The organism is Brumimicrobium salinarum, from assembly GCF_002844555.1.
In the GTDB taxonomy this organism is placed as follows: Bacteria; Bacteroidota; Bacteroidia; order Flavobacteriales_D; family Crocinitomicaceae; genus Brumimicrobium; species Brumimicrobium salinarum.
The window spans coordinates 230,687-461,372 of the sequence record NZ_PJNI01000001.1; the positions used below are offsets into that span (position 1 = coordinate 230,687).

The following is a 230,686-nucleotide window of genomic DNA, read 5'->3' on the forward strand; positions in this document are numbered from 1 at the left end:
AATTAAAGCAGTAGAAAATAACAATACCCAAATTGGATATTTAAATGCTAAAATCACTGCACTACGTGAACCTATATTAATTGGTGTTGTATGTGTTGTAATATTGATTCAGGTTGAGTTTCTGGGCGGCCAACTTGCAGGTATTATGATTAGTTTATTGTTTTTTTACCGTGCATTGTCTGGCCTAATGATTTTTCAAGGAAGCTATAACAACTATCTTTCTGTATCTGGTTCATTAGAAAATATTATTGATTTTGAAAATGAATTAAAAGTAAATAAAGAAAGCAATGGGAATAAAGATTTTAAACAATTTAAGGATAGCATTATCGTTAAAAATGTAGATTTTGGATACGATGAAACAGATGGTATACTCAAAAACTTAAACCTTGAGATTCCAAAAAATAAAACCATCGCTTTTGTAGGAGAAAGTGGAAGTGGGAAAACAACGTTGGTTAATTTAGTGGGCGGATTGTTGAAGCCAAAAAAAGGAGAAATTTATGTAGATGGTGTTTCTTTTGAAGAATTAGACTTGAATGCTTATCAATCTCGAATTGGATACATTACGCAAGAACCCGTAATCTTTAACGACAGCATTTTCAACAACGTAACACTTTGGGCAACACCAACCCCTGAGAATATAAAACGATATGAGGAAGCTCTACAACAAGCTTCATTGCATCAGTTTATAGCTACATTATCCAAAAAAGGTGAAACTATGTTGGGGAATAACGGGATTAACTTGAGTGGTGGACAAAAACAACGAATTTCCATTGCACGAGAACTGTATAAAAACATTGATATTCTTATATTAGATGAAGCGACATCAGCATTGGATTCTGAAACAGAAAAAGAGATTCAAACAAATATCGATAAAATTAAAGGAGATTATACGATTTTAATCATTGCACACCGACTTTCCACCATTAAAAATGCTGATAAAGTGTACATGATGGATAAAGGAGAAATTATTGATGAAGGATGTTTTAATGACTTATTTGAAAGCTCCAGTCACTTCAGGAAAATTGTAGAATTACAAGAATTGTAGTTGTACCTTAATAATAACTTAAATGCAAAACATTGCCGTAATTATACAAGCACGAACAGGGTCAAAGCGACTACCAAATAAAATGTTGAAGCCTTTTATCAATAATAAAAGCTTACTAGAGGTTATTTTGGGGCAATTTATTGACTTTAAATATAAAGTTATCCTTGCAACCTCTACTAAAAAACAAGACGATGCAATTGAAGAGATTGCAAAGAAGAAAAATATCACATTTTTTAGAGGAAGTGAAAACAATGTTTTGGGAAGGTTTATTGATGCTGCCGAGGAAAATAATATTGATATTATTGTAAGAGTCTGTGCCGATAATCCTTTTATATCCATAGATTATATATATGATTTAATAGCATCCTATAAAGCATCGCCTGCAGAATACATCAGCTTTCAAACTACAAATCAAACACCATCAATTAAAACGCATTATGGCTTTTTTGCGGAACTTGTTGAGCTAAAAGCACTGAAAAAAATAATCAAAAAGACAGACGATTCCTTCTATCAAGAACATGTTACAAATTATATTTATGAAAACGAAAATGAATTTGCCACACGCTTTTTAGCAATCCCTTTTAAAGAAAATCAAAAAATTAGATTGACAATTGATACTTTAGAAGACTTTAAGTTGTGTCAGAACATATATCTTGCAAATTATTCTAATAAAGAAGCTTTAATTCCTGAAAATTTAGTGGAGTTTTTGAGTAATGAAGAAGAATGTTTAACATTAATGCAACAACAAATAGATAAACAAAGAAAATGAATGATCATACCTACATTATTGGAGAAATAGGGCAAAACCATAACGGTTCTGTTGAAATAGCAAAACTGATAATTGATCTCATTTCTCGACCAATTCATGATGAAGTTTTTGGTGAAGTTTTGAAGGGAATGGATGCTGTAAAACTGACCAAAAGAGATTTAACGCAAGAGCTTTCTCAATCACAAATGGATAGACCGTATGATAATCCAAATTCATTTGGAAAAACTTATGGCGAGCATAGGGAATACTTAGAGTTAAGTGATGAAGAACACTTTGAAGTTTATAAATATGCGAAAGAAAAAGGCTTAGAATTTGTTGAAACTTTGTGTGCAACAGGTTGCTTATCTCTTCTTAAATTGTTTACGCCAGATAGGTTAAAGGTAGCTAGTAGGGATTTAACTAATTTACCCTTGTTGGCAGCATTGGCAGAAACAAAAATTCCTATAATCGTTTCAACGGGGATGGCTGGAAAAAAGGAGTTGGATGATGCAATTGAAACCATTACCAAATACCATAATGATTTATCTATTTTGCATTGCGTTTCACAATACCCCACACATCCAAAAAGTGTAAATCTCAGAACAATCAACTATTTAATTAAAAATTATAGTGATTATACTATTGGTTACTCGGATCATACCATCGGTATTTCTACGCCAGTTGCAGCTGTTGCAAGCGGTGCTAAAATAATTGAAAAGCACATTACAATTGACAGAAGAATGAAAGGGACGGACCAAGCAGGTTCCTTAGGCCCAGATGGTGTTCATCGTATGGTTCGAGATATTCGTATCTTAGATGAATCCCTTGGGGAAGAAAATATATTTATTGTTGAAGATACGACAGCAGCCAAAAATAAACTGGAACGATCGATTGCTTCTAAACGACTAATTAAGAAAGGCGAGGTTATACAAGAAAGTGACATCCATCTGTTATCTCCTGGTGACGGATTTAAATGGATAGATAAAAATCTTGTTGTAGGAAAAACAACATTAAGTGATATCCCTGCTAACGAAATTATTTATTCAAAACACATACTATGAGTACAAAATTAAAAACAATCGCTTCTGATAAAGAGCAAAACAACAGATCTGATTTGACTAATTTATTTTTAAATAATCCTATTTTTAAAGATGAAAAAATTGCAAATAGTGCTCTTTTTTTAAAAAGACAGGAACTATCAAAGATTTTATTCTTTAATGAAATCTATTCAAAATTAATACACACGCATGGAGTGATTATGGAACTTGGAGTTCGTTGGGGCCAAAATTTAATCACTTTAAATAATTTAAGAGGAATATACGAACCCTTTAATCACTCTCGAAAAATAATTGGATTCGATACTTTTGAAGGCTTCCCTTCTGTATCAGAGCAAGATGGCAAAGCAGACTATAATGTTGAAGGAGCTTTTAGCGTTTCTAAAAATTATGAAAGCTATCTAGAGAAACTCTTAAAATGTCATGAAAACGAATGTCCTTTGAGCCACATCAATAAAAACATTGTTATCAAAGGAGACGCAACTAAAACATTGAAAAAATATTTAGATGATCATAAAGAAACGATTATTGCATTTGTATATTTTGACTTTGATATATATCATCCTACTAAAGAGTGTTTAAAGTTAATTAAGCCCTATTTGACTAAAGGTTCTATTATAGGTTTTGACGAGCTATGTGATCCTGGTTTCCCGGGAGAAACAGAAGCTTTAAGAGAAGTTTTTGGCACTACTAATTTTCGTATAGAACGTAATCGTTTTTCAGGCATACAATCCTATTTAATCTTTGAATAATGCAAATAAAATTAGTACTCACGGACATTGATGGAGTTTGGACAGATGGAGGAATGTATTACGACCAAACAGGCAATGAATGGAAGAAGTTTAACACTTCTGATAGTGCTGGAATCTTATTCTGTAAGAAATTAGATATTCCTACAGGTATTATAACCGGAGAGGACACAGAAATTGTTAAAAGACGACACGAAAAATTGAAAATAGACTACCTTTTTCAAGGAGCGAATGACAAATTAAGCACAATAGTTCAACTGTGTAAGCAATTGGATATTTCTTTAAAGGATGTTGCATACATAGGGGATGATATTGGGGACATGGAACTTTTGAAACATGTTGGTTTTTCATGTGCTCCTGCTAATGCGCCTCAGTATGTAAAAGAGATAGTTGATCATGTTACGGTTTTAAAAGGCGGAGAAGGTGCATTCCGAGAATTTGTGGAATATATGGTAACTACAATCTTAAAAAAAGAAATTAAGTCTCTGATTTAATAAAACACACCACAAGCTATGACCAGAAAAGAAGTCGTTGACATCTTAAACCAATTTGAATCTGAACATCCCGTTGACGAATGGACTGTTAAAGGTATTCATGTGTGGCCGATGATTAAAATTGATTTGTTTTTTAGGTGGTTAAAAGTCACAGATGAGCGATATAAAAAATCATCAGAACTCTTTAAAGTTAAGAAAAACAACTTATTCAAAAAGTCTTATTTGACTGTAATATCAATGCTAAGGTTAAGTGTCTTACTAATTAAACCGACAAGAAAAGAAGAAAGCTTTTTCTTTTTAGATTCACGATCTTACAGATCAAAAATTGATAATAAACAAAGAAATAGGTTTTATCATTCATTAGTAGACTATATTAATCATTTAAAGCCTGCCTCAAAAATGATATATATAAGTGATGACTCCGAATACTCTATCTATCCATCAGATGAGTCAATTTACTTTAGTAGTAAGTATTTTCATGCTATTCGACTTTTGAGTTTGTTTAAAAAACCAAATAAAGTTAGTGAATCAAGCCATTTTGATTCTTTAATGAAAACCTTTGGTGAAGATGGCTACAAGATTGTTTCTAAACAACACTATAAAAATGAAATAGATAATTTATTCAATTCTATTTTGGAGCAAAAATATTTAATAAAAACAATCTTACGAAAGGAGAATGCAACGCTTACTTTTGAATTGTGTTTTTATTCACTTACACGTTATGCGGCCAACATAGCAGCAAGAGAACTAAACATAGAAACAATAGAAATACAACATGGTGGAATGGGTCCTGAACACATCGCCTACTCAGGTTGGAGTAAATTTCCTAAAGAAGGGTATGAATTAATGCCTAAGACGATATGGCTTTGGGATGATGCCAGTTACAACCTCATAAAAAAGTGGACGAACAAACAACATTATCATAGTTGTTTTTTAGGAGGAAACCCTTGGATTTCATTTTTATTGAACGACAGTCAAAACAAATATTCAAGCTTTCCAACTGATAAAAAAATCATTTTATACACGCTTCAAACACATGACATAGAACCATATTTGTTAGAAACGATTGCTAGTACTCCTGAAGAGTATCAATGGTGGATTAGGTTACATCCCGGTAAATTAGACGCACGAAATTCTATTTTAGCACAAATAGAAGAGCGAAACCTTTTAGACAAAGTAATAATTGACAAAGCCACTAATTTGCCTCTTCCAATTATATTATTGAATACTTCTGTGCATATTTCTGCCTTCTCGGGAAGCGTTATAGAGGCTGCTATGCTAGGGGTGTTTTCTATTTTAATTGATGAAATTGGTGTTTCTAATTATCAAAAACAAATTCAGGATGGGTTAGCTGTTGCGGAGTTAAGTAAAGATAAAGACAAGTTAATTGAAAAAATAAAATCTTATCCCACTGACTCGATATATGAAAATAATAATTCTCATGAGAACCAATATAATAATTATAAAAGCTTTATTGATAATCTATTAACTTCATAATAATAAACGTACAAATTTCAACAATGAAAATCCTCATCATCTCTTATTACGCTTTTCCTTTAAACGCAGTAGCCTCCTACCGCATCGAATCATTTTGTGAGGGATTTACCCAACAAGGAGCAGATGTGACGCTCTTGACTAGGCACTGGGGGGAATCGTTTAAGTCTTGGGAAGATATTTTATCGTCTAACGAAAAAGAACCAGAAATAAAACATGAAAAAGGCTATCGCCAAATTTTCTTGCCATATAAGGCTAAACCGAAAGACAGTAAGTTTCGTTTAATAAGTACTTTATCTACATTTAAAAACTATTTATTGGGTAATTTACAAACCGAAACAAATGCTTATGCTAATTTCAAAGCTTATGCTTTAGATCTTTTAAAGAAAGAAAGTGATTTTGATTTAGTATTGGTTTCATCACCACCAAACAACTTAATAAGATTAGCTTCATATTTATATAATAAGACAAATATACCTTATGTGTTAGACATTAGAGATTTTCTAAACGATAGATATTTGATGAAACAAAATAAAGAAGATTTTAAAAGTTATGTTTTAAACACATTCACTTTTTTACACGTTAAAAAATGGATGAAAAATGCGACACTTGTTACTACTGTTTCTCCCATCCTAGCAAATGTTTTTAGGAAAAAATATAATAAAAACACCATATTGGCACTTAATGGTTATGAGCAGAAGTATTTTCAAAATGAAAAGTTAGTGGTTTATAGAAACAAAACGTTTACGATACGTCATCTAGGTTCGGCTTATCAAGGTTTCGATTTCAAACCAATTATCTACGGAATTTCTAAGTTTATGTCTAAAAACCCCAACGTTAAAGTAAATATAGAACTTATTGGAATGCATAATTCACAAATTGAAGGTGAATTTTTAAAAGCTTTTAACTCACAAAACCTAAAGATTATAAAGAATAGGGTTTCCAAGAATGTCGTGATTGATAAAACCATAAATTCAGATGTGCTTTTGCTAGCTTGGAATCTTTATAAAGGTAATTACGGAACAAAATTGTTTGACTATCTAGCCTCTGGTTCTCATATTTTATTGTGTCCACCTGATAACAGTGTCGTTGAAGATTTAATCCGCAAGCATGAGAACGGATCGGTAGCCAATACTTCCGATGAAGTTTGTGCGGTTTTAGAAGAACAATATAAACTTTGGGAAGAAGGAAAAAATAAAACGAAAATCAATAATTATCCTCAGTTTGCACGTGAAAATATTGCAGTAGACTTGTATCAGGAGTTAAAACAGATTGTAGATGCAAATCAATAGAAAGATCAGTGTAATTATTCCTTGCTTTAATGGTAAGGACTTCATCAAAGATACGATCCATTCAGTTTTAAATCAAACTTATACAAACTTTGAAGTTATTGTTGTTAATGATGGTTCAACAGATAACTCAGTTGAAATAGTCCAAGCTTTTAATGAAGAAAGAATTAGTATAATTCATAAAGAAAACTCAGGGGTGTCAGATTCTAGAAATTTAGGATTTAAAAGAGCTAAAGGAGAGTTTGTAATTTTTTTAGATGCAGATGATTTACTTTCTGAAAACTTTTTTGAAGCAGCTTTGAAAACATTTAAAGAAGATACCTCAATTGATTTCCTTACTGTTGATATTTCGAACATAGATGAGAATAATAAACCTATAGCATCTGAATATAACTACAGAGGCACCTACAAAAATGTTCAAAATGAAGTTGTTTCATTTAAAATAAATGTAAGCACCTGTCCATCGGCATATATTTATCGAAAGGAACAATTACAAAAACATAAAATCTATTTTAACAAAACCCTTTCTAGTCCAGCTGACCGTTATTTTTTATTAGAAATCGGAGCATATTTAAAAGGAGGTTTTATTTCCGATGCACCTTTGAAATACAGGGTGCACCCCAACAGTATGTCGCATTTGAAGTCTAAAAAACTCGTTCTTGATCAAGAAATTTTTTTAAACCATACTTTACAGCAGAACATATTAAAAAGAAGTGAAGATGTTTCTATTTTCAAACGAAAGTTGTACTATCAACTATTTGTAGATTTTTTAAAGTTAAAACAGCCTTTAAAAGCATTTAAATATGGATATCATTACTTAACCACTTATATTAATTCAAATAATTAACTTGTATTCAAATGAATATTCTTATATACACAAATTTTAATGGTAGATCTATTTGTATAGAATCTACAGTGTTGTATTTTAAGAAAAATGAAAACATAAAATTATTAACAACTGTCGAACGAGGAGAAATTCACAACATATTAGAACAAAAAGAAGTTTCCTGTTATGCTGCTCCTAAAAGTTCACATTTTAAGCAAGTTATATTTCTCTATCGGTTTATAAAGAAACACAAGATTGATGTAGTTCACGCCCACCTCCAACTGCCAAGCTTTTATGCTTCTTTGTTGCATAAGTTTTACAGATTCAGACTGTTTACTGTTCGTCATAATAGTGATGTGATATATATAGATGGGAGTAAAAAGGAAATATATATTGAACGAATTATCAATAGACTAAGCCCTCAAATAATTGCTATATCTGATGTTGTAAAAGAACAACTTACTAAAAATGAGAAGGTTTTTGCAAAAAAATAAAGCGTATAAATAACGGTTATGATTTTAAACTCCTGAATGAACTTAGTGATAATGAACACCTATCTAAATTAAAAGTAAGGTATAAAAATCAGTTTATTGTGTTAATGCCTGGGCGGTTTATTGATGCAAAACGACATGAGCTCGCGATTGAATTAGTCAAGCAACTAAAAAATAAAATACCTCATCTTCATCTTATTTTTATTGGAAACGGCCTCAAAAAACAATCTATTACGAACTCGATTATTCAACACGGGCTAGACAAACACATAAGTATTTTAGATTACACCACATATATTTCAGATTTTTATAAAATATCCGATCTTGTTATTCAGATTTCAATTAGTGAAGCGAGTAACAATGTAATTAAAGAGGCTTTGTTTTACGACAAACCTGTTTTAGCTTGTAAAAAAGTAGGAGATTTTGAAGACTATTTACATGGAGAATTATTATTGGACAAACAGGATCCGCTTAAACAATTGGAAAAAAAGATAGTATCTTTGTCAAAGGATCAAAACTATTATAAGCTACAAGTAGCGCAATCGAAAACGAAAATGATTTCTCTATTTGATATGCAAAATGTGGGAAAAGCATACGATAAAATCCATCAAAAATTAAAATAAAATGGCATCAGAAAGACAAGCATTGGAAGTGAAAAGTCCTTGGTGGGGTGAACATGTGCATCGATACAATTACTCATTAAAGCATTTTATCAAAAAAACTGATCGTGTTTTAGATATTGCCTGTGGAACAGGTTTTGGGACGGATATAATTGCAAAGCACAGTGAAAATGATGTTATAGGCGGAGATATTTCTGATGAAGCCATTGAGTTTTGTAAAAACAGCCTTTCTCGGAAGAACTTATCTTTCCACCATATGGATGGTACTAAACTACCGTTTGAAGATGGACATTTTGATGCAATAACATCTTTTGAAACCATTGAGCACACCACTGAATTCCACAAAATGATTTCAGAATTTAAGAGAACTACAAAAAAAGAGGGTTTAATTATTTTATCCACCCCTAACTTTATTATCAATAGTCCTTCTGGTGTAGTAACCAATCCATTTCATACGCAAGAATGGAATTATGATGGATTCATGGAGTTGTTAAATAAACATTTCAACAAATATGAGTTGTTTGGCCAAAAATATAATCGCTATTCAAAGAAGAACGTGGCTTATCGTTTAGAAAATCTACTTTTACAAAGAGGAGTTCGAAAAATGCCTTTGAAATGGCAAAATAGCATTATGAAAATGGCAGGTCAAGAAAGTGTTTATCCTTTAGAAGATGATTTCGAAATGGTGAAGGATAAAAAAGAAATTTTGAAGTGTAAAACGTTTTATGTGGTGTGTTGGAATGAGTGATATTATATTTAACTATTTAGAATAGTTGTTTTTCATAAGTTATAAATTACAATTACTTTAAATTCTTGTTTTTTCTACTACGTTGATTTTGAAAAACACTAGTTTGTAGTGCTTCTATGCTCTTGCTTTTTCCTCACCTCTGTTTTCCCAGCCAATTTGTTGTAAAATGCTGTTTTCCTATTCGTTTTCTGTCAAAATTGACTTTTTAATTATCTTTGTAAAATGACCAAAATTCTTGTCATTCGGTTTAGTTCTATTGGAGATATTGTGCTCACAAGTCCAGTTATACGCTGTTTGAAAACACAAATACCAAATGTCGAAATACACGTCTTAACGAAAAAGCAATATGCAGAACTTTATGTGGCGAATCCGTATGTAGATTTTTTGCATGAGTGGGGTGAGGAAAATGACATTGTTTTATCTGATCTGAAAGCAGCTAATTTTTCTTATGTGATCGATTTACACAAGAATTTACGTACCGCTAAAATTAAAAGTAAACTGCGCAAAGAAAGTTTTGCTTTCCCAAAATTGAACATTCAAAAATGGTTGTATGTGAACTTTAAATGGAATAAAATGCCTGATGTTCATATTGTTGATCGCTATTTTGAAGCCGTAAAGCCTTTAGGTGTTAAAAACGATGGAAAAGGTATCGATTTTCGCATCAAAATTGATTTTATGTCTTTTGCGAAACGTTTTCCTGCGCAGGACCAATATATTGCTGTGGCGATTGGTGCTCAGTTTGCAACTAAAAAAATGCCGGTTGCAAAAATGGCTGAACTTTTACGTGACTTGCCGTTAAATATCGTTTTGGTGGGTGGTCCAAATGACCGTCAAGAAGGGGAGGAAATTCGCAAATTATTGCCAAATCAAAACATTAACAATACCTGCGGCGCACTTTCCATTCATGAATCAGCACAGGTCGTTAAAGATGCGCAGGTCTTGATTACCAACGACACCGGAATGATGCATATTGGAGCTGCTTTTGACACACCCATCGTGAGTATTTGGGGCAATACCGTTCCCGATTTTGGAATGTACCCTTATCGTCCGCAAGCGAAAGATTCTTTTTCGATTCATCAGGTGAAGAATTTGTCTTGTCGTCCTTGTTCAAAAATTGGCTTTGCAAAATGTCCAAAAAAACACTTTAAATGTATGGTTGATCAAGATATCGATGCCATTCGCAAGAAAATTAATCACTTTTTAGAAAAATAAATAATGTGAATTTGCGTATGCTTTCCTTTGCATTCTAAACGTGATATATCAAACAAATTGATTAAATTCGACATGAAAATAACCGTTATGAAAATTAGTTACTTTTTGATACTTTTTTTTGGGCTCGCCCTTAGTAGTTGCACCTCAAAATCAGCAGATGAACAAACCACAAAGCATGGATTCTTAGAAGCAAGTAAAGAAATTGCACAATCTTACAACACTTTTGATTTACGTCCATACGAGATTTCAGCAGCAATAAAATTGCCTACAGATAAATCAATTAGTGTTCTTCATGAATTAGACGCTTTTGATTGGGAAATTTTAAACGATGATCAACCCTTCCTAATTATTCAAGATTGGGGAGCAGAAGATGCAATTGGTCATCATTTAGAAAAAATAGAAAACGAAACTGCATCAATTGAAATACTTGAAAAGAATGAGCACCTTGTGCTATATAAAGCAGCTGAAGAAAACAGTGAACACATTTACCATGCTGCAGTTCAACACAAAATCGATGAAATTAATTTCTTGTTTTTATCCCCCAAAAACGGTTTAACTGAGGAGCAATTGATTTCTGTACTTGCTGCAATGAAAAGCGTAGAAGTTTATTCAAGATAGAGCTTGACTGTAGGAGCTAGAACATAGCAGGTAAGCAATGATTTACTTACTCTTTTTTGCGGTCTACTTCATTTTGTTTAAACGCGGATGGAATTAAATCTGGAACAATTTTAAGAATGAGTGGCAAAAGTATCATCCCGCCGGGTAACATAAAAATGGCTAAAGCTGGTAATGATTTTGCTAAATCTTTAAACTGTTCTTTGACTTTTTCTTTCTCTTCAGGGTTTAACTCATGATTAAAAGATTTATTAACTAAGGCTATCAGTTCTTTACTTTCTCTTAGTTCTTCAATAAATTTATCCTTGTTTCTACCAAGTACTTTAATCCACCTTTTTGAGAAATTTCCATACAGCTGCTCGTAAGAAGAACGCTCCTGCAAGAATAAAATTTGATGGTTGTTTTCCATCACAAAGCGCTCTATGAGGATGATGGATTTTTCCAATTGTTCACGCTCAATTTCTAGGTGTTCACAAAGCTTGTACAAGTAAATGATTTCTTCACTTATCGCAGATAAATCGGAGTGCACAGTTAAAATTGCCATGTCTAAGAGATAAAATTTATACAAATCATCATTTTGATCAGGCAATACGATATCTGTCAGGAAAAGCTCTTCGTTTTTGAGTTTTTGGCGAAATTCTTTTTTTGCGTCTTCCTCCATATTGGCGGTTGCCAAATAAACATTTAAGATTTGATCTTCCGCATCAGCAATTTTATGGTCAACCTGCGACATTACTCCAATCGTATTAAGCGCTCCCATCACAAAGGCATGATAACTGTCTTTGAGCTCCTTTTTATTGATCAAAAAAGAACGAAAGGCCAACACATCTAGGTAAACAAGGGAATTATTTAGGTAATTCACCCACAATTGATTTCCGAAATTTTTCTTTATATGAACCCGTTTGCGCAAAATGTTTTCAAGTTTTACCTCATCACTTTCTTTAAAAAACAACTTTAAAACATTCAAAGACATCCCATCTTTAAACTGTTCGTAAAAAGTGCGTAAAGTAGATACAAACTCTTCTTTATTTACAGTCTTTTTCTCGGATAAATAAACCAATAATAAACATTCAAAAAGCAGAAACATCGTCTTCTCATCTGTTGTCCATTTATCGTGGAGATTATCTTTGTAGAAGATAAATGAACTCGGAAAACCAAAAGAAATTCCAGCGTTAAAAAATGTATTGTGCAGAAAGTTTGCTTTGGAAATGGTCGCTGGTTGCGCCATCGCATTCAAATCGATAAGGCCTTCATCAATTAATGAGAAATACTTATCTATCCAATTTTTAGCTCCTGGTTGTATCATTTGAAGATCTTCTTATTGTAAATCATAAATATAAAGAAATCTAATTTAAACCGTATAATTAACTGTGTTCAGCTAATCGAAATGCGCTTAAATGTGGAGAATATGAGATTGTTTTTTAACCACACAGCGGACTGTAAATGAAAAAAATAAATACCTACCAGGCACTTTGCCCGTAGTTTAATACACTAAATTAAAAAGCACGCTCTTTTACTTAACAAGATCCTTCCTCTGAAAAATGAATAGATGAAGTTAATAATACGGGTTAAATAAGTGCTAATTATTTTTGTTGCGTTTATTTAATCTGAATTTTCGATTATTAACAAGGATAAAACGCAGGTTAATAAACAAAGAATTTGTTTTTGTAAAGGTCTCGGAAGGGGTAAGAAACATATATCCGGCACGCAGATGAAATCCAAATAATTTGTAGCCAATTACGGGTGAAAAACCAAATCTTTCTGTTTCGAAATTTGAACGCACCGCAAGGTCAACTCCATAGGTTAAATCAACTCGACTAGGTTTATGCCAATATCCTAAATTAAAACCCAGGGCATTATTGGGAATGTTATATTCTAATCCACCATGAACACCATGGGTTTTAGGTTTTTTAAATCTTATGTTTTTGAATTGTGCTTCCATTCCAATTTCTCCAACAGTAAAGCGTCCTTGTTGAATTCCAAAATAAGGTCCTAATTTCCTAACACTTGGCTGAATCAACGGTTTTTTATTTTGCGCAAAAAGAAGTGAGCAACAACTTAAAACAACGATAAAGAATACTGTTTTGACGAACTCAATACGCATTGGTATCTCTTTTTTGGAGAGAATCTAATTGACTTTTCATTTCTTTTATATCCTCCATTGAAATTCCTAAACTATCTGCCTGTTTTTTTAACTGGTTTAACTCTTGAAAGTTAAATTCTTCACCCTCCAAAACATGTTCATTAAAAGTATTTTTTAACCAGATAGAGCTTTCCTCAATTGCTGGAATTGTTGCAGCTGCTGTAACTTTTACAGGAGAATAAAACATAGATTCTTCTTTCACTTCATTTGGAATAAAACCACCGCGTTCGTCATAAGTTTCCAATAAAATAATGAGTATGGAAAGGGTATATAACATCTTAATAGCACCAAAGAAAAGACCTAAAATTTTATTTATTGGACTTAGATTAACCACTTTCAGCATCCTTTCTATCATTTTTCCAGCAAAAAACACCATTGCACCGACAGCAAGAAAAGTAACCGTAAAAGTAACTACAGGTAAATATTTTCCTTCAATATCGATGTTTTGAAGAATTAAATCGGAAGTCCAATCAGAAAAATGAATACCTGCATAAATACCAACTAAAAGCGCCAATAATGTAAAAACTTCAATAATCAATCCTTTCCTAAACCCAACCCACGCGGCATAAGCTAGCGGAATAATTATGATGATGTCTACGAAATTCATATTGTTCTTTTATTTGCGAAAACTACCCAGTTTTTAGTAGGTCAAATGATCTAAACCTTCTTAATCGATGTTCGTAAATACTTGTTGAATATCATCGTCATCCTCAATCTTATCCAAAAGTTTTTCAATTTCTTCTGATTGTTCATCATTTAATTGAATTGGTGCCGTAGGAAAACGTTTTAAACTCGATTTTTCGACTTTGATGTCGCGTTCTTCTAATGCAGTTTGAAGTGTTCCAAAACTTTTATAGTCACCATAAATCGTTATCCTTCCTGATTCATCTTGTTCTATTTCCTCTAATCCCGCATCAATTAATTCAAATTCCAATTCCTCAATATCAATACCCTCTGTTTCTTCGAGTTCAAAAACAGCTTTTCGGTTAAACATAAATTCTATTGAGCCATTGGGAACAACTTGTCCACCTGCTTTATTGAAATAAGCCTTAACGTTGGCAACGGTTCGAGTGGTATTGTCTGTTGCACATTCTACAAAAACCAAAACACCATGCGGAGCTTTCGCTTCATAATTAATCAGTTCGTAATTTTCTACATCCTTAGCCGAAGCGCGTTTAATGGCTTTTTCGATATTATCTTTCGGAACATTTTGGGCTTTAGCATTTTGAATTGCAGTTCTTAACGAAGCATTCATTGCTGGATCTTCACCACCTTCTTTGGCAGCCATTGTGATAACTTTCAGTAACTTAGGGAAAACTTTTGACATTTTATCCCATCTTTTCTCTTTGGAGGCTCTTCGTGCTTCAAACGCTCTTCCCATAACTTATTCATCTTTTGTTCAATTCAAATTTAATATTTTTTTGGCTTACCTATTTAAATCAGATGATTTAATTCAAAATTACGAGTAAAGTTACATCAAGCCAGTTCCAATTGATTCCCACAACATCAAAACAATGAAAAACGTAAACTCCTATCTCAATGTTTTCTAATACCGCTTGAATTTTATATATTTGTGTGAATTTAGAATTTGTTTATGCATCTATTCGAATCTATAAATAGTAAAAAGAAAGCCTTACTGAAGCGCAATCCAGAATGAACTTTCTTGTGATGCGTTTTCAATGCACCTCCCCACCAATTAATTTTAATTCAAAAAAAACACGACTTTATGCCGTTTTATACGAAATTGGGTAAAATTCCAAATAAAAGACATACCACCTTCAAAAAAGAAGAAGGCGGATATTATTACGAGCAGCTCTTTGGAACGGAAGGTTTCAGCGGAACTGCTTCTTTAATTTACCATGTTCACCGTCCTACAATGGTAAAAAAATTGGAGAAACGATTGATTTAACGCCAACAGCCGCTTTGGAGAAATCGGTTACCAGTCAAATGCTCAATGGATTCAAGGTAAAAACTGAAGGCGACTATTTAGACAGTCGAAAAATTGTAATGTTTAACAACGACTTAAACATTGCTTTATCGGCACCGCAAGATTCCATGAAAGATTATTTCTACAAGAATGCCGATTCAGATGAAATGATTTTTGTGCACGAAGGAACAGGAACGTTAAAAACCATGTTGGGAAATATTCCATTTGGTCCTGGCGATTATTTAATCGTGCCACGCGGAATTATTTACCAAATCCATTTCGATAGCAAAGACAATCGACTCTTTATTGTAGAATCATTTTCTCCAATATACACACCAAAACGCTACAGAAATGGCTTCGGACAATTGATGGAACATTCTCCATTTTGCGAACGTGATTTTAGAGCGCCAAGTGAATTAGAAACACACGACGAAAAAGGTGAATTTCTAATGAAAATCAAAAAGGAAAATACCTTACATCACATTACTTATGCATCACATCCTTTTGATGTTATTGGTTGGGACGGTTACAATTTCCCGTATGCTTTCAACATTAAAGATTTCGAACCGATTACAGGACGAGTACATTTACCACCGCCAATTCACCAAACTTTTGAGGCACATAATTTTGTAATTTGTTCTTTTGTGCCTAGATTATACGATTATCATCCTGAAGCTATTCCAGCGCCTTACAATCACAGTAATATCGACTCCGATGAGTTGCTTTACTACGTTGACGGTGATTTTATGTCGAGAAACCACGTTGAAAAAGGATTTATTTCTTTGCACCCGATGGGCATTCCACATGGACCACATCCTGGAGCAATGGAAAGAAGTATTGGTAAAAAAGAAACGGGAGAAACCGCTGTTATGGTGGATACATTTAAACCGCTAAAATTAACACAAGCAGCTTTGGATATTAACAATCCTGATTATGCTTACAGTTGGTTAGAAGATTAAGAAAGAATTAGTTAAATAGAGTAAATAAACAATCATAAAAATATTGCAATGGCAAAAAAAGTAAAAAATGTAGAGTACGGACTAGAGAAAATTTTTGACGGAGCACAAGATTTCCTTCCATTACTCGGTACGGATTATATTGAGTTTTATGTAGGAAATGCAAAACAAGCAGCGCATTTTTACAAAACTGCTTTTGGTTTTCAATCGTATGCTTATGCAGGATTAGAAACAGGTGTAAGAGACAGAGCTTCTTATGTGTTAAAGCAAGATAAAATTAGAATTGTACTTACAACGGCATTAAAAAGTGATCATCCAGTTGGAGAGCATGTAAAAAAACATGGTGACGGTGTGAAAATCGTTGCTTTATGGGTTGAAGATGCAAGAAAAGCGTACGAAGAAACAACAAAAAGAGGTGCGAAATCTTACATGGAACCAACGGTAGAAAAAGATGAGCATGGTGAAGTTGTTCGTGCAGGAATTTACACTTACGGAGAAACAGTTCACATGTTTGTTGAACGTAAAAACTACGACGGTACATTCTTACCAGGCTTCGTAAAATGGGAATCAGATTATAACCCAGAGCCTGTTGGATTTAAGTTTGTTGACCACATGGTTGGAAACGTAGGCTGGAATGAAATGAATACGTGGGTAAAATGGTACGAAGACGTAATGGGCTTTGTTAACTTTTTATCTTTTGATGACAAGCAAATTCACACTGAATACTCTGCCTTGATGTCGAAAGTAATGTCTAACGGAAACGGAAGAATTAAATTCCCAATTAACGAACCAGCGGAAGGAAATAAGAAATCTCAAATTGAGGAGTACTTAGATTTCTACGAAGGTCCAGGAGTTCAGCATATCGCTGTAGCAACGGATGATATTCTAAAAACGGTTTCAGATATGAGAAAACGAGGCGTAGAGTTTTTATCTGTTCCTCCACAGTCTTACTATGATTTAGTGCCGAATAGATTAAAGGAATTTGATCACGAATTAGAAGAAGACATCAAGAAACTTCAAGCATTAGGAATCATGATTGATGCCGATGAAGAAGGTTATTTATTGCAAATCTTTACGAAGCCAGTTGAAGATCGTCCAACATTGTTCTTTGAGGTAATTCAAAGAATGGGAGCGAAAGGATTTGGTGCGGGTAACTTTAAAGCACTTTTCGAATCTATTGAACGTGAACAAGAATTACGAGGAACTTTATAAACCCTCTACTTTTGAAATAACAAACACCTTCTTTCAAATATCGAGAGAAGGTGTTTTATTTTTTTATAACTTCGTATCAGTTTTAAAATTATCGATGGTAAATAATAACAAAGGTCATTTGCGTTCGTTTTATTTATCGATTGAAAGTTATTATTGCTTACGTTAAACGATTAAATTACATCTCAGAACATGAATTCATACGAAAATCTTCAAGCTATTGCAGATCGCGTAAATACTTTAAGTCAGCAACTCTCTTCAGAAAAATTGTCTCAAAAAGAATTAGAAGAGTTTAAAAGCCTCTCAAGAGATCTATACGAAAGAGCGCTTATTTTAGATTACAAAGCAAAAGAAGAACAGGTTTATGCCAATTCATCGTCTAAGCAAACTGAAGAAAAAGCAATAACAGATGCGCCAGAACCTACCGAAGAAATCATAAACGAGGTAGAAGAAACGGCTGCATCTCCTAAAAATGAAACAAAAGAAGAACAAGAGACTGCTTCGGCTGGAGAAATTCAATTTGATTTCTCAGGAGAATTTGACCAACAAAAAAGTGAAGAAGTTGTTGATCGGGAAACCACTAAAATAAGTGAAGCGGTAGCAACAGAGACAAAGGAAACCTCATCGGTTGAAACACCGACGAATACCGCACCAGAAACACCTCCAGCTAGAGCAGCTTCAAGCGGTGATGCCCAGTCTTTTTACGCTTATTTTTCTAAGGCATATCAACAAGCTGCTGGCGACCGATTAGGGACTTCAAAGTTGGATACACTTCAAAATGCAGTCGGATTAAACGATCGACTTCTTTTTATCGGAGAGCTATTTAATGGAAACACAGATCTTTACAATTCTATTTTATCAACCTTAGATGACCTAGAAAACAATGAAGCGGCATTGCGCACGTTAAGCGAAGTTGCTGCCAAAGAAAATTGGGACAAAGACAATAGTGCGGTAGATGAATTCGCACATTTGATAATTAGAAGATATGTCGAGTAAATCTATATTAGCTTTCTCATTACTGATCTCTTCTTTTCTTATTTACGGTCAAGAAGAAAAAGCAAGACGTATTACAGAAGTGCTTTGCAGCGATTCACTTTATGGAAGAGGATATGTAAAAAATGGTGTCAATAAAGCCGCTCATTTCCTCAAAGATGAATTTCAAAAAGCTGGGTTACAACCTTATTTTAAAAACAACTCCTATTTCCAAACTTTTTCAATGGATGTAAATACTTTTCCTGGTACTGTAAAAGTAAAAGTGGGGAAAGAAATGCTACAACCAGGAGTAGATTATTTAGTTGATGCTACTTCAGGAGCTTTTGAAGGCAAACTTGATTTAATAGCAATCGACACGAGCGTTCTCACTAAAAAATATCCTATTGATTCAATTATAGCGCAGGTAATCGATGGGGAAAAAAGTGGTTTTTTTATCGACATAACAGGCATGACACCAAAAGCCGCCTATAAAGCAGTTTATACCTTCAACACATTAGCCATAAATATAGGGCCTGTTGTTTATGCAACTGATCAAAAATTTACTTGGTCGGTAGGAAGAAAACAGTTAAAACACCCAATTTTACACATTAAATCAAGTAAAATTGATGAAAACGTCCAATTAGAAGTACAAATCGAGGCTGAATTTGTAAAAAATTTCGAGAGTAAAAATGTTGTAGGTTATCTTCCCGCTAAAAAAAGGTCAAACAAAGCAGAAACCATTGTTTTTACGGCACATTACGATCATTTAGGCGGAATGGGAACAGCACCAGAAACCTATTTTCCAGGCGCCAATGACAATGCTAGCGGAACAGCAATGTTAATTTCTATGGCCGATTATTTTATTGAAAACCCAAGTGAATACAATATTCTATTCATTGCTTTTGCTGGAGAAGAGGCTGGTTTAGTTGGTTCAAGGTATTTTGTAGAAAATACTCATCTCGACCTTTCAAAAATTAAATTTTTATTAAATCTTGATATCATGGGCAGTGGAGAAGATGGCATTACTGCTGTAAATGGACGGATTCATAAAAAAGCATTTAAGTTATTACAGAAAATCAATACGAAAAAACAATATTTGAGTCAGGTAAAACCGAGAGGTGAAACACAAAACAGTGATCATTATCACTTCCATATAGCAGATGTTCCTTCATTTTTCATTTATACCATGGGTCCCAATAAAAATTATCATGACGTTTACGATACCTACGAAGAACTTTCGTTTGATGCCTATGACAACATTGTAAAATTATTGGTTGAATTTATAGAGCGCATATAGTTAACCGATTTTGTTCTGTGCTTATCCGCCTATTTCGCCAAACCATGATAAATAAAAGTAGACAGCTTCATAAAACAAAAAACTTATTTTTCGTTCGTCAGTTGCCTGTCTCCCTATTCCACTGTCATCCTTTTAAAAATACAAAATAATCTCATGAATAATACGGGATAAGCAGTAGCGAATTGACTATATTTGTGAACCATGATAAAAGTGAGTGATATTAAAGCCCCGATAGCCGACGAACTGATTAAGTTTGAAGCGCATTTTAAGCAAACAATGCAATCAAAAGTTCCGTTGTTGGATAAAATCACCCATTATATTATTAAAAGAAAAGGAAAGCAAATGCGTCCGATGTTTGTTTTCCTTACTTCTAAAATGTTGGGAGAAGTAAACACAGATACTTATAATTCGGCATCTTTAATTGAACTTTTACATACAGCGACGTTGGTACACGACGATGTTGTAGATGATGCAAATGAGCGACGTGGTTTTTTCTCAATCAATGCCTTGTGGAAAAATAAAATTGCGGTATTAGTTGGAGATTTTCTTCTTTCAAAGGTCTTGCTAATGAGTATTGAACATAAAAAATACAGATCTTTAGAGATTGTAGCACGCGCCGTTCGAGAAATGAGTGAAGGAGAATTGCTTCAAATTGAAAAAGCACGAAAATTAGACATTGATGAGGAAACCTATTTTGAAGTAATTCGACAGAAAACAGCCTCTTTAATTGCTACTTGTTGTGAGGCAGGAGCAGTTTCGGTTGAAAGAGAAGATGAAGCAGACCGCATGCGGCAATTTGGAGAAAAAGTAGGATTAGCATTTCAAATTAAAGATGATATTTTTGATTTTGGAACGCCAGGAAAAATTGGGAAACCTACTGGTAACGATATTCGTGAACAAAAAATGACGCTTCCTTTAATTTACACCTTAAACACAGTCGATAATAAAACCCGAAAAGAACTCATCAATATTGTAAAAAGATATAATGAACGTCCAAAGAAGGTTCGTCGGGCAATACAGCTCGTTATAGAAAATGGAGGTATTGAATACGCTTATCAAAAAATGATTGCCTTAAAAAATGAGGCTTTAGCTTTATTAGAGCCCATTCCTGATTCACCAAGTAAGAACTCCCTTATAATGCTTGTTGAGTACACAACAAATAGAGAAAAGTAAAGGCTACAAAATTTTAATCTCTACCCTTCGGTTGGCTTGTTTTTCTGCATCTGTTTGTGCTGCTGGATAACGCATTTTTTCATTACCAAATCCAACCGTAGAAATACGTGATTTATCTATTCCGTTGGCGATTAAATAATCTTTTATGGTTTTAGCCCGCTTCCTCGATAGTTGTTTTGCTTTAAAAGTATTTTTTCCATCAAAATGAACATGACCTTGAATTTCAATTTTCACTGTTCTATTCATCACCATAAAGTCTTTTAATCGCTTTAGTTTAGGAAGCGCCTCCTCTAGGAGAGCATCTGATTGAGATTCAAAAACTAAGCCTTCAAGTTCAATCAATTGATTGTGCTCTAAGGCCTTTAGGTAAATAATCCGCTCATTAGTTTTGTTTTTTCTTGTATTAATAGAAACATCTTGAAAAAAATAACCTGTAGCATCGATGTTCAAGTTCATTTTTAGATTATCTGAGTAAGGAAAAACAATATCTGAAGCGTTATATAAAGCATTATGTGTTCTTGATTCTGAAATTAATATATTCGCTACAATTGGAAGCTTCGTATTGGCATCTCTAATCTTTATACTAAACGGTTTTTTACTTTTATCAGTTCTAAAATCAAACGTTTTTTGCATAGAAAGGAATTCATCGTTACTGATTTTTTCTTTAAAATCAGCTTGAACTTCAAATTCATTCTTTTTTGTTGAAGGTGTGTTCACGAAAATGATGATGGTTTGACCCTTGGCATAAAGTATTGAATCACTTACAAAACTACCGTGTGATTTCTTTAAATACTTATGAATTAAAAGCCCTGCATCTCCTTGATGAATAGCTGAACAATCTTGTCCTTTATCAAGCAAAAATACACCATACTCTATGGCAGCTTCTTTATTCTGTATCTGAAAAGAAAAAGTTCCTGACTGTTTTGATTCAAATCTAAACCAAAGGCTATTTAATTCACTAAATTCAAGCGCTTCACTGAACATTTGTAAATCATCAACCTGACCATTATTTACTGGGATTTTAGGTTTTAAAGGGCGATTTATTTCCATTTGAACAGCTCCAAAACAATCGCTGACATTAGTGCTAAATGTATCATTTTGTCCATATACAAGTATTGCACTTGAAATAAAAATCCAAAAAACAACATTTTTATAAATTCTAATCATTCTTAATTATTCTAATATCAACCCTTCTATTTGCCTGTTCTTGCCAATCAAATTTTGGTTCAGGATAAATCATGAACTCGTTTCCATATCCATTTGCACTCAATCTACTTCTTTCAATACCATTGTCAATCAAATACTTCATCACTGCCTTAGCACGAGACGATGACATTCTCTTTCCCGCAAAAGTCGACTCACCATATTCATGCACATGACCTCTTATTTCAATATGAATAGATGAATTTAATAAAAGAAAATCTTTTAATCGAGCTAATTTGTATTCAGCACCTTTTATAAACTCGCTGCTTCCAACTTCAAATTGTATTCCATCCAGCTCAATTCTTCTTCCTAATTCTGCGGGTTCTAACCATAAAGTTAATTCATGGTCTTTATCTTCTTCAAGAAAAAGATGTTTATCAATAAAAAAATACCCCTCAGCGTCAATGCTTAAACTTAAGCTTTCTCTATTTCGAATCGAAAAAATAAATTCCGAACCATTGTACAAACCATTAAGCTTTTTAGAATTCCTAACAATCATCTTGCCTTTTATTGGTAGTCCCGTACTTTTATCTCTTAAATGTACACGTAACGATGCATACTTTTTGTTTTTACGTACATCAATAGATTTTTTTAATTCAGCCACATTAACTGCTGAGAAATTAACTTCAAATTTGACATTTAAAAAAGCTTTGAATCGTATACTTTGGGAAGAATTAAACATTAAATAAATTTCTTGTCCTTCAGATAATCTTAAACCATACATAAACTGTTCGTTCGGAGCTTTATTCAAACCAAAAGTATCCGCTGTATTAACTTTCATAATCCGCTCTATGACGGCAGTTCCACGGTTTATATCATCACAAATGCTTGTATTTTTTATTTCATCATGTTTGTCAAAACCTTGTTCTTTTGAAAAAATTAAGATATCCATCATACTACTTTCTTCAGCTATACCGGAAAATAGAAACAAACCTTCATGTGGAGCAACAAACGAATACCAAAAAGTATTATTTAATTCTAATTCCGATAAACTGCTATACGCATTAAAATCAGTTTCAATCCCATACCGTCCAGTAAACTGAAGTTCGTAATCTCCAGGATGGCCAATAAAGCTATTTTCGTAACATTCTGCAAAGTTTCTAACATCCTTTCTATACTGACTATAAAGAAAAGACGGAGAAATAAGAATTAACAAAAGTAAACATCGCAACATCATTAATACCGAGGTTTTGAGCAACAGTGTGGCTAAAAATAACTAATATTGTTGACAAATGGAACATCAAGAAATAGATTCGTTATATACCGTACTTGGAAAAGAGAAAATTAAAAAGTTAGTAGACAGCTTTTATGGATTTGTTTATCAAGACCCTGAAATAGCACCACTTTTCAAAGGTGATATAGAGGTTATAAAAGAAAAACAATATTGTTTTCTTACGCAATTTTTTGGAGGACCCAGATTATATATTGAAAAATACGGAGCTCCAAGAATGAGAATGCGTCACCTCCCACACAAGATCGATCAAAAAGCCATGGAAGCTTGGCTTAATTGTATGCAAAAAGCGATAGGTACACTTAATCTTTCTAAGGAAGTATCAGAAAAGCTTTACAATAGTTTTCCAAAACTTGCGCAACACATGGTAAACCATTAAAATAGGTTTATAAAGACCATCGAATTCAGTGCTTACTATAAAGCAAGCATTTGGTTGGTATTTGTTAAAAATTAATAGCTAATTCTCCCTAAAAAAAGCACAAAATCCGTTATTCTATTTACTTTTGTATGCTTATTAATATTTCATTCATGAGCAACACAAAAATCAAAAGCGCAATCATTTCAGTTTTTAACAAAGAAGGTCTCGCACCCATAGTTAAAAAACTTGATAATCAAGGAGTAAAAATTTATAGTACAGGAGGAACAGAATCTTTTATAAAAGATTTGGGCATTTCTGTTGAACGGGTAGAAGATTTAACATCTTATCCTTCAATTTTAGGAGGTCGTGTTAAAACTTTACATCCGAAAGTTTTTGGTGGAATTTTAAATCGTTCGGAGAACACAGAAGACCAAAATCAACTCAAGAAATTTGAAATACCTTCTTTTGATTTGGTCATGGTAGATCTTTATCCATTTGAGGAAACAGTAGCAAATGGTGGTTCTCATGAAGAAATAATAGAAAAAATTGATATTGGCGGGATATCTCTTATTCGAGCGGCGGCAAAAAACTACAACGATGTTATGTTAATCTCATCGCGTGATCAATATGCTGACTTTCTTGAATTGCTAAATAATCAAGAGGGAACAACAAGCCTAGAACAAAGAAAACAATATGCAAAAGCAGCATTTAATGTGAGTTCACACTACGATACACACATTTTCAATTATTTCAATCAAGGAGAAACTCCAGTCTTTAAGCAAAGTATACCAACTGCTCAAGTTCTACGATACGGAGAAAATCCACACCAAGAAGGTGTTTTTTATGGAGATTTAGAAGGAATTTTTGACAAGTTACATGGAAAGGAATTGTCTTATAACAATTTACTTGACGTGGATGCCGCTGTTTGTTTGATGGAAGATTTTAAAAATGACGCGCCAACATTTGCTATTTTAAAACACAATAACGCCTGTGGATTAGCCACACGAGACACACTCCTTCAAGCATACAAAGATGCCTTGGCGGGTGATCCTGTATCAGCATTTGGTGGAATTTTAATTGCCAATAAAGAAATTGATGTTGATACCGCAGCGTTAATTAATGATCTGTTTTGTGAGGTCGTTATTGCACCTCAATTTGATGCAAAAGCACTTGAAATATTAAAATCGAAAAAGAATAGAATCATTCTTGTTCAAAAAGCCATTGAATTACCAAAGCAGCAATTTAGAACGATTTTGAATGGTGTATTGGCACAAGATCGTGACGCCATAACAGAAACTGTTGATGCTTTTGAAACAGTAACCCATCTAGCGCCAACAGCTGCTCAGAAAGAAGATTTAGTGTTTGCCAATAAATTGGTCAAACATACCAAATCAAACACAATTGTATTGGCAAAGAACGGACAGTTATTGGCGAGTGGAACAGGACAAACTTCGCGAGTAGATGCTTTAAACCAAGCAATTCACAAAGCAAAGTCATTTAATTTTGATTTGAAAGGTGCAGTAATGGCATCTGATGCGTTTTTCCCTTTCCCAGATTGCGTGGAAATTGCTAACAAAGAAGGTATTAACACGGTTGTTCAACCTGGAGGTTCAATAAAAGATAAACATTCTATTGAATATTGTGATGCGAATAAAATGGCAATGGTTTTTACAGGAAATAGACACTTTAAACATTAAAACTCAAAAAACAAAGCAGAGTATATAATTTTACTTATTTTTGGGTGAAATAAACGCTACACTCAGTAAACAGATTAAAATTACGCCGTAAACGATATGGGATTATTTAGTTTTTTAACACAAGATATTGCAATTGACTTAGGAACAGCCAACACACTGATTATCATGGATGATAAAGTTGTTGTAGATGAGCCTTCAATTGTAGCACGAGACATTCAAACAGGTAAAATTGTTGCGATTGGTAAAAAAGCACGTCAAATGCATGGAAAAACCCATAAGTTAATCGAAACTGTGCGTCCCTTGCAAGATGGAGTTATTGCAGATTTTCAATGTGCTGAACAAATGATTCGAGGAATGATCAAAATGATCAAAAGACGTAAGAGTTTGTTCAATTCTTCGCTTAGAATGGTGATTTGTATTCCTTCTGGTATAACTGAGGTGGAAAAAAGAGCTGTGCGAGATTCTGCAGAACACGCTGGCGCAAAAGAAGTTTATCTTATTCACGAGCCTATGGCAGCTGCAATCGGAATTGGTATTGATGTAGAGGAACCTATGGGGAATATGATTATCGATATCGGAGGAGGAACTTCAGAAATTGCTGTTATTGCCTTGGGAGGAATTGTAAGTGATAAATCAATTCGCGTTGCAGGAAATGACTTTACGAGTGATATTGAAGAATATATGCGCCGCCAACACAATATTTTAGTAGGTGAACGTACAGCGGAACAAATAAAAATAGAGGTTGGTTCGGCTTTACCTGAATTAGATAATCCACCTGAAGACTTTGCCGTACGTGGACGAGATTTAATGACAGGTATTCCTAAAGAAATAATTGTAAGTTATTCTGAAATTGCTCATGCGCTTGACAAATCAATTGCTAAAATTGAAGAAGCAATTTTAAGTGCTTTAGAAATGACACCACCAGAGCTTTCAGCGGATATTTACCGTACAGGTATTTACCTTGCAGGTGGAGGATCTATGTTAAGAGGTCTAGACAAAAGAATGTCTTTAAAAACAAAATTACCCGTTCATATTGCGGAAGATCCTTTAAGAGCAGTTGCTAGAGGAACAAGTATCGCATTGAAAAATATTAATCGTTTCCAGTTTTTAATCAGGGATTAAAAGTAAAGTGTATATATGCTAAAGTTCATAGCATTTTTTAGAAGATTCCAAGTTTTTCTGGTCTTCCTAATTTTACAAGTTGTTGCGTTGAGTTCATACTTTTCTGTGATGAGTTTTCCACGAACAAAGTTCTTTAATTCAGCAAATACCATTACAGGAACTTTGCTTTCATGGGAAAGAAATATTATTAAATATTTATATTTGGATGAAGCCAATCAAAAACTTCAAGCAGAAAATGTAGCTCTAGAAAAACGAATTCCAGACAATTTTATTTCTGTTGATCCGAAAACTTCAATTATTAATGACACCATTAACAAACTTGTTTTTGAACGAATTCCAGCCACGGTAGTTAATTCATCTCATACCCACGCAAATAATTACTTCACAATTAATGCTGGTACAGAAAAAGGAATAGAGAAAAAGATGGGGGTTGTTTCCTCAGACGGAGTAGTCGGAATTGTTTATGACGTTTCGAAACATTTTTCAATTGTAAAATCGATATTAACAAGTAATATTAATATCAGTGCGTATGTTAAGGGATCAAATGCACATGGCTTAATAAAATATGAAACTAAGGATCCTCGACGTGTAAAACTAACTGGAATTTCTAACGATATTATTATCAAAAAAGGCAGTAAAGTTTTAGCTCGTGGAAGTGGTGGATATTTTGCACAAGGAGAACCCATTGGAATAATTGAAAATATGCAACCCGTAGAAGGAAAACCAATGTGGGACCTTACTGTTCGTTTAAATCAAGATATGCGTCGTTTGCATTACGTATATATTATTAAAAACATTCACCAAGAAGAGCTTCAAACACTTGAGAAAAACATTCAAGAATTACAATGAATAATATACTAACACATATCATTCGCTTTATAATTTTTGTTTTAGCACAAGGACTTATATTTGGACAATTAGACTTTGGATATGGCATACATCCGATGATATATCCTTTGTTTATTATCATGCTTCCATTTGACACACGACCTGTTGTACTTATGGCTTTGGCGTTTTTAATCGGAATTGGCGTAGATTTCTTTATGAATACTTTTGGGCTTCATGCAAGCGCTGCGGTCTTAATAGCTTACATACGTCCGAGTATTTTTACAAGATTTGCACCTCGTGATGATTATGATTTACTAAAAGAACCAACAGCCAATGAATGGGGATATGCATGGTTTATTAAAGTTGCATTATCTTTATTTTTTATTCATCATTTATGGTTTTTCACACTTGAGTACTTCAAATGGACAGCATGGAAAGAAATTGCAATGAGTACCTTATTAAGTGTTGTTGTCTCAGTAATTATCAGTGTTCTTATTCAAATTTTATTCTTTAAAAGGTCTAAAAATATATGAATTTAGAAAGCAGAAAATTGGTCTTCATTTTTCTATTTTTACTAGTAGGAATTGTCTTTATTGGTCGACTTTTTTACATGCAAGTTATTGATGATAAATGGATAGAACGTGCTGGTGAAGTTGCGAAGCGTAAAATTATCATAAAACCACCACGGGGAATATTATACGACAGAAATAAGCAAAAAGTAGTTGCCAATAAAACCTACTACAACCTAATGTTTGTTGAAGATGATATAAAAGACTTTGATACAGTTGCGTTTTCAAAGTTAATTGGCATTTCCGTAGATTCCATAGAACAAAGATTTGCACAAATTAAAAAATCATTAGATCGCCGTACGCGAAGCAAAAAGACGGGGAATGACACAGTAGTAAATGATTATCGGACTTACCTACCCCATGCTTTTTTAAAAGAACTTTCTGCAAATGAGATGGCAGAGATTGCAACAGAACTTCCAGACTTTAAGGGGTTTTATGAACATGCAATTAGTATGCGAGACTATCCAAGTCCGCATGGTGCTAACATTTTCGGATACTTAAATGAAATTAATGCCACGGAGCTTAATGCCGATCGGAGATTTTATAATGTGGGAGATTTTATTGGTCGGACGGGACTTGAAAAGTATTATGAATTCTCCCTGAGAGGACAAAAAGGCGTAAAAGTGATTCTGTCCTCTGCTAGAGGAAAACGAGTCGATAATTTTGCAGATGGAAAATTAGACACAAATGCGCAGCAAGGACCACCTTTACATTTAGGTATCGATATCGATTTACAAGCCTATGGCGAGAAATTAATGGAAAACAAATTAGGCTCTGTTGTGGCAATAGAACCCTCTACTGGAGAAATATTAGCCATGGTAAGTGCACCTAGTTTTGATCCAAACATGATGGTGGGAACGCGAAACATCAGAAAGAATTACAGAAAACTTTACAACGATTCATTAAAGCCCTTTTATCCGCGTCCTTTAGCAGCAGAATACCCACCAGGATCTATTTTTAAAATAATTCAGGCGTTGGTTGGTCTCCAAGAAGAAGTCATTACCGAAAACACTGGATTTCCATGTACGCAGTCTTTAGTGGGGTGTCACAATCACCCTCCCGCAAGTAATGTAGCGAAATCTATTCAATATTCTTGTAATCCATATTATTACCATTTGGTTAAGCGAATTATTCAACAAGGAAAGGAAAAAAGTATTTTTAAAGATGCCGCAATCGGATTGTCTTTATGGGAAACGTACATGAAAAGTTTTGGTTTAGGCATCAAACCGGAAACAGATATTTTTGGATTGCGCAGTGGAGTTATTCCAAATGTGGAATTCTACAATCATTGGTACGGTGAATATCGCTGGGCTTTCTCTACTATTCGTTCAAATAGTATTGGTCAGGGTGAGGTAAAATTAACTCCTTTACAAATGGCGAATCTCGCAGCCATTATCGCAAATGATGGTTATTATTACGAACCTCACCTTGTTAAATCAATGGGTGATGATGGGCCTTTAGATAAATTTCTCGTTAAGAAAAAGTCTATGGTTGATCCACAACATTTTGCTGTGGTAAAGGAAGGAATGCGCGATGCTGTAAATGAACCTTATGGAACAGCAAGAAGAGCAAGAATTGATGATATTGTTGTTGCTGGAAAAACAGGAACAGCTCAAAATCCACACGGAGAAGATCATTCAGTATTCATGGCGTTTGCTCCGTTAGACAATCCCAAAATAGCTATCGCTGTCTTTGTTGAGAACGCAGGTTTCGGTGGTACTTGGGCTGCACCTATAGCAAGTTTAATGATGGAGAAATACCTTAAAGGCGAAATCACAAACACCTATAAGGAACAACGAATCCTCGACAAAAATTTTATTGCCAACGATGAATAGATATGCACATAAATCAGAAGGTTGGGATTGGTTTACCATTCTCATTGTTGCGGCGCTTTTATTCATGGGAATTGTTAATGTTTATTCAGCAGCTTTTAACCCGGAACGTCCTTTTATTTTTGATTTAAACACATTGTATGGAAAACAAATTATGTGGATTGGGATTGGACTCTTTTTAGGAATTGTTATTTCTTTGATTGATAGTGACTATATAAGAAAACTGACTCCTTTGGCCTTTCTCACGGTGTTAGTACTGCTCATTTTGGTCTTGTTCACAGAGCCCATTAATGGTGCAAGATCTTGGTTGGGTGTTGGTTCAATGGGTATTCAACCTTCTGAGTTTTCCAAGTTTACCACTTCTTTAATGTTGGCGTATGTCATTGCTCAAGGACGTGGGAAATTAATTTCACGAAAAACATTAATTGCTGCGCTGACGGTGGTTGTATTAACGATGCTTTTAATCCTTATTCAAAATGATACAGGTACCTTTCTAGTTTTCACGGCTTTCTTTTTTGTGATGTATAGAGAAGGAATTACTTTTGATCCAATTATTCTCTTTTTTCTCAATAATATTTTCGGGTTTCGATATAAAGAAACCTGGGTAGGGGTTCATTTTATCCCCATGATTTTTATGATTATATTCTTTAGTATCATAACACTTTATTTAACGGAGTCTGTTCACACCTATTCTTTCTTACCGGGTGTTGATGTAAAAGGATGGGTTTTATTAATTGTATCTCTCACGATGCTAGCGGTATTAGTGTTTTTTCTTGTCCATCAATTTGCCGCCCAAAGATCTAAAAAGAAAATAAAATCAATTCTAGTTATTTCTTACTTTATAGCTATAGGTTACGTTGGAGTGGTATCATACACCTATTTGAATGTGTTACAAGTTCATCAAAAGGATAGAATCGATTTATGGTTGGGCAAAATAGAAGACCAAGACGGAAAGGATTACAATAGAAATAGAGCCCTAGCGGCAGTAGGTTCTGGTGGTTTTTCTGGAGTTGGATACAAAGAAGCTATTTTATCGAGTCCACGAAGTGGTCATGTTCCAGAAAGCGAAACGGACTTTATCTTTTCTGTATATTCTGAAGAGTGGGGGTTCATTGGTTCGGCTACCCTTGTGGTTCTATTTACCTTATTGCTCATACGTATAATTGTTATTGCTGAACGACAGAAAAGTAGATTTGCGCGCATATATGCTAACTCCGTAGCCATGATTATATTCTATCATTTTGCCATAAACGTAGGTATGAATATTGGCATAATACCCGTTATTGGAATTCCATTACCATTTTTTAGTTACGGTGGCTCCTCAATGATGTCTTTTTTAATTATGATTTTTGTTTTGCTTAAATTAGACAGTCAAAGAAGGGAAGTATTAGCATGATGAAAGATAAGTTTAATTCAATTTCACCGTTTCAACAAGCCTTAGCATTATTTGCTATTGGTTTCGTTGCTTTTGTAACATTATCAATGCTTGTAAGCGTAGTTATAAGTACTTTTTATCCTCAAATACCAACAGATCAAATAGCATTACAGCGAGAAAATTATCCTATAGCCTATATGTTAATCCACTTTTTACCTTTCCAGGTAGGATTTTTACTGGTTCCTGGTTTGGTGTATATGCGTTGGTTCAAAACAAAAATAAATCCTACTTATGCGACAAGATTTCCTTTTGTAATTTGGTCTATTTTATTGTTTATTGTTGCTTTTATGTTGCTTCCTTTTTTAGCCGATTTGAATGCAGTGGTATTGAAATGGATTGGCATGTATACCGATTTAACGGCTCAAAAAAACATGGCTGACGAACAACTTAAAACATTAATTGGAACGCCTTTTTCAATCACATACTTTACTGCAATGCTTATAGTTGCGGTAATAACAGGAATAGCAGAAGAATTTGCTTTTAGGCGATTTTTATTTCATCATATGTATGCACATACAAAAAACTTGAAATTAAGCATACTATCCAGCGCATTCATATTTGCTTTGCTTCACTTTAATTATCTACAAATGCTCCCAATATTCACATTTGGAGTTGTTCTAGCATTGATCTACCATGTATCTGGCAGCATCATCCCAGGTATGTTATTACATGGATTAAATAATGGCTTAAACATACATTGGCTATCTACGGATTCAACACCAATATGGCTGAATTCTTCCTATATAGAAATAACAATCCCATCAGTATTGCTACTAATGGGATTAATAATTTATTATCTTAAAAAAATAAAACCTACTGCTCTCTAATATTGTACTCAGATTTATTTCCTTTTTCTTGTGCTGAATAAGCAATAGAGTTAAAGTTTAAATCTTGCAATATTTTCCTAGCTTGGAATAAAATACCCATAGGTACTTTTTCATCGGCTTTAAAACAGGTGATAATGTTTTCTCGTGGAGCTGTAACATCATCAGATTTATTTTCAAACTTTTCGACTTTCCATTTCTTGAGGTAATCAATACCATTAGGAGCGATAATTCCATCAAATTGAACAGCAATTCCTTTATCAAATTTGTTTTCATCTCCTTTTATTGGAGCTCCTAGATATATAAAGTCTACTTCTCCCCTTTGTTTAAAAGGAGTCAAGTCAGTTAAACCATTCCCTTTCGCTGATTTTATCTTTACCAATGGATCTTGTTCTTTGGTTGTTGTAGCAACCATGAAGAAGAATAAAAGCATAAAAACAATATCAGGCAGCGAGGATGTATTTATCCCCGGAGCTGGTTTTTCATCATTTTTTCTAAACTTTGACATAATTAACGTTTTGGTTCTACCTCAATTAACTTCAACGGAAATAAAACTTCTATAAGATCCATATACTCTCGATAAGTTCGAACCTTAGGAGTGTCTTCAGTTTTCTTCTGTTGATAAAAATTATTCATGGTAGTATAAGTGATACCAAAAATCTCTTTGGCTTCTTCATCCCTCAACTCAGTGACTGCTCGTTGGATTTCTGATTGAACTGCAACATAAGCAGAGTAATCAGTATCAAGGAAAGATTCAAGACGAATATGCGCTTCATACGCTATTTCAGGAATTTCATTTTTCCCACTGAACTTTTGATAAAGTTTCATTTTCTCTAGCTTTTCTTTCCATTTTCCGATTGCATCTTGAGATTGAGCAATTAACTTTTCTGTTCGTTCATCAGGATTATCACTTACATCAAGCTTTCTTACACGCTCTTCAAGTTCTTCAATATTCTTGTTATACAATTGAATACTACCGTAAGAGTAATAAGGATAATCGATATTTCTATCTGATTTTTTCCATCTGTTTACAGTATAGAAGTGCTTAATTCGTTTTTTCAACGATTCTATTTCATTCGGTGGAATGATCGAATCACGCGCTTGAATAACTTGTCTACTGTTAATCGCTATTTTGTAAATGTTCTTCTTTTGAACAGGAGGCTGAGGTTTATCAGTCTCCACCTTTTTTGGAATTGTACGCAAGTACGCCGTGTCTTTATCCATTGTTGTAGTAACAAGGAAAAAGATCAGCAGTAAGAAGGCGATATCCGCCATCGAACCTGCGTTTATTTCCGGTGATTCTCGCTTTGCCATTCCGTTTTAGTTCTTAAATAATTTAACAATGAAGCCCATGAAGATCGCCACTACAGAACATACAGCCAATCCAATTATCGCGGTATAGATACCAGCGTGTGTAAAATCGATTGCCGATTGACTTGCTGTAATGTCTCCAACAACATTTAAGCTTTCAAGGCTGTCTGTGGTTCCCATGGAATAAAGTATAAAGAACAATACTCCTGCGATGATTATCCCTAAGATCGATTTAATCGCTTGCAAAGGACGCATAATCAACAATACCACAAAGAAAATTAATATCAAAACGACAGTTATGGCAATAGCGTATAAACTAATGTTTATCACACCGTTGAACGCTAAACTATCCATAAATGCGAGTTTCTCAACATCTGCACTGTCAGCATTTACTCCTGAAGTCATCACAATAAAGCCAAATATCAATGCTGGTGCAGCAATAAGAATCTTTATAATTAGACCAAGAATATTTAAATTTTTCTCGTTATTCATATTTTATGAATTTTTTAAATGAAACAATACTCACTAACTACAAACTACTTTACAGGAGTTTTGTATTTAATTAGCATGTCAACCAATGAAATCGAAGCATTCTCCATTTCATTTACAATATTATCTACTTTAGAGATAATGTAATTGTAAAAAATCTGTAGAATAATTGCTGATATCAAACCAAATACGGTTGTTAAAAGTGCTACCTGAATACCACCTGCTACAGTAATAGGAGATACCTGACCATCCTCAACAATTTTAGTAAAGGCTTGAATCATCCCGATTACCGTACCCATAAATCCAAGCATTGGCGCTAGGGCAATAAATAATGAAATCCAAGAAATTCCTTTTTCTAAAAGACCCATTTGAACACCTCCGTAGGCAACTACTGTTTTCTCAACAGCTTCTACACCTTCGTCCATACGCGATAAACCTTGGTAAAAAATCGATGCAATTGGACCTCTTGTATTTCTACAAATTTCTTTTGCTCCTTCAACATCTCCTTTTGAAATCGCTTCTTCAACATCTTCTAAGAATTTCTTAGTATTGATAGAAGAAAGGTTCAAATAAACGATACGTTCAATACATAAAGCAATACCAATAATTAAAGCAATCAATACGATACCCATCCAAAATGGATCTCCTTCAATAAACTTTTTCTTAAGTGTAGAAACGAAACCAACTTCTTTCTCCACCTCTTCTTCCACTTCCTCAGCTTCAGGCTCAATGGTTGTTGAGGGTTCAACTTGGGACACTTTCTTGGAAGTGTCTTCCTCTACTACATTTTCTACTGCTTCTTGATCTGCATCAACTGGTTCTTGTTGATTTGCAAATGATACTGTGCTAAATCCGAATGTAAACATTCCGATAATTGCTAAAGAACTAACTATTTTTTTCATGTTCCAAAGATTAAAAATTAATCGCTTTTCTAAAATTATTACTTATCCTAATTAAATCAAAAATTAACAAGTTTAATGGCGGAGAGAGAGGGATTCGAACCCTCGATTCCGATGAAGGAATACTCGCTTTCCAGGCGAGCCAGTTCAGCCACTCCTGCACCTCTCCAAAATGTCAACTTGTGCCTTTTCGACGGGCTAAAGTACAAAAAAATATTTACTCTAAAAGGAATCTACGGGTCTTCTTTTAAAATCGGGCAAAATATTTGAATAACACGTTCTAAAAATAATTTAGAGTTACCGCGTAAACTTACAATATCGAATTTTACCGATACGCTATTTAATTGCGCATTGTCAAACAAATCAATAAAATAAATTTGTCGAATCAGTCTCAAAAATTAGATCGTGAAGAATTATATTTAGACCAATGATTTTACATTATCCTAAAATTCTCAAACGAAGTTCTTGTCAATTTGATAATAAGTCTGCAAACATATATAGTTTGACTTATACGTTTCATTTGTTCTTGGACAGTTATTTAATAATTGCGAACAGTATTTAAAGATCTCTAAAAAACAAAAAAGAGGAACCAAAGCTCCTCTTTTAATAATATGTTGACTTAAACTTAAGGTTGAATAAAAACTGTTGCTTCGTTTTCTGATTCTTCCTCAATTTTAATAATTCCTTCTCCATACATATCTCCTTTTTCAGCGATGATATCTAAAACTGCCACCCCTGCTTGTCCGAGTTGATACACTTCATTATAATTAAAAATAGCAACTCCAGAAGAGTTTGTTGTGGTTGTATCTCTTCTCTCAACAGGTTTTGGCTGTGGCAAAGTTGATGTCCCATAAAGAATAACTCGTGCATTAGGAACAATTACATTGGCTGTGTCACGAACAGTAACTTTTGCAATGGTATCACCTTTTTTTCGGCAAGAACCGAATGAAAAAGACAAAGCAAAAGCGATAAGCATAAATCCGGAGATGTAAATATATTTTTTCATAGTATTTAATTTCGTAAAGTTAAAAGTACTGTTTTTCTATTATTTATAACGGAGATTTCTAAAAAAGGTTGCTATTCTTCTAAATTAATTGTTTCCGTAGCTGTTAAGTGTGCTTTTGCACGAACAGTTATAGAGGTGTAATAATCAGCAGTATCTTTTGCGTATACAGTAAGGTAAGCAACTTTATCGTCCTTACCATCATATTGATCAAACAGGTCGTTGAGATTAAATTTGGCAACCCCAGAATCATCAGAACGCTTTTCATCAAAGTATTCAGGTGTATCTTTATCGATATCCCCTACAATTCTAACATTGATATTAGGTGTTAGGATATTATCACTCGAACGTACATAGATTTTTAAAATCGAATCATCGGTGTTTTTACACGAAGTCGAAATCATACTCATCACAACGAGTAACAATAGGAAAAGCGTATGTTTTTGTTTCATATTTTTGGATCTTCTAATCAAATTACTTGCGCAAAGTTACAGAATAATTATTATTCCGAAAAATAACTGCTAAATTTGTGCTCAAAATTGAGGGTGTGTATTCTGAAACACATTTATTTCTAGAATAATTTGATATGTCTGAGATCCAAAGTAAAATAGAACAACTGCTAAACGAAGTGCGCCAATCGGAACTTAAAACCGAAACGGAATTAGAAACGTACAGAATAAAATTTTTAGGTTCTAAAAACTGTTTAAAACCTTTATTTGCAGAATTAAAAACTGTTCCAAATGAACAAAAAAAGGCCGTTGGTTTACAAATCAATGAACTTAAAAATGAAGCTCAACGTATTTATGATAATTTTAAAGAAAAATTGTCAGGAGCTACTGATCAAAAAGAAGTAATTGATTATTCGCGACCAGGCGAACCAAATGAAATTGGAGCGAGACATCCTATAAATGTAATTAGAAATGAAATTATTTCCATCTTTGAGCGCATAGGATATGGCGTTTCTGAAGGTCCAGAAATTGAAGATGATTGGCATAACTTCTCGGCATTAAACTTTCCCGATGAACATCCTGCACGAGATATGCAAGACACATTCTTTGTTGAAAAAGGGGATGAAGAACTTGCACTAAGAACACATACTTCATCGGTTCAAGTACGTGTAATGGAAAATAGCAAGCCTCCTATTCGTACAATTTCTCCAGGACGCGTTTATCGAAATGAAGCTATTTCTGCACGTGCGCATTGTTTTTTCCATCAAGTAGAAGGATTATTTATAGATAAAGATGTTTCATTTGCAGATTTAAAGCAAACAATACTCTATTTTGCACAGGAAATGTTTGGTAAAAAAACCCAAATCCGATTGCGACCTTCCTATTTTCCTTTTACGGAACCAAGTGCAGAGGTAGATGTAAGCTGTACGATTTGTAAAGGAAAAGGATGTAATGTGTGTAAGTATACTGGTTGGTTGGAGATCCTAGGTTGTGGAATGGTAGATCCAAGTGTTTTAACATCAGCCAATATTGATCCGAAAGAATACAGCGGGTTTGCTTTCGGTATGGGGATAGAGCGTATTGCACAATTAAAATACCGCGTAAATGATTTGCGTTTATATTCTGAAAATGATATACGATTTTTAAAACAATTTAAATCAGCTTTTTAAATATGGGACTGTTTTCATTTAAAAAAAAATCAAATTCCAATCAGTTAAATTGGAAAAACATAGATTCAACTGAAGATTTAAAACAAGCCTTTGAAGCTTCAAAAGATCTTCCTGTAGTTTTCTTTAAACACTCTACACGTTGCAGCATCTCTTCAATGGCACTCAGTCGCTTTGAAAAAGATTGGAACTCAACAACACCATGTACATTATGTTTTATTGATTTAATCGCAAATCGACCTGTTTCTAATGCCTTAGCTGAACTAACAGGTGTTGAGCATCAATCACCACAAGTAATTGTAGTTAAAAACAAAGAAGTAATTCTCACGGATACCCACAACGGAATTTCTGCTTCAGCAATTCAAAACATACTTTAAAGCCATGAAAAAACTCGTTTTTATTTCAACACTCATTTTATCTTTAAGTTTATTTAATGCCTGTACAGGTGATGAAAAAGTAAAAGTAGGTAGTTTAACGCCTGCAAAATTTGAACTTCCTTTTAATAATGCAAGTGCTAAAAAAGGCGAAGTTATACGTGTAGAAGTAAGTGTTGCTGTTCCTGAAGAAGTCGATGAAATTCGAGTTTTTACTAAAGACACTACAATTTTTGAGGGTAATGCGACGAAAAAGAATTACGTGTTTGAGGTAAGTACCCGATCGTGGGATATTGGGACCAACCAATTAACTTTAGAAAGCAAAACAAAAGAAGGAAAGTCTCGCAGAGATAATAGAATTATTAAAATTTTTCCAGATTTTTCTCCAAAAGACTATACAGCAGAAGTTATTCAAGTCTTTCCACATGCTACCACTTCATACACACAAGGACTTGAGTTTGATGGGGGTCAATTGTATGAGGGAACTGGTGGAAAAGGTGCTACGGGAGTTAGTATGGTTGCAAAAGTAGATTTAGTTTCAGGAGCTATTAAAGAGAAAAAAGAACTCGACAAAAAATATTTCGGAGAAGGAATTACCATTATGGGGGATCGTTTATATCAGCTCACATGGCAAGAGCACACTTGTTTCGTATATGATAAAAACACCTTAGAAGAACTCGAAACATTTACTTACACAGGTGAAGGTTGGGGATTATGTAATGATGGAGAAAACTTAATTATGTCTGATGGTTCGGAACGTATTTACTTTAGAGACCCAAATACTTTCGGAATGAAAAAATCGATTGAAGTGTTTTCAAACAATGGGCCTGTTAAGGGGTTGAATGAATTAGAATACATCAACGGTAAAATATATGCTAATATTTATACACGCAACAAAATGGTTATCATAGATCCAGAAACAGGAGCGGTTACAGGAAACATTGATGCAAGCATTTTGGCCTTAGATTATCGAAAAACAGGAGAAGTCTTGAATGGAATTGCATATAAGGCGTCGACCAAACAATTGTTTGTAACGGGTAAAAACTGGCCCAATCTTTTAGAAATTGGTCTACGTTTAGACAATTAGCGAACGATTTAATTAACGACTTTTATTCCGAACATTTGAGATTTAGATACTAATCTCTTCAACCTTTGATTTATTAGAGGTGCTTTTTGGAACATCATTTTTGTATTTCGAAGCAATCTATTCTTATTTCCATCCCCATTAATGAAAGATAAAGTTTTGTTCTTTTTTAATACTTCAGATGCTGTGAAATCTTATAATTAAGACACTTCACAATGCTGCATCTGATTTTTTATTAAATTTGACCTCTATATTATTAATGCAGCACTGCGGAATTAAACTTAAAACGAATGAAAATTCTTGTTACAGGAGGAGCAGGTTTTATACCTAGTTGCCTTACAGATAAACTAATTGAAGATCCAAATTGTAGTGTTGTGGCTGTAGATAACTTCCTAACAGGAAAGCGTCAGAAAATCTCCAAAAGCGAATTTGATAACTTTTTATTTGTTGAGGCTGATTGTAATGATTACGATCAAATGAGTGCTCTTTTTAATGAACATAAATTCGATTATGTGTTTCATTATGCTGCTGTAGTAGGTGTAAAACGAACAACTGACAACCCGATTGCTGTATTAAATGATATCGAAGGTCTCAAGCATATTTTTAATTTGTCCACTGAACATAAAATTAAACGTTTATTTTTCTCATCCTCATCAGAAGTTTATGGTGAACCTGTGGAATTACCACAACATGAAAAAACCACACCATTGAATTCAAAACTTCCTTATGCCATTGTAAAAAATTTAGGAGAAGCGTTTTGCCGTTCATACCAACAAATGTATGGTTTAGATTATACTATTTTCAGGTTTTTTAATACTTACGGACCTAAGCAAAGTCCGGACTTTGTAATGAGTAAGTTTATCAAACAAGCATTAAAAAATGAAGACATTACCATTTATGGAAAAGGTGACCAAACACGCACATTTTGTTATGTAGATGACAATATAGAAGCCACAATGAAGGCGTTCAAAAATGAACTATTCGTTAATGACATTATTAACATCGGAAACGATAAAGAGACAACAATTCTGGAACTGGCGGAAGTAATTCAACGCCTCACAAAATCACAATCGAAAATTGTTTTCCTTCCACCGCTAAAAGAAGGAGATATGACAAGAAGGCAACCAAATGCAGCTAACATGAGGAAATTATTAGCACATGATTTCTGTCCTCTGGAGATAGGTGTTCGCAAAGTAATCGAATCAAAAATTTATCAGGAATTAAATCAAATTTAAGAACGATACTGTATCATGTTAGGTATGAAAATAAAAACACGCCTACAAACATTAAGTCTATAGAATTTGATTCTATACATAAAAATATTTTTCTCAATCGCTTGCTTTCTATTTACCTTTTTATTATCTTAATTTAGCAACCACCAAAAAATTGGAATAAATTTAACGATAATGAAGCAAATTACAACCGACATCCAGTCTCCTGCAGACTTTACAGAACGATTCATCAATCAAACCAATCATCCTGTGTTTCTTACAGGAAAAGCAGGAACAGGAAAAACGACGCTATTAAAAAAAATCATTGATTCAACACATAAAAACACCGTTGTCGTTGCTCCTACGGGAATTGCCGCATTAAATGCAGGCGGTGTTACCATACATTCCTTTTTTCAAATGCCATTTGCCGCATTTATACCAGAATTAGGTCAACCACCATTTGTAGGACAACGTACTCAATTCAATACCAAAACTACGCTTCAACAACATTTTAATATGAACAAGAAGAAGCGTTCTATTTTTTTAAAATTGGAACTGCTTATCATTGATGAAGTAAGTATGTTGCGCTCGGACCTACTAGACGCAATGGATTTTATGTTGCGTAAAATTAGAAGAAACGACACGCCTTATGGTGGTGTTCAAGTATTGTTTATTGGTGATTTAATGCAACTTCCCCCAATTGTAAAACGAGAAGAAAAGGCTGAACTTGATAAATATTATAAAGGAAGTTTCTTTTTTCATGCTAAGGTGATTCAAGAATATCCACCCCTCTACATCGAATTGGAAAAAATATACCGGCAAAATGATCCTGACTTTATTGAAGTATTGAATAACCTAAGAAACAATCACATTTCTCCTGAGAATGTTGAATTATTGAATCAATATGTAAAACCAAATTTTGACGCTACAGAACACGAGGGCTTCATTACATTAACAACCCATAACGCTAAAGCGGATGAAATAAACGATAAAGCACTTCGGGCATTACCCGGAAAAACAACCAAATATGATGCGGTGGTGACAAAAAAGTTTCCAGAATATATCTATCCCATACCTAAAACGATGGAACTTAAGGTAGGTGCGCAGGTAATGTTCATTAAAAACGATATGTCACATGAAAAGCGTTACTACAATGGTAAAATTGGCCGTGTTACGGCTTTATATCCTGATGAAATCAAAGTTTTATTTCCTGATGAAAACTTGACAATCTCTGTGGAACAATATGAGTGGGAAAATGTAAAGTTTTCATTAGACCCAAAATCAGGGGAAATTAAAGAAGAGGTTGTGGGAACATTTGTACATTTTCCATTAAAACTTGCTTGGGCAATTACAGTGCATAAAAGTCAAGGCTTAACGTTTGAGAAAGCCGTTTTAGATTTATCTAAAGTATTTGCTCCCGGTCAAGCGTATGTAGGACTATCTCGTTTAGTTTCGTTAAAAGGATTGGTATTGACAAGTCCAATTCAATTAAACGGTTTACGCAATGATCAACACGTAGTAAATTATGCAAAAAACAAAGCAGATCGTGACTTACTTTCTAGAAAACTAGAACTAGGAACGATTACCTATTTACAAAATAGACTTACCAAAACTTTTAATTGGGATGCAATGGTTAGTCGATGGTTATCGTTGGAAGCAGCACATAAAACAGCTGGTCCACGCAGTGAAATGGCAAAAAACAAAGTATGGTTTGAAGAGCAGATAAATGCCTTAATGGGCACACTAGAACCTTCAAAAAAGTTTAGATCACAATTAATTCGTATTTGTCAACCAGATAATTTAGACATAGATCTACTTTATGAACGTTATGAAGCTGCTTATAATTACTTCATTAAAATATTAGAACCCGTTTTTAGAAGCAACATTAAAAAGTTATTGTTGCTCGGTAAAAAATCTAACGTGAAACAGTATGTTGAAGATCTAGGTGAATTGGATGATTTACTTACCGAGACAATCCTGGAATTGAAGAAGTCCAGAAAATTGATTCAGAATCTTTATAACGGAAAAGAATTATCAAAGGAAAATGTTTGGGACGATCAAATTCGTAATTTTAAAATCGCTAAAGTTCAGGTTGTTAAAAATGAAATCATGCGGGAAAACCCTATGATTGGTGAATTACAAGATTTTGTTTCGGAAAAAACAGCAGCCAAAAAGAAAGAAAAAAGTAAAAAACCTAAAGTAAGCACTTTTGAAAAAACACTTGAACTTTTTGAAAAAGGAAACACTGTTCAAGAAATCGCTGATGCGCGTGTGCTCAAAGAAGAAACCATTTATAATCATTTAGGTCGATTAATAAAAGATGAAAAAATTGAATTAGACGAGGTTTTAGATCAAGAAAAAATCGCCATCCTAAAAGACAAACTTGGTGATGAAATCGAGGGTAGCTTAACCGAAGCAAAAGCTGCTGTTGGGAAAGCAATTACCTGGAATGAGTTAAAAGTATATCACAACAGTTTATTAAAGTAAAAGCATGTTTATGCTTTTACTTTATTTTACTGGGCTACTGTATTGCGTTTTTTAGAATTTCACTAAATCGATAAACGTCCTCATAAGAGTTATATAAAGGAACAGGTGCAATACGGATTACATTGGGTTCTCGCCAATCTGCTACAACTCCTTCTTTTGCCATTGCATCGAAAAGATCTTTTCCTTGTCCGTGGGCTAAAATACTTAATTGTGAACCTCTTTCTTTTGGGTTTTTCGGTGTGATGATTTCAAAGTCTGCATTTTCTGATGCTTTTGAAACTTCATTAATTACAAATTCCAAATAAGCCGTTATATCTTCACGTTTTTTACTGATGGCTGCCATTCCTACCTCATCAAAAATGTCTAAAGAAGCTTTGTGTGCTGCCATTCCTAAAACTGGTGCGTTACTCAATTGCCAAGACTCAGCACTTTGAATGGGTTGAAATTCTGGCTCCATTTTGAAACGTTTTTCTTTATTGTGTCCCCACCAACCTGCGAATCGTGGTAGATCATCATTGGTAACATGTTTTTCGTGAACAAATAATCCAGCAACTCCACCCGGACTAGAATTCATGTATTTGTAGGTACACCACGCCGCAAAATCTACATTCCAATCATGCAAAGAAAGCTCTACATTTCCGGCAGCATGTGCTAAATCAAAACCAACTTTTGCTCCTACCTTATGGCCTGCTTCTGTAATTGATTTCATATCGAGTAGCTGCCCAGTATAATAATTTAATCCACCAATCATTACCATTGCCAATTCATCGCCTAGTTCCTCAATTTTTGAAACAATGTCTTCGTTTCTCAACAAATGTTCTCCTTCTCTTGGAAAAACTTCAACTATTGCTTCATCGATGGAATATCCGTGGTGTTTTGCTTGTGATTGCAAAGCATATTGATCTGATGGAAAAGCTTTTCCTTCACATAAAATCTTGATGCGTTTTCCTTTAGGTCGATAAAATGAAACCATCAAAAGATGTAAATTCGTTGTTAATGAATGCGTAATCACAACTTCCTTATTGGTAGCGCCAACAATCTTAGCGGCTTTTTCTGTCAGCAATTCATGGTAAGAAAACCACGGATTTTTAGCGTCAAAATGTCCTTCTACTCCCCATTTTGCCCAATCATTTAATTCTTGCTGAATGTACTCTTGGGTTCTTTTAGGTTGTAACCCTAAAGAGTTTCCTGTAAAATACACCACAGGCTTTTCATGAAAATCTGGAATAAGAAATTCATCTCTCCACTTTCTTAACGGATCGAATTGGTCTTTTTCTTGTGCAAAAGCAAGTGTATTTTTATATTTTGACATTATTGGAATGTTTTAATTTATCAGGTTCCTAAAATAGAAAAATTATTAGTAGTGAAGAATAAAGCATTAAGGAAAACCTGGCTGAGATTATTTTTTATTCTATCACGTCATCAAATCGCTCACCGTGAAATCTATATCTATTACATCTAAAAAATGTTCGTTCTCTTTTGCTCCATAGTTGGTGATCAATGTGTTAAAGACAGTTTTATTTGTTTTTGTGCGTTCTATAAACTCTTGTTTTCTATTTCTTAGCTTTTTAGCATAATCTTTAGTTACTGTGAATTCACCGTTATAAAATTTACATTCACATAAATTGATGCATTCGTCTTTTCGATCAATTATCAAATCAATTTGGTAATTAGATTGCGAATTTTCATCTGCTTTATTATTAAAAGAATAATGCTCGGTATAAACACCAGAAATTCCCAATACATTTTTTATCTCTTTAATATGGCGTTGACACAAGTTTTCAAAAGCGTAGCCTGTCCATATCTTATATTGCTGAGATTGATGCAAAGTTGACCAAATTTCTTTTCCCTTTTTTTATTTTTAACGATGAATTTATGATAAAATACGGAGTACTCGTCTATCAATCGATATAGCGCACCTCTTTTGCTTCTGCCATAAGGCACAACCTCTTCCACAAAACCAGAAATCAATAAATCGTTCATCGCTCGGGTATAGGGACCGCCTTCTTTTACTTTTGATTTATTAATGATTTGTTTTCTTGTTAAACCACTTTGAGAGGTCGCCAATGCTGCTACTATAGCTTCATGATTATTCGCATTTTCAAACAGGGCTTTGTATAGATTGTCGTATTCATTTTTTAAAATTCCATTTTCATCAAAACATAGCCTTTCGATTATTTGTCTTACCGATTCTCCTTTTTTTATTTGGTCTAAATAATATGGAATTCCTCCCATAACCATATATATTTCAGTAATGGCTTGGTCTGTTAACTTGATTCCTTTATGCTTTAAAAAAGCTTTCGTTTCTTTTAAGGTAAATGGATTGAGTTGAAGAACTTGATCTAATCGATTGTGAAATCCACCTTTATCGTTAACTATTTTTTCTGCAATCCAAGAAGTGGCAGAGCCACAAACCACTAAAATAAAATGTTTTTCTTTGGATAAGTAGTCATTCCATAAATGGGCCAATAACTGCACAAATCCAGAACGTTTTGTTGCTATCCAAGGTAATTCGTCAATAAAAATCACCTGTTTTTTAGATTTAGAAAGTGCTTTTAGATAAATTTTCAATAATGAAAAAACCTCTTGCCAATTGTTGGGTGGAGTCACAATTGGTAGTTTTGAATATTCTGCTATTTTTTGCGTAAAATTATTTATTTGAGCTTGTGTGTCTGCATCTTGTATCCCTGTTATTCGTAAACATAAATGATTGCCATATACTTCGTCTATAAGATATGTTTTACCAACTCTTCGCCGACCAGTTACCGCTAAAAAAGTCGATTTATTCTTATTGATAAATCCATTCATTAGGTTTTCCTGTTCTTTTCTTCCTGTCATATATTTGTATTTACCAGCCATAAAGTAGAGTTAAATACGAATATACAAAAATATATTTATATTTATCTATTTCAAAACAGAGATAAATACAAGTATACAAATTCATAATAGTACTTATATATCACAAAATTAGAGATAAATACAAATATATAACTGTATTTATATAGAATATAGATAGAGTTAAATACAATTATAAAAGCTTATAACGTCTTAGCTATTTTTTGTTGCGTTTGAATAAAAACAGGGTAAAATATGAAGTGAGTTCTAACGTGTTTAATTGATTTATCATTCGAAGCGGTTTTTAAGCAATAGAGTATGGGACGTTTTTGAGTTAAACCTATAGTTAATTGGTAGTTATGGCATTCAATTTATTATGCTAATTTATAAAATTCCACTAAATTCGTGGTAGAACCAAAAAAACTAATTAGTGAGTAGAATTATTATTATTGTAGTAGTTGGGTTTTTATATTCATTTAAGTCTATCTTTTCGTTTGCTCAGGACTTCTCAAGCAGAGTTACTGTGGAAGCGGACTTTAGATTAGTTCCGGTATTGAGTTCTTTTTATGGTGAGGGCAATTTTTACAACATAAAATCTGAACAGAAAAATGGACTTATTCGAACTACTCAACGGCAAAATCATTTCAGAACGGCTTATAGCCTCAGAGCCTATATTAGTACGAAAAGCGGAAAGCATTTGTTTGGTGTCGGAGTAAGGTATTCACGCTCGACTAATAATAGAGGTCGAGTTTATCATCCAGACTCCTTGTTTTCTATGTTGATGACTGAAAACCTTGTAGCGGATTATATTGGAGGTAATTTCAGGATGTTATTTAATCCTTTAAAAAGCAATAAGCTTAGGTTTGGTTTTACCATTGGAAGTGGGATGTTATCTGGGAGAAATAAAACCATTTCTTTAGCCCATGAGTCGGAGGAAATTGATCCTAATGGGGTTTCAAAAACCCGTAAGTATTTATCTGAAGATGTTTCAGATTATAATCTAGGGTATCAAGTAAAACTTTACGATTTATATTTGAATGGTACTTTTCAATACCATTTAAAAATTGGAAAAAAAACAACCTTATTTACAGGAATTGAACTCCCGCTTTTGAGATTGTTTTTCTTTAACTCACAAACGAGATTAGGGTTGTCTTTAAATAATGAAAGTTTTTTTACCTCCTACGAATCTTATGTTCCTAGTATTGGAGATCAAGTATCAGCAAATAAAAATTTCGCTTTTTCGCTCAAGAAAACTAATTCACTTAGCTTAAATTTTGGAATATGTTATACCTTGAATTGAGAGTCAAACAACAAGTATGTTAAGTTACTACTAACTCTATTTATCAGCTGCATAATTTAAGTTCTCAGACCAACATTATTAAACACAAAATCTCAAGAATCTGCTAAGGAATCAGTACCTTTGCGATAAATCAAAATTGTTCAAAATGAAACGTTCAAATTCTGAGAAATTATATGAAAAAGCATTGGAATATTTCCCTGGTGGAGTGAATTCACCCGTACGTGCTTTTAAAGCGGTGGAGGGTGCTCCATTGTTTATTAAAAAAGGAAAAGGTCCTTATATTTGGGATGAAGATGAAAATCAATTCATCGACTTTTGCTGTAGTTTTGGCCCGCATATTTTAGGACATAACTACCCAGATGTTCACCAAAACATAGTAGATACTTTAGAAAACGGAACCAGCTTTGGTGCGCCTACGAAATTGGAAAGTGATTTGGCTGAGATCATCATTTCTCGAAATCCTTATGTTGATAAAATTCGTTTTGTTTCTTCTGGAACGGAAGCGGTAATGTCAGGAATACGCTTGGCAAGAGGTTATACCGGAAAAAACAAAATCATCAAGTTTGAAGGATGTTACCACGGTCACTTTGATTCTTTGCTTGTAAATGCAGGATCAGGATTAGCAACATTTGGCGAGAGTTCAAGTGCGGGTGTTCCACAAAAAGTAGTTGAAGACACCATTGTTATTCCTTTAAATGATGAGGAGGCATTAGAAGCTGCTTTTGAAAAACATGCAGATGATTTAGCATGTGTAATTATAGAGCCGATTCCAGCAAACAACGGACTTTTATTACAAGAAAAATCGTTCTTGCTAAAGCTTCGTGAAATGTGTACAGAACACGGTGTTTTATTGTTCTTTGATGAAGTAATTTCAGGATTCAGAGTTGCATTTTCAGGTGCTGCTGAATATTATGACATTGCTCCAGACATCGTTTCTTACGGAAAAATTATTGGTGGTGGATTGCCTGTAGGAGCTTACGGTGCGAAAAAACACATCATGCAAAGCGTTTCACCAGACGGACCAGTTTATCAGGCAGGAACTTTAAGTGGAAATCCAGTGGCTATGGCTGCAGGAATTGCGCAATTGACAGTTTGTAGTCAACCTGGTTTTTACGAAGACCAAGAAGCAAGAACAAAAACTTTTGTTGAATCTGTTAACGCACATGCCAAAGAAAAGGGATATGATTTCTCTTTGGTAACTGTTGGCTCAATCTTCTGGATGGCATTTTCTGACCAAACAACAATACGTAGCGCAGCACAGATTAATGCTGACATGACGCCATTTAAAAAATTACACAAAGCCTTATTGGAAAGAAGTGTATATGTTGGTCCAAGTGGTTACGAAGTAGGATTTGTTTCTCATGTTCACACAAAAGAAGTGCTTGAAAATGCTGCACAACAATTTAAAAATGCATTGGATGCTGTATTTTCTTGATGAATCAAGAAGATAGGGAGCGGATTTCCCTCGATAAATCGAGAAAAATAGTTTAAAGAGAGAGACTGTTTTCCCAATCTGATTAAAAGAGAAAGGTGATAATGAAATAAAATTTCATTATCACCTTTTTTTTCTCTATGATGACCGAGTGAAGAAGAGTTCCTGCACCCTCCACCTGCCGATTTATCGGCAACTCTCCCTAATTTGAAAGAACTTTCAAAAGTTCTTTCAAATTATCCACCCGTAAATCTGCCACTTTCAATTGTTCAGAAACCTCATGTGTTCCATCTGGAACTGCTACAACATTCATTTTTGCAGCTTTCCCTGCGATTACACCATTTAATGAATCTTCGATAACCAAACAGTTTTGGGGTTCACTTTTTAACAATTTTGCAGCTTCAATATATACTTCAGGATGAGGTTTTCCATAAGTACAATTTTGAGCAGAAAGTGTTACATCGAAATAATGAGCAATCCCAAGTTTTTCGAGACTGGTGTCAATTAAAATCTGAAAAGATGAACTTGCCAAGCCAATTTTCATTCCTTTAGATTTAAAAAATTCTAGAATTTCAACAACACCTTTCATTGGTTTTCCATTGGCTTTTATTCCATTGACCATCTCCAGCATGATTTCATCTACGACTTCTGCTTTCGTTTTGTTTTTCCACGGATATAAAGCATACCAATAATCAACCACTTCGTCTATTCTTAAACCAACAGTTTTTTCACCTCCAACAGCAATAAAGTCAATTCCAATGGTATCGAAAACTTTAATTTCAGCGGCTTTCCACATCGGTTCAGAATTGATTAAAACTCCGTCCATGTCAAAAATTATGGTATCAATTTCTTTAAGGTCAATCATTTTTTCTGCTTATAAAGATAATTGTGGCTAAAGATACTCGCTGCATTTTCATCTGTCAAATAAATAAATCTTTTATCGGCTGCAATTCCTTCTTTTTGTGTCCAAGAATCGTGTAGATACTCTTTTTTCTGAACCCATTTTTCATTCTCATATTTATACATATAAACCTTAGAATAGGTCAATAGATAAAGTTCATCTTGATTATAGAAAGTAGCGTCTGTAATGCTTTCCTCGCGCCAATTTGTAGCGGGTAGTTGTAAATCTGCTACAAGATTTGCTTGGTATTCCCCTGGAACTAATGGTAGAGAGTAAATCTTAGCAATTCCATCAAAAGGAACAGTTCTGTTTTTCGTAAAAATAAGTAATTCATTTTCACCTAAAACATTCTGCTTAACTACCATTGCTTCTGCATCGTAGTACAAATCAGACTGATAAGGAGGGAAGTGTCTTTGTTCAGGATAAGAGAATAAGATTTGTTCGGCCTTTACGGTATCTTCGGTTAAAACCTCATCCATTCTCAATTTATAAACACATAAATCTTTGCGTTTATTTTCATTATTACCTATGTCAGCGATGTATAAATATTTTTCATTATCGTAAGCTAGCGCTTCCCAATCTGTGTTTTTGGCATCAGCAATATAACAGGTGTGTTTAATTTGTGCCTTTTTATCAAAGACATAGATCATTGGTTCACCACCAGAGTCATTGATTGTTAAAAATAATTTTTTATGCTTAATTAATGCAGAACTTTCTTTTAAATCTGATGGAAGCGGGGTTATTTTATCTTGTGAAAAGCTATAAAATAGATTCAAGATAAAAAGAATGATAAAGCCAGTTTTAGACATACTCAAAATTAAAATAAAGATTTGTACAATGATAGTAAAAATTGGTAATTTGACTTGAGATTTACAAAACACGAATTTTATGAGTCATATCTAGACTGTATTTCGGCACGTTCAAATCATCGCACTGTATTTTAGAATGCGGGTTAATGATAGATCTTACAGCTAAAGTTTTAAACAAAAAAAGAGGATGAAAACCATTTCCATCCTCCTATAATATTTAAAAATATATTATGTGTTATCCACATTTACTGTGTCCACAGTTTGTGCATGTTAAACATCCTTCTTGAAACTGAACGCTTTTTTGATTACATTCTGGACATTCGTTGTTACTTTTTGTTCCATCGGGTACAAATTTCTTCACTACTCTTGTCACACCATTTTTCCATGTGTTTAGTGTATCATCACTTAAGTTTAATGAACCTACTAAATCAACCACATGAAGTAAAGGCATTCCATGACGAAGTACACCTGATATCATTTTAGCATAATTCCAATATTCTTTGTCAAACGAACGTGACAAACCTTCAACAGTAACGTTATATCCGCCTCTATCTTCATATTGGAAGTCATAACGACTGCTGTCATCACTTTTCACTTTTTTAATGAAACCTTTTTTTACATCATTTGGAATTCCATTGAATCCGTCTCTACGTCCTGTAAATATTTCATACGGACGCCCATCTAACATCCCGACAAATGCAATCCATTCTTCCAAGTTATTTTGGAATCGAACAACCTCTGCTTCTAGTTTTTCTGGACGCTCTGGAGCGTGGTGGTCATCAAAATTAATTGTTTTGTTATCGTCTTTTTCCTCTTTTTCTGAAGTTGAAACCAATACTCCCGAACGTGAACCATCACGATAAACAGTAACACCTTTACATCCTGACTCCCAAGCTGTTTGATAAACCTTACCAACCATTTCTTCTGTGATATCATTCGGTAAATTAACCGTCACTGAAATTGAATGGTCAATATGTTTCTGAACACGTCCTTGCATTTCCACTTTCTTTACCCAATCAACATCATTTGACGTTGCTTTATGATATGGAGATTTTGCAATAATGGACGCGATTTGGTCTTGATCCATTTTACGTACCTCTTCCAAATCATAACCTTTCGCAATAAGGTATGTTTCAAATTTGTGGTGGAAAACAGGGTATTCTTGCCAAGAGTCACCAACTTCATCTACGAAATCTACTCTTGCATCCGTATCATCTGGATTAATCTTTCTTCTTCTCATGTAAGAAACCATAAATGCAGGCTCAATTCCAGAAGTTGTTTGTGTTAAAATAGATACAGAACCTGTTGGTGCAATCGTTAACAAAGCAATATTTCTTCTTCCTTTTTCTACTAATCTTTCGTAAAGCGCAGGATTTTCCTCTTTAATACGCAACATGAAAGGATTATTCTCTTCACGTTTTGCGTCCCAAATTGGGAATGCACCTCTCTCTTCTGCCATAATACTAGAAGATAAGAAAGCGTTATGCTTTAATCTCATGTGTAATTTATCCGAGAAGTCGTTTGCTTCGTCAGTACCGTAACAAATCCCCATGGCAGCAAGCATGTCACCTTCTGCTGTAATTCCCAACCCGGTTCTTCTACCTTGTTGACATTTTTCACGGATTTGCATCCATAAATTCAACTCGGTATTTTTTACGTGATCAGATTCTGGATCATTTTTAATTTTATTGATGATTTTGTCTACTTTTTCAAGCTCTAGATCAATCAAATCATCCATTAAACGTTGCGCTAACACAACATGCTTATCAAACAATTCATAATCAAACGTAGCTTCATCTGTAAATGGATTATTTACGTATGAGTACAAGTTAATCGCTAATAAACGACATGAATCATTTGGACACAATGGAATTTCTCCACATGGATTTGTAGAAACTGTTTCAAATCCTAAATCAGCGTAACAATCAGGAATAGATTCTTTAATTAAAGTATCCCAAAATAAAACTCCTGGTTCAGCAGAAGCCCACGCATTGTGAACAACTTTACCCCAAATTTTCTTTGCATCTACTGTTTTAGTAAATGTGGGTTGCGCTGATTTCACAGGATAAGTCAATGTATAATCTCCTCCTGTTAATGCTGATTTCATAAAATCGTCAGAAATTTTTACAGAAACATTGGCACCTGTAACTTTTCCTGCTGTTGTTTTGGCATCAATAAATGCCTCTGAGTCTGGATGATCAATAGCAATTGATTCCATTAAAGCACCTCTTCGCCCACCTTGAGCAACTTCTCTCGTTGAGTTTGAAAAACGTTCCATAAAAGGAACAACTCCAGTGGCAGTTAAAGCGGAGTTCTGAACTGGAGATCCACTCGGACGAACAAAAGATAAATCAACCCCTACTCCAGCTCTTCTCTTCATCAACTGAACTAATTCTTGATCCAATTTCAAAATTCCACCATAAGAATCTTCATCACGATCATTCCCAATTACGAAGCAGTTTGAAATAGAAACATATTGAAAATCATTTCCAATGCCAGCCATTGGACTTCCTTGTGGAACAATGTATTTAAAATCTTTAATTACGTCATAAATTTCTTGTTCACTTACAGGGTTGGGATATTTGGCTTCAATTCTAGCAAACTCTCTCGCCAAACGATGATGCATTTCATCTGGTGTTTTTTCATAAAGGTTTCCCATGGCATCTTTCAGCGCATACTTTTTCATCCAAACTTCACCAGCTAAAGTGTCTCCTTTGAAATAATCTATTGCTGCTTTCAATACATCTTCCTGCGCGTATTTCTTTAATTTGTCCTGAGTTTTAAGTGCCAATCCTTCGCTCATATCACCATATATTTTTAAAGTTGTTAATATTCAATTTGTTGGTTAGATTCGAAATAAAATTTTAGTCTGAAAAATTTCGATGCTCAAATCTGGGATAAAATTAGGAACATTAATTGACAAAAAAGGTTCAAAAAAAAAATATCATTTTTACTTATTCACATTTACTAAAATTGGAAAATAAAGTTTGATTTTTATTTCAATTTGAAACCTCACATTTGCAAAGGAAATGAAAGATAAATCACCTTAATTTTATTTCTCTTTAAATGTTGAAAAGACATGAATAAAAATCTATCAACATAGGATGTTTATAATTAAGTAAAAACAATTGTGATTTGTATTGAAATAATGTGCATCTTAAAAGCCTTTTTATACGAAACACTTCTATAAACCAATAAAATCAATAGATAAGATTACATTTTTTGTCGTTAATCATAAATATAAATTTTATGCCTTAAGAGTCCTTGTTGGTAATAATTTGAAGAAAAATAGTATGTTTTTTTCTCTAAAACAACGCTTTATTTAGTGTAAATAAAACCACCAAAATTTATACTTTCTTGAAAGAATTATATCGTGAATGTACAATCAAATTCTTTTGGAGATTTACATCTAATTTGAACAATTCATAGTGTATCAATTTGAACATCAAAATCAACTCAAACAAAATAGATCTAAAGGCAAATTTGAGCGTTAAAATTACTGAGAATTGATTGGACAATTTTAAGAAATTGTATTTGCTAAATGCTAGCGTTTTAAAACCTGAATTGTATGTTCACCATTGGAAATATAATATACTCCTGTTGACAAGTTAGACATATTGATTAACCTCTTTTTTGATGGAGTCAAAGAAATCAATATGTCTTGGGTTATCTCAACTCCAATTGAATTAAAAACATGTATAGAATTCTCGTTATTTATACCTGATAAAGTAATTGTATGTTCAACAGGGTTAGGATAGGCAGTTAAAGCTAAGGTCTCATCATTCAATACCGAAACGATAGGGAAAAATGTCGTTGCACCATTAAAATCAGTTTGTTGAAGTTTGTAATATGAAACACCTGCAAGAGGTGAATAATCTGTCCAAGCATATTCATTGACGCTTGTGCTATTCCCTGCTCCGTCAATAGTTTGAACTTTCTCCCATTGTTTTCCATCTAAAGAACGTTGAAGGGTGAAAAAATCATTGTTTGTCTCCGTTGCCGTTTTCCATGAAAGCTCAACCTTACGTTCTTTTTTTACAGCATCAAAAGTGATAAGTTCAATTGGAAGTGGTTTTGAAGGTGCAACGTCGTCCAGACCTGGTCCTTCAACCCAAAATATAATTTCATTACATAATAGGCTTTCAAGGGTCGCATTCGGGTCTTCTAATGGTTTGCGATTAAAGGCAATACCCTTCCCAGAAAATCCTTGGTTTCTAACATTATCAATTAAGCCATGGTCTGTCATAACATTGTCACAGTATATTCTTAATCTTAAATTCCAAAAATTATATTCAAAATTTGAAGGTAACTCAACTCCATTTTCAAAAAACTCTATATCATAACTAAAATATAAACCATAAAATGTTGTAGTTCCTTCTTGTTGTTTATACAAGCTGTCAATTGTAACATCAATTATTACATCAATTTCTCTATCTTGATTTCCCCATGCAGGTCTTGTTGTTCCAGTATATTGAAAGTCAAATTGTGCAAAAACCCCTAAAGTCAACATGAAAGTAAATAATAAAGTGATAACTGTTTTAATCATTGTATAATCTTGTTTTTAAATCACTGCAAATATAACGAATCATATCTGTATGCGTGCATAACAAATGTTACATTGAATTAAAAAAAGTTATAATATTGTTAATGCCTATCCGATACTTTAACAGTAAAAATATCTAAGCCGTCAATCATGTCAATAAACGGTTAATTGACAAGGTCCTTCGTAAATTTCTATTTTCAACTGGATGGAAATAGAAATTCACCTCAGGATGACATTAGAATAGGGTCATCCTGATCATATTTGAAAATTAAGATTTTTAAATATGGAAGGATTTTGACGAGTTAAAGAGAGTACTTTTATTGTAGTTTATTAAACTACTGGTAAAGTTCCTGATAAGCATTTAATGTTAACACTGTACACTTTTCATTTCTAACTCATTAAATTAGCTCTTTCTCAATCACTTCTTTCAATGAGTTTTTTGGAAGTGCACCTGCTTGCATCATAGGTTGTTTATCTCCTGTTGGGATAAAAAGCATGCTCGGAATACTTCTGATTCCAAAAACAGCTGATAATTCTTGTTCTACTTCAGTGTCAATTTTGTAAATGTTCACTTTTCCAGCGTATTCCTCAGACAGCTCTTCTAAGATGGGAGCCACTGCTTTACAAGGTCCGCACCAATCAGCATAAAAGTCAATAATTGCTGGTTTATCACCTTTATATTTCCATTCTTTTGATGCGGTATAATCAAAAATATCTGCTTTAAATTGTTCTGCTGTTAAGTTTATTGTTGCCATATTATCTTTTCTTTTTTAAATGTATTGCAAAGATGAGGCTTTATCTCGAAGATATATGTAACAGTAGTAACTTAAAAACATGTTGGCCATATATTCCAACATATTGCTTTATGCTTCATAATTAGGTTAGTAACTCTACTCCTTTAAACTTATCTGCTACTTCGTCGAGCGTATCATATACTTCATTGATATCAAAAGTTGTTACTAATTTTGTTCGAAATGGCTTAAAGTGAGGAATTCCTTTAAAATAATTAGAATAGTGGCGTTTCATTTCAACAATGGCTAATTTTTCACCTTTCCATTTCACACTCATTTCTAAATGTCTTCTAGCAACTTCAATTCTTTGGTCTAAGGTAGGTTTTGGCAGGTGTTCTCCAGTTTGTTGATAATGCTTTATTTCATTAAAAATCCATGGATACCCGATCGAAGCACGACCAATCATTAATCCATCTACTCCATATTTTTCTTTATACAAGACCGCTTTTTCGGGTGTGTCAATATCACCGTTTCCAAAAACAGGAATATGCATTCTTGGATTGTTCTTTACCTCTGCAATTAATGACCAATCAGCTTCGCCTTTGTACATTTGTTTTCTTGTACGACCATGAATGGAAATCCCTTCAATGCCAACGTCCTGTAATCTTTCTGCAACTTCAACAATATATTTCGTGTTTTCATCCCAGCCTAACCGTGTTTTCACCGTTACGGGCAAAGAGGTGCTTTTTACAATTTCAGCAGTCATCTTTACCATTTTTGGAATATCTTGCAAGATTCCAGCTCCAGAACCTTTACATGCAACCTTTTTAACTGGACATCCATAATTAATATCAATTATATCTGGATTTGTTTGGGCTGTAATTTCGGTTGCCCGTTTCATACTTTCAATATCGTTTCCAAATATCTGTATACCTACAGGGCGTTCATATTCAAAAATATCGAGTTTTTCAACACTTTTCACAGCATCACGGATAAGACCTTCAGAGGAAATAAATTCTGTATACATCAAGTCTGCACCATTTTCCTTGCACAACGCTCTAAAAGGTGGATCACTAACATCCTCCATTGGTGCAAGTAATAAAGGAAAATCACCTAGTTCTATATCTCGAATCTTTGCCATTATTCTGCAAAATTACATCTAAGTTTAATAAACACAAAGGCATTCATTAATAAAGCCAACTTTATTCATTCTTTTTTATTTTTAATTAGTTGTAAACTTTGTTTATTTTTGAACCTTAACATGTATCTATGAAGATTTTTTTATTTGGGGTTTCATTGTGCTTACTTTGTTTTATTTCTTGCAAGAAAATTAATTCAATCAAGAAGTTAGAAGATGACATCGTTTTTAAGATGTTTAACCCATATTTATCTCTAACTCCTACTGATAGTGTTATCGAAATAACATCTTCAGATTGTTTTATTCCTTACCATAAAGATACATCAGCGCGCATTTTTCTGGATTTTGATCATGATGGAACAGACGATTATGAGATGATTTACTCAATACACTATGATTCAATTAGTGAGGATAGCTGCATGAATTATCATTCAAAAATAACTTTCAAAAGCGCGGTTTTTGGACACACTGTGTTCGTTACGGATAAGAACACAAATAAAGTGATGTTTTACGATGACAAACAACCCATTGTAAACACATCCGTAACATCTGCTAATCAAGCAATTATTTACGATAATTCACCAAACAATAGTTTTACAGATGCAGATAAAGAAAATAATATTATTGGCTTTCAACTTTTAAATGGAAAGGTTGGATGGTTAAAATTTTTCTTATTAAAAGATCAATTCCAATTAAAAATGATTGAATATGCCTATAACGACCAAGTTCAGCTTAAAATAAAAGCAGGTCAAAAAGAATAATTCCATTCCATTTATTAGCAAGCAATCTATAAAATAGAGACTTTATGTGCGGTATTACCGGAATAGTTAATCGAAGAGCCAACGTAAAAGCTGAAACATTAGAAAAGATGACACAATCGATAAGTCATCGGGGTTCTGATGCTAAAAGTTGTTTTCTAAATTCAACCAAAACATGTGGTTTAGGGCATCGTAGATTGAGTATTATCGATCTTTCAGATTCTGCCAATCAACCCATGCATTCAGATGATAGAAATTTTTCCATTGTATATAATGGCGAGCTATATAATTTTGATGAACTCAAAAAAGAATTAGTTAATCAAAACATAGAGTTCTCAACAGATTCAGACACAGAGGTTGTATTAAAATCTTTTATTCATTGGGGTCCAGCCTGTGTTGAACGTTTTAATGGAATGTTTGCTTTTGCCATTTGGAACGAAGCAAAGGAAGAACTTTATCTTTTTAGAGATCGATTAGGAATCAAACCTCTTTACTATGCATGGCATGCTGAAACTTTTTATTTTGCTTCAGAGTTAAAAGCAATTACACCATTTATTCGTAAGGACAAGTGGAACGAAAAAGCCATTCAACATTATTTTAGATTGGGTTATATTCCTGCTCCACTCACAATTTATCAAGATGTTAAAAAACTAGATGAAGGAAGTTATTTACACTTAGAAAAGGCCGACTTAACGATTCATAAATATTGGAGTATAGAAAGCAAAATAGAGAAAGAAGTTTTCAGTGACGAACATCAAGCTAAGAAAAAGCTACATGATTTACTAAAATCAAGTGTAGCCTACCAATTGAAAAGTGATGTTCCTTTTGGTGTATTTCTAAGTGGAGGAATAGACTCTTCTGTAATTGCTGCTGTTGCACAATCAATTGCCAAAAAACCCATCTCAACCTATTCTATTGGTTTTAAAGAAGCCACATTTGATGAAAGTAAATATGCAAAGCAGATTGCTGAAAAACTTGGCACCGATCATCATGAATTTATTGTCTCCCATCAAGAAGTACAACAATTAGTAGAAGAAATTCCTACTTGGTATGACGAGCCATTTGCGGATGCTTCTGCACTACCAACATTTTTGATTTCTAAAAAGGCCCGTCAAAAAGTAAAAATGGTACTCACGGGAGATGGTGGAGATGAACAATTTATGGGATACGGAATGTATACATGGGCTGATCGATTAACTACATTAAAAACTTTACGATGGCTTATTAAAAAAGTACTTTCAGTTTCTTCAAAAGAAAACCATAATCGCGCAAGTCAATATTTTAATTTTAAAGAAGACGAACATTTACCGTCTCACATATTTTCGGTCGATCAAGGTTTTTTTAATACACATCAATTGAAAAATAACTTTACTTTTTCGGATACATATTCACCATTGATATTAGAAAAAACTAAGCGTAGATTAAAAGTAAGCGAACAGCAATCTTTTCACGATTTAAAATACTATTTACCAGGAGATTTACTTACGAAGGTTGATCGTGCAAGTATGCAAAATCAGTTAGAAGCACGTGTTCCCTTATTAGACCATCGTTTAGTAGAATTTTCATTAAATTTAGATGAAAAGCTAAAGCGAAAAAATGGAGGTTCAAAGTATTTGTTGAAGGAAGTACTGTTTGAATACTTATCTCCTAAACTTTTTGATCGTCCAAAATGGGGATTTGGAATTCCCCTTAATTTATGGCTCAAACAAGAATTAAAGCCCTTGTTGGATAAATACGTTAATCGTGAATTGCTTAATGAAATCTCTTTTTATAATGTAACCGCAATTATGCAACTAAAAAGCGATTATTTGGATGGAAAAACCTATTTGTATAATCAATTATGGTTGATTATTGTTTTTAATATGTGGTATTGTGAAACAAGTCAAGCGGAAAAATTGACAGAATGAAACTCCAAGCTTCATTTAACTATTTAGTAATTGAGTAAAGCGTATCAATTCTTAACAACAATTCCTTACTTTCGTATTTTAAAACTAAGGTATTGTGAATAAAGATTTTCAAGAAGATAAAAAAACAACAAAAGGCATTGCTATTTTAGGATGCACGGGTTCAATTGGCATACAAGCACTAGAGGTTATTTCTAATTATCCTGATGTTTTTGATTTAGAGGTGATAACGGCCAATAACAATGCTGATTTGCTGATTCAACAAGCTATAAAGTACAAGCCTAACACAGTTGTTATTGTTAATGAAGATCATTATGAAAAAGTAAAAACAGCATTGTGGGAGCACGACATTCATGTTTACGCTGGAAAAGAATCTCTTTGTCAAGTTGTAGCATTTGAAGCCGTTGATACCGTACTTACTGCTTTAGTTGGCTATGCTGGACTTAAACCGACGATACATGCCATTCAAGCAAACAAAACACTTGCTTTAGCAAATAAAGAAACGCTTGTTGTTGCTGGTGAGTTAATTACTGAAATGGCACGTAAACATGGTGTAAATATATACCCTGTAGACTCGGAACATTCCGCAATTTTTCAATGTTTGGTAGGAGAGTTTCATAATAAAATAGAGAAAATATACCTCACTGCATCGGGCGGCCCTTTTAGAGGTTGGAGTACTGAACAACTCGAGAATGTAAAACCCGAACAAGCCTTAAAACATCCCAACTGGGAAATGGGAGCGAAAATTACCATTGATTCAGCTACCCTCATGAATAAAGGTTTAGAAGTTATCGAGGCAAAATGGCTTTTCGGACTTCATCCTGATCAAATTGACGTTATTGTGCACCCGCAATCGATTATTCATTCTATAATTCAATTTGAAGACGGCAGTATGAAGGCTCAAATGGGACTACCGGATATGAAGCTTCCAATTCAGTATGCATTAACATATCCCGAACGTTTGAAGACCAATTTTCCTCGATTTAATTTTTTAGACTATCCTCATTTAACTTTCGAACAGCCGGATAGCAGAACGTTTAAAAACCTAGCTTTAGCTTATAAGGCAATGGAATTAGGAGGAACTGCAGCATGCGCTTTAAACGCAGCCAATGAAATAACAGTACAAGCCTTTTTAGATAAAAAAATCTCCTTTTTATCTATTGCAGATATTAATGAAAAAACCATGAATGCAGTGGAAAACATACTTCATCCAAAATATGAGGATTATGTTGCTGTTGATCAAGAAGCACGAGATAAAGCTATTTCATTTTTGTAGTAGTTGTAAAAGACTATGTCCAAAATTTATAAACATTACCTTCCTTCAGGATTAATAGTAAAATCTTTATAAGAGATAAATTGCTTATCCTCTTATTTTCTCATGATAATATTCGATTATTGAAAAATTAATAGACCCTCCTGAGTTTCACTCAATCAAGATAATAGCTAATTAAGGAAGGGTATAAATAGTAAAAAATTATATAAAAAACAAAATCGCCGAGTTTGTGCGAAACTCGGCGATTTTCTGTAGTACTAAGTTAAACAAAGTAGTGCAGTGTTATACTATACAATTAATGCACTACAAAGTTAATACAGGAAAACAGATTATAAAAGGGGGATAACCCCTCAATCCATATTATTTAATGTTTAATTGCTTTAATTGTTCTTTCCTAAATATTTTTGCATCCGCTATAAATGTGCCAAAAGGCAACAATGAAGCTACGTAGGCCCAAAAATTCGTTGTGAAACTCCATTTCTTTTCTTGGTTTACGATAAAAACCATAATACAATATAAAATAAATAACACCCCATGTGCCATACCAACTATTTTATTAGGCGTTGGCATATCATACATGTATTTGAGCGGCATTGTTAACCCCAATGCGAGATAAGAAATACCTTCAACTAAAGCTAAAATCCTAAGAATACCTAAACTTGATTTAAAATTCATTTTTTTGTTGCAAGATACTTATTTTCCGTTGTTGGCTCAACATAAATGAAGAAAACAAGATCACTTTAAATAAAAATAAATTATTGATTTCCCATTTCGTCAATCAAACCCTTGTTTTCCAAAGCCCAAACAATTAATCTTTTTTTACTTGTGTCTATTTCTAGTTTCTTACAGATTCGTGAACGATAGTTTTCAACAGATTTTGCAGAAACAAAAAGTAATTCTGAGATTTCTTTAGAAGAGTACTTTTCGGCCACTAAGGTTAAAGTTTTCATTTCTGTTGCCGTAAGTTGTTTCAATTTTTCCGTTAATTCACTGTACTTTTTCAATTGCTGTTGTACTTTAGCTGATTTTCGCATCGATTTAGCAATGTAAGAATCGCCCATCTTTAAACTCTCAATACACTCAACTAATTCTTCGGATGTATTATCTTTTACAAGGTATGCATTTGCACCATTATCAAAAGCTTTTTTCAACATCTCACCATCATTGTACATGGTCAAAATAATAACCTGGCTATTTGTTTTTTCTTTGACTGTTTTACAGACTTCTAAACCATTTTTATTTGGCATATCTATATCTAGAAAAGCAAAGTCTGGTGGGTTTTCTAAGATTGCTTTTTCTGCATCTTCTCCATTGTCATATTCATAAATTTCGGCCTCTAAATATGCATTCTGAAGAAGCGACTTTAATCCACTTCTAAAAATTGGATGATCATCTGCAATTAATAATTTCATGCTTCTTTATTTTGAAATTTAATAACAATTTTAACTCCTTTACCTGGTTGGGATTGAATTGAAAAGCGTCCTCCTATTTTGTTGACCCTTTCTTTCATTGCTGAAATACCAAACCCTGACTTTGAAACGGCATCAAATCCTTTACCACTATCTCTATAAATATACGTATAATAAGATCCTTCTTTTGTAATTGTTATCCGCAATGATTTTGCTTCTGCATGTTTTAGGGTGTTATTAATACATTCCTGACTTATGCGGTATAATTGTTTTTGTATTTCTTCATTTAAATGATCAATATCGGCGGATAAATCGTGACTTGTAATTAGATTGGTATCTTTCTCCAAACGATCTAAAAGAGAAACCAAACTTCTATTCAACCCTATTTTTTCTAAAAAAAATGGGTGTAATCTGTGAGATAAGGTTCTTACTTGTTGAATAATTTGACCCAGGGATTCCTCCATATCATCAACATCGTCAAGCTTCCCTCTATTAAATAAATTAATTTTAGATTTTGCCACCGATAAAGATTGACCAATATCATCATGGAGGTCTTTCGATATTCTAGAACGTTCATCATCAATGTTCTTAATTAATTGATGACTAAAAACAATTTGCCGCTTTCTACGTATTTGCATATATCTAAAATAAATGAGTACTGCGGCAATCAGTAAAACAACAATTACAATGATGGTAATGATGGTAACGCGTGACTGATAAATGCGATTGTCTTTCTTTAATATTGCAATCCGCGTTCTTTCTTCATTTAATTCGGCTTCTCTTTTTTCTGTTTCATAAATTACTTGAAGCTCCGAAAACTGTTTTTGGTTTGTTAAGACCTCTAAACTGTCACGCAGATTAGCATAAGTCATGTAATTATCTAATCCTTTTTCATATTGACCGAGTTCTTTATAAATTTTAGATTTTATTTTATAGCCATTCAATACATCATCGATACTATTGTTCATTTTTGAATAAAACATTGATGAATCTACTGCCATTAACGCATCATCAAACTTCTTTTTGATTAAAAAAGATTTTGCTTTAATAAGAAATGTTTTGCTTATATCTTGTACTTGATTATATTTTTTGAATAACATATACGCTGAATCAGCATGCATAAATGCTAAGTTAGGATCATTTGATTTATAATAAGCTTCACTTAAATTAAGGTGCGTAACTCCTTTAGTGTATGGGAAACCAAGTTCATTGGCTCGCTTCATAGAGTTTTTAAAATAGGCTATTGATTCTTCAAGCATACCAAGGCTTTCATAAACCAAACCTAAATTATTTTGTAAATAAAAATTTAATCGTATGCTTCCAATTTTTTCTGATAGTTTTTTTGACTTCATGAAGTCATTAAGTGCTTGGTCATATTGCTTGTTTTTATACTTAATTAAACCAATATTACTGAGCAGCATGCCTTGTAAGAAGGTGTTGTCCGTTTCAACAGCGATATCATAGGCTTCAAGATAATATTTTAAAGCCTGATTAGGTTTATTGTCTAATTCAAAGCAAAGTGCAATACCATTTAAACTAATTGCAGCATTTTCATGATCTCCCCTTCGCTTAGACACATTTAAATATCTATGAAACGTTTCCTTTGCCTGCTTTGGGTTCAAATTAAAATTATAGAAATTTTTTCTTATTAAAGTTGAAATTATTAAGGTTGAATCATTGGCTTCTTTAGCATAAACAATAGTTGTGTCATAATATGAGAGTGCTCTTTTTTGATTTCCTGTGAAAAATTGATAATTACCGTATGCTTGATAAACCTTACCTATTTGCGTCAAATTATTACCAGAACGCGCAATATTCATTGCTGTAATCATGTAATCTTTTACAACATTAGAATCTGAATACGTACTATTTTGAATTTTACTTATTAATTGTTCAAATTCTGATTTTTCTTGTGCCCAAGAAATATAGCTTGAACTTAAAACGATTGTAAAGATTATTATTAGAACTTTCATTTTTTTCAAAATTACAACTAATTTTTCAATATATTTTTTCTAGTGGTCTAGGATGTCGAAATGATTTAACTGTTACGTTACTCCACATATAATTTAACACCATTTTTTGTTTGATAAAAGATAAAATTGTTATATTGTGGACTAACGAAATTATTAAATTATGGTTGAGTTAAGTAAAAACATTTTGACAAAAGTTAGTTTTGATCGTCAATTGTTTCAAAAAGAGCTTGAAAAATCTGTAAGATGGATAAATAAATCAGAGGATTTACAAGTGTTTAGAGAATGGTGTATGCTTGAGTTTGGTCATTTATACCCATCTGTATTAAAAAAAGTTTTTTACAAAAAATAAAAGAAAAGGAGCGTAAAGCTCCTTTTTTTAATTCTTATTCTTCTATTGCGCATTGTCCTCAATTAACAAGGTGTAAATAACATTAAATTGCACTTTTAATTTTTTGACTTAATAAAATCTATATTCCTTTTTAAGCCCGAAAATTTGGTGCGTTTCACAGCACTTTTCTTAAATACTTTTCTAAAAACCTCTTCAGTTAGCTCTTCCCAATCGGTTCGTTTCATATCAAGTAGATCATCATGTGGTTTTAACCTTGGTACGTTGTGAGCTTTGGAGAATCTATTCCATGGACATACATCCTGACATATATCACAACCAAACATCCAATTCTCCATTTTACCTTTAAATTGATTGGGAATTTCGTCCTTTAATTCTATGGTTAAATAAGAGATACACTTACTTCCATCAACTACATAAGGTGTTATTGCATCGGTAGGACAAGCATCGATACATTTTGTGCATGTACCACAATAATCTTTTATAGGTCCATCTGCATTTAAAGGTAAATCTAAAATTAACTCTGCAATAAAGAAAAACGACCCATTTTTTGGATGAATGAGGTTGGTATTTTTACCTACCCAACCTAATCCAGATTTTTTTGCCCAAGCCTTGTCCATGACTGGTGCTGAATCAGTAAAAACACGTCCGCCAACTTCACCAATTTCATCTTGAATTTCTTGAAAGAATGTTTTAAGTTTGTCCTTAATTATAAAATGGTAGTCTTCTCCATAAGCATACTTAGATATCTTGTAGGTCTCATCAGCACACTGCTGCTGATCAGGGTAGTAATTAAATAATAAAGAAACCACGGATTGTGCTCCAGGAACAAGTTTTCTTGGGTCCAAACGTTTATCAAAATGGTTTTCCATGTACGCCATTTTACCATTCTTATTATCTTTTAACCATTGCGCCAAGTGAGGCGCTTCCTCCTCTAAGAATTCAGCTTTAGATATACCGCAGTACATAAAACCTAAGTCTTTCGCTTTTTGTTTTATAAATCGGGTATTATTTTCTACGCTATGCTTCAAGTTTAAAACAATCCAGTTTGTGATGCCCCTGGTGATTTACCAAGATGTTCGTATGCCTTAGGGGTAACTTTTCTTCCACGTTGGGTTCTCAACAAAAAACCTTCTTGGATAAGAAATGGTTCATAAACCTCTTCAATTGTACCAGCATTTTCACCAACAGCAGTTGCTAGAGTAGTAATTCCAACAGGACCACCGTTAAATTTATCTATCAGTGCAGTAAGCAAACGATTATCCATTTCATCTAATCCATTCTGATCAACGTTTAATGCGGTTAATGCGATGTGCGTAATTTCTAAATTAATGGTTCCATTACCTTTAATTTGTGCAAAATCTCGTACTCTTCTTAAAAGTGCATTGGCAATACGTGGTGTTCCTCTACTTCTACTCGCAATTTCATAAGCGGCATCATGTTTTATCGGAATATTCAATAAATCAGCTGATCGATTCACGATTAAAGTGAGTGTCTTGGCATTATAGTATTGTAATCGTGCATTTATTCCAAAACGTGCTCGCAAAGGCGCAGTAAGCAGTCCTGAGCGCGTAGTTGCGCCAATAAGAGTAAAAGGATTTAATGCAATTTGAACAGTTCGCGCATTGGGACCAGAATCAATCATAATATCGATGACAAAATCTTCCATTGCAGAATATAGGTATTCTTCAATTACAGGAGATAAGCGGTGTATTTCATCGATAAATAAAACATCACCTTCTTCTAAATTGGTTAGTAATCCTGCTAAGTCACCAGGTTTATCCAAAACGGGGCCTGATGTGACTTTGAAACCAACCTCTAATTCATTGGCAATAATATTTGAAAGGGTTGTTTTACCCAAACCTGGAGGTCCATGTAATAAAACATGATCTAAAGGTTCATTTCTTTGTTTTGTTGCTTGTACAAAAATTTGAAGATTTTCAACAATCTTTTTCTGACCCGTAAAATCATCAAGAGACTTAGGTCTCAATACCTTATCGATCTCAGTATCTCCCTGTTGGTTTTCAGCTCTATAATCAAAATCTTCTTCTTCCACACACAAGTATTTATATTCCAAAGATAAGAAAAGCCCAGCACACTTAATGTACTGGGCTAAAATATTCCTATATGAATTTTTTAATGTTCTTCTTCACCCTCTTTTAATGGAACTGTTTGTGGGATGAAATCCTCTTCTGCTCCAGGTTTAGAGTAGTCATAAGGCCAACGATGTACAGTCGGCAACTCTCCAGGCCAGTTTCCATGTCCAGGAAGTGCAGTTGGTGTTGTCCACTCTAAGGTGTTTGATCTCCACGGATTTAAAGGCGCTTTTGGTCCTCTAAATATACTATAGAAGAAATTAAAGAAGAAGAAGACTTGTCCAAATGCACCAATGATTGCAAAGACAGTAATGATAATATTCAAATCTAAAATCATTTCGCCAGCAGTTGGGTTAAAGGTATCAAATATTGAGTTATCATAATATCTTCTTGGTGTTCCTCCAATTCCAACAAAGTGCATTGGTAGGAATACTCCATAACCACTAACTATTGTAGTCCAGAAGTGAGCATATCCCAGTCTTGAATTCATCATTCTTCCATACATTTTAGGGAACCAATGATATACACCAGCAAACATTCCAAATATAGCGGATAATCCCATTACAACGTGGAAGTGAGCTACTACGAAATATGTATCATGAACCTGAATATCAAGAGCAGAATCGGCTAAAATAATACCGGTTACACCTCCTGAAATAAAGGTTGAAACTAATCCAATAGCAAACAACATTGCAGGTGTAAACACGATTGATCCTCTCCATAAAGTTGTTAAGTAATTAAATACCTTAACAGCAGATGGTATTGCAATTAATAGAGTTGTAAAAACGAAAACACTTCCTAAGAATGGATCCATACCAGAAACAAACATGTGGTGTGCCCAAACAATAAAGGACAAGAAACCAATAGCTAATAAGGAACCAATCATTGCTCGGTAACCAAATATAGGTTTTCTAGAGTTTGTAGAAATAATTTCAGATGAAATTCCCAAGGCTGGTAAAAGGACAATATAAACTTCTGGGTGTCCTAGGAACCAGAATAAGTGTTGGTATAAAATTGGTGAACCACCAACGTTATCAAGCATTTCTCCACCTACAATAATATCACTTAAATAGAATGACGTCCCTAAAACGCGATCCATGAATAATAATAATGCGGCAGATAACAATACTGGGAAAGATAAAACACCTACAATAGCAGTTACCAAGAAAGCCCAAATTGTTAAAGGCATTCTAGTCATTTTCATTCCTTTGGTTCTAAGGTTAACAATCGTTGAAATGTAATTTAAGGAACCGATTAATGAAGATGCGATAAATATGGTAAGAGAAATTAACCATAGGGTCATTCCTAAACCTGATCCTGATACAGCCTGTGGAAGTGCTGATAAAGGAGGATAAACCGTCCAACCAGACATTGCTGGTCCAGACTCTACAAATAGAGACACCAACATAATAACTGAGGAGATATTAAATAACCAAGCTGACATCATATTGATGAAACCTGAGGCCATATCTCTCGCTCCTAACTGTAATGGAATAAGTACGTTGGAGAATGTACCACTTAAACCTCCTGTTAATACGAAAAACACCATTATAGTTCCGTGAATGGTAACTAGACCAAGATACATATCTTGATTAAGTATTCCGTCTGGTGCCCATCGATCTCCTAAAAACATGTTAAGGAAATCAGAGGATTCTCCTGGCCATGCCAATTGAATTCTAAAAAATACAGACAACATCATTCCAACTAATCCCATAAAAATAGCAGCAAGCAAGAATTGCTTACCTATCATTTTATGGTCATAGCTAAAGATATACTTTGATACAAAGCTCTCTTCGTGGTGATCGTGTTCGTGAATTGCTTCTTGAGCTGCAGCTGCCATGTGTTAAATATTTAATGTATTTATATTCTAATCTAATTATTAATTTTCTTCTACTCTACTTGCTATAGATTGGTAGTATTCGAGTAAATCCTCTTCATTACCTTTAATCCAAGGAGTTCCATCATAAGTAGATTTTGTTTTTTGCCAATCTAAATACTCTTCTGGTTCTAAAACTTTAATCGACATTTTCATTCTATAATGAGAACCTCCACAAATCTTGTTACATAATAAAGCATATTCAAATTCGGGATTATTCAACTTTCTTTTCATGTCATCTGTTGAATAAATAGGTTGAAACTTAAAGTAAGTTGTTAATCCAGGGACAGTGTTCATTTGTGCTCTAAAGTGTGGGAAAAAAGCACTATGTATAACATCTTTTGATCTGAAAGAGAAGTTATACTTTTGTCCTTTTAATAGAACAAGACTATCTTCAACAATAACATCATCATTTGCAAGCTCGTCAAGTGAATCTGCATAAGTTATAGACATTGCTTCAAGAAGACGTGACATTCTTTCTTTTCTACCTAACTCAGTTTCTAAGTCTTTCCTTTCCTTTGCTGATAAAATTACCGAACGGTCATTGAGTTTTTCCTCAATCATTTCAACACCACTTTGACCAGGTTCACCAACTTTCATTAAAGATAACGAACGTTCAATATTCTCTTTGGTCATAATTCCATAAGGATTTTCAGCGGTAGTTAATTTATAGTCAAATTTACCTAAATCATTATTCATACCAGAATATCTAGCAGTCCAAGCAAATTGGTATGCAAAGATTTCGATATCCTCGTATTCAGCACCTGCTTTTTCAGTTGCAGAATTCCAAGTTTGAAGTCCAAAAATAATGATTACTGAAAGTACAGCTGCTGGAATAACAGTCCAAACCATTTCTAGTTTGTTGTTGTGAGCGTAATAATATGCTTTGACGCCTGGTTTTCTAGAGTATTTCCAAGCAAACACAAACAATAATGTGTTGGTAAGAAAGAATACAGCAATAATAATCACCCAATTCAGGTTAAATAACCAATCAATTTCTTGACCATGAGCCGATGCTGCCGGACCTAAATCTACATATCCATACTTTAACATTAACCAGATAAAAGAAGCATACAATGCAACCATAAAAATAAGCATCATATTTGCATTGAACTTATTTTCATTCTCAGGAATTTCCTCTTCTTTTCTTTTGGTCGCTTTGGCCGTTAATTCACTTACACGCACAAGTTGCGCGATAGCAAGTACACCAAAAATAATTACCAATATAATAACTAACTTATTACCCATCTCTCTTAAATATTAACTAATTCTAACTTAAAAATTATATCTCGTGATGCAAAGATTCGTCCAAAAACGGATGATTCTTACTCACAAGAGGTGCTTTTGTTAATCTTACCAAGATTACTCTTGTAAACAAACCTAAGAACAATACAGCCATTCCTATTTCCATAAATCCGATACTAGCTGTTGGTCCCATTGAACCACCCATAACCATTATCCATACATCTAGCCAATGTCCTGCTAGGATTACAAGTCCAACAAAAACCAGTGTTCCCGCATGTCTTTTTGCATCTCTTGACATTAATATCAACATTGGAAATGCAAAGTTAATGATAAACATACCAAAGTACAGTAATTTATAGTGCTCAATTCTCATTAAGTAATAAGTTGTTTCTTCAGGAATGTTAGCATACCAAATCAACATATATTGTGAGAACCATAGGTATGCCCAAAGGAAAGATGTTGCAAAAACCCATTTTCCAATGTCATGAATATGACTTTCGTTTACTTTTGGTAGATACCCTAATTTTTTCAAATACAGTAAAAGAAGGATAATTACAACCATAGCGCTTGTCCAAGAACCTGCAAAAACATACCAACCAAATAAGGTAGAGAACCAATGAATATCAATAGACATTAACCAATCCCACGAACTTGTTGAGCTAAATACAGCAAAGAAAACTAAGAAAAGAGCTCCTCTTCTGTAGTTTTTAAAATGAATATCAACAGCGTTTGCAGGGTTGTTATCTTGTTCGATTGAACGTTTCATAAATCCTTTCCACATGAAATAGTAAATAGCCAAATAAGCAATGGTTCTTGCCCAAAAGAAAGGCTGATTCAGATAAGCTCCTTTTCCTGCGGATAATTCATCATAATGAGATCCCGTTTCAGTCATAACCTCAGGGTCCATCCACATATAGATGTGTGCACCGTTTGTAAAAGTAAGTGAAAGAAAAGTTATGATTAATAACCCCATACCTAAGGGTAAAAAACCAGTTACTGCCTCAATTACTCTTTTAATATATACATACCAACCTGCTTCTGTTGCATATTGAAGTGCCAAGAAAAACATTGCACTAATAGCAATAGAAAAGAAGAAAAAGCTATTTGACAATAGATTCCCCAGGAATTTTTGGCCTAAATGACCTCCATCAATGGCAGCTATAATTCCGATTCCTGTAAATACAACACCTACAATCATCAAGACCGTGGTCCATATTTTAGCTTTATTTGAAACTTGATAATCCATTTTATCTATTAATTTTCTAAGTTATAAATACTATTAATTTGCTTCTTCAACAGTTGATGAATCAGACACAACCTCTTCCTGAACAGATCCAGCACCGTAGTCATCTAATCTTAACTTATTGATGTGATGAACCACCGTCCAAATTTCTTTTTTATTCAATAATGGTGCATGTGCTCCCATCATTCCTTTACCATAGTATATTGAATAAAACACTTGGCCATCTGGTAAATTCTTCAAGTTTTTAAAATCTGGAACCCCTAAATAAGCGCCACTTTCAACCATAGGTCCTTTACCATCACCTTTTTCACCATGACAATGTGCACAATTGATATTGAAAAGCTCTTTTCCTTTTTTGAAAATATCCTTTTCATTGTCACTAGTTAATTCAATTGGATTTTTATCCTCAGCGGCAATAAAATAGTCACCACCCGCTTCTGTACTTAAGTTCCATCCATGTTTTTCTTGCAATCCATGTGTTACAGGTGCAAAACTATTGGCTTTTCTGTGATAAGGTAAATAAAGCGATAAATCTTCAACTTTACCATGATAAGGAATCGTATGAATTGGTGGATGTTTAGCTGATGCTGTCATCATAGCCTCCACATTAATTTCTTCCTTTACCCAACCATAATCTACATAAGTTTCTATAGCTGGTGAACGATACATATCAGGCATAAATTCTAGCCCTGGAGAATCTGAGTCAGATACACAGGAGAAGAGCGTAAATACCCCCAAGGTAAGTACAAATGTTCGTTTAGATATTGCTACTATGTTTTTCTTCATTGCAATATTATTTAATGTTTTTTTGATCTAATTCTACGATACCTGTTTCCATCAACATGTCTTCTAATTCTTTTTCGGTGAACTTAGCGTTATCATTTAAACGTAACTCCATCACGAAACGATCATCAGTTGTTCGCGGATCAGGATTTTCAGCAGGCATTCCTGGAATTGTTTTATTTGCTAAAAGATAAGTAATTGCCATTGCATGCGCCGCAAATAAGACAGTCAACTCAAATCCGATAGGGACAAATGCCAACATATTCTCTAAAAAAGAAAAGTTAGGTTTACCTCCAATATTCATTGGCCAATCAGTTACCATCATGTATCTCATTCCTATTAAAGCCAACGCTAACCCCGTTAGTCCATATATAAAAGACATGATTCCTAACCTTGTTTCTTTCAACCCAATAATTGGATCCAAGCCATGAATAGGAAATGGTGAAAATACGTCTGCTACTTTAACTCCTTTTGCAACTAACTTCTTTGCACCGTCTTTAAGTACATCATCGTCGTTATACATTGCATAAAAAACTACGTTTGATCCCATGATTTATTTATTATCGTTTTTTAATATCTCAACTGCTTCAAGTTTCCAAGCTACCAGTTTAGCTTTATTTCCAGCCGTACCGAGGTAGGCAGTCAAAACTGTTAATTCGGATTCGGTATCAATTCTTGCGATCTGTGCGAAAGTATAGATTCCGATTTCATTCATTTTAGACTCTACTACTGGCCCAAGACCTGCAAGTTCTTTTAAGTCGTCTTTCTGTTCTGGTGTTACCGCACCCAAACTAGCTACTAGGGCATTTAATTCCGTGTTTTCAGCCGAACCTGTTTTCTTCTCGATATCTTCTTTTGCAGGTGTTGCTGAAGATTTAGCTTTCATCTTAACATCAGCTAAATGCTGTTCCTCAACAGAAAACGCAGGTGTTTTAGCATCTCCATCTTTATAAGATTGTCCTGAAGATTTCAGAATAGTTTTTACCTCATTAAGCGCAAGAACAGGGAAATAACGCGTAAACAGTAAGAAGAACACAAAAAATAGTCCTATAGTACCTACAAAGATACCAATATCAATGTGTGTTGGATAGAACATACTCCATGAAGATGGTAAATAATCTCTGTGAAGCGTAGTTCCGATAATTACAAAACGCTCAAACCACATTCCTATATTAACTACAATCGCAATAATGAAGGTAAATGTTAAACTTGTTCGTAATTTTTTGAACCACATCAATTGAGGCGACACAACGTTACAAGTCATCATTGCCCAATAAGCCCACCAGTAAGGACCAGTTGCTCTATTGATAAAAGCATACGCTTCATACTCAACACCTGAGTACCAAGAAACAAACAGCTCTGTTAAATAGGCAACTCCTACTATAGAACCTGTAGCCATAATTACGATATTCATATATTCAATATGTTTTGTATGAATATATGCCTCTAAATTGTATGCCTTTCTCATTACAAGCATCAAAGTTTGAACCATTGCGAATCCAGAAAAAACAGCACCTGCAACGAAATATGGAGGGAAAATTGTAGTATGCCAACCTGGTATTACAGAAGTAGCGAAGTCAAAGGATACAATAGAGTGAACTGAGAATACAAGTGGAGTAGCTAAACCAGCCAATACAAGTGATACCATTTCAAAGCGAGACCATTGTTTTGCACGGCCTGACCATCCAAAAGATAACATTCCGTACATCTTTTTTGCTAATGGTTTTTTCGCTCTATCTCTAATGGTTGCAAAATCCGGAATTAATCCAATATACCAAAACACCAAAGATACTGATAGGTAAGTGGAAATTGCAAAAACGTCCCAAAGTAAAGGTGAGTTAAAGTTGGGCCATAAGGAACCAAATTGGTTGGGAAGTGGCATTACCCAGTAAGCAACCCATATACGTCCCATGTGAATTAATGGAAACATACCAGCCATAAATACGGCAAAAATGGTCATTGCCTCCGCAGAACGGTTAATTGCCATTCTCCATTTTTGACGGAAAAGTAAAAGTACAGCAGAAATAAGTGTTCCCGCGTGTCCGATACCTACCCACCATACGAAGTTGGTAATATCCCAAGCCCAGTTAATGGTTTTATTTAATCCCCATGTACCAATACCTGTACCAAGGAGATAAAGAATACATCCCACACCATAAACTCCAATAATAGCAGCGATGGCAAAAAGAATATACCACGTTTTTGGTGCTTTCCCCTCGATTGGTTTACAAACATCCTCAGTTACTTCATGAAAGGTTTTGTGACCTAAAACTAAGGGTTCTCTAATAGTTGCTTCCTTATGCATTACAATATATTTATTGTTTTAATACTTCTAATTCAATTAATGACTGTTCTCTGCTTCTTCTTTGTTGTGTTCAACTGTATGTTCCTTATCTAGTTGAATACTTGCTAAGAGATCATTTTCCTCATTACGTACTTTTACCTTGTACCACATGTTTGGCTTAACACCGATTTCTTCTAATGCTTGGTAAGAACGTTTGTGATCTGCTGATCTTCTTATTTTAGAATTTGGATCATTCCAATCTCCAACGATAATTGCATTTGATGGACAAGCATCACCACAAGCTGTAGTAACATCACCATCCTCTACTGGACGTTGGTCTTTTTTGGCTGTCAACTTACCTTCTTGAATTCGCTGAACACAGAAAGAACATTTTTCCATAACACCACGTGTTCTCACCGTTACATCTGGATTAAGTACCATACGTCCTAACTCGTCTTGCGCTGGGTTAACTTCACCAAACTTCTTATAAGATGGATAGTTGAACCAGTTGAAACGTCTTACTTTATATGGACAGTTGTTTGCACAGTAACGTGTTCCGATACAACGGTTATAAGCCATTTGGTTTAAACCTTCATTAGAATGAGTTGTTGCCGAAACAGGACAAACTGTTTCACACGGTGCATGATTACAATGGTGGCACATCATTGGTTGATGAATCACCTTTGGATTTTCAGCAGCAATTTCTAATTGCTTGTAACTAAAGTCATCTTTATCTTTTCTTTGACCAACAGTAGCCTCATCATCAGAAGCATAGTAACGATCAATACGCAACCAATGCATTTCACGTCCTCTTCTCACTTCATCCTTACCAACAACAGGAACGTTGTTTTCAGCCTGACAAGCGACTAAACATGAACCACAACCAATACAGGCATTAAGGTCAATTGTCATACCCCAACGATGTCCAACATTTTCTACTGGATGATCATCCCAAAGATTAAACTCTTCTAATGGAGCCTCGACATGGTGGCCATTTTTATCTATTTTTTGTAATGTCCAATCAGGATTATATGCATCTTTAGAATGATTTGCATAAGTATCCAAAGTAGTTTCTCTTACAATAGAGTTTCTTGCCATCACTGTTCTGTGAATCTGAGTGGTAGCAATTAAATAATTTGTGTTTTTATTTTCAATTGATCCTGGTGCGCTGTACTCCATAACACCATTAGCCGTTTGAATCATTCTGAAGGCATTCTTACCAATTGGTTTTGGGTTTCCGTTTTCATCGGTATGTAAACCACCGTACTCTTTGGTTTGGAAAGCTGCTTTACCAATATTTTCTCCACCTTCACCTCGACCATAACCTAAAGCGATTCCAACTGTTCCTGGAGCTTGTCCTGGTGATGGGAATACAGGTAATTCATAGGTAACTTCACCTACAGTGATTGAAGCAAGTGTACATCCGTGCTCTTGGTCAATATGCTCATTGTACCCCTGTTCTTCCATAACAGTAGGATTCATGGTAATATAGTTATCCCATGTAACTTTTGTAATTGGATCTGGAGTTTCTTGTAACCAAGGGTTAGCGGCTTGATCTCCTCTCCCTATTGCTGATTTTTGATATAAAACAACTTCTAAATCTCCACCTTTTGGTAATTGTTTTGAAATCTTACCAAAAGCACTGTCATCAAAATTTGGTTTAGATGGTGCAGGAGTAGATTTTGAATATACTGAATTATGGATTGTCGTATTCCAAAATTCATCAAAATTCGTTGCGCCTTCAAAAGATTTTCCTGACCAATTTTCTTTTATAAAGTTGAAGAATACGCGACTATCTTTTCCTTCTCGTTCAGCTTTTCCTGCCCATACCAAGAAAGATTCTTGCGCAGCAACAGTATCGTACAATGGACGAATCGTAGGTTGTGCTAGAGAAAATTCATTTGCTTTGGGGGAAAAATCATTCCATGCCTCTAAAGCGTGGTGGTCTGGAACAACATACTTACATTTTGCAGCAGTTTCGTCCATTACACTCGCCGTTGAGATAGTTAAAGCTGTATTCGAAAGTGCTTCAGCTAAAGCAACGCCGTTAGGTGCAGTATAAACAGGGTTAACACCATAAAAGATAACAGCATCAGGACCCTTTTTAGCAAGGACATCAGATACAAACTTCATCATTTTATCATCTTCTGAAGCAAACATCTGAACTGGATTGTTCACGTTGATCGTACTCGAATAAGCTCCAATTAAATGGTTTAACTTATTTACTAAAACCTGAACTCCCGTATTATTAGATCCAGAAACAACTAATCCGTTTCCTTTCTTTAAATCTTTTGCAATTTTGGTAATATTTTCACTTCCTATTCTCTCAGGAACAGAAGCTGATACACCGTTGGCACTTCCTCCTACTTCTTTAATCAATGCAGCTAGAATTCCTGCTTCCTCTGATGGTTTCATCATCAATCGAACATCAGCATTTGTACCAGTAATTGACATGTTTGCCTCTACTTGATAATGCTTGCTCATCCAATCTCCATCTGGATCTCTTCGCTGACTGTATTGACTAGCATACTGCGTTGACATCAACCAAGTACTTAGGAAGTCGGCACCAAAACTAACGATTGTTTTTGCTTTTGAGAAATCATAATCTGGTATCATTGATTTACCAAAAGATAATTCATTTGCTTTCCTTATTCCTGCATAAGAAACAGAGTCGTATTGTATATGTTCAAAAGATGCACCTGTATTAGAATTTGATTGAACTGACTCTTCAGTTTCTTCATTAATTCCTAATGCATTTTCAATATTATCAACAGTTGTACCTATAAAACCTTTATCTTTTCCACTATCAACATTTGATGGTGTGGTCGTTCTTCCAGTAATTGATTTTTCTAATTCCTGAACAGCTTTATAAGACGAAGGTGATGCTAAAGTGTTAGACACCAAAACAACCTTTCCTCCTTTTTGTTTTATTTTATTTAACTCAGCTTTAATCTCTGAATCCGCATCAGCAGTGGAAATTCCTTGTCCGTCTTTAAAAGCATATTGTAATCTTGCTTCATTATATAAAGAAAGAACAGAAGCAATAATTTGTGGCGTTACACTTCCATTAGTAAATCCAAAATCTTTATTTCCTTTAATATAAATTGGTCTTCCTTCTCTTGTTTTTACAAGAATGTTCGCGTAAGCGTTTCCATCGTAATAAGTTGATGCGTACCAAGTTGCAACACCAGGTGTTACATCAACTGGTTTGTTTACATAAGGAATAGCCTTCGTTACAGGAGCTTCACACGCTGCAATTGTAGCAGCAGCAACGCTAAATCCTAAGAATTTCAGAAAATCCCTTCTTGGTGTGGATGATTCACTTAGCTTGTCATCAGCTAAGAATTCATCAACACTTACTACATCTTGACCAAATTCATTATCTCTTTTCTCTAGAAACTCAGGAGTTTCATTCAATTCATCGAGACCTTTCCAATATTTTTTGCCCATTGCCCTATATTATTTAGCTATCAACTTTCAATTAAATTAGTAATGACACTTAGCACATTCCCATCCGCCAAGCTCATCTACGGTTACCTTACCATCTTCTAGATATTCTTCGTAAAGTGTTTCATCGTTTTCTAATAAACGTTTATGAATTTCATCATAATATCCGCCTTTCCCTTCAATAGGTCCAGAAGAAACTTCTTTTACACCATGACATTCAATACACCAACCCATTGTTAATGTAGCTTTAGTCAATTGTATGTTACCTTCAATTTTGTTTAATTCTTCTACAGGAACTACTCTCGGCAATTCTTTTTGCTTAGTCATATCCCCGTGACATTGTTTACAATCAATTCCACCAACCTCTACGTGTTGAGAGTGATTAAAGTAAACGTGATCTGGAAGTTGGTGTACTTTGTTCCAAACAATATTCTCTGTTTCTCCACTGTATTTACCACCACCTTCTGGAGAGAATCCAGCTGATTTATAAATCTTTTTAATTTTTTCAACTTGATCTCCTTCTCCTTGAATTTGTTTGTGACAGTTCATACAAACATTCGTTGTCGGAATACCAGCTGATTTAGACTTATTTGCTGAGTTGTGACAATACTTACAGTCAATACCGTTTATTCCAGCGTGCTTATCATGAGGAAATGCAATTGGCTGACTCGGTTGATAACCTGTTACAACACCCACCTGGTTCAACCCTACCAACAACCAAGTTACTCCTGCCATAACAACAACAAGACCAACCATACCGATGTACTTACGGTTTTTAAACATCCATGCTTTGGAGCCTACCTTTATCTCTTTACCTGCATCTTCATCTAATTCCTGTAATTGACGTTTTACGCCACCAACAGAAAATATAACAACTAAGAATACAGCTCCAAGAATATACCAAATCCATCCAAGATCATTTTCTTGCGTATTTGTAGATGCAACCATCTCACCGCCAGCAGCAGATTCACCACCGCCTGCACCTGGCAAAGGTTGCTCATCAACATAATTAAAAATAGCATCAATTTGTTCGTTTGACAAATCTGCAAAAGTGGTCATTGCTGAAGGCGCCCAATCAGCAACTTCTTTTGCATACGGATCTGTTGCAGCAGCAACTTGCCAATTTTTCACCCATTGATAAAGTGAACCTTCCATAGCTCCACCTTCTTCCCATTTTTGACGAACTTCAAATAGTTTAGGACCTGTCATATCCTTGTGCGGTGCGTGACAGGTAGCACATTTTGAATTAAATATTGACTCACCTTCTTGCGCATTCGATGCAAAAGCTGTCAACATAAACAACGTTACTAAAAACGTAAACAACCCCTTATTTCCCATGTTAAACATCTGATTATTAGATATTTTAATTTATAATTTCACAAATTTTTGTGTTAATTCGCAATACTTATCGTTAGCAAATTTAGTAGAATATCCATAGGCAATGACAGTTTCATGACAATAAAAGCTGTTTTGAAATTAATTTAGAACCATTCTAAATACTCAGTTTTTCAATAGCAGATATACTTTTGTTACGAACAAGACAAAAATAAAAGCATAGGAGATTCAGAATCAATTCAAAAAGAATGTTAAAAAATCATTTTTAAAAATAACATCTCTGATTAATCGAAATAATTTGATCAAAAAAATAAAATGTGAATATCTTTTTCTTGATTAATCAACTACTAAATGGCTTGTTTCAGATGAAAACAAAAATCTTATTAACAATAAAGGCTACTGGTCATTAATATCCCATTCCGCATAAGAGCCTTCAGTTTCATATAACTTTATGTTTGCAAGCTTTAATTCTGAAGGTAAAACCGACTGTAAAGTATTTTTAAAATGTAACAGTAGATTTTCACACGTTGGTTGAACGGGAAAATAATAGGTGCGTTGTTCGCCTTTAAGTACATTAATTTTATCGGAATCCTTTTGATTCAATACAAGTGCATGATCGTAAACATCAACAATATTTTCATTTACAATCTTTTTGAGGTCGGAGAAATCACAGACCATTCCATCTTTCGGTGAAGAGTCGTTCTTTTTTACAGCTCCAATAATGGTGACATACAATTTATAAGAATGTCCGTGAATATAACGACAGTTTCCGTCGTAATCATACAGAGCGTGAGCCATCTCAAAAGTAAATCTTTTTGTTACTCGGATTTTTTCTTCATTCATTTATAAATTTTTTAAAATTAAAAACCAATTGAACCTAGTTTCAAATGTGTAGATTTTAAAATGATATTATTTATAAAGCAGAGATAAAATCAAGATATATGACTAAAATCATTTAGTCTTTTAGAAAACATAATAATATCACTGTAATGAAAGAAAATGCTTGTCGAGAACTTTACTAGTAGTTAATAAACTACAATATAGAGTATTCTTTTCAACTGGTTGGAATGTGAGATTTGCGAAGGATCTTACCAGCTAACCGTTTATTCAAATGATTAACGTCTTAGATATATTTAATGGTAAAGTATCAGATAGGTATTTTAAAGAATAATGATTATTTTCTAAAAGTTGTTATATCGCACTATTAAAATTGACGTTTATCATTAACTTATCATTTTAAAATCTACACATTTGTAAAAAATAAAGCATTATGAAAAGAGCATTTTATTATACACTTCTATTTACTGGTCTTATAAGTTTCTTTACAAGTTATAGTTTTGGTCAATTTGAACTTACAGGCCAATATAAGGCAAGAGCTGAGTTTGCCAATGGTTACCAAAGACCTTTGATGAATAATCAGGATCCCGGTTTTTTTATTGCTCAAAGAGCTCGTTTGGGAGGAATCTACACACATGAACGTTTTCAATTTAATGTAACAGTTCAAGATGTAAGGACATGGGGGAATACTTCTCATTTAGCCATTGATGATAACGGACTTTTATCTGTCTATGAAGCTAATGTGTCCTTATTTTTAAATAAAAAATGGGCCATAAAAGTAGGTCGTCAACCAATTTCGTATGATAACCAACGTATTTTCGGAGGATTAGATTGGGCAATGCAAGGAAGGCGACACGACGCTGCACTTATTCAGTTTAGAGACAGCAGTTGGAGTTTAGATGTAGGAGCAGCCTATAATCAAGACCGCCCATCCAATCACCAGATTTTTTATACCGTAAATAATTATAAAACCTTCCAATATGTTTGGGCGAATAAGAAATGGACCAATTTTGAGGCAAGTCTGCTCGCATTAAACAACGGAATTGACCAGTTTTATACAGAAGATAGCATTCAAAAAAGTAGAACTAATTTTTCACAGACTATTGGAACCCAACTTAGTTATAAACGTTCTAAGTTTGACATCACCGCTTACGGTTATTATCAAATGGGATTTGCAGCAAACCATCAAACACTAAGTGCTTACAATGCAAGTCTTGCAGGAACGTATAAACCAAATAAAAAATGGAGATTCACACTTGGAGGAGAACTTCTTTCAGGAACATCACAAGAAGCTACTGTTAATGATAAAAACAGATCGTTCACACCACTATTTGGTACCAATCATGGATTTAATGGATTTATGGATTACTTCTATGTTGGGAACCATGGAAATAACGTAGGATTAATCGATGGTTATTTAAAAGCTAAATATACCAAAGGGAAATACACTTTTGCTTTAGCAAACCACTTATTCTTTACTGAATCTGATGTTAGAATACCAGGAATACCGCTAATGCCTGGTTTCGTAGCAATGGATCCTTTCTTAGGCTATGAAATTGATTTCACTTTTAAATATCAATTTGTGGATGAAGTAAGCATTCAAGCCGGATACTCTCATATGTTTGGAACATCAACTATGCGGGAAGTGAAAATGGTGGACGACGACGATACAAGTGGTTGGGCTTATGTAATGTTAACTGTGAAACCGTTCAAAAACTTTAAGCCTTTTGAAAAGAAATAGTATTTATTAAGATTACCTAGATCTAAATAAAGTTTCGGCCTTCTTCTAATTGTTTGAAGAAGGCTTTTTTGATCAAAAAATTGAACAGATTAAAATATAGAGATTTAAAATTTACAATTATAAATCCTCCCCCTGTATCTTCATCCAAAGGAGGAAGTGCCACGATCAACATTGTCCGTAACAATAAGACTTTTATATCAACCGATATAATCGTTTAAAAAAAAGCGACTTAAGATTAACTCCTCCCCGAGAGGGAATTAACCCGAATTATTCACCAATCTTAAAGTTTAAGAGTATTAACATCTGTAAGTCAGTATTTTAACTGTATTTCCTGTAAAATTTGAGAAACCCATTTTTGGGTATTTGTGTATTTGTAAGATTTTGATTTAATTTTGATCTATTCGTCGTTACAAGCCCCGCGAAATATACATATATTACTTTAGGTCTTGTGCCTAGAATAGATTTAAAATTAAATGCATGAATAATCCGGGTTAAGGAAAAGGGAAAATACAATTGAAGCAAAAATAAACTAGTTGTGTTTTATTCAATCAAACAAAGTGGTACCAGACATTAACTTATTAAAGTCAGGAATGCTTATTTCCTTTTTATTTAGTTCTAAATATCCTTCCTTTTCCATTTTTGCAAGCGTACGAATTGTTGTTTCTTGCGTTGTACCAGCTAAACTTGCTATTTCAGCTCTTGATAATTTTATATTGATTGTTTTTCCATCTTCTTTATAACCGTAGGTATTGACCAATAAAACAAGTGATTCTGCAATTCGTTCTTGAACAGATTTTTGAGATAATCCCAAAATACTTTCTTCTGCTGTTTTTAAATCGTCGCCTAATAAATTAATGATATTCTTTGAAAAATGTCGGTTTTTATCAACCATAGATAAAAATGTATTCTTAAGAATTAAGCATACATAGACATCTTCAATAGCAATAGCACTGGCTTGATAAGGTTCTTGATTTAAAAGAGAACGATAACCGATGATATCCCCTGGTTTAGAAAACCTTAAGATCTGTTCTTTACCGTCCTTACCCATCTTCGTTAGTTTTACTTTTCCTTTGTAAAGACAGTAAAGTCCAACAGTATATGCACCAGATTTAAACAAGTACTCACCTTTTTTAATTGTTAGGTGTTTTTTATCTTGACCTATTTCAGCCTTAACACCAGGAGAGAACGCACAAAAAAATCCTTCTTGTATTTCACAGTCTTGACAACTTGGAAACGATATATCTTTCATGACAGTCTCATTTTAAAACATTAACGAAATTAGCTAATTAAGACATAAACATCTTAAAATAAGATATGAGATAAATCAGTTTTTAAATAAGAAGGCCTTTACATCGGTATAATCAGCATAGATAGTCAGTGTAACACCTACTTTACTGAAACTGGGTTCTTATTATCATCAACAGCAACCATGGTAAATGAACCAAATACGGCTTGCTCCCTTTTGTGGGAATACATTTCTTCAACAAATATTTCAACACAAACCACTATACTCGTTCTTCCTACTTTTTCAATATTCGCAACGAGTTCAACCAAAGTACCGCTAGGTATGGGTTTCTTAAAATCTACACGATCAGAGCTAACCGTAACAACTTTTTGACGTGAAAATCGGGTTGCACAGATAAAGGCAACTTCATCCATCATTTGTAATGCGGTACCACCAAATAGAGTGTCATAATGATTAGTTGTATTTGGAAAAACTGCTTTAAAAATTCGTGTTTCAGCGTCTTTTTTACGTTGTTCAAGATTCATATTCATTGGTCATTATTTCTGAGGCGATCCTATTTTTACTTTCGAGATCTGCTTCTTGTTTTGAAGGATATTTTGCTGGAAAAATTTTAAAATATAAAAAACTCACTAAAGCTGCTCCAATATCGGCAATAGGAAATGACATCCAAATACCTGATAATCCAAAATATAAAGGCAATAATAAAACCAAGGGGATAAGAAAGATCCCTTGTTTGGTTAAAGCTAAAAACAAAGCAGCTCCAGCTTTTCCTATAGCTTGGAAGTAGGCACTTATAATTAAACTTACCGCCAATAATGGAGTGGCAAGAAAAACAGTTCGAATAACAGGCGAGGTTTCACGTATTAATTCTAAATCGTTGGTAAAAAGACGAGGTATTTCTGAAGACAAACTCATCAAAATGATAAAAATTAGAAGCGAAAATGCAGAAGCCCAACCAATTGATAATTTAATGATTTTTTCCACTCGTTCTTTTAATCGAGCACCAAAATTATATCCTACAATAGGAACAAAACCTTGGGTGATTCCTAAAACAGGGAAATTAGCAAACATCAAAATTCGGTTTACAATTCCATATACTGATAAACCCTGTTCACCCCCGTAATAAAACAAAGAATTGTTGAGCACGATAGCCAGAATACTAATAACTCCTTGTCTAGCTAAAGTAACCAAACCTAAAGCACTGATTTCTTTTATTAAGGGAAAAGAGGGAATACAATATTCTAATGATATTCTCAGCATTGATTTACCAAAAACAAAGTGAGATAATGTAAAAGCAGCACTCCCAATATAAGATAGCGTTGTTGCCCATGCCGCTCCTTCAATACCTAAATCGAGCAAAATAATAAATATAGGATCTAAAATTATATTTAAAATTGCGGGAATTATCATTGCAAACATTGCTACTCTCGGATACCCTTCAGCACGAATAACATTGTTACTCATCATTGACCAAGCGAGGAATGGCACGCCGATTAACAGAATGTTAAAATAAGCTATCGCAGGTCCTTCAACATCTCCCATCCCGCCAAAGACATGAATGATTTCATCAGTATATATCGCACCAAGAACGACAAATAAGAGTGCTAACGTAATGGTCATCATTACTTGATGTCCAAAAGTTTTAAAAGCTTTACTTTGATTTTTATTTCCTAATGCACGGGAAAGAACTGATGAACCTCCTACACCAATTGCCATTCCGATACTAGAGATAAGAAAAGTAATCGGTAAAACAACAGTAATGGCTCCAATTGCATCTGCACCAACAAAATTCCCTACATATATTGTATCAACGATGGCATAAATAGACATTGTTAATATACCCACAGATGCTGGAATGGCTTGTCCTGCCAATAACTTACCCAAAGGTGCTTTTCCAAACTTTTCTGTCGACTTCATATTTTACACTAACATTCACTAAAAAGAAATGTTGTGAAGATAGTTTTTTATTTTAAAAAGAAAACAGGAAAACAAAATCAAAGAATTGGTGTCAAAATGGTTTAGATAATTAACCGTTTTAAAAAACAAACAAGACTAAATATCCGAATCTTTCTTCTAACTATTAATTATCAGACTAGAAAACCTTTTACGTTGAAGATCTGCAGAAAATTTTGGATGTGATTGAAGCGCTTTTTTATAGGCTTGATGATGGGTAAAAAACTTTGTTAAAGTTTCGCTAACATTTGCTAAGTCATAGAATAAACATCCTTTACTAAAATCTTCCCAATATGCATATTGTTGGTGAATTAACATGGGGATCGAATAAGAAAAAGCCACGTTAATCGCCCCAGAAATCTGCCTGTTGAAATATTCATCTGCACTTGGTGTATGGGGATGAACTAACGGAAGTATTAAATCTGTATTTTGTAAGTAGGCATCAAAAAGCTCTTCCGAGATGAAGGAATCAAAGAGTTTTACTTGATCGAAAAGTTGATTTTCTTTTAACTTTTCAATAAAATCAACAACTTCAGTATTTTTAACATCGCTTTTACCTAAAAAAACAAAGGATATGTCCTTGTTAGCCTGCTTAGCGATATTAATGAATCCGTCAAGGTCTTTTCTTCGATTTTCTACCCCACCAATTATAGTTACACGCCACTTCCTTGTTTTTTCAATCCTTTCGTCAAAGTTTGGATAATCTAAAGGGTAAAAACTATTAATTGTTAAATGTTTTTGTTCTGGTATTTTGGCTAATAAAGTGTCATTTAGAACAAAGTAATTTTTTATTTTTAATGAGATAATTTTTTGGGTAAAACTATTCGGTATTTTCTTTATGGTATGTAAAATTCCATAAAACTTTATGGGTGAAAACAAACTAATCAACATAAGGTTTCTAATGTGTCCACCTTGTGCAGTATTACATATCACTTTACTGATGCCTTTTTGTTTGAGTTGTTTTTTCAAACGAACCATTGCATTAACATCAGCACGTGTTTTACCTGAAAGTTCAACTTTATAAAAACCATCGAACAATGATTTGAAGTAAGTATTTCGTAAATAAATTTCTTCATTTCCAAAAAAATAAACTTCACAACCTTGTTCCTTTAAGCCGAGTACCTGACTAAGAATGCACTCATCGTGACTTCCACCAATTTCAATTATGGCAATTCTTTGTTTTGACAATCAATGTGTTTTATAAAGTGATAAATCTGTAACGAAATTACGAAAATAAGTATAAATTGGGATTGTATACATCACCATAATTTTAAAATACTCATAAGGAACTTTAATAATTTAATCTGTTATACGTTTTTGGTTAGTTGATTTTTTAGAAATCATTTTTTGAATAAATAAATTACTTGGAATGGTGATTAAGCCGCCCTCTTTATTTTTTATGGTAACGAAGAAGATTCCTATATCGTTTATGGTACCTTTTACAGGATGATCTATATCGAATACTTCTATTTCATCTCCCATTTTTGCAGGATGATTGAAAAAAATAATTAACGTGGCCGTAATGTTTGAAATAATTGACCATTGAGCAAAAAACGCAATTCCAAGAACAGTAAGAATAGAAGTTATAAATAACATTAGCTCTGATTGTTCTACACCCCAAATTAAAAGGATTAATGTTAACGCTGTGGTGATTAAAATGAGATTAATGATTTTACCAACGATATTAACTCTTGATGCTGATTTTGAAAATTTTAAAGCTGCTTTTATGGTCGCTTTTTTTGTTAGATATTTTAAAACAAAGTGAATAACAAGAATAACTATTGTTTCGATAAGATGTAGATAATATTCTTCCATACGAACGTTTTTTAAATGTTACAACAAAAGTATAGTTCTTTGAAGGAAAAACAACTGTATTTAAAGCGTAAATAAAGCATAATTTCCATTGTGTTTATTTTCATGCTGTAGCAATACAAGTTTCGTATAGAGGGACGAGAATAATCTAAACAGTTCAAACCAGCCTAATATCTGAAATTATAACTTTCTTAACTGTGACAATTGCAACTTCAATAATAGCCTTATCTCCTTCATATAAAACGTATTAACTAATTGGTTTTAAACAAAAAAAGTTCTAACAAAAATGCTAGAACTTTTTTTACATTAATTATATGTACTACTACTATTATGAAACTAAAGCTTGTTATTTAAACTTCTCCAACCTCCACCATTATATACCTCAAACCCTGCGTTTTTAAGAATACTTTTCGCACTTCCGCTTCTGTTTCCTGAAGCGCAACAGGTTATGATAACTTGGTTTTTCTTTAAACCTTTTAATTTATTATTTAATGATTGCAACGGAATGTTTTTCGATCCTTTTATATGCCCACCTTTAAACTCTTGAGGTGTTCTTACATCAAGAATAAGAGCTCCATTTCTTTTCAATTCTGCGAAATCTATTTTTGGTCCGCCTCCAAATAATCTACTTAAAAACCCCATGCTTATGCGTTTTGCGCTACTTTATAATTTACTTCCATCCAGCCACCGCCGTTCTCACACTCAATTCCGTGAGATTTTAAAAATTGAACCGCTTGGCCACTTCTATTTCCTGAAGCACAGCAAAGAATAGGATTTTCCATTGCTTTAATCTCATCTATTCGGTTGGGAACTTCTTGCAATGGAATGTTTATACTCCCTGCAACATTTCCACCCATAAATTCCATTTCGGAACGTACGTCTATAATTACTCTATTATCGCTCATGTCTTTAATTTTAAGTTTCAATTCTGCAACAAAGTTAAGGACATGTAAAGGGTTTTACAGTTACTTTTGTAACATAACCCCAAGTGAATAGTGAGATAAACACATCATTAACAACCTCCTTTAAATAAAAACACCGCCTCATACTACTGTACAAGACGGTGATTCTGATTAAATTTAGTTTAATTTATAATATCAAAATTCAAATACTTTTCAAGTACTTTTGGTATTTCAATTCCTTCAGGAGTCTGATAATTTTCAAGCAATGCTGCTAAAACCCTTGGCAATGCCAGTGCACTTCCGTTTAATGTATGACACAATTGCGTTTTTTTGTTTTCATTCCTGAAGCGTAATTTCAAACGATTTGCTTGGAAAGTTTCAAACAACGAAACAGAACTTACTTCTAACCATTTTTCTTGTGCTGCTGAGAATACTTCAAAATCATACGTAATTGCAGAAGTAAACCCTAAATCTCCACCGCAAAGCCTTAAAATTCGGTAGTGTAAACCTAGTTTTTCAAGCAGCCCTTTTACGTGGTTTACCATTTCTTCAAGCGCTTTTTCAGAATGATCAGGGTGTTCAATACGTACCAATTCAACCTTATCAAATTGATGCAAACGGTTTAATCCACGCACATCACTTCCATAAGAACCCGCTTCTCTTCTAAAATTGGGCGTATACCCTGTCATTTTAATTGAAAAGTCTTCTTTTGGTAGAATGACATCACGGTAGATATTGGTTAGCGGAACTTCTGATGTAGGAATTAAAAATAGATTGTCCTTAGTTGCATGATACATTTGACCTTCTTTATCTGGTAATTGACCTGTTCCAATACCACTATCTTCATTCACCAATAATGGTGGAATATATTCAGTGTATCCAGCATTTTCAGACTCATCTAAGAAAAAGTTGATTAATGCACGTTGTAATTTTGCTCCTTTACCTTTATAAAAGGGAAAACCAGTTCCAGTTACCTTAACACCTAATTCAAAATCGATAATATCATACTTTTTGGCCAATTCCCAGTGTGGCAAAGGTGTACCGGTAAACTTAACTTTTTGTCCAACCTCTTCAACAGTTACATTATCATCTTCGGATTTACCAGCAGGTACAATATCTTTTGGAACATTAGGAACTTCATATAAGAGTTCTTGAATTTTATCCTCTAGTTGAGCAACCTCTTCTTTAAGTGTTTGTTCCTGTTTTTTTAATTGTGCAGTTTTTTCTTTAGCTGTGTTCGCCTCATCTTTTTTTCCTGCTCCCATTAGTTTTCCAATCTCTTTTGAGATTTTATTACTTTCGGATTGTACGGATTCCATTTCCGTTTTTTTTGCGCGCCATGATTCATCAAGCGCAGTAATTTCGTTCAACTGCGTGCTAAAATCAACGCCACGTTTTTTTAACCCTTCAATAAGGATTTCTTTTTCTGCTCTAATCCGTGTAATTTCCAACATAATGTATCAATTTAGAAAGCGCAAATTTAATAGTTATTGCGTGATTAAGGTAGGAGTGTTAAAGAATTCTTTTTTTAGAAGCGTTTTTTACTTCATCTGTTCGCTTCTTCTGATTAAGATTTTAGTAGGAAAATAAGAAACAATAAATCCTAAAACACATACAGAAAAGAAAATCATAAAAGCATCACTCCAGGTAGTTACCAATGGAAAGCTCTCGCTTGGTGCACTAGGCATAGAAATGATTCCTGTTAATATCTGAAAGAAAGCCACCGCATAACCAATCAATAAACCGAATATTACACCACGACCCACAATCATTAACCCTTCAAAAAAGAAGATATTAAAAATTGTTTTACGATTTGCTCCCATACTAAACAAAGTAGAAATATCGGCTTTTTTCTCTACAAACAACATCGCTATCGAAGCAATAAGATTAAACGAAGCAAGTATAAAAATGAAAACCAAAATAAAATATACGATTAAACGTTCGGACTGACTTGTTTTAAAAATTAACTCGTTTTTTTCGAAGCTTGTTTTCACAGTAAAATCTTCACCTACTAAAGATTGAATTTCTTTTTTTACATTGTTTAGTTGAGCTTTGGGATCCACTGCAATATAAAAAGCAGTTATATCATTACCATATTCTAAAAGCTCATTTGCTAGTTCGTAAGGAACTACAACTTTTTCAGCATTGACTTCACGGTTATAATTCATCCTTGCTGCAACTTCCACAATGCGCACATTTAATGGGTTTTTACCCGGTCGTAATTTTCCTTCACGTAGTGGTACATTGAAAGTTACTTTTTCGTGGACATTATTTGATAATGGAATATACCCACCAAGTTTATCTAATAAATATGCTCCAAAAATAGCTTTTGGTTGATCATCTTGATACAAAATAGCTTGTCCATCAACAAGATGGTCTTTCATTTTTGACATAGATAGAAAACAAGTATCGACCCCTGTCATTTGGGCGTGTACCCACTTATCTTCATGTTTGAGGATAATCACTTCTTCCAAAGCACGAGATGTATTTATTACGCCTTCAAGACGCTTAATTTGCTCGATATCAACAAATCCTTGATTAAATGTTTTTGCTTGAGCTGATCTTATACTTATGGAAGGATCAAAATCGCTATACAGTTTTACAACCATCTGCTCAATTCCATTAAATGCAGAAAGTAGAATAACTAAAGCAGCGGTAGAAATTGTAATTCCAACTACACTAATAATTGAAATTAGATTAATTACATTCCTAGATTTTTGTGCCTTGAAATATCTTTTTGCTATGAAATAAGCAATATTCATGGCTTACTTTTTTAATAGTTCATCAATTTTTTCGGCGTAATCCAAAGAATCATCAATGTGGAAATCTAAATCGGGAATGTGTCGCATATTTTTAAGTCTACGTCCAACGTCACCACGTATCTTTCCTTTATTGTAGCGAATATGTGTTAACACTTCTTCTTTTGGTGGTCCTGCAAAAATACTCAAGTAAACACGTGCAAGACTTAAATCTGGCGTTACTCTTACCACAGTTGCTGTAACCATTGCTCCCATGCAAAGCTCACGAGCATTTTTCTGAAATATTTTTGATATTTCTTCTTGAATAACTTTTTCTATCTTATTTTGTCTAATTGAACTCATAGTACAAAAGTAATGATATTTTGAATAGGGTTAACTGAAAAAGGTAGAAGTGATGATTTGAAATGCGGATATCTCCCAAGCTTGAAGAAAGTAATCAATAAGCATGTATAAAAGACATTTGTTGTGAATTAAAACTTGAAATAATCCTATATTTGCCGCTGATGAAACAATTAAAAACAATATTTAAAGCGACATTTATTTATAAAGCCAGAGCAATAGCAACGATTGTCTTTAATCTGCTATTCGTTGTTTTTAATTTATTATCACTCGTTTTATTTGTTCCTTTTCTTCAAGTAATATTTCCTTCCGAAAAGGTAAACATTGTCAAAAAACCTTCATTTGAATATGATGGAATTACCTCTGTAATTGACTTTAGTAAAGACTACTACAATTACTTTATGACTTCAATGGCACAGGAAGACCCCAAACATGCTTTGCTTTTTGTGTGTGTAACGGTTGTAATTGCGTTCTTTTTTAAAAGTCTTTTCCGTTATTTAGCAATTTACCATCAATCTCAGTTGAGAATGGCCGTGGTAAGAGACTACCGAGATCAATTGTTTAAAAAGTCAATGGGGTTGCCGATTTCTTTCTTCACTGAAGAAAAAAAGGGTGACTTGATGTCAAGAATGAACAACGATGTAAATGAAATAGAAACTGCTGTTATCGCTGTTTTAGAACTCGTTTTTCGAGATCCTTTGTCGGTGATAATAACCGTAAGCGTACTTATATACTGGAGTCCAGCGCTTACCTTATTTTCTTTTATCTTACTTCCGCTTTCTGCCTTAATTATTGCACAAATAGGTAAAAGTTTGAAAAGAACTGCAAGTAAAACCCAAAAACAAATGGGCGTTCTGTTTTCCTTTTTAGATGAATACTTAGGAGGAATAAGAATTGTTAAAGCCTTCAACGCCACTGAAGAATCTGTGCGTAAATTTGCATCAATCAACTTACATCATCAAAAACTCACCACAAGGGCATTTAGAAAAAGAGATATTTCTTCGCCCTTAAATGAATTTTTAGGCGCTGTAGTAATGATTGCTATTGTTTGGTTTGGCGGCTCAATGATTTTAGATGGCGCAGCTGCGGATGGATTTACGGGCAAAGAATTCATTGGGTTTATCATTGTATTTTCACAATTGCTTGTTCCTGTTCAAAACATTGCTAAAAACAGTGCGAACCTTAGTAAAGCAAAAGCAAGTCAAGAAAGAATCGAAGAAATACTAAGTACAAAAGAAAAAATAACGAATCCAAAAAATCCAGTCGCAATAAAACCACTCCAATCAGAAATTAAATTTAATAACGTTTCATTCGCTTATCAATCAGAGTCAGTGTTGAAACACCTTAATTTCGAAATTCCAAAAGGAAAAACTATTGCCTTAGTTGGTGAGTCTGGTAGTGGAAAATCAACGATAGCAGATTTACTACCTAGATTTTATGATGTAAATAATGGCTCAATTACCTATGACGGTGTAGATATAACTGGATTTGCACTTGAAGATTTACGAAGTCAGGTGGGAATTGTTAATCAAGAATCCATTTTATTTAACGATACCGTATTTAACAACATTGCATTTGGAATGAGTGATGTTTCTGAGGAAGAAGTAATTAGAGCTGCTAAAATAGCGAATGCTCATGACTTTATCATGTCGATGGATGAAGGGTATCAGACCAATATTGGTGAACGTGGAAATAAATTATCTGGGGGTCAGAAACAACGGGTGAGTATCGCGCGTGCAGTATTAAAGAACCCACCTATAATGATTTTAGATGAAGCAACCTCTGCTTTAGATACAGAAAGTGAAAAACTGGTTCAAGATGCTTTGGATAAGTTAATGAAAAACAGAACATCATTAGTGATTGCTCACCGCTTAAGCACAATTATGAATGCAGATACTATTCTTGTATTAAGTAAAGGAGAAATCATGGAGCGTGGAACTCATGATGAGCTTTTCGCAAAGAAAGGTTTGTATTATAAGTTAAGTACAATGCAAGGGTTGTAAATCAGCATGAGTTGTTTAAACCCTAATTAGTTTCAGTAAAAAAAGAAAAACACTACTAAATCAGAATATTCTGTTCAATAAGAAGTGTAAATTGATTTCTTTTATTGTAAATTTGATATAAAACTTATTATTATGGACGAATTCCCAATTTCCAATATTGTATTCATTGTCATAGCTATATTATTAGTCTATGGTATTTTCTTTTTAGTAAAACAACAAACCTCTGCTATAATCGAGCGATTTGGTAAATTCCAATCGGTGAGAAGTTCTGGATTACAATTAAAAATACCATTGGTAGATAAAGTTGCTGGACGAATAAATTTAAAAATTCAACAATTAGATGTAATTGTTGAAACAAAAACCAAAGATGATGTTTTTGTGCGTTTAAAAGTATCTGTTCAGTTTCAAGTGATGAAAGACAAAGTTTATGACGCTTTTTATAAACTTGAAAATCCACAATCGCAAATCACCTCTTATGTTTTTGATGTAGTGCGTGCGGAAGTTCCAAAAATGATTCTTGATAATGTGTTTGAGCGCAAAGATGACGTAGCAAACGCAGTTAAATCTGAACTAAATGATGCCATGCAAGATTATGGTTATGACATCATAAAAACCCTTGTAACAGATATTGATCCGGATGAACAAGTAAAGACTTCTATGAACCGTATTAACGCGTCAGAACGTGAAAAGGTAGCTGCAGAATTCGAAGCAGAGGCAGAACGAATTAAAATTGTGGCAAAAGCACGTGCAGAGGCAGAAAGCAAGCGTCTTCAAGGACAAGGTATTGCAGATCAAAGAAGAGAGATTGCACGTGGACTTGAGGAAAGTGTTGATGTGTTAAATAATGTTGGAATTAATTCCCAAGAAGCTTCAGCCTTAATTGTAGTAACACAACATTATGATACTTTACAATCGATTGGCGAAGAAACAAATACGAATCTTATTTTACTTCCAAACTCTCCACAAGCTGGAAGTGATATGCTCAACAATATGGTGGCGTCTTTTACAGCGTCGAATCAAATTGGTGAAGCCATGAAAAAGGCAGAGGCCGAAAAGAAAAATAAGAAAGAAGATAATTAAATATTGAAATTAATAAAGTGTACTCATAAAAGAGACCTTCTCATGCGAAGGTCTCTTTTGTCATTTTTACAGCTTTTTTTAAGTTTTTTATGGAATCCTTATTTGCTTTGCATCTCAAGAGTGAACCAAAACATAAAAACATGAAAAAAGCAATAAGTTTAATCGTAACACTAGTGTTTGTTCACTTCGGAATGACGCAAGGATCCTATGGTGATATCCAAGGTAGAATTTTTATAAATCCAGAGAGTGACAAACCCGCAATGTTTGCAAAAGTTTGGGTAGAAAGAGGCGCATCTAAATTTGGTGCTGACACAGATGAAACTGGACGTTTTAAAATCAATGCTGTTCCCACGGGAATGTATGTGCTCAATGTAAATTATTTAGGAGACACCATACAACACAAGGTTTATGCGAATGTACTAACAGATGGAATCGCGTTTTTAAAGCGAATAAATTTTAATGATCAAATCACTGAAACAGTTGAAGTAGACATCGTAGAATATATTGATCCTTTAATAAGCCATGATTTTGGTCAAAACCGTATCAATTCATTAGATATCATGAAAAGTCCTGCAAAAAATGAACTTAAATCATTAATTGCGAGTAGAAACTCAGATATCCAGGTGGCCCCAGATGGTCAAATGATGATTCGTGGCTCTCGAGGGAATGATTTAATTCATTATATCGATGGTGTAAAAACAGGAAAAGTGCAAGGAATTCCAAGTGCAGCTATTGGAGGCGTTACTGTTTACACAAGCGCTATACCTGCAAAATATGGTGACACTACAGGTGGTGTTATAATTATGGAAACAAAGAGTTATTATGATTTGTGGAGGGCTTGGAAAATTAGAAAAAGTAAAGAAGAGTTTTAAAAAAATTCAAATTTACAATATTAGACGTAGTTAAAAACTGCGTCTAATTGTGTTTTAGCGGAAAAAATTAAAGGTATAAAGTAATTTTAATTAATCATTTGTAGTACATTTAGAGAAATGGCGAAAATTTACAATTTGAATGAAAATAACCTTTAAAGGAGCTGCTAAGACGGTAACTGGAAGCAAACATATTGTACAACTTTGGGATAACCAAAGAATAATGCTTGATTGCGGTATGTATCAGGGAAGAGGGAAAGAAACTCACGCTCTTAATTCAGAAGCTATTATCGATCCTAATACAATCTCTGCAATTTTATTATCACATGCACACATCGACCACTCAGGTTTAATACCCAAATTCGTTAAAGATGGATTCGAGGGTCCGATATTTTGTACGGAGGCCACTTACGCACTTTGTCAAATAATGCTTAGAGATAGCGCATATATACAAGAAGCAGACGTAAAGTACTCCAATAAAAGAAACAAAAGAGGAGAAAAAGAGGCTTACCTGCCTTTGTATACCCATGATGATGCCATAAAAGCCCTAGAACAGTTTGTGATTGTTAAGGAAAATGAATGGACATCAATAATTGCAGGGATTAGAGCTAAGTTTATCCCAAATGGACATATTTTAGGCAGTGCCGCTATATATTTAGATATTGATGAAATAAGTGAAAAGCATACGCTTTTATATACAGGAGATATCGGTAGATACAATGCTACTTTAATGAAAGATCCTGAACGACCACCGCAAGCAGATTATATAATCTGTGAATCAACTTATGGAGATCGACTTCATGACCACACAATAGATGCTGAACAAGAGTTATTAAATACAGTTTTACACACATTAAAAGACAAAAAAGGAAAACTCATTATACCTGCATTTAGCTTAGGTCGGACGCAAGAGATTGTTTTTGCCTTAAATAAATTAGATGTTCATGGACTACTTCCAGACGTACGGATTTATGTAGATAGTCCATTAGCAATAGATGCGACAGATATTATGAGAAAATATTCAAACTTGTTAAGTCGAGAAGTTAAAAGATTTACCAAAGGTAGTAGAAATGACCCTTTTGGATTTAAAAAACTCTTTTACGTTAAAGAACAGAAATATTCTAAACGAATTAATGACATTAATGAACCATGCATAATTATTTCAGCTTCTGGAATGGCTGATGCTGGTAGGGTTAAACACCATATATTTCACGCTATTGAAAAAGCCAAAAACACCATTTTATTTGTTGGATATGCTGAACCTAATTCTTTGGCTGGAAGATTACAAAATAAAGATGAAAAGGTAACAATATATGGAGAAGAAAAGAATGTTAAGGCAGAAATAAGATATATTAAATCTTTAAGTGCTCATGCCGATTATAAAGAAATGATACGTTATTTATCGAGCAATAATTCAGGGGCAGTAAAACGAATTTTCTTGGTACATGGTGAAGATGAAGTAGCGCAAAATTTTCAACTTCATTTAACAGAAAATGGGTATCATAACGTAATTATTCCCGATAAAAATTGGACATTTACTACATGAAAATTAGAGTTCTATATACAATTTTACTTTGTAGTTTAATAATAGTTAGCTGCAAAAGCGATGTTCAAACAAATGTAAAACAAACGCCAATACCACCTCTTCAAAATCAACTCGTCAATTGGTCTGTAATGAACGATAAGGGATGGAACGACATGAGTTTTCCGATATGGTTTTCTAAATCATTAATCGATTCATTAGGTATTTCTCAAATAGAAATGAAACATATTTCTTTCAACTTTACAGATTCTCTAATGAGTTATACGGATACAGTTCCTCACACATCATTTCAATTTTCTTTTAAAAAAAATGGACAAATTAAAAAACTTGTAATCGCGGAAATGGTTGATGGAATTGAGATAGCAAATTATTTTTTCAGTTATAATAAGGACTTAGATTCCTTGGGTTATTCTGCTCCAGCAATTTCCAGTAATATTAAATACAGAAAAAAAGGTGTTGTTGCTTTATTGAGTACATTTCAAGAGTTAGAACAGTTTCAACGAAAAGTATTTTTAGAAAAAGATTCAAGCCATATTAGTTATATTGATAAAAATAGCAGTGATAATATTCACCATTATTACATAACTGATTCGGATTATTGGAATGTTTCTTTTATAGACAATACGTATGCTCCGGAAGGGAAAAATGTTTTTTACTTTGGAACACCCAAGAAATATACATCAGCATTTACATTGGAGAATCTTGTTGAGAAAACAACGCTTGAAAAACGCTCCTATTATTCAAATGATGTGCTTAAAAAGCAAATTTTTTATGCAGGTCAGTTTATGACGCAAAGGCATTTTCATTATGATACAATAGGGCAATGTGTTTCCTTTTATGATAGTTTAAAGACCAATACTAACGAATTTCTACATTTAGAAAAAGGTAAAATTAGTTACCACAACAACCTACCTAAATATGTGGCGTACTATAATGAAGAAGACACATTAAACACAACACCAATCAAGCAAATAGCGTTTAAGTATACTTATTGGTCCGATTAAATACGGTGAATAATTCCTTCTTCTTCTGGATGTTCTGTCTCTATAAACTCATTTAGTAAAACAGCAACTTCTTGTGCGGTTCTTAGTTCATTATTTTCTTTTAAATCAACAAAATTTTGACGTCCTGAAAAATGCTTTTCTTCACTAGAACGAATATTACTTTGCATTTTTGTATCAACCACTCCAGGAGAAACATTATACACTTTCGTGTTGTGGCCTAACTCTTTTATCTCAGCAGCTAAAGTTTTTGCAAAAAGATCTATCCCTGCTTTTGTAGCGCAATAAGCTCCCCATGAAGGAACAGGACGTTCGCCAGCTCCAGAACTAATATTTATAATCATGTCTACTTGCTCGAACCCAAAAGTTTGTAAAACATAGGTGGATAAAAACTGTGGTGCAACTAAATTAACCATTGCCATATCCGCATAATGCGTAAGCGTAAGTTGATGTGACCGCTTGATATCTCCAATGATTCCAGCGTTATTAATCAAACGTACGGGATAATCTTCTTTTTTTACATGTTGTAGCAATGCAAGATCATGCAATTGTTGCTTATCTGATAAATCACATGCAATATGTTTAAAATTTTCATGCGTAATGGTATTGTTTCTAGAAATACCTATCACCTGCTCTCCTTTGTTTAGATAAAACTTTGCTAATGCGTTACCTATTCCTGATGATGTACCTGTTATTATATAAATCATGATTCGTTTACGTCTATGAAACGCTGGACATGCTTGGCAGTACCAAAAACAACGAGTGTATCACGTGATTCGATAACTGTATCTCCTTTTGGAACTCCAATAACATGTTGTTCAACTTCATATTGACCTCTTTTCTTGATGTCATATTCGCGTCTCATGGTTACTAATGTCAATTGATATTTGTTTCTAAAATCGATATCTTGGATCGTTCGATTTAATGTACCTTTTGGGGGTTTAATTTCGGCTATTTCGTATTCCTCTGATAATTGAAGAAAAGATAATATAGAAGGATTCAATAACTTTTCTCGAATAACAAAAGCGACCTCATCCTCAGGAGTTAAAATTTCTTTTATTCCAATTTTTTCTAAAATCAAACGTTGATCCGCACCATTTGCTCTTGCAATAATTCTTTTCACACCAAGATCAATCAGATGAACAGCTGTTAGCACGGTTGCTTCAAAGTTTTCACCAATGGCAACAACAGCAGCATCCATTTCCTCTAAATTTTGTGAGGTGAGCACTTTAAAATCGGTACTATTTAAAGTAACAGCAAATGCAACGTCATCTTTAATGTTTTCAATTTTCTCTTCGTTATTATCAAAAGCAAAAACCTGCGCACCTTTTTCTGCTAAACGACGCGCAATGTTCGAACCATATTTTCCTACTCCTATTACGGCAAACTTATTAAATCCCATTTTTATTTAATTCATAATCAAGCCATTTATTTTGTTAATGCTTGCATTATATCTTGTTTTAAATCTTCAATATGTTCTACTCCAACACTTAATCGTATTAAAGAATCAGTTATTCCTGCTTTTTCTCTCTCTTCTTTTGGAAGTGCAGCATGTGTCATAGTTGCAGGATGGCAAACTAGTGACTCAACTCCTCCTAGCGACTCAGCTAAAGTAATGACTTTAAAGCTTTCCATTAATTTATGTGCAGCTTGAATCGAGTCTCCTTTTAAAGTAAATGAAAGCATTCCACCAAAACCCTTCATTTGTTTTTTTGCTATTGCATGATTTGGATGATCCTTAAAACCTGGCCAATGTACTTTTTCAATTTGTGGATGATTGCGCAAAAAATAGGCTAATTGCGCTCCGTTTTCACAATGTCTTTCCATACGTAAGTGCAAGGTTTTTAAGCCGCGTAACACCAAAAAAGAATCCATTGGACCTGCAATTGCACCTGTTGTGTTTTGAATATGATAAATTTCTTTGGCAACTTCCTCATTATTAGTCGCAAGAAAACCCATCACAACATCAGAGTGACCTCCTAAATATTTCGTAGCTGAATGCATCACTATATCTGCTCCTAAATCAATAGGTGTTTGCAAATAAGGTGTTGCAAAGGTATTATCGACAGCGAGCAATAAGTTGTTTTTTTGCGTAATTTTGCTAATAGCTGCAAGGTCAACAATATTCATCATCGGATTGGTTGGAGTTTCTACCCAGACAAGCTTTGTTTTCTTGTTAATGGTCTGCTCTAACACTTTGACGTCTTTCATTTTAATAAAATGAAACTTTATACCATATTTTGCAAAGATCGTCGTGAAAATTCGGTAAGAACCTCCGTAGAGATCATCAGTTGTTATCACCTCATCTCCTGGAGATAACAACTTAAGGACGGCATCAATTGCAGCCACTCCACTACCAAAACAAGCACCATATTTCGTGTTTTCAAGTGCTGCAATAGCATTTTCTAGCACATTTCTAGTTGGATTAGAACTACGTGCGTAAGCAAAACCCTTGTGCTCACCTACTTTTTCTTGAGCAAAAGTAGTTGTTTGATATATCGGTGTCATCACTGCTCCTGTTGTTGGATCTGGATTAACTCCTGCGTGAATTGCCTTGGTATCAAATTTATAACTTCTTTCTGCCATCGAAACTAAATCCCGTTTTAATTTAAACAAAGATATAAAAAATAGTACAGCTCTTAGTTTTTTTAATGAGGTTGATTACAATCTTAATTCAAGATAAACATTCCTATTCCAGGGCTTAATTATAAAGAATCTGAAAAAAAGTATAAGTCTATTGAAATCAGACACTCAAATGAAAATTTTAATTAATAACTCTCTAGCAAACACGCTTTTTACAAATTTTAATTCTATTTTTAAGAAATATGAAATGTTATAGATTAACTACAACATGAAAAAATCTATTGAATATACTGATTTTCAAGATAAAGCGAAATTTAAATTTGTTTTTAGAATTACATTAACCTTTACAGTTTTTTCTATTTTACTAACCATTGCATCTTATTTGAATGGTGATGTCTTCTCATATTTTTATGGCATGACCTTTCTATTGATGCTGATAGGAGTAATTACATTGCAAGTTTTCAAAGTATATAAAACAGTTGCTACCCTACTTTTTTCCTTTACTAGTTTGGTTCTTTGTACATCTGTTTTTTATATAGATGATGCCCTTCATATTCAAGAAGCGCTATGGATGGTAGTAATCATACTTTCTGCATTTTTTACACTTGGCAAAGTTTGGGGAGTTATTCTTTTAGTCTTTAATGTATTTATTTACGTGACCTATTATAATTTTCTTTTTAGAGAAACCATGGATGAGCGATTAGATATTTTACCAAACTCACTCTTTCTGATGTCCATTGAGTTTTCAGTTTCCATGTTTTTAATAGGATATGTTATGTTTCAATATAGTTTGGTGAATGAATACGCGTTAAAGAGCACCTCAAAAGCTTATAATGAGCTAAAGAAAGAAAAGCAAACAGTTGAACGTCAGAACAAAGAAAAAACAGTCCTCCTACAAGAAATTCATCATAGGGTAAAAAATAACCTTCAAGTTATTGTAAGTCTGTTAAGAATTCAATCGAAAGATTTGAAATCAGAAGAAGCGAAATCAAGCTTTCAAGACGCTATTTCAAGGGTTTTAACGATGTCTTTAATTCATCAAAAACTATATGAAAAAAAATCTTTAGTCGATGTAAACATAAAAGATTACATTAATTCTTTGATGGATAACTTAATAAAAACAGGGTCGGTAGGTATGCAAATTGAATATTCATTAAATTCCAGTCTTAAAAGCGTAAGTGCCAAAAGCATTGTTCCTCTAGGATTAATTGTAAACGAACTTGTGAGTAACTCAATTAAACATGCTTTTGATAAAAAAGGTCGTATTGAATTGAGTATTTTATCTGATAATGACAGTCAGTTTGAGATGATTTATTTTGATAATGGAAACTGGAAAGAAAATGAAAACGAAACCTTTGGAACACAATTAATTGAAATTTTCACAGAACAGTTAGATGGTACTTTTAGTAGAAAAACTAACGCATCAGGTACGTTCTATCATTTTAATCTTAACCAAGACAAAAAAGAGAATAATTTTAAATAAAATCTGTTTCTTAAAACATTCCAATCTCAATGATTTTTTTCTCAATCATTTTCTGCACGATTTGAACGGTGTTTAACGCTGCTCCTTTTCGTAAATTATCAGCAACAACCCACATGTTTAGCGTTTTTTCCTGACTTTCATCACGACGAAGTCTTCCGATATAAACCGCGTTTTTTCCTTGTACCATTAAAGGCATTGGGTAAATATTTGTGTCTGGATTATCTTGTAAATGAACAGCAGGGTTGTTGTGATATGTTTTACGAATGAAAGGCAAATCAAAATCGTTTTCAAAGCTCACGTTAATAGCTTCCGAATGTCCGCCCTGAACAGGAACACGCACTGCCGTAGCAGTTACAGCAATCGATGGATCCAAAATTTTCTTTGTCTCATTTACCAATTTCATCTCCTCCTTGGTGTAGCCGTTTTCTAAAAAGTCATCGCAATGTGGTAAAACATTTTGATCGATAGCATAAGGATAAACCATTTCTCCTTTAATTCCTTGTCGCTCATTTTCCATTTGTTTAACGGCTTTGGCGCCTGTTCCAGAAATGGATTGATAGGTAGAAACCACCACTCTTTTCACTTTATAAAGATGGTGCAATGGAGCCAACGCAATCAACATTTGAATGGTAGAGCAATTCGGGTTTGCAATAATATAATCGTCTTTGCTTAAGTCGTTTCCGTTAATTTCTGGAATAATGAGTTTCTTGTCTTCATCCATTCGAAAAGCTGAGGAATTGTCTACCACTCTGCAGCCTTTTTCAGCAAATTTTGGTGCCCATTCCAAAGAAATAGAACCACCCGCCGAAAAGAGCGCAACATCAGGTTGCATTTCAAGGGCTTTTTCTAGATCAACCACAGTATGTTCTTGACCACCATATTGAATTTTTGTTCCTGCTGATTTTTTTGAGGCCACAGGAATCAATTCAGTTATTGGCAAACTCATTTCGGCCAATACTTTTAGCATTTCTTGCCCCACCATTCCCGTTACACCGACTATTGCTAGTTTCATGATTTTTTTGTTTTTACAAATGTAATTATATTTTGATTTTTGTAGATATAAGCAGGCTAAATCATAAATCTGCTTTATTCTTATAATAAGACTTTAGCACTTTTTCAAGTAACTCAGTAGCTTCTGTGATTTGTTTACGTCGCTCAGTTAAAAATCTAAGATTTCGTTTTGCATATAAAGCGTTTTCTAGATCCAAATCATTTTCAATTTTACCTTTTTTAGATAAACTTAAAATAGTCATTTGAGTTTTCAATTCTCTAACATCCACAGGCGCTAATTCATGTCCGAACATGCTTAAAACTAAATTCACTTTATCCAAGTTTAAATTGGTTTTACCTTGTTCAATTTTTCGTAAAACCGTTAAAGCTACTCCTGTTTTTTCAGCAAATTCCTCCTGAGTGAGGTTCACCTCTTTTCTTCTCTTTTTTACGAAGCTCGATAAATCTTTCATTATATGTAATTAGATACAAATTTCTATAAAAAAAACTATATCTAAATACATACAATTTTTAAGGTTTTTAATTAATACTAGTTTCTAATTGATTGATCTTTTAAATAACATCTCCCCAATATTTCCACAAATCATTATTATAACTTTTCGGTAAAAATCTTTACTTTTAACACTCACAATAACATCCGAAATAAAGTGTTTTTGATGAATAAAGCAGTTACAATTCTACAATACGCTTATATTTGTAGTACATTTTGTAGCTTATTCTACTGAATTTTAAAATTATGAGACATATCTTTCTGGTTTTCTGTTCGCTTTTTATTTTTAATTCATGGGCGCAAATGAGCGACTCCTTCGATGATGGAGACTTCACCAACAATCCAACTTGGACAGGAGATGTGAGCGATTTCATTGTCAATGCAAATAATGAATTACAGCTCAACGCAGGAGGTGCGGGAGATAGTTATCTTGCTACGCCTCATAACCTAACGCAATTGAATGAAAGAGAATGGAGATTCAAGATAAAATATGATTTCTCTCCTTCTGCAAGTAACAAAGGAGAAACCTATTTAACAGCCGCCAACCCTGATTTATCGACCGCTCCTGATGGAATATTTATGGAAATTGGAGAAAACGGAAGTAACGACCCTATTTACCTGAAAGAAAGAATCGGGGGGACAGAAACAACGATTTTAACGAGTACGCCGGCACTTGTTGCTTCAAGTTTTGAAATTAGCGTAAAAATCATTCTTAATGCAAGTAACGATTGGGAATTATTCGTAGATGATGCAGGTGGAACCGCTTATCAATTGGACGCTACAGCAAACTACTCTCCAAATTTAGTGGGTCAATATTTAGGGGTTAACCTTAGTTATTCTGCTACACGTGCCGATAAGTTCTACTTTGATGATATTTATGCTGGTCCAATTCAAGTGGATAATATTCCACCTAACTTAACAAGCGTTACGGCGATTTCTGTCAATGAAGTTGAAGTATTATTTGATGAAAGTATAGCACAAGCATCGGGTGAAAATATTGCGAATTATGTTGTTGACAATGGAATAGGAAACCCAACTTCTGTCCAGCAAGACGCCTCAAACACAGCGCTTTTCACTTTAACATTTGCAAATAATTTCACAATTGGAAATACTTATATTTTAACCTCAGAAAACGTGGAAGATTTAGCTGGAAACCCCATGTCGGCGCAAAGCGAAACTTTCCAATATGTTGTAGCCCAAACACCGGAATATGGCGACATTCTCATCAATGAGTTTATGGCTGATGAATCTCCTGTGGTAGGTTTGCCTGAAACTGAATTTGTAGAGATTTATAATAAAAGTAATAAGTATTTCAATTTAGAAAACTGGCAATTAAGCGACAACAGTTCATCGGGAACAATTCAAGATGTTTGGTTATTGCCTGGACAATACTTGATTTTAGTACCGAGTAGCGGAGCCACAGCATATCCGCAAGCTACACAAGTAACGAGTTGGGCTGCATTAAACAATAGTGGCGACGACATTGAATTGAAATCCGATAATGGGATTGTTGTAGATAAAATCTCATACACAAGTGACTGGTACAAAGATGAAAATAAAAACAGCGGAGGTTGGACCATTGAACGCATAAACCCTGATTTAGTTTGTTCTTCAGCAGATAACTGGCGTGCAAGTATTGATCCTTCTGGGGGAACACCTGGCACACAAAACAGTGTTTACGATAATTCGCCAGACACTCAAGCGCCAGAACTCATAAAGTTTGAAACCACACTGCCTAACCTTTTAACATTACAGTTTTCGGAAGGAATGGATTCCTTGAGTTTAATGAATGCTATTTTTACTTCTTCACCTGTATTAACAATTGTTTCAAGAACAGTTACAAGTCAATATCCATCTGAAATAATCATCGAATTTGCAGAAGAGCTCGTTGCGGGTCAGCCCTACTCTTTTGAGTTCAATAACTTCTCCGATTGCTCTGGAAATACAAATAGTTACGACGGGTTTTTCGTGTTACCTCAAACCCCAGAGAAAGGAGATTTAATCATTAATGAAATTCTTTTTAATCCCCTTACAGGAGGCTCAGACTTTGTGGAGATTTACAATAATTCCGACAAATACATTGATTTAAAAGATTGGGAATTGGGGAATCATAAAGACGATACAGTTTCGAGTCAAAAACAGATTGAGACGAGTTATGTATTGAATCCGAAAGATTATGTCGTAATAACAAAAGACAGCAGTTTTCAAATCATGAATTATGCTTACGCCATTCCTGGAAAATTCATTCAATTGTCGAGCTTACCCAGTTATAACAATGATTCGTCGACTGTTTATTTGATTTTTAATGATACGATAATGGACAAAGTTTCTTATTCAGAAGATTGGCATTTTTCATTACTAAACGATAAAAAAGGTGTGAGTTTAGAACGTTTTTCAGCGGATGAAGCTTCAAATTCTGCTGCTAATTGGCACAGCGCAAGTGAAACACAAGGCTTTGCGACTCCTGGAAGAGTGAATTCTCAAGAAATGAAACCCAATCAAGAAGGAGGGACTTTAAGTTTATCATCAAAATCATTCTCTCCAGATGGAGATGGATTTGAAGACGTTTTACTCTTAAGCTACAAAACTTCTTCACCAGATCTATTAGGCGATTTAGTAATCTACGACGACAAAGGACGTATGATTAAAAGTCTATTTAAAAACCATTTATTGGGTGCAGAAGGAACAGTAAAGTGGGAAGGAACACGAGAAGACGGAACCAAAGCCTCGATTGGTCCTTACATCATTATATTTGAAGTTTTTGATGTTAATTCAAGCAAGGTGAAGTCAATTAGAAAAGTAGTTACATTAGCAGGAAAACTATAGTAGAGGTAATTTGAAAGTTACCCCTACAATAGTTATCTCAATAATTTAAACCATTATTTTTTTATTGATTTTTCAATTTCACCATCGTTAAAATAGTAGCAAAACCTACTAATGGTTCTTCTGGATCTTCATCTAACATTTCAACCATCCATTTTACAATTCCTCGTTTGATTTTTGTTTTTGGATCGTCTTCTTTTTCAGTTACGTCATTTGGAATTAATTCTTTACACGTAAAACGCACATGCATTTTTGCTCCGGCATAAACTGGTTTTGTAAATCGTAAATTGTCAATTCCATAATTCAACAACACTGGATTCATGTCGTAACTATCAACAAATAATCCTGCAGTTGCACTCATTAAGAAATAACCATGCGCAACTTGTTCGTCGAACATCGTGCCTTCAAAATTAGTATCTCTCTTGTGTGCATAAAAATTGTCGCCAGATAAAGCCGCAAATTGATCAATGTCATCTGCTGTAATTTCGCGGGCTTCTGTAATCAATTGATCGCCGACATTTAACTCTTCAAAATACTTTTTAAACGGATGTTCTTCTAATACATTTCCTTTTGCACCTTGCTGATAAACTTGCGTGATTTCTGTTATCGTCGATGGATGCCCTTGCAATGCCGTTCTTTGTAAATAGTGCATGATACCACGTTTTCCACCCATTTCTTCACCGCCTCCAGCACGACCTGGACCTCCGTGCGTTAATAATGGCAATGGCGAACCGTGTCCTGTACTTTCTTTCGCACATTCTTCGTTCAACACTAAAATTCGTCCATGCATACTTGCTGCACCCACAACATATTCTCTTGCTTCTTTGTCGTCTGGCGTTACAATTGTTGAAACCAAAGAACCTTTCCCCATTTTACACAATTCAATAGCATCATCCATTGTTTTGTAAGGCATAATGGTAGAAACGGGTCCAAATGCTTCAATTGAATGCACATCTGTTTTCTCAAATGGAGCATCATTTCTAAATAAAATTGGCGAGAAGAAAGCACCTTTTTCTTTGTCTGCTCCAGTGACTTCAAAATCGTTCATATCTCCAAAGACAATGTTTTGAGATTCTGCTAAAGCTTCTACTTTTTCACGTACTTCTTTTACTTGATCAATAGACGCCAAAGATCCCATTCTCACGCCTTCTTCAGAAGGATCACCGATGATGGTTTTTGCCAAACGATCAGAGACCGCTGCTTGCACCTCATCAACATATTGTTCTGGTACAAATATTCTACGAATTGCCGTACATTTTTGTCCCGCTTTGGAAGTCATCTCACGTACAATTTCCTTTACGAAAATCTTAAACTCTGGCGTGTCCGGCGTTGCTTTTTGACCTAAAACAATAGCGTTAAGTGAATCTGCTTCTAAGTTAAAAGGCACATTGTTTTGTGTAATTACGGGATTAGATTTCAGTTTTAAACCTGTACTTGCGCTTCCTGTAAATGAAACTACATCTGAAGGCTTAACGTAATTAATCAATTCTCTAGCAGAACCTAAAACCAATTGCAAAGCTCCTTCAGGTAAAATTTTAGAAGCAATAATGTCTTCAACAACAGCTTGTGTTAAATAACTGGTTACACTAGATGGCTTAACCACTGCTGGAACTCCCGCCATTAAGTTAACGGCAATTTTCTCCAACATTCCCCAAACAGGGAAGTTAAAAGCGTTAATGTGTACTGCAACTCCTTCTTTTGGCACCATGATGTGATGCCCGATAAAAGTACCGTTTTTAGATAATGGCGCTGCTTCACCATCTACATAATACGGTAAATTCGGAAATTGTCGTCTCAAAGATGAGTTGGCAAAAAGGTTTCCTATTCCACCTTCAATATCTACCCAAGAATCAGATTTTGTAGCACCTGTCCACGCACTGATTTCGTAATATTTCTTTTTGTTCTTTAAAAGATATAAAGCCAATGCTTTTAACATTCGACCACGTTCGTGGAAAGTCATTTTTCTCAACTTCTTTCCTCCTGTAGTTCGACCGTATTTCAACACCGCATCAAAATCGAATCCTTTACTGGAAACACCTCCAATTTTCTCTCCTGTGATAGCATTAAAAAGCTCGGTTTCTACACCTTCACCGCTTTTCCATTCACCACAGATATAACTTTTAATTTCTTGCATACTTATTTTTCTCTTTTGGGAACTAAATATACATTTCTTTTGGAGAATGGGGAGGAATTGGGCGGAAAATATGTTTGATGTATTTTGTAGGGGCGATTGTAAGGGCGTTTTGCAAAACGCCCTTACAAAAAACAATTCTTTTGGAAAATGGAAAAAAATTGAATTGGAAAATAAGATTTTCCCTATGCGCAATAATTACCGACGTTTTGCAAAACGTCCCTACTAATGCGCATCCAACCAATTCCCGGCAAATTCCATTTCAATATCCAACGGAACAACTAATTCAACAGCGCCTTCCATTTCTTCTTTTACGATTTTTGCAACGGTGTCTTTTTCTGATTTCAATACATCAAAAACCAACTCATCATGCACTTGCAATAACATTCTGGAGGTGAGGTTTTGTTCTCGCATTTTGTTGTAAATGTTGATCATCGCGACTTTGATAATATCGGCAGCACTACCTTGAATAGGTGCGTTAATGGCATTTCTTTCAGCAAATCCTCTTACAATTGCGTTTTTTGAATGAATGTCTGGCAAATAACGGCGACGTTTCATAATGGTTTCAACATATCCGTGTTCTTTGGCGTCTTCTTTCACTTTTTCCATATAAGCTTTTATGGTAGGATATTGCGCAAAATAGCTATCTATGATTGATTTCGCCTCTCGCCTTGGAATTCCTAATGTTTGAGATAATCCAAATGCCGATTGACCGTAAATAATTCCAAAGTTAACTGCCTTAGCATTGCTTCTTTGCTCTCGGGTTACTTTATCGATCTCAACATCAAAAACCTTCGCTGCGGTGGAAGCATGAATATCGTGTCCATTTTGGAAAGCTTCAATCATGTTTTTATCTTCGCTTAACGCAGCTATAATACGCAATTCAATTTGAGAGTAATCGGCGGCCATCAAGTAATAATCGTCATTCTTCGCTACAAAAGCTTTTCTAATTTCTCGGCCTTTTGGCGTTCGAATAGGAATGTTTTGTAAGTTGGGATTTGTAGAGCTCAATCTTCCCGTTGCAGCAACGGTTTGCATGTAATGTGTATGCAACCTTCCATCGTGTTCATCCACCAAAGCTGGCAATGGATCTACGTAAGTGTTTTTCAATTTACGCAAGGAACGATAATCCAAAATCAATGGAATAATTTCGTGGTCGTTGATGTGTTTTTGTAATGTATCTTCCGAAGTAGAATATTGTCCTGACTTCGTTTTCTTTGGTTTTTTGGCAATTTCTAATTTTTCAAATAAAATTTCCCCCAATTGTTTAGGTGAAGCTAAATTGAATTCTTCTCCTGCCAATTCAATTACTTTTTCTTCTATCTCATTTAAAGAAACCGCTAACTCCTCAGAGAAAACTTTCAAACTTTCAATATCCAATTGAATTCCTTCTTGTTCCATTGCTTTTAAAACAGAAGTCAACGGCATTTCCATTTCATAAAACAAATCTTTCAGATGGTCTTTCTGAATTTCTGGTTCAAAAAGCTCTTTGAATTGCCAAGTGATATCGGCATCTTCACAAGCGTAATCAACAATTTCTTTTTGTTCGATATCACGCATTGTTTTTTGGTTCTTGCCTTTTTTTCCAATCAAATTTTCAATTGGCAAAGTGGTATATTTCAAGTAATATTCCGCTAAGTCATCCATGTTATGCTTTCCATCTGGCGACAATAAATAATGCGCGACCATGGTGTCAAAACGCGGACCTCTCAACTTAATTCCATAGCGATTAATAACTTGTTCATCGTATTTGATGTTATGTGCCACCTTTTCTACTTTTTCAGAATTAAAGAAAGGTTCAAAAACTGTCAATAGAGCTTTTGCTTCATCAAAGTTTTCTGGAAAAGGAACGTAATAAGCTTCTTTTGCTTTAAAAGAAAATGCAATTCCTACTAAATCTGCATTTCGTGCTTCTAAACTGTTGGTTTCCGTATCAAAAGCTGCTGATTTTTGCTTAAGTAACTTTTCAATTAATGCTTTTTGGTCTTTTTCGGATTCAACAAAATGATATTTCGTTTCTTCGGTTTCTAAAGATTTCATTTCACTACCCGAAAGCGCTTCTTGTTGAGCCGCAGTTGCAGTAGATCCAAATAGCTCCAATTGACCGTTATCTACTCCAGCGGAATCTGCGGTAATGACCAACTCCTCTCCTAACACTCTTTTTGCCAAACTTCTGAATTCCAATTCTGTAAAAATTTCACGAATTTTATCTTCATCGTGTGGACAAATTTCGAGATCTTCAGGGTCGAATTTTACATCAACATCAGTAATGATTGTTGCTAAGCTCTTAGACATTTTTCCTTGCTCTTGGAAGTTCGTCACGTTTTCTTTTTGTTTTCCTTTTAATTCATCAATATGGTCGAACAATCCTTCCATGGAACCATATTTCTGCACTAATTTCTTAGCTGTTTTTTCTCCAATCCCTGGAATTCCAGGAATATTATCTGAGGCATCTCCCCACATTCCAAGAATATCGATAACTTGTTTGGGGTCTTCAACTCCAAATTTTTCCTGTATTTCTGGAACTCCCCAAATCTCGGCAGGTTTTTTCCCTCTTCCTGGTCGGTACATGAAAGATTTATCGCTTACCAACTGACCAAAATCTTTATCGGGCGTCATCATGTAGGTAATAAAACCTTCTTTTTCTGCCATTCCCGCCAAGGTTCCAATAACATCATCGGCTTCATATCCATCTTTCATCAAAATGGGAATTTTAAAAGCTTCGATAATGCGTTTTATGGGCTCGATCATCTTGCGAATATCCTCAGGCATTTTTTCACGTTGCGCTTTGTATTCGGAATATTCTTCAATTCTATTGGTAGCTCCTCCTGGAGGATCAAAAACCACTGCAATATGTGTGGGTTCCTCTTTTTTTATGACATCCAACAAAGCGTTTGTAAATCCAAAAGCAGCAGAAGTATTTTCTCCTTTAGAGTTCATCCGAGGATTTTTCAAAAAAGCATAATAAGCCCTGTAAATCAATGCGTAGGCATCTAGTAAAAAAAGTTTCTTTTCTGTTTTTGGAGTCAACATAATATGAGGATTTTATTTCGAATCAAATATAAGTAATAATCAATTACGAATGGCTTTAGTCCACAACGAAGTTAATTGCGAAGGAGAGAGTTATCATTTAACGTATCCGTATGATATATTTCTCGTAACAAATCAAAATTGCTGACTTCAATGAAATTAGGACGATAATCCATAGCTTTTTTAAAGTCTTCTTTTGTTCTAATTGTCCAAAAATCTATTTTTAACCCATTAGTTTTTGCGCGATTGAGTTCTGTTTTATTTAAAGTAGTATCAAACATATTTAAAGACAAACCATCTAATGATAATTCTTTTGCATATTTCATCTTTTCTTTCATGTTTTGAAAAATCAAATAATAGCATGCAATGCTTGAGTCTTTTTCTTTTATTTTTGAAAGAACGGTTGAATAATTCGTTTGAACGACAACTTGTTTTTCTACGCTATACTTTTTTATTAAACGATAAAGTTCGTTAGCTAAATCAGTTTGATAATACGTATCTACATTTTTTGTTTGCACACAAGTGGAATCAAAATATCCTTTTATATCCAAGGAAATAAACTTGTTACTGTTTTCAGATTTTGAAATCTCTTTGAACAGTTCAGAAAGTCGGGTAATCTTGTCTTTAGCTCCTTCTCGACAAATATGTAATTGTTCTATTAGACTATCAGGGGTTTGTAGAATACAATTGTATTTATAATTATTCAACATATCTTGAGACGAGTCACATAAATGCGTAAAAACATCATCATGATATAGCCAAAGGGTCTTAGAAAGGCTCATTTGTACATCTACCTCAACACCATCTGCATAACGAAGTCCTTCCCGAATAGCAGAAATTGTATTTTCAATATGCCCTTCATTTTCATGTATTCCAATTCCCCTATGTCCTAAAACAAGTGTTTTTACTGGTAAATCTTTAGTTGTTGGTGTAGAACACGAACTAACGGTGAGCCATGTTCCAAGAAAAAGAATCACTGCAAAGGTGACCTGAAATAATTTAAAAGACATAATTATAGCGTTAATACATTGATATTTAATCGTTCTGAAAAAACAGCGATAGAAACGCTTGATGTTCAATGTTTCCAAAATACTGAGTTAGATCAATACCTTTAAGAACATGATCAATTGCTTGTTTCTCAAAAGGAATTCCATGTAGTTTTGATTCAATTTCCGCAACTGAATTTTTTCCAAAAAAATCACCAAAGATGTGCGCTTCTTTAATGCGACCCTTTTCAACAAGAATACGTATATCAATTTCTCCTATTGGAAAACGGGCACTGTTTTGAAAATTAAACTTCGGTGCACGACCATAATTCCAATCCCATGTATCGTATTTTTCCTTTTTTAATTGATGCACTGCTTCCCATTCCTTGGTTGATAACTGATATTTCGTAAAAGCAGTATTCCCCGCGTACAAACCCTCTAGCAACCTTTTTCTAAATTCACTGATTTCTATACGTTCATCTAAAAACTCACAAATATTAGCAACACGACTACGCACTGATTTATGTCCTTTCGATTCTAATTTACTTTGCTTAACATTTAACGCATTAGTTACTTCACCTAAATCTGTGTCGTATAGCAAAGTTCCATGGCTTATCATTCTTTTTCCTGTCGAAAATTGTGCTGTTCCTGATATTTTTTTGTCTCCAATTAAAATATCATTCCGACCTTTAAGTTCTGCACTGATTCCCATCTCATCAAGAACCTTAATTACAGGCGCTGTAAACTTCTTAAAATTATGCAGTTTTTTTACATCATGATTCGTGATAAAGCTAAAGTTTAAGTTTCCAAAATCATGATAAACAGCACCACCACCACTTATACGGCGAACAACTTGAATATCATGTCTATCAATATACGCCTGATTCACCTCCTCTATCGTAATTTGATTTTTACCAATAATAATTGACGGTGCATTTATGTAAAACAATAAATAATCATTTTTAGGATCAAAATGTCGAGCGATATATTCCTCCAATGCCAAGTTTAACCTTGGGTCATTTATATTTTCGTTATCTACGTAAATCATTAATTGAGTATTTTATGAATAAAAGTAGTCATCTTGCCTGTAACAATCAAGTTTAATTAATGCAGAAGCAAAACAATTATTTGTTCTTAATAAAAGCGTTTAGGAATATAAACACCTTAAAACAAACGTTCATCTGAATTTTCCCATTTGTTAAATATTTGGTTTTTAAATACAAATGGCTTTATATTTACTTTAAACTAAAAAACCAACTATTATGAAACACGCATACATACCAACCGTTAAACGATTAGCTCTCGTGCTATAAACCGCCATTTTTATGAACAACAATGCAGGCTTTTCACAAGCCAATCCTGAATGGAAAACGCATGGAAACTCAAAAAATCATACGATTATGAAAAATACAAAAATCATAATCATCCTATTACTCTTCAGTTTTGGGTTTGTAGGATGTACAAAAATAGGAAAGAATGTAACCATTAAAGGCAGAGTAATTAGCCCATTAAACAATAAACCAATGGCAGAAAAGAAAATGTACTTATATAAAAACAATTTTAAAACTATAAAGAGAACCAATACAAACGAAAATGGAGAATTTGAGTTGAGTGCAGGGCGATTTGGATCTATATGGGCTGGAGTGAGTTATGATTATAAAGAATACTACAGTCTAGGCTTTGATTATAAAGGGAAATAATTACCCTGATGAAGATTGGGAAAATGTTGTAATTGGCTACAGCATGGGAGGGCAAAAAGCGAGATATGCTTTGATGAAATTAGAGAAAGAACACATGGAAAACGGTGGCATGCATCATCATACAAAGTTGTATATTCCTTTTGATTCACCACAGCATGGTGCAAATATTCCGCTTTTTACACAAGCCACATACAAGACCTTTAAAAATACCAATATAATTGCTGCGCTTGCGAATCTTAGTTTGGTTGATCCTGCCTCGCGCGACATGGGATTGTATAGTATATATAATAGCAATGAGCTGTCTAGTTCAGGCTTGTTCTCTAAAGACTTAATTCCACATCCTGATCAAGCCGCAGTCAACTATCAGAATGAACTTAAAAATAATTTTCAACATGCTTATACCCATTCTACAGATACTCGGAAGACATTTCCTTCTTTTTCTAGGAACATTGCTGTTTCAATGGGAAGTTACAAGGAGGATTATAATGCAAAGTGGGGTTTGCATCCAGGAAAAAAATTGTTTACTCAGCATGCGCCTAGTTCATTTTATGTTCCTGTTTTAGGATTTCAACCCGGTATGGTGAATAGGAAATTGTGGGCGTCTAAATACTCTAGTACTTCTCCTCAATCTAGTTTTAGTAGAAATGATTTTTATGTTTTTCTAGGCATACCAATTTACATCAGAAAATTGTATAATTTTCAAAAACATTACGAATGGGATATGGCACAAGGTGGTTATAAAACAATGTTCTACGATGGTTTAACAGGTGGAGCAGTAGCTATTTTGAGGTCCGGTGGAACAGTTCTGGGTAGCCAGCACTATAAAGATGAAATGAGTTTTATGCCTTTGGTTTCAGCTCTAGCAATTAACCCTGAGATTTGGAAAAATAATGACCTTTATTTTAATTTGCAGAATGAGGGGTTGATGTTTGATTCTTATTTAAATTTAGGCCTAAATATTAAATCAGACATCTTTGGTTATCCTCATTTAGCAAATCCAAATAATCATTTTGACATCACTCCTTTCGAAGCAGTTTATGCAGATGATTTTAACTGGGATCACATCGTTATGGGTAATACCTTAGAAGACCATTTAAGTGGCAATGACGATCAATATTATTACCATAATTTGCGTGATTTTTTAAATGATGAAGTGGAGGGGTATATTGTACCGCTTCAGAATAAAGTAATCGGTCAAAATCACGTTCAAAATTCAAGTTACGAGTATAAGGCTTGGTATAAATCAAGGGATCAAGTTATTATAGGGAATAACAATACTCCAAAAACAAATCCTGGAGATTACATCATTGAACAAACGGGGAACATTACCGTCTTTGGCGGGCAGTCTGTTTTAATCAAACCTGGCTTTCACTCCAAAGCGGGTAGTACTTTTCATGCATTTATAGATGGTCCAAGTGAATGTTATGGAGATTACGCTAAATCTGGTTCTTCTGACTCCTCTGACGATGACAATGAAAATACAACAAAAACCCATACGGAAAAACCAAGTATTAGTCAGGATTTACAAATTAAGTTGATTCCCAACCCCAACTCGGGTAATTTTACTTTTGAAGTCAACCAAGCAAACCCTAAAGGAGCTTTATACGTTTATGGATTAGAAGGTAAACTATATTATCAGCAAGCTGTCAACCAATACCAAACAAAACTTGACCTATCACTTAAATATGGATTGTACCTTGTCGTGTATAAAACAGGAACAGAAATAAAAACAACAAAATTAATAATTAACCAATGAAAAATTTAATTTTTATAACTCTTCTATTCTTCTTTGGAGTTTCATGTAAAAAGGAAACATCCGTAGTTATCCAAGCCAAAGATTACAACACCGGTGATGGAACAGCCTATGCTGGTCAAGAATACGCAGTTGCAGAATCATGGACACCTTTTCAAGAAACGAAATCTAAAATTGTAGCCACAGGGTTTTTAGATGCCAATGGCCAGGCTTCCTTTAATTTAAAAATGAAGAACAATCGCAAATATGTACTCGGTGTTAGTGAGCCTGACAATATTTGTTACGGTGGTCTTGTGCAGCATTATTTGGAACATGAAAAAAATAATTTGGTTGATTTTGAATATTTAGCTTGCGGTTATATAAATTTACCAAGGGTAAATACCAATTGCGAAGGGCCAAACGACAAGTTTAGATATAAATATTATTATACTGATGATAAAGATATATACATATATACAGGATATATCGACGCAAATTATAATTGGCAAGAAAATAAGTTCTTGGAAGGTTGCATTGACTATTCAAATGCAGTATCTTACAATAGTAGACCTGTAGGAAATTACACTATTGAATGGATGGTTGAAAGAACAAGCGGCACAACAACAGGAATTGATAACTTTACAATTACTGAAAATGATTCTTTGACTTACTTAATTGAATACTAAATGAAAAATTTAATTTTTATAAGTCTTCTATTCTTCTTTGGAGTTTCATGTAAAAAGGAAACATCCGTAGTTATCCAAGCCAAAGATTACAACACCGGTGATGGAACAGCCTATGCTGGTCAAGAATACGCAGTTGCAGAATCATGGACACCTTTTCAAGAAACGAAATCTAAAATTGTAGCCACAGGGTTTTTAGATGCCAATGGCCAGGCTTCCTTTAATTTAAAAATGAAGAACAATCGCAAATATGTACTCGGTGTTAGTGAACCTGATAATATTTGTTATGGCGGTCTAGTGCAGCATTATTTGGAACATGAGAAGAGTAATACGGTTGATTTTGATTTTCTAGCTTGTGGTTATGTAGATATTAAAAGCAATAATATTGATTGTCAAGGAGAAGAGGATGAATTTAGGTTTAGATTTTATTATTCTAGTAACCCCGATATATATATAAAGGATTTGGTACGCTTTCGGAGTGGTATAATCAAGCAATTTTTGGTTGCCAAGACTATTCAAATGCTGAACCTTTTTATAGAGATGTACCTTATGGTAGCTATACAATAGAATGGGAAGCGATCAGAACAAGTGGCACAACAACTGGTACAGAATACTTTTCAATTTTAGAAAATGACACAATCACTTATATTATAGAATACTAATGAAACATTTAATATATATCTTATTGATACTCTTTTTTGCAACCTCATGCAAGAAAAAGACAGCTGTCGTTATCCAAGCACAAGACATTACCCGTGACGGCGCGGCCTATGCAGGACAAGAATACGCTGTTGCGGAGTCATGGACACCTTTTCAAGAAACAAAATCTAAAATTGTAGCCACAGGATTTTTAGATGCCAATGGAAAAGCTTCGTTTAATTTAAAAATGAAGAATAATAGAAAATATGTCTTGGGAGTAAGTGAACCCGATAATATTTGCTATGGCGGTCTTGTGCAGCACTATTTAGATCATGAAAAAAATAATAATGTAATTTTTGAATATGCAGAATGTGCTTATATAAAACTTAAAATTGATAACGTGAATTGTCAAGGACTAAGCGATAAGTTTGTTCTCTATCGAAAGAATCAAATAGGCTCAATAGACGGTGATTTCGGTTGGCAGCATGATGGATGTGTCTATTGGGAATCAAACGGGTACTCAACTGTTCCAATGGGAGAGCAGTACTACCGCTGGGAAGTTACTCGTTCAGGTAATACATCGACATATTATGACACTATTTATTTACAAGAAGGAGAACAAAGGATGTACGAGATTAACTATTGAGAAATAAATCAACTCGATATTATAGTTTTTATGACTTCAGTAATGTTTCTTGTTTTATTGTTTCAATAGAGAAAATAAAGATGAAAAGCAATAACAGAATAATGCAAGAATCCATTCGATACGCACCTATTTTTATCATTGAGCAAACGGGGAATATTACCGTCTATGGAGGGAAATCTGTTTTGATCAAACCTGGCTTTCACTCCAAAGCGGGTAGTACTTTTCATGCATTTATAGATGGTTCAAGTAACTGTTATGGAGATTATGCTAAATCTGGTTCTTCTGATTCTTCCGACGATGACAATGAAAATACAACGAAAACACACACTGAAAAACCAAGTATAAGTAAGGTGTTACAAATCAAGTTGATTCCAAATCCCAATTCGGGTGATTTTACTTTTGAAATTAATCAAGAAAATCCTAATGGTAAATTATATATTTATGGATTAGACGGTAAATTATACTCTGAGCAAGTAGTTAACCAAACACAAACGCGTCTTGATATATCGCTGAGAAATGGCTTGTACCTTGTCGTTTATAAAACAGTAAAAGAAATGCAAACAACAAAATTAATAATACACTAATGAAAAATTTAATTTTTATAAGTCTCTTATTCTTTTTTGCAGCCTCATGCAAAAAAGAGACATCCGTAGTTATCCAAGCCAAAGATTACAACACCGGTGATGGAACAGCCTATGCTGGTCAAGAATACGCAGTTGCAGAATCATGGACACCTTTTCAAGAAACGAAATCTAAAATTGTAGCCACAGGGTTTTTAGATGCCAATGGCCAGGCTTCCTTTAATTTAAAAATGAAGAACAATCGCAAATATGTACTCGGTGTTAGTGAGCCTGACAATATTTGTTACGGTGGTCTTGTGCAGCATTATTTGGAACATGAAAAAAATAATATGGTTGATTTCGATTTTTTAACTTGTGGTAGCGCTATTGTGCCAACAAATAATATCAATTGTGATGGAGCAGGTGACAAAATGCAGTATAAATATTATTACACAGACAATCCTGACATATATATATATAGAGGTTTTGGAAATTATTCCGATTGGTCAGAAATTACGTTTGTTGAGGGCTGTGTTTCTTTTCCTGGTGGTTATAACCCCATACCAGTTGGCAACTACACATTTGAATGGCGAGTTTTAAGACAAAGCGGCACAACTACAGGTATCGATTACTTTACGGTTACAGAAAACGATACAACCACGTATATATTAGATTATTAATGAAAAATTAAATTTTTATAACTCTTCTTTTCTTCTTTGGAGTTTCATGTAAAAAGGAAACATCCTTTGTGCATGTCTCTCTAGTTGACGGAAGAAAGGAGAAAATTAAAATCATAGTTCCATGAAAAAAATAGCCACATACCTTACTTTAATCCTTTTTATCCTACTCTCTTGCGCAAAAGACGGTAAGCGTATATGCGTTGGAAGTAACATTTGTAACACATCTCTCATTCTTGAATTCACTCACCTTTAAAAGTGACCAATATCATGTTTTGAGGACAACTTTGTCTTTTTCTTTGTTCTCGTCAAAAAATCGATTAAAACAGAATAGAATGAAATATATAATAATAGGTGCTGTAGCCGGTGGAGCAAGTACAGCTGCACGTATAAGAAGATTAGATGAAACTGCAGAAATTATAATGATCGAAAAGGGCGATTATGTTTCTTATGCAAATTGTGGCTTGCCTTACTATATTGGAGATGTCATTCAGGATAGAAATAAGTTATTTATTCAAGATGCAGCTTCTTTTAAAAAGAGATTCAATATCGAGGTAAAAGTAAAAACTGAAGCAATTGAAATTCATCCAGCCGAAAAGAAAGTCTCACTTTTAGATTTAGACACACAACAAACCTACACCGAAAGTTATGATAAATTGGTGCTTTCAACTGGCGCTGTTCCCATTAAACCACCAATTCCGGGTATTCATTCAGAAAATGTTTTCACTTTAAGAAATGTACATGATACAGATTTAGTAAAGTCCGTAATTGAGCATAAAGAGGTGAAACACGCCACGGTTGTTGGCGGTGGATTCATCGGCATCGAAATGATGGAGAATTTAACTCATTTAGGAATAAAAACCCGATTGATTGAACGTGCACCTCAAGTGCTCACCTTTTTGGATGAAGATATGGCGCAAATGGCTAAATCTGAAATGGAAGCCAATGGAGTTACTGTAGATGTAAACAATGGATTATCTGCAATAATTAATAACGCTGATGGTTCTAAAACCATTCTACTTGAAAATGGAACAACCTTTAAAACCGATTTAGTCATTCTTTCCATAGGTGTTCAACCGAATCATTTCTTGGCCAAAGCTGCAGGATTAGAAATTGGAGAAAAAGGCGGTGTCTTAGTTGATGAGTTTATGCAAACCTCGAATACAGATATTTACGCAGTAGGCGATGTAATTGAATTTCATCATCCTGTTTGTAAAGCATCATATCCAATTTATTTAGCAGGACCAGCCAACAAACAAGGTCGAATTTGCGCAAATAATATCGTGAATGGAAATACGAAAAAATTCAAAGGTTCTGTAAGTACAACCATTGTAAAAGTATTTGGTAAAACAATTGGTGCGACGGGTTCAAATAGTCGAATGTTAACCCACCACAACATTAAACACATTACGTCCGTGACACATGGTTCCTCCAATGCTGGGTATTATCCAGGTGCCACACAAATGATAATCAAAATTGCTTTCAATCCAAAAACGGGTGTTTTGTTAGGTGCGCAAGTAATGGGAGACAAAGGTGTCGATAAACGCATCGATGTTTTCTCAATATACGTTCAAAACAAACAAATCGTTGAAGATTTAATGGAATTTGAACAAGCTTATGCACCACCATTTTCTTCAGCAAAAGACCCCGTAAACATGGCGGGTTTTGTAGCCAATAACATCATGGATAAGGTTATGCCGATTTTTAATCCCATAGATGCTTTACAAATAGGGGAGACAGAATATTTATTGGATGTTCGCACTCCAAAAGAATATGAGGAAGGCACAATTCCTAATGCATTGAATATTGAATTAGACGAATTAAGAAATCAGCTAGACCAGCTCCCAAAAAACCAAACAATTTACATATTCTGTCAAGTCGGATTAAGGGGATATCTGGCATCACGTATTTTAATGCAGAATGGATTCGATGTAAAAAACTTGTCTGGCGGATATAAATATTGGAAGAATACCTACGGATTAAAACTAGAAACTTTAGAAACTGCCTTATGATATTTTAGCGCAATAATAAATTTGAACCACCCTGTAGAGTTGTGATACATCTTTTAGGAAATTAAAAAAGTAAAATCCTTAAAAATATGTAGTTTTACCCCTATGGAAAAACAACGTATCGCAATCTTTGCATCAGGTGGAGGAAGTAATGCTTTAAAGTTATTAAATCATTTTGAGGAAATCGAAGATATTCAAATAGAATTGCTTCTTACCAATAATGAAAATGCTGGTATTCTTAATAAACTCAACGAACGTGTTCCACACATGGTTATCAATAATGAAGCAGCAAAAGACGGTTTGTTTTTGACTCAAACATTGCAAAGTCTGGGTATTGATTATATTGTTTTGGCTGGATATTTACGTAAAATTCCAATTGATTTAATTCGAGCATATCCTACCCAAATCATAAATATACATCCGGCCTTATTACCCAAATACGGTGGTAAGGGAATGTACGGTATGCATGTTCATGAAGCGGTTTATAAAAACAAAGAAACAAGCTCTGGTATTACCATTCATTTGGTAGATGAAATTTATGATAATGGACAAACTCTTGCGCAAATAACGACTCCGATCGAACAAGGTGATACCCCTTCAGAAATTCAGCAAAAGGTTTTAAAAATAGAACATCAATATTATGCCAAGGTAGTTGAAGAATACATTCGGTCTCAACATGATTCATAATGCATGAAAACGATTAACTTTTCTAATAATTTCATTCATGACATTACAAATCCGTATATTTGTAGACTTAAAGAAAAAAATATGTCAAACCAAGAGAAATTCAGCACGAATAAGGCTCCTAAACCTGTAGGATTATATCCACATGCAAGAAGAGCCGGAAACTTATTGTTTTTATCTGGAGTTGGACCTAGAACAGCAGGTTCAGACGATACCGATTCTCACGTTCCTGGATTAGAGTTAGATAAAAATGGTAATTTCAAAACATTTGATTTTGCAGCACAATGTCGACAAGTTTTTGACAATGTACGCGCTATTTTAGAGGAATCAGGTTCAAGCTGGGATCAATTGATTGATGTTCAGGTTTTCTTGGTAAATATGAAGCGTGATTTTCATACATACAACAAGATTTATGCAGAGTACTTTAAAGAAAATCAACCGTGCAGAACCACTGTTGAAATCTCTTCACTACCGACACCTATTGCGATTGAATTAAAATGTATTGCCACTATTGATTAAATAAAGTTATGATTGGATTTATTATTAGAGTTATTATTGCACTTGCTGCACTATTTTTTAATGTTTGGTTGTTTTACATTGGCTCTTGGGGCTGGGGAATTACAATGATTTTACCTTTAGCACTCATTTGGTTGAGTTTTTGGCGTAATGAAAATGTAATTATCGCGCTATACCAAATGCGTTTAGGGAAACAAGAAAAAGCATGGAAAGCGCTAAACCGTATAAAATCCCCGAAATTTTTACCCAAAAAGCAACATGCCTACGTGCTTTATCTAAAAGGAATGTTGGGTTTGCAACAAGACATAGGTTTTGCTCAGTGTGAACAACTAATCCGAAAAGGATTAAGCATGGGACTGAGAACAAAACAAGACCAAGCGGTAGCTAAAATGCAATTGGCTGGAATATGTATGCAAACTGGCCGTAAAAACGAAGCCAAAATGCTCTTAGCTGAAGCTAAAAAGTTGGATAAAAACAACATGTTGAAGGATCAAATCAGCACCATGAATAAACAAATGGGAATGGTCGCTTCACGTAATCAAATGCGCATGGCTCAAATGCATAAAGGAAGAAAGAAAATGCCCAGAAAAAGATAATTTATGGCTGAAGAGCTCAATATTCACAAAGGTTCTAAAGAAGAAAAATACACGCTATTGCATCAGCAATTAGAATCCTTATGTGCTAATGAACCAAATAGTGTAGCCAACTTAGCGAATATGGCTGCAGCTATTAAACAAACTTTCAATTTTTATTGGGTAGGATTTTATTGCGTTGAAAAGGAAAGCAACGAACTAGTTTTAGGTCCCTTTCAAGGTCCAATTGCTTGCACAAGAATAAAAAAGGGAAAAGGTGTTTGTGGGCAATCTTGGGCAGAAAAGAAAACACTTGTTGTAGCCAACGTTGATGAGTTTCCAGGACATATCGCATGTAGTAGCTTTTCAAAATCAGAAATCGTAGTTCCGCTCATAAAAGACGGAGCAGTTATAGGTGTACTAGATGTTGATGATGACAAATTAAGCGCTTTTGATGAGGTAGATGAAAAACACTTAAACAAAATTTGTGCATGGCTCGTTTCTATCTTATAAGTATCGCTTTTGTATTACTTTCTTCATGTGGACAAGTAGGAACAATTACGGGTGGTGATAAAGATAATGCTGCACCCAAGATTTTAGTTGATGAAGTTCAACCCCCAATAGGAAGTATTAATACCGCTCCCAAAAAAATAACAATACCTTTTGATGAATATATTGAGTTTAACCAACCTTCGGATAACATTAAAGTTACACCCGCAGATGTTCAACTTGATTATTCAATAAAGGGCAAATCGGTTGTTTTAGATGTGAAAGAAGGTTCCTGGAAACCCAATACTACTTATACGATTTACCTAAATAGGGCTGTTAAAGACATTACAGAATATAATGATTCTATTATTGCTTATGTTTTTTCAACAGGAAACTATCTAGATTCCCTAAAAACAGCTATCCAAGTAATGGATGCTTACACAGGAAAACCAGCAAAGAAAGTAACTGTTGGGTTATATAATTCTGTTCTTGTAAATGATACTTCTGCTATTGAACCACGATACTATGCTGCAACAAACGAAGAAGGAATTGCTTTTTTTCAAAATATAAAGGATAGTGTATTTTATGCGTATGCTTTTGAAGATGACAATATCAACAATCGACTTGATGCAACAGAAAAAAGAGCGTATTTAGCTGATCCTGTCCAACTCGACACTTCTTTTGAAGTCGGTCCTATAATTAGGTTAATGCCTCACCAAGAAAATGAAATAAAGGTAAATAATAGCGAAGTAATTCCCGCTGTTAATTGGTGTATTGGATTTAATCGCCCCATTAATCAAAATGAAAAATTTAACTTTTTAGACCCTCAACCCAAATATGTACAATGGAACAAAAAACGTGATTCATTAACAGCATTTTATAAAACAAAAGAAAATTCGGTAGACTTTAAAGGTGTTTTAATAAAGAAAAACAACAGTGACACGCTTACAAAAAAACACTTCTTCAAAGAAGAACGAACGCTAAAGGTGAAGAACAACCTCAACAACAAAGTTTTGTCACCAAACGATACGTTAAAACTGATGTTTAATGAACCTATCCATAAAATGGATAGAAATGCTATTCAATCTTTTGCTTATAAAACAAATGATTCCACCAAAAGTGAGATACCGCTTCAAATTGATAGTCTTTCGGTAAATACTTTATCTATAAAATTTAACAAAAAAGATATTGAAAAAGTAGAAATAACGCTTCTGCCACAATCAATTGAAGGAATAAATAATACTTTATCAGATAGTCTTAAGATTGACTTTACACTACAATCTAAAAAAGAAACAGGTAGCTTAATTGTTGCTTTTGATACCCTTCCAAAATATGGTATTCTTTATCTTACCAAAGACAAAAAAGTGGTAAGAAAAGCAGTTTTTAATGGTATAGATAAAACCGAACATCAATTTAACTTTTTACAACCAGGTAGGTACGGCTATCATTATTTAATCGATACAGATAAAAATGGTGTTTGGAGTACTGGCTCTATATTTGAAAATATTGATGCTGAAAAGATAATATGGTTTTCTGAAAAATCTCAAGTTCGGGCCAATTGGGAAGTCAAAAAAAGCTTAACATTAGCTCAACCCAAGAAAAAAATTATTGATATTGAGACTAAATAAGCTTTGAATTCGTGTTTTATTCTAGTAACTTGCTTACGCGTTTAAATACTACATTAACTGCTTATGAGATTTTTAACAATCAAAATCGTAATTTTGCTTTGTACTTTATGTACATCTTATTCAGCAGTTGCACAAAACACTACTAGTAATTCAAACCAAGGCCTTATAAAAGCGGCAAGCCTAGCGTCCTATAGTCAGGTACTTAAAAAATTACATGTTTTTGATTCTTTAGCGAACAAAGATAGTATTGACTATTATGTCGAAAAAGGAAATGAGCTATGTCAATTGATTAACACTTCTGAATTAAAGGATACGACTATCCATGAACTCCAAAAGGCAAAATTAGGTGCGGAAATTTATCAATTTATTGGTAAGCATTCTTTAAAAATAAAAAATATTCCAGCCAGTATTATTAATTTTTCTCACGCCTACGAACTTTTCGATTTATCAAATATGAAAAAGGCAGCAGGTAAATGTGCCACAGAAATTGGATGGATTTACTTTAATTCTGGAAACAGAGTAGATGCTTTAAAGCACTTTCACAAATCTGTAAAACATGCTAAACAAGTTAATGATTCAATTGGACTCATAGATGCATACACTAATATTTCGAAAGTTTATTGGGAACAAGGAGATTATAATCGAACACAGAAAAATTTATCTAAGGCTCTTTCGGTTGCTAAAAACATTCAACGCATTGATTTAGAAAGTAAGATATTAATTGCTATCGCTGGTTTAAAAAAGGAGCTCGGGGATTTAAAAAGTGCTCAATCGATATATGAAGAGATTTTATCTTTTACAAAATCTACCAATGACACATTGTTAATGTCACGTTCGTTAAATAATTTAGGGTCGATTTATTTCGAAAAAGGAAATCATAAAGTTGCTAAAAGTTTTTATGATCGCGCATATAACTTACTTGAGTTTTCAGATTGTAGCTTCTGTATTGCTTTTGTAATTAAAAATTTAAGTCAATACCATTACACATTAAATAACATTGACAAAGCAACAGAACTCGCAAAACAAACCTTATTAATCGGAAATCAAACAGAAAACGAAACCCTAATTCCGAATGCTTTAAATTTATTAATTGCGATTTATAAAGAAAAGGAGCAATGGAAAGTTGCTTTTAAATATCAAAAACAATTGTTGGATTTAAATTTAAAAAGTAAGAAAGAAAATCTACAACAAATATCACAGCATGAAACAATTCGTTTACAACTCGAAAAGGACAAGTATTTAACAAAGAAAAATGAAATAGAACAAGGCTTAAAAAAGGAAAAAGAAAAACAAAGGGAATATATCCTCTATATCTTGATTGGATCAATTGTCGTATTGCTAATTGCAGCCTTATTGATTTTTTATTTTCGATTAAAAAGTTCAAGAGAAAAAAACGCATATATCACCAAGCAAAGTGAAGAAAGGAAATTACTATTACAAGAAGTTCATCACCGGGTTAAAAACAACTTTCAGCTTGTTTCCAGCATGTTGCGGTTGCAATCTTACAACTTCGATGATGAAGTTTTAAGAATTAACTTTGAAGAAGCGGTGAACAGAATCAATGCGATGGCTATTGTACATGATGTAATTTATAGACAAGAAAAGTTTTCAAATATAAATGGAAAAGTTTACCTTGAAAAATTAATAAAAACACTTCAAATAACAGGAAATCAAACTGTTAAATATGAGGTGAATTCTGAAGAAATACCTTTTAAAATAGAAACTTTAATTAATCTGGGTATTGTGATCAATGAAATGATTACCAACTCTAATAAACATGCCTTTAATCAGCAAAATCAAACCCCTTGTATATCTATTTCATTAAAAGAAACAAAAACTAACACATACGAATTGATTTATAAAGATAATGGTTCAGGAATAAAAGAAAGGAATTTCTCTTCTGGATTCGGAATGGAATTAATTGAAACAATAATCGATAACTTTGATGGAAATGTTGAAATTATTGAAGATGTTAAGTGGAATACCGCAATAAAAATTACGTTTCAAGAAAATTAAATGCATGAACCGAGCCTGCGAGCTCAACGACTAAAGGAGTTAATAATCCGGGTTAAATAACTTTTAATGCTTATCGGGTTCATTACTAATTATTCAACTGGCTTTTTTCAATTAAATAATTCTCACTTTTAAAGTCAAAAAACTTGATCAAGACAAAATCTTTACCTTTGTTCACCATGAAAATCGATAAATTTGTTTTTGCCATCATAATCAGTATTATTTTGGCGTATTTTTTTCCGCAATTGGGCGTAAAAGAAAATGCTATTGCTTTAGATCGCATTGCTAGTATAGGTATTTCATTAATTTTCTTTTTTTATGGATTAAAATTGTCTACAGAAGCGATAAAAAGTGGTTTAAAAAATTGGAGGCTTCATATTGTGGTGCAAACGAGTACATTTATTTTATTTCCTTTAACAGTACTTGCGTTTTATCCTTTAGTGAAAAATACCAACCAAGAAACATTATGGCTTTCCTTACTCTTCTTAGCGGCACTTCCTTCTACTGTTTCTTCATCTGTCGTTATGGTTTCTTTAGCAAAAGGTAATATTCCAGCTGCCATTTTTAATGCCAGTATATCCGGAATCATTGGCATTTTAGTTACCCCAATGTGGATGACTTCATTCATACAAGAAACAAGTGCGAATTATAACTTTTCAGCAATATATTTGCAACTTATTACTGAAATACTCTTGCCTCTCATATTGGGTTTATTACTTCGAAAACACCTTGGCGAATTGGCCAGAAAATACAGCAGAAAATTAACCTTATTCGATAAGTCAATTATCCTGCTCATCATCTATAAAAGCTTTGTGCAATCCTTTGAAGAGAAAGTATTCAGTAGTTTAAATATTTTAAACTTACTGTTGATGGTACTGCTCGTTATCGCACTCTTCTTCTTTGTATTTTGGTTGACTGGTTGGATTGCAAAGCGTTTACACTTTAACCGTGAAGACAAAATTACTGCTCAATTTTGTGGAACAAAAAAATCATTGGTACATGGAACCGTCTTTTCTGATGCTTTATTTGGACAAACAAATATTATGGGACTCATGTTATTGCCTTTAATGATTTTTCATGCTTTTCAGATATTAATTATTAGCATAATTGCTACTAAAAAAGGAACGGAAGAAGCAAAGAGTTGAAGCATTTAAAAACTCAAAACTATTGGGCTAAATATTTTACAGAACAGTAAATACTAATCAAAACTATAAACGCGTTTTCGATGGAGTTTTATAAACTTTAACCCGGATTATTAACTTCGTTGAGCTCGCAAGCTCGGTTCATGAGATTATTTTGTATTTTAGATGAGATTCGTGATTTGATGATAATAGTACTCTATATCAACAAATTACAATTGAAATATAAAATCAAAAGAATCCAAACATTAAGGACAGATACCCAAATTTGGGGTAGTTTTATACGATACAAAACCAGGTTAGTTATTTTAAAATCAGACAATTAGTTATTGAAAATAAGAAATGTGCTGAATAATATGGGTTAAACACGCAACATGCATAAAGGTGTTAACGCTATCCATTTATTCAATAATAAGTAAAAAATATTATCTTTATTCTTCTATGAAAGAAACAGAGTTCATTCAACAAAATAAACGCAAATGGAATACGTACGAAAAACGCTTATCTTCTACTTCAACCGAGCCTGAAGAGATTCATGAGTTGTATACAGAGCTTAATAATGATCTTAGTTTTGCGCAAACATTTTATGAAAAAAGAACCGTCCGTGCCTATTTGAATTATCTCACCCAAAGTATTCACCGGAAATTTTACAAACAAAAAAAAGAACCTTTTTCTGCAATTTGGAAAGCGTGGACTATAGATTTGCCTTTGGAAATCTATCGCGCCCGAAAAAATTTATTATTTGCACTGGTATTATTTATTATCTATTTTTTAATCGGCGCATTTTCAACACATCAAGATATAGATTTCGCAAAGATGGTTTTAGGTAATGGATATGTAAACTTAACAGAAGAAAATATAGCCAATGGAAATCCCATGGGGATATATGGCGACACATCTCAAGGTATTATGTTTGTTCAAATTACCATCAATAACATACAAGTAGCACTGATGTGTTTTTTTGGAGGATTACTTTTTTCATTAGGAACACACGTAATTTTATTCAAAAATGCAGTAATGGTTGGTGTTTTCCAGTACTTCTTTAAACTAAAAGGGTTACTACTTACCTCTTTTTTAACCATTTGGATACACGGTGCTTTTGAAATTTCAGCAATAATTATTGCCTCAGGCGCTGGGTTTACCTTAGGACACGGACTTCTATTTCCAGGAAGCTATACACGGCTACAAGCGCTACAAATGAGTGGAATGAGAGGAATTCGCATCATGCTTTCTCTGATTCCTATTTTCGTAATAGCAGGTTTTCTAGAAAGTTACGTAACACGTAATTACCAAGCACTTCCAAATTGGTCTAAATGGATGATTGTGCTTCTCTCCTTCGGAATGATTTTTTTTTATTACGTTATTTATCCCATTCTAGTAGCCAGAAAACATCCTGAAAAAGTTGATGCCAAGCCATCCGTAAATGCTTTTGAGACAATTCCTTTTACTCCTCATAAAACAAGAAACAACATCACTATATTTAGAGAAACATTTCAATTATATCGTGTGAAATTTATTGTATTTTGGAAAGCAATTTTACGCACTGTGGTTCCACTTTCATTGCTAATAATGAGTGTTCAATTAGTGATACATTACGCAGATTTAACAACGTTTTATACTACAGATTGGTCAGCACAACTTTCAATTTTGTTTGGAAATCCCTACAAAGAAATGTATAATGGAAGCTCAGACTTTATCATTTCTATTATTTGGTTAGTACCCTTAGCTTTCCTTGCGTTATCGGTGTATTATGCTTTGCTAAATGATAAAAATGAATTTGTTTTACAAGATTTTAAGATGTTTGTTAAAAAGCGGTTTTTTAAAATGTGTTTAGCACTTATGCCCATTTATTTTGCGCTGATTTTTTTACCACACTTTGTATTAATGATCTTACTTTTTGTCTTTCCGTTTCTACTTCTATCTATTGCTAGTGTTGGAGTTTCTGAAGATGTATCACTTAAAAAAGGTCGACAATATGGAACAAAAAAATGGAGTACTGTATTTATACTTTCCTTTATCCTATTAATTGTTACTTTCTTTTTTGCTCAACCTTTTGCATTTATTGTCTCTGTAGAGGCCGACTTACTAGACTGGCTAATTGATTTTTTACTCCCAATTTTTGCTGAATTTACCGAAGAACCACTTGTTTTTGGAAACCTGATAAGACAATTGATATACATCACTTTTTTATTATTTATAATACCGCTTTTTTTATTGCTTATGGTTTAATTTTCTTTTCTGTTGAAGAAGAGCAAGAAGCATTTGCATTAAAAAAAGCACTTAAACGTTTTGGTAAACGCAGTAGAATTAAAGAAACCGCTGTTGATTTTGACGCCTAGCTTATTAAAATATCAATTCTTTGTGGCAGTATTTGTATTGCTATTTCATGCTGCATATGCACAAGAAAAAGATGTTTATGAACAACGTTGGGAAGAAATAAGTAAGGATATTGAATACAAGCGTTCCTCTCGCCCTGTTGGTCCGCAGAATAAAGATATTTACCCTCAAGCTTTAAGACAAGAAGACGGTGTTGTTGTAAACACTCCACCAAGAAGCGATGAAGAAATTGAATATTCACGTGAAAAAACAGTAGAAAATGGTAAAAGCGATGGAGTACAAAAGCACATAAAGGATGCAGACAGTGAATACTTCGATGATTTTACACTTCCTGAACAGCAACCTAAACAAGTTTCAAAAAAATGGAATGGTAATCAACTTGGTAATGGCACGTTGTTTAAGGTCATATTTATTCTCGTAGCTGTACTACTTATCGCTTTTCTTATCTACCATTTCTTTTTTAAAAACAAAAATAAATCAGTAGAAAAAATCAATACGAATTACAACATTCACGAAGACATTCATCCTGAAAAATTAGCGCAAACATCTTTAGAAAAAGATTTGAATCAAGCAATAGCACAACAAGAATATCGTGTTGCAGTGCGCATTTATTACATTTTGCTTCTCAAAGCACTCATACAGCTCAGATACATTGAATGGAAGAAAAATAAAACAAACATTCACTATGCCATGGAAATGCAGAAAACAGATGCTTTTTCTCGTTTTCAAAAAGCTTTACAAATTTACGAATGGTGTTGGTATGGTAAAAATGAACCCGACCAAGTAACATTTGAAGGTTTCTCATCCTTTTTTAATCATTTTTTAAACCACTTGAAAGATGAAAAATAAACGAGGAATTTATCTTATTGTAACCGTCATATTAGCAGCAGTTTTGCTGGTTGTTCTGCTCAACTATTCAGGTACGTCTGTTCAAGATAATACGCAAGAACCCACGATTAAATCCGCAAATTGGAATGTCAACTTTTCTCTTAACAATAAAGATCCGTATGGTTTATACGCTTTTAAAGAATTAAGCATTGCTTCTGATCAATTCTCTTCTTTTAATGCATATACAGACTACAATTTGCTCGATTCTATTCTTGATATTGACTCTTCTTTAATCATGTATATCGGAACAGAGTTTTTATTAACGCAAAAGGAGATAGAAGCTGTTTTAAATAGCGTTGGATACGGAAATGATTTGTTTCTATCTGTAGATAAGCTACCTCAACATTTAATTGATCAGCTTTTTAAAGAAAACCCACTGACGTATAAAACCGAGATAAAAGCACCGTTGAACTGCAACAACCAAGCATTTGACATGTACTATTTTTATGAAAATGATACATTATCGAACTTCTGGAAATTGTTTCAAACCAAGCAATTAGATACCACAACAAAAGTATGGAGTTCGCTGTTTAAGCAGCCAAATTATATTGAAATTCCTTATGGATTGGGAAGTATATTTCTTCACCTTAACCCAATTATTTTTACTAATGTTCAAGTTTTAAGAAAAGAAGGAAAGTCTTATTTAAAAGAGGTATTAAAACCATTAAAAAAACCTCATATACAATGGCTTACGTTTGCTCAGAAAGAACTATATCCAAAAAACAACAATAAGCACAAAGAAGATGGAAGTTTACTACAAGTCTTGTTTAAAAACCCTGCTTTTCGTTGGGCATTTATTTTGGCGCTTTTCGGTTTTCTGCTCTTTTTACTCTTCCGAAGTAAACGACGAAGACCTATTATTCCTGCCGTATTCAATAATAAAAACACAGGATATAGCTATGTAGATACCCTGGCGGGAATTTATTATAATAAAAATAAAGCAGAGAAAATACGCACCATTATGCGCCGCAATATATATAATGCTATTTATGCACACTTTTATATTGATTTAACTAAAAATAATGATCAAAAATCGCGACTTGCACTTGCTAAGAAAACACAAATTCCTTTAGATGAAATAGAACAACTCCTCAGCTACTTGGAAAGTGAGAAAGAGATTAATGATGAATATTTAGTTAAACTAAATCAACTTCAACGTAAGTTTTACTTTCAATCAGGAATTTGGAAAGAGGAAGCCGATAAAATATCGCAATCAACAGATTTTCTTGTTTATTTTGAGAAAAACAGATCAATAGCAATTGTATTTTTAGGCGTACTGTTTATTGTGTTAGGTTTCACATTGCTTACATTTTCAATTGGAGCTGGTGTTTTACTATGGCCAATAGGCGTTTTAACCATTTATGCAGGAACACAAATGCTCAATGTTCCGGTAATTAAAGTTTCAGCAAAGCAAATTGAAGTCAATTTGTTGTTTAAAAAGAAGTTAATTTTTAATGTTTCTTTAATTCAAGATATAGCGGTAAAAAATCACAACCTCATCATTAAACGCAAAAACAAAAGCACAATAAAAATAAATAGTTCATTTTTAGATACTGATCAAAAGACAATAATTACGCACATAAAAAGAGAAATAAAAAACAAGTAGCCATGGAAGAAAACGAAAAATACATGCCCAAAGATGATGAGCATTCAAAAACTGAAAATAAAAATTTAAGTCCTGATGATAAAGAAAAGCCTACACATGAAAAATCTTTTGAGCACGAAAATCCAGAATTGATATGGCTGTCTTCAAAGGTTGCAGAAATTCGATCAACAATGCGTAAATTTATAATTGGACAAGAATCTATTGTAGATTTACTAATGACGGGCATCTTTTCTGCAGGACACATCTTATTAGAAGGTGTTCCTGGTGTAGCAAAAACCCTTTCTGCTAAGGTACTTTCTAAGTCTATCGCTACTGAGTTTTCTAGAATACAGTTTACACCAGATTTAATGCCTTCAGATGTAATAGGAACATCGGTTTTTAATATGGAATCCTCCGAGTTTATATTTAAAAAAGGACCCGTTTTTTCCAATATGATTTTAATAGACGAAATCAATCGTGCGCCAGCAAAAACACAAGCCGCTTTATTTGAAGTAATGGAAGAACGTCAAATTACTTATGATGGGAAATTGTATAAAATGGATTTTCCTTTTATTGTTATTGCTACACAAAACCCTATAGAACAAGAAGGAACGTATGCTTTACCTGAAGCACAATTAGATCGGTTTTTATTTAAAATAACTTTAGAATATCCTGCACTTAATGAAGAAGTTGAAATCTTAAAGCGTTACAGAAACAATATCACCTCTCCAGACTTGTCTCAAATTGAAGCTGCTATTTCAAATGCAGATTTACATAAAATACAAGAAATAATAAAAAATGTAGTAATCGCTGATGAACTAATAGATTATATCGCAGCTATCGTAGATCAAACCCGAAATCATGGTAAAATATATTTGGGGGCTTCTCCTCGTGCTTCACTTTCAATTTTAAAGAGTACAAAAGCCACGGCAGGAATTCGCGGTAGGAATTTCGTAACACCCGACGATATTCAGTTTGTTGCTCCCTATGTTTTAAATCACCGTATAATTTTAACACCTGAAGCAGAAATGGAAGGCACATCAACCATGGATGTTATTGCAGAAATTATAAAAGAAATTGAAGTGCCGAGGTAATAATGATAAAAGCTATATACATATCGTACCGTTTTTTTGTGGTTTTTGGTATTGCCGTTATTTTTTTGATAACAGGTTATTATTGGATGCCATTTTTTTATTTCGGACAGTTTTTATTTATTGTACTGTTTCTATTTCTGTTCTTGGACGTCATTTTACTTTTTAATCAGAGTACGCCTATTTCTGTTAAAAGAAATATTCCTAATCGCTTAAATCTAGGAGATGAAACTAAAATTCAAATAACTATTAAAAACACCTCACAATTAAGTTATTCTTTAATGCTTATTGATGAACCACCTATTGAAATGCAAGCCAGAAGTTTAACCTTTCAAAATTCGCTTAAAGCAAATAAAGAAAAAAGCTTTACTTATACTTTTACACCTTCAAAAAGAGGAGTTTATGAATGGAAAAATATACATGTTTTTCTTGCTACGCTTATTGGGTTAGTAGAAAGAAGAATTATTGTTGAAGCAAATGAAAAAATCACTGTTTATCCATCAATTAAACAAATGAATGATTTCGAATTTTATATTTTTAATCATCAGAGTCAACAACGGGGAATAAAAAAATTCGTCGTTTGGGACATCATAATGAATTTGAACAGATTAAAAATTATGTTCAAGGTGATGATATTAGAACTATTAATTGGAAAGCAACCTCTCGGCAATCTCAGTTAATGGTTAATCAATATCAAGAACAACGTTCTCAATCTGTATATGCTATCATTGATAAGTCACGTGCAATGGAGCATCAATTCGAGGGATTAACTTTATTTGATCATGCAATAAACAGCACGTTGGTTTTTTCAAATATAGCCCTAAAGAAAGGCGATAAAATTGGTTTAGTTACTTTCTCACACAAACTAGGAACACAATTAGCGCCCAATCCAGGAAAGCGTCAACTTCAACGTATTTTAGATGCACTTTATACGCAAAAAACTGAGTTTAAGGAAGCCAATTATTCTTTACTTTACCAAGCGCTAAGAAGAAATGTTCCTTTTCGTTCTTTGTTAATGTTATATACCAATTTTGAAACGGAATTGGCAATGCACCGTGCACTTCCAATGCTAAAAAGTCTTAATAAAAAGCATGTTTTAGTGGTGGTCTTCTTTAAAAATACTGATTTACATGAGGAGCTAACAAAAAATCCAGATACAACACGAGATATTTATGTTTCTACTTTGGCTGAAGATGTCATTAATACTAAAAAACGAATTGCTAAAGAATTAAAAAGACAGGGTATTCATACTGTTTTAACAGCACCCAATAAATTGAATATTGATACGCTGAATAAGTATTTGGAATTAAAATCGAAGGGGTTGGTGTAATGAAAAACATTACATTTGTTGAAAAGTCATTCCAATGAGGTTGCTAAAACTACTCAAAACACATCGTTATTTTCTTTTAATGATCGCAGCAATACTTATTGCACTTTGGCCCTTGACTTTTTTTGTATTAACGCCCAAGTGGGATAATGTTGATGCTTTTTTGCCTTACCGATATTTTTTAAGTGATTATTTATGGAATGGTTATTTTCCTTTTTGGAATAGTTTTCAACTTATGGGTTATCCTGCTTATGCTGATCCTCAAAGTGGGATGTGGAACCCACTAACTTGGATCATTATGCTTTTTGGAAAATACACCATGAAGTCACTTATTTTTGAAGTTCTTTTTTACTTTGTTTTAGCAGGTGCAGGCATGTTCACCTTAACCAAAGCACTAGTAAACCATAAAGGCATCGGAGCCATAATTGGTTTGTGTTACGCTTTATCAGGTTTATTTGTTGGTTCAGCGCAATTAATGGTGTTTTTAGCCGGAACAGCCTATTTACCTTGGTGTCTATACGCTCTTTACAACTATTCAAAGTATTTAAGTTTGAAATATCTTGTTTTAGCTGCATTGTTTTTTGCTTTAAACACAGTTTCTGCCAGTCCCGCCTTTACAATAGTACTATTTTATATTTATGTAGCTTGGTTCGTTTATCTATTTTTGAAGAACATAAAATTACGAAATCAATTAAGAAAAATTGTACTTCAAGGATTTATCTTAATCGGTGTGATTTTAATTCTTTTACTTCCTTACATAGCTTCATTAATTGAATTTTCACCCTACTTTCAAAGGGTTTCAAAACTTCCTTATTATGGCGGTCATCTTTTAAATAATCCTTTCACCCTAGTAAGTTATATTTCATTCATTTTACCATATGGAGTAATCAGTAATTCAGAAGTATTTAACATAACTGATTCTACCTTAAGAAATGCATACTTTGGCATTTTAACCCTTTTTTTCTTCTTTTATACTGTAATTTCTTTTTATAAAAAGAAAAAAGTTATCATTGGTTTTCTAGGCGTTGTTTTCTTTCTTATTGTAGCCGCTGGAGGGGAAACCTTTGTTTATAGAATTCTTTATTTCTTACCTGGTTTTGGTACATTTTCACATCCTTCTTTTTTCAGATCCTATGCGGTTGTTATTATGTTATTAATGGCTGGATATGGAATGAAAGTTTTTACTCAAAAAAATCAATTCAACTATTTGAAGCGTAAAAAAAATGTATTTGTTTTATCGATATCATTGTTACTTGTTGGAATTGGTTTGTACCTGAATTCAAGAGAAGAGATAAATGCGGCATTTCAACAGTTAATGAACTTAACAGAGTTTTCCGCTCTATCTTTTAGTACACACATAATATTTAATCTGTTGCTATTAATAGCAATTATTATAATAGTTTTACAACTAAAACACTGGCTTAAGCTTTCATTTATTACAACTGTTTTTCTCTTCGCTTTTTTAGATTTAGGAATACAAACCATGCTCACCTTTCCGCGAACAATCTCTTATCATATTAAATATGATGGTTTTAAGACTTTTTTTAATAAAATTCCAAATGATATTCATCAACCTGAAGTGGATACAGCCTTGAAAAAATATGATGATAACAATGGTCTTATAGCAGTTGGTGGTATTTGGCACAATCGATCAACTTTTAATAAAACTATTTCTTATAATGGTTATAACCCTTTTAAAATCAAATATTTTGAAACAGCCCGAAAAGATAGCTCTTTGTTTTTTAACATTGAAAATCCGTTGTTTTTCTTTCCAAAATCTATAAAAACAGACACAAGTTCACTACGTAAAGGATTAATATGGGGTGTAGAAAATTTTGAGCATGTTCAAGAAAGTGAAAATCAAATTCTATCAATAAATGTTGGATATAATCAATTCAAAGCTTCTGTTGTGAATAACTCAAAAAATTCACGGTGGTTGTTGCTCAATCAAAATTATTACCCTAAATGGAAAGCCTTTATAAATGATACTGAAGTCAAGGTATATAAAGTAAACACCCACATCATGGGGGTAGAAGTTCCTCCCAATGGTACCTATACGGTACTTTTTAAATATAAAGCTTCCTATATGGTTTATCTGGCAATTCTAAATATTATCGCCTTTATATGGGTGTTTATATATTGCATTAAGGTATTTTTACCTGCGAAGAAAGAATTAATCAATGAAGAGAATTAAGCATGGATATTTGTGAAAAAACAACATTTTCAGAAGGAACCTATGATCGTCACCCTTGGGAATTAGCAAGAATTAAGGTTGTAGAAAACATCTTAAAGAAAACCGTAAAAATAAAGTCAGGAGCACGTATTTTAGACCTTGGCTGTGGTGATGCTTATGTGGCTTTACAACTCTCCAAACAATTTTCTACTGCAAGTTTTCATTGTGTTGACACCGCATTTACTCCGGAAATTATCACAGAATTATCTGCTAACTTAGGTAAACACCCCATAAGCTTATACCCTTCTCTAGAAGATTTAAAAGCAGATCTTATTGCGCCTGTTGATGTCGTTTTACTATTAGATGTAATTGAGCACATTGAAGATGAAATTGGCTTTCTACAACATCTGCGTAACTCGGGTATTATTGATAAACACACGAAGGTAATCATTACAGTTCCAGCATTTCAGTATTTATTTAGTAATCACGATGTATATTTAAAACACTTTAGAAGGTATAACGCCAACCTCCTCAATAATCATCTTGAAAAAGCAGGTTTTAAAAGTGCTAAAACAGGATATTTTTTCATTTCTTTACTGTTTGTACGTTTACTTCAAAAAATGTTTATTAGAAATCGATCGGTTGACAAAGAAAAAGGTATAGGAGCGTACCAATCTAAAGGTATTTTAGATAAAATTATTGTGAATGTGCTTTATTTTGATTTCTTATTTGGGAAATTCTTTAGATTTTTTGGTTTAAGAATTCCTGGACTATCTTGCTTTTCAATATGTCGTATACAGCAATCATAATTCCTTGTTACAATGAAGCTGAAAGGCTTGATGTAGAATTATTTACAGATTTTTTAAATCGGTTTGCCACATTTTCTTTAATTTTTGTTGATGATGGAAGTAAAGATAAAACACTTGAAAAGTTAGAAGAAATTAAAACTTCGACTCCACAACGGGTTAAAATAATTAGCAACAAAATAAACCGTGGGAAGGCTGAAGCTGTAAGAAATGGAATACTTACAGCTTATGCGACAGGTGACTTTCAACAATTTGGTTTTTTAGATGCAGATTTATCAACTCCCTTTTCTGAATTTACAGATATTACCGACTATATGGTAAACAACAATAAAAAAGCTGTTTTTGGATCTAGATTAAAATTAGAAGACGCCAAAATTGTGCGTTCTCCATTGCGACACATTATAGGAAGAATAATTGCTGCATTTATTCGAATGACGATAAATACTCCTTTTTATGATACCCAGTGTGGAGCAAAAGTTTTTACAAGTGATATTATTGAAGTTGCTTTTAACAAACCTTTTATTTCTAGATGGTTATTTGATGTTGAGATTATTTTGAGATTAAAAAAACATTGGAAAAAAGATTTTGGTGACCTTTTGTATGAATATCCAATTAAAGAATGGAATCAAGTTGATGGATCAAAAATTAGGTTTATAGATATGATTAAAATTCCTTTCGAACTACTGAAAATCAAAATTAAAAAATAGGATATTTTTCTTTCAAAAAGTTTTGAAAAGATAAGTTTGCCCTTTAAAATCGCAACAAATATTGCTGAAAACTAATTAATTAATTGGGTTACCAAGATTAAGTCATAATTATTTAAAAAGAGATTCCTCGTCGTCCCGAGTTCTCGGGACTCCATCGGAATGACAGGTTTTCGTTGGCTTGGCCGGGGTAAAATTTAACACTAGATAAAATTAATTGATACGATTCTCGGCTGTAATTATTGAAAAAATACAACCATAAAACTAGTGATTAACGACCGATCTTGGTAGCCCAGCTAGTTAATTCAAATTTATAACAGAGACGAACATGTTCTCATACAATCTCAATTTTAAAACAACGGCGATTAACTTTACTTTAAATGTTTACCTTTATCTTTTTATAAGATGCAAAAACTAAAACTCAAAACCGATCAAAATGTGCCCATTGAGGTGGAATTGGCTTCAATAGGTCAACGTTTACTCGCTGTGTTTTTAGATATTGCTATACTTATTGCTTATTTGTTGGTCATGTCATTAGTAATTATGATGATATTTTCATCACAATTTAACCTTTTGGAATATCAGTTTTTTGACTTTTGGTCTATTCTTTTTATGTTGGTGGTTTACATACCATTTGCACTTTATACGCCACTTATGGAATATTTTACGAAAGGTCAAACCATAGGTAAAATGGCAATAGGCATTCGTGTTTCAAAAATTAATGGAGAAAATGCAACCTTTCGAGATTGCTTCACTCGCTGGCTTTTTAGACCGTATGAATTATATATTTTATTATTATTTAATGGAGGTTTCTTCGTTTTTATTGCGTCTTTCTTTTTTGACACACTTATAGGTGCTATTTCCAATAAAAATCAACGTATTGGTGACTTTATGGCTAATACTGTTGTAATTAGACAGAAACCCAAACAAGTCTACACGATAAAACAAATTCTAGCCATTCAAAATAAGAAAGAGTACATACCGAAATATTTAGGTATTACACAATACACTGATGAAGATATGATGTTGGTAAAACATGTACTTACACGTATGAAAAAACATGATAATAAGGCCACGAGAGAAGTGGCTATTCAATTAGCTGATAAAATTGCAGAAGACTTAAAATTAGAAGAAATACCTACAAAAAAACTGCAATTTTTAAAAACAGTATTAAAAGATTACATCGTTTTAACCCGATAAAATATGAGTAAATTATACGTTGTTCCCACCCCAATTGGCAATTTAGAAGACATCACTTTACGTGCTTTACGTGTGCTCAAAGAAGCCGATTTTATTTTGGCTGAAGACACCCGAACTACGGGAAAACTGCTAAAACATTATGAAATTTCAAATCAATTAATGTCATTTCATATTCATAATGAACACAAAACGGTAGAACGTGTAGTTGATCAAATTAAAGCCGCTGGATCTGCTGCCATTGTTTCTGATGCGGGAACACCTTCTATTTCTGATCCTGGGTTTTTATTGATTAGAGAATGTATTGCCAACGACATTGAGGTAATTTGCTTACCTGGACCTTCCGCTATTATTCCTGCAATTGTAGGTTGCGGATTTCCATGCGATAGCTTTGTTTTTGAAGGTTTTCTTCCGCATAAAAAAGGCCGACAAACCATGTGGAAAACCATTGCTGAAGAACAAAAATCTGTTGTGTTATATGAATCACCTCATCGTTTGATCAAAGCACTCAAAGAAATGACAGAATTTCTAGCAGAAGATCGTCAGATTTGTGTAGCGAGGGAAATTTCAAAAATTCACGAAACTTTTCACCGTGGAACAGCTGTGGAATTATTAGAATATTTCGAGAAAAATCCTCCAAAAGGAGAGATTGTGATTGTGATTAGTGCGCAAAAAAAGAGAAAATAAGATTTATCTAAAGGAAAGTCTCGAAAGTTCTTTTCCTATTTCTTAAATCTTCCCAATACTTTTCTAATCGGTTTCATCCCAAGAACAAACATTTGGACATTCAATATAGTTTTTCACTTTTTTTCATTGCCAAAAAAAGTAAAACAAAAATGTCTAGCCCCTGGAAAACCTTTTACCCACTAAGTCTTCACTTCCGAAAAAATTAAAAACTTGGCTCGTGCCTCACCTTCAAACACTTTAATTTTTTTATGGAAGAATGAAGACTAGTGGGTCCCAAACGTGGTTTTCCTAAGGGCAGCTAAAAAAACAATGACTTTCGAAAAGTAATTCTCTAATATTCAAATTCATCACAATGTCTTTAGATTGAAAATAAACTAAAACTTTAAAGAGATTATTTAAGACGCTATTGAAAATTTACAATAGTAAACATTACTTTATTTACTATTCAGGTAATGAGGTTCTTTAAAATACTATTTTTGTAATAACTTGATTTGATCAATTTTTTCCAACATCAATAATTAAATCAAAACACTAAAAAAATGACGAAACAAGCCATACAATTAAAGAAATACGGAACTCCAAAAGAAGCTTTTTCTTTTGAGGAATTATCAATTCCAGAACCTTCAGAAGACGAAGTTCAAATTGAAGTAGAGCGTTTTGGAATTAACTATGCCGATGTAATGGCACGGGAAGGAAATTATCGTGAAGCTCCTCCTCTACCATGTGTTTTAGGGTATGAGGTTGTTGGAAAGGTAACTAAAGTTGGAAAAGATAGTCCACAAGAGTTACTTGGCAAACGTGTGGTTGCTTTTACACGTTTTGGTGGTTATAGTCAGTGTGTGAATACAAAACACATGGCTGTTGCAGAAATTGGCGATTACGATGGAAATAAAGCCTTGTGTTTGGCCACGCAATATGTAACGGCTTTTTATATGAGTCATGTTGCAACAACGATTCAAAAAGGAGATAACGTATTGATTCACGCCGCTGCCGGAGGAGTTGGAACAGCTCTAATTCAACTGTTACGCAATAAAGGAGTTAATATTATCGCCAAAACAGGAAGTGATGATAAAATTCAATACTTAAAAGACTTGGGGGTTGATCACATTGTGAATTACAATAAAGGTGATTACGCAGCACAAGTACAAAGCATTCTTAAAAAAGAACGGATTGATGTTTCTTTTAACCCTGTTGCAGGTTCTACTTTTAAAAAAGACTGGAAACTACTCGGCTGTACAGGTTCACTTGTCCTTTTTGGTGGAAGTGAACGTTCGGGAAAAAAATGGGGAATGCTTTCCACTTTGAATTTCGTTCGAAAAATGGGAATTATCATTCCAATTACTTTAATGATGCGTTCAAAAAGTATTATTGGAATTAACATGTTGAAAGTGGGTGATTTTAAACCGAAAGTTTTACAACATTGCATTCAAGAATTAGTCAAACTAGCGATAAATAGTGAAATAGATCCGCAAGTTGGTGCTGTTTATAACGCCAAAGAAATCGGTGAAGCACATGCGTTTTTGGCCTCTGGAAAATCCACTGGAAAAGTTGTTTTAGAATGGTAAATTAAGAATTTGAAACCCAGAATTGTCATATTCGCTCCTTATCCAAAAGGAACTGCGCCTTCTCAGCGTTTTCGTTTTGAACAGTATTTGCCTTTACTTGAAGAAGCAGGTTATGAAATCGTTTATAAAAGCTTTTTAGATCAACAAACGTGGAGTTTATTGTATCAAGAAGGAAAATACCTCAACAAAGCTTGGGGACTTTCAAAAAGTTTTTTCAAGCGCTGGAGAGATGTTTTTCAATTAAGGAAAAACGATATACTTTTTGTCCATAGAGAAATGTCGCATGTTGGACCACCCATTTTTGAATGGTTTGTGTCAAAAGTTCTCCGTAAGAAATATATCTATGATTTCGACGATGCGATTTGGTTGCCCAATTATAGCGAAGTCAACGCAAAAGTTCACCGATTAAAAGCCTATTGGAAAGTTAAATACTGCATGAAATGGGCACATCAATTAACGGTTGGAAACGAATATTTAGCCAATTATGCTCAAACTTTCAACAATAATATATCGATCATTCCAACAACCATAGATTTAGAGAATCACCATAATTTAACGACCAATTACGATAAAAATCCTGTTGTAATCGGCTGGACAGGAACACAAACTACCTTAAGATATTTAGATGAACTTATTCCTGTTTTATCTGAATTAGAAAAAGAATATGATTTTGTTTTTCGCGTAATTTCCAATGAAAAACCGCAATTCGATTTAAAGTCTCTTGAGTTTATCCCTTGGAATAAGACCACAGAAATAAAGGATTTAGCCGAAATTCAAATTGGCGTGATGCCACTTGTAGAAGATCAATGGTCGAAAGGTAAATGTGGATTTAAAGCCTTGCAATACATGGCGCTCGGAATTCCCTCCATTTTGTCTCCTGTAGGTGTGAATAACAAAATAGTTAAAGATGGTCTAAACGGCTATCTATGCTCTTCTACTGATGAATGGAAAGCGCGTTTGGTGGCTTTAATTACTAATCCCGAACTGCGGAAGTCAATTGGTCAAGCTGGAAGAAAAACCGTGGAGGAAAAGTATTCTGTGGAAAGTAATTATGGAAAGTATTTGGAGGTTTTGGGTGGGTGATGTTTGAAAATAAATAAACGTAACAATACCATAAAACAGGTAGAAATGCACGGCCGTGAATCTCTACCTGTTTTATGGCGATAACTATTTAAACTCCCAATCATACCCATCTATTTCCGAAACACAAGCAATCAACAAATCAATACTGCGTTGAATATCTTCTTTGTGTGCCATTTCAATCACTTGATGTAAATGTCTTGTGGGAATTGAAATTGCTCCAGCTACTGAACCTCCTTCGGTCATGCGCTGAATTCCAGCAGTATCTGTTCCTCCAGCAGTAAGAATTTCAGGTTGCCATTTAATGTTGTGACTGTCTGCAGTTTTTTTCATGTATTCAACCATTCTAAAGTCGGCAATAGTTGACGCATCCATAATTTTAATGGCTGTTCCTTCTCCTAAAGAAGTGATTTTTTCATGCGCTGCTGCTCCAGGTAAATCGTAGGCAATTGTGGTGTCTAATCCAAATCCAAAATCGGGTTTAATGTTTAAAGCGGCAACATTCGCTCCTCTAATTCCTACTTCTTCTTGAACAGTAAATACGCCATAAACGTCATAAGGAACTTCTTTGTCTTTGAGGTTTTTTAAAGTTTCAATTAAAATAAAAACCGCCAAACGATTATCTAAAGATTTTGAATTTACACAGTCACCCATTTCCACAAAAGAGCGTTCTCTTGTAATTGGATCTCCAACTTTTATCAATGCCTCAACTTCCTCCTTAGATCGACCCGTGTCAATGAAAAAGTCCGTTGTTTTTGGATTCTTCTTGCGCTCTTCTGGTGACATTACATGAATAGGTTTGGCCGCCATTACGCCTAAAACATCTTCTTTTCCATGAATTAAAACACGCTGAGCTGTCAATGTTTTTGGATCAAATCCACCCAAGGTGTGAAAACGAATAAATCCTTTGTCGTCAATATGCGTTACAATGAAACCAATTTCGTCCATGTGTGCACCAATCATTACTTTCTTGTCAGATTTTCCGCGTTTTATGGCGTAGATATTTCCCATATTATCGAGTTCCACCTCATCGACAAGTGGTTTTATTTCATCTAAAATTAAGCTGCGTATTTTTTGTTCGTATCCTGGTGCTCCAGGTGCTTGACAAACTTTTTCAAGTAAAGATAAATTCAAACTCATTTTCTATCGTTTTTAGGCTTTCTACTTTCTCTTTGTGGTCTTTTTGGTAAAGGATTTTCATTAATTTCTTTAATAAACTTACGCGTTCTGTAAATATCAACTGCTAAATATATAGCACTGCGCATAGACTGTTCGTTTGCATCTCCCTTTCCAGCTATATCAAAAGCAGTTCCATGATCTGGAGAAGTTCTTACGATGGGTAATCCCGCAGTAAAATTCACTCCATCGTCAAAAGCCAATGATTTAAAACCTGTTAATCCTTGGTCGTGATACATAGCTAAAACTCCGTCAAAATCGGCGTATTGTCGACTTCCAAAGAAACCATCAGCGGGATAAGGTCCAAAAGCTAAAATTTTTTCTTCCATTGCTTTTTGAATTGCTGGAGTAATTTCTTCGTATTCTTCATTGCCCATTTCTCCTTTTTCTCCAGCATGTGGATTAAGTCCTAAAACGGCAATTCTCGGACGAACAATGCCAAAGTCCTTCTTTAAACTTTTGTTTAACTCTTCAATTTTCTTGAGAATTTTATCTTGTTTAACATCCTCAATAACTTGTTTTAAAGGAATATGACTGGTAACGAGTGCTACTCTTAATTCTCCTGAAACCATCATCATTAAGGCATCTTCTTTTCCAGATAAATCGGCTAAATACTCTGTATGACCCGGAAATTTAAATCCTGCCTGATGAATTGTTTCTTTGGAAATAGGTGCGGTAACCAAAACATCAATTTTTCCTGCGGCTAAATCTTGCGTTGCTTTTTCTAGCGATAGAAAGGCATATTTTCCGCCAGTTTCTAGCGCTTTTCCTAGTTGAACATCCACTTTTTCATCCCAACAAGAAACAATGTTTACTTTTTTATCAATGGCATCTGTGGCGTCAGTTACACGCTGGTAATTAAATAAATTATCGTTGATCGCTTTCTTGTGAAAAGCCATTGTTTTGGTAGAACCGTAAATTATTGGCGTACAATCCACTAAAATTTCATTATTTCTAAGCGATTTTATAATTACCTCCGGTCCTATTCCGTTGATATCTCCAATTGAGATTCCAACCCTAACTGGTTTTCTAGTTGATTTTAATGTTGTATTTTCTTTCGGTCTATTGTTTTGCATATTGATTTTTTTGTTCCACGTTATAAAATATGGAAATTCTTCGTTTGACGTACGCATTCATGAATAAAATAAAACGAAGTTCTATTCACAAAAATAACAATTAGTTGGAGATAATACTTAAGCCGCAATGGCATTACATACCTTTAGCTTTTCGATAACGCGGTTTTTTGAAGCCCCATTGATGTTTTTTCTTGGTAAATTTTCTTTGTCTGCTATTAGATCGCTCGGCAAATTTGTATATTACTCCAAAATGATGATGAAGATAATCATATTCTTCGGTGTAAATTTCGGGTAACAGCCCAATTTTTCCAGTCGTTCGCCACTGAACACCAATCCCACCAAAAATCATTATGTTAACACCGGCACCAATATTTCCACTCAGCATATTTTGTGGCCAAACCGCTTCCCTACCAGTATATCCAATTCCTGCAAATACAAAAGGATCTATAATTTGTTGACGCATTAAAAATCCAAAACTGTATTTAAAATTTCCACTAAAAGCAAATGCTTTTCCTGATCTTGTTGTGTCTTTATTAATGGTTTTACCCAATTGATATTCATTATAGGACGCCATAAAATCAATACTCATTCCTTTTTGCATATAGAAATCAACGTTTACAGCGGAAGGAAAAACAGGTATATTCCAAGAGTTTTTAACATCGAAAAGGTTTTTATATCGATATCCATCATCTTCCATGATGTTCCAATTGATACCTACCATCCAAGAGTAAGGTTTTATTTTCTTAAAATTTTGCGAAAATAAAACACTCGATATCGTAATAAAAAATAAAGCGGTAGATATTTTTTTCATATTAAATATGGATTTATTAGTGTTTATTTCTCCATGTAATTTGCCAAAATAATAAAAAATAAGATAATGATGATAAGTGCACTAATGATTCCATAAAAAAGAAAAGTGTTACTTATTAATTGACTTCTTTCATTCTCCTTTTCTTCCTTATTTGCTTTTATTACAGAAATATCAGTTAATCCAGGTGTTGGTTCTTTTTCTATCCAAAATTGCGGATGGTTGACATTAACTTCGTGATGTATATTGTGAAAACTATATTGTTCATTGGTAGGTTTAGGTAAATTTTGAAGAGACAAAGATTGTATTTTATATTCTTGGTAATCAAATAGTTTGAATGCTCTATTATTTACATTAAAACCAAAAGGTATATCACCAAATACGGTAATATTTTTATCATATTTTTGATAGAAATATTGTTTGTTTTCTACTAAAACAATTGAACTATGTGGCAAAATATTTGCGTTTGAAGAAAAGGTATAAATGTTTATATTATTTTTATTTTTCACCTTCCAATTGTTTAGATTAATGGTATCTTTTGAGCGATTATAAATTTCTATCCATGAGGTGTTTTTTTCATTTTTATTTGCAATATAAACTTCTCTGATGATTAATTTATGGGCATAATTAGGTGCTTCTTTTGGTTTAAAAATAGGTGAAATTAGTATTTCATTTTTCTGCACACGTATTTGTTTTATTTGGGTGTGATCAGTACTATTTTTCCAACCTACAAATTCGAAATTATCAGCGGGTAAAGCTTCAACTTGAATCGGTATACTCTTAAAATAATCACCTTTAAAATTTTGATCCAACAATAAAGAATTTACTTTAACTTGTCCACCTTCACTAGCTTCATACTTCACTTCAAAGGTGTTATGTAAATTAAAATAGGATTTTAAATGTTTGAATGCAATTGATGGTCTGTGTTTTATAAATTTTTGAAGTCTTTGAATACTTCTATCGTATCTTAACTGTGAAATATCCCATCTTTTGAGGTGAAAAGGTATTTCATTCATCATTTCATGGGTTAGCTTATGGAGTTCTTTATGGGCAGATTGTGGATTAAAATAGGTATTTAAGGCATCCATGTAATAATTAATAAATCTTATTTGGATTTGGTTATTGCTCAGTAATTTTCTCAATAAAAGGGTATATTCAGTTGGATATTGAATATCTGTATTTTTATCTGCGGTAAATAATTGTAAAGAATTTTCCAGGTGCTTTTCTTCATCAAAAATATTCATACCCATATCTAAATCAAAAAGTACAGTTTTGAAAGGTGTATTCTTTTTAAAATCATTGTATAATCGAATATTTCCAGCGGCATCAGAATTTCCTAAAATAATTTGTAGGGTACTATAAATCAAATAATCATCAATATCAATTACATTTTGAATTTGTTGGATATCATCTTGATTTAAACTTTTTCTGGTTTCCAAAAACTTCATTAAATCATGATAGTTTTTCAAAATTTTAGGCGGACCGTCTTGCACTTTTTTAGGGGGTCGAATAATGCCTACATCATCCTTTGGTATTCCATGATGTGCATGAATAAAATGTTCATTTATTTTTTCTCTCAAATTATAAATTCCCCAATATTTACCGTTAATATAAACAGCAACAGGTCTATATTCTTGAAATGACAAACCACTTTTTTTGCTTACTTGTGTTGCAAAAACATCTCGAATATGTGCTCCTTTCATATCTCCTCCAGCATTTCTGAGAATGAAATTCTTATATTTTTGAAAGGGCAATTGCGGAAATAATGGATATCGAAAACGATTATCACCATATTTTTTTCGGGCATAAATAGCGAATGATTTTTGTGGCATACTAACACTATACCCTCCAAAAATTTTTATTCCTGCAGCTTGGGAAAAAGCTTTTTTATTTTGATCTATGAATTCAACATGAATCGGTTTTTCAATGTCTTTCCAAAAATTTGCACCTTTAAATGGTGCATCTTTATCTGCACAACACCCCATTTCATAAATACCATTTTGTTTATCGAATAAATGATTTGGATCTGTGATTATAGAAAAAAATGGTAAGGTTTGTTTTCTTGAAGTAATGTAGGTGTTTGAGGTATAATAAGGCTGTTGACCTTCTTTAAAAATTGCAAAATACAAAGCTTCATCTCCTTTAATATTAAGTATACCAGAAACTTTTTCAGACTGCTTAGTTGGTAGTGTTCCGTCTCTACTTACATATACTTCAAAACCTTTTGGAATATGAACAACAACTTGTTTTAATCCAGGATAATTACCACCTGTAGGATTAAATACAACTTCATTCTGCGCATATACCTGAAAAATGATTAAAGAAAATAGAATTAAAATTACCCGCACAATGCATCATTTAGTTTTGATCTAACCGAAAAACGATTAAAAGTAATGTATAAATTTAGTAAAATTGATTACCTATGAATCTTTAAGTGCTGATATTTATTGATTGTATTTCCTACCTCATCTTCTGCAACAATGATATAAACATAAGTTCCAGCTTCAATAGGTGTACCGTTTAAATCCATTCCATTCCATTTAAAATCTGGATTGTTACTGGAATAAACCACTTTCTGATTTTTATTGAGTACGGTGATTTGGAAAGTTTTTAGACCTTGAGACTTAATAAACAGAAAATCATTTTTACCATCTCCATTGGGTGTAAAAACATTTGGTAACTCCCCTATTTCTCCTTGTACTAAAATTTCAATTTCAGTAAATTTACTTATTTGCTCTTCACCAACTTGTACATGTAATTCTACCAAATATTTACCTGGATTTGGATAAAAATGTTCAACTCGCGGCGTACGTTTAATGGTTCCATCATCAAAATCCCAAGTTATTTGAGCTTCTTTTGGAAGATGCTTAGCTTGAAAATTAACATATTGATTTTTGGATTGATCTATCTCAATGGTAACTGAACTTAAATCAATACGCTTTTCTTTTTCTATAGTTTTTGGCGATGGTTCTTCTTGTGTCGCTAAATTTGATTTTTGTTGATTCGTATTTTCAGCTTTAGTTGCTTTACTGTTTTCTTCATTTCGAAGATTTTGTTCTTTACTCTTATGGTTCTCCGCAACAACTTTTTGATCCTTTTGATGTAAAGTTTCTACTTTTTCTGGACTTTCAATGACTTGATTTTCAGATTGAGGTGTCGTTTGAGGAGTTTTCTTGTATGTTTTTTCTGATTTATTTTTGTTTTCAAATTTTACTTCACTTGTTTCTTTTTCAAGTTTTTCCTCACCAACAAGATTTTCTTCTTTAATTATTTTTTGTGTTGATGTTTGCGACTCCGTAGCATTTTCATTTGAGTTAACGAACATAAAAGCACCAACCGTAATAACAGATAATGTAGCAATACCAATCACCAGCTTACCAGCAATACCAATAGAACTACCTGCACCAGATGCAGCAGCAGAACTACTTATTCCTGATTGAACAGCCTTCCATAAATTAGGATTTACCTTAGCTTGGTAATTTCCCAATTCTTTTTGGAACAATTCTTTTATTTCGTCTTTATCGCTCAATTTTATATTTTTTCAATGTCTTTCTTAGCACAGATTTAGCACGTGAGTATTGTGATTTTGAAGTACTTTCTGAAATATTTAAATGCTTAGCTATTTCTTTATGACTATAACCTTCAATCGCAAACATGTTAAAAACAATGCGGTAACCTTCAGGCAATAATTGTACAATTTTCATCAAAACTTCAGCTTGTAAGCGTTCTTCTGCATCACTTTTTTGAACAATTTCCAATGGAGAATCATCTAATTCAATGTTGGTTTGCTCTTTTTTGTATTTTCTTATGTGATCTAAAGCAGTATTTACTACAATTCGTCTAATCCATCCTTCCAAAGAACCTTTGTGCTCAAATCGATGAATATTTTTATACACCTTGATAAATCCATCCTGAAGAATATCCTCCGCTCTTTCTTTATCTTTGATGTACCTCATAGCAACTCCCAACATTAAAGGAGAAAAACGATTGAACAACTCGCGTTGTGCTTTAGCGTTTCCAGAAATACATTTCTGTACTAAGGTTTTATCATCCATTTTTATTCACATTCTATAGACTACAATATTACATAAAAGGTTGCAGCAATAAAAAAAGCCTGTTAATTTTGAATTCTGATACACAACGATATGAAAAATTGTAATATATACATTTGCTTGTTTTTTCTTTCTTTAATCTTTCCTTTTCAGGCGCAAAACCTCAAAGAAGGGCATTGGTACGGAGACTTTAAGTTGCAAGAAAAACATCAATTATTCTTTCACTTTTCTGTTGACGGAATGCAAAATATGACCATTCATAACGACAAAGAAAATGTAGAAATGCAATCTTTTGAAAAAGTAAATGACAGTATTCGAGTTTATTTTTCTAGTTTTCCCAATTATTTAATTTTCAAGATTAATAAAGATAATCCTCATAAAATCAAGGGATTTTTTGTGAATCCAGCGCGTAAATCTAATGGAAGAGTTGCTTTTATTGCCGAGTATTTTGGTAAAGAAGTTGAGAATTTACCCAATAATCAATCTACTCATAAAAATATAGCAGGTAAATGGCAAACCACTTTTAATGCTGAGACGAACAATGCATATCCGGCCATTGGAATATTTAAACAAAACGAAGATTTAATAAGGGGAACCTTTTTAACCGAAACAGGAGATTATCGTTTTTTAAGCGGAAGAATTATTGACAATCAATTGCGTTTATCGAGTTTTGATGGTTCGCATGTTTTCTTGTTTAAAGCAACATTGAAAAATGATACGCTCAAAGGAGAGTTTCTTTCTGGAAACCATTGGAAAACAAATTGGATTGCGGCGAGAAATGATGATTTTAAATTGAAAAGTCCAGATTCATTGACTTATATGGTAAAAGATGATTTTGAATTTAATTTTAAAACGTTAGAAAATAAGGATTATATTTTTCCCAATAAAGAATTAAAAAACAAAGTAGTTATTGTTCAAATCTTGGGAACTTGGTGTTCGAACTGTTTGGATGAAACCCGATTTTACAAGGAATTATATGATGAATATCATAGTGAAGGATTAGAAATTATAGGTGTAGCTTATGAATATCCTAAAACTTTTGAGGGAAAAATAAAGCGCGTAAAACAGTTTTCTAATCAGAAAGATATCGTATATCCTATTTTGATTGGTGGTAATGCTTCTAAAGCAGAAAGTTCGGCAGATTTTCACATGTTTAATTCTATTTCTTCTTTTCCTACTTCTGTATTCTTAAATAAAAATGGAGAAGTTGTAAAAATCCACACAGGATTTAATGGTCCTGGAACGGGAGAAATTTATGAAGAATACAAAAAGAAAACAAAGGCGCTGATTGAAAAATTACTCAAGGAATAGGTTTTGAATTCTAAATTTCCTCCAAGAATATAATCTCCTTCTTTGGTTTAAGCAAAAGAAGGAAATACCAATGTGAAAGCGAAAATAGTTCTGTTATAAAGGTTTTTTAATGAAAAAGTATTGTCAATTTTCCATTGTTAATTATCAATTATCTACACCAAATTGATTTTCTTTACCAATTGTTCTTTATAAGATCCACCAATAGGAATTATTTTTTTATCTTTTTCAAGTTGTAAATTTGGATATTCAATTGAAGAAATTTTATCTAAACGAACGATAAACGAACGATGTACACGCACAAAATCTGCATCACCTAATTTCTTATCAATATCTTTCATCGTAGAGTGAATAGTATATCGTTTATCTAGTGTATTAATAACTACATAGTCTTTTAAGGCTTCAACAAAGAAAATATCTTTAGTATTTAGTTTTACTAATTTAGAGTTGGCTTTAACAAAAATAAAATCTTGCGTATCTTTTCCTTCAACAATGGAATAAAGTAAATCTCTTTCTTTTTCAACTTCCTTTTCTTTAGAATGTTTGTAAAGAGCCATTTCTATAGAAGTATGAAGATCTATTTCTTTAAATGGTTTTATTATATAGCCATAAGGTTCTGTTATTTTCGCTTTGGCCAATGTAGCTTCGTCTGCATAAGCGGTAAGAAAAATAACGGGAATATTGTTTTCTCTTTTAATGATTTCAGCTGCTTCAATGCCATTCATATCTCCTTTGAGCATTATATCCATCAATACAATATTAGGACGTTCTTCTGCTGCCAATTGAATTGCCTTTTCACCTGTTGCTGAAGCGCCAGATATAACATAACCCAGTCGTTTTAAACTGTGCTGAATGTCCTTAGATACAATGGATTCATCCTCAACGACTAAAACTTTTATTTTTGACATATAACAATATTAAGTGATACAAATTTAAGTAATAATTAGAAATCATAACTTCTATAAGGATATGAATTTAATATATTCATCGATAAACACATAATTTTTTGGGATAAATTTAGTTAACGCATTGATTTTTAACAGAAAAAACAACTGTAGAAATAAGATAGGATTTTAAATTCAATTTTCAAAATCAAGATTAAATTTCCTTTTGATTAAATAAAACTAAAAAAAAATTATTTCAAAAAACCTTTATTATTATTATTATACTGTTAATACTGTTCAATACTTTTATTCAAATGAATAGGATATTATCTTTTGAACATTTTTTTGAAGGTTATTCACATGTTATACAACTTTTAATCTATTGATTTATAAGTTATATTAGCGGTTATTAACATTTTGAAGTTTTCTAGTACTATGGAAAAGTATTTTGAAGTTTTGATAAAATTAAGCCCATTTTAGATGTTCATATCTAAATGTAAAAACTCAAAACTTACCCTTGTTTATTTCAAATGTATTTTGGTTTGGAATTATGTTTTAATAAAGCAAGTAAAACTTATTGAATTCTATCCACAGTATATATTTGTTTTGTTAATAACTGTGTCGATAAGTCATTTTTTAAAACACATATAAAACAAGGAGTTAAGAATCTTCATTTTTATGTTTGTTGATAATTCAATATGATTGTTAATTACGTAAATTTGTAAAAAATTCTAATTATGACAAATTCAAAAGTTATTCCTATCGGAGCAGATCATGCCGGATTTAAGTTAAAAGAAACAATAAAAAAGCATTTCAAAGAGCAAGGCTATTCTTTTAAAGATTATGGAACACATTCAGAGGATAGTATTGATTATCCTGATTTTGGTCATCCCGTTGCAGAACATGTCAGTAAAGATAAAGAATCATTAGGTATTGTTATTTGTGGAAGTGGTAATGGAATCAATATGACTGTTAATAAGCACCAAGATATACGTAGTGCATTATGTTGGAACGAAGATTTGGCAGCATTAGCAAGGCAGCATAACGATGCGAATATCATTGCTTTACCCGCTCGATTTATTGATGCTACGCTCGCTATAAAAATGGTTGATAAATTCTTAACAACTCAATTTGAAGGAGGAAGACACCAAAATAGAGTGAATAAAATCGCGTGTGGTGATTAAATTAGAATGCAGATGTTGTGTAAAAACGATTTGTAAAGTAACAAGGCTACTCTATTAACGTTAAATCAACCTGTTTTTTCAGCATATCCACATCTTTAATTTTTACCTTTACTTGGTCTCCAAAATTGAAGGTGTATTTTGTTTGGCGTCCTATAATTTGAAACTTATCGTTATCAAAATAATAATTGTCATCGGGTAAAGATTGAATGGTTATCATTCCTTCACAATGGTTATCATTCATTTTTACAAACATTCCAAAATCTGCTAAACCAGAAACAGTTCCTTCGAATTCCTCACCAATTTTATCTACTAAGTATTTGGCCTGAAAAAACTTGTTTGATTCGCGCTCTGCTTCTATTGCTTTTCTTTCTTGATTAGAGATATGTTCACTTATTTCATTCAATTGATTTCCATAATTTTTTTGTTTTTTATTAAGATGATCTAATAAAATACGGTGAACAACTAAATCTGCATATCTTCTAATTGGAGATGTAAAGTGCGTATAGAAATCGAAAGCTAAACCATAATGTCCAATGTTATTGGTTTGGTAATTTGCCTTTGACATAGAACGAATCGCCATTGTTTGAATAAGGTCGTATTCTGGTGTATCTTTTATTTTTGACAGTAAACCATTTATTTTTTGTGCAACATTATCAATATTTTCAAATTCTAAATCATAATCAAACTTATTTATAAATACTGAAAATGTTTGTAATTTTTCAATTACGGGTTTATCATGACAACGATAGATAAATTGAGAGTTTGATCCTTTATTACCTGGTAATTTACCTACAAAGAGAGCAACTCTTTTATTAGCCAATAACATGAATTCTTCGATTAACTTATTGGCATCTTTGGTTATTTTTTTAGCAACACCTGTCGGTTTTCCCTCTTCATCAATAATAAAACTTACTTCTTCAGATTCAATTGATAATGCTCCGTTTTTTAACCGTTCCTTACGTAGTCTTTTAGCGATTTGATCTAGCGCTAGAATTGGTTCTTTTAAAGTATCACTCTTACCTTCTATTACTTCTTGTGCATCTTCATAAGCAAAACGATAATCAGAATGAATAACTGTTTTTCCAAACCATTCCTTATATATTTCACCTTGTTCATTCATTTCAAACATCGCTGAAAATGCAAATTTATCCTCATTGGGTCTTAAAGAACAAGCCATGTTAGAAAGTTGCTCAGGTAACATTGGAATAACGCGATCTTCCAGATAAACAGAGTTCCCACGTTGATAAGCTTCTTCATCCATTGCAGTTCCTTTACGTACGTAATGACTTACATCCGCAATATGAATACCTACTTCTATATTTCCGTTTTCTAAAACTTCATAAGACAAAGCATCATCAAAATCTTTAGCGTCAAATGGATCAATTGTAAAAGTTAATTTATTTCTTAAATCTTTTCGATTTTTCACCTCCTCTTGATCTAGATCCATTCCAACTTTTTCAGCTTCTTCAATTACTTTTTGAGGAAATTTAATTTCAAATTCGTTTTTGAATAAAATGGAAAGCATTTCCGCATCATTATTTCCAGGCATACCTATAACTTCCAATATTTCACCAAAGGGATTATCAACACCTTTTGGCCAAGAAGTTATTCTTCCAATTGCTTTTTCACCAGACTTAGCGCCTTTTAATTTTTCAAGTGGAATATATAAATCAACATTAATTTTATTGTTGTCTAGTATCAGAAAAGCAAATTTATTTTTAACATCCAAAGTACCAACAAACTGTGTTGTCTTTCTGTTAACTACCTTTTTTATTCTTCCTTCTGTTTTATTTTTTCTTTGTTTTATTACTTCAACCTCAACAGTATCACCATGTAAAGCATTTTCGAGATTGTGGGCTTGAACAAAAATATCTGAATCTAATTCATCTATAATAATATATGCAGAACCGCGAGAAGTAGCATCAACTGTTCCTATAAAATTGTTTTGGTAAGAGTCATTAAATATAAAATATCCCTTTTGAAATTCGTTAAGATAATTCTGACTTTTTAAATCATTAAGTATAGAAAGCACTAATTTACGCATATTTTTATCAGTAATCTGCAAAATTGCACTTACCTCTTTGGCATTATATTTTTGATCTGGTTGACGTTCAAATATCTTACGTATTGCTGCTTCTATTCCCTTTTTCTTTAATTTTTTTCTCGACATTTATTATATTTTCGTTCAAAGATAGAGTAAAATTGTTGTTCTAATTACTTCGTTTTGTTAAGTATGCTATTTATTTGAAACAATTCCAATCTTCCCGTCTCTTTTCTTTACTTGTTAATATTTCGTATTTTTGTTTAAAAGATAAAAAAATGAATAAAAAAATTGAAAAATTATTGAATGATCAAATAGAGAAAGAATCCTCTTCAAGTCAATTGTATTTAACAATGGCTTCATGGTCAGAAAATCAAGGGTATAATGGAACAGCTTCTTTCTTGTATGCACATAGTGATGAAGAAAGAGAACACATGTTGAAACTAGTTAAGTTTATTAATGAACGTGGAGGAGAAGCAATAATTCCTGCTTTAGAAAAAGCGAATGTAAGTTTTGATTCAATGGAAAAAATATTTGAATCATTATTGGAACATGAAATGATGGTTACAGAAAGCATTAATAATATTGTTGGTGCATGTTTGGAAGAAAAAGATTACAGTACACACAATTTTATACAATGGTATGTTTCTGAACAATTAGAAGAAGAAGCTTTAGCAAGAACTATTTTAGATAAACTAAGACTAATCGGAAACGATAAAGGTGGCTTATATCTTTTCGATAGAGACATGGAAAACTCCTCTATTTCTGCTGATACTGTATCTAATACTTAATTATTTATTATATACAGAGGACACTATTTAAATGAAGTATTTCTTTATTAAAACCTTTACATTGTATGTGGTCATTGTTTTATCTCAGTTTTCACTATTTGGACAAGACCACATACAATTTAAAAACTACACTATTAACGATGGACTTTCTCAAAGTTCTGTAACATCTATTGTTCAAGATCAATTAGGTGCCTTATGGTTGGGTACTCAAGATGGAATAAATCGATTTAACGGAAAGAATTTTCAAGTTTTTAATTCTGACCAATACCATAAGGTCTCCAACGAATTTATTCATACTGCTTTTAAAGATCGCAACAATAACTTGTGGTTTGGTACCTATAATGGATTAACAAAATACAATCCTAGAACAGTTCAATTCAGTGCTTATAAATTTGACAATAAACGCCGTTTAGAAATTCACGCCATAACCGAAGATAGAAATGGAAATTTATGGATTGGAACAGCCTATGGTAGAATTTTTAAATTCAATACTAAAACTGCTAATTTTGAACTCATTGATGATCAAATTTTTGATTCTAAAATTATAGATATACGTAATCAGAACGACCAACTTATTTTTGTTAGTGAATTTAATGGGGTTTTGATGACTGATTATAATTTTACAAACACCATCATTGTTAAGCCTGAAGTAGAAAATACGGATGATTTTTTAATTACAGGATTAATTAATTCACCAGAACATGATATTGTAATTACTACCAATCGTGGCGTTTTTTATTTTGATTCCAATTTACATACCTTTAAAATTTTAAATGATTTATTTGCGCCCTTAGCAGATTATAAAATTATAGATGCGTTATATTTATCTAGGGATCGCCTTTTTGTTGCCAGTGAAAATAATGGATTATTTCAAGTTACACGACAAGAAAATGACAGTATTAATGTACTCAATTACACTGCAGATATTTTTCAAAAAGGAGCTTTAATTTCTAATAAACTTAATGGATTATTTATAGATAATCAAGGTTCTATTTGGATAACCTCACAACGTGGACTAAGTAGTTTTAATCCTACATTTATTGGTTTTAAAGGGGTAAGCACATCGGCTAATTTACAGAAGGGATTACCTTCTCAAAATATATGGGGATTTGCTGAATCTGAAGATGAACGTTATTTATATATCGCAGCTGATCATGGAATCTCTCGTTTTGACAGAAAAACCCATATTTATCAGCATTATTACCTTAAAGGTGAGTTAATTAATGATGCAACAACACTAAGCATTCAATTGATTGATGCAAATACGCTTTTATTAGGAACTATAGAAGGTTTGTTTGAATTGAACATTAATCCTAAAGATGAAACCGATTATTTCTTTACCAAATTTGAACATGAAGAACATGCACAAAGGGGCTTTGACTTAACGTATACGATTGTTCCGTATCTGGGTGAATCACAATATTTAATCGGTACAAAAGCAGGTGTTGTACATTTCGATTATGCAGATAAATCTTTTAATTACTTATTTCATAATCCTGAAGAATCGAATACAATTGGCACAGGACCTTGTCGCCTAATTTTTAAAGATAGTACTGACTATTATGTTTCTCCTTCTTCAGGAGGACTATATAAAATTATTGATGACGCTGGAAAACTTAGCGCAACAAGTAATCATGATTTTTCGATTCTTAAAACGATAACCAACGATTATTTTTCTGATGTTTTTATAGAAAATAATACCCAATATTGGTTTGGAACTATGGGTGATGGACTTATTCATTTTAATCGTGACACAAAAACAACTAAGAAATATACCAAATCAGATGGTTTACCCAATAATGTGGTTTATGGTGTAGAAAGTACTCAAAATGATCCAATGTATTTATGGTTATCAACAAACAAAGGAGTTTCTGCATTTAACATTCAAACAAAAGCATTTCATAATTTCACCGAAAAAGACGGTTTAATGAGTAATGAATTAAACCTAGGTGCAAGTTTTGTTTCTAAAGCTAAGGAAGTTTACTTTGGTGGTATTCAAGGTTTTAATTACATACAGCCTGAACAAGCTTTTGAAATTAATAGAAATATTCATGTGTATTTTTCTGGTATTGAGGTTGAAAATGAACCAGTTTTTCCTGAAAAAGACGGTATATTATCACAAAGTATTGCTTATACAGATAAAATTAAACTTCCCTACACACAAAGAAGTTTAAAACTCAATTTTTTTGCTAATGATCTTACCCATCCAGAGCGTATAGAATATAAATATGTTATGTCTGGAGATGACCAAGTTGAAGAGGAACTAGGTTATTCTAATGAATTGCGGTTTACGAGCATTGCACCAGGAAATTATGAATTGAAAATTTACGCGCGTATTTCTAATGGAAATTGGAATAAATATCCTGCTCGTTTAATTATTACTGTGGAACGTCCATTTTGGTTAAAATGGTGGTTTTATGCCATAATTATCTGCTTTATTGCTCTTGTTGTTCTTATTCGTGTGCGAACACGCATGGATAAAGAAAGAAGATTGCAAGTACGTTTAGAAATGAAAATTGCAGAACGCACCCGAGAATTAAGAAAGAAAAATGAACAAATTCAACAACAAAAGGAACGTTTACTAAAACAAACCAAAGAATTAGAAAGCGAACGGGTTAAAACAGAACGTTTATTGAATAATATCTTACCCAAGGAAACTGCGAGTCAATTAAAGAAAGATGGAAGATCAGCTGCACGTGCTTTCAATAAAGTATCCATTATGTTTACAGATTTTGTTGGTTTTTCTAAAATAGCCGAAGAAATGAGTGCTAAAGATTTAGTTTCTATTTTAGATATGCATTTTCGTCAATTTGACCGTATTATTGAAAAGAACGATTTAGAGAAAATTAAAACCATTGGAGATGCTTATATGTGTGCAGGAGGTGTTCCCATTCGTAATAAAACCAACCCAATACACACAACGTTAGCAGCAGTTCAGATTAAGGACTATATGCGAAAGCATAAAGAAGAACAACTTCAAAAAAATGAACCTTATTGGAAACTTCGAATTGGTATAAACACAGGGCCTGTATCCGCTGGTGTAATCGGTACAAAACGCTATGCTTATGATGTATGGGGAAATACTGTGAATCGTGCACAAAGAATGGAACAATTGTGTGAACCTGGAAAAATAGCCATTACCCAAGATACGTTTGATCATATTGAACCTTATTTCATTTGTAGAAAAAAAGGAAAAATTAAAGCTAAAAGTGGTGTTAAAATTCTAATGTTCGAAGTTGTTTCAATCAAACCTGAGTTATCAATTGATGGTTTGGGAGTTGAACCTAATGAATCTTTTCACAAATTGGTTAATCTACATCATTTTAGTAAAATTAATTACTACAAAGCAGAGCGATTTATTTTAAGTAAATTAAAAAAAGAACTAAGTCCAAAATTGCATTATCACTCATTTGATCATTCTAAAGATGTAACACGTCAAGCGGAGAGAATTGCTATTGGTGAAGGTATTACAGATGAAGATTTATTTTTATTGAAATCAGCAGCATCTTATCACGACGCTGGATTTGTAGAGCAATATGATAAGAATGAGCCAATTGGTGCGCGGATGGCTGCAGAAATTCTTCCAAAATTTGGTTATACTGAAGCGCACATTCAACGCATAAAGGAGTTGATCTATGTTACGCAGGTTCCACATAAACCTAAGAATAATTTGGAAGAAATAATTTGCGATGCCGATTTGGATTATCTAGGGAGAGATGATTTTCATGAAATTGCTGATCGACTTCGAAGAGAATTACGCGAGCATGGAAAAATCGATAGTGATCGAAAATGGGATGAAATGCAAGTAAAATTCTTAACGCAACATCGTTACTTTACCCAAACATCTATTCAAACTAGATTAAAGAAAAAGAAGCAAAATCTAGCTGAAATAAAAGAACGATTGGCGCAAGATGATTATATCGATTAGAAATTTGTGTTTAATGTGTTTTTACAATCTGAATATTTAAACGTAATAAGAATTAAAATGTACTGTAAACAAATTTAGGTGCTCAATTTAAGCGATTATTAGGTTTGTGAATAGGATTGATACAAACAAAAAAAGACGCCTTTTAAAGACGTCTTTTTTTAAATTATAATTTAACTATTATGAAAATAAAATGCTACTTCCATACGGTGTATCAATCGGATTAACCACTAAAGTAGCGATTTCAGCATCATTGGTAATCATATATTGTTCATAGTTAGAACCAAATCCACCTAAATAATTACTTTTATTCTGATTCATTATTGCAATTAAATCAGCATCTTTTTCAACAGCTAATTTGACAACTTCTTTATCAAATCCGCTACTTGGCGCTAAAGTGGCTGTCATTTCGATATTTCTCTCTTCAAAAAATCTCTTAGAAAATAAGATGTTAGCCGATACTTTGTTTTTTAAGAATTCGTCTGTTTCATTGGGTGTGATAACATGAACTCTTGATTTAAAGTATTTTGCCATAGATGCAACAATAGCTAATTTTTGCTTTGTTTCTTTATGCAAATCTAGTGGAACAACAATATCATCGTATCCTGAATCACCAATTGGTTTTTGTTGAACGATAATAAAAGGAACAGTCGAATGAGTAATTACCTTTAAAGCATGAGATCCTGAAATATGTTGCCAACCAGAAGCTCCATGCGTTCCCATAAAAATTAATTCTGCGTGGTGCTCTGCAGCAAAATCACCAATATCTTCAAAGATATTTCCTACTCTAACTTTTGGAACTAACGTAATATTCGCAGTTTCTTGATTCTCTATTATTTCTTTTAGTTTATTTTCTGCCGTTTCAATTTCCTTATTTTTGGAAACAACGTGAAGTACATAAATTTTTGCATTAACTACTTTTGCTGTTGTAATTGCATGATTTAAAGCGCAATTAGCTACTTCTGAAAAGTCGTGAGGTACGATAAAACTTTTGTCGGACATAATTAGTATATGGTTTATATAGTTTCTGCAAAAATAGCAAATGTTTTTAAGCAGATTCAAATTAACAATCTAATATAGATAAAATATTTTAAATATGCTTAATGTTAGTGAGTTAAATCAATTCTAAACGGATTTTAAAAGTCCAAAGTTTTTGATTAATACATAATCACACCGTATCATAATTTGTTTAAAACCATGTAATTTTTTGAGTGTGAAGTAATTTTGGATCAAGACTAATTGTTGAGGATTAAGCATAAAAGTGATTAAAACCACTCCCTCCCCAACTTTTGAGACTGATCCCATAGTCTTAAATCATCAATGGATGAGGTCTAGAATAGAAATAAAAAAACCTCAATTTTAAAATTGAGGTTTTTAGAGGTCCCGAGCAGATTCGAACTGCTGTAGATGGTTTTGCAGACCACTGCCTAGCCACTCGGCCACAGGACCCTTTTTAGAAGAATGCAAATATAATAAATTATTTCTGTTCAATAGAATTTATACAGAAACAATTTTGTTCTATTTTATTCTTCAATGATAATGGCCACATCATCAACATCACCGCCTATGGGTGGTGTATGTTTAATAATTTTAACTTTTGAAGACTGTATGCCTTTAATTTCTTGTTTCAAGCGCTTTATTATTCGATGCCCAACATGTTCTATTAATTTAGAACGTATATCCATTTCAGATTTCACTATTGCATTAATAGAAACATAATCGACAGTATCTTTTAATTCGTCACTTTTAAAGGATTTTTCAAAATTGGTAACGATCGAAACATTAACAGTATAATGGCCTCCAATTTTTTCTTCTTCAACTAAACATCCATGAAAAGAATAACATTTAATTCCATTTACTTCTATTGTATGTTTGGCCATATTTATTCTTTTAAAGCTTGAATTTTTGATGTGTTTTGTTCCATTCTAATTAAGGTTTCACTTTTACCAAGTAATGCTGTTATCTCAAACATACTCGGTCCCATTCCTTTACCTGTAATCACTAACCTAAACAAAGGCAGAACTTTACCAATGCCTAATTCCTTTTCAGCAATAAATGACTTAAATTCTTTTTCAATTGTAGAGGCTTCAAAGTCTGAAATTTCGGATAAAACCGCTTGCCATTCCGTCATTAACGTTACAGCGTTTTCCTTCCATTTTTTACGAACTGTTTTTTCATCAAATTCTGTTGGGTTTGCAAATAAATAATTACCTTCTTCGTAAATATCTTTGATGAACGTTGAACGTTCTTTCATTAATTCGCATGCTTTTGATAAATATGTATTGGTTATATCTTTCAAAGGTTGTCCAATTTCCTCTTTAAGCAATTCCGCTAAAATATCATTTTCTGTAGCCCTCAAATATTGTTGTTGGAACCAATTTGTTTTATTAGCATCGAATTTTGCTCCAGCTTTACTTACCCTTTCCAATGTAAAGGCCTCAATCATTTCTTCAATAGAAAATATTTCCTGTGTTGTTCCAGGGTTCCACCCCAAAAAGGCTAACATGTTAATAAATGCTCCTGAAAAATAACCGTTTTCTCTGTAGCCTGAATATTTTTCACCTTCTTTGGTATGCCAATCAATTGGAAATACCGGAAATCCTAAACGATCACCATCTCTTTTAGATAATTTTCCATTTCCATCGGGTCTTAATAAGAGTGGACAATGCGCAAAACTGGGTGCTTTCCATTCAAAAGCTTCGTATAACAATACATGTAATGGTGCAGAAGGCAACCACTCCTCTCCCCTAATTACATGTGTGATTTTCATGGTGTGATCATCTACTATATTTGCTAAATGATAGGTGGGCATCCCATCACTTTTGTAAAGCACTTTGTCGTCCAAATTATTTGTGTTTACAACTACCCAACCACGAATCTTATCTTCAAAACGAACATCTCTATTTCTTGGCATTTTAAAACGAATAACATAAGGGTCTCCGTTTTCAAGCCTTTTTTTAACTTCATCTTCAGGTAAAGTAAGCGAATTTTGCATCGAAGTTCGCGTTACTGAATTATATTGCCAGTTTGGCATTTTCATTTTTTGTGCCTGCTTTCGTACTGCATCAAGTTCTTCAGAAGTATCAAATGCATAATAAGCTTTTCCGTTTTCAATTAACTTTTCTGCGTATGGTTTGTACATTTCCTTACGTTCAGATTGTTTATACGGACCATATTCCCCGCCATAGCCGGGACCTTCATCTGGCGTTATTCCACACCATTTTAAAGCTTCCATTATATATGCTTCAGCACCTTCCACATATCTTGTTTGATCGGTATCTTCAATACGGATAATGAACGTACCGTTGTTCTTTTTTGCAAATAAATAATTGTATAAAGCTGTTCGAACTCCACCCATGTGCAATGGTCCTGTTGGTGATGGAGCAAATCTTACGCGTACTGAGTTATCTGACATATTTTTCCAAATTTTTGAGCAAAGATAATTGATTCCCTTTCCTTTTCTATTATGAGAAGTAAAATATTACTTTTTTGTGTATAAGTATGTATATTAATCAATCTTTTTACCGTTTCATCTTTTATTAGTGTTGCTTTTTGTAATTTTAAGTAAAATATCAATTCATCTGTTATTCAATGGGAACTTATACTGATTTAATAAACCAAGTAGATGCTTTTATTCGCAAATACTATAAGAATTTAATGCTTAAAGGAATACTCCTTTTTGGTATCATCTTTCTTTTCTCTTTCCTTATTGTTGCTGGTTTAGAATTCATAGGAAGATTCAACTCTATTGTTAGGGGAATTTTATTTTTCACGTTTATAGGATTAAATTTTGCAGTTTTTTTAAAATATCTTCTTATTCCAGCACTTAAATTGTTCGCTTTAGGAAAAAGGATTGATCGATATCAGGCAGCAAAAATTATAGGTAACTTTTTTCCTGAAATTAATGATCGTTTATTAAACACCCTTCAATTACATGATTTATCAAAAAAGCAAACGAAAAATATTTCTTTATTACAAGCTAGTATAAATCAAAATGCTACACAGTTAAATACCTTAACTTTTGCTTCAGCGATCGATTATTCGCAAAATAAGATTTTTTTAAAATATTTTATTCCTATTCTATTAACCGCTATAATGATTGGTATTGCCATACCGAATTTTTTCTCAGATAGTTCAAAAAGACTTTTTCAATACAATACTGTTTTTGAAATCGCACCTGATTTTTCTTTTGAATTACAGAATGAATCTTTGACCATTCAAGAGGGTGAATCTTTAGATATAAATCTCACCTTGATTCCTCAACCTGGAAAGGCTATTCCAGATCGTGTTTATTTAGTGAGTGACGAGGGAACATTTCTCATGAACAAAACTAATACAAGTTCTGCAGCTTATACCTTTAAAAATTTAAATAGCAATGTTGACTTTCACTTTAAAGCTGGTTCTGCTCAATCTAATACCTATACAATTGATGTATTAAAAAAATCACTTATTGGACACTTAGCGGTGGAATTAGATTATCCCGATTATTTGAATCGTAAAAATGAGTCTATTGATAATCCTGGTGATTTAATTATTCCTGAGGGAACACAATTAATTTGGAATGGGCTTGCAAAAAACACCAAACAAATTGAAGTTGTTTTACCTGATACCAACATTGTTTTTAATACTTCGGGATTCAAATTTAATCACACCGCTGTAAAAAGTGAACAGTTGTTTTATGTTTTATCTCATCAAGAGTTATTCACTAAAGATACCAATAGATACGCCATCGAAGTTATTAAGGATAAACACCCTCAAATAGCTGTTACTAAAACAAAGGATTCTATTATCGATCAAAAACTTTATTTTTCTGGAAAAGTTAGCGATGATTACGGCTTAAATAGGGTTGTTTTTACATATATCATTGAAGACAAAAGCGGAAATAAGAGAAAAGAAAACATACAAGTTCCTGGAATAACACATCAGGAATCCACCTTTTCAATGACCTTTAATATTAAAGATCTTGATTTAAAACTTGAAGATAGACTCACCTATTTTTTCACTGTATACGATAATGATGGAGTTAATGGTTCAAAATCTACCCGTTCTAATGTGTTTCAATATGTTAGTCCTAGTTTAGAAGAACTAAATGAAGAGCGTTCTAACGAGAAGGAAAATACCAAAAAAGATTTGAAAGAATTGATTAGAGAGAGTCAGGAATTTAAAGAAGAACTGACCCGTTTAAAAAAGGAAATTGCCAATTCCAAATCTAATTCTTGGCAACAGCAAAAGCAAGTAGAACAATTGCAATCTCAACAAAAATCTCTAGAATCCAAAATTAAAGAGATGAAAGAGAAGATGCAAAACTCCTTTGAGAATAAGATGAAATTAAGTCCAATGGATGAAAAGCTACAAGAGAAACAAAAACAATTGGAGGAGCTGCTTGATAATGTTATGGATGATGAGTTAAAAGACTTATTGAAAGAGCTAGAAGAAATGATGAAGCAAAATGAAAATAAAGACATGCTTCAAAAAATGGAGGATAGTGAAATGTCTGCGGAAGATATGGAGCGTCAACTCGATAGAACCATGGAAATGCTTAAAAAAATGGATGTTGAAGAACGCGTAGAAGACCTTCAAAAATCTTTGGAACAGTTATCTGAAAAGCAAGATAATTTAAGAGATGATTTAAAGGACGGTTTGGATACTCAGGAAGGAAAAGACAAACAGAAAGCTTTAAATAAAGATTTTGAGAAACTTCAAAAAGATTTAAAAGAAATGCTCGATAAAAACAGCGAATTAAAACGTCCTTTCTCATTTGATGATATGGATAAAATGAGTAACGAAATAAATGAAGAAATGCAAGATGCAGAACAAGAATTAGGTGATGGAAATTCTGAAGATGCACAAGAGAGTCAAAAAAATGCTAGTGAAAAAATGAAAGAAAGTGCCTCTCAGTTACAAGCACAAATGCAACAGAGTCAACAAAAACAAGATGGAGAAGATTTACAGGCTATGCGTGCTTTACTTGAAAATTTATTGCGTCTAAGTTTTAATCAAGAACAAAACATGTTGTTTTTTAAAGATGTCGATCGTTTTGATCCAATGTTTGTTGCTTATGGTAAAGAACAACGTGCCATTATCGATAACCTTAAACCTATTAAAGATAGTTTAAGAGCTTTAGCTGATCGTGTTCCAAAGGTTTCCTCTTTCATTTCGCAAGAATTAAAAGAAATCGAAAAGCAATATAAATACATACCTACCCATATTGGAGAACGTGAGAAACGTCAACTTAATACCAAGCAACAATTTGCAATGACGGGTTTAAATAACTTAGCTTTATTCTTAAATGAATCTTTGCAGGAGGCTCAGCAGAACATGAAAAACCAACAATCAGGCAAAGGTTCATGTAGTAAGCCGGGACAAGGTAAACCAGGTAAAGGACAAACTGGAGATATGGAAGGAATGAAAGAAATGATCAAAAAACAATTAGAGCAAATGAAAAAAGGTAAGCAACCTGGTGGCTCTCAACCTGGGGAAAAGCCGGGTCAAAAGCCAGGTCAAAAACCTGGTGGAATCCTTCCTATGAATGCTCAACAAGCTGCGAAGATGGCAGCTCAACAAAGTGCGTTACAAAAGAAACTTCAAGAGCTTCGTGAACAAATGAATAAAGATGGAAGTGGTGATGGAAATAAACTTAACGATCTAATTAAAGAATTAGAACAACAAGAAGAGGATCTCATTAATAAGAACTGGAATGCTGATTTAATTCAACGTCAACAAAAAATTCTAACCCGACTTTTAGAAAGCGAAAAAGCCATGCAAGAACGCGGTTTAGATGATCAACGTGAAAGTAAAACAGGAAAAGATGTGGATTATGGTAACCAAATTGATTTTTTGGAGTATAAGAAACAGAAAGAAAAACAGATTGAATTATTACGTACACTAGATCCGTCATTTAGTAAGTATTACAGAGATAAAGCGAACCTCTATTTCTTAAATGTTAATTAACTATTTGGTACAAATTCATTCTTTTAGAACTTAGTTTTAATGGAGACAAATTATAAAAACGCAGCGTCCGTTACATTTCCTTCGGACCCCAAAAATTTAAGGATAGCCGAATCATTAATCGATGATGTTTGTCATGCGCATAATATTCATGAAGATCATTATGGTAATATTTTAATTGCCGTAACAGAGGCTGTTAATAATGCCATTTTTCACGGCAACTTGAATGACGTACAGAAATCAGTTTCTGTAGATTCTAAAATAGAAAACAATCAATTACAATTTATTATTTCTGATTCTGGACTTGGGTTTGATTATCATAATTTACCTGATCCTACAGCACCAGAGAATATAGAAAAAGAAACCGGTCGTGGAATTTTTCTTATGAAATCCTTAGCTGATAAAGTTGAGTTTAAAAATAATGGAGCTAAAGTGCTTCTTACCTTTACCATTGGCAAATGATTGAATTAGAGTTTGTAGACGTACCAAATCTAAATTTAAACTTTGTCCATAAATGGATTAGTGAAGTGTTGAAAAATGAGAACAAACAAGAAGGAATTATTTCTCTAGTTTTTGGTTCAGACGACTGGTTGCTGGCCAAAAATGTTGAGTTTCTTCAACATGATTTTTACACGGATATAATCACCTTTGATTATTGTGAAGGTGATTTTGTTAGTGGAGATTTATTAATTAGTGTTGATAGAGTTAACGACAATGCTAATATTTTTAATGTTTCACGTGAAACAGAGTTGAATCGTGTAATCATTCATGGTATTCTTCATTTATGTGGATATGGTGATAAATCTGATTTAGAAATTGACATTATGAGAAGCAAAGAAGATTATTATTTGTCACTGTTGTAATTAAGGGTTTTTCGATGAGGTTTACAGCAGGCTTATTCGCTAGAATGCTGTATTATTGAATTGCGATATATTGTTTATCATTCAAATTTGTTGCTTATAAAAGGTTGTTTTACCCCATCTTTAATTGCTGTCTGTGTTTAACTAAGTTAGTGAATTTTTTATTTTTAATTTGCTCAATCACCCCAATGTAGTATTTGGTCTAAACGAATAATCCTACAATATCTTCCTTACTTGTTTCACGTGAAACGTTTTTTATTGTGAGTGGTTGTGTTTGTTTCTTTTTTTATAAAAAAGTCGCAAAACTATTTATAAAAAAGATGTTTACTATCCATCTCTGTTGTAACTTTGTTCCACGGGAAACAAAGATTTATGCTTAGAGATTATGATGTTATAGTAGTGGGTGCGGGTCACGCTGGGTGTGAGGCTGCAAATGCTGCTGCAAAACTTGGGGCTTCTACCCTAGTTGTTACTATGAATATGAATACTATTGCGCAAATGTCTTGTAATCCAGCTATGGGTGGAGTTGCTAAAGGACAGATTTTGCGCGAAATTGATGCGCTTGGTGGAGGTTCTGCTATCGTTTCTGATAAAACTGCTATTCAGTTCCGTATGCTTAATTTAAGTAAAGGCCCAGCTATGTGGTCACCAAGAACTCAAAATGATAGAATGCGTTTCGCTGAGGAATGGCGTTTGACATTAGAAGCAAATCCTAATGTTGATTTTTGGCAAGATATGGTTACTGGAATCACTTCAGAAGACGGTAAGATTACTGGCGTGAGAACCCGGATGGGAATGGAAATTAAAGCCCAAACTGTGATTTTAACAAGCGGTACTTTCTTGAATGGTACAATTCATCTTGGAGAAAATCAATATGGTGGCGGACGTGCTGGTGAAGGTGCTTCAACTGGAATAACAGAGGACTTAGTTAAACTTGGTTTTGACTATGGTAGAATGAAAACTGGAACACCTCCTCGTGTTGACGGTCGATCTTTAGATTATTCTAAAATGGAGGTTCAAGCTGGAGATAATGTTACATCTAAATTTAGTTTTACTGATGAAACAGAGCCTTTGAAAGAACAAAGGCCTTGTCATGTTGCGTATACTAATCCAAAAACACATGAGATTCTACGAACTGGTTTCGATAGAAGTCCAATGTTTAATGGTGCTATTCAATCTGCTGGACCAAGATATTGTCCAAGTATTGAAGATAAAATCTCACGTTTTGCTGAAAGAGAAAGACATCAGTTATTTGTTGAGCCCGAAGGATGGAACACGGTTGAGATTTATGTAAATGGTTTCAGTACAAGTTTGCCGGAAGAAGTACAATTAGAAGCGTTAAAAACAGTTCCTGGATTTGAAGAAGTGAAAATGTTTCGACCAGGTTATGCCATCGAATATGACTACTTCCCTCCTACTCAATTAAAACATACTTTGGAAACAAAGCTTATTTCTGGATTGTATTTCGCTGGACAAATTAATGGAACTACAGGTTACGAAGAAGCCGCTTGTCAAGGTTTAATGGCTGGAATAAATGCAGCTCGAAAAGTTCAAGGGAAAGAAATATTCACTTTGAGTAGATCTGATGCTTACATCGCAGTTCTAATTGACGATTTGATTACTAAAGGTACAGAAGAGCCATATAGGATGTTTACTTCTCGTGCGGAATATAGAATTCTTTTGCGGCAGGACAACGCTGATTTAAGGCTCTCACCTATCGCACATGCTATCGGAATGATCTCCGATGAAAGGATGGAAAAGGTTAATCTCAAAAACGAACAAGTTGCTCAGCTTAAGCGCAAACTCAAAAAAGTGGGTGTTAAACCCGAGAAGGCGAATCCCGTTTTAGAAAATTATAAGTCGTCTCCTATAAAGCAACAGGTGAAATTAACTCAATTGATTACGCGGCCTAATATAGGGATGGATCAGCTTTTAGAGATGAGTACAGAATTGCAATCCCATGTTGAAAATCTTTCAAAAGAAGTTTTGGAGCAGGTTGAAATTCAACTAAAGTATGATGGGTACATTAGTCGAGAACAAGATGTCGCTAATAAGTTAAACCGTTTGGAAGATGTTTCAATTTCTGATGATATCGATTATTCTAAATTAAGTAGTTTAAGTTCTGAAGCGGTTAACAAGCTTTCCGAAATAAAACCTACTACAATTGGACAAGCTTCACGAATTAGTGGTGTTTCACCTAGCGATGTGAATGTTCTTTTGATATATTTGGGCCGATAGTTTCATGTGAAACAATATCATTATTATAAAGTCATATAAATGAAAACCATTAGAAATTGTCCAGTATGCAACGAGACATACTTTAAAGATTTTTTAGAAGTAAAGGATCACATGATTACCAAAGAAGTGTTCAAAGTTGTTGAATGTGATTCTTGTGGATTTCATTTTACTAATCCAATTCCAGAGAAGGAAGAGATCGGTGAATATTATAAATCTGATGCTTATATTTCTCACAGTTCTAATAATAAAGGATTGATCAATTCTCTTTATAATAAGGTGAGAAATATTACACTACAGGATAAAATTAACTGGGTTAAAAACGAAACGGAGGAAAAAGATTTACTTGATATTGGTTCGGGTACAGGTCACTTTTTAAAAGTTGCAAACGATTATGGTTTTAATGGAATTGGTTTAGAACCTGATCCTGACGCAAGAGATTACGCACACAAACACAATCATGTTAGAAGTAGTGATCAGGTCGATTTATATGAAATTGATGAAAATAGCTTTGATGTTATTACCATGTGGCATGTTTTAGAACATGTTTATGATCTAAGAAAAGACCTAAAACGCATTGATGAAATCTTACGAGGAAACGGAAAACTCTTCATCGCTGTACCCAATATGAATAGTTACGATGCACGTTTTTATAAAAAAGACTGGGCAGCTTATGATGTTCCAAGGCACTTGTATCACTTCACTAAAAACGATATTTCTCGTTTGCTTTTAGATTTCGGATTTGATCTTAAAAAGGTCATTCCTATGAAATATGATTCTTTTTATGTTTCTATGCTTTCAGAAAAGTATAAAAAGCGCTTCTCCCCTTTTGGAGCTATAATTGGACTTATTTCAAATATGAAAGCAAAAAAATATGGTTTTTCTAGTCAGGTTTATGTTTTCGAAAAAAGAACCTAGTTTTTAAGGTAGAATCTTCATTTTAAAGTTGTTTTTCTATTTTAACACGGTTTTTAAGGTGTTTTACATGGTTTTGCTTGTTGTGATATTGATTTTTTTAGAAACACTCTAAAATCGCTATTTATGAAGGTCGGTTTTTTAGTGATTTCTTGATTTTATTCAAGTACTCATTCTTTTTTATACTTAATTTTATTTTCAAAAATAAATCAACGCAAAGATGCTTACCAAGAAAGACAGTGTCATAAATTTATTAAATGAGTATATAGAGGATAATGCAGATTATTTAGTTATTGAACGGGCCTACTCTATTTTTCCAAATTTAATTCGTGAAAAAAATCATTCCTTCTTTTTTGAATGTCAAGGTTCACAACTTTATCCTTACGATGTTTTTATAGATATTTCCAATTATTCGAAATTACAAACTTCGTGTTCTTGTCCTTATGAAGGATTTGGAATCTGTAAACATGTAGTTGCATCTTTTCATCAATTAATTCAACTCATCGACCAAGAAGAAATTGATGTAGAAGAACCAAAGAAAACGATTAAATTCAGATCAAGTATTACTACTATTCCACATGAAAATGGCGTAATTGACATTGATGAATTGAATAAAATGAACTTTCGAAGCGGTTCATATTATTACAGTCCGCTAACTATTACTGCCATCAATAAAGATAATATTGAAGGTTTTTACGATACCTATAGAGAAGAGTTTGATCTCAAAATATCTTTTCATAGAAATGACAATAGAATTTTATTGAATTGTTCCTGTAAAAGTCCATATCCCTGTGGACATAAGAGCTTGTTTTTACAAGAAATATTTAAGCGTTTTGGACCGAACTATTTTGCAGATGATTACATAGAGAGAATTAAAAAGCAAAAACTAGAGAGCGCTGGCTTTGATCCTTCTTTAGGCTTTGATGATTTATTTACGCTAAATATTACCACAGATGGAGTCGCTGTCAAAGAAAAGGTAAAGAATATTTTTAATAAAAATCAAGTCAAATCTCTTTTTGGAACAGAAGCAAATCATACCTTTTATCTGCCAAACACCTCCGAAGATTCATCAAATTATGGAGTGACCATTTGCTTTGAAAAACAAGGGAATAGTATTCTTAATGTTTTTCCTATGTATGGAAAACTAAACAAAGCACAGACGAAGATTTCAACTAAATTTCGAGAAATAGATGCCTATGACTTCGTGGATATTCTTCCTTTATTTGATAATAAGTCAGATAAAGATTTGATTATTAGTGGAGTACAATTGGCAAGTCAGTATTCTCAAGTCGATTCTCAAACGATTGATATAGAATCGGTTAAGAGTTTAGTTTACCAGTTTAAAGACTTAGTCTCACATGAAATTTCTTTTCCTTTTCTCGTGTGGAATAATCGAAAATCCATGATTAATAAGAATCTTACTCCATTAAGCTTTAAAAAAGAAGAAGTGGTTCCGGTTTTAAAGATTTCCGATAAAAAACCATTTTATCAACTCGATTTTAAAGTAAAATTTGATAATCATACCTATGGTGTCAATTCTAAGCAAATTCTTTTAACACCTTTAGGAGTAATTAAAGACGAAGTGCTCTACCCTATCCAAAATCCTGAAACGGCTTATCATTTAATGAAGACCAAGGAGAAATCTCGTATCAATGTGATCAATAAAGGTATTGAACAACTTAAAACAGATGTTATAGCCCCTTTTTCCAAGGTTTTTGAAATAGATTTTAAGGGGATTAAAGCTTCTAAACCGACCACAAAACAAAAGAAAGAAAATGTAGAAAAACACGTTTATCTTTCTGATGAAAATGGTGAATACATCGTAATTCACCCCGTGGTAAAATATGGAAAAAGTTTAATTTCTCCTGAAAGCATGGAAAAGGTGTGGAAGTCGGAGAAAAAATTGACTTATTTAGAAAGGAATAAGGAGTTGGAAGCTGATTTTATTGCAGAAATAAGGGCTTTGCATCCGCGTTTTGAACAGCAAACCAAGTATTATCATTTAACGACGGATGAAGCACTTTCAGGATTTTGGTTAATGCAGGTTATCGATCAATTGAAAGAGAAAAATATTCGTGTTTTTGGACTAAATGATTTAAAAACCATCAAATACAACTTAAACAAACCTTCTTTTTCTATGGGCTTAAGCTCTGGAACAGATTGGTTTGATATGGAAATTGACATTGCCTTTGGCGATCAAAAAGTGGATTTAAAGCAACTCCAAAAATCAATTGTCAAAAAGAGTAATTACGTTGAACTAAAAGATGGTACAATTGGTATTTTGCCAAAAGAATGGATAGAGAAATACAAGAAATATTTTAAGCTGGGGCAAGTAAAAAAGGATAAAATTGAGATTTCTAACTTCCAATTCAACATCATTGATGAGTTATATGAAGAGGAAACCAATGCGCCGAAATTCTTAGAAGAATTGCATCAAAAGAAACAACGTTTATTAAATTTAAAGGAACTCAAGGATGTGCCTACGCTAAAGGGAATTGAGGCTACTTTGCGGGATTATCAAAAAGAAGGCCTGAATTGGATGGTATTTTTGCATGAAAACAAACTTGGCGGTTGTTTAGCGGATGATATGGGATTGGGAAAAACCCTTCAAACCATTGCTTTTTTCCAGTATTTGAAGAATTTGCCCAAAAAAGACCGCTCTCCCCTACCTCATTTGGTCGTTGCACCCACTTCTTTGATGTTCAATTGGCAAGCTGAAATTGAAAAATTTGCTCCAAAAATGAAGGTTTTGCCTTTTATTGGAGCCAATCGTCATGATTTACAAAAGGAAATTGAAAAAAACGACATTATTTTAACGACCTATGGTTCAATGATTAAAGACATTGAAATGCATAAAGATTTGCAATACAATTATGTAGTTTTAGATGAAAGTCAGGCCATTAAAAACCCGCAATCGCAACGATTTAAGGCAGTGCGCTTATTAAAAGCAAACAACCGATTGGCACTCACAGGAACGCCGATTGAAAACAACACTTTTGATTTATACAGTCAGTTTAGCTTTTTAAATCCTGGAATTTTCGGAAGCATCAATCATTTTAAATCCACTTTTGCGGAGGCGATTGACAGAGACCAAGATGAATACTCTTCGGAATTATTATCTAGAATGATTCATCCTTTTTTATTGCGTCGTACCAAACTTCAAGTTGCCAAGGAACTGCCCAGTAAAACCGAAAGTGTGATTTATTGCGAAATGGGAAAGAAGCAGCGTAAAGTTTACGAAGATTATAAGTTGTATTTCCGACAAAAACTACAAGAACAAATTGAAGAGGAAGGCATAAACAAATCGCAAATGTACATCTTACAAGGCCTTACTAAACTGCGTCAGATTTGTAATTCTACGGCTTTGGCAGACAAAGAAAAAGACCAAGGAAACGATTCCGCAAAACTCGATGAATTAGTGCGGCATTTGACAGAAAAAGTAAATAATCACAAGATTTTAGTGTTTTCTCAATTTGTGGGAATGTTAAGTCTCGTAAAAGAGCGATTAGAGCAAGAGGGAATCGTTTTCGAATACTTGGATGGTCAAACCCGAAATCGTGAGGAAAAGGTCAATAACTTTCAAAATAACGACAAAATTCGCGTGTTTCTGATCAGTTTGAAAGCTGGAGGAACAGGTTTGAACCTAACAGAAGCTGATTATGTCTATTTAATTGATCCTTGGTGGAATCCAGCAGTGGAAAGTCAAGCCATTGATCGTTGTTACAGAATTGGACAAGACAAAAAAGTAATGGCCTACCGCATGATTTGTAATGATACCATAGAGGAAAAGATTGTGCAATTACAAGACAAGAAGAAAGCCGTAGCAGCAGATGTAATTCGTGTGGATAAAGAGAAAAAATCCTTTGATAAGGGTGATGTGGAGATGTTTTTTGGGATGTCGTAGGGACGATTTGCAAATCGTCCGTTCAACACCCAAAACGCAGCAAACTTCAACTGAGGTAATAAGGCTTAACAACATTGAAACTCACTAAACCGCGCTTTTATTTTGAATAATAAACAATTCTATTTAGATTTAGTGTCTTCAAAACTAATTGACTATGAAATTAATTGATAAACCTGTATATTTAATCATCATCACTCTTCTTTTTCTTTTTTCTTCGTGTGGAGAAAGCGGCAATAATTCCAAAGGTGAGTTTAATGGAACTGACTTCTGTTTAATGATCGGCACAGATGATATTCGTTCAGTATTTAACCTTAATAGTGGGGTGGAAATTGAACAAGACAAAAATCTTGATCAGATTTGTTATTACAAGTGGACAGCCGACGATATCAATTATTCCATAAGGTTTACAAAAGCAAAATGGGATCAGAAAAGTTCAGCTGAGGTAAATAAAACATGGGAAAAACAGAATGAATCAAATTATAATAAATATGATCTTGAAATTATTCAAGGAGTTGGAGCTAAAGCATCATGGAGTGATTATGAAAAAGGACAACTTCGTTTTGTTGCTGATGGTTATTTCTTCTACCTTTCTTTATACAATGATTCTAGCAGTGAAAGTCCAGAAGGTAAGCAAGACAGAATCGATAAAGCTGCTCAATTGGCGAATGTGATAATTGATAAAATGTAAAAATTTGATGTGAACGGATTAATTATTTCACCTAATTATATTTTTAACTTATTCATTAGATATAAGTTAAGAGATGAGTTTTCACATTTCAATCAATGAAAAGATTTGTTTTAGTATTGCTTTTTTTTGCTCTACTCATACTCATTTCACAAAGTGGAAATCCTGTTATTTCTGAAACTATTGGTAATTGCGACACGATTTCTATTCAAAAAGACACTTCGCATATTGTAAAGTTTATTAGCTATCCAGAAGCTTCTTTTCCAGGAGGACCGGAAGAAATGAACAAATATATCAAGGAGAATTTTCAATTTCCCAAATCACTTACAAGTGAATCACCATACGGAAGAGCTTTCGTTGAAATTACAGTTGATATTGATGGTTCATTAAAGGATGCAAAAATTTTAAAAGGAATATCGGAGGAGCTAGATGAAGAGTTATTAAGAGTCGTAAAAAATATGTCGAATTGAATTCCCGCAGAAGTTGATGGCGTCAAGGTGAGATCTAAGATACATTTACCATTTCGAATATGTTTTCAATAGCGGTTTTTATGTAGGGGCGATTTGCAAATCACCCCTACATAAAAACTACCTCGGCTCTACCCAATCTCCATTTTCCTTTATCAATTCAATCAAAGCCTCCACAGCCTCTGCTTCAGGAACGTTCTTCTTCACCACTGTTTTCTCTTTGTACAAATGAATTTTCCCAGGGCGTGTTCCCACATACCCATAATCGGCATCGGCCATTTCCCCTGGACCATTCACAATACAACCCATAATTCCGATTTTAACACCTTTCAAATGAGAGGTATGTTTACGAATTTTTGCAGTCGTTTCTTGTAAATCAAATAGGGTTCTACCACACGAAGGACAAGAAATATACTCTGTTTTTGAGATGCGTGTTCTCGTCGCTTGAAGAATTCCAAAACTAGTTGTGTTGACCAATTGAGGAGAGATTTTTTCTGTAGAATTCACCCAAATACCATCACCAAATCCATCAATGAGAACACTTCCTAATTTAGCTGATTGCCACAATTGAAACGCTTCCAAATCTTCCGTTGAAGTGCTGTGTTTTAAAATAATCGGCAAATCGATATTGTGTAAAACCATTGCACGGTAGAAATTACGCATTACTTGCGTGAAATTTTCTGTTGGCGCTTCAAGAATCAAAACTACATCGTTGAGGTATTGAATTTTATCAATTTCTTTGGTGTTTTCTGGATTCCAGTTCAAGAAGTTGAGCGCTTTATGTTTGAATCCATTGACTGGAATCGCATTATATAAAGGGTAAAAATGTTTCTTATCTGAATAGTTTTCCTCCCAATGTTCAGCATTGGCCACAACTCCTAACATTCCAGGGATTTCAAAATCAACTGTTTTATCACCTACAAAAACATAATCTGCGGCTAAATCTTGGGTGGTCCATTTGTCTATGGTTTTAGAATAGTTGTAACCAAATCCAAAGAAATTAGCTTGAGCAATTGTTTCTTTTTCACTTAAATCTGCAAAAACAATAGGATGATTTTTACCTCCAATGTTAGCGATTTCCATCGACGCCCTCCTTTCATATTCCAAAGGATTATAAGGTAATTGCAAATCTGTTTTGAAAGTCGGCGTAGGATTTTCTTTGTAGTTTTGGGCTAATTTTTCAGCAACAGGAATTTCAGCTTCTGGCGCTTCGGTTAATGAAACACGAATAGTGTCTCCTAGTCCATCTTCGAGTAAAGCACCAATTCCGACAGCAGATTTTATTCTACCATCTTCACCGTCTCCGGCTTCTGTAACTCCCAAATGCAAAGGATAAACTTTTCCTTCGTCCAACATTCTCGCTACCAAAAAACGATAGGCTTGCACCATCACCAAGGTGTTACTTGCCTTCATGGAAATTACGAAGTCGTGAAAATCATTTTTCTGACAAATATGAATAAACTCCATTGCAGATTCCACCATTCCTTCAGGCGTATCACCAAAACGACTCAAAATTCGATCAGAAAGTGAACCGTGATTGGTTCCGATACGCATTGCCGTTCCGTTTTCCTTACACAACTTCACCAAAGGCGTAAATTTTTCTTCAATTCGCTCTAGTTCCGCTTGGTAACTTTCATCGGTATATTCTATTTCCTCGAATTTCTTTTTATCGGCATAATTCCCAGGATTCACTCGTACTTTTTCTACAATTCCAGCTGCAATTTCTGCTGCATTTGGCGTAAAATGAATGTCTGCAACCAAAGGCGTATCATAACCTTTTTCTTTCAGGCCTTTTTTGATTTCCTCAAGATTGTAAGCCTCCTTTTTTGAAGGAGCTGTTAAACGCACTAACTCACACCCTACATCAATCATACGGATAGATTCCTCAATAGAACCTTCTGTATCCATAGTGTCTTTGGTCGTCATCGATTGAATTCGAATAGGGTGCTTCCCTCCTATTCCTAGTTTACCGACTTTAACTTCGTTTGTTTTTAATCGACTGCGATTAAAAGGATCGTTACAGTATTTCATTTTAAATGCGTTTGAAACAAAAATAGTATATTCTTTACTCTTTAGAAGACAAATAAAATAAAGAATTGTTGGCTTCGGCTCTGCTCAGCCAACTCAGAGGCTCCGCTCAATAATCCGCTCAGCCGCCATAGTTTTGTCTTCGTTGAAAAGATTATTGTGTGGAGTCAAAGTTCGTATGATTCGTATTATTTTTACACTTCGCTTCGGAATGTAATTTATTGAAATCCTTTTTTATCAACGCCTCTTTTTTATTTTTACTCCAACCTGTACTTGTTTCTCTCGGTAAAAAGCATGATCAATTCGATTAAACTCTTCAAAGTAAACCAATTTTACAGGTAAAAACTTTGAAGTATGATTTGCTCCTTCTCCATTTTGATGTTGCCTTATTCTTAAATCTAAATATTTTGTACTACCAGTGTAGTAACTTCCGTTGGAACACTCTAAAATATACATATATCCTTTACTCATTTGGTGGTTAGTTTTTGATTTTATAATTCAGTGAATTTTCGATAATCAAATCAATTTCACATTTAAGATAATAAGAATATTTATCTTTAGTTATAGTATCTCTTTCATTATCGTAAATCGCCGCTCACTGAGCAGAGCCGAAGTGGAGGCTCTCGAAGTCAAGCGGGTTAGATTTCATCTCCCCACTACTGCGAGATTTCATCTCGTAGTCGTGGGCCCAACTATTCCACAGAATCCCTATCTTTACCCTTATGAAAAAACACTTCTTATTTATTGGAATTTTAAGTTTAGCGGCGTGTGCCAATATCAATCAAACATCACAAAATAAAAGTCATGATGAGGTAAAACACATCACCACGGAAGCTTCAATTAAAAACCATGTTGCTTACTTGGCTTCAGATGAATTAACAGGACGAGATACAGGAACTGAAGGAATCAACAAAGCAGCAACTTATTTTAGCAACGAGTTTAAAAACTATGGTGTAAAACCGTTTTTCGCTAACTATCGCGATAGTTTTAAAGTTAAGTCTAAACATGCATACAATGTTGTTGGTTTTTTAGAAGGAACGGATGAAAAATTGAAGGAAGATATTTTTATAATTGGGGCACATTATGATCATATTGGATTTAAAGGCGCAGGAAAATCAATGAAAGATTCTATTGCAAATGGTGCAAATGATAATGCTTCTGGCGTGGCAACAGTTTTAGAATTGGCGAAATATTTCGCTGCTCATCCTCCTAAAAGAAGTGTGATGTTTGTTCTTTTTTCTGCTGAAGAAATAGGACTATTAGGTTCAAAACATCTAGCCAAACGTTTCAAAGAAGATAAGCAAGATATTTATGCTGTTTTTAACATCGAAATGGTGGGCGTTCCATTAAAAAATGTAGATTATTCTGCTTTTCTAACTGGATATAAAATGAGTACTATGGCCGATAGATTCAATCATTATTCGGGTAAAAATGTTTTAGGTTTTTCCCCAGAAGCAGCAAAAATGGAGTTGTTTAAAAGAAGCGATAATTATCCTTTTTACACAGAATTAAATATTCCTTCGCAAACAATTTGTACTTTTGATTTTACAAATTATGAATATTATCATCACGTAAAAGATGAAACACAACATCAAGATTTTACACATATGAATTACCTGATTACAGATTTAAGTTTTGGATTATCTGGACTTTTAAATGAAACTGAATCCAGTATAAAGTTATTAGAATGAACGAAAAACTCCACGATTACTACATGAATAAGGAAGAACCCAATAAGAGTTGCTTATTCGTTTTGCGTGATATCATTTTAGAACAAGACGAACAGATTACCGAATCGATCAAGTGGAATTCGCCTTGTTTCTCTTATAAGAACAGAATGTTTTGTTTCTTAATGATAGATAAAAAAACCAATCAACCCTATTTACTTATGGTTGAAGGATTGCGTTTAGATTTCCCAGAGTTAGACCAAGGAAATCGCACCCGAATGAAAACGCTAAATATTGATCCAACTAAAGATTTACCCATTGAATTACTTGAAAATATTCTTCAAAGCGCTTTGGATTTGTATCGGAATGGAGTGATAAAGATGAAATAATGTTTTAGAGTATAAATGTTTATCAATTCCTTTATCGAATAGGTCTTATATTCTGCCAAAACTTATATCACGTTAACTATTTACCATTAACAATTAGTCATTCCCCCTTCATTTCAAAGAAAATTCCGATATTTAACCCCTATCAAAGAAAGTACAGAAACTAGAAATTATGACAGATATCAATAAAAAGTTAATCGAAAAGCGAGAAGAGGCAAATTTAGGAGGTGGTCAAGCACGAATTGACAGCCAACATAAAAAAGGAAAACTAACAGCTCGAGAGCGGATTACACTTTTATTGGATGAAGGTTCTTTCCAAGAAATGGGAATGTTTGTAGAGCACCGCTCTAAAGATTTTGGTTTAGATAAGCAAAAATATCCTGGAGATGGAGTAGTAACAGGTTACGGAACCATTCATGGTCGACCAGTTTATGTTTTTTCTCAAGACTTTACCGTATTAGGAGGTTCGCTTTCTGAAACTTACGCAGAAAAGATCTGTAAAATCATGGATTTAGCCATGAAGAGTCAAACGCCAATTATTGGACTAAATGATTCTGGTGGGGCACGTATCCAAGAAGGTGTGGTTTCATTGGCGGGATATGCAGACATTTTCTACAGAAATACGCTTGCTTCAGGAGTAATTCCACAATTGAGTGTAATTATGGGACCTTGTGCCGGTGGAGCAGTTTATTCGCCAGCTTTAACAGACTTTGTTTTCATGGTAGAAGACACTTCATATATGTTCGTAACAGGACCAAACGTTGTAAAAACAGTAACCCACGAAGAAGTAACTTCAGAAGATTTAGGAGGAGCAAAAGCACATGCTGAAAAATCAGGAGTAAATCACTTTACGAGTCCAAACGATGTAACAGTTTTAAAAGAAGTACGTGATTTAATGACCTATTTGCCTCAAAACTGGCAATCATTAGCGCCACACAAAGAAAAATTTAATTTTGATGAAAAGAAGCTGGAAACAATTGCTTCTATTTTGCCAGACAACAATAATATGCCTTACGATATTCGCGAGGTAATCGAAAGCGTAATTGACGACGATTCTTTCCGTGAAGTTCACAAAGATTTTGCAACGAATATTGTTGTTGGTTTTGCACGTATCGAAGGAAGAACAATTGGTGTTGTTGCCAATCAACCGATTTCTTTAGCCGGAGTTTTAGACATCGATTCTTCAAGAAAAGGAGCGCGTTTCGTGCGTTTCTGTGATGCATTTAATATTCCATTACTAACATTCGAAGATGTACCAGGATTCTTACCCGGAACAGACCAAGAATGGAACGGAATTATTGCTCACGGAGCAAAGTTATTATTTGCATTTAGTGAAGCAACGGTTCCACGTGTGACAGTAATTACGCGTAAAGCATATGGAGGAGCATTCGACGTAATGAACTCTAAAAATATTGGTGCAGACTTTAACTTTGCTTGGCCAACGGCAGAAATTGCAGTGATGGGAGCAAAAGGAGCAGCCGAAATTATTTTCCGTAGAGAAATAGCCGCAGCCGAAGATCCAGCCGCTAAACTAGCCGAAAAAGAAGCAGAATACGCAGAGAAATTTGCAAATCCATACAGAGCTGCAGAACGTGGAATTATTGACGATGTTATCAAACCATCTGAAACGAGAACCCGAGTTGCCAATGCATTCAAAATTTTAGAAAATAAAAAGGAAGAATTGCCAAAGAAAAAGCATGGGAATATTCCGATGTAAACGGCTATAGGCTTTGAACTTTATGCCTACTGATAGTTAAGCAATCGCGTTCACTATTTGTTGATATTCTATTTTCTTTTAATGCTCTAATTAGATGTTTATAAGCGAGATGTTTTCTAATTCTGATAGTTTTTAAAAATAATCCTTTATAAGTCCCAGCGAGACGACATGTATTAGCCGGGACCGCAGCGTCTTGGATAAAAATATATGTGATTACGAATAACCCCAGAGGGGGTGACATGATTTAACATCAACCGCTGGAAACAAATAAGCTTATAGCTTAAAGCCTACAGCATTTTTTTGCCAAAAAAACCCCCCAACCCCAAACATTTTACTATTTTAATGGTCCAATAAATACATTAAAATGAGTGAAATCAAATCAAAATTACCACATATAGGAACAAGCGTTTTTTCTGTGATGTCGAAAATGGCAGCGCAGTACAACGCCATTAATTTATCACAAGGATTTCCAAATTTTCCAGTCGCTCCCGAGTTGATTGAGAATTATCAGCAAGTCATAAAAGGCGATTATAATCAATATATGCCCATGCCAGGTGCGCCGCGCTTATTGACAGAAATTGGTCAGAAGGTAGAAAAACATTATGGTAGAAAAGTAAATCCAGAAACAGAGATTTTGGTGACTGCTGGAGCAACGCAAGCGATTTTTACGGCCATTCAAGCGGTCATTCATCCAGGAGATGAGGCCATTGTGCTCGATCCTTCTTATGATTGTTATGCGCCAACCGTTGAGTTAGCAGGAGGGAAGCCAATTCATATCAATATGGAACCCGATTTTTCAGTCGATTGGAACAAGGTGGAAGATGCGATTTCTAAAGACACGAAATTGTTAATCGTAAATAATCCACATAATCCTGGAGGAACTGTCTTTTCGGAGAAAGATATACAAGCTATTGAGCAGATTATGGAACGTCATCCGCATTTATACTTGCTATCGGATGAGGTGTATGAATTTATCCATTTTGAAGAAAAACATATCTCTATAAATTCTAGAAAAGCCATTCGAGAACGTGCTTTTATCACTTCTTCTTTTGGGAAAACTTTTCATGTAACAGGTTGGAAAATCGGTTATTTAGTAGCGCCAAAAGCTTTGATGGATGAAGTAAAGAAAATTCATCAGTACATTGTTTTCAGCGTAAACAGTACGTCCCAGCAAACCTTGGCGAATTATTTACCACAAGCAGATTTATCCGATTTAGGTTCTTTTTATCAGAAAAAGCGTGATTTCTTTAGAGAATTGATGAAAAATAGCCGATTTGAACTCTTGGATTGTCAAGGAACGTATTTCCAAGTGGCGCGATACAGTGAAATTAGCGACAAAAGTGATGTTGATTTCGCAACAGAGTTGACCCAAAAACATGGAGTTGCGGTAATTCCAGTTTCAGGATTTAATAAAGACAAACACGATGATCATTTGATTCGTTTTTGTTTCGCAAAAGATGAAGACACAATAATTAAAGCAACAGAAAAATTATGCAAGATTTAAAAGTAAGTTTGATTCAATGTGATCAAATTTGGGAAGATAAAAAAGCCAATTTAGCTCATTTTGAAACGCTTTTAGAAGCAGTTCAAAAACCAGTTGATATTGTTGTTTTCCCTGAAATGTTTCACACCGGACTCAGCATGAACGCTGTTGAAATGGCAGAAAGCATCAACGGAGAAAGCGTGCAATGGATTAAGAAAATGGCAAAAAAACACGATTGTGCCATTACGGCTTCCTTGATTATTCAAGAGGGAGAACAATTTTTCAATCGCATGGTTTTCATTCAAGCTGACGGAAGTTTACAGCAATACAACAAACGTAAACTGTTTGGCTTAGCTAAAGAAGATTTAACCTACACACCTGGTGAGGAACCCAACACATTTGAATATAAAGGTTGGAAAATCTTCATGCAAATTTGTTATGATTTACGTTTCCCCGAAATCATGCGAAACAAGGTAGAAGACGACAATTACGACTATGATTTGTTGATTAACGTTGCGAATTGGCCCGAAAGAAGAAGTTTGCATTGGAAAACATTGTTGCGAGCAAGAGCAATTGAAAATCAAGTGTATGTGATTGGTGTTAATAGAGTAGGGAAAGGAAAAAATGATTTACCGTATTCAGGAGACTCTTCGATTATTGATCCCGCTGGAAAAATCATTGCGCAAGTGAGTCATGAAGAGCATGTAGTGAACGAAGAAATAAGCTATGAGAACCTGGAAGAGGTGAGGAGGGCGATGCCGTTTTTGAAGGATAGGTAATTAATAAGTGTCAGGAGTCGAAATTTAGCAATAGATTGGAAATATGTCCTCCCCCTTTTGGAGAGGATAAAGGGGGAGGAGCACAAATAAGCCGCTTTCGATAGAACCGGTTTTAGCTTTTCTTAATTTAAATGTGAGGTATAATTTTCTCCTCCAAAATGTGAGTTAATAACCTCTCTCCCTTTGGAGGGGGTTGGGGGGAGGATTATTGAAAGAAGACATTTTAAATATGATAATCAATTATAGTACGTTATAACAACAGAAAACCCAATTCATGAAACTCTATTCAAATAAACAAAAGTGGAAAATCGCCTTGCTATTTGTTGCGATTATCTTAGTGGGCGCTTCTTTGTTTGCTTCCAACAAAATTGTGAATGAAGTTGCTAAACGAGAACGAGAACGTGTTACGCAATGGGCTGATGCCATTAAAAAACGAGCAGAATTGGTCCGTTTAACCAATAATTCATTTGAAGAACTCCGAAAAAAGGAACTCAATGAAATGCAATTGTGGATTGATGCCACTAAAGAGATTTCTCGTAAAACTTCTTTAGAAAATCAACAATCTTATGATTTACCGCTGAAAATTATCAACCGCAATGATGATATTCCAGTGATTGTTTTAGATCAAGAAGATGTAGTTTCAACGTATATCAATATTTCCTTGACCAAAGAAGAATTAAAAAACGATTTTCCTGAAAAAGACAGTTTAGAAATTGAAGCATTATTTTCTGATTCATTGGTGAAATTGGCTTACAGCTGGGAGAAAATCAATCCTTCATTTACCATTGAAGTTTACGACGATTTATTCATGTCTTATTTTTATAATGATTCAAGAAATATCCTTCGATTGGAGGAAGAAAGAGATTCACTTATTCAAGCTTTCAATACAGAGCTCATCGAAAATGCTGAGTTGGTGCCTGTTGTTCTTACAGATAGCCTTCAACAAGATGTGCTTGCTTCAAATTTACTTAAAGAAGAACTCGATAGCGTAAAATTAAATCAAAAATTGAGTGAGTTATCCACTGAAAACGAACCCATTAAAATTCATTTTTCTGAGGACGAGGTGAGTTACGTTTTTTATGCCAATAGTCCAGAATTAGTGCAACTACAGTACTTCCCTTACATTCAATTTCTGATTATAGGTTTGTTTATTTTCATCGGATACATCATTTTTAGCACTTTCCGAAAAGCAGAACAAAACAAAGTCTGGGCGGGAATGGCCAAGGAGACAGCGCACCAATTAGGAACACCCATTTCTTCGTTAATGGCGTGGGTGCAACTCCTCGAAGGAATGGATAACACCAAAGACATCGCTACGGAAATGAATAAAGATGTCAAACGTCTTTCACAAGTAACCGATCGTTTTTCCAAAATTGGCGCGAGTACACAACTGAAAGATTTCGACATTGTGCATACAACACAACATTTCTTGGATTATTTCAGAACCCGATTTCCTCAAAAAGTTGAACTTACTTTTTCCACATCAGATGATGAAATCAACATTCCTCATAACGCTGCACTTTTCGAATGGGTGATAGAAAATATCTGTAAAAATGCAATTGACGCCATGGAAGGAAAAGGTAAGATTGATATTTCAATTACCAGAAATCAAGGTCAAGTTATTATTGACATTTCCGACAATGGAAAAGGGATGACTTTATCTCAACAACGTACCGTTTTCGAGCCTGGATTTACGACCAAAAAACGCGGATGGGGATTAGGTTTGCCACTCGCCAAAAGAATCATTCACGAATATCACAAAGGAAGATTGAAGATTTTGCATTCGGAAGTAGGAAAGGGAACAACTTTTAGGATAATTTTATCAGCTTAATCTGGTATTGGTTTTTATTTTAAAGATTAGTTTTTGAGGTTTAATGGTTAACGGAGCGTTAATTCTTACTGTTTAACCATTAAAACATTAAGAATTAGTCATTCAACATGTACAATTAAACCTTAATCATTAACATATTCTTATCTAAATCAATTCTAAATAGCCGAAATATGAGCATTTAATCAAACTAACCTTTATTTTTGCTTGTTACAATTGAAATTTATAAAAAATTATGAGCAAATCTGGTTTATTTAAATCATCGGTAGGTAGGAAATTTGCAATGGCTTTATCGGCCCTCTTCCTTATGATCTTCCTATTACAACACCTTGTTATTAACATTACAGCAGTTTTTAGTCCCGATACTTTCAACGAGTTATCGCACTTTATGGGTACGAATCCAGCAGTTCAGTTTCTGGCTCAACCCATATTAATTTTTGCAGTGGTATTCCACTTCGTTATGGGAATGTACCTCGAAACGCAAAATAGAGCCGCTCGACCAGTATCTTACAAAAACTATAAAGGAGGTGCAAACTCTTCTTGGATGTCAAGAAATATGGCAATTTCAGGATTAGTGATTTTGGCTTTCTTAGTGCTTCACTTTATTGATTTTTGGTTTCCAGAAATCAATACCAAATATATCGTTGGAGATATGTCGGGAATGCACAACGGAGAGTACAGATATTACGAAGAGTTGTTACACAAGTTTGCTAACCCAGCAAGAGTAATTGCTTATGTAGTTGCTTTTGGTTTGTTGGCTTTGCACTTGCTACACGGTTTTGGTTCGGCTTTTCAGTCGATGGGACAAAACAACAAGTACATTGATGGATTAAAGAAATTTGGAGTATTTTACTCAATTGCAGTTCCTTTAGGATTTATCCTGATTGCAATTTCACTTTATGTAACCACATTAAACTAGGAGATTATGACAAAAATAGATGCAAAAATACCAAGTGGTGCGTTAAAAGATAAATGGACGAAACACAAAAACAATATTAATTTAGTTAACCCTGCCAACAAGCGTTTGATTGACGTAATTGTTGTTGGAACAGGTTTGGCTGGAGGCTCTGCGGCGGCAACGTTGGCAGAATTGGGGTACAATGTAAAAGCATTTGCGTTTCAAGATTCACCAAGACGTGCGCACTCGATTGCGGCGCAAGGAGGAATCAACGCAGCGAAAAACTACCAAGGGGATGGTGATTCTATCTACCGCTTATTTTACGATACAGTAAAAGGTGGAGATTACCGTTCTAGAGAAGCAAACGTTTATCGTTTGGCTGAGGTTTCTGCAAACATTATTGACCAATGTGTAGCACAAGGAGTTCCTTTTGCTCGTGACTATGGTGGATTGCTTGACAACCGTTCATTTGGTGGTGTGCTTGTATCAAGAACTTTCTACGCAAAAGGTCAAACAGGACAGCAACTTTTATTAGGTGCTTATTCTGCAATGAACCGTCAAATTAGTCGTGGAAAAATCAAAATGTACAATCGTCACGAAATGTTAGACGTTGTCATCGTTGATGGAAAAGCACGTGGAATTATAGCACGTGATTTAGTAACTGGAAAAGTAGAGCGTCACAGTGCACATGCTGTTGTTGTAGGTTCTGGAGGATATGGTAACATTTTCTTCTTGTCTACCAACGCAATGGGAAGTAATGGTTCTGCTGCATGGAAAATACACAAAAAAGGCGCGTATTTTGCCAATCCTTGTTTTACACAAATTCACCCAACTTGTATTCCTGTTGCAGGAGAATTGCAAGCTAAACTGACATTGATGTCGGAGTCGTTAAGAAACGATGGTCGTATTTGGGTACCTAAAAACATGGACGACGTAAAAGCTATTAGAGCAGGGAAACTAAAACCTACTCAAATTAAAGAAGAAGACAGAGATTATTATTTGGAGCGTCGTTATCCAGCCTTTGGTAACTTAGTACCTCGTGACGTTGCTTCACGTGCTGCTAAAGAACGTTGTGATGCTGGCTATGGTGTAAACCAAACCGGTCAAGCTGTTTACCTTGACTTCGCTTCAGCGATAGAAAGATACGGTAAAGAAACTGCTCACGTTCAAGGATTAGACGAAAACGACAAAGCACTTGTTACGAAATTAGGAAAGGGAGTTATTGAGAATAAATACGGTAACCTTTTCCAAATGTACGAGAAGATTGTTGATGAGAATCCGTATGAAACGCCAATGATGATTTTCCCAGCTGTTCACTATACAATGGGAGGAATTTGGGTAGATTATAACTTAATGACTACAATCCCTGGTTTATATGCTATTGGAGAGGCGAACTTCTCTGATCACGGAGCAAACAGATTAGGAGCTTCTGCATTAATGCAAGGTTTAGCTGATGGTTATTTCGTATTACCATATACAATTGGTGATTATCTTTCAAATGACATTAGAACGGGTCCAATTTCTACAGACCATAAAGCTTTCGAAGAAGCAGAAAAAGAAGTAATAGATCGTTTGGAGCACTTAATCAACAATAAAGGAACAACTTCAGTGGACACTTTCCACAGAAAGTTAGGTTTGATTATGTGGAACAAATGTGGAATGGCAAGAAACAAAGAAGGATTAACTTCTGCAATTGAGGAAATTAAAGCATTGCGGGAAGAATTCTGGAAAGATGTTCGCGTTCCTGGAGGAAGATTTGAATTCAATGAAGAATTGGCAAAAGCCGGAAGAGTAGCAGATTACTTAGAGCTTGGAGAGTTATTCGCTAAAGATGCTTTATTGAGAGAAGAATCTTGTGGTGGACACTTCCGTGAAGAGTCACAATCTGAAGAAGGTGAAGCAAAACGTGATGACGAAAACTTCAAGTATGTAGCAATGTGGGAATATACAGGAAACCCTGCAGATGCTATTCTTCATAAAGAAGATCTAGTTTATGAGAATATTGAACTTAAAACTAGAAGCTATAAATAAAATGTATTTTTGAGTTTGTGTAGAACTGACTCAATCAACAATAAAAAATTAGAGATATGAATTTGACATTAAAAATATGGAGACAAAAAAACGCCGACGATAAAGGACAGATGGTGGAATATCCAATTAGCGATATCTCACCGGATATGTCTTTCTTAGAAATGCTCGATGTTTTGAATGAAGGTCTGGTTGCAAAAGACGAGGCTCCTGTTGCTTTTGACCATGACTGTCGTGAAGGTATTTGCGGAATGTGTTCTTTACACATTAATGGAGAGCCTCACGGTCCAGATAGAGGAGTTACTACATGTCAATTGCACATGCGTAGTTTTAAAGACGGCGACACAATTTACATCGAACCTTTTAGAGCAAAAGCATTTCCAATTATTAAGGATTTAGTAGTTGACAGAAGTGCATTTGACCGCATTCAGCATGCAGGAGGCTATGTTTCTGTAAATACATCCGGTAACACACAAGATGCTAACTCATTGCCTGTTCCAAAAGCAGACGCAGACATGGCCTTTGATGCTGCAACATGTATTGGTTGTGGAGCATGTGTTGCGGCGTGTAAAAACAGTTCAGCAATGCTGTTTACTTCAGCTAAAGTTTCTCAATATGCATTATTACCACAAGGTAAAATTGAGGCTTCAAACCGTGTTCAAAATATGGTTGCACAAATGGATGCTGAAGGATTTGGAAACTGTTCAAATACTGGAGCATGTGAAGCGGAATGTCCTAAAGGAATTTCACTTGAAAACATCGCAAGAATGAACCGTGAGTTAATTAAAGCAAAATCTGCTGTTAAACACTAACTTTAGGTTTATCAAAAATATTAGAAGGAAGTCGAAAGGCTTCCTTTTTTTTATGGTTTTGCTTCGCGTAGTGATCAAAAAAAGCTTAAAATGCTATTAATTTGGATTCGTTCCACATATAAAAGTTGTTGTTTTCCGAAGGGTTTTGTCAAGAAAATAATATTGATGTTTCGAAGACTGTTTATTGGGAAGCTAACTAACCCGGATTATTAACTCCTTTAGTCGTTGAGCTCGCAGGCTCGGTTCATGCATTTAATTTTAAATCTATTCTAGGCACAAGACCTAAAGTAATATATGTATATTTCGCGGGGCTTGTAACGACGAATAGATCAAAATTAAATCAAAATCTTACAAATACACAAATACCCAAAAATGGGTTTCTCAAATTTTACAGGAAATACAGTTAAAGCACTGACTTACAGATGTTAATACTCTTAAACTTTAAGATTGGTGAATAATTCGGGCTAAATCAGTCTAAACGGTGTTTTTCAAGCCAACGATTTCATCATTCATCATTCGTTTTCAACCTTCGGAATTGATAAATAGAAGGTAGTTCCTTTTCCTGCTTCTGATTCAAACCATATTTCGCCATTATGATTGGTGATAATTTGTTTTACCATTGCTAAACCTAAACCAGAACCTGTGCTTTTGGTAGTGAAATTTGGTGAAAACATCTTCTTTTTGGTTTCATCGGGTATTCCAACCCCATTATCTTCTACTGAAATGATATAATACTTTTCCTCATCAGTGATAGCTATTTTGATATCAGCGATATCATCTTCGACAGTCGCTTGAATAGCATTTTTAATTAGATTATTAAAAACGCGTAAAATTAAATCTTTATCAGCGAAGACAAATATTTCTTTTTTACCCTTTATTTGGAGCGTTATTTTCACTTCTTTTGAGGAATATAAATCAACAATATTATGGAGTAGTGGAACTAAATTTAGGCGTTCTTCATTGGCTTTAGGCATCTTAGCAAAATTAGAAAATTCATTCGCAATTTTTGTTAATCCATCAATCTGATCTACTAAAGAATCCACGATACGCTGCAATTTCTGCTTTGCATTCGGGTCGTTGACATCAAAAGAACGCTGGAAATGCTGCACACTTAATTTCATGGGGGTTAGTGGGTTTTTTATTTCATGCGCTACCTGTTTAGCCATTTCTCTCCACGCAGTTTCTCTTTCACTTTGTGCTAATTGCATTGCTTTGAGCTCCAATTCTTTTAATTTGTTGTTATACTCCTTAACCAAAGCTCCAATTTCATCATCTGCATGATAAGCAATCGGCTTGTTTTCTACTCCTAGTTCTACCTTGCTAAAACTTTGTTGGATAAGGCGTAAAGGAACGGTTATCCATCCAGACACCAAGATGGCTAATAAAACAGTGAGTACCAATAATAAGACAGCAATATTAATAATAGCAACGATAAATTCGTTCATTTGTCGCTCAAAGGAATTTTGCTTAGAAAAATGTTGCAAATTGATATAACCGATGAGTTTCCGCTCATGATTTTTATATGGTAAATACGCAGAAAGAAAAGAAAGTTCTCCAAATTCTTCGAGATGAATAAACTCACTTCTTTTGTCAAATTTCATTGCATTAAATGCACGACTATTCATTTGTGGCGTGCTAATTCCTTTGTCGTAAAGCTTTGTTTGTGATGTTCCAAAAAGTTTACCGTCTGTGGTGTAAAAATTAACATCTGTAACAAAAATATTAGAGAATTTCTTCAAAACATAATTCATATAATCACTGTTTTGATTCTTCAAGAGGTTTTCTTTATCTCCAATTTTATTGTCAATCTCTTTTTGTATCGAATAAATCTTTTCCTTTAAATTATCATGGGTATAAACGTGATATTGATTGGTAACGTTTTGAATGGCAATAACAGCGAAAATAACAAAAGATCCGACTACCATTCCAATTAAAACAATCTGAACCTTTAAAGATAATTGTAAACCTTTAAGTGGAAATATAGACCTCCAATTAAAAAATAGAAGTATAAGCAAAGCGAAAAGACCAAAAAACAAAACAAGGTAAGAAAAGGTACTTAACTGTTCAATAAAACGTTTCTCCGGCTTTGATATCACCACGGATTGTCCGTCTTCTTGATGATAAATAAGGTGATTAATCCCATTTTTGGTTTTGAAACCAGAATTCTCATTGGTCATTTCATCAAATAACTCCATAGAAGTGGGGTAGTTATAACTTCCAAAACGCATCACCAAGCGGTTGTTAGAATAGCGTGCAATTGAATAGTCTTCTAAATTTTGTAATGCATAAGACTTTTCGTTCATCAAAAGCCGTGGAAAACCAATTTGTTCAGGAATTTTCTTGGATTTAAAAAGAATGAAAAAATCCAATTGGGTAGAATCAGACCGTGTAATTTGCTGGCGTCCAATATAGCTTAACTGATCATAATAATCGGTAACAAAATGTAAATCGTCTGCAATAGAAGAAGGTTTGGCATGAACATCAATTAAATGCACGATCTCTTCCTTTGTACGTGATTGATTACTGATGTAATCCAATAGTGGTGTGCCATCAGGTTGAAAAAAGAAAAAACTAATTTCATAGCGTTCCCAATATGGACCAAAACAACAGTCTTCAATTTGAAGCGATAAATTCGGAGCTGTAAAATAGTTTTTTCCAGAAACCAATTGATAGAACTCGGGATTCTCAATAAGCTTATCTATTGTGGCAGCATACTCAATCTCCATAGCTGGGTTTTGATCAGTTATTAGTTGATTGGCATACAGTTCTCTTTTTTGATGCTCATTTGACTCATTGCTTTCAAATAGAATTATTGCACCGTAAAATGCAATAACAATTACAATCGCAATATGATACTTAATTGCATTTAAACGCTTTTCTTTTGTCGATAAATAGAAGAATAGTGCATTGAGTAAAACTGGCCAAAGTGCATTAAAAATATTGTTCTTAAAAAATAGAACCTCTAATAGAATGAAAAGAACACCGGTGACAAACCAAAATATAGCGAGTTGATTTAGTGGAATTGCAGATTGAACAAGTTTCAAGCTCAATTGGCGAATGATTAGGTAATAAGATAAAAATAAACAACTTATGATTATCAAAGCAATGATAGAATAGAGTGATAGTGAAAACACCTTATCTAGCACCAAAGAGATGGAACTGTTTACAATTAAAGACTCAAAAATATAACTAATAAATAGGGAGTAGGTTAATAGACCAAGGTATAACCCCAATAACAATATTGTATTTAGTTTACCTTTCGTTTTTAAATGATTGAAAAAATGAAGAATCCACCAAACAGATACAAAAACAAACAGCAAACTAATGATTAAACTACCTAGATTGGGAATTAAACTGCTGTTTGCGTACAAAATAGGATCATAAAGTTCAAAATCTTTAAACAACTGAATCCAACCAAAATAGATGGATAAATACCGTATGAGTAATAAAATAGCTGGGTATAAAATTAAAATGATTGTATTCCTCTTTGCAATTGGCAATAATAATTGGGTAAGAAAAATAATGATCCCCATGATTCCAAAAACATAGAGTGAAAAAATGACCAGTTGTTGGAAGGCTCCTATCGTTTTTTCATTGTGTATGGTTAAATAAAAAAGAGTTTTGCCACTTTTTGATAAAATAGGACGATTTTGAGGTGTTTTTTCCCAATCAATAGATACCTCATTTGTTGTGCTAAAATGCTTGGTAATTGTATTTCTTAAAGCGTCATTTTCATAGAAAAAGGTATGTTTGACCTTACTACTAACGAAGACCTTTAAATCGAGTGCTTCAAATTGATCAACTAAATAGTATCCATTTGAAAATTTACCAAGAAAATGGGTATAATTACCTACAAAAGTTGAATTGATATTAATGTGATTAGAGTTCCAATATACTAAAGAATCTGATTTAAAAATATGAACTAAGAATTCACTTTCGTATAGCTCTTCAAGTTTCCATATTTCTTCTAGTGGTCTATTCTCAACAGCTTCAATTAGGGCTGTTTTAAAAGCAAGTTGTTTACGCTCTAAATCGTAAAACTCTTTTTGAAATTGTGCGTGTTCTTTTGTGGAATCCGTATGATAAAAAAGAGTGTAGCTTACCCAAGAAAGTAGAATACTTAGAAATGCTACGATGAGCCAGCGTAAATTATTTGGAATGGATTTCATTACAAACAAAACTAAGTATTTTCAATGATTTTGCGCTATTTTTCTTTAGGAAGGCTTGACTCTAGCACATTTGTAAGGCGAACAAAGTCATTTTCTGATCGGCTATCGTTATGATAAATAAAGTTTGCTTTTGTTTCATGAGGCGCTAGAAACTCATTGTAACAAGGTATAACATGATTCTCCCATTGATAAATAATATCGGCACGTGTATACCCTCTTGATTCTTGATCCCTATATATTCTTCTGTCTAATTGAATTGCAGGATCAACATCAACAAAAATGCTAAAGTCTAATAATTGCCTGATTTCTTCATACTCAAAAACAAAAAGACCTTCTACAATGAGCAATTCGGAAGGTTCAATGGTGATAAGTACATTTCTATTATTACCCGCATTAAATTGGTATTCGAAAACCTCAATACTTTTTCCGCTAATTAAGCGCTTAAGATCTTTTACCATGCGTTCCTTATCTAACGCTGTTGGTAAATCAAAATTTACTTTCCCATTGGCATCTAGCTGTTGCTCTTCAATTGGTTTGTAATAGTTATCCATGGAAAATACCGATGGTTTATAACCTAAATAGTGTTCAGCCAAACGATTCAATAAGGTTGTTTTTCCTGAGCCACTCCCACCACAAATTCCAATTACCATAACATTATTGCTTAAAAATAACTTTATTGCCCTTTCCTATTTTTGATGAATCATAGAAGTAAGGAACATTGTCTATAAAGTGCACAAATTTAGTAGATTTATTTTCTACTTTAAAAGAACTTGGGTTTTTTTGAAGTAAATCTATGTTTAATGGAAATGACGGAATCACTTTTACACCCGATGAAGTTAATTCAAAACTACTTGATTTATCATCTATTGTGCTGTGAATTATAACCCTGTGCTTCATTGGTACAATTGTAAGATTTGCTTTATATCTTCTAGATTCTTCTGCTGGATTGGTACACTCATTTAAAACTACATATTCTCCATCTTCATTTAACCCATATATTTTTAAACACCTCTCTTTCTGATCATTAACTAAATAAAAATATTTCCCCTCCAAGAACAAGCCTTTTCCTTGAATTTCACGACGAGAATTGTTTTCTTGGTCTATGTAGTAACTTCCATTTAAAGACACATTCTGAAAAGTAGAAACAATAGGATCGAATTTTTTAAGTGTAATGGTATTTCTGGCAATTGGTTCAGCTTTTGGCGTAAAAGAGTAACTCCGCGTATGGTTTTTACCATCTGAAAATTCATAGCGCGAAAAACTAATTCTATTTTCGTCAGCCCCTTCAAAAATAAGCTCACTTTCTTTTCCGTCTTTGAGGAGATCCATATCTGATACCGGTCCTTGATAGTGATAAACACGATTGTTATGATGTGTAATAGAAACAAAAAAGTTTTCAAAAATTCCTTTATCTTTAACAGGTAATTGCAAATGAAAAACTAGTGATTTTGGCGTATTTACAATCTCTTTTACTATTAAATCGGAAGGAGTAGTGTATTTATAACTCCTAATCACCGCAAGTAGATCAAATTTTGTTGGAGTAATGCTACCACTTTGATTGACTTGGTTGTATCTAATTTTGTTTTTTACAGGCTCAAGATCATCAACAAAATAGATATAGTCTGACATTCCCGATACAATAAGGTGGGTGTTTTCACTTTTTGGATAAACAGATCTGTTCCATGCAATTTCTCCTTTGATATCCAATAAGCTAAAGTTAATTTCGCTCGTTCTCTCTGTAGGGTCGCTTCCTAAAATAAGTGTACCTTTTCCAGGCCACTCCACAATTTCTTCAAAGGGAAACTTACCTGGAGTTACTTCTATTTCATTTTGAGCAAAAAGTGGAGCAATTAATATTGTCAAAAAAGTGGAAAAAATAATCTTTTTCATGAATGGCTATTTTTATGTTAAAATTTAAAAATACAGAATTATTAAATGCTTTTATACTTCTTGCTTTAAAAAATTAACATAATTCGATATTTAATCGCTTAGTAAACTTTCCATTAGAACAAAATAAGGCACCATTAACTCAACACGTTTTATTCAATTAGCAATTTTTTGTATTTTTGGAAATACTATACTAATTAAAAATTATATGAAAAAAATATTTATATTCCTTGGCTTTGTGTTTTCAATCCTTCTTAGTTTTTCCCAGCAGGGAGACGGAGGACAACCTCAAGGATATGCAAAGCTCTTAAAAAGTAATATTCAAATTCCAGAACAATCATTTAAAACACCAGATGTTGCTACTCTTCGTGCAGAAGACCGCATCAATGACGAATTAAAAACGGGACCTTGGCGATTTGGTTATAAAAACAATACATCGCTAACTTTGCATAATTCAGGGATATGGAAAACCCTTGCAAATGGAGATCGTGTTTGGTTATTAAAAGTTTCTTCGAACGAAGCCATAACCATGAACCTTATTTTTTCTAATACTGAAATTCCAAACGGTAATAAGTTATACGTTTTTAACCCAGATCAAAGTTTTATATTAGGTAGCTTTACACAAAAACATCTATACAAAGGTGAGCTTGGAACGGAATTAATTCCAGGTGACGAAATTATTGTTGAATACTATGTTCCTGCATATAATGCAAACAATCTTGGAAACATTGAAATTTCAGCAGTAACTCATGGATACCGATCAGCACAAGAACTTTATGCCAAAAGTTTTGGAAGTTCAGGTAGCTGTAATATGAATGTAAATTGTCCAGATGGATCTCCTTATATAAGTCAAAGAAATAGTGCTATTATGGTTATTGTAGGGGGAACAAGTTTTTGTTCGGGAGCACTCATAAACAACACCAATTTTGATGGAACTCCTTATGTGCTTACTGCAAACCATTGTTATAGTAGTAATTATGCGAGTACCATATTTAGATTTAATTGGCAGGCAGATGATTGTAATAATCCAAGTTCTAGCCCTTCATTTCAATCAATTACAGGAGCAGAATCTAGGGCGAAAAGATTAAAATCAGATTTTTGGTTAATGGAAATTACAGCTGGATTGCAAAACGGAACGATACCCCAATCATACAGTCCATTTTTTGCGGGTTGGGATAGAAGTAATACAATTCCGAGTGCTGCATTGAGTATTCATCATCCTGCTGGAGACATTAAGAAAATTTCCTTTGAAGACGATGCTCCAGCACCATCAAACTTTACAATTGGAGGAACAACAAGTGACCCGAATGGGACTTGGAGAATTGAATGGGATAGAAACACCACCACTGAAGGCGGATCCTCAGGTTCTCCTTTATTCAATGATGCAGGCCAAATTATTGGTCAACTTTGGGGTGGAAATGCTGGGTGTTCAGGGCCAAACTCTAGTGGAGGAAATGATTTTTATGGAAGAGTTTTTAACTCGTGGAATCCTACAGGAAGTAATAATGACGGACAGTTAGAACATTGGTTAGACCCTGGAAATACGGGAAGCTCAGAAATTGAAGGCTATGACCCTTATGGTTCTAATTTTGAAGTGGACGCCAAAATAACTAAAATAGATGGTTATGATAATGCTTTATGTACTACAGGTTTTTACCCAGTAATTGATGTTGTAAATGCAGGAAGTAATAATTTAACTTCATTTACAGTCCGATATTCTTACAATGGAGCAATGTATCAAACTTACGATTGGACGGGGAACCTGAATACGTATGCTGTTACTTCAGTCCAACTTCCATGGATGTTTAACGTAAATGGCAACAATACTATTTCCATTGAAATTATTAATCCTAATGCAACAACAGACGAAGATCCGACAAATAATACTATGAGTGCTAATTTTGAAGCAAAAACAGATGGGTTAATCGCCGACTTTGAATTCAACCTTGATTGTTGGGCATCTGAGAGTTCTTGGGAGTTGAAAGACGAAAATGGAGTTATTATTTATGAAGGTAATAACTATACTCCATCATTTCCAGATGGAATTGTTGTAGAAGAAGAGTTTTGTTTATCAAATGGATGTTATGAGCTAATTTTATATGATACCGAAGGTGATGGTGTAAATGGTAGTACCTATACTAACTGTAACAAAAGTGGAAGTATGACTTTAACACAACGCGCAGATGGACAGGTGCTGGCCGTACTATTAGAACAGGATGCAGATTTTGGAAGTGAAGCTAGTTACAACTTTTGTATTGATAATGTTGGTTTAGAAAAAGATGATTTATCTCAATCAATAAATATTTACCCTAATCCTTCTTCTGGTTCATTTACTGTTGAAACCAATATCGAAGGTCAAAAAACAGTAACATTGTCTAATATAACAGGGGAGGTTATCAATGTATACGCTTCGAATAAGGATAAGATATTGGTTCAGGAAGAACAATTGTCTTCAGGGATCTATATGTTAACCATTGAAAATGAAAGTCAACGAGTGGTTAAAAAATTAATAGTTAAATAGTATTTGTATAAAATTTACAATACATGATTATTGAATGACTAATTGTTCAGTTTTCTCAAAGTGTTATATAATACCTTAAAAAGACCTCCAATTTGGAGGTCTTTTTATATCTTTAAAATAAACCTATCTTTGCAAAATGGCTGGTATATATGTTCATATTCCTTTTTGTAAGCAGAAATGTTCTTATTGTGATTTTCATTTTAGTACAACATTTACAGCTTACCGACAAAAGATGATTGATGCCATTAAAACGGAAATTGATTTAAGAAAAGCTGAGCTAGACAATCAAATTATAGAAACGGTTTATTTTGGTGGAGGAACGCCTTCACTATTAACATTTAATGAACTGTCAGAAATTACCAAGTCCTTACATCAAAACTATGACATTAGCGATGAGTTTGAATTTACTTTAGAGGCTAATCCTGATGATATAAATCCCGAACAATTAAAAAATTGGAAAAATGTTGGTGTAAATAGATTAAGTATAGGGCTACAGTCATTTTTACAAGACGATTTAGACTGGATGAACCGGGCTCATACTGCTGAAGAATCAGTTAAAGCTGTTGAACAAGCCAAAACTGCTGGTTTTTCTTTAACAGTTGACCTAATTTATGGTTTGCCTAATCGTTCACTTCAAGAGTGGACCTCAAACATAAAAAAACTTGTTGCCTTAAGGCCTGAACATATTTCGGCATATTGTCTTACGGTGGAGAAAAAAACCGCTCTTCATCAGATGATTAAAAAAGGAAAACTACCACTTGTTGGAGAAGAGGACCAAGCGAATCAATTTGAATTATTGGTGGATGTTTTAGCATCATCAGGTTATGAACAATACGAGATTTCTAATTTTGCTAGAAATCAAGCATTTTCAAAACACAATGCTAATTACTGGAGAAACGTTAATTATATTGGAATTGGTCCTTCTGCTCATTCTTTCGACGGAGGAAGTAGAAGATGGAATGTTGCGAATAATCAGCTGTACATCAAAGGAGTTAATCGAGGAGAAGACTACTTTGAAACAGAAATACTAACACCGAAAGACCAGTTTAATGAACTTTTACTCACTGGGTTAAGAACTAAATGGGGGGTAGATCTCAATGCTTTAAAATTTAAACATTGCACGACTAAAGAATTTGAAAAACAAGTAGAACAATTTAAAAATGATGGACTCCTCTATGAAACTTCCAATTCACTGTTTTTAACTGATAAAGGGAAGCTACAAGCTGATTATGTTGCGGCAATGTTATTTATCGAATAGAAAATTAAAACCAATCTTAATTTTAATAAGTTTAAACCTTTAGGTGAATACATATATTGATTGAAATAGACGATAAGTTAATACGCTTTACTCAGATTATTTTAATAAACTAAAATGACCATGGTGCTTTTCTCCAATTCCAAGGTGATTTGTATATCTTATACGGTACACGTAAATACCATCCTTTGCAATTTTATTTTTATAGGTTCCATCCCAACCTTCTTTAGTGTTATGCGTTGAAAATATTTTTTGTCCCCATCGATTATACACTTCAAATGTATAGTCAGTAACATCATAAACAACAGGTTTAAACACTTCATTATATTTCCGCTGATCAGGAGTAAAGGCATTGGGAACATAAATTGTGGTATATGGTTCAAGATATATTTCACGAATTGCCGTATCGATGCAACCATAGCTATTACTCACCACCTGATACGGATAATGATAACCACCTTCAATAAAATGATACTTTAAGTTTCTTTGTGTGGTATCTGCTTCTGGAGTTAGCTGATAATAATGAAGATCGCTATCAATGCTGTTGTCAATAATTTCCACTTCAGAGTTAAAAATAGTTAGCTCCTGTGGTGATATTGAGAAATCGGCGATAGGTGAAGGATAAACTTCAATAAGAGCAGTTTTGCTCATATTAAGTGTTCTTTCGCATCCTCTCTTCGTGGTAATTGTTAAATCGATATCATAGACACCTATGTTTTCATAATAATGAACAGGATTTTGTGCAGTGGATGTATTACCATCTCCAAAGTCCCATTTATAGTAAATTTTTGTTTGCGCAAAACTGCTGTCGATAAAATTTACCGCCTGGTTTTGGCAAAATATTTCGTTTGAAACGCCAAAATTAATTTTAGGTTCTTTGAAAACAATTGCTGTATCGGTGTATGTGTCTTTGCAATCTTTCCAGAAGACTGTATAATTGACAGGAAAAGCACCTGTTGTATCATATACAATATTATTCATGGTCTCGTTGGTTCCAGTTGTTGGGTTTGCATTCTGACCAAACTCCCACAAAAATGTTGCGTCACTTTTGTAGTCTCCTTCGCCTTGAAAATCAAACGAATTACCATTAAAACATTGTCCATCAGGTTGATCAAAAAACGAACTAATTGATTCATAAACTTCAAACTCTTGTGTTGTAGTTTCTGCGCATGACCAACCAGGATTAACTGTTAAAGTAACTGTATACACCCCTTCTTCAGGAAAGGTAAATGTTGGGTTTTCGTCCGTGCTTGTATCTGTAGATGTTCCTGGTACACCAAAGTCCCAAAGATAATTTTTTCCTGGAGTACTATTGTTTTCAAAGTTAATGGTCAATCCGTCGCATACACTTTCATAATTAGGTAAGTTTTCTTGTGGTATTATTTCGGCGCGAATATCAATTTCGCAATTAAATACTGTAAATAAAAAATCTCGTTGAGTTTGTCCGATCAGCACACCATTTCTATATTCTTTAACAGTAACACCAACCACAAACTTACCGATTAAATCTGGTGCAGCGATTAATTCGCCTGTTGATGGATTAATAGAAATTGAACCTGAAGGCCCAAAGGGAACTGTTTCAGAAAAACCATTTTCCCAAACGATATAATTCATTGGTGGATTATTAGGAGGGTTTGGTTTAGGGTCAAATGTTGATCCACCGTGCAAAGGAGTGCTCAGTTCGTAAACAAGCTCATCACCATCTGGATCTGTTGCTGAATGATCAAATATTAGGGGTTCATTGTTACAAAGTAGAAGCGGAGGATAATTCGTAAAGCGAGGACTGCTGTTGCAACTAATGCCGCTATTTGTTCCTGGAATTTCAGTAAGAAGTGTAAGGCCTTGGTTTCCCGGATTATATAAATTGACAATATCAGGACCTCTGCAACATCTTTCATACGTTAGAATATAACCTTCTTCTAGTGGAGGTAGCGTAATTGTTTTTGTATAAATTGCCTCTTGTACGCAAATGTCTGAAGGAGGAGAAACACATGGATTACTAAAAATTACGGGTAGAATTTCGCTACCAGGATAACTTATAGTTTCGGTTTTTACACGTGAATAATCTTCTTTTTTAAAAACACCTAAAAGTAAAGGATTATCGTATTCAGCTCCGTTGCTGTTACAATCTCTGTAAATCTTAATTGTTACCCGATACTGATTATTCCCTAAACAATCATAGTACATTTCACCACCTACAATATGGGATGCATAAACCTTTAAAGGTAAAAGAAAGAGTACGAATGATATGTATTTTAATAACTTCATTTACAGTTCAAAAATACGAAAATCAAAATTCATGCCCTATTTTGAAAAGGGGAGATTATATAAATTCGTATGAATGAATGTATATTTGTAGGTGTTGATTAACAAGTCATTACTGATTGTTTTTCCTTTTTGAGGCTTGCCATTAAATTGTGGGGCTGGTATGTTTAATGCCTCTGTTATTGAAGTGTAATATTCTTTTTTACTTGGATGATGAGGTGTAGAAGCATTAATGGATGTATTCCAAGAGTTGTTTTTTATCACATGTTCAATCACGCCAATACAATCTTGTAAGTGTATTAAATTAACAGGTTCATTTCCACCTGAAACTTCTTTACCTGACATGTATTTTGCTGGGTGACGCTGTTTACCAACTAATCCCGACATCCTTATTATCGTTAACCTTTTTTGAAATAGATCTTTTAAGGCTTTTTCGGCTGCTATAACATGGGGCGCACTACGTGAAGTCCCATCTAGTTCATCTGTTTCTATAGCAATTTGATTTTTATTTGCATATACAGAAGTTGAACTGATCATAATAATTTTTGCTTCTGCTGGAATTCGTCTAGCAACATCCACTAGAAAGTTTGCATACTCTTCTTTTAGCGTAGATGGTGGAACACACAACAATAGAAAATCAAGTTTTTTCAACCAAGTGAAATCTTCAGGTTTTACTTGATTAGTCAAAAAGTGACTTTCAATTCCTTTGCTATTTAATAGTTTAAGTTTCTCTGGTGTTGTGGTTGTTCCGTGAACCACATATCCATCATTTACCCATTTTTCAGCTATTGATAATCCAAGCCATCCACATCCTACAACACCAAAAGTTTTATTTTTCATTTATCTATTTTTATTTAATATGTACATATAAATATATCGGTGACTTACTGCTGAGATTAATAGATTTATTTGAAAAGACAGATTTTAAATGATTATTTTTTCAAAAGTATTTTATGCGTTAAACATTCAATATCTAAATTCAATTATAATAAATTGAGGATGTTAATTTATAAGAATTTGCATGATCGTAAACGCATGATTCAAAATAAAAAAGGTGTGAACGAATCCACACCTTTTTATAAACGATATGCAATTACGCTTGCTCCTCTTTGGAAGCAAGAGCTTCTTTAATTTTATCTTCAAGCTCAACCATCATTTCATGGTTATCTGCTATGATTTGCTTTACCGCATCTCGTCCTTGACCTAAACGTGTTTCTCCGTAAGAAAACCAAGAACCACTTTTCTTGATAATCCCTAAGTCAACACCTAGGTCTAATATTTCACCAACCTTTGAAATACCTTGTCCGTACATAATGTCGAACTCTGCTTTTCTGAAAGGTGGCGCCACTTTATTCTTTACAATTTTCACTTTTGTTCGGTTACCAATGACCTCGTCACCATCTTTAATTTGACTAGAGCGACGAATATCTACACGTACAGAAGAATAAAACTTTAGTGCATTACCTCCTGTTGTTGTCTCAGGATTTCCGAACATCACTCCAATCTTATCTCTCAATTGGTTAATGAAAATACAACATGTTCCCGTTTTATTTATAGAACCTGTTAATTTTCGAAGCGCTTTAGACATTAAACGCGCCTGGAGTCCCATCTGACTATCGCCCATTTCTCCTTCAATCTCAGCTTTTGGTGTAAGTGCAGCAACTGAGTCTACCACTAATAAATCAATTGCTCCAGAGCGAATTAAATTATCAGCTATTTCTAATGCTTGTTCACCATTATCAGGTTGAGAAATGATAAGCTCGTCTGTATCAACACCTAGTTTTTTCGCATAAAATTGATCAAATGCGTGCTCTGCGTCAACAAAGGCTGTTATTCCACCTTGTTTTTGTGCTTCAGCAATAGCATGTATTGCCAAGGTTGTCTTACCTGATGATTCAGGTCCGTAGATTTCAACTATTCTTCCTTTTGGAAAGCCACCAACGCCTAAGGCGATGTCTAGTGTGACTGATCCCGAAGAAATTGCTTCGACATCTACTATTGCACCGTCTCCCAATTTCATTACAGAACCTTTTCCGTAGGTTTTGTCCATTTTGTCCATTGTCAATTGAAGCGCTTTCAATTTATCATCATTCGCTTTTGACTTTTCTTTCGCTTTTTTCGTTTCTGCCATATCGTTTATTTTTTAGCAAATTTAGGTTTGTAGATCGTAAACTTTTTACGTTCTGAAAAAATTATGTTGATTTTAAGTTATTACAAATCGAATTTTTCTAATATTTCTTCTGCATGCGCCTTTGTTTTAGGCTTTTTGATTATGTCATGAATTTTTCCTTCTTCGGAAATCAAAAAAGTCGTACGATGTAATCCATCGTATTCCTTCCCCATAAATTTTTTAAGTCCCCAAATCCCATACGCTTGAATAACTTCTTTTTCTGTATCAGCAATCAGTGGAAAGGGAAGTTCGTGTTTATCAATAAATTTTTGGTGGCGCGTTTCATCATCTGGACTTACTCCCAAAACTACGATTTCATGTTTTTGTAGAGCTTCGTAATGATCTCTGAGGTTACATGCTTGATTAGTGCAGCCTGGAGTCATATCTTTAGGATAAAAATACAAAGCTACTTTTTTTCCTTTGTAATCGGATAGAGAAATTTCATTTCCGTTCTGATCTTTCGATGTGAATGCTGGAGCTGTATCTCCTTTTTCTAAATGTGTCATTATTGATATTTATTTAAACATTGTTTTGACGAAATATTAATCAAATATAGTAAGATTTTTTAATCATTCTCATTTTTCAGTAATATTTCTTAATTTTTTTTACTTCCTCTTATTTAAGATAATAAAAAATATTAATTCAACAACATGAATGTATAAAAGGAATGAAAATTGTATTTTTGAATCATTGTTTAATTTTAGAATACAGTAATGAAACTATTTTTTGGAATCACTTTAATTATCTTATTGTCTTTACTCTATGGTTGTGGGCCAAGTTACAAAGCTATTCAATTTGAAAAAATGAGGACGCCTATTAATCCCATTGCACATAAAGGAGTAAATGAATATACGCCTGTGGCACATTTAGAATATGCACAGCAACCGCTTCGTGAGCAAGAATATTATGTTCAAGAAGTAAAAAAAAGAAAACAAGAGTATCAACAAGCTTTAGACCGCTATAATAATGCTTCTATTGTTGAACGTGTTACGCAAGGTTTGGTTGAACCAACATTAATTTTACCTGAAGCTCCTGTTATACCATATATGATTAATACTGCAGAGTTTGAAAGCAGAATTAAAATTGATGGTATGAAAAGAAGTGAAGGTAACGGACTCAAAGTAAATATTTATTTTGAAGGTTTTCAATACGATAATATAAGACTGGAAGACACCATTAAAACAAGGAATAAAAATGGTGTTCAAGTTACAGATTCAATTTTTAGTGCATCAACAAGAGTTAGACATCCACTGCGTATAAAAGTTGTTGCTCCAAACGGTGAATCATATCGCAATAATATTCCTGCAAGTAGAAGTTATAAACAGTTGCAAACACAAAAGTTTACCAGTAGATACAAAGCGGAGAATAAACTTTATGAAATGATACAAAACGAAGAGCAAAACCTTTATAAAACTCACGCAACTGATATTAATGGAACATTAAATAGTCAGTTTGGAACGCAATTAATGCAATACACCGTCAATTTGTATCAAAAGGAAACAGATAAAAACCATAATTATTCTGATTTAGAAGAAGCTAATATCTTGGCTCAAATAGGGTTTAAGGAACTTCATAATAACCCAAATAAAGCTTATGAAAATTTAACTCAAGCTTATGGGATTTGGAAATCGGCGCTAAGTGAACATGAATCTTATAAAAAAGCAAGAATTAATGATAAGGTAAGACAAGGTATATTGATTAATCTACTCGCTACAGCTACATATACAGATAATTGGGAAGATGCAATGAAATATTCAACATTGTTAGACAATTCAAAGTTAACAGCCCAAACGACTACCGAATTTCAACGTTTGAAAAAAATTCACCGGGATTTAAAGTCGCGGTATGATGCATTAAGACAATAAAGGTTTCTAATTTGCTGATTTAAATAATAGGGTAATCGAATTTTTCATTATAACATGACATTAACAGCCTTAGATTACGGAATAATTATTATTATTTTTCTTGCAGTAATTGCAATTGGATTTGTGGTTTCTAAAAAGGCTGGAAAAAATAGTACAGAATTCTTTTTATCGGGTAGAAATATGCCGTGGTGGCTGCTTGGTTTCTCAATGGTGGCTACAACCTTTTCAACGGATACGCCTAATCTTGTCACAGATATTGTACGAAATGACGGAGTTTCTGGAAACTGGGTTTGGTGGGCGTTTTTAATTACTGGATTACTCACAGTTTTCGTTTATGCGAAATTGTGGAGAAGATCTAACGTTGAAACAGATATGGAATTTTATGAATTGCGCTACGGAGGAGCTCCAGCCAAATTTCTACGTGGATTTAGATCTATTTACTTAGGATTGGCTTTCAATGTTTTAGCTATGGCTGCTGTAACGCTTGCCGCAATTAAAATTGGACAGGTTATGCTCGGACTTTCTTCTTATGAAGTGGTCGGAATTGCAGGAACAATTACGGTTTTGTTTAGTGCAATTGGAGGTTTTCGTGGGGTGATTTACTCAGATTTCCTCTTGTTTTTTGTTGCTATGGCAGGTTCTATCGGTGCGGCGTATTATTTGGTGAACTTGCCAGAAGTTGGAGGTTTAACAGAGTTAATTTCGCATCAAAATGTTAAAGATAAAATTGATTTAATTCCTAAATGGAGCGACAAAGAAAAGTTTATTAGTATTTTAATTATTCCTTTGGCAGTTCAGTGGTGGAGCTCTTGGTTTCCCGGTGCAGAACCTGGTGGTGGTGGATATATCGCCCAAAGAATGTTGGCAGCAAAAAATGAAAATCATGCAGTGGGTGCAACTTTCTTTTTCAATGTGATGCATTACGCTTTACGTCCATGGCCATGGATTATTGTTGCTTTGGCTTCATTAGTTGTTTTTCCAGATATAGCAAGTATTCAAGAAGCATTTCCCAATGTGGAAGAAAGTAAATTAGGTCAAGATTTAGCTTATTCTGCGATGCTCACAATGCTTCCTGCTGGACTGTTAGGATTAGTTCTGGCTTCATTGGGAGCTGCGTACATGTCTACTATATCCACCCATTTGAATTGGGGTTCCTCCTATATTGTACATGACTTTTATAAGCAACACATCAACGCGGATGCGAGTGAAAAGGAATTGGTTAGGGTAGGAAGACTATCTACGGTTGTTTTGATGATCATTAGTGCGTTAATTGCGTTGTTGTTAAATCATGCCACACAATTGTTCGATATTATTATCATGTTTGGAGCAGGGACAGGACTCGTGTTTATTTTACGTTGGTTCTGGTCAAGGATTAATGCGTGGAGTGAGATTACAGCAATGTTTGTTTCTGGGATTATATCTCTTCTTGTGAATTTTACTTCTGTTGGTCCTTTGTTGTTTGGAGGAAATACAGAAGAAGGCGTTTTTCAAGAAGGGGTTTTTGTTGCTTGGATGCAATACCCTTTCGTAGTTTTAACCACTACAGCTTGTTGGTTAATCATTACTTTTATTACACCAAAAGAAGAGAATGAAGTGCTCTTTAACTTCTATAAGAAAACACAACCCGGTGGGCCTGGATGGAAAAATGTGATTAAAGCTGCAAAAGAACAGAATGTTGACCTTGTAGAAGATAAAGATGAGTGGACTGTTCCTACCGGAATACTAGCTGTACTTGTCGGAACAATAGCTGTCTATGGTGCGCTTTTCACTACAGGAAAATTTATATACGGGGAATATAAAAATGCTGGAATCTTTTTGCTCATCACACTGGCAGCAGCATTTTTACTTTTGAATTTATGGAAAAGGCTTAAAGGAAAAACCTTTTAATCTTCCTGATCATAAATGTATGCCAATGCCTTGTCGATGGTTTTGTGTTTAAATTCGAAACCAGTATCTAGTATTTTGCTGTTATCGATGCGTACACCTTCCAACACAATGGATGACATTTCACCCAAGAAAAGCTTCAGCGCAAATGCTGGAACTTTTGGTAACCACAATGGCTTTTTAAGGTGATGAGCTACTTTTCTAGTTAATTTTTCATTCGAAATATTCGCAGCAGAAGCATTGTAGGCTCCGTCCAGTTGGTGGTTTACGGCATGAACATAAATGCGAGCGATGTCTTTCAACGTTATCCAAGGCATCTTTTGTTCACCAGACCCTAAAGGCGCACCAACATATTTTTTTATGGTTCCTGAAATTTTAGGAAGCGCTCCACCTTTTTCGGTCAATACAACTCCAGTTCTTATTTTTGCAACTTTTTGCTGAGGGGAAAATAAATCTGCAACTTCTTCCCATCTTTTTACAATAGTAGATAGAAAGTCTGTTCCAAAACCATCGTTCTCTTTATAAATTTTTATGGGGTCATCAAAACCATAACATGTAATTCCTGAAGCAGAAATATAGTGTGCTAATGCAGGCATGTTTTGACTTGTTTCATGAAGGAATTGCGTTGGTTTTATGCGTGAATTGAAAATTTCTTCTTTCCGTTTTTCAGTCCATCTTTTGTCTGCAATTCCAGCGCCAGCAAGATTGATAATGACCTGAACTCCTTTAATTGCTGCTCGATCAATTTCTTTTTTCTTTGGGTTCCAATGAAAATAAGGAGGATGTGGGTTTTCTTGACGCGTTAGAATACGTACCTCATGCCCGCACTTATTGAGTTCTTTTTTACCTCTTGACCAACGAGGCCTGAACCACCAGCTATTAAAACAATACGTTTGACCACCTTTTTCTCCATTTTTTATTTCTTTCAACAATAATGAAAACAATCATTGAGGTCGCGAAATTACAATTACTATTTCGTTTCTTCTAAAAAAATGGTAAATGAATAGGTTATAAAGCAGAACTTGCCTATTTTTGAATGAACTAAAATTGATTTTATGAAAACTACATTAACAATAATGATTGCCTTTTTTATGATTTCGACCTCCTTTTTATTTGGTCAAAATGAAACGGTAGAAAGATTCGAAAGTGTACCGAATGAAGTGTTTAAAGAAGCTCTAGTAAGTGGAGAGTTTATTGTATTAGACGTGAGAACTGTTGAAGAATACGAAACAGGAAACATCGAAGGTGCAAAGTTGTTGGACTATAACGGAGAGCATTTTAAACAAGCGCTTGAAGATATGCCTAAAGATCAGAAGTATTTAGTTTACTGTGCCGTTGGTGTACGCAGTAAAGCAGCAATGAATGATATGAAGGATGCTGGGTTTAAGTATGTTTTAGAGCTTGATAAAGGTATTGAAGAGTGGGATTAAGTATAATCTGTTTGTTTCATTTTTATTTCTCTTTGAAATAAAACAATGCGAACAAATTTTATAATAAATTATAGAAAAATCATTAGTGCTTCTTATAGTGCTAATGATTTTTTTTGTTTTAATTTTTTTCATTCATTTTCACGTAATGTTGGAAATAAAAATAGGCTGAAAAGCTTATTCTTTAAAAGATATTACCAGCTTTTTAGGTTTGTTGTCCCTTTAAAATAGATAATCAATGAGTTTGTATATGTGGATTAATGTATTAATTATCCTTTTTCTCTTACTTCTTTCGTTTGAAAAGAAAATACGTTTTTACACCTATTGGAAAACCTTATTTCCCGCTCTTTTGGGTGTAGGAAGTGTATTTGTGGCTTTGGTTATCTATTTTACTGATGTTGGAGTTTGGAGCTATAGTCAAACCGGTTTAACAGGATATTCACTTTATAATGTTCCTGTTGAAGGATATCTTTTGCTTTTTACCATCCCATATGCAGGTGTTTTCATTTATGAAGCAGTAAAAATTTATTCTTCATCTTACCGTCCGGTTCGTCTTTCGTATTATTTTGCTCTTTTGTTTACCCTTTTCGCTATTGTTACAGCTGTCATGTACAAGGATAATGTGTTTACTTTTACAACCTTTTTAGGAGCTGGATTACTGAATTGGATCGTTTATTTTGGATTTACTCCACGTTGGTATCCTTATTTTTGTATTTCTTTCTTTAGTGTTCAAATTCCGCTTTTAATTGTGAATGGTATATTTATGAGGATAGGGAAAAACATATCTATTCTTCACTTCAATGAAAATAAAATATTAGAGATGAAGATTTTTTATACTCCTTTAGAGCTCATCTGTTTTAATTTCTTGCTGCTTTTTTCCGTAATTATTATACATGAGTATTTCCGTAATTTGTGGGAAAACAAACAAAAAAGTACGTAGCAAGGCCACGTACTTTTTGAGTCTTAATCGCAAACCTATGGTTGCATACCGTTTGATTTAGGTGGTTATTGATTAAGTTAATTAGCGAGTGTTAGTTTGTTAGCTCAATGCTACAGCGTTTTTTACCTCAATTGAGGTGAAAGATTTTGAAACTCCTTTTTTAGATAGGTACTTTCTTGTAATTAGCTTGCCTGTAATAGCCAATTGCGTGCCTTTTTTACCAGACTTAGCAATGTAATTTGCAGTAGGGCCCCATGCATGAATATTGTGCCAAAATGTTTTATCATGTTTATTCCCTTCCTTATCTACATATCGCTCATTTGTTGCTAGTGTAAAACGCACTTTTTTTGCGCCACTTTCAAAGTTTGTGATCTCAGGGTCGATACCTATGTTTCCGATTAATTGAACTTGATTTCTCATGATTTTGATTTTTAGTTAAAATTTGATTTATAGAATTACCATATCGTTTATTTCTATTTCGGTAAACGACTTTCGCTGACCGTTATTGTTATAAAAACGTGATCTTAATCGACCTTCGATGGCTAATGCTTGACCTTTTGATCCTAACTGTTCTAATACAGGAACCCACTTCCCCCATGCCGTAACACGATGCCAATTTTTTAAGTTTTTGGTATTTCCTTCAGCATCGAGATAAGTTTCTTTTGTCGATAATGAAAAGCGAGCTATTTTTTTTCCTCCTTCCATTTCTACGAATGTTGGATCAGATGTCATTTGACCTATTAAATTAACGTGATTCATTTGTTGTACTCTCATGATTTTATGTGTTTAGGATTACTATTTAATTTTTATGAAGAGTGCCCAAGTGTTTCCTGAGCACTCATACGATTTTGTTTAGGATTATGCTTTTGATTTTTTATCTGCATCCTTATCACGGTTCAATACCATAAATTCACGCAATGTGATTTCTGTTTTGTAGCGTTTTTCACCTTCTTTAGTTTCGTAAGAATCGTTGACTAACTTTCCTTCTAAAACAATTTCAGATCCTTTTTTGAGCAACTGCTTGCAAAGTTCTGCGGTCTTACCCCAGGCAACGACATTGTGCCATGTAGTATTTTCTACCCATTCGCCTTTCTTGTCTTTATAAGCCTCGTTTGTTGCTAGACTAAAACGTGCAAGAGAATTCTTATCACCGAATTGTGTGATTGCTGGATCTGCACCTAAACGACCGATTAAACTAACTGTGTTTCTTAATGTGTTCATGTCTGTAAATTTTAATTAATAATAGTTTGAACTGTTTATCAAGCTGACTCTCAGCCATCGACACTGCAAAGGTGGGGTAAGTCCTAAATCAGATTCGGTTATTTGTCGCTTGTTGTCGAATGTCTTTCGTTTGTAAGTGGTTAAAACCGTTTACAGCACTTTAAAATAAGAGTTGTATGAAAAAATAAAAAAGTGAAGATTTTTGATGTTTTTTTGGTGTAGTATTTTTTTAACACCAATAATCCGATAAAATGAAGTACTATTATTAGAAAGCGGAATGGTAATAATGTTGAAAATGAACAAAAGGCCTTTCATTTGTATAAGCATCAGAGAGATTAGCGAAACCTGTTTTTATGTAACAAATGTTATATACGCCTTAATGAAGTTTAGTTATATTTGCACTCAATTTTAAATTATGCATGCACAATGATTAGATTTTTTATTACTTTATTTTTTGCTATAGTCATTAGCTTTAGCCTTACAGCTCAAAATCATTTTACAACCTCTGTGGAAGTTCAAGGAAATAAGACAATAGTGATTGAGTTAGTTACTACTGGAATTGAAATTTTAAATTCTGGAACCCCTCCCTATAGTTGTCCTAATGGTTATAACTATAATATACTGTTTGACTACTCAATAAAGAGTTACAATAGTAATGGAACTGAAACAGGTTTTAATCAAATTTATACTCTTCAAGGTGTTTTTATTTGTAATAATGAAACTTCTTTTTTTGACCTACCCAACTCTCTAGATGAAGGGTCTGGTAAAACTGTTGGTAATATTTGGAAAGGTGATTCTGATTGTAATTCTGCAACAGTGGAAAGTTTATATTGTAATGAAATTGTATTTGAAATTAAAATGAAAGGTTATGACGGAAGTCGTTATATTACTGTGCCTGGGACTTCTTTACTCCCCATCGAACTCATTACTTTCGATGCAATCAAAAAAGACCGTCAAGTTGAGCTTTCATGGAAAACAGCAACAGAGACAAACAATGACTTTTTTACAATTGCGCGTTCTGTTGATGGAAAGTATTGGGAAGATTTACAATACATCGAAGGTGCAGGTAACAGCGTACAAGTTCAAGAGTACTCGTATACAGACGATGCACCTTACGCAGGGATTTCTTATTATAGGTTAACACAAACAGATTTTGATGGAACACAGAAGACCTTCCCAATCGTTTCAGTTGAACAAAAAGACTTAGAGGTCTTACAGGCTTATCCAAACCCTGTGGTTCATACAGTGACTTTAATGGGTGTAAAAGAAAATCAAGCTATACGTATATTTAATGCTGTCGGTATAGAAGTAACTGAAAACACGCAGGTTTCAATTTCTCCATCAAAGAAAACACTCATTAATATGAATGATTTGCCAAAAGGTGTGTACTATATTGTAAATGGAGCTAAACAAATTAAAGTGCTTAAGCAATAATTCAAGAGAATGATAATGAAACGAAGCCAGAAAGAGGAAACTTTTTCTGGCTTTTGAGTTTATGTAAGTTACATGAGTTACACACATTCTATAGTAAAATTCGGACCTTTGTTCTTAAAGATTAAGATTATGGCAACAATAAATTTAACAGCAGAACAATTTAAATCGGATGTGTTTGATTATACAACTGAAAAAGAATGGAAATACAAAGATGATGTCCCGGCAATCATTGACTTTTATGCGGACTGGTGTGGCCCATGTAAAATGGTGGTGCCAATTTTAGAAGAACTTTCTGAAGAATACAAAGGAAAAGTAAAAATCTATAAAGTAGATACAGAAGTGGAACAAGAATTATCAGCAGTCTTTGGCATAAGAAGCATTCCAAGTATGCTTTTCATTCCTGTAGGAAAGGAACCTATGATGCAAGCAGGTGCGCTTCCAAAAAACTCATTGAAAGAGATTATTGAGAAAGAGCTTGTTTAATTATGAATGATGAATGTTTAATGATGAGCGATGAATTATGAGTTATGAATAGTGGTGCAATTCAACGTTCATAATGATGGTGCAATTCAACATTCATCTTTCATAACTCATCATTACCCTACAACTCATCATTACCCTACCGCATCACATTACTCACCTTCTCCAACGCATCATCTACGCTCTTTACATCCGAAAAAATCAATCTCAACTTCTCATTTTTCTGATTCATTTTTACGCCTTTTGGATTCGTTTGAACGAAGTTTAATACTTGCGTGAAAATTGGACTTTGGTAATAAAGATGTTCTGGATTTTCATGGAAATATCCAATCATTTTTTCGGATTTGATGATTAAACGCGTGAAACCAACTTCTTGTGCTTTTCGTCTTAAACGAATGGACTGAAATAAATCTTCAACTGCTTTTGGAATAGGTCCAAAACGGTCTTTTAATTGTGCTTCGAAGGCTTTCAATTCCTCCTCAGTTTGCAAGCTATCTAATTCTTGATATAAAGAAAGTCGCTCCGAAACATTGTTCACATAATCGTCTGGAATTCGGATTTCTAAATCGGTTTCTAAGACACATTCTTGAATGAACTGCTGATAATCATCAGTGTTTCTATTTTCAAATAATTCTTTAAATTCAGATTGACGCAATTCGTCGATGGCTTCGTTTAATATTTTTTGATACATGTCGAAACCAATGTCGGCAATGAAACCTGATTGTTCTCCACCCAATAAATTACCCGCACCACGAATGTCTAAATCTTTCATGGCAATGCTAAACCCTGCTCCTAAATCAGAGAATTGAACCAAGGCATTTAATCGTTTTTGTGCCTCTGAGGTTAACATGTTATAGCGCGGCGCAATTAAATAACAGAATCCCTTTTTGGTGGATCTTCCCACTCGACCACGCAACTGGTGCAAGTCACTTAATCCAAAGTTATTGGCATTGTTGATGATCATCGTATTGGCATTCGAGATATCAATTCCCGACTCGATAATGGTTGTCGCCAATAAAACATCGTATTCATGATTGATAAAGCCCATCATGATTTTCTCCAATTCTTTTCCATCCATTTGACCGTGACCAATGGCAACGCGAACGCCAGGACACAAACGCTGAATCATGCCTGAAACTTCTTTAATGTTTTCCAAGCGATTGTGAACGAAATAAACTTGTCCACCTCGACTCACTTCATAAGAAATGGCGTCTCTGATAATTTCTTCGTCAAATTCAATAACTTCTGTCAAAACAGGCTGACGATTGGGCGGTGGCGTATTGATAATGCTTAAATCTCTCGCGCCCATCAAAGAAAATTGCAAAGTTCTCGGAATTGGTGTTGCGGTCAATGTCAAAGTATCTACCGTTGCCTTAAGCGTTTTTAGTTTATCTTTTACCGAAACGCCAAATTTCTGCTCTTCATCAATAATAATAAGACCTAAATCTTTGAATTTTACCTTTTTTCCAACGATTTTGTGCGTTCCAATGAGAATGTCAATTTTTCCTTCTTCTAAATCTTTTAATGTTTCATTGGTTTGTTTGGTTGTCTTAAAACGATTTACATAATCAACTCTAACAGGAAAATCTTTCAATCTTTCTTTAAAACTACGGTAATGTTGTAAAGAAAGAATGGTCGTAGGAACTAAAATAGCCACTTGCTTTCCATCGGTAGCAGCTTTAAAAGCAGCGCGCACCGCAATTTCTGTTTTCCCAAAACCAACATCTCCACAAATTAAGCGATCCATGGGCGTATCTTTCTCCATGTCTTCTTTCACTGCTTCGGTAGCCTTTAATTGATCCGGTGTATCTTCGTAAATAAAAGACGCTTCGAGTTCGTTTTGCAAATAAGTGTCGGGTGCATAAGCAAAACCGGGCTGACTTTTTCTTTTGGCGTACAATTGAATTAAATCGAAGGCAATTTCCTTGATTTTCTTCTTGGTCTTGTTTTTTAATTTCGCCCAAGTTTGTGTACCCAATTTGTTCATCGTAGGCGCTGTTCCGTCCTTTCCTGTGAATTTCGAAATGCGGTGCAAAGAGTGAATGGAAACGTAAAGCACATCGTTGTCTTTATACACCAAACGAATCGTTTCTTGCGGTTTTCCGTTGACATCAACTGTTTCTAATCCGCTAAAACGACCCACTCCATGATCGATATGCGTAACATAATCGCCTTTTTGTAAATCGTGCAATTCTTTTAAAGTCAGTGCTTGCTTGGCTTGTCGGAATCCTTCTTTTAATCTGAATCTGTTGTAACGTTCGAAAATTTGATGATCGGTATAACAAACCAATTTCAATTCCTCATTGATAAACCCTTCGTGAATGGAACTATGAATCGGTGTGAATTCGGCATCAGCTTGAATATCTTTAAAAATGTCTATTAATCGTTCGATTTGTTTGGGTTGATTAGAGAAAATCAGATTGGTAAAACCTAAGTTTTTGCGTTGTTTTAAATCCTCGGTTAACAAATCGAAATTCTTATTGAACGCCGGTTGTGGTTTATCCGAGAATTCAATTTTATCTGCATTTTTATTGGTGTAATCTGGACCCCATTCAATTTGCGAAAAAAGTGGCGCTTCTTTCTCCCATTCTGTTGCATGAAAATACAATTCTGAAGGTTTTGAATGCGTTACGCCAGTATCCGGCAATTCATTAAAAATATTCGCTGCTTTTTTATATTCGTTTTCCAGCTGACCTTTAATTTCTTTGTATGAACTGATCCAAATTGTAGTTTCATTCCCCACAAAAGAAAGGAAACTTCCGTTTTCTGCTTGGTCGAGCGACAACTGAATATTAGGAACGATATGAAAAAATGCATGTTCTTTAATTGAAAGCTGGGAAACAGGATCAAAAGTACGAATGGTTTCCAACTCATCTCCAAAAAACTCCAAACGAAAAGGCTGATCATTGGAATACGAGAAAATATCTACAATTCCACCACGAATAGAGAATTGACCCGGTTCGTAAACGAAATCAACAATATTGAACTCATGTTCTAGCAAAAATTCGTTGAGGAATTCCAATTCATATTCCTCACCTTTCTCCACTTTAAAGGTATTGGTAGAAAGTTTTTGTTTGGTAGGCACACGTTCAAACAATGCTTTTGGATAGGTCACAATCCAAGAGTTGGGCGATTTTGTAATTTTGTCTAAAGCTTCCGCTCGACCAACTACATTGGCATTATCAACCTCCTCCAATTTATAAGGCACTCGGTAAGAAGCAGGATAAAAAACCACTCTATCATCATCAGGATAAAGGTTCTGCAAATCGTTTAAAAAATAAGCCGCCTTTTCTTTGTCTTCCAAGATAAACAAATGGTGTCCCGGCACTTGTTCGGCAGTAGCACTCGCATGAAAAGCCTTACTGGCTCCAATTACATTTTTCCACTGCAATTGCTTAGGCCTATTCTCCAGTTGCTGAATGGTTTTCTGTACCCCTTCCGATTTTTTAAATTTTGCCTTTATTGTTTTAATATCCATGCCTTATTCAATTGGGTTTGCAAAGTTAAACTAACTATTGCGTTATTCATAACATTGGGAGTTTGGGATTGTTTTTTTTGTAATTGGAAGTTTCAAAAGGAATAGAATCGTTGAAAAGTTAGGTATTCAAAAATATACGTCATTTGATTTGTGCACAATGATATCTTGATAGTAAAAATCATTAACCCGGATTATTCATGCATTTAATTTTAAATCTATTCTAGGCACAAGACCTAAAGTAATATATGTATATTTCGCGGGGCTTGTAACGACGAATAGATCAAAATTAAATCAAAATCTTACAAATACACAAATACCCAAAAATGGGTTTCTCAAATTTTACAGGAAATACAGTTAAAATACTGACTTACGGATGTTAATATTCTTAAACTTTAAGATTGGTGAATAATTCGGGTTAAGCCTTTACTGTTTCTTGAGGCATATAGTTTTAGTCATATCATTCTTTGATCAAAATGAATGTTCTTATTATATATAATATATTTTCTATAGAGTTTTTCATTAATTTTAATCTCACAAAAGCTTTAAACAATGAACAGATATATCCTTTATACACTGCTTTTTTTAGGTTTAATGTCTTTTTCTTCTTGCAAAAAGAAAAAGGTAATTAAAGATCTTCCTTCAGGCGTGATAGAGAATATGACGTTTAAAGAAACAGTGCTAATTGATGGTCATGGATATGATGGAACGATTATTAGAAATTGTGTTTTTGAAGATATTTCTGGAGATGGATTGCAAATTAGAGATGTAAATAATCTCATTATCGAAGATTGTATTTTTAGAAATATTGAAGAAGATGCTATTCGTTTTAGAAACAGTGGCTCTTCCGATGGTGTACAAATTCTCAATAATCAAATCTATAACATTAAGGAGAATGGAATCCTAGCACCCGAGGGCCATGTGAATACTGTAATTAAAAACAATATTATTCACAATGTAGCCACAAGCAACATTTCAAGTCAATTTGGATCGCCACATCATGGTATTTACTTTCAAGGATTTAACGTCAAGATAGAACAAAACACCATTTACGATGTCATCAATGACAATGGCAATGGCATAAGCATTCGAACGTATGGAACTATTGTGAGAAACAAACTCTATCGTGCAAAAGATCACGGAATAAGTTACTTTTCAGATCATCCTGGAGATGCAAAACAATTACTCATCGAAAATAATGTGATTTTTGATAATGGAAAAAGAGGAATTCATTTGGCGAGTAATGGAGAAACAGCTAATCATATCGGAAGTGCTCTTGTTCGTTTTAACACCATTGTGTCGAATACAGAATCTACAATCGGAATAAACGATGATTTGAGTAATGTTACTGTTGATTTGTTGGCCAATATTTTAATTCGTACAGATGGAGGGTCAACTTATATTTATGCTAATGTTCCGTTTAATCAAGAGAAAAACATCACCAGTAATGGTAATCTTGGTTTTGTTGATTTTTCGAACAGAAATCTGCGTTTAACGAATGCTTCTTCGGCGATCAATTATGCCGTTGGATTAACGGATTTCCCAAGTATAGATTTTGATGGTAATACTAGGACGATAGGTTCGCTTGATGCCGGAGCTTTTGAAAATCAATAATTGGTTTGTATTCGTAAGTTGATTTTCATTTTTAGAATGTGTTAAAACGAAGAAAAGGCAAACATGATTGAAATCATTTTTTAATCCCTCTCTCCGCTGTATATTTGAATACAATCAAACACAAGTACTATGAAAGCAATTCTAAAAAAAACCGGAATGTTTATATTGTCATTTCTTTTGATATCTGTAATTCTGTTTTCATGTAAGAAGGACAATTCAGAGCCTGCCTCCGATCCATCACCAATAACGGTTGATTCGTATTTAAGATTTCATCACAAAGTAGATAATCAAGCGGTAGTTTTCGATACAGTTATGTACATAAACGAGTTTGGAAATACCTTCAGTATAGAAACCATTCGTTATTTTATTTCTAATGTCGTTTTTGTTCGGTCAAACGGAGATGAGGTGCATATTGCTGACGCCATCTATGTTGATGCGCGAGAAGAAGGATTCAAGGATAAGAAAATTACCAGCCCAATATCAAATGGGGATTATACAGAACTGCGTTTTACATTTGGTTTAGATTCTACAATGAACCAAACAGGAACTTTTAGTAATTTTCCTGAGGCAGCGATGGAATGGCCTATGATGATGGGCGGTGGATATCATTATATGAAGTTAGAAGGCCGATACGAAGAATCTGGAAGTTATAATCATTTTAATTTCCATACGGGACCCTTGAATAATAACAAAAATTACTTTCAGGTCGAACTACCTTTGAGTTTCAATGTATCCAATGGTTCTTTTGATATTTCTCTTGGAATGGAAATTCAGAATTGGTTTAAAAACCCAAATACTTTTGATTTAACAACAATTTCAAATGGAATGATGGGAGATCAAAATAAACAGGAGCTGGTCAAAAACAATGGCTTTGACGTGTTTTTCATTGAATAAACTGTAATTTCATGAAACAAATACTTAACATATTCGCTTTTATTTTAATTGGTTTTTTCTTCTTTTTAAGTTGTAAAAAGGATGAGGTGGAAACCTATGAAACCTATCAACCTACACCTGTAAATATTGATTATCCTTCTAATTTTCCTGACATGGTGATTCCAGATGATAATCAGCCTACAGAAGAAGCTATCGCTTTGGGAAGGGCTTTGTATTATGATAAAATTCTATCTAAAAATCAGGATAAGTCATGTGCATCATGTCATGATCAAACCAAAGCGTTCACTACTTTTGAGTCCAATAGCTTAGCGCATATTAATTTAGCATGGAATTATCAGTATTTATGGAATGGCGGAGTACAAGGTTCACTTGAAGATGTGATGATGTTTGAAGTCGAGGATTTTTTTGAAACCAATATTCAAGTTGTAAACAACAATGCTACCTATAAAACATTATTTAAACAAGCTTATGGTGTTACGGAAATTACAGCAAAGGAAATTGCGTATGCGTTGGCTCAGTTTTTTAGAACGTTGAACTCAACGGACGCTAAGTTTGATCGTTTTATGCGTGGAGAAGTGAACCTTACTCCTGAAGAATGGGATGGTTACGACATCTTTTTTACTGAAAGAGGAGATTGCTTTCACTGTCACGGAACGGTTTTATTCCACGATAATATTTTTGGAAATAATGGCTTGGATTTGGATCCAGACGCTGGCTTATATGCCATAACAGGGGATATGAATGATTTCGGAAAGTTTAAAACACCTACATTGCGTAATATTGAACTTACTGCTCCTTATATGCATGATGGACGATTCGAAACATTAGAAGAAGTCATACAGTTTTATAGTCTTGGAGTGGTGCATGAATCCCCAAATTTATCTCCTTTAATGAAATACTCTGCTTACGGAGGTATACAACTTTCGCAACAAGAAACCAATCACCTCATAGCTTTCTTAAAAACACTAACAGACCAAAGTTTTGTTACAAATCCTGCACTTTCAAATCCAAATTAGTGCATTTTTTTGCTTTATGATATACATCATATTTTGATCGAAAAAGACCTATTACATTTGTACCAGACAACAAAGCAATTGAGCTGCTAAGTTGATTAAAAATTGAAACGATTCCCAGATCTACATTTTCTCATCTCTCTAAGTGTCCTTGGGAATTGTTTCTTTTTTGCTTTTAAAACACGCACGTTTTTTCTCAAACCATATTTGCTGATGGAAGTCATTTTTATTCACCTTGCTATCGCTTATTTTTGTTGTATATTTTTTAGAATAGAAAAACCAAAAGCACATGAATATTGCAGAAATTGAATTGGAAACTAAGGATTATGAAGCTTTTCAATTAATAGAAATCACTTCTTTTGAGGCCTTCTTAAATGCACATGCCGACATCAAAGCAATAGCTTCTTCGGTTTTGATGTTAAGCAGTAAAAAACAGAGTCAGCTGAATGCAAATCCAATTCATGAAGCGATTCCATTGATGCAATCTATTTTGGATCAAATTGAAGATCAGCATTGTTTAGTTTTTGAAAAAGAAGACAATATCTACCAAGAACTTAAGTTTTTGAACCGATCTAAATTAGTGCATATTGAACTTAATGATATCAAAGAAAATCGAGTTTATATTCTGATGTCAGATTTTCAACGTTTGCTGGCGGTATAAATCTAATCGCATCAAATAAGATATTTTTATCTTTTTATTTTAAGACACTATCGATTGTTAATCATCTAGTTATAACAAACCCTTGTCGTTGTCTTGACTGAAAGTGATTTCTGTCATTTTTTATCATTTTCTATATCTATACCTTTGGAATCAAACTATCTCAACCTAAAATTAGGATTTGATAGCGTTGATTAAAAATTGATTACTAAATAAAGAGGGAATCCTCATTTTAGAAATGAAATTGTTCCAAATGATGTCTTAAAATACAGAAGAGTAGCTTTTTGCTATTCTATTTTTTGGCAATAAAAAGGTAGACATTTGGTTACAAAAAAGACAAATGAATAGAGATGGAAAAGCTGAAGAAAGAAGAATTTAAAAACGCCATAATTGATCTTAAAAAGGAAAAAAATGCAGTTGTATTGGCGCATTATTATCAAGAAAAAGACATCCAAGAAGTTGCCGATTATATTGGTGACAGTTTAGGTTTGGCGGTTGAAGCTTCTAAAACAGATGCAGATATTATCGTCTTTGCGGGCGTTCATTTTATGGCTGAAACGGCAAAATTATTAAATCCATCTCGTAAAGTTGTTTTGCCAGATTTAGAAGCAGGCTGTTCACTTGCCGATTCTTGTCCGCCTGATCAATTTAAAGCTTTTGTAGACGCGTATCCCGATCATAAAGTGGTCACTTATGTCAATTGTTCGGCTGAAGTTAAAGCCTTAAGTGACATTGTTTGTACTTCTTCAAATGCGGTGGACATCATCAATTCTTTTCCGCCAGAACAAAAGTTGATTTTTGCTCCAGATCAAAATCTAGGGAAATACTTGATTAAAGAAACGGGAAGAGATTTAGTCCTTTGGGAAGGCGCTTGCATTGTTCACGAAGCATTTTCTTTCGATAAATTATTGAAGCTCAAAAATGAAAATCCATCGGCTAAAGTGGTGGCACATCCAGAATCTGAACCGCATATTTTAGATGTTGCGGATTACGTGGGTTCAACAAGTAAAATGATCAACTACATCAAAACATCGGAGCACCAAACTTTTATTGTAGGAACCGAAGCTGGAATTTTGCACGAATTGAGCAAACAGGCGCCTGGCAAAACATTGATTCCGCTACCGATTCATGAAGACAATACCTGTGCTTGCAGCGAATGTGCCTTTATGAAAGTCAATACATTAGAGAAAGTTTACAACTGTTTATTGCACGAAACGCCAGAAATAAACATTGCAGACTCCATTTTCGAAAAGGCAAAAGAACCGATTGTAAAAATGATTGAATTCTCAGCTCTAAACCCCGCTCCCGTTGAAAACTAAATTTGACATATTGATTGTAGGCGCTGGCATAGCTGGTTTGTCTCAAGCACTTTCTTTAGCCGAAAAAGAGCCGACGTTAAAAATTGGTGTAATTAGTAAATCTAAATTACAGGAGACCAATACCCGCATGGCACAAGGTGGAATTGCCGCGGTGATGTCAACACAGAAAGATAGTTATATCAATCACATTGAAGACACGATAAAAGCTTCTCAAAACAAAGCGAATGCCCAAGTTGTGAAATATGTGGTAGAACATGCTCACGATGGAATTCATCAATTGGAAAACTGGGGTGTAAAGTTCGATCATTTCAAAAATAAATATCATTTAGGACTCGAAGGTGGACATTCAAAAGCGCGAATTTTACATGTAAAAGATCAAACAGGAGCAGCCGTTCATGATCAATTGATTGCAGAATTAAGCAAACATCCTTCAATTACCGTTTTTGAATACAGCGAGGTAATAGAATTGCTTTTATCTGAAACAAAAGAAATAGCTGGAGCTGTACTTTACAATTACGAGGAAAAATCAACGCGCATATTAACGGCAAAAATTATTGTTTTGGCAACTGGTGGAATGGGACAAGTGTTTCAATACACCACAAATTCTTCAATTGCTTCGGGAGACGGAATTGCATTGGCGAAAAACATCGGTGCGGAAATCTCTAACTTAAAATCTATACAATTTCATCCGACTGCTTTTAAAGAACAAGATAAAAAGCAAATGTTCTTAATCTCTGAAGCAGTGAGAGGAGCTGGAGCCTATGTCATTAATGAAAATGAAGAGCGCTTTTTGTTTAAATATGATCCAAGAGCAGAATTGGCAACTCGGGATATCGTCTCTGCTGCCATTTACCAAGAATTAAAAAATACAGCAACCAAAAACGTTTATTTGGACTGCCGACATTTTGCCAAAGAAGTACTCGAAAATGAGTTTCCTTATATCTACAACTATTGTTTGAAAGCCGGATATGATTTACTTCAACAAGCGATTCCAATTACGCCAGCTGCTCATTACAGTTGTGGTGGGATTCAAGTAGATATCAACGGAAAAACCAATGTTCCACAACTTTATGCGATTGGAGAATGCGCCAATACAGGACTTCATGGCAATAATCGTTTGGCGTCAAATTCATTATTGGAAGCCATTGTTTTTACCAAAAACATGACCGAATCAATTGTCAAAGAACTACCAAAAGTCACATTTCAAACACTAATTAAAAAGAGTTTAAACAGCCTTCAACTTGAGCATAATTCATTTGATAAAATTAATGAATTACGTCAGCAGTTAAGAATCCAGTTGACAGCTTACTTCATCCAAAAGACAGAGAAAGAGAAGAAGTCGCTTCAGGAATTATTATTGAAATGTAAAAATGAATTAAAACAACTTCCTACTCAAGAACTTGATGTTATTCACTTTAAATGGCATTTTGATTTAGTGGAAGAATTGATGGTATGATTGACAGATCCCCTTAACGTATAATGATTTACTTCAAAGTTTATCTTCTCAAAAACTCTCCATACTGCAAGACCCTAAAATCAATTGTATTCATCTTGGGGTTTTCTGCTTTCAGTTTTTTATACAAGGCCATGCTTCCCACTGCTCTATTGGCTGCACCAGATGGCGCGGTTAATGAAACTGTTTTAATAATGCGGTCTTCCAATTCAAGTGTATGAACTTTTGGAGTTGTTTCACCTTGTCTTGTAAGTTGAATTTCAGGATAGTCTTTTAAATGTCTACGAAACAAATATTCGGGACCATTTTTAGAATTTCCTCCCGTAAACAACAAAGTATCTACGCTTGGATGTTCTTTGAGCAAAGAAATCAAGGGACGCAAAACAGGTTCTTGAATACCTAAATCAGAAGCATCTATTTTATTGCGGAAAGCATATTCCACCATGTCGCAAATTCCAATTTTATGTGTTTTAAGGAAGTCTTCACGCTGTTGAATGGCTTTCCCTGTATTTTCATAATCTAGTTTTATACCGAAAATGCGCTCGATAATTTGCCACAATTGTCCGTCACGAGAACCATAGCAAAAGTCAACATCGCCGGGTTTAAGTTCGCCTGTTGTGAAACGCGGAGGAGGAAGCGTTCCCACAATGAGTTTCGTTGTGCCTTCGGGTATGTATGGAGGAAATGGATGTTGGTGTTTGAACATGTATTTAATTTAATAATAAATTATGTCTCCGAACATTAAATCTACTTTGAATTAATATTTTTTACTTTTTTTCATTACCAAAAAAAGTAAAGCAAAAAAGTCTAGCGCTTGATCTTTTTTATTGTCTCCACTTATAAAAGCCGATAATGTCGGTGATTTCTTCCGCAAGCTTCAGAACTTCCTCCATTATTAGCGGCTTCTATTTCGCTCCACCTTCTAAAAAAGATAATGCGCCTCCAAAACCACGAATAATTATGTAAAGGATTAATGTTTACTTCACACTATTTCAGTGATAAAATAAAAACTATAAAAAGAATTTTTGTTCTTCCGACAATAAAATCAATTTCAGAATATTTTATCACTCAAAACTGAGAAAGACTTTAGTCTTTCTTTTTCCAATTATTGTTTTCAGGATCCGCATCCATCCATATTCCACCTTCAATCTTTATCTCAACAATATTTTTCAGGTTTTCTAATTTAATTGTTGTTTGCGTAAGATCTTCTTTCCAAACGGCTGGGGTTTGATGAAAAGTTTTTGTTTTACCGTTTTTGAGTTTTACTTTTACATCAAATGGAACGGCCATTCCACCAATATTTTCTATTTGTAAAGTGACTTTTTTCCCATCTACCTCCACTTCTTTTAATGCCACATCCATGTAGTTGTTGCTAAAGAACCAATTGTACCAGAACCAATTGAGGTTTTCTCTTGTGATGTCGTTAAAAGAATAAAACATATCCCATGGAATAGGGTGTTTTCCATTCCATCGGTCCATAAAGCCATGTAATGCAGACAGAAATTTTTCCTCTCCTAAATAATCACGTAGTGCAAGATAGGCGAGTGCAGCTTTTCCATAACTATTTGTGCCGGCACCTAAACCACTCATGATATTAGAAGGCGTAATAATTGGCAAGTCTAGTTCTAATGAATTATTATTACTCCAACGTTCAACTCTAAATTGTTTAAAATTTGCCGTTGCTTTTTCATAGCCTAAGTCTTCAATTCCAATTAAATATTCAAAAGTTGTAGCCCAACCTTCATCCATAAAGGCAAAGCGGGTTTCATTGATTCCCATGTAGAAAGGGAAATAGGTGTGCGCTACTTCATGTTGCATCACAAAACGGGTGAACTTCTCATCATCATTAGAAGAATCATTGGCCATCATTGGGTATTCCATGTTTGCAAATCCTCTTACAACTGTCATTTTAGAGTAGGGATAAGGAACGCCAGGCGTATTATTCGAAAACCATTTTAAAGTGTTTTTTCCATATTCAACCATCTTCTTAAAATCCTTCGATGATTCATCATAAGCAGATTGAAAACTTGCTCTGCGTCCTGTTTTATTGTCTACCACAACACTTCCAGCATCCCAATTGTAGTGATTGCTCGTGGCGATGGAAATGTCATTGATGTTATCCGTTTTCCATTTCCATGTGTTGCTTTCCTTTTGTTGGGTGATTCCACCTTTTTTGACATCTTCTTGATCTACAATGCGAATAACCTCATCGGAAACCATTGATTTTTCAAGTAGATCCGCATATTTTGAAGTTAAAACTTCTCTCGGATTCAATAAATCTCCCGTTGCCCAAACGATATAATCTTTAGGAACAGTGACTTGAAAAGTATAATCGTTGAAGTTATTGTAAAATTCTTGCGAACCTGCGTAAGGCATTCTGTCCCAACCTTCGTAATCGTCATACACTGCAACACGTGGATAAAAATAGGCCAAAAAGAAGGTAGTAGAATCAATAGCACCTTCTCTTCCACTTTGTTTAGAAACATCGAAATGCCAGTCAAAACCAAGTTCTATAGTTGAATTTGGCGCCAAAGGTTCTTGCAAACGAATTTTCTTATTGATACCGTCATTTTCGCTGTTCCATTCCGCTTGAACTCCATTTTCTGTATAGGAATTAATGTGCATTCCCGAAGTTAGATAATCGTCAGTTACAGTTCTTAAGCGCGGTGCAGCAGGTTTATGGTGGTTCAATATCAACTTAAAGCGCAATTCTTTTAAGGTGTCTGGACTGCTATTGGTGTAAGAAATCGTTTGTTTTCCTTTTATGGTTCTGTTTGGCGGATCGATAGTGATATGCATGTCATAAACACCACGATTTTGCCAATAGTTTTCACCTGGCTTTCCATCCATTGCACGTGTACCATTTTCATAGGCTTGTTTTACGCTACGGGGTTGGTAGAGGTTTTGGGAAAATGTTAATTCTGTGAGAAAAACGCAAGCGATAAGAAAAGTGATTTCTTTAATTCTTGTTGATTTGAACATGATATTGGCAAATTTTAAAATTACACGTGGCGCAAAGATAACAAAATGTCTTCCGTGTTTTTTTTTATAACTGTAGATACGCACGGCCGTGCGCATCTACAGTATAAAAAACTACCTTTTACACCATCTCTAAACTCTCCTTTTTTTCCTCTCTCTGCCGATAAAAAATCGGCAACCTCTCCCTAAAACCTCTCCCTATCTAATATTTACGATTCATCGTAAATATTAGATTCATTCCATTTCCACAACCAAATCATCGGCGTGTACCATCGTTCCTTCTTTCAGGTAAATCTTTTTGATTTTCCCATCGACGTTTGCACAAATTGTAGTTCCCATTTTCATGGCTTCAATGACGAATAATCCTTGGTTTTTCTCCACGACATCGCCTTCTTTTACCATTATGGAAGCCAAAGATCCTTGTAGTGGAGCACCCACTTCATTTGGATTCTCTTTGTCTACTTTTTGATGAACGACTTTCTCTACGGCTATAGTGTTGTCTTTTATGTCTGTACTTCTGGTTTGACCGTTGAGTTTAAAGAAAACCGTTTTTTCACCATCTTCATTGGCTTCTGTGATTGAAATCAACTCAATTAAGAGCGTTTTTCCTTTGTCTAATTCTACAATGATTTCCTCTCCCGGTTGTAGTCCATAGAAGAAGTTTTTCGTTGGAATTTGCATCACTTTTCCAAATTTCGTGTAATGATTGTATAAATCAGCAAACACTTTTGGATATAATTTATAGGACAAGAAATCGGTAATTTCCCAAGCTCTGTCCATGCCTTGATCAAATTCTTTTTTAAACTCGGCAAATTCTTTATCGAAATCTATCGGTTCTAAATGTGCGTTAGGTCTATCAGTATATGGCTGTTCATCTCTTAGCACAATTTTTTGTACTTCTTCTGGGAATCCACCAACGGGCTGACCCAAATCACCTTTAAAGAAGCTTTTCACCGATTCTGGGAAGGAAAGTGATTCTCCTTTTTCCATAAATTCCTCAATAGTAATGTTGTTACTCACGAGGTATTGTGCCATATCTCCCACAACTTTCGAACTTGGCGTTACCTTAATCACGTTGCCAAATAAGTCATTGACTTTGGCGTACATGTCGGTGATTTCTGTAAATCGGTCTCTCAAGCCTAAAGATTCCGCTTGTGGCAATAAGTTTGAATATTGTCCTCCAGGAATTTCGTGTTTATACACTTCTCCCGTTCCAGATTTCAATCCAGATTCAAACGGATAATAGTAATCTCTCACATCCGACCAATAGTTAGAATATTCATTCAGTTTTTGAATGTCCATTTTGTTTTCTCTTTCTTGAAAACGCATGGCTTCGGCAACAGAATTGAAATTCGGCTGAGAAGTTAAACCGCTTAATCCGCCGAGTGCCACATCTACCACATCAACTCCCGCTTCGATAGCTTTGAGATACGTAGCCGATTGTACCGATGAAGTATCATGTGTATGTAAATGAATTGGAATCTTAATTTCTGACTTTAAAGCAGTAACCAATTCTTTGGCTGCATAAGGTTTAAGCAATCCTGCCATATCTTTAATGGCCAAAATATGTGCTCCGGAGTTTTCAATCTCTTTGGCAAGATTTAAATAATATTTCAGATTGTATTTTTGTTCATTTGGATCTAAAATATCGCCAGTGTAGCACATTGAACCTTCTGCTAATCCATTGGTGTTTTTTCGCACGTGTTCAATCGCTGGACCAATTGATTTCATCCAGTTTTGAGAATCGAAAATTCTAAAAATATCTACTCCGTTTTCCCAAGCTTCCTTTACAAAACGTTCGATTAAATTATCGGGATATGCTGTATAACCCACACCATTTGAACCACGCAATAACATTTGTAGAAGTACATTGGGCATGGCTTCACGCAAAATACGTAAACGCTCCCACGGATTTTCTTTCAAAAAGCGCATGCACACATCAAAAGTAGCACCTCCCCAAACTTCCATGCTGAAAACTTCAGGGTGATTCATGGCAAAACCTTTGGCTACTTTTTCTAAATCGTAGGTACGCATACGTGTCGCCAACAAACTTTGGTGCGCATCTCGCATAGTCGTATCTGTGTAGTGAATTTTCTTTTCCTTGCTCAACCATTTAGAAAATTCTTCTGGACCTAATTCTGTAAGCAAGTCTTTTGTTCCTTTCGGATACGCAGCTTGTTTGTCAAATTTAGGCACTTGCGGTTTTACCAATTTCTTATTTGGATCGAAAGATTGAACATCAGGATTTCCATTAACAATGATATCACCTAAGAAATTTAGCATTTTCTCTGCTCTGTTTCTCGGTTCCTGAATGTCAAACAACTCTGGCGTATTGGCAATATAATTTACCGTAACTTTCCCTTCTCTAAAAGTAGAATCATTAAGAATATTGTTGAGGAAAGCCATATTGGTCTTTACACCTCTCACTCTAAATTCAGCCAAAGCACGACGCATCTTTCGACAAGCGCCATCTAAAGTTCTACTGTTGGCCGTGATTTTCGTTAACATAGAATCAAAGAAGGGAGAAATAGTTACGCCTTGGTAAACACTCCCAGAATCTAATCGAATTCCGAAACCGCTTCCACTTCTGTAAGTGGTGATTGTTCCATAATCGGGCTTAAAATCATTTTTAGGATCCTCTGTTGTGATTCTACATTGCACTGCAAAACCATTCGTAGATATTGTATCTTGACTAAAAATCTTGATTTGTTCGTCTCCCAATTTATAACCACCAGCGATAAACAACTGCGATTTTACAATATCAATTCCTGTAACGACTTCCGTAACGGTGTGTTCTACCTGAATTCTTGGATTTACCTCAATAAAATAAATACTTTGATCTTCATCAACCAAAAACTCAACAGTTCCAGCGTTACTGTAATTTACAGCCTTACCAATGTCTAAGGCATATTTATACAATTTTTCTTTTACCTCTTCTGCTAAATCAACAGAAGGAGCAATTTCAATTACTTTTTGATAACGACGTTGCACAGAACAATCACGTTCGTACATGTGAACTAAATTGCCGTGTTGATCACCAAGGATTTGAACCTCGATATGTTTTGGGTTTTGTACGTATTTTTCAATGAAAACAGTATCGTCTCCAAACGCTGCTTTTGCTTCCCGTTTAGATTCTGGGTAAGCTTGTTTCAGTTGATCTTTGTTTTGAATTACACGCATTCCTCGACCTCCACCACCAGAAGCGGCTTTTAGCATGACAGGATAACCAATTTTATCAGCCTCTTCAAGTGCTAAATCAACAGTCGTGAGTTCCTTTTTATTACTTTCAATTATAGGAACATTGTTGTCGATAGCCACTTGTTTGGCCATGACTTTATCACCTAATGATTTCAAAACAGAAACATCTGGACCAATGAATATAATTCCGTTGTCTCTACAGGCTTGGGCAAAATCTGCATTTTCAGATAAAAATCCATATCCGGGATGAATGGCATCGATGTTATTTTCTTTAGCAACTTGAATAATTTTATCAATGTCTAAATAAGGTTTAATTGGATCGTCATCTTCTCCTATTTGATAAGCTTCATCCGCTTTGTAACGGTGTAAGGAATAACGGTCTTCGAAAGTGTAAATTCCTACGGTTCTTAATCCGATTTCTGTACAAGAACGAAAGATTCTAATGGCGATTTCACCTCTGTTGGCAACGAGAACTTTATTAATTTTCATCTATTGGCTTTTTGTAATTTTTGGGTATTTTATAATGCAATTTGCCTTAATATCGTGATTTTCGAATGATTTTTGAACACTTTCACTTCATTTTTAGAAAATTTATGAAAAAGGTTGTTGTAGAAATTTCTGCAAACTTTTGAGTAGGTTTTAATTCTTATCTTTAACCATTAAAATTATAGAATGAGTATCAATTGGATTTTATTGATTATTGGAGGTTTATTTGAAACCGGATTTGCAATTAGCTTAGGAAAAGCACAAGAAAGTTCAGGTAAAGAATTATGGATCTGGTTAATTACTTTTGTGGTATGTGTTAGTATTAGCATGTATTTGCTTTTTAAAGCAATGGGAGGAGAACACGCAATTCCTGTTGGAACAGCTTATGCTGTATGGGGAGCTATCGGGGCAATAGGAACAGTGATTGGCGGTATTGTATTATTTAAAGAACCAGTTACTTTTTGGCGTTTGTTTTTCTTATTGACTTTAATTATTTCAATTGTTGGATTACAAATGGTGAGCAGTAAAACTTAGAAAAGTAATTACCTTGAGTTTTCAAAGAGAAACAAAACGATTATGTGTTTATGTTTCTCTCTGAAAAATTCAAGTTTTCAAATATATTCTATTTAAATTTTGGTTTTCTTTTTTCAATAAATGCTGTTGTGCCTTCAATAAATTCTGGTGTTCCAAAGCAATTTCCAAATTCAGCAACTTCAACTTCATAGCCGTTTACACTGGCTTGGTAGTTGGCATTAACAGCCTTAATTGCTGATTTAATGGCATTACCAGAGTTGTTACAAATTTTAAGCGCTATTTTTTCTGCCAAAGCCATCAATTCTTCTTGTGGAACAACGTGATTGACGAGTCCCCAGTTTTGAGCATCACTGGCAGAAATCATCCCTGCGGTAGTGATCAATTCCATGGCTTTTCCTCGTCCTACTAATTGCGATAAACGTTGTGTTCCTCCATATCCTGGTATAACACCTAAAGATACTTCTGGAAGTCCTAGTTTAGCATTATCTGATGCTATGCGGATGTGTGATGCCATTGCAAGTTCTAAACCACCGCCTAATGCAAAACCATTAACTGCAGCAATAACTGGTTTAGATAGGTTTTCAATAAAATCAAAAAGTTTTTTCTGCCCTTCTG

The 230,686-nt window shown here is 34.0% G+C and carries 190 protein-coding genes, 2 tRNA genes and 2 pseudogenes (2 of these 194 cut by a window edge); 109 read left to right on the forward strand and 85 right to left on the reverse strand.

Going from position 1 to position 230,686, the window contains the following annotated elements:
• From CW751_RS15625 to CW751_RS01160, 13 genes are all read left to right on the forward strand, one after another.
• Nucleotides 1–1,045, forward strand: partial view of an ABC transporter ATP-binding protein gene (locus CW751_RS15625; protein ID WP_240612511.1) — the 3' portion only. The gene continues 17 nt to the left of window position 1, outside the view; the window shows 1,045 of its 1,062 coding nt (coding positions 18–1,062); its start codon lies beyond the left edge, outside the window; the stop codon is at nt 1,043–1,045.
• 22 nt (nt 1,046–1,067) lie between these two features.
• Nucleotides 1,068–1,814: a cytidylyltransferase domain-containing protein gene (locus CW751_RS01105; protein WP_101333111.1), complete on the forward strand. Its 747-nt coding sequence runs from the start codon at nt 1,068–1,070 to the stop codon at nt 1,812–1,814.
• Nucleotides 1,811–2,854, forward strand: coding sequence for an N-acetylneuraminate synthase family protein (locus CW751_RS01110; RefSeq protein WP_101333112.1), 1,044 nt, complete (start codon nt 1,811–1,813; stop codon nt 2,852–2,854). The genes CW751_RS01105 and CW751_RS01110 overlap by 4 nt, the downstream gene beginning before the upstream one ends.
• Nucleotides 2,851–3,600 (forward strand): crotonobetainyl-CoA--carnitine CoA-transferase, encoded by a 750-nt coding sequence (locus CW751_RS01115; RefSeq protein WP_101333113.1) that lies wholly within the window; start codon nt 2,851–2,853, stop codon nt 3,598–3,600. The genes CW751_RS01110 and CW751_RS01115 overlap by 4 nt, the downstream gene beginning before the upstream one ends.
• Nucleotides 3,600–4,091, forward strand: coding sequence for a KdsC family phosphatase (locus CW751_RS01120; RefSeq protein WP_101333114.1), 492 nt, complete (start codon nt 3,600–3,602; stop codon nt 4,089–4,091). The genes CW751_RS01115 and CW751_RS01120 overlap by 1 nt, the downstream gene beginning before the upstream one ends.
• 18 nt (nt 4,092–4,109) lie before the next feature.
• Complete coding sequence (locus CW751_RS01125; RefSeq protein ID WP_101333115.1) at nt 4,110–5,588, forward strand: hypothetical protein; 1,479 nt, start codon at nt 4,110–4,112, stop codon at nt 5,586–5,588.
• 23 nt (nt 5,589–5,611) lie between these two features.
• Nucleotides 5,612–6,877: a glycosyltransferase family protein gene (locus CW751_RS01130; RefSeq protein ID WP_101333116.1), complete on the forward strand. Its 1,266-nt coding sequence runs from the start codon at nt 5,612–5,614 to the stop codon at nt 6,875–6,877.
• Nucleotides 6,864–7,721, forward strand: coding sequence for a glycosyltransferase family 2 protein (locus tag CW751_RS01135; protein WP_101333117.1), 858 nt, complete (start codon nt 6,864–6,866; stop codon nt 7,719–7,721). Before CW751_RS01130 ends, CW751_RS01135 begins: the two co-directional genes overlap by 14 nt.
• Before the next feature lie 11 nt (nt 7,722–7,732).
• Complete coding sequence (locus CW751_RS01140; RefSeq protein ID WP_101333118.1) at nt 7,733–8,194, forward strand: glycosyltransferase; 462 nt, start codon at nt 7,733–7,735, stop codon at nt 8,192–8,194.
• Nucleotides 8,195–8,226: 32 nt separating this feature from the next.
• Complete coding sequence (locus tag CW751_RS01145; RefSeq protein WP_262484517.1) at nt 8,227–8,814, forward strand: glycosyltransferase; 588 nt, start codon at nt 8,227–8,229, stop codon at nt 8,812–8,814.
• 1 nt (nt 8,815) lies between these two features.
• Nucleotides 8,816–9,559, forward strand: a complete 744-nt coding sequence (locus CW751_RS01150) for a class I SAM-dependent methyltransferase (protein ID WP_101333120.1) — start codon at nt 8,816–8,818, stop codon at nt 9,557–9,559.
• Between the two features lie 222 nt (nt 9,560–9,781).
• The gene (locus CW751_RS01155) at nt 9,782–10,771 is read left to right on the forward strand and encodes a glycosyltransferase family 9 protein (protein WP_101333121.1); all 990 of its coding nucleotides are present in this window, start codon (nt 9,782–9,784) and stop codon (nt 10,769–10,771) included.
• An 87-nt stretch (nt 10,772–10,858) separates the two neighbouring features.
• Nucleotides 10,859–11,389 carry a hypothetical protein gene (locus CW751_RS01160; protein ID WP_133122094.1) on the forward strand — a complete coding sequence of 177 codons (531 nt, stop codon included), beginning with the start codon at nt 10,859–10,861 and terminating at the stop codon, nt 11,387–11,389.
• Between the two features lie 46 nt (nt 11,390–11,435).
• Here the strand turns inward: CW751_RS01160 and CW751_RS01165 are convergent, their stop codons facing one another.
• The 4 genes from CW751_RS01165 to CW751_RS01180 all read right to left on the reverse strand — a co-directional run bounded on the left by CW751_RS01165 (nt 11,436) and on the right by CW751_RS01180 (nt 14,910).
• Nucleotides 11,436–12,692 (reverse strand): LETM1-related biofilm-associated protein, encoded by a 1,257-nt coding sequence (locus CW751_RS01165; protein WP_101333123.1) that lies wholly within the window; start codon nt 12,690–12,692, stop codon nt 11,436–11,438.
• Nucleotides 12,693–12,965: 273 nt separating this feature from the next.
• Nucleotides 12,966–13,490: a hypothetical protein gene (locus CW751_RS01170; protein WP_101333124.1), complete on the reverse strand. Its 525-nt coding sequence runs from the start codon at nt 13,488–13,490 to the stop codon at nt 12,966–12,968.
• Nucleotides 13,480–14,136, reverse strand: coding sequence for a CvpA family protein (locus CW751_RS01175; protein WP_101333125.1), 657 nt, complete (start codon nt 14,134–14,136; stop codon nt 13,480–13,482). The genes CW751_RS01170 and CW751_RS01175 overlap by 11 nt, the downstream gene beginning before the upstream one ends.
• A 60-nt stretch (nt 14,137–14,196) precedes the next feature.
• Complete coding sequence (locus CW751_RS01180; RefSeq protein ID WP_101333126.1) at nt 14,197–14,910, reverse strand: YebC/PmpR family DNA-binding transcriptional regulator; 714 nt, start codon at nt 14,908–14,910, stop codon at nt 14,197–14,199.
• A gap of 345 nt (nt 14,911–15,255) precedes the next feature.
• On the opposite strand from CW751_RS01180, the pseudogene CW751_RS01185 reads away from it, so the two are divergent.
• From CW751_RS01185 to CW751_RS01205, 5 genes and pseudogenes are all read left to right on the forward strand, one after another.
• A pseudogene (locus tag CW751_RS01185) lies at nt 15,256–16,415 on the forward strand (homogentisate 1,2-dioxygenase).
• A 48-nt stretch (nt 16,416–16,463) separates the two neighbouring features.
• Nucleotides 16,464–17,624, forward strand: coding sequence for a 4-hydroxyphenylpyruvate dioxygenase (gene hppD, locus CW751_RS01190; RefSeq protein WP_101333127.1), 1,161 nt, complete (start codon nt 16,464–16,466; stop codon nt 17,622–17,624).
• 189 nt (nt 17,625–17,813) lie between these two features.
• The gene (locus tag CW751_RS01195) at nt 17,814–18,617 is read left to right on the forward strand and encodes a hypothetical protein (protein WP_101333128.1); all 804 of its coding nucleotides are present in this window, start codon (nt 17,814–17,816) and stop codon (nt 18,615–18,617) included.
• Nucleotides 18,607–19,890, forward strand: a complete 1,284-nt coding sequence (locus tag CW751_RS01200) for a M28 family metallopeptidase (RefSeq protein ID WP_101333129.1) — start codon at nt 18,607–18,609, stop codon at nt 19,888–19,890. Before CW751_RS01195 ends, CW751_RS01200 begins: the two co-directional genes overlap by 11 nt.
• Before the next feature lie 201 nt (nt 19,891–20,091).
• Nucleotides 20,092–21,063 (forward strand): polyprenyl synthetase family protein, encoded by a 972-nt coding sequence (locus CW751_RS01205; RefSeq protein ID WP_101333130.1) that lies wholly within the window; start codon nt 20,092–20,094, stop codon nt 21,061–21,063.
• Between the two features lie 3 nt (nt 21,064–21,066).
• Here CW751_RS01205 and CW751_RS01210 read toward each other — a convergent pair whose 3' ends face one another.
• Together CW751_RS01210 and CW751_RS01215 are read right to left on the reverse strand one after the other, a co-directional pair.
• Nucleotides 21,067–22,230, reverse strand: a complete 1,164-nt coding sequence (locus CW751_RS01210; protein WP_101333131.1) for an OmpA family protein — start codon at nt 22,228–22,230, stop codon at nt 21,067–21,069.
• Nucleotides 22,223–23,443: an OmpA family protein gene (locus CW751_RS01215; RefSeq protein ID WP_101333132.1), complete on the reverse strand. Its 1,221-nt coding sequence runs from the start codon at nt 23,441–23,443 to the stop codon at nt 22,223–22,225. Before CW751_RS01215 ends, CW751_RS01210 begins: the two co-directional genes overlap by 8 nt.
• A gap of 55 nt (nt 23,444–23,498) precedes the next feature.
• Between CW751_RS01215 and CW751_RS01220 the strand changes: the two genes are divergently transcribed.
• The 8 genes from CW751_RS01220 to CW751_RS01255 all read left to right on the forward strand — a co-directional run bounded on the left by CW751_RS01220 (nt 23,499) and on the right by CW751_RS01255 (nt 32,165).
• Nucleotides 23,499–23,876 (forward strand): globin domain-containing protein, encoded by a 378-nt coding sequence (locus CW751_RS01220; protein WP_101333133.1) that lies wholly within the window; start codon nt 23,499–23,501, stop codon nt 23,874–23,876.
• A gap of 149 nt (nt 23,877–24,025) precedes the next feature.
• Nucleotides 24,026–25,552: a bifunctional phosphoribosylaminoimidazolecarboxamide formyltransferase/IMP cyclohydrolase gene (gene purH, locus CW751_RS01225; protein WP_101333134.1), complete on the forward strand. Its 1,527-nt coding sequence runs from the start codon at nt 24,026–24,028 to the stop codon at nt 25,550–25,552.
• 96 nt (nt 25,553–25,648) lie between these two features.
• Nucleotides 25,649–26,674 carry a rod shape-determining protein gene (locus CW751_RS01230; RefSeq protein WP_101333135.1) on the forward strand — a complete coding sequence of 342 codons (1,026 nt, stop codon included), beginning with the start codon at nt 25,649–25,651 and terminating at the stop codon, nt 26,672–26,674.
• A 15-nt stretch (nt 26,675–26,689) separates the two neighbouring features.
• Nucleotides 26,690–27,523 (forward strand): rod shape-determining protein MreC, encoded by an 834-nt coding sequence (mreC, locus tag CW751_RS01235; protein WP_101333136.1) that lies wholly within the window; start codon nt 26,690–26,692, stop codon nt 27,521–27,523.
• Nucleotides 27,520–28,035 carry a hypothetical protein gene (locus tag CW751_RS01240; protein ID WP_101333137.1) on the forward strand — a complete coding sequence of 172 codons (516 nt, stop codon included), beginning with the start codon at nt 27,520–27,522 and terminating at the stop codon, nt 28,033–28,035. The genes mreC and CW751_RS01240 overlap by 4 nt, the downstream gene beginning before the upstream one ends.
• Nucleotides 28,032–29,906, forward strand: a complete 1,875-nt coding sequence (locus CW751_RS01245; RefSeq protein ID WP_101333138.1) for a penicillin-binding transpeptidase domain-containing protein — start codon at nt 28,032–28,034, stop codon at nt 29,904–29,906. Before CW751_RS01240 ends, CW751_RS01245 begins: the two co-directional genes overlap by 4 nt.
• Nucleotides 29,899–31,299 carry a rod shape-determining protein RodA gene (rodA, locus tag CW751_RS01250; protein WP_101333139.1) on the forward strand — a complete coding sequence of 467 codons (1,401 nt, stop codon included), beginning with the start codon at nt 29,899–29,901 and terminating at the stop codon, nt 31,297–31,299. Before CW751_RS01245 ends, rodA begins: the two co-directional genes overlap by 8 nt.
• On the forward strand, nt 31,296–32,165 hold the full coding sequence (locus tag CW751_RS01255) for a CPBP family intramembrane glutamic endopeptidase (protein ID WP_101333140.1): 870 nt from the start codon (nt 31,296–31,298) through the stop codon (nt 32,163–32,165). Before rodA ends, CW751_RS01255 begins: the two co-directional genes overlap by 4 nt.
• Here CW751_RS01255 and CW751_RS01260 read toward each other — a convergent pair.
• From CW751_RS01260 to CW751_RS01290, 7 genes are all read right to left on the reverse strand, one after another.
• Nucleotides 32,152–32,670: an ExbD/TolR family protein gene (locus CW751_RS01260; protein WP_101333141.1), complete on the reverse strand. Its 519-nt coding sequence runs from the start codon at nt 32,668–32,670 to the stop codon at nt 32,152–32,154. The genes CW751_RS01255 and CW751_RS01260 overlap by 14 nt on opposite strands.
• Nucleotides 32,671–32,672: 2 nt before the next feature.
• Entirely contained in the window at nt 32,673–33,476 is an 804-nt protein-coding gene (locus tag CW751_RS01265; protein WP_101333142.1) for an ExbD/TolR family protein, read from the reverse strand.
• Between the two features lie 6 nt (nt 33,477–33,482).
• Nucleotides 33,483–33,965 (reverse strand): hypothetical protein, encoded by a 483-nt coding sequence (locus tag CW751_RS01270; RefSeq protein ID WP_101333143.1) that lies wholly within the window; start codon nt 33,963–33,965, stop codon nt 33,483–33,485.
• 44 nt (nt 33,966–34,009) lie between these two features.
• A complete protein-coding gene (locus CW751_RS01275) occupies nt 34,010–34,864 on the reverse strand; it encodes a MotA/TolQ/ExbB proton channel family protein (RefSeq protein WP_101333144.1) in 855 nt (284 codons plus the stop codon).
• 76 nt (nt 34,865–34,940) lie between these two features.
• Nucleotides 34,941–35,030, reverse strand: a tRNA-Ser gene (locus tag CW751_RS01280).
• Nucleotides 35,031–35,486: 456 nt separating this feature from the next.
• Nucleotides 35,487–35,867: a hypothetical protein gene (locus CW751_RS01285; RefSeq protein ID WP_101333145.1), complete on the reverse strand. Its 381-nt coding sequence runs from the start codon at nt 35,865–35,867 to the stop codon at nt 35,487–35,489.
• A 71-nt stretch (nt 35,868–35,938) separates the two neighbouring features.
• The gene (locus CW751_RS01290) at nt 35,939–36,316 is read right to left on the reverse strand and encodes a hypothetical protein (protein ID WP_101333146.1); all 378 of its coding nucleotides are present in this window, start codon (nt 36,314–36,316) and stop codon (nt 35,939–35,941) included.
• Nucleotides 36,317–36,459: 143 nt separating this feature from the next.
• On the opposite strand from CW751_RS01290, the gene pheS reads away from it, so the two are divergent.
• From pheS to CW751_RS01315, 5 genes are all read left to right on the forward strand, one after another.
• Nucleotides 36,460–37,482 (forward strand): phenylalanine--tRNA ligase subunit alpha, encoded by a 1,023-nt coding sequence (gene pheS, locus CW751_RS01295; RefSeq protein WP_240612524.1) that lies wholly within the window; start codon nt 36,460–36,462, stop codon nt 37,480–37,482.
• Between the two features lie 2 nt (nt 37,483–37,484).
• Nucleotides 37,485–37,856, forward strand: a complete 372-nt coding sequence (gene ytxJ, locus CW751_RS01300) for a bacillithiol system redox-active protein YtxJ (protein WP_101333148.1) — start codon at nt 37,485–37,487, stop codon at nt 37,854–37,856.
• A gap of 4 nt (nt 37,857–37,860) precedes the next feature.
• Nucleotides 37,861–38,940, forward strand: a complete 1,080-nt coding sequence (locus CW751_RS01305) for a glutaminyl-peptide cyclotransferase (RefSeq protein ID WP_101333149.1) — start codon at nt 37,861–37,863, stop codon at nt 38,938–38,940.
• A 287-nt stretch (nt 38,941–39,227) separates the two neighbouring features.
• The gene (locus CW751_RS01310; protein ID WP_101333150.1) at nt 39,228–40,172 is read left to right on the forward strand and encodes an NAD-dependent epimerase/dehydratase family protein; all 945 of its coding nucleotides are present in this window, start codon (nt 39,228–39,230) and stop codon (nt 40,170–40,172) included.
• A 171-nt stretch (nt 40,173–40,343) separates the two neighbouring features.
• Nucleotides 40,344–42,635: a helix-turn-helix domain-containing protein gene (locus tag CW751_RS01315; RefSeq protein WP_101333151.1), complete on the forward strand. Its 2,292-nt coding sequence runs from the start codon at nt 40,344–40,346 to the stop codon at nt 42,633–42,635.
• A gap of 34 nt (nt 42,636–42,669) precedes the next feature.
• Here CW751_RS01315 and kynU read toward each other — a convergent pair whose 3' ends face one another.
• The 3 genes from kynU to CW751_RS01325 all read right to left on the reverse strand — a co-directional run bounded on the left by kynU (nt 42,670) and on the right by CW751_RS01325 (nt 45,494).
• Nucleotides 42,670–43,947 (reverse strand): kynureninase, encoded by a 1,278-nt coding sequence (gene kynU, locus CW751_RS01320; RefSeq protein WP_101333152.1) that lies wholly within the window; start codon nt 43,945–43,947, stop codon nt 42,670–42,672.
• A gap of 102 nt (nt 43,948–44,049) precedes the next feature.
• A complete protein-coding gene (locus CW751_RS15540; protein WP_205677763.1) occupies nt 44,050–44,412 on the reverse strand; it encodes a hypothetical protein in 363 nt (120 codons plus the stop codon).
• Nucleotides 44,385–45,494, reverse strand: coding sequence for an AAA family ATPase (locus tag CW751_RS01325; protein WP_205677764.1), 1,110 nt, complete (start codon nt 45,492–45,494; stop codon nt 44,385–44,387). Before CW751_RS01325 ends, CW751_RS15540 begins: the two co-directional genes overlap by 28 nt.
• A gap of 406 nt (nt 45,495–45,900) precedes the next feature.
• On the opposite strand from CW751_RS01325, the gene CW751_RS01330 reads away from it, so the two are divergent.
• Nucleotides 45,901–46,770, forward strand: a complete 870-nt coding sequence (locus tag CW751_RS01330) for a hypothetical protein (RefSeq protein WP_133122095.1) — start codon at nt 45,901–45,903, stop codon at nt 46,768–46,770.
• A gap of 145 nt (nt 46,771–46,915) precedes the next feature.
• Entirely contained in the window at nt 46,916–48,205 is a 1,290-nt protein-coding gene (gene hemL / locus CW751_RS01335) for a glutamate-1-semialdehyde 2,1-aminomutase (RefSeq protein ID WP_101333154.1), read from the forward strand.
• Between the two features lie 199 nt (nt 48,206–48,404).
• Here hemL and hxpB read toward each other — a convergent pair whose 3' ends face one another.
• From hxpB to dusB, 6 genes are all read right to left on the reverse strand, one after another.
• The gene (hxpB, locus tag CW751_RS01340) at nt 48,405–49,067 is read right to left on the reverse strand and encodes a hexitol phosphatase HxpB (protein ID WP_101333155.1); all 663 of its coding nucleotides are present in this window, start codon (nt 49,065–49,067) and stop codon (nt 48,405–48,407) included.
• On the reverse strand, nt 49,064–49,912 hold the full coding sequence (locus tag CW751_RS01345; RefSeq protein ID WP_101333156.1) for a hypothetical protein: 849 nt from the start codon (nt 49,910–49,912) through the stop codon (nt 49,064–49,066). Before CW751_RS01345 ends, hxpB begins: the two co-directional genes overlap by 4 nt.
• A gap of 235 nt (nt 49,913–50,147) precedes the next feature.
• Nucleotides 50,148–52,715 carry an adenosylcobalamin-dependent ribonucleoside-diphosphate reductase gene (locus tag CW751_RS01350; RefSeq protein WP_101333157.1) on the reverse strand — a complete coding sequence of 856 codons (2,568 nt, stop codon included), beginning with the start codon at nt 52,713–52,715 and terminating at the stop codon, nt 50,148–50,150.
• Between the two features lie 741 nt (nt 52,716–53,456).
• On the reverse strand, nt 53,457–54,458 hold the full coding sequence (locus CW751_RS01355; RefSeq protein WP_101333158.1) for a T9SS type A sorting domain-containing protein: 1,002 nt from the start codon (nt 54,456–54,458) through the stop codon (nt 53,457–53,459).
• A gap of 395 nt (nt 54,459–54,853) precedes the next feature.
• Entirely contained in the window at nt 54,854–55,210 is a 357-nt protein-coding gene (gene trxA / locus CW751_RS01360; protein WP_101333159.1) for a thioredoxin, read from the reverse strand.
• A gap of 121 nt (nt 55,211–55,331) precedes the next feature.
• Nucleotides 55,332–56,327 carry a tRNA dihydrouridine synthase DusB gene (dusB, locus tag CW751_RS01365; protein ID WP_101333160.1) on the reverse strand — a complete coding sequence of 332 codons (996 nt, stop codon included), beginning with the start codon at nt 56,325–56,327 and terminating at the stop codon, nt 55,332–55,334.
• A gap of 128 nt (nt 56,328–56,455) precedes the next feature.
• Here dusB and CW751_RS01370 point away from each other — a divergent pair, with 128 nt between their 5' ends.
• From CW751_RS01370 to CW751_RS01380, 3 genes are all read left to right on the forward strand, one after another.
• The gene (locus tag CW751_RS01370) at nt 56,456–57,085 is read left to right on the forward strand and encodes a hypothetical protein (RefSeq protein ID WP_101333161.1); all 630 of its coding nucleotides are present in this window, start codon (nt 56,456–56,458) and stop codon (nt 57,083–57,085) included.
• Nucleotides 57,086–57,129: 44 nt separating this feature from the next.
• On the forward strand, nt 57,130–58,989 hold the full coding sequence (gene asnB, locus CW751_RS01375; protein ID WP_101333162.1) for an asparagine synthase (glutamine-hydrolyzing): 1,860 nt from the start codon (nt 57,130–57,132) through the stop codon (nt 58,987–58,989).
• Nucleotides 58,990–59,083: 94 nt separating this feature from the next.
• The gene (locus CW751_RS01380) at nt 59,084–60,262 is read left to right on the forward strand and encodes a 1-deoxy-D-xylulose-5-phosphate reductoisomerase (RefSeq protein WP_101333163.1); all 1,179 of its coding nucleotides are present in this window, start codon (nt 59,084–59,086) and stop codon (nt 60,260–60,262) included.
• 357 nt (nt 60,263–60,619) lie between these two features.
• Here the strand turns inward: CW751_RS01380 and CW751_RS01385 are convergent, their stop codons facing one another.
• The 3 genes from CW751_RS01385 to CW751_RS01395 all read right to left on the reverse strand — a co-directional run bounded on the left by CW751_RS01385 (nt 60,620) and on the right by CW751_RS01395 (nt 63,641).
• On the reverse strand, nt 60,620–60,934 hold the full coding sequence (locus CW751_RS01385; RefSeq protein WP_101333164.1) for a DUF3817 domain-containing protein: 315 nt from the start codon (nt 60,932–60,934) through the stop codon (nt 60,620–60,622).
• 80 nt (nt 60,935–61,014) lie between these two features.
• Nucleotides 61,015–61,671: a response regulator transcription factor gene (locus CW751_RS01390; protein WP_101333165.1), complete on the reverse strand. Its 657-nt coding sequence runs from the start codon at nt 61,669–61,671 to the stop codon at nt 61,015–61,017.
• Nucleotides 61,668–63,641: a tetratricopeptide repeat-containing sensor histidine kinase gene (locus tag CW751_RS01395; RefSeq protein WP_101333166.1), complete on the reverse strand. Its 1,974-nt coding sequence runs from the start codon at nt 63,639–63,641 to the stop codon at nt 61,668–61,670. The genes CW751_RS01390 and CW751_RS01395 overlap by 4 nt, the downstream gene beginning before the upstream one ends.
• 160 nt (nt 63,642–63,801) lie before the next feature.
• Between CW751_RS01395 and CW751_RS01400 the strand changes: the two genes are divergently transcribed.
• Complete coding sequence (locus CW751_RS01400) at nt 63,802–63,990, forward strand: hypothetical protein (protein ID WP_101333167.1); 189 nt, start codon at nt 63,802–63,804, stop codon at nt 63,988–63,990.
• 95 nt (nt 63,991–64,085) lie between these two features.
• Here the strand turns inward: CW751_RS01400 and queG are convergent, their stop codons facing one another.
• From queG to CW751_RS01455, 11 genes are all read right to left on the reverse strand, one after another.
• Entirely contained in the window at nt 64,086–65,018 is a 933-nt protein-coding gene (gene queG, locus CW751_RS01405; RefSeq protein ID WP_262484512.1) for a tRNA epoxyqueuosine(34) reductase QueG, read from the reverse strand.
• 2 nt (nt 65,019–65,020) lie between these two features.
• The gene (ruvB, locus tag CW751_RS01410; protein ID WP_101333168.1) at nt 65,021–66,043 is read right to left on the reverse strand and encodes a Holliday junction branch migration DNA helicase RuvB; all 1,023 of its coding nucleotides are present in this window, start codon (nt 66,041–66,043) and stop codon (nt 65,021–65,023) included.
• An 80-nt stretch (nt 66,044–66,123) separates the two neighbouring features.
• Nucleotides 66,124–67,923: a cytochrome c oxidase subunit I gene (locus CW751_RS01415; protein WP_101333169.1), complete on the reverse strand. Its 1,800-nt coding sequence runs from the start codon at nt 67,921–67,923 to the stop codon at nt 66,124–66,126.
• Nucleotides 67,924–67,962: 39 nt separating this feature from the next.
• A complete protein-coding gene (locus CW751_RS01420; RefSeq protein WP_101333170.1) occupies nt 67,963–69,207 on the reverse strand; it encodes a cytochrome c oxidase subunit II in 1,245 nt (414 codons plus the stop codon).
• A 34-nt stretch (nt 69,208–69,241) separates the two neighbouring features.
• Complete coding sequence (locus tag CW751_RS01425; protein ID WP_101333171.1) at nt 69,242–70,450, reverse strand: quinol:cytochrome C oxidoreductase; 1,209 nt, start codon at nt 70,448–70,450, stop codon at nt 69,242–69,244.
• 33 nt (nt 70,451–70,483) lie between these two features.
• On the reverse strand, nt 70,484–71,233 hold the full coding sequence (locus tag CW751_RS01430; protein WP_101333172.1) for a c-type cytochrome: 750 nt from the start codon (nt 71,231–71,233) through the stop codon (nt 70,484–70,486).
• A gap of 7 nt (nt 71,234–71,240) precedes the next feature.
• Nucleotides 71,241–71,780, reverse strand: coding sequence for a DUF3341 domain-containing protein (locus tag CW751_RS01435; RefSeq protein WP_101333173.1), 540 nt, complete (start codon nt 71,778–71,780; stop codon nt 71,241–71,243).
• A gap of 3 nt (nt 71,781–71,783) precedes the next feature.
• The gene (gene nrfD / locus CW751_RS01440; protein ID WP_165779200.1) at nt 71,784–73,541 is read right to left on the reverse strand and encodes an NrfD/PsrC family molybdoenzyme membrane anchor subunit; all 1,758 of its coding nucleotides are present in this window, start codon (nt 73,539–73,541) and stop codon (nt 71,784–71,786) included.
• A gap of 30 nt (nt 73,542–73,571) precedes the next feature.
• On the reverse strand, nt 73,572–76,964 hold the full coding sequence (locus tag CW751_RS01445) for a TAT-variant-translocated molybdopterin oxidoreductase (RefSeq protein WP_101333175.1): 3,393 nt from the start codon (nt 76,962–76,964) through the stop codon (nt 73,572–73,574).
• 36 nt (nt 76,965–77,000) lie between these two features.
• Nucleotides 77,001–78,299: a cytochrome c3 family protein gene (locus CW751_RS01450; protein ID WP_165779185.1), complete on the reverse strand. Its 1,299-nt coding sequence runs from the start codon at nt 78,297–78,299 to the stop codon at nt 77,001–77,003.
• Between the two features lie 393 nt (nt 78,300–78,692).
• On the reverse strand, nt 78,693–79,139 hold the full coding sequence (locus CW751_RS01455) for a 6-pyruvoyl trahydropterin synthase family protein (RefSeq protein ID WP_101333177.1): 447 nt from the start codon (nt 79,137–79,139) through the stop codon (nt 78,693–78,695).
• Nucleotides 79,140–79,566: 427 nt separating this feature from the next.
• Here CW751_RS01455 and CW751_RS01460 point away from each other — a divergent pair, with 427 nt between their 5' ends.
• The gene (locus tag CW751_RS01460) at nt 79,567–80,874 is read left to right on the forward strand and encodes an alginate export family protein (protein ID WP_101333178.1); all 1,308 of its coding nucleotides are present in this window, start codon (nt 79,567–79,569) and stop codon (nt 80,872–80,874) included.
• A 544-nt stretch (nt 80,875–81,418) separates the two neighbouring features.
• Here CW751_RS01460 and CW751_RS01465 read toward each other — a convergent pair.
• From CW751_RS01465 to rbfA, 10 genes are all read right to left on the reverse strand, one after another.
• Nucleotides 81,419–82,123, reverse strand: coding sequence for a Crp/Fnr family transcriptional regulator (locus tag CW751_RS01465; protein WP_101333179.1), 705 nt, complete (start codon nt 82,121–82,123; stop codon nt 81,419–81,421).
• Between the two features lie 137 nt (nt 82,124–82,260).
• A complete protein-coding gene (locus tag CW751_RS01470; RefSeq protein WP_101333517.1) occupies nt 82,261–82,644 on the reverse strand; it encodes an acyl-CoA thioesterase in 384 nt (127 codons plus the stop codon).
• Nucleotides 82,634–84,037, reverse strand: a complete 1,404-nt coding sequence (locus tag CW751_RS01475) for an MATE family efflux transporter (protein WP_101333180.1) — start codon at nt 84,035–84,037, stop codon at nt 82,634–82,636. The genes CW751_RS01470 and CW751_RS01475 overlap by 11 nt, the downstream gene beginning before the upstream one ends.
• Before the next feature lie 156 nt (nt 84,038–84,193).
• Complete coding sequence (locus CW751_RS01480; RefSeq protein WP_101333181.1) at nt 84,194–85,261, reverse strand: hypothetical protein; 1,068 nt, start codon at nt 85,259–85,261, stop codon at nt 84,194–84,196.
• 111 nt (nt 85,262–85,372) lie between these two features.
• Nucleotides 85,373–85,888 (reverse strand): mechanosensitive ion channel domain-containing protein, encoded by a 516-nt coding sequence (locus CW751_RS01485; protein WP_101333182.1) that lies wholly within the window; start codon nt 85,886–85,888, stop codon nt 85,373–85,375.
• A 333-nt stretch (nt 85,889–86,221) separates the two neighbouring features.
• On the reverse strand, nt 86,222–86,527 hold the full coding sequence (locus CW751_RS01490; RefSeq protein ID WP_101333183.1) for a rhodanese-like domain-containing protein: 306 nt from the start codon (nt 86,525–86,527) through the stop codon (nt 86,222–86,224).
• A gap of 2 nt (nt 86,528–86,529) precedes the next feature.
• Nucleotides 86,530–86,790 (reverse strand): rhodanese-like domain-containing protein, encoded by a 261-nt coding sequence (locus CW751_RS01495; protein ID WP_101333184.1) that lies wholly within the window; start codon nt 86,788–86,790, stop codon nt 86,530–86,532.
• A 179-nt stretch (nt 86,791–86,969) separates the two neighbouring features.
• On the reverse strand, nt 86,970–88,241 hold the full coding sequence (gene serS, locus CW751_RS01500; protein WP_101333185.1) for a serine--tRNA ligase: 1,272 nt from the start codon (nt 88,239–88,241) through the stop codon (nt 86,970–86,972).
• A gap of 87 nt (nt 88,242–88,328) precedes the next feature.
• The gene (locus CW751_RS01505) at nt 88,329–89,549 is read right to left on the reverse strand and encodes an ABC transporter permease (RefSeq protein WP_101333186.1); all 1,221 of its coding nucleotides are present in this window, start codon (nt 89,547–89,549) and stop codon (nt 88,329–88,331) included.
• Between the two features lie 3 nt (nt 89,550–89,552).
• The gene (gene rbfA / locus CW751_RS01510) at nt 89,553–89,888 is read right to left on the reverse strand and encodes a 30S ribosome-binding factor RbfA (protein ID WP_101333187.1); all 336 of its coding nucleotides are present in this window, start codon (nt 89,886–89,888) and stop codon (nt 89,553–89,555) included.
• A 161-nt stretch (nt 89,889–90,049) separates the two neighbouring features.
• Here rbfA and CW751_RS01515 point away from each other — a divergent pair, with 161 nt between their 5' ends.
• The 5 genes from CW751_RS01515 to CW751_RS01535 all read left to right on the forward strand — a co-directional run bounded on the left by CW751_RS01515 (nt 90,050) and on the right by CW751_RS01535 (nt 96,384).
• Nucleotides 90,050–91,888: an ABC transporter ATP-binding protein gene (locus CW751_RS01515; RefSeq protein ID WP_101333188.1), complete on the forward strand. Its 1,839-nt coding sequence runs from the start codon at nt 90,050–90,052 to the stop codon at nt 91,886–91,888.
• A 132-nt stretch (nt 91,889–92,020) separates the two neighbouring features.
• On the forward strand, nt 92,021–92,968 hold the full coding sequence (locus CW751_RS01520; RefSeq protein WP_101333189.1) for an SPFH domain-containing protein: 948 nt from the start codon (nt 92,021–92,023) through the stop codon (nt 92,966–92,968).
• 140 nt (nt 92,969–93,108) lie between these two features.
• Nucleotides 93,109–93,840: a carboxypeptidase-like regulatory domain-containing protein gene (locus CW751_RS01525; RefSeq protein WP_165779186.1), complete on the forward strand. Its 732-nt coding sequence runs from the start codon at nt 93,109–93,111 to the stop codon at nt 93,838–93,840.
• 139 nt (nt 93,841–93,979) lie between these two features.
• Entirely contained in the window at nt 93,980–95,383 is a 1,404-nt protein-coding gene (locus CW751_RS01530) for an MBL fold metallo-hydrolase RNA specificity domain-containing protein (RefSeq protein WP_101333191.1), read from the forward strand.
• Nucleotides 95,380–96,384 (forward strand): hypothetical protein, encoded by a 1,005-nt coding sequence (locus CW751_RS01535; RefSeq protein ID WP_101333192.1) that lies wholly within the window; start codon nt 95,380–95,382, stop codon nt 96,382–96,384. Before CW751_RS01530 ends, CW751_RS01535 begins: the two co-directional genes overlap by 4 nt.
• Here the strand turns inward: CW751_RS01535 and CW751_RS01540 are convergent.
• The 3 genes from CW751_RS01540 to CW751_RS01550 are packed head-to-tail and all read right to left on the reverse strand — an operon-like array spanning nt 96,381 to nt 98,967.
• On the reverse strand, nt 96,381–97,088 hold the full coding sequence (locus CW751_RS01540) for an SDR family NAD(P)-dependent oxidoreductase (RefSeq protein WP_101333193.1): 708 nt from the start codon (nt 97,086–97,088) through the stop codon (nt 96,381–96,383). The genes CW751_RS01535 and CW751_RS01540 overlap by 4 nt on opposite strands.
• Nucleotides 97,085–97,783 carry a potassium channel family protein gene (locus CW751_RS01545; protein WP_101333194.1) on the reverse strand — a complete coding sequence of 233 codons (699 nt, stop codon included), beginning with the start codon at nt 97,781–97,783 and terminating at the stop codon, nt 97,085–97,087. The genes CW751_RS01540 and CW751_RS01545 overlap by 4 nt, the downstream gene beginning before the upstream one ends.
• A gap of 26 nt (nt 97,784–97,809) precedes the next feature.
• On the reverse strand, nt 97,810–98,967 hold the full coding sequence (locus CW751_RS01550; protein ID WP_101333195.1) for a cystathionine gamma-synthase: 1,158 nt from the start codon (nt 98,965–98,967) through the stop codon (nt 97,810–97,812).
• Between the two features lie 265 nt (nt 98,968–99,232).
• Here CW751_RS01550 and CW751_RS01555 point away from each other — a divergent pair, with 265 nt between their 5' ends.
• Complete coding sequence (locus CW751_RS01555) at nt 99,233–100,447, forward strand: sensor histidine kinase (protein WP_101333196.1); 1,215 nt, start codon at nt 99,233–99,235, stop codon at nt 100,445–100,447.
• A 10-nt stretch (nt 100,448–100,457) separates the two neighbouring features.
• Here CW751_RS01555 and CW751_RS01560 read toward each other — a convergent pair whose 3' ends face one another.
• Both CW751_RS01560 and CW751_RS01565 read right to left on the reverse strand, forming a co-directional pair.
• Complete coding sequence (locus tag CW751_RS01560) at nt 100,458–101,459, reverse strand: aspartate-semialdehyde dehydrogenase (RefSeq protein ID WP_101333197.1); 1,002 nt, start codon at nt 101,457–101,459, stop codon at nt 100,458–100,460.
• 250 nt (nt 101,460–101,709) lie between these two features.
• Nucleotides 101,710–101,910: pseudogene (locus tag CW751_RS01565) on the reverse strand (helix-turn-helix domain-containing protein); the annotation flags it as partial.
• A gap of 284 nt (nt 101,911–102,194) precedes the next feature.
• On the opposite strand from CW751_RS01565, the gene CW751_RS01570 reads away from it, so the two are divergent.
• Complete coding sequence (locus CW751_RS01570; RefSeq protein ID WP_101333198.1) at nt 102,195–104,774, forward strand: lamin tail domain-containing protein; 2,580 nt, start codon at nt 102,195–102,197, stop codon at nt 104,772–104,774.
• 61 nt (nt 104,775–104,835) lie between these two features.
• Here CW751_RS01570 and paaZ read toward each other — a convergent pair whose 3' ends face one another.
• The 4 genes from paaZ to CW751_RS01595 form a co-directional block, all read right to left on the reverse strand.
• Entirely contained in the window at nt 104,836–106,905 is a 2,070-nt protein-coding gene (paaZ, locus tag CW751_RS01575; RefSeq protein ID WP_101333199.1) for a phenylacetic acid degradation bifunctional protein PaaZ, read from the reverse strand.
• Between the two features lie 222 nt (nt 106,906–107,127).
• Nucleotides 107,128–109,935, reverse strand: a complete 2,808-nt coding sequence (gene polA, locus CW751_RS01585; protein ID WP_101333201.1) for a DNA polymerase I — start codon at nt 109,933–109,935, stop codon at nt 107,128–107,130.
• A 71-nt stretch (nt 109,936–110,006) separates the two neighbouring features.
• Complete coding sequence (locus CW751_RS01590) at nt 110,007–110,942, reverse strand: glycerophosphodiester phosphodiesterase (RefSeq protein ID WP_101333202.1); 936 nt, start codon at nt 110,940–110,942, stop codon at nt 110,007–110,009.
• 25 nt (nt 110,943–110,967) lie between these two features.
• Entirely contained in the window at nt 110,968–111,966 is a 999-nt protein-coding gene (locus tag CW751_RS01595; RefSeq protein WP_101333203.1) for a lipoate--protein ligase, read from the reverse strand.
• Nucleotides 111,967–112,243: 277 nt separating this feature from the next.
• On the opposite strand from CW751_RS01595, the gene CW751_RS01600 reads away from it, so the two are divergent.
• The 28 genes from CW751_RS01600 to CW751_RS01735 all read left to right on the forward strand — a co-directional run bounded on the left by CW751_RS01600 (nt 112,244) and on the right by CW751_RS01735 (nt 142,048).
• Nucleotides 112,244–112,618: a hypothetical protein gene (locus CW751_RS01600; RefSeq protein WP_101333204.1), complete on the forward strand. Its 375-nt coding sequence runs from the start codon at nt 112,244–112,246 to the stop codon at nt 112,616–112,618.
• On the forward strand, nt 112,599–114,374 hold the full coding sequence (locus CW751_RS01605; RefSeq protein ID WP_101333205.1) for a T9SS type A sorting domain-containing protein: 1,776 nt from the start codon (nt 112,599–112,601) through the stop codon (nt 114,372–114,374). Before CW751_RS01600 ends, CW751_RS01605 begins: the two co-directional genes overlap by 20 nt.
• Nucleotides 114,371–115,036, forward strand: coding sequence for a hypothetical protein (locus CW751_RS01610; RefSeq protein ID WP_101333206.1), 666 nt, complete (start codon nt 114,371–114,373; stop codon nt 115,034–115,036). The genes CW751_RS01605 and CW751_RS01610 overlap by 4 nt, the downstream gene beginning before the upstream one ends.
• Nucleotides 115,037–115,600, forward strand: coding sequence for a hypothetical protein (locus CW751_RS01615; protein ID WP_101333207.1), 564 nt, complete (start codon nt 115,037–115,039; stop codon nt 115,598–115,600).
• A gap of 94 nt (nt 115,601–115,694) precedes the next feature.
• Nucleotides 115,695–116,318 (forward strand): hypothetical protein, encoded by a 624-nt coding sequence (locus CW751_RS01620; RefSeq protein WP_101333208.1) that lies wholly within the window; start codon nt 115,695–115,697, stop codon nt 116,316–116,318.
• Nucleotides 116,319–116,398: 80 nt separating this feature from the next.
• Entirely contained in the window at nt 116,399–116,902 is a 504-nt protein-coding gene (locus CW751_RS01625; protein ID WP_101333209.1) for a T9SS type A sorting domain-containing protein, read from the forward strand.
• Nucleotides 116,902–117,558, forward strand: a complete 657-nt coding sequence (locus tag CW751_RS01630) for a hypothetical protein (protein WP_101333210.1) — start codon at nt 116,902–116,904, stop codon at nt 117,556–117,558. The genes CW751_RS01625 and CW751_RS01630 overlap by 1 nt, the downstream gene beginning before the upstream one ends.
• Before the next feature lie 332 nt (nt 117,559–117,890).
• Nucleotides 117,891–119,567 (forward strand): FAD-dependent oxidoreductase, encoded by a 1,677-nt coding sequence (locus CW751_RS01635; RefSeq protein WP_101333211.1) that lies wholly within the window; start codon nt 117,891–117,893, stop codon nt 119,565–119,567.
• A 102-nt stretch (nt 119,568–119,669) separates the two neighbouring features.
• Nucleotides 119,670–120,251: a phosphoribosylglycinamide formyltransferase gene (gene purN / locus CW751_RS01640; RefSeq protein ID WP_101333212.1), complete on the forward strand. Its 582-nt coding sequence runs from the start codon at nt 119,670–119,672 to the stop codon at nt 120,249–120,251.
• A 3-nt stretch (nt 120,252–120,254) separates the two neighbouring features.
• A complete protein-coding gene (locus CW751_RS01645; RefSeq protein ID WP_240612512.1) occupies nt 120,255–120,767 on the forward strand; it encodes a RidA family protein in 513 nt (170 codons plus the stop codon).
• An 8-nt stretch (nt 120,768–120,775) separates the two neighbouring features.
• On the forward strand, nt 120,776–121,360 hold the full coding sequence (locus CW751_RS01650) for a DUF2892 domain-containing protein (RefSeq protein WP_205677765.1): 585 nt from the start codon (nt 120,776–120,778) through the stop codon (nt 121,358–121,360).
• A 3-nt stretch (nt 121,361–121,363) separates the two neighbouring features.
• Nucleotides 121,364–121,849: a GAF domain-containing protein gene (locus tag CW751_RS01655; RefSeq protein WP_101333214.1), complete on the forward strand. Its 486-nt coding sequence runs from the start codon at nt 121,364–121,366 to the stop codon at nt 121,847–121,849.
• Nucleotides 121,828–123,453, forward strand: a complete 1,626-nt coding sequence (locus tag CW751_RS01660; protein ID WP_101333215.1) for an Ig-like domain-containing protein — start codon at nt 121,828–121,830, stop codon at nt 123,451–123,453. Before CW751_RS01655 ends, CW751_RS01660 begins: the two co-directional genes overlap by 22 nt.
• Nucleotides 123,454–123,516: 63 nt before the next feature.
• Nucleotides 123,517–125,469 (forward strand): tetratricopeptide repeat-containing sensor histidine kinase, encoded by a 1,953-nt coding sequence (locus tag CW751_RS01665; RefSeq protein WP_101333216.1) that lies wholly within the window; start codon nt 123,517–123,519, stop codon nt 125,467–125,469.
• 176 nt (nt 125,470–125,645) lie between these two features.
• Entirely contained in the window at nt 125,646–126,611 is a 966-nt protein-coding gene (locus CW751_RS01670; protein ID WP_101333217.1) for a bile acid:sodium symporter family protein, read from the forward strand.
• A 435-nt stretch (nt 126,612–127,046) separates the two neighbouring features.
• Nucleotides 127,047–128,834 carry a stage II sporulation protein M gene (locus CW751_RS01675; RefSeq protein ID WP_101333218.1) on the forward strand — a complete coding sequence of 596 codons (1,788 nt, stop codon included), beginning with the start codon at nt 127,047–127,049 and terminating at the stop codon, nt 128,832–128,834.
• Between the two features lie 132 nt (nt 128,835–128,966).
• Entirely contained in the window at nt 128,967–129,791 is an 825-nt protein-coding gene (locus CW751_RS01680; RefSeq protein WP_133122096.1) for a hypothetical protein, read from the forward strand.
• Complete coding sequence (locus CW751_RS01685; protein ID WP_101333220.1) at nt 129,781–131,436, forward strand: hypothetical protein; 1,656 nt, start codon at nt 129,781–129,783, stop codon at nt 131,434–131,436. The genes CW751_RS01680 and CW751_RS01685 overlap by 11 nt, the downstream gene beginning before the upstream one ends.
• Before the next feature lie 2 nt (nt 131,437–131,438).
• Entirely contained in the window at nt 131,439–132,509 is a 1,071-nt protein-coding gene (locus tag CW751_RS01690; protein ID WP_101333221.1) for an AAA family ATPase, read from the forward strand.
• 2 nt (nt 132,510–132,511) lie between these two features.
• Complete coding sequence (locus tag CW751_RS01695; RefSeq protein WP_101333222.1) at nt 132,512–133,186, forward strand: DUF58 domain-containing protein; 675 nt, start codon at nt 132,512–132,514, stop codon at nt 133,184–133,186.
• Nucleotides 133,087–133,836, forward strand: a complete 750-nt coding sequence (locus CW751_RS01700) for a DUF58 domain-containing protein (protein ID WP_165779188.1) — start codon at nt 133,087–133,089, stop codon at nt 133,834–133,836. The genes CW751_RS01695 and CW751_RS01700 overlap by 100 nt, the downstream gene beginning before the upstream one ends.
• Nucleotides 133,837–133,870: 34 nt before the next feature.
• Nucleotides 133,871–136,027: a hypothetical protein gene (locus CW751_RS01705; protein ID WP_133122097.1), complete on the forward strand. Its 2,157-nt coding sequence runs from the start codon at nt 133,871–133,873 to the stop codon at nt 136,025–136,027.
• A 2-nt stretch (nt 136,028–136,029) separates the two neighbouring features.
• Nucleotides 136,030–136,815 (forward strand): class I SAM-dependent methyltransferase, encoded by a 786-nt coding sequence (locus CW751_RS01710; protein WP_101333225.1) that lies wholly within the window; start codon nt 136,030–136,032, stop codon nt 136,813–136,815.
• Complete coding sequence (locus tag CW751_RS01715) at nt 136,794–137,519, forward strand: dolichyl-phosphate beta-glucosyltransferase (protein ID WP_101333226.1); 726 nt, start codon at nt 136,794–136,796, stop codon at nt 137,517–137,519. Before CW751_RS01710 ends, CW751_RS01715 begins: the two co-directional genes overlap by 22 nt.
• A gap of 402 nt (nt 137,520–137,921) precedes the next feature.
• Nucleotides 137,922–138,716 carry an RDD family protein gene (locus tag CW751_RS01720; protein ID WP_101333227.1) on the forward strand — a complete coding sequence of 265 codons (795 nt, stop codon included), beginning with the start codon at nt 137,922–137,924 and terminating at the stop codon, nt 138,714–138,716.
• Nucleotides 138,717–138,719: 3 nt separating this feature from the next.
• Nucleotides 138,720–139,400, forward strand: a complete 681-nt coding sequence (gene rsmI / locus CW751_RS01725; protein ID WP_101333228.1) for a 16S rRNA (cytidine(1402)-2'-O)-methyltransferase — start codon at nt 138,720–138,722, stop codon at nt 139,398–139,400.
• A 539-nt stretch (nt 139,401–139,939) separates the two neighbouring features.
• On the forward strand, nt 139,940–140,965 hold the full coding sequence (locus tag CW751_RS01730) for a quinone oxidoreductase family protein (RefSeq protein ID WP_101333229.1): 1,026 nt from the start codon (nt 139,940–139,942) through the stop codon (nt 140,963–140,965).
• 9 nt (nt 140,966–140,974) lie between these two features.
• Nucleotides 140,975–142,048, forward strand: coding sequence for a glycosyltransferase family 4 protein (locus CW751_RS01735; RefSeq protein ID WP_101333230.1), 1,074 nt, complete (start codon nt 140,975–140,977; stop codon nt 142,046–142,048).
• A gap of 84 nt (nt 142,049–142,132) precedes the next feature.
• Here the strand turns inward: CW751_RS01735 and CW751_RS01740 are convergent, their stop codons facing one another.
• The 6 genes from CW751_RS01740 to CW751_RS01765 form a co-directional block, all read right to left on the reverse strand.
• Nucleotides 142,133–143,185, reverse strand: coding sequence for a M42 family metallopeptidase (locus CW751_RS01740; RefSeq protein WP_101333231.1), 1,053 nt, complete (start codon nt 143,183–143,185; stop codon nt 142,133–142,135).
• Complete coding sequence (pdxA, locus tag CW751_RS01745; RefSeq protein ID WP_101333518.1) at nt 143,182–144,297, reverse strand: 4-hydroxythreonine-4-phosphate dehydrogenase PdxA; 1,116 nt, start codon at nt 144,295–144,297, stop codon at nt 143,182–143,184. The genes CW751_RS01740 and pdxA overlap by 4 nt, the downstream gene beginning before the upstream one ends.
• 133 nt (nt 144,298–144,430) lie before the next feature.
• A complete protein-coding gene (locus CW751_RS01750) occupies nt 144,431–145,108 on the reverse strand; it encodes a hypothetical protein (RefSeq protein ID WP_133122098.1) in 678 nt (225 codons plus the stop codon).
• A gap of 23 nt (nt 145,109–145,131) precedes the next feature.
• Complete coding sequence (locus CW751_RS01755; RefSeq protein ID WP_101333233.1) at nt 145,132–147,453, reverse strand: CotH kinase family protein; 2,322 nt, start codon at nt 147,451–147,453, stop codon at nt 145,132–145,134.
• A 68-nt stretch (nt 147,454–147,521) separates the two neighbouring features.
• A complete protein-coding gene (locus tag CW751_RS01760; protein WP_101333234.1) occupies nt 147,522–148,634 on the reverse strand; it encodes a T9SS type B sorting domain-containing protein in 1,113 nt (370 codons plus the stop codon).
• Complete coding sequence (locus CW751_RS01765) at nt 148,624–149,160, reverse strand: RNA polymerase sigma factor (protein WP_101333235.1); 537 nt, start codon at nt 149,158–149,160, stop codon at nt 148,624–148,626. Before CW751_RS01765 ends, CW751_RS01760 begins: the two co-directional genes overlap by 11 nt.
• A 90-nt stretch (nt 149,161–149,250) precedes the next feature.
• Between CW751_RS01765 and CW751_RS01770 the strand changes: the two genes are divergently transcribed.
• On the forward strand, nt 149,251–150,468 hold the full coding sequence (locus CW751_RS01770; RefSeq protein ID WP_101333236.1) for a TlpA disulfide reductase family protein: 1,218 nt from the start codon (nt 149,251–149,253) through the stop codon (nt 150,466–150,468).
• Nucleotides 150,469–150,620: 152 nt separating this feature from the next.
• On the opposite strand, the gene CW751_RS01775 is transcribed toward CW751_RS01770, so the two are convergent.
• Nucleotides 150,621–151,373, reverse strand: coding sequence for a response regulator (locus CW751_RS01775; protein WP_101333237.1), 753 nt, complete (start codon nt 151,371–151,373; stop codon nt 150,621–150,623).
• A gap of 713 nt (nt 151,374–152,086) precedes the next feature.
• On the opposite strand from CW751_RS01775, the gene rpiB reads away from it, so the two are divergent.
• The gene (gene rpiB, locus CW751_RS01780) at nt 152,087–152,533 is read left to right on the forward strand and encodes a ribose 5-phosphate isomerase B (RefSeq protein ID WP_101333238.1); all 447 of its coding nucleotides are present in this window, start codon (nt 152,087–152,089) and stop codon (nt 152,531–152,533) included.
• A 46-nt stretch (nt 152,534–152,579) separates the two neighbouring features.
• On the opposite strand, the gene rnr is transcribed toward rpiB, so the two are convergent.
• A complete protein-coding gene (gene rnr, locus CW751_RS01785) occupies nt 152,580–154,703 on the reverse strand; it encodes a ribonuclease R (RefSeq protein ID WP_101333239.1) in 2,124 nt (707 codons plus the stop codon).
• 149 nt (nt 154,704–154,852) lie between these two features.
• Here rnr and CW751_RS01790 point away from each other — a divergent pair, with 149 nt between their 5' ends.
• Nucleotides 154,853–155,365, forward strand: coding sequence for a ferritin (locus CW751_RS01790; RefSeq protein WP_101333240.1), 513 nt, complete (start codon nt 154,853–154,855; stop codon nt 155,363–155,365).
• A 31-nt stretch (nt 155,366–155,396) separates the two neighbouring features.
• Nucleotides 155,397–159,293, forward strand: a complete 3,897-nt coding sequence (locus tag CW751_RS01795; RefSeq protein ID WP_101333241.1) for an adenylate/guanylate cyclase domain-containing protein — start codon at nt 155,397–155,399, stop codon at nt 159,291–159,293.
• A 177-nt stretch (nt 159,294–159,470) separates the two neighbouring features.
• Here the strand turns inward: CW751_RS01795 and CW751_RS01800 are convergent, their stop codons facing one another.
• From CW751_RS01800 to gltX, 4 genes are all read right to left on the reverse strand, one after another.
• The gene (locus CW751_RS01800; protein WP_101333242.1) at nt 159,471–160,292 is read right to left on the reverse strand and encodes a universal stress protein; all 822 of its coding nucleotides are present in this window, start codon (nt 160,290–160,292) and stop codon (nt 159,471–159,473) included.
• A gap of 376 nt (nt 160,293–160,668) precedes the next feature.
• Nucleotides 160,669–160,739, reverse strand: a tRNA-Cys gene (locus tag CW751_RS01805).
• A 74-nt stretch (nt 160,740–160,813) separates the two neighbouring features.
• Nucleotides 160,814–161,170 carry a dihydroneopterin aldolase gene (folB, locus tag CW751_RS01810; protein ID WP_101333243.1) on the reverse strand — a complete coding sequence of 119 codons (357 nt, stop codon included), beginning with the start codon at nt 161,168–161,170 and terminating at the stop codon, nt 160,814–160,816.
• A 2-nt stretch (nt 161,171–161,172) separates the two neighbouring features.
• Nucleotides 161,173–162,705 (reverse strand): glutamate--tRNA ligase, encoded by a 1,533-nt coding sequence (gltX, locus tag CW751_RS01815; protein WP_101333244.1) that lies wholly within the window; start codon nt 162,703–162,705, stop codon nt 161,173–161,175.
• A 176-nt stretch (nt 162,706–162,881) separates the two neighbouring features.
• On the opposite strand from gltX, the gene CW751_RS01820 reads away from it, so the two are divergent.
• The 8 genes from CW751_RS01820 (at nt 162,882) to CW751_RS01855 (ending at nt 175,307) form a co-directional block, all read left to right on the forward strand.
• Nucleotides 162,882–166,241, forward strand: coding sequence for a DUF4175 family protein (locus CW751_RS01820; protein WP_101333245.1), 3,360 nt, complete (start codon nt 162,882–162,884; stop codon nt 166,239–166,241).
• Between the two features lie 39 nt (nt 166,242–166,280).
• Complete coding sequence (locus CW751_RS01825; protein ID WP_101333246.1) at nt 166,281–166,700, forward strand: ATP-binding protein; 420 nt, start codon at nt 166,281–166,283, stop codon at nt 166,698–166,700.
• On the forward strand, nt 166,697–167,101 hold the full coding sequence (gene ybeY / locus CW751_RS01830; RefSeq protein ID WP_101333247.1) for an rRNA maturation RNase YbeY: 405 nt from the start codon (nt 166,697–166,699) through the stop codon (nt 167,099–167,101). The genes CW751_RS01825 and ybeY overlap by 4 nt, the downstream gene beginning before the upstream one ends.
• A 369-nt stretch (nt 167,102–167,470) precedes the next feature.
• The gene (gene mnmG, locus CW751_RS01835; protein WP_101333248.1) at nt 167,471–169,336 is read left to right on the forward strand and encodes a tRNA uridine-5-carboxymethylaminomethyl(34) synthesis enzyme MnmG; all 1,866 of its coding nucleotides are present in this window, start codon (nt 167,471–167,473) and stop codon (nt 169,334–169,336) included.
• A 39-nt stretch (nt 169,337–169,375) separates the two neighbouring features.
• On the forward strand, nt 169,376–170,251 hold the full coding sequence (locus CW751_RS01840) for a class I SAM-dependent methyltransferase (protein WP_101333249.1): 876 nt from the start codon (nt 169,376–169,378) through the stop codon (nt 170,249–170,251).
• A 217-nt stretch (nt 170,252–170,468) separates the two neighbouring features.
• Entirely contained in the window at nt 170,469–174,152 is a 3,684-nt protein-coding gene (locus CW751_RS01845) for an SNF2-related protein (RefSeq protein ID WP_101333250.1), read from the forward strand.
• Between the two features lie 154 nt (nt 174,153–174,306).
• On the forward strand, nt 174,307–174,840 hold the full coding sequence (locus tag CW751_RS01850) for a hypothetical protein (RefSeq protein ID WP_101333251.1): 534 nt from the start codon (nt 174,307–174,309) through the stop codon (nt 174,838–174,840).
• 95 nt (nt 174,841–174,935) lie between these two features.
• Complete coding sequence (locus CW751_RS01855; RefSeq protein ID WP_101333252.1) at nt 174,936–175,307, forward strand: energy transducer TonB; 372 nt, start codon at nt 174,936–174,938, stop codon at nt 175,305–175,307.
• Between the two features lie 117 nt (nt 175,308–175,424).
• Here the strand turns inward: CW751_RS01855 and ispG are convergent, their stop codons facing one another.
• Entirely contained in the window at nt 175,425–177,335 is a 1,911-nt protein-coding gene (ispG, locus tag CW751_RS01860) for a (E)-4-hydroxy-3-methylbut-2-enyl-diphosphate synthase (RefSeq protein ID WP_101333253.1), read from the reverse strand.
• A 234-nt stretch (nt 177,336–177,569) separates the two neighbouring features.
• On the reverse strand, nt 177,570–177,803 hold the full coding sequence (locus tag CW751_RS01865) for a GIY-YIG nuclease family protein (protein WP_240612513.1): 234 nt from the start codon (nt 177,801–177,803) through the stop codon (nt 177,570–177,572).
• Between the two features lie 251 nt (nt 177,804–178,054).
• On the opposite strand from CW751_RS01865, the gene CW751_RS01870 reads away from it, so the two are divergent.
• The 9 genes from CW751_RS01870 to CW751_RS01915 all read left to right on the forward strand — a co-directional run bounded on the left by CW751_RS01870 (nt 178,055) and on the right by CW751_RS01915 (nt 188,930).
• Complete coding sequence (locus tag CW751_RS01870) at nt 178,055–179,023, forward strand: M20/M25/M40 family metallo-hydrolase (protein ID WP_101333254.1); 969 nt, start codon at nt 178,055–178,057, stop codon at nt 179,021–179,023.
• Nucleotides 179,020–179,388, forward strand: coding sequence for a DUF1801 domain-containing protein (locus tag CW751_RS01875; RefSeq protein ID WP_101333255.1), 369 nt, complete (start codon nt 179,020–179,022; stop codon nt 179,386–179,388). The genes CW751_RS01870 and CW751_RS01875 overlap by 4 nt, the downstream gene beginning before the upstream one ends.
• Before the next feature lie 169 nt (nt 179,389–179,557).
• The gene (locus CW751_RS01880) at nt 179,558–181,102 is read left to right on the forward strand and encodes an acyl-CoA carboxylase subunit beta (RefSeq protein WP_101333256.1); all 1,545 of its coding nucleotides are present in this window, start codon (nt 179,558–179,560) and stop codon (nt 181,100–181,102) included.
• Nucleotides 181,103–181,466: 364 nt separating this feature from the next.
• Nucleotides 181,467–182,606, forward strand: a complete 1,140-nt coding sequence (locus tag CW751_RS01890; RefSeq protein WP_101333258.1) for a methionine aminotransferase — start codon at nt 181,467–181,469, stop codon at nt 182,604–182,606.
• Complete coding sequence (locus CW751_RS01895) at nt 182,594–183,364, forward strand: amidohydrolase (protein ID WP_101333259.1); 771 nt, start codon at nt 182,594–182,596, stop codon at nt 183,362–183,364. The genes CW751_RS01890 and CW751_RS01895 overlap by 13 nt, the downstream gene beginning before the upstream one ends.
• 274 nt (nt 183,365–183,638) lie before the next feature.
• Nucleotides 183,639–185,195, forward strand: coding sequence for a sensor histidine kinase (locus CW751_RS01900; RefSeq protein WP_101333260.1), 1,557 nt, complete (start codon nt 183,639–183,641; stop codon nt 185,193–185,195).
• Between the two features lie 232 nt (nt 185,196–185,427).
• Nucleotides 185,428–186,111, forward strand: coding sequence for a succinate dehydrogenase cytochrome b subunit (locus CW751_RS01905; RefSeq protein WP_101333261.1), 684 nt, complete (start codon nt 185,428–185,430; stop codon nt 186,109–186,111).
• A 6-nt stretch (nt 186,112–186,117) separates the two neighbouring features.
• Nucleotides 186,118–188,121 (forward strand): fumarate reductase/succinate dehydrogenase flavoprotein subunit, encoded by a 2,004-nt coding sequence (locus tag CW751_RS01910; RefSeq protein ID WP_101333262.1) that lies wholly within the window; start codon nt 186,118–186,120, stop codon nt 188,119–188,121.
• 56 nt (nt 188,122–188,177) lie between these two features.
• A complete protein-coding gene (locus CW751_RS01915; protein WP_101333263.1) occupies nt 188,178–188,930 on the forward strand; it encodes a succinate dehydrogenase/fumarate reductase iron-sulfur subunit in 753 nt (250 codons plus the stop codon).
• A 512-nt stretch (nt 188,931–189,442) separates the two neighbouring features.
• Here the strand turns inward: CW751_RS01915 and CW751_RS01920 are convergent.
• From CW751_RS01920 to CW751_RS01930, 3 genes are read right to left on the reverse strand one after another with little or no spacing between them, the layout of a single operon-like run.
• Nucleotides 189,443–193,099: a sensor histidine kinase gene (locus tag CW751_RS01920; protein ID WP_101333264.1), complete on the reverse strand. Its 3,657-nt coding sequence runs from the start codon at nt 193,097–193,099 to the stop codon at nt 189,443–189,445.
• Nucleotides 193,100–193,134: 35 nt separating this feature from the next.
• Nucleotides 193,135–193,749 (reverse strand): uridine kinase family protein, encoded by a 615-nt coding sequence (locus tag CW751_RS01925; RefSeq protein WP_101333265.1) that lies wholly within the window; start codon nt 193,747–193,749, stop codon nt 193,135–193,137.
• Nucleotides 193,750–193,753: 4 nt separating this feature from the next.
• A complete protein-coding gene (locus CW751_RS01930) occupies nt 193,754–194,989 on the reverse strand; it encodes a hypothetical protein (protein WP_101333266.1) in 1,236 nt (411 codons plus the stop codon).
• A 205-nt stretch (nt 194,990–195,194) separates the two neighbouring features.
• Between CW751_RS01930 and CW751_RS01935 the strand changes: the two genes are divergently transcribed.
• Both CW751_RS01935 and hemW read left to right on the forward strand, forming a co-directional pair.
• Nucleotides 195,195–197,507 carry a T9SS type A sorting domain-containing protein gene (locus tag CW751_RS01935; protein ID WP_101333267.1) on the forward strand — a complete coding sequence of 771 codons (2,313 nt, stop codon included), beginning with the start codon at nt 195,195–195,197 and terminating at the stop codon, nt 197,505–197,507.
• A 136-nt stretch (nt 197,508–197,643) separates the two neighbouring features.
• Entirely contained in the window at nt 197,644–198,765 is a 1,122-nt protein-coding gene (gene hemW, locus CW751_RS01940) for a radical SAM family heme chaperone HemW (protein ID WP_101333268.1), read from the forward strand.
• Between the two features lie 96 nt (nt 198,766–198,861).
• Here hemW and CW751_RS01945 read toward each other — a convergent pair whose 3' ends face one another.
• From CW751_RS01945 to bcp, 4 genes are all read right to left on the reverse strand, one after another.
• Entirely contained in the window at nt 198,862–201,030 is a 2,169-nt protein-coding gene (locus CW751_RS01945) for a PKD domain-containing protein (protein ID WP_101333269.1), read from the reverse strand.
• Nucleotides 201,031–201,066: 36 nt separating this feature from the next.
• Nucleotides 201,067–201,867, reverse strand: coding sequence for an NAD(P)-binding domain-containing protein (locus CW751_RS01950; protein WP_101333270.1), 801 nt, complete (start codon nt 201,865–201,867; stop codon nt 201,067–201,069).
• A gap of 253 nt (nt 201,868–202,120) precedes the next feature.
• Entirely contained in the window at nt 202,121–203,158 is a 1,038-nt protein-coding gene (gene recA, locus CW751_RS01955; protein WP_101333271.1) for a recombinase RecA, read from the reverse strand.
• An 80-nt stretch (nt 203,159–203,238) separates the two neighbouring features.
• On the reverse strand, nt 203,239–203,703 hold the full coding sequence (gene bcp, locus CW751_RS01960; RefSeq protein ID WP_101333272.1) for a thioredoxin-dependent thiol peroxidase: 465 nt from the start codon (nt 203,701–203,703) through the stop codon (nt 203,239–203,241).
• 207 nt (nt 203,704–203,910) lie between these two features.
• On the opposite strand from bcp, the gene CW751_RS01965 reads away from it, so the two are divergent.
• Together CW751_RS01965 and CW751_RS01970 are read left to right on the forward strand one after the other, a co-directional pair.
• The gene (locus CW751_RS01965; RefSeq protein ID WP_101333273.1) at nt 203,911–205,062 is read left to right on the forward strand and encodes a hypothetical protein; all 1,152 of its coding nucleotides are present in this window, start codon (nt 203,911–203,913) and stop codon (nt 205,060–205,062) included.
• Between the two features lie 54 nt (nt 205,063–205,116).
• The gene (locus tag CW751_RS01970; RefSeq protein ID WP_101333274.1) at nt 205,117–206,949 is read left to right on the forward strand and encodes a sodium:solute symporter family protein; all 1,833 of its coding nucleotides are present in this window, start codon (nt 205,117–205,119) and stop codon (nt 206,947–206,949) included.
• On the opposite strand, the gene CW751_RS01975 is transcribed toward CW751_RS01970, so the two are convergent.
• Nucleotides 206,946–207,875, reverse strand: coding sequence for a TIGR01777 family oxidoreductase (locus tag CW751_RS01975; protein ID WP_205677766.1), 930 nt, complete (start codon nt 207,873–207,875; stop codon nt 206,946–206,948). The genes CW751_RS01970 and CW751_RS01975 overlap by 4 nt on opposite strands.
• A gap of 126 nt (nt 207,876–208,001) precedes the next feature.
• Between CW751_RS01975 and CW751_RS01980 the strand changes: the two genes are divergently transcribed.
• Both CW751_RS01980 and CW751_RS01985 read left to right on the forward strand, forming a co-directional pair.
• On the forward strand, nt 208,002–208,376 hold the full coding sequence (locus CW751_RS01980; protein ID WP_101333276.1) for a rhodanese-like domain-containing protein: 375 nt from the start codon (nt 208,002–208,004) through the stop codon (nt 208,374–208,376).
• 235 nt (nt 208,377–208,611) lie between these two features.
• Nucleotides 208,612–209,313 carry a lycopene cyclase domain-containing protein gene (locus CW751_RS01985; RefSeq protein ID WP_133122099.1) on the forward strand — a complete coding sequence of 234 codons (702 nt, stop codon included), beginning with the start codon at nt 208,612–208,614 and terminating at the stop codon, nt 209,311–209,313.
• A gap of 99 nt (nt 209,314–209,412) precedes the next feature.
• Here the strand turns inward: CW751_RS01985 and CW751_RS01990 are convergent, their stop codons facing one another.
• The 3 genes from CW751_RS01990 to CW751_RS02000 form a co-directional block, all read right to left on the reverse strand.
• Nucleotides 209,413–209,733, reverse strand: a complete 321-nt coding sequence (locus CW751_RS01990; protein ID WP_240612514.1) for a single-stranded DNA-binding protein — start codon at nt 209,731–209,733, stop codon at nt 209,413–209,415.
• A gap of 27 nt (nt 209,734–209,760) precedes the next feature.
• Nucleotides 209,761–210,087: a single-stranded DNA-binding protein gene (locus CW751_RS01995; protein ID WP_101333279.1), complete on the reverse strand. Its 327-nt coding sequence runs from the start codon at nt 210,085–210,087 to the stop codon at nt 209,761–209,763.
• An 84-nt stretch (nt 210,088–210,171) separates the two neighbouring features.
• Entirely contained in the window at nt 210,172–210,534 is a 363-nt protein-coding gene (locus CW751_RS02000; protein WP_101333280.1) for a single-stranded DNA-binding protein, read from the reverse strand.
• Nucleotides 210,535–210,960: 426 nt separating this feature from the next.
• Here CW751_RS02000 and CW751_RS02005 point away from each other — a divergent pair, with 426 nt between their 5' ends.
• The gene (locus CW751_RS02005) at nt 210,961–211,968 is read left to right on the forward strand and encodes a T9SS type A sorting domain-containing protein (RefSeq protein ID WP_101333281.1); all 1,008 of its coding nucleotides are present in this window, start codon (nt 210,961–210,963) and stop codon (nt 211,966–211,968) included.
• A gap of 129 nt (nt 211,969–212,097) precedes the next feature.
• Nucleotides 212,098–212,451: a thioredoxin gene (gene trxA / locus CW751_RS02010; protein ID WP_101333282.1), complete on the forward strand. Its 354-nt coding sequence runs from the start codon at nt 212,098–212,100 to the stop codon at nt 212,449–212,451.
• A gap of 136 nt (nt 212,452–212,587) precedes the next feature.
• Here trxA (CW751_RS02010) and mfd read toward each other — a convergent pair whose 3' ends face one another.
• Entirely contained in the window at nt 212,588–215,926 is a 3,339-nt protein-coding gene (mfd, locus tag CW751_RS02015) for a transcription-repair coupling factor (RefSeq protein WP_101333283.1), read from the reverse strand.
• A 549-nt stretch (nt 215,927–216,475) separates the two neighbouring features.
• Here mfd and CW751_RS02020 point away from each other — a divergent pair.
• The 6 genes from CW751_RS02020 to nadB all read left to right on the forward strand — a co-directional run bounded on the left by CW751_RS02020 (nt 216,476) and on the right by nadB (nt 222,877).
• The gene (locus tag CW751_RS02020; protein WP_101333284.1) at nt 216,476–217,537 is read left to right on the forward strand and encodes a right-handed parallel beta-helix repeat-containing protein; all 1,062 of its coding nucleotides are present in this window, start codon (nt 216,476–216,478) and stop codon (nt 217,535–217,537) included.
• Between the two features lie 129 nt (nt 217,538–217,666).
• Nucleotides 217,667–218,431: an MbnP family protein gene (locus CW751_RS02025; RefSeq protein WP_101333285.1), complete on the forward strand. Its 765-nt coding sequence runs from the start codon at nt 217,667–217,669 to the stop codon at nt 218,429–218,431.
• A gap of 11 nt (nt 218,432–218,442) precedes the next feature.
• Nucleotides 218,443–219,447, forward strand: a complete 1,005-nt coding sequence (locus tag CW751_RS02030; RefSeq protein WP_101333286.1) for a cytochrome-c peroxidase — start codon at nt 218,443–218,445, stop codon at nt 219,445–219,447.
• A 286-nt stretch (nt 219,448–219,733) separates the two neighbouring features.
• Nucleotides 219,734–220,105, forward strand: coding sequence for a hypothetical protein (locus CW751_RS02035; protein WP_101333287.1), 372 nt, complete (start codon nt 219,734–219,736; stop codon nt 220,103–220,105).
• Nucleotides 220,106–220,452: 347 nt separating this feature from the next.
• Nucleotides 220,453–221,421: a quinolinate synthase NadA gene (nadA, locus tag CW751_RS02040; protein WP_101333288.1), complete on the forward strand. Its 969-nt coding sequence runs from the start codon at nt 220,453–220,455 to the stop codon at nt 221,419–221,421.
• A complete protein-coding gene (gene nadB, locus CW751_RS02045) occupies nt 221,411–222,877 on the forward strand; it encodes an L-aspartate oxidase (protein ID WP_101333289.1) in 1,467 nt (488 codons plus the stop codon). The genes nadA and nadB overlap by 11 nt, the downstream gene beginning before the upstream one ends.
• Before the next feature lie 40 nt (nt 222,878–222,917).
• Here nadB and CW751_RS02050 read toward each other — a convergent pair whose 3' ends face one another.
• From CW751_RS02050 to CW751_RS02060, 3 genes are all read right to left on the reverse strand, one after another.
• A complete protein-coding gene (locus tag CW751_RS02050) occupies nt 222,918–223,580 on the reverse strand; it encodes a uracil-DNA glycosylase family protein (protein ID WP_101333290.1) in 663 nt (220 codons plus the stop codon).
• A gap of 380 nt (nt 223,581–223,960) precedes the next feature.
• Complete coding sequence (locus CW751_RS02055) at nt 223,961–225,856, reverse strand: M1 family metallopeptidase (protein WP_165779190.1); 1,896 nt, start codon at nt 225,854–225,856, stop codon at nt 223,961–223,963.
• Nucleotides 225,857–226,087: 231 nt separating this feature from the next.
• The gene (locus CW751_RS02060; protein WP_101333291.1) at nt 226,088–229,540 is read right to left on the reverse strand and encodes a pyruvate carboxylase; all 3,453 of its coding nucleotides are present in this window, start codon (nt 229,538–229,540) and stop codon (nt 226,088–226,090) included.
• 189 nt (nt 229,541–229,729) lie between these two features.
• On the opposite strand from CW751_RS02060, the gene CW751_RS02065 reads away from it, so the two are divergent.
• Entirely contained in the window at nt 229,730–230,071 is a 342-nt protein-coding gene (locus CW751_RS02065; protein WP_101333520.1) for a DMT family transporter, read from the forward strand.
• A gap of 88 nt (nt 230,072–230,159) precedes the next feature.
• Here the strand turns inward: CW751_RS02065 and CW751_RS02070 are convergent, their stop codons facing one another.
• A protein-coding gene (locus tag CW751_RS02070) for an enoyl-CoA hydratase/isomerase family protein (RefSeq protein WP_101333292.1) crosses the window boundary here: on the reverse strand, nt 230,160–230,686 show its 3' portion. It continues 250 nt past the right edge of the window; 527 of the gene's 777 nt are visible here — the last part of the coding sequence; its start codon lies off the right edge, out of view — the gene reads right to left on this strand; it ends in the stop codon at nt 230,160–230,162.

Excerpts from the sequence above, each read along its gene's own strand:
- CW751_RS01120 (WP_101333114.1), top strand. The coding sequence starts at position 3,600 with ATGCAAATAAAATTAGTACTCACGGACATTGATGGAGTTTGGACAGAT.
- CW751_RS01840 (WP_101333249.1), top strand. The coding sequence starts at position 169,376 with ATGAAAACCATTAGAAATTGTCCAGTATGCAACGAGACATACTTTAAA.
- CW751_RS01965 (WP_101333273.1), top strand. The coding sequence starts at position 203,911 with ATGAAACTATTTTTTGGAATCACTTTAATTATCTTATTGTCTTTACTC.
- CW751_RS01130 (WP_101333116.1), top strand. The coding sequence starts at position 5,612 with ATGAAAATCCTCATCATCTCTTATTACGCTTTTCCTTTAAACGCAGTA.
- CW751_RS01435 (WP_101333173.1), bottom strand. The coding sequence starts at position 71,780 with ATGGGATCAAACGTAGTTTTTTATGCAATGTATAACGACGATGATGTA.
- mfd (WP_101333283.1), bottom strand. The coding sequence starts at position 215,926 with ATGGATATTAAAACAATAAAGGCAAAATTTAAAAAATCGGAAGGGGTA.
- CW751_RS01180 (WP_101333126.1), bottom strand. The coding sequence starts at position 14,910 with ATGGGAAGAGCGTTTGAAGCACGAAGAGCCTCCAAAGAGAAAAGATGG.
- CW751_RS01205 (WP_101333130.1), top strand. The coding sequence starts at position 20,092 with ATGATAAAAGTGAGTGATATTAAAGCCCCGATAGCCGACGAACTGATT.
- CW751_RS02050 (WP_101333290.1), bottom strand. The coding sequence starts at position 223,580 with ATGTTCAAACACCAACATCCATTTCCTCCATACATACCCGAAGGCACA.
- CW751_RS01910 (WP_101333262.1), top strand. The coding sequence starts at position 186,118 with ATGACAAAAATAGATGCAAAAATACCAAGTGGTGCGTTAAAAGATAAA.
- CW751_RS01635 (WP_101333211.1), top strand. The coding sequence starts at position 117,891 with ATGAAATATATAATAATAGGTGCTGTAGCCGGTGGAGCAAGTACAGCT.
- CW751_RS01515 (WP_101333188.1), top strand. The coding sequence starts at position 90,050 with ATGAAACAATTAAAAACAATATTTAAAGCGACATTTATTTATAAAGCC.
- CW751_RS01865 (WP_240612513.1), bottom strand. The coding sequence starts at position 177,803 with ATGAGTAAAGGATATATGTATATTTTAGAGTGTTCCAACGGAAGTTAC.
- CW751_RS01345 (WP_101333156.1), bottom strand. The coding sequence starts at position 49,912 with ATGTCTAAAACTGGCTTTATCATTCTTTTTATCTTGAATCTATTTTAT.
- CW751_RS01995 (WP_101333279.1), bottom strand. The coding sequence starts at position 210,087 with ATGAGAGTACAACAAATGAATCACGTTAATTTAATAGGTCAAATGACA.
- CW751_RS01905 (WP_101333261.1), top strand. The coding sequence starts at position 185,428 with ATGAGCAAATCTGGTTTATTTAAATCATCGGTAGGTAGGAAATTTGCA.
- ispG (WP_101333253.1), bottom strand. The coding sequence starts at position 177,335 with ATGAAATACTGTAACGATCCTTTTAATCGCAGTCGATTAAAAACAAAC.
- serS (WP_101333185.1), bottom strand. The coding sequence starts at position 88,241 with ATGTTGGAAATTACACGGATTAGAGCAGAAAAAGAAATCCTTATTGAA.
- CW751_RS01670 (WP_101333217.1), top strand. The coding sequence starts at position 125,646 with ATGAAAATCGATAAATTTGTTTTTGCCATCATAATCAGTATTATTTTG.
- CW751_RS02055 (WP_165779190.1), bottom strand. The coding sequence starts at position 225,856 with ATGTTCAAATCAACAAGAATTAAAGAAATCACTTTTCTTATCGCTTGC.
- CW751_RS01890 (WP_101333258.1), top strand. The coding sequence starts at position 181,467 with ATGAGTGAAATCAAATCAAAATTACCACATATAGGAACAAGCGTTTTT.
- CW751_RS01570 (WP_101333198.1), top strand. The coding sequence starts at position 102,195 with ATGAGACATATCTTTCTGGTTTTCTGTTCGCTTTTTATTTTTAATTCA.
- CW751_RS01590 (WP_101333202.1), bottom strand. The coding sequence starts at position 110,942 with ATGTCTTTTAAATTATTTCAGGTCACCTTTGCAGTGATTCTTTTTCTT.
- CW751_RS01135 (WP_101333117.1), top strand. The coding sequence starts at position 6,864 with ATGCAAATCAATAGAAAGATCAGTGTAATTATTCCTTGCTTTAATGGT.
- CW751_RS01385 (WP_101333164.1), bottom strand. The coding sequence starts at position 60,934 with ATGAATTTTAAATCAAGTTTAGGTATTCTTAGGATTTTAGCTTTAGTT.
- CW751_RS01315 (WP_101333151.1), top strand. The coding sequence starts at position 40,344 with ATGAAGCAAATTACAACCGACATCCAGTCTCCTGCAGACTTTACAGAA.
- bcp (WP_101333272.1), bottom strand. The coding sequence starts at position 203,703 with ATGACACATTTAGAAAAAGGAGATACAGCTCCAGCATTCACATCGAAA.
- CW751_RS01795 (WP_101333241.1), top strand. The coding sequence starts at position 155,397 with ATGAAGTATTTCTTTATTAAAACCTTTACATTGTATGTGGTCATTGTT.
- CW751_RS01290 (WP_101333146.1), bottom strand. The coding sequence starts at position 36,316 with ATGAAACAAAAACATACGCTTTTCCTATTGTTACTCGTTGTGATGAGT.
- CW751_RS01750 (WP_133122098.1), bottom strand. The coding sequence starts at position 145,108 with ATGAAAAAAATATCTACCGCTTTATTTTTTATTACGATATCGAGTGTT.
- CW751_RS01450 (WP_165779185.1), bottom strand. The coding sequence starts at position 78,299 with ATGGGAAATAAGGGGTTGTTTACGTTTTTAGTAACGTTGTTTATGTTG.
- CW751_RS01820 (WP_101333245.1), top strand. The coding sequence starts at position 162,882 with ATGGGAACTTATACTGATTTAATAAACCAAGTAGATGCTTTTATTCGC.
- CW751_RS01175 (WP_101333125.1), bottom strand. The coding sequence starts at position 14,136 with ATGAATTTCGTAGACATCATCATAATTATTCCGCTAGCTTATGCCGCG.
- CW751_RS01620 (WP_101333208.1), top strand. The coding sequence starts at position 115,695 with ATGAAACATTTAATATATATCTTATTGATACTCTTTTTTGCAACCTCA.
- rodA (WP_101333139.1), top strand. The coding sequence starts at position 29,899 with ATGAATAGATATGCACATAAATCAGAAGGTTGGGATTGGTTTACCATT.
- CW751_RS01420 (WP_101333170.1), bottom strand. The coding sequence starts at position 69,207 with ATGGGTAATAAGTTAGTTATTATATTGGTAATTATTTTTGGTGTACTT.
- CW751_RS01530 (WP_101333191.1), top strand. The coding sequence starts at position 93,980 with ATGAAAATAACCTTTAAAGGAGCTGCTAAGACGGTAACTGGAAGCAAA.
- CW751_RS01195 (WP_101333128.1), top strand. The coding sequence starts at position 17,814 with ATGAATTCATACGAAAATCTTCAAGCTATTGCAGATCGCGTAAATACT.
- CW751_RS02000 (WP_101333280.1), bottom strand. The coding sequence starts at position 210,534 with ATGAACACATTAAGAAACACAGTTAGTTTAATCGGTCGTTTAGGTGCA.
- CW751_RS01775 (WP_101333237.1), bottom strand. The coding sequence starts at position 151,373 with ATGTCAAAAATAAAAGTTTTAGTCGTTGAGGATGAATCCATTGTATCT.
- CW751_RS01255 (WP_101333140.1), top strand. The coding sequence starts at position 31,296 with ATGATGAAAGATAAGTTTAATTCAATTTCACCGTTTCAACAAGCCTTA.
- CW751_RS01970 (WP_101333274.1), top strand. The coding sequence starts at position 205,117 with ATGACATTAACAGCCTTAGATTACGGAATAATTATTATTATTTTTCTT.
- CW751_RS01845 (WP_101333250.1), top strand. The coding sequence starts at position 170,469 with ATGCTTACCAAGAAAGACAGTGTCATAAATTTATTAAATGAGTATATA.
- CW751_RS01665 (WP_101333216.1), top strand. The coding sequence starts at position 123,517 with ATGAGATTTTTAACAATCAAAATCGTAATTTTGCTTTGTACTTTATGT.
- CW751_RS01945 (WP_101333269.1), bottom strand. The coding sequence starts at position 201,030 with ATGAAGTTATTAAAATACATATCATTCGTACTCTTTCTTTTACCTTTA.
- CW751_RS01240 (WP_101333137.1), top strand. The coding sequence starts at position 27,520 with ATGAATAATATACTAACACATATCATTCGCTTTATAATTTTTGTTTTA.
- CW751_RS01790 (WP_101333240.1), top strand. The coding sequence starts at position 154,853 with ATGAATAAAAAAATTGAAAAATTATTGAATGATCAAATAGAGAAAGAA.
- CW751_RS02035 (WP_101333287.1), top strand. The coding sequence starts at position 219,734 with ATGAATATTGCAGAAATTGAATTGGAAACTAAGGATTATGAAGCTTTT.
- CW751_RS01200 (WP_101333129.1), top strand. The coding sequence starts at position 18,607 with ATGTCGAGTAAATCTATATTAGCTTTCTCATTACTGATCTCTTCTTTT.
- CW751_RS01425 (WP_101333171.1), bottom strand. The coding sequence starts at position 70,450 with ATGGATTATCAAGTTTCAAATAAAGCTAAAATATGGACCACGGTCTTG.
- CW751_RS01150 (WP_101333120.1), top strand. The coding sequence starts at position 8,816 with ATGGCATCAGAAAGACAAGCATTGGAAGTGAAAAGTCCTTGGTGGGGT.
- CW751_RS01355 (WP_101333158.1), bottom strand. The coding sequence starts at position 54,458 with ATGATTAAAACAGTTATCACTTTATTATTTACTTTCATGTTGACTTTA.
- hppD (WP_101333127.1), top strand. The coding sequence starts at position 16,464 with ATGGCAAAAAAAGTAAAAAATGTAGAGTACGGACTAGAGAAAATTTTT.
- CW751_RS01950 (WP_101333270.1), bottom strand. The coding sequence starts at position 201,867 with ATGAAAAATAAAACTTTTGGTGTTGTAGGATGTGGATGGCTTGGATTA.
- rnr (WP_101333239.1), bottom strand. The coding sequence starts at position 154,703 with ATGTCGAGAAAAAAATTAAAGAAAAAGGGAATAGAAGCAGCAATACGT.
- CW751_RS01695 (WP_101333222.1), top strand. The coding sequence starts at position 132,512 with ATGATAAAAGCTATATACATATCGTACCGTTTTTTTGTGGTTTTTGGT.
- polA (WP_101333201.1), bottom strand. The coding sequence starts at position 109,935 with ATGTTGACTCCAAAAACAGAAAAGAAACTTTTTTTACTAGATGCCTAC.
- mnmG (WP_101333248.1), top strand. The coding sequence starts at position 167,471 with ATGCTTAGAGATTATGATGTTATAGTAGTGGGTGCGGGTCACGCTGGG.
- CW751_RS01560 (WP_101333197.1), bottom strand. The coding sequence starts at position 101,459 with ATGAAACTAGCAATAGTCGGTGTAACGGGAATGGTGGGGCAAGAAATG.
- CW751_RS01495 (WP_101333184.1), bottom strand. The coding sequence starts at position 86,790 with ATGAGCGATAATAGAGTAATTATAGACGTACGTTCCGAAATGGAATTT.
- CW751_RS02025 (WP_101333285.1), top strand. The coding sequence starts at position 217,667 with ATGAAAGCAATTCTAAAAAAAACCGGAATGTTTATATTGTCATTTCTT.
- CW751_RS01400 (WP_101333167.1), top strand. The coding sequence starts at position 63,802 with ATGGTTGAGTTAAGTAAAAACATTTTGACAAAAGTTAGTTTTGATCGT.
- CW751_RS01505 (WP_101333186.1), bottom strand. The coding sequence starts at position 89,549 with ATGAATATTGCTTATTTCATAGCAAAAAGATATTTCAAGGCACAAAAA.
- CW751_RS01595 (WP_101333203.1), bottom strand. The coding sequence starts at position 111,966 with ATGATTTACGTAGATAACGAAAATATAAATGACCCAAGGTTAAACTTG.
- CW751_RS01715 (WP_101333226.1), top strand. The coding sequence starts at position 136,794 with ATGTCGTATACAGCAATCATAATTCCTTGTTACAATGAAGCTGAAAGG.
- CW751_RS01470 (WP_101333517.1), bottom strand. The coding sequence starts at position 82,644 with ATGAATCTTGAACAACGTAAAAAAGACGCTGAAACACGAATTTTTAAA.
- CW751_RS01525 (WP_165779186.1), top strand. The coding sequence starts at position 93,109 with ATGAAAAAAGCAATAAGTTTAATCGTAACACTAGTGTTTGTTCACTTC.
- CW751_RS01900 (WP_101333260.1), top strand. The coding sequence starts at position 183,639 with ATGAAACTCTATTCAAATAAACAAAAGTGGAAAATCGCCTTGCTATTT.
- CW751_RS02030 (WP_101333286.1), top strand. The coding sequence starts at position 218,443 with ATGAAACAAATACTTAACATATTCGCTTTTATTTTAATTGGTTTTTTC.
- CW751_RS01140 (WP_101333118.1), top strand. The coding sequence starts at position 7,733 with ATGAATATTCTTATATACACAAATTTTAATGGTAGATCTATTTGTATA.
- CW751_RS01160 (WP_133122094.1), top strand. The coding sequence starts at position 10,859 with ATGAAAATTAGTTACTTTTTGATACTTTTTTTTGGGCTCGCCCTTAGT.
- rsmI (WP_101333228.1), top strand. The coding sequence starts at position 138,720 with ATGAGTAAATTATACGTTGTTCCCACCCCAATTGGCAATTTAGAAGAC.
- CW751_RS01930 (WP_101333266.1), bottom strand. The coding sequence starts at position 194,989 with ATGAAAAAGATTATTTTTTCCACTTTTTTGACAATATTAATTGCTCCA.
- CW751_RS01115 (WP_101333113.1), top strand. The coding sequence starts at position 2,851 with ATGAGTACAAAATTAAAAACAATCGCTTCTGATAAAGAGCAAAACAAC.
- CW751_RS01615 (WP_101333207.1), top strand. The coding sequence starts at position 115,037 with ATGAAAAATTTAATTTTTATAAGTCTTCTATTCTTCTTTGGAGTTTCA.
- CW751_RS01260 (WP_101333141.1), bottom strand. The coding sequence starts at position 32,670 with ATGTCAAAGTTTAGAAAAAATGATGAAAAACCAGCTCCGGGGATAAAT.
- CW751_RS02020 (WP_101333284.1), top strand. The coding sequence starts at position 216,476 with ATGAACAGATATATCCTTTATACACTGCTTTTTTTAGGTTTAATGTCT.
- CW751_RS01685 (WP_101333220.1), top strand. The coding sequence starts at position 129,781 with ATGAAAAATAAACGAGGAATTTATCTTATTGTAACCGTCATATTAGCA.
- CW751_RS01655 (WP_101333214.1), top strand. The coding sequence starts at position 121,364 with ATGGCTGAAGAGCTCAATATTCACAAAGGTTCTAAAGAAGAAAAATAC.
- CW751_RS01675 (WP_101333218.1), top strand. The coding sequence starts at position 127,047 with ATGAAAGAAACAGAGTTCATTCAACAAAATAAACGCAAATGGAATACG.
- CW751_RS01690 (WP_101333221.1), top strand. The coding sequence starts at position 131,439 with ATGGAAGAAAACGAAAAATACATGCCCAAAGATGATGAGCATTCAAAA.
- CW751_RS01630 (WP_101333210.1), top strand. The coding sequence starts at position 116,902 with ATGAAAAATTTAATTTTTATAAGTCTCTTATTCTTTTTTGCAGCCTCA.
- CW751_RS01920 (WP_101333264.1), bottom strand. The coding sequence starts at position 193,099 with ATGAAATCCATTCCAAATAATTTACGCTGGCTCATCGTAGCATTTCTA.
- CW751_RS01390 (WP_101333165.1), bottom strand. The coding sequence starts at position 61,671 with ATGAAATTATTAATTGCAGATGATCATCCAATTTTTAGAAGTGGATTA.
- CW751_RS01660 (WP_101333215.1), top strand. The coding sequence starts at position 121,828 with ATGGCTCGTTTCTATCTTATAAGTATCGCTTTTGTATTACTTTCTTCA.
- CW751_RS01125 (WP_101333115.1), top strand. The coding sequence starts at position 4,110 with ATGACCAGAAAAGAAGTCGTTGACATCTTAAACCAATTTGAATCTGAA.
- CW751_RS02060 (WP_101333291.1), bottom strand. The coding sequence starts at position 229,540 with ATGAAAATTAATAAAGTTCTCGTTGCCAACAGAGGTGAAATCGCCATT.
- CW751_RS01215 (WP_101333132.1), bottom strand. The coding sequence starts at position 23,443 with ATGATGTTGCGATGTTTACTTTTGTTAATTCTTATTTCTCCGTCTTTT.
- CW751_RS01305 (WP_101333149.1), top strand. The coding sequence starts at position 37,861 with ATGAAAAAACTCGTTTTTATTTCAACACTCATTTTATCTTTAAGTTTA.
- hemL (WP_101333154.1), top strand. The coding sequence starts at position 46,916 with ATGAAACGTTCAAATTCTGAGAAATTATATGAAAAAGCATTGGAATAT.
- CW751_RS01540 (WP_101333193.1), bottom strand. The coding sequence starts at position 97,088 with ATGATTTATATAATAACAGGTACATCATCAGGAATAGGTAACGCATTA.
- CW751_RS01245 (WP_101333138.1), top strand. The coding sequence starts at position 28,032 with ATGAATTTAGAAAGCAGAAAATTGGTCTTCATTTTTCTATTTTTACTA.
- CW751_RS01895 (WP_101333259.1), top strand. The coding sequence starts at position 182,594 with ATGCAAGATTTAAAAGTAAGTTTGATTCAATGTGATCAAATTTGGGAA.
- CW751_RS01870 (WP_101333254.1), top strand. The coding sequence starts at position 178,055 with ATGAAAAAACACTTCTTATTTATTGGAATTTTAAGTTTAGCGGCGTGT.
- CW751_RS01875 (WP_101333255.1), top strand. The coding sequence starts at position 179,020 with ATGAACGAAAAACTCCACGATTACTACATGAATAAGGAAGAACCCAAT.
- CW751_RS01395 (WP_101333166.1), bottom strand. The coding sequence starts at position 63,641 with ATGAAAGTTCTAATAATAATCTTTACAATCGTTTTAAGTTCAAGCTAT.
- recA (WP_101333271.1), bottom strand. The coding sequence starts at position 203,158 with ATGGCAGAAACGAAAAAAGCGAAAGAAAAGTCAAAAGCGAATGATGAT.
- CW751_RS01155 (WP_101333121.1), top strand. The coding sequence starts at position 9,782 with ATGACCAAAATTCTTGTCATTCGGTTTAGTTCTATTGGAGATATTGTG.
- CW751_RS01520 (WP_101333189.1), top strand. The coding sequence starts at position 92,021 with ATGGACGAATTCCCAATTTCCAATATTGTATTCATTGTCATAGCTATA.
- CW751_RS01535 (WP_101333192.1), top strand. The coding sequence starts at position 95,380 with ATGAAAATTAGAGTTCTATATACAATTTTACTTTGTAGTTTAATAATA.
- CW751_RS01455 (WP_101333177.1), bottom strand. The coding sequence starts at position 79,139 with ATGAATGAAGAAAAAATCCGAGTAACAAAAAGATTTACTTTTGAGATG.
- rbfA (WP_101333187.1), bottom strand. The coding sequence starts at position 89,888 with ATGAGTTCAATTAGACAAAATAAGATAGAAAAAGTTATTCAAGAAGAA.
- trxA (WP_101333159.1), bottom strand. The coding sequence starts at position 55,210 with ATGGCAACAATAAACTTAACAGCAGAACAATTTAAAGCAGATATTTTT.
- CW751_RS01980 (WP_101333276.1), top strand. The coding sequence starts at position 208,002 with ATGAAAACTACATTAACAATAATGATTGCCTTTTTTATGATTTCGACC.
- CW751_RS01370 (WP_101333161.1), top strand. The coding sequence starts at position 56,456 with ATGAAGATTTTTTTATTTGGGGTTTCATTGTGCTTACTTTGTTTTATT.
- purH (WP_101333134.1), top strand. The coding sequence starts at position 24,026 with ATGAGCAACACAAAAATCAAAAGCGCAATCATTTCAGTTTTTAACAAA.
- CW751_RS01460 (WP_101333178.1), top strand. The coding sequence starts at position 79,567 with ATGAAAAGAGCATTTTATTATACACTTCTATTTACTGGTCTTATAAGT.
- trxA (WP_101333282.1), top strand. The coding sequence starts at position 212,098 with ATGGCAACAATAAATTTAACAGCAGAACAATTTAAATCGGATGTGTTT.
- CW751_RS01465 (WP_101333179.1), bottom strand. The coding sequence starts at position 82,123 with ATGAAAGATATATCGTTTCCAAGTTGTCAAGACTGTGAAATACAAGAA.
- CW751_RS01285 (WP_101333145.1), bottom strand. The coding sequence starts at position 35,867 with ATGAAAAAATATATTTACATCTCCGGATTTATGCTTATCGCTTTTGCT.
- CW751_RS01730 (WP_101333229.1), top strand. The coding sequence starts at position 139,940 with ATGACGAAACAAGCCATACAATTAAAGAAATACGGAACTCCAAAAGAA.
- folB (WP_101333243.1), bottom strand. The coding sequence starts at position 161,170 with ATGGCCAAACATACAATAGAAGTAAATGGAATTAAATGTTATTCTTTT.
- CW751_RS01555 (WP_101333196.1), top strand. The coding sequence starts at position 99,233 with ATGAAAAAATCTATTGAATATACTGATTTTCAAGATAAAGCGAAATTT.
- CW751_RS01610 (WP_101333206.1), top strand. The coding sequence starts at position 114,371 with ATGAAAAATTTAATTTTTATAACTCTTCTATTCTTCTTTGGAGTTTCA.
- CW751_RS01270 (WP_101333143.1), bottom strand. The coding sequence starts at position 33,965 with ATGAATAACGAGAAAAATTTAAATATTCTTGGTCTAATTATAAAGATT.
- CW751_RS01625 (WP_101333209.1), top strand. The coding sequence starts at position 116,399 with ATGAAAAGCAATAACAGAATAATGCAAGAATCCATTCGATACGCACCT.
- CW751_RS01880 (WP_101333256.1), top strand. The coding sequence starts at position 179,558 with ATGACAGATATCAATAAAAAGTTAATCGAAAAGCGAGAAGAGGCAAAT.
- CW751_RS01220 (WP_101333133.1), top strand. The coding sequence starts at position 23,499 with ATGGAACATCAAGAAATAGATTCGTTATATACCGTACTTGGAAAAGAG.
- purN (WP_101333212.1), top strand. The coding sequence starts at position 119,670 with ATGGAAAAACAACGTATCGCAATCTTTGCATCAGGTGGAGGAAGTAAT.
- hxpB (WP_101333155.1), bottom strand. The coding sequence starts at position 49,067 with ATGATTGACCTTAAAGAAATTGATACCATAATTTTTGACATGGACGGA.
- CW751_RS01600 (WP_101333204.1), top strand. The coding sequence starts at position 112,244 with ATGAACAACAATGCAGGCTTTTCACAAGCCAATCCTGAATGGAAAACG.
- asnB (WP_101333162.1), top strand. The coding sequence starts at position 57,130 with ATGTGCGGTATTACCGGAATAGTTAATCGAAGAGCCAACGTAAAAGCT.
- CW751_RS01705 (WP_133122097.1), top strand. The coding sequence starts at position 133,871 with ATGAGGTTGCTAAAACTACTCAAAACACATCGTTATTTTCTTTTAATG.
- CW751_RS01770 (WP_101333236.1), top strand. The coding sequence starts at position 149,251 with ATGAAAAATTGTAATATATACATTTGCTTGTTTTTTCTTTCTTTAATC.
- CW751_RS01915 (WP_101333263.1), top strand. The coding sequence starts at position 188,178 with ATGAATTTGACATTAAAAATATGGAGACAAAAAAACGCCGACGATAAA.
- CW751_RS01275 (WP_101333144.1), bottom strand. The coding sequence starts at position 34,864 with ATGAAAAAAATAGTTAGTTCTTTAGCAATTATCGGAATGTTTACATTC.
- CW751_RS01230 (WP_101333135.1), top strand. The coding sequence starts at position 25,649 with ATGGGATTATTTAGTTTTTTAACACAAGATATTGCAATTGACTTAGGA.
- CW751_RS01985 (WP_133122099.1), top strand. The coding sequence starts at position 208,612 with ATGAGTTTGTATATGTGGATTAATGTATTAATTATCCTTTTTCTCTTA.
- CW751_RS01165 (WP_101333123.1), bottom strand. The coding sequence starts at position 12,692 with ATGATACAACCAGGAGCTAAAAATTGGATAGATAAGTATTTCTCATTA.
- CW751_RS01550 (WP_101333195.1), bottom strand. The coding sequence starts at position 98,967 with ATGGCAGAAAGAAGTTATAAATTTGATACCAAGGCAATTCACGCAGGA.
- CW751_RS01265 (WP_101333142.1), bottom strand. The coding sequence starts at position 33,476 with ATGGCAAAGCGAGAATCACCGGAAATAAACGCAGGTTCGATGGCGGAT.
- CW751_RS01170 (WP_101333124.1), bottom strand. The coding sequence starts at position 13,490 with ATGCGTATTGAGTTCGTCAAAACAGTATTCTTTATCGTTGTTTTAAGT.
- CW751_RS01415 (WP_101333169.1), bottom strand. The coding sequence starts at position 67,923 with ATGGCAGCTGCAGCTCAAGAAGCAATTCACGAACACGATCACCACGAA.
- kynU (WP_101333152.1), bottom strand. The coding sequence starts at position 43,947 with ATGTCAAAATATAAAAATACACTTGCTTTTGCACAAGAAAAAGACCAA.
- CW751_RS01765 (WP_101333235.1), bottom strand. The coding sequence starts at position 149,160 with ATGGATGATAAAACCTTAGTACAGAAATGTATTTCTGGAAACGCTAAA.
- CW751_RS01545 (WP_101333194.1), bottom strand. The coding sequence starts at position 97,783 with ATGGGATTTAATAAGTTTGCCGTAATAGGAGTAGGAAAATATGGTTCG.
- CW751_RS01825 (WP_101333246.1), top strand. The coding sequence starts at position 166,281 with ATGGAGACAAATTATAAAAACGCAGCGTCCGTTACATTTCCTTCGGAC.
- CW751_RS01740 (WP_101333231.1), bottom strand. The coding sequence starts at position 143,185 with ATGAGTTTGAATTTATCTTTACTTGAAAAAGTTTGTCAAGCACCTGGA.
- CW751_RS01855 (WP_101333252.1), top strand. The coding sequence starts at position 174,936 with ATGAAAAGATTTGTTTTAGTATTGCTTTTTTTTGCTCTACTCATACTC.
- hemW (WP_101333268.1), top strand. The coding sequence starts at position 197,644 with ATGGCTGGTATATATGTTCATATTCCTTTTTGTAAGCAGAAATGTTCT.
- CW751_RS01925 (WP_101333265.1), bottom strand. The coding sequence starts at position 193,749 with ATGGTAATTGGAATTTGTGGTGGGAGTGGCTCAGGAAAAACAACCTTA.
- CW751_RS01430 (WP_101333172.1), bottom strand. The coding sequence starts at position 71,233 with ATGAAGAAAAACATAGTAGCAATATCTAAACGAACATTTGTACTTACC.
- pdxA (WP_101333518.1), bottom strand. The coding sequence starts at position 144,297 with ATGCAAAACAATAGACCGAAAGAAAATACAACATTAAAATCAACTAGA.
- CW751_RS01350 (WP_101333157.1), bottom strand. The coding sequence starts at position 52,715 with ATGAGCGAAGGATTGGCACTTAAAACTCAGGACAAATTAAAGAAATAC.
- CW751_RS01475 (WP_101333180.1), bottom strand. The coding sequence starts at position 84,037 with ATGAAGTCGACAGAAAAGTTTGGAAAAGCACCTTTGGGTAAGTTATTG.
- rpiB (WP_101333238.1), top strand. The coding sequence starts at position 152,087 with ATGACAAATTCAAAAGTTATTCCTATCGGAGCAGATCATGCCGGATTT.
- ybeY (WP_101333247.1), top strand. The coding sequence starts at position 166,697 with ATGATTGAATTAGAGTTTGTAGACGTACCAAATCTAAATTTAAACTTT.
- CW751_RS01935 (WP_101333267.1), top strand. The coding sequence starts at position 195,195 with ATGAAAAAAATATTTATATTCCTTGGCTTTGTGTTTTCAATCCTTCTT.
- CW751_RS01720 (WP_101333227.1), top strand. The coding sequence starts at position 137,922 with ATGCAAAAACTAAAACTCAAAACCGATCAAAATGTGCCCATTGAGGTG.
- CW751_RS01990 (WP_240612514.1), bottom strand. The coding sequence starts at position 209,733 with ATGAGAAATCAAGTTCAATTAATCGGAAACATAGGTATCGACCCTGAG.
- paaZ (WP_101333199.1), bottom strand. The coding sequence starts at position 106,905 with ATGCAAGAAATTAAAAGTTATATCTGTGGTGAATGGAAAAGCGGTGAA.
- gltX (WP_101333244.1), bottom strand. The coding sequence starts at position 162,705 with ATGTCAGATAACTCAGTACGCGTAAGATTTGCTCCATCACCAACAGGA.
- CW751_RS01445 (WP_101333175.1), bottom strand. The coding sequence starts at position 76,964 with ATGGGCAAAAAATATTGGAAAGGTCTCGATGAATTGAATGAAACTCCT.
- CW751_RS01650 (WP_205677765.1), top strand. The coding sequence starts at position 120,776 with ATGATTGGATTTATTATTAGAGTTATTATTGCACTTGCTGCACTATTT.
- nadA (WP_101333288.1), top strand. The coding sequence starts at position 220,453 with ATGGAAAAGCTGAAGAAAGAAGAATTTAAAAACGCCATAATTGATCTT.
- CW751_RS01645 (WP_240612512.1), top strand. The coding sequence starts at position 120,255 with ATGAAAACGATTAACTTTTCTAATAATTTCATTCATGACATTACAAAT.
- CW751_RS01325 (WP_205677764.1), bottom strand. The coding sequence starts at position 45,494 with ATGGCTGGTAAATACAAATATATGACAGGAAGAAAAGAACAGGAAAAC.
- CW751_RS01850 (WP_101333251.1), top strand. The coding sequence starts at position 174,307 with ATGAAATTAATTGATAAACCTGTATATTTAATCATCATCACTCTTCTT.
- CW751_RS01110 (WP_101333112.1), top strand. The coding sequence starts at position 1,811 with ATGAATGATCATACCTACATTATTGGAGAAATAGGGCAAAACCATAAC.
- dusB (WP_101333160.1), bottom strand. The coding sequence starts at position 56,327 with ATGGCAAAGATTCGAGATATAGAACTAGGTGATTTTCCTTTATTACTT.
- CW751_RS01800 (WP_101333242.1), bottom strand. The coding sequence starts at position 160,292 with ATGTCCGACAAAAGTTTTATCGTACCTCACGACTTTTCAGAAGTAGCT.
- CW751_RS02005 (WP_101333281.1), top strand. The coding sequence starts at position 210,961 with ATGATTAGATTTTTTATTACTTTATTTTTTGCTATAGTCATTAGCTTT.
- ytxJ (WP_101333148.1), top strand. The coding sequence starts at position 37,485 with ATGGGACTGTTTTCATTTAAAAAAAAATCAAATTCCAATCAGTTAAAT.
- CW751_RS01490 (WP_101333183.1), bottom strand. The coding sequence starts at position 86,527 with ATGGGGTTTTTAAGTAGATTATTTGGAGGCGGACCAAAAATAGATTTC.
- CW751_RS01210 (WP_101333131.1), bottom strand. The coding sequence starts at position 22,230 with ATGATTAGAATTTATAAAAATGTTGTTTTTTGGATTTTTATTTCAAGT.
- CW751_RS01310 (WP_101333150.1), top strand. The coding sequence starts at position 39,228 with ATGAAAATTCTTGTTACAGGAGGAGCAGGTTTTATACCTAGTTGCCTT.
- CW751_RS01710 (WP_101333225.1), top strand. The coding sequence starts at position 136,030 with ATGGATATTTGTGAAAAAACAACATTTTCAGAAGGAACCTATGATCGT.
- CW751_RS01485 (WP_101333182.1), bottom strand. The coding sequence starts at position 85,888 with ATGGAAGAATATTATCTACATCTTATCGAAACAATAGTTATTCTTGTT.
- CW751_RS01105 (WP_101333111.1), top strand. The coding sequence starts at position 1,068 with ATGCAAAACATTGCCGTAATTATACAAGCACGAACAGGGTCAAAGCGA.
- mreC (WP_101333136.1), top strand. The coding sequence starts at position 26,690 with ATGCTAAAGTTCATAGCATTTTTTAGAAGATTCCAAGTTTTTCTGGTC.